This window comes from Pseudomonas sp. App30, assembly GCF_047947025.1.
Classification (GTDB): Bacteria; Pseudomonadota; Gammaproteobacteria; order Pseudomonadales; family Pseudomonadaceae; genus Aquipseudomonas.
This window is the reverse complement of sequence record NZ_CP133165.1, coordinates 454495-685180: the sequence shown is the minus strand read 5'-3', so window position 1 is coordinate 685180 and position 230686 is coordinate 454495. Positions and strand designations below refer to the sequence as shown.

General features: G+C 66.0%; 192 protein-coding genes and 2 pseudogenes (2 of these 194 running past the window's edge). 117 read left to right on the top strand and 77 right to left on the bottom strand.

Annotated elements, in window-relative coordinates:
- Together RAM80_RS02995 and RAM80_RS02990 are read right to left on the bottom strand one after the other, a co-directional pair.
- Nucleotides 1-205 carry the 5' portion of an FUSC family protein gene (locus RAM80_RS02995; protein WP_416424749.1) on the bottom strand. The gene continues 1808 nt to the left of window position 1, outside the view, so 205 of the gene's 2013 nt are visible here — the first part of the coding sequence; its start codon is at nucleotides 203-205; its stop codon lies off the left edge, out of view.
- Nucleotides 202-1683, bottom strand: coding sequence for an efflux transporter outer membrane subunit (locus RAM80_RS02990; RefSeq protein WP_416424748.1), 1482 nt, complete (start codon nucleotides 1681-1683; stop codon nucleotides 202-204). The genes RAM80_RS02995 and RAM80_RS02990 overlap by 4 nt, the downstream gene beginning before the upstream one ends.
- Before the next feature lie 178 nt (nucleotides 1684-1861).
- Between RAM80_RS02990 and RAM80_RS02985 the strand changes: the two genes are divergently transcribed.
- Entirely contained in the window at nucleotides 1862-2809 is a 948-nt protein-coding gene (locus RAM80_RS02985; protein ID WP_416424747.1) for a LysR family transcriptional regulator, read from the top strand.
- 39 nt (nucleotides 2810-2848) lie between these two features.
- On the opposite strand, the gene RAM80_RS02980 is transcribed toward RAM80_RS02985, so the two are convergent.
- The gene (locus RAM80_RS02980) at nucleotides 2849-3268 is read right to left on the bottom strand and encodes a hypothetical protein (RefSeq protein WP_416424746.1); all 420 of its coding nucleotides are present in this window, start codon (nucleotides 3266-3268) and stop codon (nucleotides 2849-2851) included.
- A 72-nt stretch (nucleotides 3269-3340) separates the two neighbouring features.
- On the opposite strand from RAM80_RS02980, the gene RAM80_RS02975 reads away from it, so the two are divergent.
- Both RAM80_RS02975 and nudK read left to right on the top strand, forming a co-directional pair.
- Complete coding sequence (locus RAM80_RS02975) at nucleotides 3341-3721, top strand: MerR family transcriptional regulator (protein WP_416424745.1); 381 nt, start codon at nucleotides 3341-3343, stop codon at nucleotides 3719-3721.
- A gap of 37 nt (nucleotides 3722-3758) precedes the next feature.
- A complete protein-coding gene (gene nudK, locus RAM80_RS02970) occupies nucleotides 3759-4340 on the top strand; it encodes a GDP-mannose pyrophosphatase NudK (RefSeq protein WP_416424744.1) in 582 nt (193 codons plus the stop codon).
- Between the two features lie 3 nt (nucleotides 4341-4343).
- Here the strand turns inward: nudK and RAM80_RS02965 are convergent, their stop codons facing one another.
- From RAM80_RS02965 to codB, 4 genes are all read right to left on the bottom strand, one after another.
- Nucleotides 4344-5738, bottom strand: a complete 1395-nt coding sequence (locus RAM80_RS02965) for an MFS transporter (protein WP_416424743.1) — start codon at nucleotides 5736-5738, stop codon at nucleotides 4344-4346.
- A 231-nt stretch (nucleotides 5739-5969) separates the two neighbouring features.
- The gene (gene codA / locus RAM80_RS02960; RefSeq protein WP_416424742.1) at nucleotides 5970-7211 is read right to left on the bottom strand and encodes a cytosine deaminase; all 1242 of its coding nucleotides are present in this window, start codon (nucleotides 7209-7211) and stop codon (nucleotides 5970-5972) included.
- Nucleotides 7208-8431: a PucR family transcriptional regulator gene (locus tag RAM80_RS02955; RefSeq protein ID WP_416424741.1), complete on the bottom strand. Its 1224-nt coding sequence runs from the start codon at nucleotides 8429-8431 to the stop codon at nucleotides 7208-7210. Before RAM80_RS02955 ends, codA begins: the two co-directional genes overlap by 4 nt.
- Nucleotides 8428-9684 (bottom strand): cytosine permease, encoded by a 1257-nt coding sequence (gene codB / locus RAM80_RS02950; protein ID WP_416424740.1) that lies wholly within the window; start codon nucleotides 9682-9684, stop codon nucleotides 8428-8430. Before codB ends, RAM80_RS02955 begins: the two co-directional genes overlap by 4 nt.
- 260 nt (nucleotides 9685-9944) lie before the next feature.
- Here codB and RAM80_RS02945 point away from each other — a divergent pair, with 260 nt between their 5' ends.
- A complete protein-coding gene (locus RAM80_RS02945; RefSeq protein ID WP_416424739.1) occupies nucleotides 9945-10157 on the top strand; it encodes a hypothetical protein in 213 nt (70 codons plus the stop codon).
- A gap of 136 nt (nucleotides 10158-10293) precedes the next feature.
- Here the strand turns inward: RAM80_RS02945 and RAM80_RS02940 are convergent, their stop codons facing one another.
- On the bottom strand, nucleotides 10294-10623 hold the full coding sequence (locus RAM80_RS02940; protein ID WP_416424738.1) for a hypothetical protein: 330 nt from the start codon (nucleotides 10621-10623) through the stop codon (nucleotides 10294-10296).
- Between the two features lie 510 nt (nucleotides 10624-11133).
- A complete protein-coding gene (locus RAM80_RS02935; protein WP_416424737.1) occupies nucleotides 11134-11577 on the bottom strand; it encodes a hypothetical protein in 444 nt (147 codons plus the stop codon).
- 259 nt (nucleotides 11578-11836) lie between these two features.
- On the opposite strand from RAM80_RS02935, the gene RAM80_RS02930 reads away from it, so the two are divergent.
- Complete coding sequence (locus RAM80_RS02930) at nucleotides 11837-14038, top strand: TonB-dependent receptor (protein WP_416424736.1); 2202 nt, start codon at nucleotides 11837-11839, stop codon at nucleotides 14036-14038.
- A 147-nt stretch (nucleotides 14039-14185) separates the two neighbouring features.
- On the opposite strand, the gene aceE is transcribed toward RAM80_RS02930, so the two are convergent.
- Nucleotides 14186-16855 (bottom strand): pyruvate dehydrogenase (acetyl-transferring), homodimeric type, encoded by a 2670-nt coding sequence (aceE, locus tag RAM80_RS02925; protein WP_416424735.1) that lies wholly within the window; start codon nucleotides 16853-16855, stop codon nucleotides 14186-14188.
- 98 nt (nucleotides 16856-16953) lie between these two features.
- On the opposite strand from aceE, the gene RAM80_RS02920 reads away from it, so the two are divergent.
- Nucleotides 16954-17394: a MarR family winged helix-turn-helix transcriptional regulator gene (locus tag RAM80_RS02920; protein ID WP_416424734.1), complete on the top strand. Its 441-nt coding sequence runs from the start codon at nucleotides 16954-16956 to the stop codon at nucleotides 17392-17394.
- A gap of 86 nt (nucleotides 17395-17480) precedes the next feature.
- Here the strand turns inward: RAM80_RS02920 and RAM80_RS02915 are convergent, their stop codons facing one another.
- Both RAM80_RS02915 and bamA read right to left on the bottom strand, forming a co-directional pair.
- A complete protein-coding gene (locus RAM80_RS02915; protein ID WP_416424733.1) occupies nucleotides 17481-19199 on the bottom strand; it encodes a tannase/feruloyl esterase family alpha/beta hydrolase in 1719 nt (572 codons plus the stop codon).
- A 76-nt stretch (nucleotides 19200-19275) separates the two neighbouring features.
- The gene (bamA, locus tag RAM80_RS02910; protein WP_416424732.1) at nucleotides 19276-21642 is read right to left on the bottom strand and encodes an outer membrane protein assembly factor BamA; all 2367 of its coding nucleotides are present in this window, start codon (nucleotides 21640-21642) and stop codon (nucleotides 19276-19278) included.
- Nucleotides 21643-21866: 224 nt separating this feature from the next.
- Here bamA and RAM80_RS02905 point away from each other — a divergent pair, with 224 nt between their 5' ends.
- The 7 genes from RAM80_RS02905 (at nucleotide 21867) to RAM80_RS02875 (ending at nucleotide 27863) form a co-directional block, all read left to right on the top strand.
- Nucleotides 21867-22550: a response regulator gene (locus RAM80_RS02905; protein WP_416424731.1), complete on the top strand. Its 684-nt coding sequence runs from the start codon at nucleotides 21867-21869 to the stop codon at nucleotides 22548-22550.
- Nucleotides 22547-23800 carry a HAMP domain-containing sensor histidine kinase gene (locus RAM80_RS02900; protein WP_416424730.1) on the top strand — a complete coding sequence of 418 codons (1254 nt, stop codon included), beginning with the start codon at nucleotides 22547-22549 and terminating at the stop codon, nucleotides 23798-23800. Before RAM80_RS02905 ends, RAM80_RS02900 begins: the two co-directional genes overlap by 4 nt.
- 129 nt (nucleotides 23801-23929) lie before the next feature.
- Nucleotides 23930-24136, top strand: a complete 207-nt coding sequence (locus RAM80_RS02895) for a hypothetical protein (RefSeq protein ID WP_416424729.1) — start codon at nucleotides 23930-23932, stop codon at nucleotides 24134-24136.
- Nucleotides 24133-24546, top strand: a complete 414-nt coding sequence (locus RAM80_RS02890; protein ID WP_416424728.1) for a hypothetical protein — start codon at nucleotides 24133-24135, stop codon at nucleotides 24544-24546. The genes RAM80_RS02895 and RAM80_RS02890 overlap by 4 nt, the downstream gene beginning before the upstream one ends.
- Nucleotides 24547-24707: 161 nt before the next feature.
- Nucleotides 24708-26054 carry an MFS transporter gene (locus RAM80_RS02885; RefSeq protein ID WP_416424727.1) on the top strand — a complete coding sequence of 449 codons (1347 nt, stop codon included), beginning with the start codon at nucleotides 24708-24710 and terminating at the stop codon, nucleotides 26052-26054.
- A gap of 94 nt (nucleotides 26055-26148) precedes the next feature.
- Nucleotides 26149-27396 carry an OprD family porin gene (locus RAM80_RS02880; protein ID WP_416424726.1) on the top strand — a complete coding sequence of 416 codons (1248 nt, stop codon included), beginning with the start codon at nucleotides 26149-26151 and terminating at the stop codon, nucleotides 27394-27396.
- A gap of 59 nt (nucleotides 27397-27455) precedes the next feature.
- Nucleotides 27456-27863 (top strand): hypothetical protein, encoded by a 408-nt coding sequence (locus RAM80_RS02875; RefSeq protein WP_416424725.1) that lies wholly within the window; start codon nucleotides 27456-27458, stop codon nucleotides 27861-27863.
- Nucleotides 27864-28325: 462 nt separating this feature from the next.
- On the opposite strand, the gene RAM80_RS02870 is transcribed toward RAM80_RS02875, so the two are convergent.
- On the bottom strand, nucleotides 28326-29576 hold the full coding sequence (locus RAM80_RS02870; protein ID WP_416423269.1) for an IS256 family transposase: 1251 nt from the start codon (nucleotides 29574-29576) through the stop codon (nucleotides 28326-28328).
- Between the two features lie 519 nt (nucleotides 29577-30095).
- On the opposite strand from RAM80_RS02870, the gene RAM80_RS02865 reads away from it, so the two are divergent.
- Nucleotides 30096-31727 (top strand): methyl-accepting chemotaxis protein, encoded by a 1632-nt coding sequence (locus RAM80_RS02865; RefSeq protein WP_416424724.1) that lies wholly within the window; start codon nucleotides 30096-30098, stop codon nucleotides 31725-31727.
- Between the two features lie 73 nt (nucleotides 31728-31800).
- Here the strand turns inward: RAM80_RS02865 and RAM80_RS02860 are convergent, their stop codons facing one another.
- Nucleotides 31801-32331 (bottom strand): RrF2 family transcriptional regulator, encoded by a 531-nt coding sequence (locus RAM80_RS02860; protein ID WP_416424723.1) that lies wholly within the window; start codon nucleotides 32329-32331, stop codon nucleotides 31801-31803.
- Nucleotides 32332-32493: 162 nt separating this feature from the next.
- On the opposite strand from RAM80_RS02860, the gene RAM80_RS02855 reads away from it, so the two are divergent.
- The 7 genes from RAM80_RS02855 to RAM80_RS02825 all read left to right on the top strand — a co-directional run bounded on the left by RAM80_RS02855 (nucleotide 32494) and on the right by RAM80_RS02825 (nucleotide 38925).
- A complete protein-coding gene (locus RAM80_RS02855; protein WP_416424722.1) occupies nucleotides 32494-33696 on the top strand; it encodes an NAD(P)/FAD-dependent oxidoreductase in 1203 nt (400 codons plus the stop codon).
- Nucleotides 33697-33851: 155 nt separating this feature from the next.
- Nucleotides 33852-34616: a hypothetical protein gene (locus RAM80_RS02850; RefSeq protein ID WP_416424721.1), complete on the top strand. Its 765-nt coding sequence runs from the start codon at nucleotides 33852-33854 to the stop codon at nucleotides 34614-34616.
- A gap of 32 nt (nucleotides 34617-34648) precedes the next feature.
- Entirely contained in the window at nucleotides 34649-35074 is a 426-nt protein-coding gene (locus tag RAM80_RS02845) for a hypothetical protein (protein WP_416424720.1), read from the top strand.
- A gap of 34 nt (nucleotides 35075-35108) precedes the next feature.
- The gene (locus tag RAM80_RS02840; protein ID WP_416424719.1) at nucleotides 35109-35774 is read left to right on the top strand and encodes a response regulator; all 666 of its coding nucleotides are present in this window, start codon (nucleotides 35109-35111) and stop codon (nucleotides 35772-35774) included.
- Nucleotides 35750-37096, top strand: a complete 1347-nt coding sequence (locus tag RAM80_RS02835) for an ATP-binding protein (protein ID WP_416424718.1) — start codon at nucleotides 35750-35752, stop codon at nucleotides 37094-37096. Before RAM80_RS02840 ends, RAM80_RS02835 begins: the two co-directional genes overlap by 25 nt.
- 148 nt (nucleotides 37097-37244) lie before the next feature.
- The gene (locus RAM80_RS02830) at nucleotides 37245-38159 is read left to right on the top strand and encodes an extracellular solute-binding protein (RefSeq protein WP_416424717.1); all 915 of its coding nucleotides are present in this window, start codon (nucleotides 37245-37247) and stop codon (nucleotides 38157-38159) included.
- A 4-nt stretch (nucleotides 38160-38163) separates the two neighbouring features.
- Complete coding sequence (locus RAM80_RS02825; RefSeq protein WP_416424716.1) at nucleotides 38164-38925, top strand: molybdate ABC transporter permease subunit; 762 nt, start codon at nucleotides 38164-38166, stop codon at nucleotides 38923-38925.
- A gap of 163 nt (nucleotides 38926-39088) precedes the next feature.
- On the opposite strand, the gene RAM80_RS02820 is transcribed toward RAM80_RS02825, so the two are convergent.
- Nucleotides 39089-40102, bottom strand: coding sequence for an alpha/beta hydrolase (locus RAM80_RS02820; RefSeq protein WP_416424715.1), 1014 nt, complete (start codon nucleotides 40100-40102; stop codon nucleotides 39089-39091).
- Nucleotides 40103-40284: 182 nt separating this feature from the next.
- On the opposite strand from RAM80_RS02820, the gene RAM80_RS02815 reads away from it, so the two are divergent.
- From RAM80_RS02815 to RAM80_RS02790, 6 genes are all read left to right on the top strand, one after another.
- Nucleotides 40285-40752 carry a hypothetical protein gene (locus RAM80_RS02815; protein WP_416424714.1) on the top strand — a complete coding sequence of 156 codons (468 nt, stop codon included), beginning with the start codon at nucleotides 40285-40287 and terminating at the stop codon, nucleotides 40750-40752.
- Between the two features lie 161 nt (nucleotides 40753-40913).
- A complete protein-coding gene (locus tag RAM80_RS02810) occupies nucleotides 40914-41885 on the top strand; it encodes a helix-turn-helix domain-containing protein (RefSeq protein ID WP_416424713.1) in 972 nt (323 codons plus the stop codon).
- 83 nt (nucleotides 41886-41968) lie between these two features.
- A complete protein-coding gene (benA, locus tag RAM80_RS02805) occupies nucleotides 41969-43324 on the top strand; it encodes a benzoate 1,2-dioxygenase large subunit (RefSeq protein ID WP_416424712.1) in 1356 nt (451 codons plus the stop codon).
- The gene (gene benB, locus RAM80_RS02800; protein ID WP_416424711.1) at nucleotides 43321-43806 is read left to right on the top strand and encodes a benzoate 1,2-dioxygenase small subunit; all 486 of its coding nucleotides are present in this window, start codon (nucleotides 43321-43323) and stop codon (nucleotides 43804-43806) included. The genes benA and benB overlap by 4 nt, the downstream gene beginning before the upstream one ends.
- 10 nt (nucleotides 43807-43816) lie before the next feature.
- The gene (gene benC, locus RAM80_RS02795; protein ID WP_416424710.1) at nucleotides 43817-44824 is read left to right on the top strand and encodes a benzoate 1,2-dioxygenase electron transfer component BenC; all 1008 of its coding nucleotides are present in this window, start codon (nucleotides 43817-43819) and stop codon (nucleotides 44822-44824) included.
- A gap of 116 nt (nucleotides 44825-44940) precedes the next feature.
- On the top strand, nucleotides 44941-45705 hold the full coding sequence (locus tag RAM80_RS02790) for a 1,6-dihydroxycyclohexa-2,4-diene-1-carboxylate dehydrogenase (RefSeq protein WP_416424709.1): 765 nt from the start codon (nucleotides 44941-44943) through the stop codon (nucleotides 45703-45705).
- 2 nt (nucleotides 45706-45707) lie between these two features.
- Here the strand turns inward: RAM80_RS02790 and RAM80_RS02785 are convergent, their stop codons facing one another.
- Entirely contained in the window at nucleotides 45708-46067 is a 360-nt protein-coding gene (locus RAM80_RS02785) for an RNA polymerase sigma factor (protein WP_416424708.1), read from the bottom strand.
- Between the two features lie 205 nt (nucleotides 46068-46272).
- Between RAM80_RS02785 and RAM80_RS02780 the strand changes: the two genes are divergently transcribed.
- Nucleotides 46273-47328, top strand: a complete 1056-nt coding sequence (locus RAM80_RS02780) for a response regulator (RefSeq protein WP_416424707.1) — start codon at nucleotides 46273-46275, stop codon at nucleotides 47326-47328.
- Nucleotides 47318-52813 (top strand): AAA family ATPase, encoded by a 5496-nt coding sequence (locus tag RAM80_RS02775; protein WP_416424706.1) that lies wholly within the window; start codon nucleotides 47318-47320, stop codon nucleotides 52811-52813. Before RAM80_RS02780 ends, RAM80_RS02775 begins: the two co-directional genes overlap by 11 nt.
- 87 nt (nucleotides 52814-52900) lie before the next feature.
- On the opposite strand, the gene RAM80_RS02770 is transcribed toward RAM80_RS02775, so the two are convergent.
- Nucleotides 52901-53722: an alpha/beta fold hydrolase gene (locus tag RAM80_RS02770; protein ID WP_416424705.1), complete on the bottom strand. Its 822-nt coding sequence runs from the start codon at nucleotides 53720-53722 to the stop codon at nucleotides 52901-52903.
- A gap of 171 nt (nucleotides 53723-53893) precedes the next feature.
- On the opposite strand from RAM80_RS02770, the gene RAM80_RS02765 reads away from it, so the two are divergent.
- Nucleotides 53894-54427 (top strand): helix-turn-helix domain-containing protein, encoded by a 534-nt coding sequence (locus RAM80_RS02765; protein ID WP_416424704.1) that lies wholly within the window; start codon nucleotides 53894-53896, stop codon nucleotides 54425-54427.
- On the opposite strand, the gene RAM80_RS02760 is transcribed toward RAM80_RS02765, so the two are convergent.
- On the bottom strand, nucleotides 54417-55784 hold the full coding sequence (locus RAM80_RS02760) for an alginate export family protein (protein ID WP_416424703.1): 1368 nt from the start codon (nucleotides 55782-55784) through the stop codon (nucleotides 54417-54419). The two genes, RAM80_RS02765 and RAM80_RS02760, sit on opposite strands and share 11 nt — an antisense overlap.
- A complete protein-coding gene (locus RAM80_RS02755) occupies nucleotides 55781-56653 on the bottom strand; it encodes a glyoxalase (RefSeq protein WP_416424702.1) in 873 nt (290 codons plus the stop codon). The genes RAM80_RS02760 and RAM80_RS02755 overlap by 4 nt, the downstream gene beginning before the upstream one ends.
- A 562-nt stretch (nucleotides 56654-57215) precedes the next feature.
- On the opposite strand from RAM80_RS02755, the gene RAM80_RS02750 reads away from it, so the two are divergent.
- On the top strand, nucleotides 57216-57500 hold the full coding sequence (locus tag RAM80_RS02750; protein ID WP_416424701.1) for a hypothetical protein: 285 nt from the start codon (nucleotides 57216-57218) through the stop codon (nucleotides 57498-57500).
- Nucleotides 57501-57576: 76 nt separating this feature from the next.
- Here RAM80_RS02750 and RAM80_RS02745 read toward each other — a convergent pair whose 3' ends face one another.
- The gene (locus RAM80_RS02745) at nucleotides 57577-57783 is read right to left on the bottom strand and encodes a DUF2945 domain-containing protein (protein ID WP_416424700.1); all 207 of its coding nucleotides are present in this window, start codon (nucleotides 57781-57783) and stop codon (nucleotides 57577-57579) included.
- Nucleotides 57784-57922: 139 nt separating this feature from the next.
- On the opposite strand from RAM80_RS02745, the gene RAM80_RS02740 reads away from it, so the two are divergent.
- The 6 genes from RAM80_RS02740 to RAM80_RS02715 all read left to right on the top strand — a co-directional run bounded on the left by RAM80_RS02740 (nucleotide 57923) and on the right by RAM80_RS02715 (nucleotide 63447).
- Entirely contained in the window at nucleotides 57923-58834 is a 912-nt protein-coding gene (locus RAM80_RS02740; RefSeq protein ID WP_416424699.1) for a LysR substrate-binding domain-containing protein, read from the top strand.
- Between the two features lie 204 nt (nucleotides 58835-59038).
- Nucleotides 59039-59449 carry a DoxX family protein gene (locus tag RAM80_RS02735; RefSeq protein WP_416424698.1) on the top strand — a complete coding sequence of 137 codons (411 nt, stop codon included), beginning with the start codon at nucleotides 59039-59041 and terminating at the stop codon, nucleotides 59447-59449.
- Between the two features lie 25 nt (nucleotides 59450-59474).
- The gene (locus RAM80_RS02730) at nucleotides 59475-61313 is read left to right on the top strand and encodes an amidohydrolase (RefSeq protein WP_416424697.1); all 1839 of its coding nucleotides are present in this window, start codon (nucleotides 59475-59477) and stop codon (nucleotides 61311-61313) included.
- A 30-nt stretch (nucleotides 61314-61343) separates the two neighbouring features.
- The gene (ycaC, locus tag RAM80_RS02725; RefSeq protein ID WP_027980710.1) at nucleotides 61344-61976 is read left to right on the top strand and encodes an isochorismate family cysteine hydrolase YcaC; all 633 of its coding nucleotides are present in this window, start codon (nucleotides 61344-61346) and stop codon (nucleotides 61974-61976) included.
- A 146-nt stretch (nucleotides 61977-62122) separates the two neighbouring features.
- Nucleotides 62123-63073, top strand: coding sequence for a GlxA family transcriptional regulator (locus RAM80_RS02720; RefSeq protein WP_416424696.1), 951 nt, complete (start codon nucleotides 62123-62125; stop codon nucleotides 63071-63073).
- A gap of 137 nt (nucleotides 63074-63210) precedes the next feature.
- Nucleotides 63211-63447, top strand: coding sequence for a hypothetical protein (locus RAM80_RS02715; protein WP_416424695.1), 237 nt, complete (start codon nucleotides 63211-63213; stop codon nucleotides 63445-63447).
- A 15-nt stretch (nucleotides 63448-63462) separates the two neighbouring features.
- Here RAM80_RS02715 and RAM80_RS02710 read toward each other — a convergent pair whose 3' ends face one another.
- Nucleotides 63463-63594 (bottom strand): hypothetical protein, encoded by a 132-nt coding sequence (locus RAM80_RS02710; RefSeq protein ID WP_416424694.1) that lies wholly within the window; start codon nucleotides 63592-63594, stop codon nucleotides 63463-63465.
- Nucleotides 63595-63762: 168 nt separating this feature from the next.
- Here RAM80_RS02710 and RAM80_RS02705 point away from each other — a divergent pair, with 168 nt between their 5' ends.
- The 3 genes from RAM80_RS02705 to RAM80_RS02695 all read left to right on the top strand — a co-directional run bounded on the left by RAM80_RS02705 (nucleotide 63763) and on the right by RAM80_RS02695 (nucleotide 66347).
- Nucleotides 63763-64941 carry a diguanylate cyclase gene (locus RAM80_RS02705; protein ID WP_416424693.1) on the top strand — a complete coding sequence of 393 codons (1179 nt, stop codon included), beginning with the start codon at nucleotides 63763-63765 and terminating at the stop codon, nucleotides 64939-64941.
- A gap of 160 nt (nucleotides 64942-65101) precedes the next feature.
- Nucleotides 65102-65602: a hypothetical protein gene (locus RAM80_RS02700; protein WP_416424692.1), complete on the top strand. Its 501-nt coding sequence runs from the start codon at nucleotides 65102-65104 to the stop codon at nucleotides 65600-65602.
- The gene (locus tag RAM80_RS02695; RefSeq protein WP_416424691.1) at nucleotides 65595-66347 is read left to right on the top strand and encodes a DUF1828 domain-containing protein; all 753 of its coding nucleotides are present in this window, start codon (nucleotides 65595-65597) and stop codon (nucleotides 66345-66347) included. Before RAM80_RS02700 ends, RAM80_RS02695 begins: the two co-directional genes overlap by 8 nt.
- A gap of 82 nt (nucleotides 66348-66429) precedes the next feature.
- Here RAM80_RS02695 and RAM80_RS02690 read toward each other — a convergent pair whose 3' ends face one another.
- The 7 genes from RAM80_RS02690 to RAM80_RS02660 form a co-directional block, all read right to left on the bottom strand.
- Nucleotides 66430-67392 (bottom strand): 2-hydroxyacid dehydrogenase, encoded by a 963-nt coding sequence (locus tag RAM80_RS02690; RefSeq protein ID WP_416424690.1) that lies wholly within the window; start codon nucleotides 67390-67392, stop codon nucleotides 66430-66432.
- Nucleotides 67393-67407: 15 nt separating this feature from the next.
- A complete protein-coding gene (locus RAM80_RS02685; RefSeq protein WP_416424689.1) occupies nucleotides 67408-68700 on the bottom strand; it encodes an MFS transporter in 1293 nt (430 codons plus the stop codon).
- 51 nt (nucleotides 68701-68751) lie between these two features.
- Nucleotides 68752-69696, bottom strand: coding sequence for a sugar kinase (locus RAM80_RS02680; protein WP_416424688.1), 945 nt, complete (start codon nucleotides 69694-69696; stop codon nucleotides 68752-68754).
- Nucleotides 69689-70474: a sugar phosphate isomerase/epimerase family protein gene (locus RAM80_RS02675; RefSeq protein WP_416424687.1), complete on the bottom strand. Its 786-nt coding sequence runs from the start codon at nucleotides 70472-70474 to the stop codon at nucleotides 69689-69691. The genes RAM80_RS02680 and RAM80_RS02675 overlap by 8 nt, the downstream gene beginning before the upstream one ends.
- Nucleotides 70475-70791: 317 nt before the next feature.
- Nucleotides 70792-71817, bottom strand: coding sequence for a LacI family DNA-binding transcriptional regulator (locus tag RAM80_RS02670; protein WP_416424686.1), 1026 nt, complete (start codon nucleotides 71815-71817; stop codon nucleotides 70792-70794).
- Nucleotides 71818-72020: 203 nt separating this feature from the next.
- Entirely contained in the window at nucleotides 72021-75014 is a 2994-nt protein-coding gene (locus RAM80_RS02665) for an autotransporter outer membrane beta-barrel domain-containing protein (protein WP_416424685.1), read from the bottom strand.
- A gap of 176 nt (nucleotides 75015-75190) precedes the next feature.
- Nucleotides 75191-77221, bottom strand: a complete 2031-nt coding sequence (locus tag RAM80_RS02660; RefSeq protein WP_416424684.1) for a hypothetical protein — start codon at nucleotides 77219-77221, stop codon at nucleotides 75191-75193.
- Between the two features lie 384 nt (nucleotides 77222-77605).
- Between RAM80_RS02660 and RAM80_RS02655 the strand changes: the two genes are divergently transcribed.
- Nucleotides 77606-79594, top strand: coding sequence for a hypothetical protein (locus tag RAM80_RS02655; protein ID WP_416424683.1), 1989 nt, complete (start codon nucleotides 77606-77608; stop codon nucleotides 79592-79594).
- A 12-nt stretch (nucleotides 79595-79606) separates the two neighbouring features.
- On the opposite strand, the gene RAM80_RS02650 is transcribed toward RAM80_RS02655, so the two are convergent.
- Nucleotides 79607-80245, bottom strand: a complete 639-nt coding sequence (locus RAM80_RS02650) for a DUF1345 domain-containing protein (RefSeq protein WP_416427405.1) — start codon at nucleotides 80243-80245, stop codon at nucleotides 79607-79609.
- A 527-nt stretch (nucleotides 80246-80772) separates the two neighbouring features.
- On the opposite strand from RAM80_RS02650, the gene RAM80_RS02645 reads away from it, so the two are divergent.
- Together RAM80_RS02645 and RAM80_RS02640 are read left to right on the top strand one after the other, a co-directional pair.
- Complete coding sequence (locus tag RAM80_RS02645) at nucleotides 80773-81912, top strand: hypothetical protein (protein ID WP_416424682.1); 1140 nt, start codon at nucleotides 80773-80775, stop codon at nucleotides 81910-81912.
- Nucleotides 81913-81979: 67 nt separating this feature from the next.
- Nucleotides 81980-83230: an MFS transporter gene (locus tag RAM80_RS02640; protein WP_416424681.1), complete on the top strand. Its 1251-nt coding sequence runs from the start codon at nucleotides 81980-81982 to the stop codon at nucleotides 83228-83230.
- A gap of 273 nt (nucleotides 83231-83503) precedes the next feature.
- Here RAM80_RS02640 and RAM80_RS02635 read toward each other — a convergent pair whose 3' ends face one another.
- A complete protein-coding gene (locus RAM80_RS02635) occupies nucleotides 83504-84298 on the bottom strand; it encodes an SDR family NAD(P)-dependent oxidoreductase (protein ID WP_416424680.1) in 795 nt (264 codons plus the stop codon).
- A 119-nt stretch (nucleotides 84299-84417) separates the two neighbouring features.
- On the opposite strand from RAM80_RS02635, the gene RAM80_RS02630 reads away from it, so the two are divergent.
- A complete protein-coding gene (locus RAM80_RS02630) occupies nucleotides 84418-84945 on the top strand; it encodes a tetratricopeptide repeat protein (RefSeq protein ID WP_416424679.1) in 528 nt (175 codons plus the stop codon).
- A 51-nt stretch (nucleotides 84946-84996) separates the two neighbouring features.
- Here RAM80_RS02630 and RAM80_RS02625 read toward each other — a convergent pair whose 3' ends face one another.
- Genes RAM80_RS02625 through RAM80_RS02615 form a run of 3 tightly spaced genes read right to left on the bottom strand, consistent with a single transcriptional unit; the run spans nucleotide 84997 to nucleotide 86405 of the window.
- Nucleotides 84997-85458 (bottom strand): RES family NAD+ phosphorylase, encoded by a 462-nt coding sequence (locus tag RAM80_RS02625; RefSeq protein ID WP_416424678.1) that lies wholly within the window; start codon nucleotides 85456-85458, stop codon nucleotides 84997-84999.
- Nucleotides 85458-85910 carry an antitoxin Xre/MbcA/ParS toxin-binding domain-containing protein gene (locus RAM80_RS02620; RefSeq protein ID WP_416424677.1) on the bottom strand — a complete coding sequence of 151 codons (453 nt, stop codon included), beginning with the start codon at nucleotides 85908-85910 and terminating at the stop codon, nucleotides 85458-85460. Before RAM80_RS02620 ends, RAM80_RS02625 begins: the two co-directional genes overlap by 1 nt.
- Before the next feature lie 42 nt (nucleotides 85911-85952).
- The gene (locus RAM80_RS02615; protein WP_416424676.1) at nucleotides 85953-86405 is read right to left on the bottom strand and encodes a GNAT family acetyltransferase; all 453 of its coding nucleotides are present in this window, start codon (nucleotides 86403-86405) and stop codon (nucleotides 85953-85955) included.
- 84 nt (nucleotides 86406-86489) lie between these two features.
- Here RAM80_RS02615 and RAM80_RS02610 point away from each other — a divergent pair, with 84 nt between their 5' ends.
- Nucleotides 86490-87008, top strand: coding sequence for a DUF3833 domain-containing protein (locus tag RAM80_RS02610; protein ID WP_416424675.1), 519 nt, complete (start codon nucleotides 86490-86492; stop codon nucleotides 87006-87008).
- On the opposite strand, the gene RAM80_RS02605 is transcribed toward RAM80_RS02610, so the two are convergent.
- On the bottom strand, nucleotides 87005-87364 hold the full coding sequence (locus tag RAM80_RS02605; protein WP_416424674.1) for an NUDIX hydrolase: 360 nt from the start codon (nucleotides 87362-87364) through the stop codon (nucleotides 87005-87007). The two genes, RAM80_RS02610 and RAM80_RS02605, sit on opposite strands and share 4 nt — an antisense overlap.
- A gap of 273 nt (nucleotides 87365-87637) precedes the next feature.
- Between RAM80_RS02605 and RAM80_RS02600 the strand changes: the two genes are divergently transcribed.
- Nucleotides 87638-87871 (top strand): hypothetical protein, encoded by a 234-nt coding sequence (locus RAM80_RS02600; protein ID WP_416424673.1) that lies wholly within the window; start codon nucleotides 87638-87640, stop codon nucleotides 87869-87871.
- 4 nt (nucleotides 87872-87875) lie between these two features.
- Here the strand turns inward: RAM80_RS02600 and RAM80_RS02595 are convergent, their stop codons facing one another.
- From RAM80_RS02595 to RAM80_RS02560, 8 genes are all read right to left on the bottom strand, one after another.
- The gene (locus RAM80_RS02595) at nucleotides 87876-89027 is read right to left on the bottom strand and encodes an epoxide hydrolase family protein (protein WP_416424672.1); all 1152 of its coding nucleotides are present in this window, start codon (nucleotides 89025-89027) and stop codon (nucleotides 87876-87878) included.
- Nucleotides 89028-89163: 136 nt separating this feature from the next.
- Complete coding sequence (locus RAM80_RS02590; RefSeq protein WP_416424671.1) at nucleotides 89164-90303, bottom strand: porin; 1140 nt, start codon at nucleotides 90301-90303, stop codon at nucleotides 89164-89166.
- A 327-nt stretch (nucleotides 90304-90630) separates the two neighbouring features.
- Complete coding sequence (locus RAM80_RS02585) at nucleotides 90631-90957, bottom strand: hypothetical protein (RefSeq protein WP_416424670.1); 327 nt, start codon at nucleotides 90955-90957, stop codon at nucleotides 90631-90633.
- 209 nt (nucleotides 90958-91166) lie between these two features.
- On the bottom strand, nucleotides 91167-92348 hold the full coding sequence (gene prpF / locus RAM80_RS02580; RefSeq protein ID WP_416424669.1) for a 2-methylaconitate cis-trans isomerase PrpF: 1182 nt from the start codon (nucleotides 92346-92348) through the stop codon (nucleotides 91167-91169).
- An 11-nt stretch (nucleotides 92349-92359) separates the two neighbouring features.
- The gene (gene acnD / locus RAM80_RS02575) at nucleotides 92360-94954 is read right to left on the bottom strand and encodes a Fe/S-dependent 2-methylisocitrate dehydratase AcnD (protein ID WP_416424668.1); all 2595 of its coding nucleotides are present in this window, start codon (nucleotides 94952-94954) and stop codon (nucleotides 92360-92362) included.
- Between the two features lie 149 nt (nucleotides 94955-95103).
- A complete protein-coding gene (gene prpC / locus RAM80_RS02570; RefSeq protein WP_416424667.1) occupies nucleotides 95104-96231 on the bottom strand; it encodes a bifunctional 2-methylcitrate synthase/citrate synthase in 1128 nt (375 codons plus the stop codon).
- 108 nt (nucleotides 96232-96339) lie between these two features.
- Nucleotides 96340-97230, bottom strand: coding sequence for a methylisocitrate lyase (prpB, locus tag RAM80_RS02565; RefSeq protein WP_416424666.1), 891 nt, complete (start codon nucleotides 97228-97230; stop codon nucleotides 96340-96342).
- Between the two features lie 3 nt (nucleotides 97231-97233).
- Nucleotides 97234-97926 carry a GntR family transcriptional regulator gene (locus RAM80_RS02560; protein WP_416424665.1) on the bottom strand — a complete coding sequence of 231 codons (693 nt, stop codon included), beginning with the start codon at nucleotides 97924-97926 and terminating at the stop codon, nucleotides 97234-97236.
- 174 nt (nucleotides 97927-98100) lie between these two features.
- Between RAM80_RS02560 and RAM80_RS02555 the strand changes: the two genes are divergently transcribed.
- Nucleotides 98101-98598: a methylated-DNA--[protein]-cysteine S-methyltransferase gene (locus tag RAM80_RS02555; RefSeq protein ID WP_416427404.1), complete on the top strand. Its 498-nt coding sequence runs from the start codon at nucleotides 98101-98103 to the stop codon at nucleotides 98596-98598.
- On the opposite strand, the gene RAM80_RS02550 is transcribed toward RAM80_RS02555, so the two are convergent.
- Nucleotides 98561-99454 carry a LysR family transcriptional regulator gene (locus RAM80_RS02550; RefSeq protein ID WP_416424664.1) on the bottom strand — a complete coding sequence of 298 codons (894 nt, stop codon included), beginning with the start codon at nucleotides 99452-99454 and terminating at the stop codon, nucleotides 98561-98563. The two genes, RAM80_RS02555 and RAM80_RS02550, sit on opposite strands and share 38 nt — an antisense overlap.
- Nucleotides 99455-99599: 145 nt before the next feature.
- Here RAM80_RS02550 and RAM80_RS02545 point away from each other — a divergent pair, with 145 nt between their 5' ends.
- A complete protein-coding gene (locus RAM80_RS02545) occupies nucleotides 99600-100598 on the top strand; it encodes an NAD(P)H-quinone oxidoreductase (protein WP_416427403.1) in 999 nt (332 codons plus the stop codon).
- A 49-nt stretch (nucleotides 100599-100647) separates the two neighbouring features.
- On the opposite strand, the gene mqo is transcribed toward RAM80_RS02545, so the two are convergent.
- Nucleotides 100648-102288 carry a malate dehydrogenase (quinone) gene (mqo, locus tag RAM80_RS02540; RefSeq protein ID WP_416424663.1) on the bottom strand — a complete coding sequence of 547 codons (1641 nt, stop codon included), beginning with the start codon at nucleotides 102286-102288 and terminating at the stop codon, nucleotides 100648-100650.
- Between the two features lie 388 nt (nucleotides 102289-102676).
- Nucleotides 102677-105007 carry a putative bifunctional diguanylate cyclase/phosphodiesterase gene (locus tag RAM80_RS02535; RefSeq protein WP_416424662.1) on the bottom strand — a complete coding sequence of 777 codons (2331 nt, stop codon included), beginning with the start codon at nucleotides 105005-105007 and terminating at the stop codon, nucleotides 102677-102679.
- Between the two features lie 275 nt (nucleotides 105008-105282).
- Between RAM80_RS02535 and RAM80_RS02530 the strand changes: the two genes are divergently transcribed.
- The 19 genes from RAM80_RS02530 (at nucleotide 105283) to tssE (ending at nucleotide 131329) form a co-directional block, all read left to right on the top strand.
- Nucleotides 105283-105417: a PSPA7_2676 family Cys-rich small protein gene (locus RAM80_RS02530; RefSeq protein ID WP_416424661.1), complete on the top strand. Its 135-nt coding sequence runs from the start codon at nucleotides 105283-105285 to the stop codon at nucleotides 105415-105417.
- 108 nt (nucleotides 105418-105525) lie between these two features.
- Entirely contained in the window at nucleotides 105526-106893 is a 1368-nt protein-coding gene (locus RAM80_RS02525; protein ID WP_416424660.1) for an MFS transporter, read from the top strand.
- Between the two features lie 478 nt (nucleotides 106894-107371).
- Complete coding sequence (gene tssB, locus RAM80_RS02520) at nucleotides 107372-107875, top strand: type VI secretion system contractile sheath small subunit (protein WP_416424659.1); 504 nt, start codon at nucleotides 107372-107374, stop codon at nucleotides 107873-107875.
- A 32-nt stretch (nucleotides 107876-107907) separates the two neighbouring features.
- On the top strand, nucleotides 107908-109446 hold the full coding sequence (tssC, locus tag RAM80_RS02515; protein ID WP_416424658.1) for a type VI secretion system contractile sheath large subunit: 1539 nt from the start codon (nucleotides 107908-107910) through the stop codon (nucleotides 109444-109446).
- 21 nt (nucleotides 109447-109467) lie between these two features.
- On the top strand, nucleotides 109468-110823 hold the full coding sequence (gene tssK / locus RAM80_RS02510) for a type VI secretion system baseplate subunit TssK (RefSeq protein WP_416424657.1): 1356 nt from the start codon (nucleotides 109468-109470) through the stop codon (nucleotides 110821-110823).
- The gene (gene tssL / locus RAM80_RS02505; protein WP_416424656.1) at nucleotides 110820-111500 is read left to right on the top strand and encodes a type VI secretion system protein TssL, short form; all 681 of its coding nucleotides are present in this window, start codon (nucleotides 110820-110822) and stop codon (nucleotides 111498-111500) included. Before tssK ends, tssL begins: the two co-directional genes overlap by 4 nt.
- A 10-nt stretch (nucleotides 111501-111510) precedes the next feature.
- Nucleotides 111511-113187, top strand: coding sequence for an OmpA family protein (locus RAM80_RS02500; RefSeq protein WP_416424655.1), 1677 nt, complete (start codon nucleotides 111511-111513; stop codon nucleotides 113185-113187).
- 13 nt (nucleotides 113188-113200) lie between these two features.
- Complete coding sequence (locus RAM80_RS02495) at nucleotides 113201-113692, top strand: Hcp family type VI secretion system effector (protein WP_416424654.1); 492 nt, start codon at nucleotides 113201-113203, stop codon at nucleotides 113690-113692.
- 97 nt (nucleotides 113693-113789) lie between these two features.
- Nucleotides 113790-116387, top strand: a complete 2598-nt coding sequence (tssH, locus tag RAM80_RS02490) for a type VI secretion system ATPase TssH (protein ID WP_416424653.1) — start codon at nucleotides 113790-113792, stop codon at nucleotides 116385-116387.
- Nucleotides 116388-116389: 2 nt separating this feature from the next.
- Nucleotides 116390-119104: a type VI secretion system Vgr family protein gene (locus RAM80_RS02485; protein WP_416424652.1), complete on the top strand. Its 2715-nt coding sequence runs from the start codon at nucleotides 116390-116392 to the stop codon at nucleotides 119102-119104.
- Complete coding sequence (locus tag RAM80_RS02480; protein ID WP_416424651.1) at nucleotides 119097-120896, top strand: phospholipase D-like domain-containing protein; 1800 nt, start codon at nucleotides 119097-119099, stop codon at nucleotides 120894-120896. Before RAM80_RS02485 ends, RAM80_RS02480 begins: the two co-directional genes overlap by 8 nt.
- A complete protein-coding gene (locus RAM80_RS02475) occupies nucleotides 120896-122167 on the top strand; it encodes a DUF6396 domain-containing protein (RefSeq protein WP_416424650.1) in 1272 nt (423 codons plus the stop codon). Before RAM80_RS02480 ends, RAM80_RS02475 begins: the two co-directional genes overlap by 1 nt.
- A gap of 67 nt (nucleotides 122168-122234) precedes the next feature.
- A complete protein-coding gene (locus tag RAM80_RS02470) occupies nucleotides 122235-122498 on the top strand; it encodes a PAAR domain-containing protein (protein WP_416424649.1) in 264 nt (87 codons plus the stop codon).
- 257 nt (nucleotides 122499-122755) lie between these two features.
- On the top strand, nucleotides 122756-125983 hold the full coding sequence (locus RAM80_RS02465; protein WP_416424648.1) for an ImcF-related family protein: 3228 nt from the start codon (nucleotides 122756-122758) through the stop codon (nucleotides 125981-125983).
- Entirely contained in the window at nucleotides 125980-127551 is a 1572-nt protein-coding gene (gene tssA / locus RAM80_RS02460; protein WP_416424647.1) for a type VI secretion system protein TssA, read from the top strand. The genes RAM80_RS02465 and tssA overlap by 4 nt, the downstream gene beginning before the upstream one ends.
- A gap of 22 nt (nucleotides 127552-127573) precedes the next feature.
- Nucleotides 127574-129343, top strand: a complete 1770-nt coding sequence (gene tssF, locus RAM80_RS02455; protein ID WP_416424646.1) for a type VI secretion system baseplate subunit TssF — start codon at nucleotides 127574-127576, stop codon at nucleotides 129341-129343.
- Entirely contained in the window at nucleotides 129307-130374 is a 1068-nt protein-coding gene (gene tssG, locus RAM80_RS02450; RefSeq protein ID WP_416424645.1) for a type VI secretion system baseplate subunit TssG, read from the top strand. The genes tssF and tssG overlap by 37 nt, the downstream gene beginning before the upstream one ends.
- Entirely contained in the window at nucleotides 130355-130891 is a 537-nt protein-coding gene (tssJ, locus tag RAM80_RS02445) for a type VI secretion system lipoprotein TssJ (RefSeq protein ID WP_416424644.1), read from the top strand. The genes tssG and tssJ overlap by 20 nt, the downstream gene beginning before the upstream one ends.
- Nucleotides 130892-130894: 3 nt before the next feature.
- Nucleotides 130895-131329 (top strand): type VI secretion system baseplate subunit TssE, encoded by a 435-nt coding sequence (gene tssE / locus RAM80_RS02440; RefSeq protein WP_416424643.1) that lies wholly within the window; start codon nucleotides 130895-130897, stop codon nucleotides 131327-131329.
- A 693-nt stretch (nucleotides 131330-132022) separates the two neighbouring features.
- Here the strand turns inward: tssE and modC are convergent.
- The 3 genes from modC to modA are packed head-to-tail and all read right to left on the bottom strand — an operon-like array spanning nucleotide 132023 to nucleotide 134550.
- Nucleotides 132023-133111, bottom strand: a complete 1089-nt coding sequence (modC, locus tag RAM80_RS02435) for a molybdenum ABC transporter ATP-binding protein (RefSeq protein WP_416424642.1) — start codon at nucleotides 133109-133111, stop codon at nucleotides 132023-132025.
- 3 nt (nucleotides 133112-133114) lie between these two features.
- Complete coding sequence (modB, locus tag RAM80_RS02430; RefSeq protein WP_416424641.1) at nucleotides 133115-133795, bottom strand: molybdate ABC transporter permease subunit; 681 nt, start codon at nucleotides 133793-133795, stop codon at nucleotides 133115-133117.
- A complete protein-coding gene (gene modA / locus RAM80_RS02425) occupies nucleotides 133795-134550 on the bottom strand; it encodes a molybdate ABC transporter substrate-binding protein (protein ID WP_416424640.1) in 756 nt (251 codons plus the stop codon). Before modA ends, modB begins: the two co-directional genes overlap by 1 nt.
- Before the next feature lie 196 nt (nucleotides 134551-134746).
- Here modA and RAM80_RS02420 point away from each other — a divergent pair, with 196 nt between their 5' ends.
- Nucleotides 134747-135394, top strand: coding sequence for a TetR/AcrR family transcriptional regulator (locus tag RAM80_RS02420; RefSeq protein ID WP_416424639.1), 648 nt, complete (start codon nucleotides 134747-134749; stop codon nucleotides 135392-135394).
- 73 nt (nucleotides 135395-135467) lie between these two features.
- Nucleotides 135468-136451, top strand: coding sequence for an MDR family oxidoreductase (locus tag RAM80_RS02415; protein WP_416424638.1), 984 nt, complete (start codon nucleotides 135468-135470; stop codon nucleotides 136449-136451).
- A gap of 3 nt (nucleotides 136452-136454) precedes the next feature.
- Here the strand turns inward: RAM80_RS02415 and RAM80_RS02410 are convergent, their stop codons facing one another.
- The 3 genes from RAM80_RS02410 to RAM80_RS02400 form a co-directional block, all read right to left on the bottom strand.
- The gene (locus RAM80_RS02410; protein ID WP_416424637.1) at nucleotides 136455-136670 is read right to left on the bottom strand and encodes a hypothetical protein; all 216 of its coding nucleotides are present in this window, start codon (nucleotides 136668-136670) and stop codon (nucleotides 136455-136457) included.
- An 84-nt stretch (nucleotides 136671-136754) separates the two neighbouring features.
- Nucleotides 136755-137195: a CBS domain-containing protein gene (locus RAM80_RS02405; RefSeq protein ID WP_416424636.1), complete on the bottom strand. Its 441-nt coding sequence runs from the start codon at nucleotides 137193-137195 to the stop codon at nucleotides 136755-136757.
- Nucleotides 137196-137345: 150 nt separating this feature from the next.
- Entirely contained in the window at nucleotides 137346-138491 is a 1146-nt protein-coding gene (locus RAM80_RS02400; RefSeq protein WP_416424635.1) for a murein transglycosylase A, read from the bottom strand.
- A gap of 123 nt (nucleotides 138492-138614) precedes the next feature.
- Here RAM80_RS02400 and RAM80_RS02395 point away from each other — a divergent pair, with 123 nt between their 5' ends.
- The 5 genes from RAM80_RS02395 (at nucleotide 138615) to RAM80_RS02375 (ending at nucleotide 144908) form a co-directional block, all read left to right on the top strand.
- Nucleotides 138615-140978, top strand: a complete 2364-nt coding sequence (locus RAM80_RS02395; RefSeq protein ID WP_416427402.1) for a DNA polymerase II — start codon at nucleotides 138615-138617, stop codon at nucleotides 140976-140978.
- An 85-nt stretch (nucleotides 140979-141063) separates the two neighbouring features.
- Complete coding sequence (locus RAM80_RS02390) at nucleotides 141064-141708, top strand: ribonuclease T2 family protein (RefSeq protein ID WP_416424634.1); 645 nt, start codon at nucleotides 141064-141066, stop codon at nucleotides 141706-141708.
- Between the two features lie 131 nt (nucleotides 141709-141839).
- Nucleotides 141840-143039 (top strand): alpha-xenorhabdolysin family binary toxin subunit A, encoded by a 1200-nt coding sequence (locus tag RAM80_RS02385; RefSeq protein ID WP_416424633.1) that lies wholly within the window; start codon nucleotides 141840-141842, stop codon nucleotides 143037-143039.
- Entirely contained in the window at nucleotides 143036-144040 is a 1005-nt protein-coding gene (locus RAM80_RS02380; RefSeq protein ID WP_416424632.1) for an alpha-xenorhabdolysin family binary toxin subunit B, read from the top strand. Before RAM80_RS02385 ends, RAM80_RS02380 begins: the two co-directional genes overlap by 4 nt.
- 70 nt (nucleotides 144041-144110) lie before the next feature.
- Nucleotides 144111-144908, top strand: a complete 798-nt coding sequence (locus RAM80_RS02375) for a hypothetical protein (protein WP_416424631.1) — start codon at nucleotides 144111-144113, stop codon at nucleotides 144906-144908.
- A 2-nt stretch (nucleotides 144909-144910) separates the two neighbouring features.
- Here RAM80_RS02375 and RAM80_RS02370 read toward each other — a convergent pair whose 3' ends face one another.
- Nucleotides 144911-145798 carry a hypothetical protein gene (locus RAM80_RS02370; RefSeq protein WP_416424630.1) on the bottom strand — a complete coding sequence of 296 codons (888 nt, stop codon included), beginning with the start codon at nucleotides 145796-145798 and terminating at the stop codon, nucleotides 144911-144913.
- Between the two features lie 102 nt (nucleotides 145799-145900).
- Here RAM80_RS02370 and RAM80_RS02365 point away from each other — a divergent pair, with 102 nt between their 5' ends.
- The gene (locus RAM80_RS02365) at nucleotides 145901-147625 is read left to right on the top strand and encodes a phospholipase D-like domain-containing protein (protein ID WP_416424629.1); all 1725 of its coding nucleotides are present in this window, start codon (nucleotides 145901-145903) and stop codon (nucleotides 147623-147625) included.
- A gap of 64 nt (nucleotides 147626-147689) precedes the next feature.
- Here the strand turns inward: RAM80_RS02365 and mapR are convergent, their stop codons facing one another.
- The 3 genes from mapR to RAM80_RS02350 all read right to left on the bottom strand — a co-directional run bounded on the left by mapR (nucleotide 147690) and on the right by RAM80_RS02350 (nucleotide 150220).
- A complete protein-coding gene (gene mapR / locus RAM80_RS02360; RefSeq protein WP_416424628.1) occupies nucleotides 147690-149099 on the bottom strand; it encodes a GntR family transcriptional regulator MpaR in 1410 nt (469 codons plus the stop codon).
- Between the two features lie 84 nt (nucleotides 149100-149183).
- A complete protein-coding gene (gene map, locus RAM80_RS02355) occupies nucleotides 149184-149975 on the bottom strand; it encodes a type I methionyl aminopeptidase (protein WP_416424627.1) in 792 nt (263 codons plus the stop codon).
- Complete coding sequence (locus tag RAM80_RS02350) at nucleotides 149972-150220, bottom strand: ParD-like family protein (protein ID WP_416424626.1); 249 nt, start codon at nucleotides 150218-150220, stop codon at nucleotides 149972-149974. The genes map and RAM80_RS02350 overlap by 4 nt, the downstream gene beginning before the upstream one ends.
- 206 nt (nucleotides 150221-150426) lie before the next feature.
- On the opposite strand from RAM80_RS02350, the gene RAM80_RS02345 reads away from it, so the two are divergent.
- Nucleotides 150427-151398 (top strand): AraC family transcriptional regulator, encoded by a 972-nt coding sequence (locus RAM80_RS02345; RefSeq protein ID WP_416424625.1) that lies wholly within the window; start codon nucleotides 150427-150429, stop codon nucleotides 151396-151398.
- 24 nt (nucleotides 151399-151422) lie between these two features.
- On the opposite strand, the gene RAM80_RS02340 is transcribed toward RAM80_RS02345, so the two are convergent.
- The 3 genes from RAM80_RS02340 to RAM80_RS02330 form a co-directional block, all read right to left on the bottom strand.
- The gene (locus RAM80_RS02340) at nucleotides 151423-153345 is read right to left on the bottom strand and encodes a tyrosine-protein phosphatase (protein ID WP_416424624.1); all 1923 of its coding nucleotides are present in this window, start codon (nucleotides 153343-153345) and stop codon (nucleotides 151423-151425) included.
- Between the two features lie 184 nt (nucleotides 153346-153529).
- Complete coding sequence (locus RAM80_RS02335; RefSeq protein WP_416424623.1) at nucleotides 153530-153862, bottom strand: hypothetical protein; 333 nt, start codon at nucleotides 153860-153862, stop codon at nucleotides 153530-153532.
- A 98-nt stretch (nucleotides 153863-153960) separates the two neighbouring features.
- Nucleotides 153961-154596, bottom strand: coding sequence for a LysE family translocator (locus RAM80_RS02330; protein WP_416424622.1), 636 nt, complete (start codon nucleotides 154594-154596; stop codon nucleotides 153961-153963).
- Nucleotides 154597-154729: 133 nt separating this feature from the next.
- Between RAM80_RS02330 and RAM80_RS02325 the strand changes: the two are divergent.
- Nucleotides 154730-155506: pseudogene (locus RAM80_RS02325) on the top strand (PAS domain-containing protein); the annotation flags it as partial.
- Complete coding sequence (locus tag RAM80_RS02320) at nucleotides 155486-156046, top strand: methyl-accepting chemotaxis protein (RefSeq protein WP_416427401.1); 561 nt, start codon at nucleotides 155486-155488, stop codon at nucleotides 156044-156046. The pseudogene RAM80_RS02325 and the gene RAM80_RS02320, both read left to right, overlap by 21 nt.
- Nucleotides 156047-156180: 134 nt before the next feature.
- Here RAM80_RS02320 and RAM80_RS02315 read toward each other — a convergent pair whose 3' ends face one another.
- The 7 genes from RAM80_RS02315 to RAM80_RS02285 form a co-directional block, all read right to left on the bottom strand.
- Complete coding sequence (locus RAM80_RS02315; protein WP_416424621.1) at nucleotides 156181-156903, bottom strand: UTRA domain-containing protein; 723 nt, start codon at nucleotides 156901-156903, stop codon at nucleotides 156181-156183.
- Nucleotides 156900-157490 carry a nicotinamide riboside transporter PnuC gene (pnuC, locus tag RAM80_RS02310; RefSeq protein WP_416424620.1) on the bottom strand — a complete coding sequence of 197 codons (591 nt, stop codon included), beginning with the start codon at nucleotides 157488-157490 and terminating at the stop codon, nucleotides 156900-156902. Before pnuC ends, RAM80_RS02315 begins: the two co-directional genes overlap by 4 nt.
- An 11-nt stretch (nucleotides 157491-157501) precedes the next feature.
- A complete protein-coding gene (locus tag RAM80_RS02305) occupies nucleotides 157502-159652 on the bottom strand; it encodes a TonB-dependent siderophore receptor (protein WP_416424619.1) in 2151 nt (716 codons plus the stop codon).
- 99 nt (nucleotides 159653-159751) lie between these two features.
- The gene (locus RAM80_RS02300; protein WP_416424618.1) at nucleotides 159752-160621 is read right to left on the bottom strand and encodes a sulfurtransferase; all 870 of its coding nucleotides are present in this window, start codon (nucleotides 160619-160621) and stop codon (nucleotides 159752-159754) included.
- Nucleotides 160618-161742 (bottom strand): phosphotransferase enzyme family protein, encoded by a 1125-nt coding sequence (locus RAM80_RS02295; RefSeq protein WP_416424617.1) that lies wholly within the window; start codon nucleotides 161740-161742, stop codon nucleotides 160618-160620. The genes RAM80_RS02300 and RAM80_RS02295 overlap by 4 nt, the downstream gene beginning before the upstream one ends.
- Complete coding sequence (locus RAM80_RS02290; RefSeq protein ID WP_416424616.1) at nucleotides 161739-162659, bottom strand: ABC transporter substrate-binding protein; 921 nt, start codon at nucleotides 162657-162659, stop codon at nucleotides 161739-161741. The genes RAM80_RS02295 and RAM80_RS02290 overlap by 4 nt, the downstream gene beginning before the upstream one ends.
- 101 nt (nucleotides 162660-162760) lie before the next feature.
- Entirely contained in the window at nucleotides 162761-163828 is a 1068-nt protein-coding gene (locus RAM80_RS02285; RefSeq protein ID WP_416424615.1) for a LacI family DNA-binding transcriptional regulator, read from the bottom strand.
- A gap of 391 nt (nucleotides 163829-164219) precedes the next feature.
- Here RAM80_RS02285 and RAM80_RS02280 point away from each other — a divergent pair, with 391 nt between their 5' ends.
- The gene (locus RAM80_RS02280) at nucleotides 164220-165584 is read left to right on the top strand and encodes an MFS transporter (RefSeq protein ID WP_416424614.1); all 1365 of its coding nucleotides are present in this window, start codon (nucleotides 164220-164222) and stop codon (nucleotides 165582-165584) included.
- 14 nt (nucleotides 165585-165598) lie between these two features.
- Nucleotides 165599-166759 (top strand): L-talarate/galactarate dehydratase, encoded by a 1161-nt coding sequence (locus RAM80_RS02275; protein ID WP_416424613.1) that lies wholly within the window; start codon nucleotides 165599-165601, stop codon nucleotides 166757-166759.
- Nucleotides 166760-167123: 364 nt separating this feature from the next.
- Here the strand turns inward: RAM80_RS02275 and RAM80_RS02270 are convergent, their stop codons facing one another.
- Nucleotides 167124-168059: a LysR family transcriptional regulator gene (locus RAM80_RS02270; RefSeq protein WP_416424612.1), complete on the bottom strand. Its 936-nt coding sequence runs from the start codon at nucleotides 168057-168059 to the stop codon at nucleotides 167124-167126.
- A 124-nt stretch (nucleotides 168060-168183) separates the two neighbouring features.
- Here RAM80_RS02270 and RAM80_RS02265 point away from each other — a divergent pair, with 124 nt between their 5' ends.
- Nucleotides 168184-169683, top strand: coding sequence for a CoA-acylating methylmalonate-semialdehyde dehydrogenase (locus RAM80_RS02265; RefSeq protein ID WP_416424611.1), 1500 nt, complete (start codon nucleotides 168184-168186; stop codon nucleotides 169681-169683).
- 207 nt (nucleotides 169684-169890) lie between these two features.
- On the opposite strand, the gene RAM80_RS02260 is transcribed toward RAM80_RS02265, so the two are convergent.
- Nucleotides 169891-170535, bottom strand: a complete 645-nt coding sequence (locus RAM80_RS02260; RefSeq protein ID WP_416424610.1) for a TetR/AcrR family transcriptional regulator — start codon at nucleotides 170533-170535, stop codon at nucleotides 169891-169893.
- Nucleotides 170536-170749: 214 nt separating this feature from the next.
- Between RAM80_RS02260 and RAM80_RS02255 the strand changes: the two genes are divergently transcribed.
- The 5 genes from RAM80_RS02255 (at nucleotide 170750) to RAM80_RS02235 (ending at nucleotide 177403) form a co-directional block, all read left to right on the top strand.
- Nucleotides 170750-171868 (top strand): FAD-dependent monooxygenase, encoded by a 1119-nt coding sequence (locus RAM80_RS02255; RefSeq protein ID WP_416424609.1) that lies wholly within the window; start codon nucleotides 170750-170752, stop codon nucleotides 171866-171868.
- 41 nt (nucleotides 171869-171909) lie between these two features.
- On the top strand, nucleotides 171910-173214 hold the full coding sequence (locus tag RAM80_RS02250) for a Rieske 2Fe-2S domain-containing protein (protein WP_416424608.1): 1305 nt from the start codon (nucleotides 171910-171912) through the stop codon (nucleotides 173212-173214).
- A gap of 75 nt (nucleotides 173215-173289) precedes the next feature.
- A complete protein-coding gene (locus RAM80_RS02245) occupies nucleotides 173290-174273 on the top strand; it encodes an ABC transporter substrate-binding protein (RefSeq protein WP_416427400.1) in 984 nt (327 codons plus the stop codon).
- An 83-nt stretch (nucleotides 174274-174356) separates the two neighbouring features.
- Nucleotides 174357-175697 (top strand): OprD family porin, encoded by a 1341-nt coding sequence (locus RAM80_RS02240; protein WP_416424607.1) that lies wholly within the window; start codon nucleotides 174357-174359, stop codon nucleotides 175695-175697.
- A 353-nt stretch (nucleotides 175698-176050) separates the two neighbouring features.
- A complete protein-coding gene (locus RAM80_RS02235) occupies nucleotides 176051-177403 on the top strand; it encodes a carbohydrate porin (RefSeq protein ID WP_416424606.1) in 1353 nt (450 codons plus the stop codon).
- Between the two features lie 10 nt (nucleotides 177404-177413).
- Here the strand turns inward: RAM80_RS02235 and RAM80_RS02230 are convergent, their stop codons facing one another.
- On the bottom strand, nucleotides 177414-178691 hold the full coding sequence (locus tag RAM80_RS02230) for an MFS transporter (RefSeq protein WP_416424605.1): 1278 nt from the start codon (nucleotides 178689-178691) through the stop codon (nucleotides 177414-177416).
- A gap of 128 nt (nucleotides 178692-178819) precedes the next feature.
- Here RAM80_RS02230 and RAM80_RS02225 point away from each other — a divergent pair, with 128 nt between their 5' ends.
- Nucleotides 178820-179206, top strand: coding sequence for a hypothetical protein (locus RAM80_RS02225; RefSeq protein ID WP_416424604.1), 387 nt, complete (start codon nucleotides 178820-178822; stop codon nucleotides 179204-179206).
- Between the two features lie 446 nt (nucleotides 179207-179652).
- Here the strand turns inward: RAM80_RS02225 and RAM80_RS02220 are convergent, their stop codons facing one another.
- The gene (locus RAM80_RS02220) at nucleotides 179653-181389 is read right to left on the bottom strand and encodes an FAD-dependent oxidoreductase (RefSeq protein ID WP_416424603.1); all 1737 of its coding nucleotides are present in this window, start codon (nucleotides 181387-181389) and stop codon (nucleotides 179653-179655) included.
- A 190-nt stretch (nucleotides 181390-181579) separates the two neighbouring features.
- On the opposite strand from RAM80_RS02220, the gene RAM80_RS02215 reads away from it, so the two are divergent.
- The 10 genes from RAM80_RS02215 (at nucleotide 181580) to bcsC (ending at nucleotide 196581) form a co-directional block, all read left to right on the top strand.
- On the top strand, nucleotides 181580-182395 hold the full coding sequence (locus RAM80_RS02215) for a sugar phosphate isomerase/epimerase family protein (RefSeq protein WP_416424602.1): 816 nt from the start codon (nucleotides 181580-181582) through the stop codon (nucleotides 182393-182395).
- A 423-nt stretch (nucleotides 182396-182818) separates the two neighbouring features.
- Nucleotides 182819-184384: a BcsE family c-di-GMP-binding protein gene (locus RAM80_RS02210; RefSeq protein ID WP_416424601.1), complete on the top strand. Its 1566-nt coding sequence runs from the start codon at nucleotides 182819-182821 to the stop codon at nucleotides 184382-184384.
- Nucleotides 184381-184572, top strand: coding sequence for a cellulose biosynthesis protein BcsF (bcsF, locus tag RAM80_RS02205; RefSeq protein WP_416424600.1), 192 nt, complete (start codon nucleotides 184381-184383; stop codon nucleotides 184570-184572). The genes RAM80_RS02210 and bcsF overlap by 4 nt, the downstream gene beginning before the upstream one ends.
- Nucleotides 184559-186184, top strand: a complete 1626-nt coding sequence (gene bcsG, locus RAM80_RS02200) for a cellulose biosynthesis protein BcsG (protein ID WP_416424599.1) — start codon at nucleotides 184559-184561, stop codon at nucleotides 186182-186184. Before bcsF ends, bcsG begins: the two co-directional genes overlap by 14 nt.
- Entirely contained in the window at nucleotides 186154-186396 is a 243-nt protein-coding gene (gene bcsR, locus RAM80_RS02195) for a cellulose biosynthesis protein BcsR (protein WP_416424598.1), read from the top strand. Before bcsG ends, bcsR begins: the two co-directional genes overlap by 31 nt.
- A complete protein-coding gene (bcsQ, locus tag RAM80_RS02190) occupies nucleotides 186393-187115 on the top strand; it encodes a cellulose biosynthesis protein BcsQ (protein ID WP_416424597.1) in 723 nt (240 codons plus the stop codon). The genes bcsR and bcsQ overlap by 4 nt, the downstream gene beginning before the upstream one ends.
- Nucleotides 187112-189706: a UDP-forming cellulose synthase catalytic subunit gene (gene bcsA / locus RAM80_RS02185; protein WP_416424596.1), complete on the top strand. Its 2595-nt coding sequence runs from the start codon at nucleotides 187112-187114 to the stop codon at nucleotides 189704-189706. Before bcsQ ends, bcsA begins: the two co-directional genes overlap by 4 nt.
- Complete coding sequence (gene bcsB / locus RAM80_RS02180) at nucleotides 189703-191997, top strand: cellulose biosynthesis cyclic di-GMP-binding regulatory protein BcsB (RefSeq protein ID WP_416424595.1); 2295 nt, start codon at nucleotides 189703-189705, stop codon at nucleotides 191995-191997. The genes bcsA and bcsB overlap by 4 nt, the downstream gene beginning before the upstream one ends.
- 4 nt (nucleotides 191998-192001) lie before the next feature.
- Nucleotides 192002-193117, top strand: a complete 1116-nt coding sequence (bcsZ, locus tag RAM80_RS02175) for a cellulose synthase complex periplasmic endoglucanase BcsZ (RefSeq protein ID WP_416424594.1) — start codon at nucleotides 192002-192004, stop codon at nucleotides 193115-193117.
- Nucleotides 193105-196581, top strand: coding sequence for a cellulose synthase complex outer membrane protein BcsC (gene bcsC, locus RAM80_RS02170; RefSeq protein WP_416424593.1), 3477 nt, complete (start codon nucleotides 193105-193107; stop codon nucleotides 196579-196581). Before bcsZ ends, bcsC begins: the two co-directional genes overlap by 13 nt.
- 13 nt (nucleotides 196582-196594) lie before the next feature.
- On the opposite strand, the gene RAM80_RS02165 is transcribed toward bcsC, so the two are convergent.
- Together RAM80_RS02165 and RAM80_RS02160 are read right to left on the bottom strand one after the other, a co-directional pair.
- Entirely contained in the window at nucleotides 196595-197008 is a 414-nt protein-coding gene (locus RAM80_RS02165; RefSeq protein ID WP_416424592.1) for a hypothetical protein, read from the bottom strand.
- A 97-nt stretch (nucleotides 197009-197105) separates the two neighbouring features.
- Nucleotides 197106-198521 carry a hypothetical protein gene (locus RAM80_RS02160; protein ID WP_416424591.1) on the bottom strand — a complete coding sequence of 472 codons (1416 nt, stop codon included), beginning with the start codon at nucleotides 198519-198521 and terminating at the stop codon, nucleotides 197106-197108.
- A 132-nt stretch (nucleotides 198522-198653) separates the two neighbouring features.
- On the opposite strand from RAM80_RS02160, the gene RAM80_RS02155 reads away from it, so the two are divergent.
- The 5 genes from RAM80_RS02155 to RAM80_RS02135 all read left to right on the top strand — a co-directional run bounded on the left by RAM80_RS02155 (nucleotide 198654) and on the right by RAM80_RS02135 (nucleotide 204348).
- Nucleotides 198654-199952: an ATP-binding protein gene (locus tag RAM80_RS02155; protein ID WP_416424590.1), complete on the top strand. Its 1299-nt coding sequence runs from the start codon at nucleotides 198654-198656 to the stop codon at nucleotides 199950-199952.
- Nucleotides 199953-200131: 179 nt separating this feature from the next.
- Entirely contained in the window at nucleotides 200132-200728 is a 597-nt protein-coding gene (locus RAM80_RS02150) for a phosphatase PAP2 family protein (protein ID WP_416424589.1), read from the top strand.
- A gap of 215 nt (nucleotides 200729-200943) precedes the next feature.
- The gene (locus tag RAM80_RS02145; protein ID WP_416424588.1) at nucleotides 200944-201465 is read left to right on the top strand and encodes a sugar dehydrogenase complex small subunit; all 522 of its coding nucleotides are present in this window, start codon (nucleotides 200944-200946) and stop codon (nucleotides 201463-201465) included.
- Nucleotides 201466-201478: 13 nt separating this feature from the next.
- Complete coding sequence (locus tag RAM80_RS02140; RefSeq protein ID WP_416424587.1) at nucleotides 201479-203083, top strand: GMC family oxidoreductase; 1605 nt, start codon at nucleotides 201479-201481, stop codon at nucleotides 203081-203083.
- Between the two features lie 11 nt (nucleotides 203084-203094).
- Nucleotides 203095-204348, top strand: coding sequence for a c-type cytochrome (locus RAM80_RS02135; protein ID WP_416424586.1), 1254 nt, complete (start codon nucleotides 203095-203097; stop codon nucleotides 204346-204348).
- A 237-nt stretch (nucleotides 204349-204585) separates the two neighbouring features.
- Here RAM80_RS02135 and RAM80_RS02130 read toward each other — a convergent pair whose 3' ends face one another.
- The 3 genes from RAM80_RS02130 to RAM80_RS02120 all read right to left on the bottom strand — a co-directional run bounded on the left by RAM80_RS02130 (nucleotide 204586) and on the right by RAM80_RS02120 (nucleotide 208555).
- Nucleotides 204586-205806 carry an epoxide hydrolase family protein gene (locus RAM80_RS02130; RefSeq protein ID WP_416427399.1) on the bottom strand — a complete coding sequence of 407 codons (1221 nt, stop codon included), beginning with the start codon at nucleotides 205804-205806 and terminating at the stop codon, nucleotides 204586-204588.
- Between the two features lie 218 nt (nucleotides 205807-206024).
- Nucleotides 206025-207419 carry an amino acid permease gene (locus RAM80_RS02125; RefSeq protein WP_416424585.1) on the bottom strand — a complete coding sequence of 465 codons (1395 nt, stop codon included), beginning with the start codon at nucleotides 207417-207419 and terminating at the stop codon, nucleotides 206025-206027.
- Between the two features lie 221 nt (nucleotides 207420-207640).
- Complete coding sequence (locus RAM80_RS02120) at nucleotides 207641-208555, bottom strand: LysR family transcriptional regulator (protein WP_416424584.1); 915 nt, start codon at nucleotides 208553-208555, stop codon at nucleotides 207641-207643.
- A gap of 107 nt (nucleotides 208556-208662) precedes the next feature.
- On the opposite strand from RAM80_RS02120, the gene RAM80_RS02115 reads away from it, so the two are divergent.
- From RAM80_RS02115 to RAM80_RS02100, 4 genes are all read left to right on the top strand, one after another.
- On the top strand, nucleotides 208663-209409 hold the full coding sequence (locus RAM80_RS02115) for an SDR family oxidoreductase (protein WP_416424583.1): 747 nt from the start codon (nucleotides 208663-208665) through the stop codon (nucleotides 209407-209409).
- 84 nt (nucleotides 209410-209493) lie between these two features.
- Nucleotides 209494-210165: a (2Fe-2S)-binding protein gene (locus RAM80_RS02110; RefSeq protein ID WP_416424582.1), complete on the top strand. Its 672-nt coding sequence runs from the start codon at nucleotides 209494-209496 to the stop codon at nucleotides 210163-210165.
- On the top strand, nucleotides 210165-211148 hold the full coding sequence (locus RAM80_RS02105; RefSeq protein WP_416424581.1) for an FAD binding domain-containing protein: 984 nt from the start codon (nucleotides 210165-210167) through the stop codon (nucleotides 211146-211148). The genes RAM80_RS02110 and RAM80_RS02105 overlap by 1 nt, the downstream gene beginning before the upstream one ends.
- A 9-nt stretch (nucleotides 211149-211157) precedes the next feature.
- The gene (locus RAM80_RS02100; protein WP_416424580.1) at nucleotides 211158-213362 is read left to right on the top strand and encodes a xanthine dehydrogenase family protein molybdopterin-binding subunit; all 2205 of its coding nucleotides are present in this window, start codon (nucleotides 211158-211160) and stop codon (nucleotides 213360-213362) included.
- Nucleotides 213363-213995: 633 nt separating this feature from the next.
- Here RAM80_RS02100 and RAM80_RS02095 read toward each other — a convergent pair.
- Nucleotides 213996-214700: a TetR/AcrR family transcriptional regulator gene (locus tag RAM80_RS02095; protein ID WP_416424579.1), complete on the bottom strand. Its 705-nt coding sequence runs from the start codon at nucleotides 214698-214700 to the stop codon at nucleotides 213996-213998.
- 381 nt (nucleotides 214701-215081) lie between these two features.
- On the opposite strand from RAM80_RS02095, the gene RAM80_RS02090 reads away from it, so the two are divergent.
- The 9 genes and pseudogenes from RAM80_RS02090 to RAM80_RS02050 all read left to right on the top strand — a co-directional run bounded on the left by RAM80_RS02090 (nucleotide 215082) and on the right by RAM80_RS02050 (nucleotide 226427).
- Nucleotides 215082-216302, top strand: a complete 1221-nt coding sequence (locus RAM80_RS02090; RefSeq protein ID WP_416424578.1) for an acyl-CoA dehydrogenase family protein — start codon at nucleotides 215082-215084, stop codon at nucleotides 216300-216302.
- 25 nt (nucleotides 216303-216327) lie between these two features.
- Nucleotides 216328-216834: a flavin reductase family protein gene (locus RAM80_RS02085; RefSeq protein ID WP_416424577.1), complete on the top strand. Its 507-nt coding sequence runs from the start codon at nucleotides 216328-216330 to the stop codon at nucleotides 216832-216834.
- Between the two features lie 108 nt (nucleotides 216835-216942).
- A pseudogene (gene mdeB / locus RAM80_RS02080) lies at nucleotides 216943-219606 on the top strand (alpha-ketoglutarate dehydrogenase).
- A 24-nt stretch (nucleotides 219607-219630) separates the two neighbouring features.
- Entirely contained in the window at nucleotides 219631-220842 is a 1212-nt protein-coding gene (locus RAM80_RS02075; RefSeq protein ID WP_416424576.1) for a 2-oxo acid dehydrogenase subunit E2, read from the top strand.
- Between the two features lie 29 nt (nucleotides 220843-220871).
- On the top strand, nucleotides 220872-221477 hold the full coding sequence (locus RAM80_RS02070; protein WP_416424575.1) for a VOC family protein: 606 nt from the start codon (nucleotides 220872-220874) through the stop codon (nucleotides 221475-221477).
- Nucleotides 221474-222334, top strand: coding sequence for a fumarylacetoacetate hydrolase family protein (locus tag RAM80_RS02065; protein WP_416424574.1), 861 nt, complete (start codon nucleotides 221474-221476; stop codon nucleotides 222332-222334). The genes RAM80_RS02070 and RAM80_RS02065 overlap by 4 nt, the downstream gene beginning before the upstream one ends.
- Nucleotides 222335-222370: 36 nt before the next feature.
- The gene (locus RAM80_RS02060) at nucleotides 222371-222748 is read left to right on the top strand and encodes a nuclear transport factor 2 family protein (protein WP_416424573.1); all 378 of its coding nucleotides are present in this window, start codon (nucleotides 222371-222373) and stop codon (nucleotides 222746-222748) included.
- A 63-nt stretch (nucleotides 222749-222811) separates the two neighbouring features.
- Complete coding sequence (locus RAM80_RS02055; protein WP_416424572.1) at nucleotides 222812-224164, top strand: outer membrane beta-barrel protein; 1353 nt, start codon at nucleotides 222812-222814, stop codon at nucleotides 224162-224164.
- 181 nt (nucleotides 224165-224345) lie between these two features.
- Nucleotides 224346-226427, top strand: coding sequence for an EAL domain-containing protein (locus RAM80_RS02050; protein WP_416424571.1), 2082 nt, complete (start codon nucleotides 224346-224348; stop codon nucleotides 226425-226427).
- A gap of 138 nt (nucleotides 226428-226565) precedes the next feature.
- Here RAM80_RS02050 and RAM80_RS02045 read toward each other — a convergent pair whose 3' ends face one another.
- Together RAM80_RS02045 and RAM80_RS02040 are read right to left on the bottom strand one after the other, a co-directional pair.
- A complete protein-coding gene (locus RAM80_RS02045) occupies nucleotides 226566-228629 on the bottom strand; it encodes a putative bifunctional diguanylate cyclase/phosphodiesterase (RefSeq protein WP_416424570.1) in 2064 nt (687 codons plus the stop codon).
- 75 nt (nucleotides 228630-228704) lie between these two features.
- Entirely contained in the window at nucleotides 228705-228875 is a 171-nt protein-coding gene (locus tag RAM80_RS02040) for a hypothetical protein (RefSeq protein WP_416424569.1), read from the bottom strand.
- 204 nt (nucleotides 228876-229079) lie between these two features.
- Here RAM80_RS02040 and RAM80_RS02035 point away from each other — a divergent pair, with 204 nt between their 5' ends.
- Both RAM80_RS02035 and RAM80_RS02030 read left to right on the top strand, forming a co-directional pair.
- Nucleotides 229080-230498, top strand: coding sequence for an NAD(P)/FAD-dependent oxidoreductase (locus RAM80_RS02035; RefSeq protein ID WP_416424568.1), 1419 nt, complete (start codon nucleotides 229080-229082; stop codon nucleotides 230496-230498).
- Nucleotides 230499-230525: 27 nt separating this feature from the next.
- A protein-coding gene (locus RAM80_RS02030) for a cupin domain-containing protein (RefSeq protein WP_416424567.1) crosses the window boundary here: on the top strand, nucleotides 230526-230686 show its 5' portion. Its footprint extends 181 nt past the window's final position; only the first 161 of its 342 coding nucleotides appear in the window; the start codon lies at nucleotides 230526-230528; its stop codon lies off the right edge, out of view.

Genomic DNA, 230686 nt, shown 5'->3' with positions numbered 1-230686 from the left:
TCTTGGCAATGACCTGGCCGCTTTGCGGCTGCATGACGATGAACACCGTGGCCAGTGCCGTGGTCGGTTGCGGCAGCTCCAGGCGCAAGGCCAGCCAATAGGTGAGGAAGGTGGCAGTGAGCAGCTTGAACAGGTAGATCCAGGTCACGCCGTCACGTTCGGCCCAGGCGCGCAGGGCGGCGCGCCAGTCGTTGCCCAGGCTCATGGTTGCTGCTCGCCGCGCAGCAGCGCCAGGCCGGGCTTGGCCGGGGTGGCGCGGGCTGGATCGGGGCTGTCATTGCCGGCGCGCACACCGCCGCCCAGGGCAATCACCAGCGAGGCCTGGGTTTGCAGGCGTGCGGCCTGCACCTGCTGCAGGGTCTGCTGTTCGCGGAACAGCTGGGTCTGGGCGTTGAGCACCTCCAGGTAGCCGGTCAGGCCGCGCTGGAAGGCGATGCGCGCAATGTCATAGCTGCGCTGGGCGTTGGCCACGCCCTGGCTGGCCAGGGTGAATTGCTGGTCCATGGAGTGGCGGCGGATCAGCTGGTCGCTGATGTCCTTCAGCGCCTGCACCAGGGTCTGGTTGTACTGGGCGACGGCCAGGTCGTAGCCGGCCGAGGCGGCGCCCAGCTGGGCGCGCAGGCGGCCGCCGTCGAAGATCGGCAGGCTCAGGGCCGGGCCCACGGTCCAGGTCTGCTTGCTGGCGTTGAGGAACTCCAGCACGCCACCGCCGGTGGCGCTGAAGCCGAGGCTGGCCGCCAGGTCCACGTCAGGATAGAACCCGGCGCGCGCCACTTCGATGCCGCGTGCCTGGGCGTTGACGCGCCAGCGGCTGGCGACCACGTCCGGGCGCTGGCCCAGCAGTTGCGCGGGCAGGCGGGCTGGCAGGGCCAGCGCGGCGCCCAGGGCCAGGGTAGGGCGTTGCAGGCTCTGCGCAGCGCCCGGGCCCTTGCCGGCCAGGGCGGCCAGCTGGTTGCCGCTCAGGGCAATGCTTTCATCCAGGCTGTCGATCTGGCGCAGGGTTTCGGGCAGCGAGGTCTGCGCCTGGCTAACCTCCAGCTGGGTGCCGATACCGTGGTCAAAACGCTTCTGGGCCAGGTCCAGCACCTGCTGCTGTTGCTTGAGCAGGGCCTGGAGAATGTCGCGTTGGGCGTACTGTTCCGACAGCTGGATATAGGCGCGGACGATGTTGCCCTGCAGCTCCAGCTGCGCGGCGCGCCCCTGGGCGGCCGCGGCGTGGGCGCTGTCCAGGGCCTGTTCAGTGGCGCTCTGCTCGCGGCCCCACAGGTCCAGGGAATAGCTCAGGCCCAGGGCGGCGCTGTTGTCGAAGTCGGTGACATCGGCCAGCTCGCCGGGGCCGTAGAAGTTGTCGGTGGGCCATTTGTGGCGGGTGATCGAGGCCTTGCCGTTGACCTGCGGCGCCTCATTGGCGGCGGTCACCCCGGCCATGGCCTTGGCCTGGCGCACCCGCGCGGCGGCTTCAGCCAGGGTTGGGCTATTGCGCTGGGCGTCGTCGATCCAGCGGTTGAGCTGGGCGTCGCCGTAGGCCATCCACCAGCGGCTGTCGGGCCAGTGGGCGTCGTTGCGGGCCTGGGCAATGGCGGCGTCGAGCTGCAACTGGTTGGCGGCCATGGGCTGGCTAGTCGGGCCGATGCCGTGGGTGCTGATGCAACCACTGATTGTTAACGTTAATGTGAGTAACATCAGGGGTAAGGCGTGTCTGGTCATGCGTGTATTCACCGCTGGTCGTTCCCCTGATGTGCCCGTTGATTATGGATGGGGAGGATTTTACCGGCTGGCGGCTGATGCAATAAACGCAACAACACATGATTGTTTGTTGTAATTAATTTTATAATCACCCGGTCACTCGGGGAAACGTCAGATGAACATCCTCCAATACATGCGCGCCTTCGTCTGCGTGGCGCAAACCGGCAGCTTCACCCTGGCCGCCGAGCAGATGAACACCACCACCGCCAACCTGTCGCGCGCGGTGTCGAACCTGGAAAGCCACCTGCGCACCCGGCTGCTGAACCGCACCACCCGGCGCATCGCCATGACCGAGGCAGGCAAGCGCTACTACCACCGCTGCGAGAGCATCCTGGCGTCGGTGGCCGAAGCCGAAGCCGAGGCCGAAGCTACCCAGGACTACGCCGCCGGCAGCCTCAAGGTGCACGCCATGGCGGGCATCGGCATGCACTACGTGATCGAGGCCATGGCCGACTACCGCGAGCGCTACCCCGAGGTAAGCTTCGACCTGCACCTGAGCAACCGCGTGCCCGACCTGATCGAGGATGGGTTCGATGTCTCCATCGTGCTGGCCGCACAGCTGCCCGACTCGGGCTACATCTCCCAGCGCCTGGGCACCATCTACAGCGTGCTGTGCGCCGCGCCACGCTACCTGGAACGCCGCGGCGGCGGGCCGCGCACCCCGGCCGAGCTGGAAGAGCACGACTGCCTGCTGATGAGCAGCGTTGCCTACCCGGACAACCGCTGGCAGTTTGAAGGCCCCGACGGCCCGGAAGTGGCCTCGCTGCGCGCCACGCCGTTCCAGGTCAACGCCATCGACGCCATGCGCGTGGCCATCCGCAGCGGCATGGGCATCGGCGTGCTGCCCAGCTACTCGGCCATCGACGGCCTGCGCAGCGGCGAGCTGGTGCGGGTGCTGCCCGGCTACCGCCTGCAGCGCCTGAACCTGTACGCCATCTACCCGTCGCGGCTGTTCCTGGACGCGAAGATTCGAACCTGGGTGGAGCATTTGCGGGCGTCGTTGCCGCAGGCGCTGGCGGATGAGGAAAGTGACTTGAATGCCACCCAGCCACTGTCTTCCTGACAAACACCGCGTCGTCTGCATCGCGACCAAGGTCGGCTCCTACATCGTCCGTGGTAGGAGCCGACCTTGGTCGCGATTAGGCGACAATTGCAAAGCCCCGAAGGTGAGCTCCATCAGCGTGAAGGCGAGGATGATCGGGCTGGCGCCGCTGAGCACCGCCACCACCTGCCACAACGCGAACAACCCCCGCGCCGCGGCGTCGTACAGCCCGTGTTCGGGCCGGGTGTGCCGCAGGCGCAGCAGCGCCCAGACAATCACCACGCTGCCCAGCAGGTTGGCCAGCAGCATGTGCGCAGGGTCGGTGAGCGGCTGCGGCGCACCCAGGCCCAAGGTTGTCGATAGACCGGCCAGCTGGCCGAACAGCCAGTGCATGCTCCAGGGCGTCATGAACGCCGCCGTGGCGAACAGGTCGTACCAGGCACTGGTGCGCACCAGGCGCAAATAGCGGGGGGTATCCATTGTGACAGGCTTCCTTAGTGATAGGATCGCCAGGCTAAACCCTGGTGCTTGGTCCAGGGTCAAGGGGGCAGGATGAAAATAGGGCAGGTGGCCGCGCTGGCCGGGGTGAGCTGTGACGCGCTGCGCTTCTACGAGGAGCGCGGGCTGATCCATTGCACCCGCAGCGCCAACGGGTACCGCCACTATCACCCGGACACGGTGCAGCTGGTGCAGTACATTCGCACCGCCCAGCAGCTGGGTTTCAGCCTGGCCGAGGTGGGTGAGAACCTGCCGGCGCTGTGGCAGGCCAGCGACGAGCCGGCCGAGCGGCTGGCGGCGGTGTTCGCGCAGAAGCTGGCGGCCATCGATGAACGCATTGCCCAGTTGCAGGGCCTGCGCCAGGCCCTGAGCGCGCGGGCCCAGGCGGTGTGCCCGCTGGCGCCGGTGCTTGACGCCGGCAAGGCCGGCGGGTAACCCTGCGCCCTTGGCGTTTTACCCTCAAGGATTTTCCATGGCCGACAGCCCCATTCGCATTACCGGCAAGGTACTGCTCTCTGACAACTGGTACCTGCTGAACAAATACACCTTCGACCTGCGCCGCCGCGACGGCAGCTGGCAGACCCAGACCCGCGAGGTGTACGACCGCGGCAACGGCGCCACCATCCTGCTGTACAACCTGGCCAAGCGCACCGTGGTGCTGATCCGCCAGTTCCGCCTGCCCACCTTCCTCAATGGCCACGACGGCTTCCTGATCGAGACTGCCGCCGGGCTGCTGGACAACGCCAGCCCCGAGGAACGCATTCGCCTGGAAGTGGAGGAGGAGACCGGCTACCGGGTCAAGGCCATCGAGAAGATCTTCGAGGCCTTCATGAGCCCCGGCGCGGTGACCGAGCGCATTCACTTCTTCATCGGCGAATACGAGGACGGCGACCGCGTGCACGCCGGCGGCGGCCTGGAAGCCGAGGGCGAGGACATCGAGGTGCTGGAGCTGGGCTTCGACGAAGCGCTGGCCATGGTCAGCAATGGCCAGATCGTCGACGGCAAGACCATCATGCTGCTGCAGTACCTCGAATTGCGCATCATGCCGCGTTAACTGTCAGCCCTGCAGCACCTGCGCGCCGGCCTGGCGCGGCAGCTTGATGGCGTCCACCAGGGCAATCAGGCCCAGCACCGCGATGCCCAGGAAGGCCACGCGGAAGTCGCTGGGCTGGGCCTGGGCGGCGTGGCCCTGGACGCTCATGGACAGGCGCAGCAACAGCGCCGCGGCAGCCACGCCGACGCCCATGCCCAGCTGGAAGAACATGCTGAACAGGGTGGAGGCCTCGCTCATGCGGTCCTTGGGCACGTCGGCAAAGCCGATGGAGTTGTAGCAGGTGAACTGCATCGAGCGCGACAGGCCACCAATGAACAGCACCAGCACCACCAATGGCCACGGCGTGCTGGCGCTGAACAGCGCGCAGGCAGCGATCGACGCCACGCCGATCAGGCCGTTGACCAGCAGCACCCGGCGGAAGCCGAAGCGGCGCATGGTGGCGGTGGTGAAGGGTTTCATCGCCAGGTTGCCGGCGAACACCGCCAGCACCAGGCTGCCGGCGTACACCGGGGAGAAGCCGAAGCCCACCTGGAACAGCAGCGGCAGCAGGAACGGCAGGGCGCTGATGGCCACGCGGAACAGCGAGCCGCCGAAGATGCTGACGCGGAAGGTGTCGATGGCCACCGGCCCCAGGGGCAGCAGCGGCGAGGGGTGACGGCGGCAATGGCGGATGGCCAGCACCGCCAGCACCGCACCGGCCACCAGCAGGCCGAGGCCGGTGCCCACGTGCTCGGCACCGCCCAGCCATTCCAGGCCCAGCATCAACGCCGCGCAGGCACCGGCCAGCAGCAGGAAGCCGACGCTGTCGAACGGCCGGGTGTTTTCAGCGTGGCCCTTGGGCACCAGCCACAGCGCGCAGCCCAGGGCGATCGCGCCCAGGGGCAGGTTGACGAAGAAAATCCATGGCCAGGAGGCGTGGGTGACGATCAGCCCGCCCAGCGGCGGGCCAAGAATCGGCGCCACCAGGCCGGGCCAGGTGATGACCGCGATCATCTTCACCAGGTCCTTCTTCTCGGTGGTGCGCAGCACCGCCAGGCGCCCCACCGGCACCATCATCGCGCCGCCGATGCCTTGCAGCACGCGGGCCGCGACGAAGCTTTCCAGGCTCTGGCTCAGGCCGCACCACAGCGAGGCCAGGGTGAACAGGCTGATGGCGCAGGAAAACACCCGGCGCGTGCCGAAACGGTCGGCCACCCAGCCTGACAGCGGAATGAAGATCGCCACTGCCAGCAGGTAGGCGCTGATGCCGATGTTGAGGTCCACGGGGGCCTTGCCGAATTGCTGGGCAATCTGCGGCAGGGCGGTGCTGATCACCGTGGCGTCGAGGTTCTCCATGAAGAAGGTGACGGCCACCAGCAGGGCGATCCAGGTGGCGGGCGTGGGGCGGTTGTCGGGCACTGTGGGGTTCCTTGTGTTGCCGAACGACGTACGAACAGGTGAGTCCGTGTTTCATTCTGCCTTCGGGGAAACCTTTTGTAACACCAATTTTCATCGCTACCAGATGAAACTGGGAATACACAACCGTCTTCGGTGGGAGCTGGCTTGCCAGCGAGCTTTTCGGGCTTCAACAGCTCGCTGGCAAGCCAGCTCCCACAACAAGCAAGGCCGCGTCAGCGGCGTCGTGGTCGGTCAGGCAACATTGAACTCGACGCGTTCGGGCACCCGTGTCATCAACACTTTGCCTGCGCGAATCGACACCCGCGCCTTGGCCTGGCGCCGCACTGCCTCGTAATCACTTTCCGCGTCCAGGATGACCAGGTTCGCCGGGCGCCCCACCTCGATGCCGTAGCGCTCGCCCAGGTGCATGGCGCGGGCGCTGTTGTCGGTCACCAGGTCCAGGCTGCGGGCCAGGTCCTCGAAGCCCATCATGTGGCAGATGTGCAGGCCGGCATCCAGCACGCGCAGGATGTTGCCGTTGCCCAGCGGGTACCAGGGGTCCTTGATCGAGTCCTGGCCGAAGCACACGTTGAGGCCGGCGCGGTCCAGTTCGGCCACGCGCGTGACGCCGCGGCGCTTGGGGAAGGTGTCGAAGCGGCCCTGCAGGTGGATGCTTTCGGTGGGGCAGGAGACGAAGTTGAGGCCCGACAGCTTGAGCAGGCGGAACAGCTTGGAGCAGTAGGCGTTGTCGTAGGAACCCATGGCTGTGGTGTGGCTGGCGGTGACACGGCTGCCCATGCCGCGCACCCGGGCTTCTTCGGCCAGCACTTCGAGGAAGCGCGAGTGCGGGTCGTCGGTCTCGTCGCAGTGCACGTCCACCAGGCAGCCGGTGCGCTCGGCCAGGTCCATGAGGAACTTGATCGAGCTGACGCCCTGGTCGCGGGTGTTCTCGAAGTGCGGGATGCCGCCGACCACGTCGGCGCCCATCTCGATGGCCTGCTCCATCAGCGCGCGGCCGTTGGCGAACGACTCGATGCCTTCCTGGGGGAAGGCGACGATCTGCAGGTCGATCAGGTGGCGGGCTTCTTCGCGCACTTCGAGCATGGCTTTGAGTGCGCCCAAGGTAGGGTCGGTGACGTCGATGTGGGTGCGCACGTGCTGGATGCCGTGCTCGGCGAGCATGCGGATGGTGGTGTGGGCGCGCTGCTTGGTGTCTTCGTGGGTGATGGTGGCCTTGCGTTGGCCCCAGCGCTCGATGCCTTCGAACAGGGTGCCGCTCATGTTCCATTCCGGCTCGCCGGCGGTGAGGGTGGCGTCGAGGTGAATGTGCGGCTCCACCAGCGGCGCGATCAGCAGCTGGCCGCGGGCGTCGATGTCGTCGCCGCTGGCGGCGCGCAGGGCGGGTTGTGCGCTGATGGCGCTGATGCGCGCGCCGTCGCAGGTCACGGTAAACAGGCCCTGGCGTTTGCGCAGGGTGGCATTGATGATGTTCATGGGCGGTCCTGTAGCTGGGCCTCGGCCATGCGCCATACCAGCAGCGCGACCGAAGCGTTCATGCGGAAAAGGGGATCGTCGAGCGACTGCTCGCTGAGCTGTTCGATGCGTTGCAGCCGTTGGTTCAGGGTGTTGCGGTGGATGCCCAGGCGTAAGGCGGCCTTGAGGGCGTTGCCGTTTTCCTGCAACAGCGCGTCCAGGGTGTGCAGCAGGGTCTGCGGTTGCTTGCGCCCGGGCTCTTGCAGCGGGCCCAGGGTCTGGCGCACGAAGGTGTCGATGATGCGCCGGTCGGGGATGGCCTGCAGCAGGCGCAGCACCCCCAGTTCGTTGAAGTCGCAGAAGCCGTGGGCGGGGCGCAGCTGCTCGGCCACTTCCAGCGCCTGGCGCGCTTCGCCCAGGGCCTGGCGGTACTGGCCGGGGTCGTGGACCACGGTGGACAGGCCCATGAACAGTGTCATGGGCGCGCTCATGCCCAGCAGGTCGCGGTACAGGGGCGCCAGCTGGCTGCGCGGGTCGAGGTCGCCGGCCAACAGCAGCACCAGCAAGTCACCCTGGCTGACCACCGGCAACGGCAGCGGGTGCGCGTTGTTCCAGGCCTCCAGCTGGTCTTCCAGCGCCTGGCGGCAGTGCTGCAACTGGCGCTCGGCCTCGGGCGGCGGGCTGTGGGCGAACACCGCGGCCTGGTTCGACAGGCGCATCACCAGCACCCGCCGTGGGCCGTCCAGGGGCACCTGCAGGTGGGCGGCGCGCTGGCGCACGATGGCAAGGCCCGGGTAGTCGCCGCTCAGCAGCTGGCCGAGGATGTCGTGGCGCGAGCGGCGCACCTGGGCCATCTGCACCAGCGAGGTGCCGATCAAGTGCGTGACGATGACCATCTTCAGCGCGTACGGCTGTTCGATCAGTGGCACCCCCAGCGCCTCGGCCAGTGCCACCACCGACGCCGGAATGCGGCGGATGAACGCCTCGCCGGTGAGAATCACCAGCCCGGCGATGGCGCAGCGCTCGCCCTCGCGCACCAGGCGCAGCAGGTTGGCCTCATCGCGGGGCAGGTTGATGCCGGTGACGAATACCAGCTCGCCGCCCATCACCCAGTCGGCGATGCCTTCGTTCTCGGCCACGTACGACCAGCGCACGCTGCGGTGGCACTGGCGGGCGCCGGCGCGCAGGGCCATGGCCTCCAGGCCCGGCAGCGCCAGAATCTGTTCAACGGTAAGGCTCACGTTTCCTCCTGCAGGTAGGGGCGGCGCTGGCCGCCCAGTTGCAACAGCAGCCAGTAGCAGCCGGCCGAAGCGGCAATGCCCACCAACGGCGCGATCCAGGGTGATGCGTATGCAGCTACCGCCCCCACGGCGTAGGCGCCCAGCCCAGCCAGGTTATAGCGCGGCAGGCGGGCGTCCGCCAGCCGCGGGTAGCGGCCACGGTGGCGGCACCAGAAGTCGGCCATGATCACCCCGCCAATGGGCGGGATAATCGAGCCCAGCAGAATCAGGAAGGGGATCAGCAGCTCATACATGCCCCCGATTGCCAGCACCACGCCGACGGCGGCGGCCACCAGGGTCATGGTGCGCCGGCGTTCGCTGCGCAGCAGGTGGCAGCTGGCGGCGGCGACGTTGTAGATGGTCGGGCCCTGGATGGTCCACAGGTTCAGGCACAGCATCACCACGGCGGCGAACGACAGGCCTTGCAGCATCATCACCTCGACGATGTCGGCCTGCTGGTAGACGATGGCGCACCAGGCTCCGGCAACGATCATCAGGCCGTTGCCCACCAGGAAGCTGAGCACGCTGGCGACCACCGCAATGCGCCCGCTGCGCGCCAGGCGCGTCCAGTTGGTGGCCTGGGTGGCGCCGCTGGCGAAGGTGCCGAAGACCATGGTGATGGCAGCCGACACGCTCATGGCTTGCTGCGGCAGCACCGCGCTCAGGCCCTGCCAGCCGCCGATGGTGCGCGTGGCAATGACCATCGACACCACCAGCAGAATGAACATCAGCGGCACCGACAGCCGCGACAGCACGTCCAGGCCCTTGTAGCCCACCAGCGCCGTGAGGCAGAAGCCGAAGCCGAACAGCACCATCAGCGGCGTGGTCAGCCCCTGGCTCAGGCCCAGCAGTTTCACCAGCACGATGGCCACCGTGGCGGTGCCCCAGGCGTACCAGCCCAGCTCGGCGAAGCCCAGCAGCACATCGGAAAGACGGCTGCCGGCCTCGCCAAAGCAGAAGCGCCCCATCAGCACGGTGTTCAGCCCGCTGCGCGCGGCGATCAACGCCAGGGCCGCGGCGTAGATCGCCAGCAGGCTGTTGCCGATGAAGGCGATCCACAGCATGTCGCTGACGCCGAAGGCCATCCCCAGCTTGCCGCCGGCGAACATGGTGCCGGTGAAGAAGGTGAAGCTGAACAGCACCATGGCGAGGGACAGCAGGCCCTTGCGCCCCTGGGGCGGGGCTTCGCTCAAGGGGAAATCGGTTGCGCTCATTGTTGTGCTCCGCAGGCAGGCAGTGAAGAGATGGGCCTGGGCGGAGCAAGTTGCGGGCCACTGCGCAAAGCAGGGCAGAGGTGCTGGTGGTAAGTGTTCACTGTGCACAGTCTTGTTGGTTTTATTGTACGGGTGGTGTGCATCGTGCCTCAAAAGGTGGCGTGGCTGCACCTGTTTCGACCTTCGGCTGCTGGACGAACGCCGGGCGCGTGGTTAACGTGTGGAAAATCCTGAACACAAGAACAAAGGGAATCACACGGATGAGAGAACAGGACAAGCCAGAATCGCCCCGGGGGGCGCGGCCCTTTCTAGGCGCGGGGATCTTCTTGCTGACGTTGCAGGTGCTGTGCAGTGTGTGCGAACGCCATCACTGGGGCCTGGCGGTGGTGGGTGCGCTGCTGGCCACCGGGGTGTGGGGGTATGGCGAGTGGCAGGCGCTGCGCCGCGAGCGGCAGCAGGGGTGGCAGGCGTAAAGCCGTGACGCCGCCTGGCGAATAATCACCGTAGCCGCTGCCGCAGGCTGCGCTGGCCTCGAACCACGCTGGAGATCTCCAGTGTACTCAAGGCCCAGCGCAGCCTGGCGGCAGCGGCTACAGGGCGGTGTCCTGCTTAACAGTAGCGGTCGATCACCTGGACCTGCGCCGCTTGCCGCGCCTCGGGCCATTGGGCCTCAAGGGTGTGCAGCACGCGCCCCAGGAACTCGCGGTCGGCCGCTGCCTTGCGGCCGGTGTAGCCCTGGCCGCGGCGGTAGGTGCGCAGGCGGGCGCGCATGCTTGGCTTGCTCTGTTCGAATTCGGCTTCACCGGCATGGCGCGCCATTGCGTCGATATGAACTTCGCCCGATGCGCAGACCCACAGGATGTGGCTGTCCAGCGTGTCTTTGCGCGATGCGAACAATTGAGCCAGTTCTTCAATGGTCGGTTGATTGTTCAAGTTCATGATGTAAGTCCCCTCGACTGTTATTTCTATTGTCTGTGTTGAGTTCAAACATGGCCCCCAATCGGCCACTCCACGGTGCTGCAAGGCAAACAAGCCGGTTGCAGATGGCGCGGGGTTGATGTGTGTAGCGTTGATGGAAAGTGGCTACAGCAGGGAGGAAGGCGCGACGAATCAGGAAGATCACGGACGACAGTACTGCAGTCAGCCACAAGCATCTTGAGATCGTCTCGCCGGCCTGGTGCCCCATACGGGCGACCTGCCGGTCAGCTTTTCATCAATCTGCCTTGTGGGCAGTACACATCACGCAACCGGACGACGGCTTGTCGCCAGGCTTTGACACCCTTTGCCTTGGCTCCCGATCGGGGAGACGGCTTCACTATGCAAGGCGCCGTGCAGGGCGTCAACACCTTTTGTAGTGATTTTTTACTGGCACTACATGGTTGTTGGCGGGGGCCTTTGTTTATAAGGGGTTGAGCCGAAAAGGCGACTTGGTGGCTTGGAAATGACTGATCAGTCAGCAGGTTGTGGGGCAGGGGCCACTGTAGCCGGGGCCGACAGAAGCGGGAGCGGAGGCATGGGGTGGACCGATTTTCCCAGTTGGAAAGCGGCCAGCATGTTGGAGGTCAGTGAGGCGTTGAACGAGGCGACCCCCAGCACGATCGCAATGGCTGCGGTGACGGCGGTCACCAGGATGGTGGTGCGCAGCGAGCTGAAGCCGGTGCGCATTTCCACGGCCATGTCGCGCACCTCGCCGGTCAGGGCTTCCAGTTGCTTGTCGCGAATTGCCTGGCCTTCGTAATAGCGCTGGTCGCGCTCGGCCTGCAGCAGCAGGAAATTGTCGAACCGGGCATGGGTGGCGTCGGCCTTGGCAATGGAGGCATTGACGCGGGCGTCCATGCGCGCCTCGATGGCCTCGATTTTCGCGTCGAATACGTCTCGTGATACCGCGCTCATCGTAAGGGTTCCCCGGAATAACTCCTTGTGAGCGGTCCATTATCCGCCGCCCGCTTCAGGAGTCCAGCGCTGCGCCGGGCTACTTTGTAACCCCCGGTGAGCCAACTGTGTAACGCATCTGTGACCAAATATCACCCGCAAACGAGATGCATATCTAATTGATAAGTAATATCATTAATGTATGAGGCACATTGCCTCTATTCAGCGCACCCGAGGCTCTGCCCCGCGCTCGTCACCATTCCCCTCCGCAGGACTGATCATGCTCCCACCTGTTTGCCAAGGCGTCCCGTTCCGGCCCACGATGCTCGCACTGCTGTGCTCGTTGGCCATGACGGCGCAGGCGGCTACCGTCACCAACTCGCAGGATGCGACCGCCAAGCAGGGTGATGGCACCCTGCAGTTGAGCGACGTCAACATCGCTGCGCAGTCGCTGACTGCCGCGCCTTCGCTGCCCCCGGTGTACGCCGGCGGCCAGGTGGCACGGGGCGCGCAGATGGGCGTGCTGGGCAACCAGGACATCATGGACACGCCGTTCACCAGCACCGCCTACACCTCGGAGCTGATCGAGAACCAGCAGGCCGAGAACATCGGCGACGTGCTGCTCAACGACTCCTCCGTGCGCCAGGCCTCGGGCTATGGCAACCAGTCCCAGGTGTTCATGATCCGCGGCCTGCCGCTGGCCACCGATGACATCTCCTTCAACGGCCTGTACGGCATGCTGCCGCGGCAGATCATTTCCACCGACGGCATCGAGCGCGTGGAAGTGTTCCGTGGCCCCAGCGCCTTCACCAACGGCATCACCCCCACCGGCACCGGCCTGGGTGGTTCGGTGAACCTGCAGCCCAAGCGTGCCGACGACACCCCGCTGCGCCGCCTGACCACCGACATCAGCGACAACGGCCGCGTGGGCGAGCACCTGGACCTGGGCCAGCGCTTTGGCGAGGACAACCAGTTCGGCGCCCGCGTGAACCTGGCCCAGCGCAGCGGCAACACCGGCGTCGATCACGAAAGCCAGAGCGAGCAGGTGTTCACCGCAGGCCTGGACTACCGCGGCGACAAACTGCGCCTGTCCGCCGACTTCGGCTACCAGAAGGAAGCCATCGACGGCGGCCGCAACTCAGTGTTCCTGGGCAGTGCCACCAAGGCCCCCAAGGCGCCATCGTCCACCAGCAACGCCAACGCCAAGTGGGCCAATACCACGCTGGAAGACACCTACGGCATGCTGCGCGGCGAGTACGACCTCAACGACAACTGGACCGCCTACGCCGCCGGTGGCTACAAACACACCCGCGAGAACGGCCGCTATTCCTCGGTGACCCTGACCGACAACGTCGGCGACGCCAACGTCACCGGTTCCACCATTCCCCACGACGAAGACAACACCAGCTTCTCGGCGGGCCTGAACGGCACGTTCCAGACCGGCGCAGTCAGCCACCGCCTGAACCTCGGCATGGCCGATATCTGGGCCCAGCAACGCAGCGCCTACGATTTCGACCTGAGCGGCGAAGCCTCGAACATCTACCACCCGGTGGCCACCGCCAAGCCTTCCTACGACTACCCCGGCGGCGACCTCAGCGACCCGGGCATCACCGGCAAGACCTTCAACCGCAGCCTGGCCGCCTCCGACACCGTCGGCTTGCTCGACGACCGCGTGCTGGTCACCGCCGGGCTGCGTCGCCAGCAGCTGGTGGTCGAGGGCTACGACTACAACAGCGGCGCGCGCGACGCCAACTACGACAAGGAAATTACCACCCCGGTGTTCGGCCTGGTGATCAAGCCGTGGGAGCACGTGTCGTTCTATGCCAACCGCATTGAGGGCCTGGCTGCGGGCGACACCGCGCCAGATACCGCCAGCAACCGTGGCCAGACCTTCGCGCCCGGCCGCACCAAGCAGGTGGAGGCGGGCGTCAAGGTGGACATGGGCACCTACGGCGCCACCCTGGGCGTGTACCGCATCGAGGAGCCTACCGCCGGCTACACCAACAGCGCCTTGCTGTACGTGCAGGACGGCACCCAGATCAACAAGGGCGTGGAGTTCAATGCCTTCGGCGAGCCGGTGCAGGGCTTGCGCATCCTGGGCGGCGTGACGGTGATGAAGACCCGTGTCGAGGACACTCAGAACGGCACCAACGACGGCAACCGCGCCATCGGCGTGCCGACCTTCCAGCTCAACGCCGGCATCGACTGGGACGTGCCGGGCCTGGAAGGCGTGTCGCTGAACGGGCGCATGCTGCGCACCGGCGGCCAGTACGCCGACGCGGCGAACACCATCAGCCTGCCGACCTGGAACCGCTTCGACGCCGGCGCGCGGTACGGCTTCAAGGTGGACGAGCGTGACGTGACCCTGCGGGCCACGATGGAAAACGTGTTCAACAAGGACTACTGGGCCTCGGCCCAGGGCGGCTACCTGACCCAGGGCGAGCCGCGGGTGGTGAAGTTGTCGGCGACCGTCGATTTCTGATCCAGCAAGCCCTTAGCGGCACAGGAATACCCGTAGCCGCTGCCGTCAGGCTGCGCTGGCCCTTGGGTACACTGAAGATCTTCAGTGTGGAGGTGGGCCAGCGCAGCCTTCGGCAGCGGCTACAGGGTGTTGTAGCAACTGCCGCATTCAAACGCTGGCCGGGTCGGTCTTCTCGGGATCGATCTGCAAGGCCGCCAGCGCCTGCGCCACCACTGCGCGCGCCACCATTCCCTCATCCGCCAACGCCTTCAACGCCGCCAGCACCACGAACTGGCGGTCCACCTCGAAGTGCCGGCGCAACGCCTCGCGAGTGTCCGACTGGCCGAAGCCATCGGTGCCGAGCGCCACGAACCGACGCCCGTCGACGAAGGGGCGGATCTGGTCGGCGAAGATCTTCATGTAGTCAGTGGCCACCACCACCGGCCCTTGCCGGCCCGCCAGGCAGGCCTGCACGTGGCAGCTGCGCGGCGCGGCTTCAGGGTGCAGCAGGTTCCAGCGTTCCACCGCCTGGCCCTCGCGGCGCAGCTCGGTGAGGCTGGTGGCGCTCCACACGTCGCTGGCCACGCCGTAGTCGCGGGCCAATATCTCGCCGGCCGCCAGCACCTCGCGCAGGATGGCGCCGCAACCCATCAGTTGCACATGGGGCGTGCCGGTGGCGGGCGGGGTGCTGGACAGGTTGTACAGGCCCTTGAGAATGCCGTCCTCCGCGCCCTCGGGCAGGTCGGGGTGGGCGTAGTTTTCGTTGAGCAGGGTGATGTAGTAGTACACGTCCTCGTGGTCGACGAACATGCGGCGCATGCCGGCGTGGATGATCACCGCCAGCTCGTAGGCATAGGTAGGGTCGTAGGCCACGCAGCAAGGAATGGTGGCGGCCAGCACGTGGCTGTGGCCGTCGTCGTGCTGCAGGCCTTCGCCCATCAGCGTGGTGCGCCCCGAGGTGGCGCCCAGCAGGAAGCCGCGGGCGCGGGCGTCACCGGCGGCCCAGGCCAGGTCGCCGATGCGCTGGAAGCCGAACATCGAGTAGTAGATGTAGAAGGGCAGGGTGGCCACGCCGTGGTTGGCGTAGGCGGTGCTGGCGGCGATCCATGACGACATGGCGCCGGACTCGTTGAGGCCCTCCTGCATGATCTGGCCGTCCTTGCTCTCCTTGTAATAACTCAGCTGCCCGGCGTCCTGGGGCGTGTACAACTGGCCCACGTGGGAGTGAATGCCGATCTGGCGGAACAGGCTCTCCATGCCGAAGGTGCGTGACTCGTCGGGCACGATGGGCACCACGCGCGGGCCCACCTGCGGGTCCTTGAGCAGGGTGCCGAGCAGGCGCACGAAGGCCATGGTGGTGGAGATTTCCCGTTCGCCGGTGCCCTTGAGCTGCGCGCCGAAACTGGCCAGCGGCGGTATCGGCAGCGGTTCGACCTGGGCGTGGCGGGCGGGCACGTGGCCGCCCAGCTCGCTGCGGCGCGCCTGCAGGTAACGGGCTTCCTGGCTGTCGGGCTCGGGCTTGAGGTAGGGCAGCGCCGCCACCTGTTCATCCGACAGGCTGAGCTGGAAGCGGTCGCGGAACGCCTTCAGCGCTTCCAGGCCCATTTTCTTCTGCTGGTGGTTGATGTTCTGCCCTTCGCCGGCCTCGCCCATGCCGAAGCCCTTGACGGTCTTGGCCAGGACCACCGTGGGCGCGCCCGTGTGGCGCATGGCCGCGGCGTAGGCGTTGTAGACCTTCTGCGGGTCGTGGCCACCGCGCGACAGCTTCCAGATCTCGTCGTCGGACATGTCCGCCACCAGCGCCAGCAGCTCGGGGTACTTGCCGAAGAAATGCTCGCGCACGTAGGCGCCGTTCTGCGATTTGTAGTTCTGGTAGTCGCCGTCCACGCACTCCATCATGCGCTGGCGCAGCAGGCCGCTGCGGTCCTTGTCCAGCAGGCGGTCCCAGCCGCTGCCCCAGATCACCTTGATCACGTTCCAGCCAGCGGCGCGGTACAGGCTTTCGAACTCCTGAATCACCTTGGCGTTGCCGCGCACCGGGCCGTCCAGGCGTTGCAGGTTGCAGTTGACGACGAAGATCAGGTTGTCGAGCTTCTCGCGGCCGGCCAGGGAAATGGCCGCCAGCGACTCGGGCTGGTCCATCTCGCCGTCGCCCAGGAAGGCCCACACCTTGCGGCCCTGGTGCTGGCTGAGCGCGCGGTTTTCCAGGTAACGCATGAAGCGCGCCTGGTAGGCGGCGGTGATCGGCCCCAGGCCCATGGACACCGTGGGGAATTGCCAGAAGTCGGGCATCAGCCGTGGGTGGGGGTAGGAGCTGATGCCATCGCGGTCGCTTTCGCGGCGGAAGTTGTCCAGCTGCGCCTCGCTGAGGCGGCCCTCCAGGAAGGCGCGGCCGTAGATACCGGGCGAGGAGTGGCCCTGGATGTACACCAGGTCGCCGGCGAACGTGGCGGTGCGGCCGCGGAAAAAATGGTCGAAGCCCACGTCGTACAGCACCGCGGCCGAGGCGTAGCTGGCAATGTGGCCGCCCACCCCCGAGTGCTTGCCGGCGCGCAGCACCATGGTCAGCGCGTTCCAGCGGATCAGCGCGTTAAGGCGCTTTTCGATGCCCAGGTCGCCGGGGTAGGGCCGCTCGCGGTCGGGGGCGATGGTGTTGACGTAGGGAGTGGCCACCCGGCCATGAAAGTCGCCGTGGCGCGCCACGTCGAAATCCAGCAGTTGGTCGATCAGGTAATGGGCACGTGGGCGGCCCTCCACGTCCAGCACCGACTCCATCGACTCCAGCCACTCACGGGTCTGCTGGGGGTCCTTGTCCAGAAACCTCGATTGCTCGCTCATCACGCCTCCTGGTATTTTGATTGCAAATGCAATTACATTCAATCTAGCGCCGGCTAGCGTACAATTGCAACTACATTTCCCCTGCTTCAGGAGTCGCCATGGCCCAGGGCCAAGCAGATCTTTGGTTCAACTTCGTGCGTGCGCACCGCTCGCTGATCCGCGAGATAGAGCGGCGCCTGGCCGCCGAGCAGCTGCCGGCCTACGCCTGGTACGACGCGCTGTGGGGGATAGAAAGCGGCCCCGAAGGGCAGCGGCGCATGCATGAGCTGGCCGATGTGATGGTGATAGAGCGCTACAACCTGACACGGCTGGTGGACCGCCTGGAGGCCGAGGGCCTGGTGCAGCGGCGCCGCGCCGAAGGCGATGGCCGTGGCGCCACGGTGGCCATCACCGACAAGGGCCGGGCGCTGCGCCAGCGCATGTGGAGGGTGTACGAGGGGGCGGTGAAGGCGCTGTTCCTGAGCCAGTTCGCCCCCGGCGAGGCCGAGCGGTTCGCCCAGGCGCTGGAGGGCGCGCGGCTGGCGGCGAACGGGCCGTGACGCGGCCTGTGGGAGCTGGCTTGCCAGCGAGCTGTTGGGGCCATAAAAGCTCGCTGGCAAGCCAGCTCCCACAAAGGCAGTTGGTGTTACATCGGTTTGTATGGGGTGAAGAAATCAGCGCCCACCCAGGCCGGCGTCGGCGTGCTGTCGATTGGGCCGCCACGGTGGTAGCTGGCCGCCAGCCGCGGGTCGCCGCTGCCGTTGTACACCGCCACGTAGGGGAAGGGGTACAGCGGCCGGGTGCGGCCGGCGTTGGCCTGGTCGGCGGCGGTTGCCGGCAGGCTCATGGGGCCCATCGGCGGCCGCTGGCCTTTCAGTGCGCCGGGCGGCGGCGCCATGGGCGCGCCGAAGCCCTGGGCCTTGGGCGTGGCCTGGGTGGTGAGGATCATCTCCGGCGCCTGCTGGTGCTCCACCCAACTCATCATCGGCGTCAGCAGGTCCAGCTGGCTGGGGCCTTCGCCGCCGCTGCAGTGGTGCACGCCGGGCAGCAGGTACAGGCGCTCGAACGCTTCGCTGCGGGCCTCGCCCATCTGTTTACGCAGGGCCTGGTGGTAGGCCAGGCTGTTGAGCGGCGAGATGTGCGGGTCGGCCCAGCCGTGCCAGATGATCAGCTTGCCGCCACGCCCGGCAAACGCCGACAGGTCGGGGTTGGTGGCGTCGTACAGCGGGTGCAGGGCGCGCAGTTGCTCGAAGGTGGCCGTGTCGAAGCGGGCATCGGCGAGCGTCAAGGCGCGCGTGGGGTTGCTGGCGAAGCTGACGTTCTGCAGCGCGTCCAGGGCAATTTTCTGGCTGAAGATCGGCTGGTCGGCCGACATCGGCACGAACACCCCGGCCCAGGCCAGTTCCGAGCCCGGCTGCGGGTCGCCAATGGTCAGGCGCTGGCCAGTGGCGGGGTCGCGGGGGCCGTCGTAGAGCTTGCGCACGGCGCCCACTTCGGCGGCGGTCAGGCAGTTGTCGGGCGCTTGCCCGGCCTTGCACTGGAGGCTGGCGGGGTCGAAGTGGCAGCTGCGCGGGTCGCTGATCAGCCGGTCCACCTGGCCGTCCTGGGCGTCGCACTGCGCCAACACCGCTTCATGCAGCAGGTTGAGGCGGCCGGCCACCAGGATCGCCTTGCCGTCCGCGCCCTCGTTGGCCCGGGCCTGCCAGGCGTGGTACAGCGCGTTCTGCACCTGGAAGTTCAACGCGGCGGCGCCGGCGATGATGCCGTCGAAGTCCTCGGGGTAGCGCTGCGCCTCCATCAGCGCCTCGCGGCCGCCGTCCGAGCAGCCGTTGAAATAGGCGTACTGCTGGGGCTGGCCGTAGAAGGCCTTGATCAGCTGTTTCGCCACCAGGGCGGTGAGGTGCTGGCTGCGGTAGGCGAAGTCGACGCGCTTCTGCGGGTCCTGGCCGAACGCGCTGCTGTTGCCCTCGTGGCCCATGTCGGTGGCGGCGGTGACGAAGCCGCCGCTGTCCAGCGGCACGCAGCCTTGGGCGGCGCCTATCTGGGTGGCGATGTTGCCGCACAGGCCGCCGCAGCCTACCTGCAGGTAGCGTTGGGTCCAGGTGCGGGTGGGCAGGCTGACACGGAAACCGATGCTGGGGGCCAGGGTGCCTTCTACCACGCAATGGCTGATGCCGTTGTCGGTGGTTTCGCGGGCGCTGGTGATGTGGCTGCCGGCGCCACCCAGGGCGGTGAGGTCCTGGGTTTGCAGGGCGGCGCAGGTCTGGGTGGGTGGCACCACGGGGAGGGTGGCGATGGCTTGGGCGGCGTGGGCGCTGCCGGTCAGTAGCAGCGCCAGCAGGGCGGCGATCGGGAACGTCTTCATGACAGGGTCCTGGAAAGTGGCGGACGCGGCCTGCGGCCGCTGCTACGGCGAATCCGCAGGCCGCGTCATGAAGGGCTTAGAACGTCTGGCCCAGGGAGAACTGGAACACCTGTGCCTCGGAGCCGCTCGGGCTGCGCACCGGCAGCGCCAGGCTGAAGGTCAGCGGGCCCAGCGGCGAGTACCAGGTAGCGCCGACGCCGAGCGAGGCGGCCATTTCGCTGAGGCTCACGTTGCCGCAGTTCTGTGTGGTGGAAAGGTAGCACTTGTCCGAGTACACGGTGCCGAAGTCCCAGAAAATAGAAGTCTGCAACGACTTCTGGTCCTTGATGAACGGCATCGGGAACAGGTACTCGGCGCCACCGGTGATGAGGATGTTGCCACCCAGGGAGTCAGTGCTGCGGTCCGAGTAGTACTCCTGGCCCATGGACGAGTAGGCGCCGGTGGCCGGGGTGCTGCGCGGGCCCAGGGTGCCGCTCTTGAAGCCGCGCACGCTGCCTTCGCCGCCCGCGGTGTAGTTCTCGTAGAACGGCAGGCCGTCGGTGGAACCGTAGCCGTTGCCGTAGCCCAGCTTGGTGTGCAGGCGGATCGAGGTGGTGTTGCTCATGGGCAGGAACGTCTGCCCGTTGTAGTCGACCTTGTAGAACGTCAGGTCACTGCCCGGCACCGTGGCCATCAGGCTCAGGCTCTGGGAGTGGCCGCGGTTGGCCAGCACGCCGCGGTTGAGGGTCGATTCCGACCAGCCCACGCTGGCCTTGAGGTTGGTGAAACTCTCGCCGTTGCGCTGGATGAAGTCGTAGATTTCGTCGGCGCTGTAGGTGCCCGGGCTGATGTCGTCGTGCTGCAGCGTCAGGCCGTAGGTCAGGCGCGTGGTTTCGCTGATCGGGTAGCCGAAGGTCATGCCGGCGCCGTAGCTGTTGATCGAGTAGTACGACACGCCATCGCTGTAGTAGTCGTTGTAGTCGGTCTTGTTGTAGAACAGGTTGTAGCCCAGGCTCACGCCGTCGGGCGTGAAGTAGGGGTTGGTGTAGGCCAGGTTGTACTTGGTCTGGTACTCGGACTTGGTCAGGCCGATGCTGGCGTAGTTGCCGGTGCCCAGGAAGTTGCTCTGGGTGATGGAGCCGCCCAGGATCAGGCCGGCGCTCTGGGCGAAGCCGACGCTGGCGGTGATCGAGCCGGAGGCCTGTTCTTCCACGCTGTAGTTGACGTCCACCTGGTCGTCCTTGCCGGGCACGGCAGGGGTTTCCACGTTCACGGTCTTGAAGTAGCCCAGGCGCTCCAGGCGCGTCTTGGACTGGTCGATCAGGTAGGTCGAGGCCCAGCCGCCTTCCATCTGGCGCATCTCGCGGCGCAGCACCTTGTCGTCGGTCTTGGTGTTGCCGACGAAGTTGATGCGGTCCACGTAGGCACGCTTGCCGGGGGCGACCATGAAGGTGATATCGACCGTGTGGTCGTCATCGTGGGTTTCCGGCACGCCGTTGACGTTGGCGAAGGTGTAGCCCTCGTTGCCCAGGCGGCGGGTGATCAGCTCACTGGTGGTGGTCATCAGCTTGCGCGAGAACACCTGGCCTTTCTGCACCAGCAGCAGCGCCTTGACCTGGTCTTCGGGGGCCTTCAGCTCGCCCGACAGCTTCACGTCGCGCACGGTGTAGCGCTGGCCTTCGTTGATGTTGACGGTGATGAACACGCTTTTCTTGTCCGGGCTGATGGACACCTGGGTGGAGGTGATGTCCATGTTGATGTAGCCGCGGTCCAGGTAGTAGGAGCGTAGCTTCTCAAGGTCGCCGGAGAGTTTTTCGCGGGCGTACTTGTCGTCGTTCTTGAAGAACGACAGCCAGTTGGTGGTCTTGAGCGTGAACTGGTCGGTCAGGTCCTGCTCGGAGAACACCGTGTTGCCCACCACGTTGATGTGCTTGATGGCGGCCACGCTGCCTTCGTCGATCTTGATCTTCAGGCTCACGCGGTTGCGCGGCTGCGGCACCACCTGGGCGTCGACCGTGGCCGTGTAGCGGCCCTGGGCCACGTACTGGCGCTGCAGCTCGTTGCGCACGCCCTCCAGGGTGGCGCGCTGGAAGATCTCGCCTTCGGCCAGGCCCGACTGCTTGAGGCCCTTCATCAGGTCCTCGGTGCTGATGGCCTTGTTGCCTTCGATCTCGATGGACGAGATGGACGGGCGCTCCACCACGTTGATGATCAGGATACTGCCATCGCGGCTCAGGTTGATGTCCTGGAAGAAACCGGTCTTGAACAGCGCGCGGGTGGACTCCACCAGGCGGCGGTCATCGGCTTCATCGCCGACGTTCAAGGGCAGGGCACCGAAAACGCTGCCGGCAGACACCCGTTGCAGGCCGTTGACACGAATATCGGAAATCTTGAACGCTTCGGCGTGCACCAGCGTGGCGTTGGCCACCAGTACAACCGAGCAGAGCAGGCGCGACAAATTCATCAGGACAGGTTCCAGGACGCTTCGACAGACAGCCCAGGCGCACCGCCGGGGCTCGCGGTGAGGCAAGGCGCCACGCGGTCGCTTGGCTTGGGGGGTGAAGCATAAAAGGCCGGGAAGTTCGGTGCGGTTAACCCAATGTCAAGTTAGGTAAAGGTTGCGCAAGTTGCGGTGACGGCAAAGGGGTCTACGGTGATAATCGACCGATACCTATTCAAGAGTGCGCCATGATTTCCGTATTGCTGGTCGACGATGACGAGGAGCTGACCGAGATGCTCGCCGAGTATCTGGAGCGTGAAGGCTTCCACGCCACCGCGGTGCACACCGGCGAGGAGGGCGAGGTGCAGGCGCTGTCGGGGCGCTACAGCATCGTCGTGCTCGACGTGATGCTGCCGCGGCTGTCGGGCATCGAGGTGCTGCGGCGCATTCGCGCCAGCAGCCAGGTGCCGGTGCTGCTGCTGACCGCCCGCGGCGACAACATCGACAAGATCACCGGCCTGGAACTGGGTGCCGACGACTACGTGCCCAAGCCCAGCTCGCCGGGCGAACTGGTGGCGCGCCTGCGCGCCATCATGCGCCGCGTGCAGCCCCAGGACGCGCCGCCCAGCGACACCCTGCGCTCCGGCCCGCTGGTGCTCTGGCCGGGCAAGCGCCAGGCCAGCTGGCAGGGCGCCGCGCTGGACCTGACCAGCACCGAGTTCAGCCTGCTGGAAGAGCTGGCGCGCCACGCCGGCCAAGTGGTGAGCAAGCAGAACCTGTCGCTCAACGCCCTGGGCCGGCCCCTGACCCGCTATGACCGGCGCATCGACGTGCACATCAGCAGCATCCGCCAGAAACTGGGCCCGCGGCCCGACGCCAAGGCCTGGATACAGAGCGTGCGCGGCCTGGGCTACCTGTTGATCGCCGAATGATCAGGCCCAGCCGGCTGTTCTGGAAGCTGTTCCTGGCGTTCTGGCTGGCCACCACCCTGACCTTCGTGGTGGGCTTGGCCATCCTGCTGCTGGGGCGCTTCTTTCCCGGTGACCCGCAGATCGGCACGGTGTTCTTCAACACCCAGCACGTCATCGAACGCTTCGGCGTCGACGCCGGCAAGCCGTTGCTGACGGTGTGGGCCGATGACCTGCACGGCAAGCGCGTCGGCCTGTACGACCCGCAGGGCCGGTTGCTGGCCGGCAGCCCGGTGCCGGCCGACGCCTACAGCCTGGCCGTCACCGCCCGCGACGGCCAGGTGGTGACCCTGCGCGCCCCGGAAAACCCCGGTTCGCCGGAAGGCAAGGGCCCCAGCCACGCCATCCCGCTGGTGGTGGGCACCATCATGAGCGCGCTGTTCAGCTGGTACCTGGCCTATTACCTGGTGTGGCCCCTGGTGCACCTGCGCCGGGCCATGCGCAGCGTCGCCCAGGGCCGCTTCGACACCCGGGTGAAACCGAAGATGGGCCGGCGCCGCGACGAGCTGGTGGACCTGGCCGAGGACTGCGACCGCATGGCCACCCAGCTCAAGCTGCTGGTGGACGCCCAGCAGCACCTGCTGCACGACATTTCCCACGAGCTGCGCTCGCCGCTGACGCGCATGCGCGCCGCCATCGGCCTGCTGCTGCAGAGCCCCGAGCGCCTGGAAATGCTCGGGCGCATCGAGCGCGAGTCGGAACGCATCGACATCCTCATCGAGGAGCTGCTGACCCTGGCCCGCGTCCAGGGCCGCCCGGAGAGCCTGGACAGCGAGCGCCTGGATGTCACCGAACTGCTGGCCGATATCGTCGAGGATGCGCAGTTCGAAGCCGGCATGAAAGATTGCCAGGTGCAGCTGGAAGCTCCCACGGCGTTTGTCAGCCGGGTCAGTGGCGAGCTGTTGTACCGCTGCTTCGAGAACGTGGTGCGCAACGCCGTGCGCTTCACTGCGCAGGGCAGCACCGTGCGGGTGGTGGCCTCGGTGGAAGCGGACTGCCTGAAGGTGCGCATCACCGACCAGGGCCCGGGCGTGGAAGCCCACCGCCTGCAGCGCATCTTCAACCCCTTCGAGCGCGGCAGCGACCAGGCGGGCTTCGGCCTGGGCCTGGCCATCGCCCAGCGCGCCGTGGAGCTGCACGGCGGGCGCATCAGCGCCAGCAACCTGGCCGAAGGCGGCCTGAGCGTGGCCATCCACCTGCCACGCCGGGCGTGAGGCGCATCTTTACCCAATATTACATCCCCTTGACCGCCTTTCACCCACGCCCCGCATAAGCTTTGCCCCGAGGCGCCAGTTGCGCATGAAGCGCCAGGCGCGACGCAGTTTTCTGCTTTCGAGGTAATGATGAAAGACTTGATACGCTCTGTCGGCTTGACCCTGCTACTGGACAAACGCGTGCGCGGCCCCTACGTGGCCGAAGTGATCTTCCCGGCGTTCACCAGCTATTGCGACTTCAACGTGGTGCAGGCCCAGGTGGCCGGCTACGCCTTCGCGTTCCAGCACCCGGTGGCCGTGCAGCTGCCGTGGCAGGCGGTGGAGGGCGCGCTGTGAAGCTCAAGCGCAAACTCAAGGCCCGGCCCAAACCCCTGGTCGAAGAAGTGCCGGTGGCCGTCCAGGACGCCCTGCAGGACCAGCTGCGCGCCTACCTGGGCCCCGGTTTCACCCCAGTGCTGCTGGGCAGCGGTGGCCGTGACGGCTCCCAGCGCTACCACCTGCAGATCCACCACGACAAGAGTGGCCAGTTCCTGGAGCTGCACGGCGACTTCGACGGCCGCTGCGCCGAAGACATTTTCAAGGTCGCCCACCAGATGAAGACCCTGGTGCAGCCCCAGCCGCACAGCCTGGGCAGCAACGTCCGGCTGATCGCGCGGATCACCGACCTGCCATGCCCCGAGCCCCTCAAGGATGCCGCCCGCCGGCTCACTTCCCAGGAACGCCGCTTCCAGTTCGCCAAGGACTGAAAGCGGCACGTCCGTGCCAGCCCGATAAACAAATCACATACCTGCTTAACCAGAACCCGCAGGCGCGCCGCCCCCCAGTCGACGTACAGTCGCAGCCACTGCAACACCCGCTGGCCCGCAGAGGCCACGGCAACCTTACAAAAACAACAAGGTGAAACAACATGCGCAACGACTCCGTCGACATCAAAGGGTGGATCGACTCACGGCCCGTGGGCCGCTACCAGTGGCTGATCATGGCGCTGTGCTTTCTGGTGGTGGTGTTCGATGGCCTCGACGTGGCGGTGATGGGCTTTATCGCCCCCTCGCTCACCCAGGAATGGGGCCTGACCAAGGCCGCCTTCGGCCCGGTGATGAGCGCTGGCATGATCGGCCTGGCCATCGGCGCGCTGACCGCCGGCCCCTACGCCGACCGCCTGGGCCGCAAGCGAATCCTGCTGATTGCCGTCACCGGCTTCGCCGTGCTCAGCCTGGCCTGCGCCTTTGCCCGCAACCCCTGGGAACTGGCCGGCCTGCGCCTGCTGTCCGGCGTGGCCCTGGGCGCCGCCATGCCCAACACCACCACGCTGCTCAGCGAGTTCCTGCCCCAGCGCAACCGCTCGCTGTTCATCACCGTGATGTTCACCGGCTTTAACCTGGGCTCGGGAGGCGGTGGCCTGGTGGCCGCCTGGCTGATCCCGCTGCACGGCTGGCAGTCGGTGCTGCTGGTGGGCGGCCTGCTGCCCCTGGCGCTGCTGCCGTTCCTGTGGCTGCTGCTGCCCGAGTCGCCGCGCTTCCTGGCCAGCCGCCAGGCGCCGGCCGGTGACATCGCGCGGGTGCTGAACAAGCTGGGCGGCACCTTCGACGGCAACACCCGCTTCACCCTCAGCGAGCCGCCGGCGCAGGACAAGGCGCCGGTCAGCAAGCTGTTCACCGACACCTACCGCGCCGGCACCCTGGCCCTGTGGACCACCTACTTCATGGGCCTGATGGTGATTTACCTGACCATGGGCTGGCTGCCGACCCTGCTGCGTGACGGTGGCCTGCCCATCGAGCGCGCCGCGACCATCACCGGCCTGTTCCAGATTGGCGGCACCGTGGGCGCGATTGTCGTCGGCTGGATCATGGACCGCCGCAACCCCAACCGCGTCATCGCCACCTCCTATGCCCTGGGCGGTGCCTGCATCCTGCTGCTGGGTGCGTTCAGCCTGGAATCCAGCCTGCTGGCCGTGGGCGTGATCGCCGCCGGCTTCTTCATGAGCGGTGCGCAGACTGGCCTCAACGCCTTCGCCCCCGGCTACTACCCCACCGACTTCCGCGCCACCGGCGTCAGCTGGATGCTGGGCATCGGCCGCTTCGGCGCCATCTTCGGCTCGTTGATCGGCGGCGCCGTGCTGAGCATGGGTCTGAGCCTGCCGGCGCTGTTCGCCATGCTCGGCGTGCCGGCGTTCTTCGCCGCCGTGGCCATCCTGCTCAACGGCGTGGCCAAGCGCCGCGCCGGCCAGGCCTTGGCCGCCAGCCAGGCCGCCTGACCTCCCGCACACACGTTCCCGCTTCACCTCCGGCGCCCTGATAGCTCAGGGCGTGCGGAGCCCCCTTGCCCGAAGAAACTGGAAAACAATAACAATGAAAATGACCTTCAACCCGCGTTTCGTCAGCACCCTGGCCCTGATGGCCGCGTTGCCCCTGGACGGCATGGCCGAGGGCTTCCTCGATGACGCCACTGCCAACCTCAACCTGCGCAACTTCTACCTCAACCGCAATTTCACCAACCCAGGCTACGGCCAGAACCAGGCGGAGGAGTGGACCCAGAGCTTCATCCTCGACGCCCGCTCCGGCTTCACCCAAGGTGTGGTTGGCTTTGGCGTCGACGTGCTGGGCCTGTACTCGGTCAAGCTCAACGGCGGTGGCGGCACCGGTGGTTCGCAGCTGCTGCCGGTCGACCATGACGGCGACCCGGCGTCCACTTTTGGCCGCCTGGGGGTGGCGGGCAAGATGAAGATCAGCCAGACCGAGCTGAAGGTCGGCGAGTGGATGCCGGTGCTGCCGATCCTGCGCTCGGACGACGGCCGCTCGCTGCCGCAGACCTTCCAGGGCGGGCAGGTCACCTCCAAGGAAATTGAGGGCCTGACCCTGTACGGCGGCCAGTTCCGCCAGAACAGCCCGCGCAACGACTCGAGCATGACCGACATGAACATGCAGGGGAACACCACCGGCACCTCCGACCGCTTCAACTTCGCCGGCGGCGAGTACACCTTCAACGACAAGCACACCCTGGTGGGCGTGTGGAATGCGCAGTTGAAAGACATCTACCAACAGCAGTACGTGCAACTGCTGCACAGCCAAAACGTCGGCGCCTGGACCCTGGGCGCCAACCTGGGCTACTTCTGGGGCAAGGAAGACGGCGCGGCGCTGGACGGCGACCTCGACAACCGCACCCTGTCCGGCATGTTCTCCGCCCGCTACGGCGGCGGCACGCTGTGGGTGGGCCTGCAGAAACTGACCGGCAAGAACGCCTGGATGCGCGTCAACGGCACCAGCGGCGGCACCCTGGCCAACGACAGCTACAACTCCAGCTTTGACAGTGCCCAGGAGCATTCCTGGCAGCTGCGTTATGACTACAACTTCGCCGCCCTGGGCATTCCCGGCCTGACCCTGATGAACCGCTACATCAGCGGCAGCAACGTGCACAGCGGCACCATCACCGACGGCAAGGAATGGGGACGCGAGAGCGAGATTGCCTACACCCTGCAAAGCGGCACCTTCAAGGACCTCAACGTGCGGTTGCGCAACTCCAGCATTCGCCGCGACTACAGCACCAACGAGTTCGACGAAAACCGCCTGATTGTCAGCTACCCATTGTCGCTGTTCTGACCGCGGGGCCCTGGTTGCGGTAACATGGGCGTTTTTCCAGCAATACGGAACTGCGCCCCATGGCCGCCACCCACAAGCAAGACAAACGCGCCGCCCGCGCCAAGACCAAGGCCAAGCAGAACCGCGTCAAGCGCGCCGCCGCCCCCGATGTGGAACTGGACCCCAACGACCAGCGCATCGACTTCGAATCGGTGGACCTCACCGAGCTGTTCAAGCTGATGCGTGATGCCGAGGCCAGCAGCCAGCTGGCGCTGTGCAAGGCGTTCCTGTCGCACCCGCTGCTGGTGCTGGTGTTCGAGCAGGAAGGCGAGGAGGGCGCCATGGACTTTATCCTCGCTGCCCTGCTGGAATACCGCCAATGGTCGGCCGGCGCCGATGAGGCGCAGGCGTTGGCGTGGATTGAATCGCCGCAGTTCCAGGCCGACTACGTTGCAGCCTCCGAACAGATCGCGGCGGAAAACGCGTGAAACGCGCTATTTCAACCAACGCAATCGCGCCCTTGATCTTGACCTTGATCCCGTGCGGCCTTTGATCTTGATTGTGTGCCCCATAAAGCGCCAGGGCCGACTGGAGGCGTTGGCCGAGCGGTCCACGGCGTAGCCGGGGAAGACGGAACCGGAGGCGCTTCTATTCCGGGCCGTCGGCCGCTTGGGCGACGCCGGAGGGAGGGGACCCGCAGCGCAGCGGAGGGACCAAGCAGGGGCAAGCCTTTTTTGCTTACTTTTTGTGGCGTTTGACAAAAAGTGAGCCGGCGTAAGGCCGGAAAGGTGATTCTGCATCACCCTCGGTAATGGATATGTTCACGGTATTTGGATCCCGCTTTTGAGGGCTTCGGACATATCCATTTTCGCGGTGCGACCACTGACCGGGGACTGTCAGATATTTTGTGTACGAGCCGGTAACGGCCTGCCGTCAGGCAGGCCGTGCTCTTACCAGGTCGGCCTGATAAACCGATCACCGTACAGAATCGCGAATTGATTCATCGCACTCTTCCAATCCTGAGCCGCATTGCCCCAGTTTGCCGTGATATTTCGCAATCCCAGCCAGATAAGCTTCGTCGCCGCCTCGTCCGTAGGGAAGTGGCTTCGTGTCTTGATAATCTTGCGCAGCTGGGAGTTTATGCTCTCGATGGCGTTGGTGGTGTAGATCACCTTCCGTATGGCTGGTGGGAACACGAAGAACGGGATGACCCGGTCCCACGCCCGCCGCCAGGCTGCAACCACGGTGGGGTGTTGCTTGCCCCAAGGGCCGGCTTCAAAGTCGTTCAGCGCCTGCTCAGCTACCTCGGCGTTCAGCGCCTGGTAGATGGGTTTGAGCGCCTTGGTCAACTCGCGTCGCTTGTCCCAGGCCACGTAATCCAGGCTGTTGCGGATCAAGTGGACGATGCAGGTCTGCAGCGTCGTCTGCGGATAAACCGCCGCCAGCGCTTCTGGCATGCCCTTGAGCCCGTCGGTGACGGCGATCAGCACATCTTCCACGCCCCGCGTCTTGAGGTCGTTGAAGACCTTCATCCAGAACTTGGCGCCCTCGGTCGTCTCGATCCAGATACCCAGGATATCGCGGGTTCCGTCAGGCAAAACACCCAGCGCAAGGTAGACCGCCTTGTTGCGAACCAGTCCTTCTTCGCGGATTTTGACCCGCAGCGCATCGAAGAAAATAACCGGGTACATAGGCTCCAGGGGCCGCTGTTGCCACGCACCGATCTCAGCCATCACCTCGTCGGTTACCGAGCTGATGAAGTCAGGCGAAACGTCCGTGCCGTATTGCTCGGAGAGAAACGCACGGATTTCCCTGACCGTCATGCCACGGGCATACATGGCGATGATCTTGTCGTCGAAACCGGTGTAACGGCGCTCGTGCTTGGGAATCAGAATGGGGGCGAAAGTGCCGTCCCGGTCGCGCGGGATTTCCAGTCGGATGGGCCCATCACCGGTCAAGACCGTCTTGCCGGTTTTGCCGTTACGGTGATTGGTTTCATCCTCTGGGCGCTGCGCGCCCGGCGGATAGCCCAAGTGATGGCCGAGTTCGGCACTCAAAGCTCGTTCAATCAGGGCCTTCTTGAACGCCGCAGAGGCATCCTCGATAGCTTCGGCCGTCATTGGCCCGTCAACGAACTGCTCCAGCAGCTCTTTCGGGATTTTTGGTAGCTCGCGGAGCGGGGTTTTCTTTTTGGTTGGCATGCATGCACCTCTTACTCATGTTATGCCCGAACACAAAATTTCTGACACTCCCACTGACCGTTTCGCCCTTACGGCGACTCACTTTTTGGCAGTCGCCCGGTGTGCCGGCCCAGCCAAAAAATAAGCAAAAAGGGCTTGCCCCTGCTTGGGCCCTCCGCTGCGCTACGGGTCCCCTCCCTCCGGCGTCGCTCAAGCGGACGACGGCCCGGAATAGAAGCGCCTCCGGTTCCGTCTTCCCCGGCTACGCCAGGGACCGCTTGATCAACGCCTCCAGTCGGCCCGGGCGCTTTACGGGGCATACAATCAAGATCAAGAGCCAGATCAACAGCAGATCAACAGCAGATCAACAGCAGATCACAAGCCAGATCACGCGCTTGATCGAGTGCACTTCATGTGCAGCTTCGCTGCACGGCATTTATGCCTAATACCGGACACCGGCACCTGGCCCCTTCATTTCCCGTCCCCCGCGCCGATGGCCTCTCAAAGGCCATAACAAAAACAATGCACGGAGTAGCGGACATGAACATGCGCAATCTTTCCATCAGCCGCCGTTTGTGGCTGATCCTGCTGGTGGCGGCGTTGATGCTGTGCGCCATGGCAGTGGCGATGGTCAGGCAGATCCACGATGACCTGTACGACGCCAAGGCGCAGAAGACCATGCACGTGGTGCAGACGGCCAGCGGCCTGCTGGATTACTACCACGGCCTGGAAACCGCCGGCACCCTGACCCGCGAGCAGGCCCAGGCCCAGGCCATGGCGGCAGTGGGCGGGCTGCGCTACAACCAGACCGATTACTTCTGGATCAACGACCTGCGCCCGGTGATGATCATGCACCCGGCCAACCCCAAGCTGAACGGCCAGGACCTGTCGGCCATCAAGGACCCGGACGGCGTCGAGGTATTCAATGCCATGGTCGCGCTGGCCAAGGCCCAGGGCGCCGGGGTGGTGAATTATCGCTGGCCCAAGCCGGGCGCCAGCGCGCCGGTGGAGAAAACCTCGTACATCAGCCTGTTCGCGCCCTGGGGCTGGATCATCGGTTCGGGCGTGTACGTGGACGACGTCGAGGCCGAGTTTCATCAGCAGGTGCTGAAGGCCGCGGCCATCAGCCTGGGCATCATCCTGATCATGGCGCTGTTGGTGATTCTGATCGCGCGCAGCATCGTCCGCCCGCTGAACACCGCGGTGCAGGCCATGGCCAGTATCGCCAGCGGCGACAGCGACCTGACCCGGCGCCTGGAGGAGCAGGGCAACGACGAGGTCACCCAACTGGCCCACCACTTCAACGCCTTCGTCGCCACCCTACGCCAGGTGGTCAGCGACCTGCAGCAATCGGCCACGCGCCTTGGCCAGGCTTCCGGTGAGCTGGAGGTGGACGCCGACCAGGCGCAGGTGCGCAGCCAGCAGCAGTCGCAGCAGATGGAACTGGTGGCCACCGCGGTGAACCAGGTGACCTATGGCGTGCAGGACGTGGCCAAGAACGCCGAGCATGCGGCCAGCGAGATGCGCGACGCCGAATCCGAGGCCCAGCGCGGCCAGGCCAATATCGACAGCAGCCTGCGGCAGATCGACCAGTTGTCCGGCACCATCGGCCAGGCGGTCGAGGTGATTCGCACCCTGGCCAGCGAAAGCACACAGATTGGCAGCGTGCTGGAGGTGATCAGCGCCATTGCCGAGCAGACCAACCTGCTGGCGCTGAACGCGGCCATTGAAGCAGCGCGGGCCGGGGAACAGGGCAGGGGCTTTGCGGTGGTGGCGGACGAGGTGCGGCTGCTGGCCCAGCGCACGCAGAAATCAACGGCGGAAATCCAGGCGATGATCGAGCGCCTGCAGCGTCATTCCGACGCTGCGGTGAAGGTGATCGGCGACAGCAGCCGTGCCTCCCAGCTCACCATCGAACAGGCCAACCTGGCCGGCCAGAGCCTGGCGTCCATCAGCCAGGCGCTGAACAAACTCAACGGCCTGAATGCCTCCATCGCCAGCGCCACGCTGCAGCAGGCCCACGTGGTGGAAGACATCAACCAGAACGTCACCCAGGCCGCCGAACTGTCCCGCCACGCGGCGCAGGCGGCGGAGCAATCCAACGGCGCCAGCGCGCAACTGAAAACCCTGAGCCAGCAGCTGGACAACGTGCTGCGCCGGTTCCGCGTGTAATACCTGTGGGAGCTGGCTTGCCAGCGAGTTTTTCGGGCCTCAAAAGCTCGCTGGCAAGCCAGCTCCCACAGGTTCAGGGCACTGATGTGACCTGAATCTTGCGGTCGCGCCGCTCATTGATCCACTCATCCACCTGCCCGCCAAATTCCGCCGGGGCCTTGCGCCCCACCTTGCGGGCCATGTCCAGGATGGTCTGCTGCGCCAGCGCCTCTTCCATGCGCTGCTGCGCCGTGAGCATCGCCCCGTGTACCGCGCAGCCACCCTCCAGCGCCCAGGCCGGCGGCTCGCCGTCGAACAGCGCGCAGCGGCCGCGGATTTCGCGGCAGTCGAAAATCAGCTTGCGCCCGTCGATGGCGTTGACCACATCCAGCAGGCTGATCTCGTCCGCCGGCCGCGCCAGGCGGAAACCGCCGCGCACGCCTTCGGTGGCGGCCACCAGTTTTGCCTTCGCCAGCTTGGTAAAGATCTTTGCCAGGTAGTCCTGGGGCACGCCCTGCAGGTCGGCCAGGTCGCGCACGCTGGCTTCGCGGCTGTCGCCACCGGGGCCCACCAGGAAAATCAGGCAATGGATGCCGTATTCAACGCCCGCGCTGTAGAGCGACATGGTGGATCTCCGACTGAATGAGTCGCCATTCTAGCAATGCTCATGCAGCCCGGCAACGCAGCCTGTCCGATGGAAGGGGGATTGCCAAATTAAACTACGACAAATATAGTCGTAGTTATCGAGGCGCACCCAGCCGCCTCCCTTGCCCCTCTGGAGCGCAGCATGCAACAGCACATCCTTATCCTTGGTGCCGGTTTCGGCGGTGTATGGACTGCCTTGGGCGCCACGCGCCTGTTCAACCAGCACGGCCACCACGACACGCGCGTCAGCCTGCTGGCGCCGCAGCCCGAGCTGCGCATCCGCCCGCGCTTCTATGAGCCCAACGCCCACCGCCTGGCGGCACCCATTGGTGAACTGCTGTACGCCGTGGGTGTGGAGTTCATCCAGGGCGCGGCGCAGTCCATCGACGTGGCGCACAAGCTGGTGCGCTACACCGACGCCCACGGTGCCATCCAGGCGGTGAGCTACGACAAACTGGTGCTGGCCACCGGCAGCGGCCTGGCGCTGCCCGACACCCCCGGCGTGGCGGCCCATGCGTTTGACGTCGACCAGATCGAGCAGGCCATGCGCCTGGAGGCGCACCTCAAGGGCCTGGCCAGCCAGCCTGCCAGCCGTGCGCGCAACACGGTGGTGGTGGCCGGCGGTGGTTTCACCGGCATCGAGACCGCTGCGGAAATGCCGGCGCGCTTGCGTGAAATCCTCGGCGCCGACGCCGCGGTGGAGGTGATCATCGTTGACCGCGGCGCGCAGGTGGGCGGCAGCATGGGCGCGCAGATCGCCGAATCCATCGCCCAGGCCAGCGACGAGCTGGGCGTGAGCTGGCGCCTGCAGGCGTCGGTGGTGGCGGTGGACGAGCAGGGCGTGACCCTCGACGACGGCCAGCGCATCGAGGCCAGCACGGTGATCTGGACCACCGGCGTGCGCGCCCACGGCCTGACCACCCAGGTCCCCGGCGAGCGTGATGCCCTGGGCCGCCTGCACGTGGACAGCAGCCTCAAGGTGATTGGCCAGGACGACATCTTCGCCACCGGCGACGTCGCCCACGCCGCCACCGACGACCTGGGCAACCACGCCCTGATGACCTGCCAGCACGCGATCATGCTGGGCCGTTTCAGCGGCTATAACGTCGCCGCCCAGGTGCTGGGCCTTGAGCCGCTGCCGTACCGCCAGCCCAAGTACGTCACCTGCCTGGACCTGGGCGCCTGGGGCGCGGTGTACACCGAGGGCTGGGACCGCCAGGTGAAACTGGTGCGCGAGGAAGCCAAGGCGCTGAAGACCCAGATCAACACCGTATGGATCTACCCGCCAGCCGCCGACCGCGACGCCGCCTGGGCCGCCGCCGACCCCCTGGTCCCGATCGCCTGACACCTCCCTCCGTAGCAGCGGCCAAAGGCCGCGTCCCCAGGCACCGCGGTGTCCAGGGACGCGGCCGTCGGCCGCTGCTACGGGGTTTGGGGGCTCAGGCTGGGCTAAGTTTCGTTGCGTAGGCTGCTGCTTATCGTGAAACGGAGCAGCCCCGCATGAAACCTCTCACCGCAGCCGACTGGCTGAACAAGGTCCCCGAAGTGACGCTGTCCTTCTGGGTGATCAAGATCATGTCCACCACCGTGGGCGAAACCTGCGCGGACTACCTGGCGGTCGACGTCGGCCTCGGCCAGGCGGTGACCAGCATCGGCATGGCCGTGCTGCTGGCCATCGCCCTGGCGACCCAGCTGCGCACCCGGGCCTACACCCCGTGGGTGTATTGGCTGTCGGTGGTGCTGGTGAGCATCGTCGGCACGCAGATCACCGACGTGCTCACTGACAAACTTGGCGTCAGCCTGTACGCCAGCACGGCGGTGTTCTCGGTGCTGCTGGCGCTGCTGTTCGCCATCTGGTTCGCGGTGGAGCGCAGCCTGTCCATCCAGGCCATCGTCACCCCGCGGCGCGAGCTGTTCTATTGGGCCACGGTGCTCTGCACCTTCGCCCTGGGCACTGCCGCCGGCGACCTGGCCACCGAGGCGCTGGGCCTGGGCTTCACCCTGGGCGCGGTGATCTTCGGTGCACTGATCGCCGCCACCCTGGTGGCCTGGCGCCTGGGCGCCAACGCCGTGCTGACCTTCTGGATCGCCTACATCCTCACCCGACCCTTCGGCGCCTCCCTGGGCGACCTGCTCACCCAGGCCAAGACCTACGGCGGCCTGGGCATGGGCGCCGCCTGGACCAGCGCGATCTTCCTCTGCGTGATCCTGATGCTGGTCAGCGTGGCGCAATGGAGCGTCAGCCGCCAGCGCCTTGCCCACTGAATACTCCTTCACCCTGACTCAAGGAACTTCCCATGCATTACGCCAAACACCTGGTACGCAAGACCGCTATCCTCGCCGCCATCGCCCTGCTGGGCGTGGCCACCGGCTGCTCGAAACCGCCGGAGGCCGCCAAGCCGGCCGCCGCCGGCAGCACCCAGGCCGCGGCCACGCGGCTGGGCGACCTGTCGGCGTTCCAGGCCATCGCCAGCGACGTGGCGGGCCTGGTGGACAAGAACCAGCTGCCTGCGGCGAAGACCCGCATCAAGGACCTGGAACTGGCCTGGGACGGTGCCGAGGCGGGCCTCAAGCCACGCGCCGCCAGCGACTGGCATAAACTCGACGATGCCATCGACAAGGCGCTGGAGGCCTTGCGCGCCGGCACCCCGGTGCAGCAGGATTGCCAGGCGGCGATGACCGCGCTGCTGGCGACCTTCACGTCGTTGCAAGGCGGCAAATAACCCCGGCGCGCGCCGATCGAGGAAAGGGCCAACGATGCGAATCCTGCTGGTGGAAGACGACCCCATGATCGGCGACGCAGTGCAGGGCGCGCTCACCGACAACGGCGACGCCGTGGACTGGGTCACCGATGGCCTCGCGGCGCTGGCCACCCTGCGCACCCAGCACTACGACCTGGTGCTGCTGGACCTGGGCCTGCCCGGCAAGGACGGCCTGGGCGTGCTCGACAGCCTGCGGGCCGCCCGGCACACCGCGCCGCTGCTGATCATCACCGCCCGTGACAGCCTCGACGACCGCCTGCGCGGCCTCGACGGCGGCGCCGATGACTACCTGCTCAAACCCTTCCACATGGCCGAACTGCTGGCGCGCATGCGCGCGGTGGTGCGCCGCCGCGGCGGCAGCGCGCAACCGCTGCTGGGCAACGGCGTGGTCAGCCTCGACCCGGTGACCAAGCTGGCCAGCAGCCCCGAGGCCAGTGACGTGCAACTGTCCAACCGCGAGTTCGCGCTGTTGCAGGCGCTGCTGCTGCGCCCCGGCGCGATCCTGTCGCGCAGCGAACTGGAGGACCGCATCTACGCCTGGGGCAACGAGGTGGAGAGCAACGCCGTGGAGTTCCTGATCCACTCGTTGCGCCGCAAGCTGGGCAGCCAGGTGATCAAGAACGTCAGGGGGATGGGATGGCTGGTTGCAAAAAACGCCTGAACGAGTCCATCCAGCTTCGCCTGTCGGTAACCCTGTCGGCGGCCATCCTGGTGGTGGCCATCGTCGCCGGGGTGTTTGCCTTTGTCTCCGCCTTCGATGAGGCACTGGAGATGCAGGACAACACCCTGCGCCAGATGGCCACGCTGTTCGACCGCCAGCACATGACCCTGGCATACCCTGCGGAAGGCCAGGCCATCAAGGGCGACGATGAAGAGTCGCGCATCATCGTCCAGTACCTGGCCGATGGCAGCCAGGCCCTGGGGCAGGATGATGCCGCGCTGCCGTTGCCGCTGCCCACTGATTTGGCCGATGGCCTCTCCACCCAACAGGTGGGCGGCGAGCCGTTTCGGGTGCTGGTGCACACCACCGCCAGCGGCCAGCGCATTGCCGTGGCCCAGGAAACCGGCACCCGCGACCGTGAGGCACGGGAAAGCGCCTGGCGCGGGCTGTTGCCTTTTTTGATTCTGTTCCCGGTGCTGCTGATGGTGGTGGCTGACCTGGTGCGCAAGGTGTTCCGCCCCATCGCCCAGCTGGCCAGCGAGGTGGAGCAACGCGACGACCAGCAACTGCACCCCATGGACGAGCAGCACCTGCCCAGCGAGATCCGCGCCTTCGTGCTGGCCATCAACGGCCTGCTGGGGCGGGTGGCCGGGGCCATGGATGAGCAGCGCCGCTTCGTCGCCGACGCCGCCCACGAGCTGCGCTCGCCGTTGGCCGCGTTGTCGCTGCAGGCCGAACGGCTGGCGGTGGCGCCCATGCCGGCGCTGGCTCAGCAGCGGCTGGCCACCCTGCAGCTGGGCATCGAACGGGGCAAGCAACTGGTGGAGCAACTGCTGGCGTTGGCCGCGGCCCAGGAGGGCGGCGCCTCGGCCGAGACGGCGGTGGTGCATGAGGTCTTTCGCCAGGTGCTGGAAGCCCTGTGGCCGCTGGCCGAAGCCAAGGGCATCGACCTGGGCGTGGAACCCGGGCCGGCGCTGACCCTGCCGCTCAGCCCGTTGGCGCTGCACACCCTGGTGCGCAACCTGCTGGACAACGCCATCCGCTACACGCCGCCCGGCGGCCGCGTCGACCTGGCCGTGGCGCTGGCCGAAGGCGAGGCGCTGATCCAGGTGCGCGACAGCGGCCCGGGCATCGCCGAGGCCGAGCGCGAGCGCGTGTTCGATCCCTTCTACCGCAGCCTGGGCACCCGCGAAAGCGGCTCGGGCCTGGGCCTGTCCATCGTCCAGGCCATCGCCGTGCGCCACGGCGCACGCGTCAGCCTCGCCACCAACCCCTCCGGCACCGGCCTGTGCGCATCAGTCCGGTTCCCCACCCCCCCGTAGCAGCTGCCGAAGGCTGCGTCCGGACGCGCCACAGCATGCCTGGCACAACGCCGCGCCCATGGACGCGGCCTGGTGGCCGCTGCGACGGGGGATCCGTTATCATCGGCGCTATATAACCAGGTAAATAGCGACCGAGGGGCGCACACGCATGTCGAAGACAACCGTTCAGGGGCTGCTGGCCGGCCTGGCCATGGCCAGCGCCGTGGCCGCTCACGCCCAGGACACGATCCAGGTCACCTACGCCGGTTCCATGGGTGTGGTGATGGACAAGGCACTGGGCCCGGCGTTTGCCCAGCGCGAGCACGTGGCGTACCAGGGCCAGGGGCAGGGCGCCTATGGCATGGCGCGGTTGCTGGCGTCGAAGAAGGTGGTGGCGGATGTGTTCGTGTCCATCACCCCCGGGCCCATCGAGGTGCTCAAGCAGGCGGGGCTGGTGGACCAGGCGGTGCCGGTGGCCAGCACGCGCATGGTCATCGCCTACAACCCCAAGAGCCGGTTCGCCAGCCAGTTGCAGGCCGCCAGCCAAGGCACCCAGCCGTGGTGGCAGGTGCTGCAGCGCCCCGGCCTGCGCTTTGGCCGCACCGATGCGGCCACCGACCCCCAGGGCCAGAACATCATCTTCACTTTCAAGCTGGCGGAGAAGTATTACCAGCAGCCGGGCCTGGCCAAGGCCGTGTTGGGTGATGACCAGAACCCCGAGCAGGTGTTCGGCGAGGGCGGCCTGCTGACGCGCCTGGAGTCGGGGCAGGTGGACGCAGCGTCCGGTTACGAAAGCGCCACCCTGTCGGCCAAGCTGCCCTACATTGCCCTGCCCGATGAGATCAACCTGAGCAACCCCACCTTCAGCCACGACTGGTACGACACCGTCAGCCTCAGCCTGCCCGGCAAGGACGGCAGCGCCCAGGTGGTCACCCCGCAGCCGCTGGTGTTCTACGCCGCCGTCCTGAAGAACGCGCCGGACCCGGCGCGCGCCAAGGCGTTTGTCAGCTACCTGCAATCGGCGGCAGGCCAGCAGCTGTTCCAGGCCAACGGCTACGGCCAGCCCAAGGGCCCGGCGCTGTGACCGCATGAGGCGCGCAGGCTCGGCGTGGCTGGGGCTGCCGGCGCTGCTGGTGCTGGTGGCGCCGTTGCTGGCCCTGGTGGCCGCTACCGGTTGGGCGCATCTGCAACTGGCGTACGGTGACTGGAACGCGGTGGCGGTGTCGCTGGGGCTGACGGCCCTGTCGATGCTGCTGATCGTGCTGCTGGGCACGCCGCTGGCGTTCTGGCTGGCGCGCACCCAGGCACGCTGGCGCGGGCTGGTGGAAGGCGCGGTGCTGCTCAACCTGCTGACCCCGCCGCTGGCCATGGGCATCGTATTGGTGACGGCCTATGGACCCTACGGCTATTTCGGCGAAGGGCTGCAGCACCTGGGCCTGAGCCTGAACAACAACCCGCCGGCCTTCGTGCTGGCGCAGGTTTATGGAGGGCTGGCGTACTACGTGCTGTGCGCGCGCAATGCCTTCGAGCAGGTGCCGCGCAGCCTGGAAGAGGCGGCGCGCAGCCTGGGCAGCACGGCGGGTGAGGTGTTCTGGCGGGTGACGGTGCCGCTGGCGAGACGCAGCCTGGCCAACGGCCTGGCCATTACCTGGGCGCGGGTGATCGGTGAGTTCGGGATAGTGATGGTCTTCGCCTACTTCCCCCAGGGCATCCCGGTGAAGTTGTTCGTCAACCTGCAGAACGAGGGGGTGGACGCGGTGTATGCGTTGCTGTGGCTGTTGCTGCTGGTGACCTTGCCGTTTCCGCTGTGGTGTTTGCGGGGGCGGCATCGTGAGCAGGCCATGAGCTGACGCGGCCTGCGGCCGCTGCTACGGGGTTCGTCGCAGCAACTGTCTTGAATTGGCGTCGTCTGCATCGCGACTAAAGTCGGCTCCTACACCGTTCGTGGTAGGAGCCGGCCTTGGCCGCGATATGGGGTATACGCATTCGCGTAGCAGCTGCCGCCAGGCTGCGTCAGTTGAGGTGTGCCTTGAGTTCCAGGCCGGCCTGGCGCATGGCTGCCTTGACCTCGGGGATGTTGCTCAGCGGGTTGAGCAGCCCGTAGTCATGGATCATGCCGTTGTAGCGCACGGCGGTCACGTCCACGCCGGCGGCGTCCAGTTTGCGGGCGTAGGCCTCGCCTTCGTCGCGCAGCACGTCCAGGCCGGCGGTCTGCACCAGGGCCGGTGGCAGGCCCTTGAGCTGCTCGGGGCTGGCTTGCAACGGTGAGGCATGGATCTCGGCGCGCTGGGCGGCGTCGGTGGTGTAGCTGTCCCAGAACCAGGTCATCATGTTCTTGGTCAGGAAGTGCCCCTCGGCGTACTGCTGGTACGAGCCATTGTCAAAGTGCGCGTCGGTCACCGGCCACAGCAGCAGCTGGAACTTCAGTTGCGGGGCGCCCTGTTCCTTGGCCATCAGCGCCACTACCGCGGCCATGTTGCCGCCCACGCTGTTGCCCGCTACCGCCAGGCGCTTGCCGTCCACGCCAATCTGCTGGCCATGCTCGGCCACCCAGCGGGTCGCGGCGTAGGCCTGGTTGATGGCGGTGGGGTAGTGCGCTTCCGGCGACGGCGTGTAGTCGACGTACACCGCCACGGCGCCGGAATTCACCACCAGGTCGTGGATCAGGCGGGCGTGGGTCGGGTAGTCGCCCAGCACCCAGCCGCCGCCGTGGAAGAACATGAACACCGGCAGCTCCCCCTTCACCTTGGCCGGCCGCACGATGGTCAGCTTGATGGCCTGGCCGTTGGCCTGGATGGTCTTGTTGCTGACCTCGGTGCCGCTGAGGTCAACCTTCACCGAGTTCTGCGCGCCGGTCAGCACTGCACGGGCGTCCTTGGGGCTCAGCTGTTCGAGTGGCTTGCCACCGCCGGCATTGAGCGCGTCGAGGAACGCCTGGGTGTGGTGCTCGGCGCCGGTGTCGGCGGCGAAGGCGTTGTTGATGGACAGGGCCAGCAGGGAAGCGGTGAGGGCTTTGCGAATGGTCATGAGGTTGTTCCTTCAAACGTTGTGTGGTTGGTATGGGGGCTACTTTACGGAGGATGACATGAAGGGACAATTAGCCTTATTTGAGAAATATTGATTCTGAATTGGGGACAATCAAGGGGTGGCCTGCCCCTTGCTACGGCTGCTAGTGCAAGACCCATCCCTAGCGTTTGGTGGAGGTAGGCATGTTGATCACGAAATCGTTGTTGGCAGTGGCCATGGGCGTGGTGTTGTCGGCGTCCGTGGTGCTGATACCCGATTCACTCGGCGGTTTTTCCAGTGTCCATGCCAAGGAGGGCGGCAGCGGTGGCCATGGTGGCGGTAGAGGAGGTGGAGGTAGCGGCGGAGGCGGAGGCAGTGGTGGTGGCAGCGGAGGCGGCGGAGGCAGTGGTGGCAGCGGAGGCGGCGGCAACAGTGGCAGTGGTGGCAGCCACGGTGGTTCCGCCAGCAGCGGCGGCACCCATGGCGACGGCCACGCAGGCGCCTCGACCTCCGGCCGCAGCGGCACCCACGCCGAAGCGGGCGACAACCACGGCGTGCACGCTGCCGGTGAAGTGGGCGACGACCATGGCGTGCACGCTGCCGGCGAAGTGGGCGATGACCACGGCGCCCACGCCGCGGGCGAGCCAGGTGACGATCGCGGCGGTAGCTGATACTGGCGCAACACTAGCCCCATGAACGGGGCAAATCCCCAGGGACGGGGCCTTTGCCCCATACCCGCTGGGTATCGCACCAGACCTTGCGCCTATTGGCGCCCGCGCCCGCAAAGGGTGAAGATGTAGCCACCAATAAAAACAATCAGAGTACCCCCGCCATGCACACGCCTTTACTGGGCCAGCGCAGCGAAGTCTTTCACCTGGCCGACCCCCACGCGGTGTCGCAGTACGTCAACCAGCACGTGGGCAACCATTGCATCCAGCTGCCGCGCGCCAGCCGTCCGCTGGCCCACCTCAGCCATCGCTCGTTCGCCGAGCTGGACCTGTGCCGCCTGGGCTACGGCGCCGCCGTGCGCGTGGTGTCGCCGGCGCTGGAGCGCTTTTTCCACCTGCAGGTGCTGCTGCACGGCCATTGCCTGTGGCGCCATGGCCGCGAAGCCCATTACCTGGCGCCGGGCGAACTGCTGCTGATCAACCCCGACGAGCCGGTGGACCTGACCTATTCGGCCGACTGCGAGAAATTCATCGTCAAGGTGCCGGTGCGCCTGCTCGATGGTCTGTGCCAGCAGCAGCGCTGGGCACTGCCGGCGGCTGGCGTGCGCTTCGGCCAGCAGCGCTACCGGCTCGACCAGCTGCCCAGCCTGGTGAGCCTGCTGGGCATGGTCTGCCAGGAGGCGGAAGAGGCCTGCACGCCGCCGCGGGTGCAGGCCCACTACACGCAGATCATCGCCAGCAAACTGCTGGAGCTGACCAACGTGGTGCCCCTGACCGGCGACGAGCCGCCCATGAACTTCGAACGGGTGGTGGAGCACATCGACCGCCACCTGGGCCAGGACCTGGCCCCGGAAGCCCTGGCCCAGGTGGCGCAGGTGAGCGTGCGCAGCCTGTACGGCCTGTTCGAGCGCAACGCCAGCGCCACGCCGGCGCAGTACATCCGCCAGCGCCGGCTGGCGCGTATCCATGCCTGCCTGGGCGACCCCACCTGCAAGGTCCGCAGCCTGTCCGAGCTGGCCATGGACCATGGCTTCATGCACCTGGGGCGCTTTGCCGAGCAGTACCGCAAGCAGTTCGGCGAGCTGCCGTCCGAGACCTTGAAGCGCCGCCGCGACGGCCTTGCACGCAACGGATAGCGGTCTGCACGGATCGGCTATCGGCCATACCCACCCATTCGTACGCTGGAGGTGCCTGAACAATAACAACGGAGGCCCCGGCCATGACCCTGGGAATCGATTACCTCAATGCCTTGCTGCAGGAAGACCGCGCGCAGGGCATCTACCGCTGCAAGCGCGAGATGTTCACCGACCCGCGGCTGTTCGACCTGGAGATGAAGCACATCTTCGAGGGCAACTGGCTGTACCTGGCCCACGAAAGCCAGGTCCCCAACGTCAACGACTACTACACCACCCAGATGGGCCGCCAGCCCATCTTCATCGCCCGCAACAAGGCCGGCGAGCTCAACGCCTTCCTCAACGCCTGCAGCCACCGCGGCGCCATGCTGTGCCGGCACAAGACCGGCAACCGCAGTTCCTACACCTGTCCCTTCCACGGCTGGACTTTCAACAACGCCGGCAAGCTACTGAAGGTGAAAGACCCGGCCGAGGCCGGCTACCCGTCAAGCTTCAACTGCGAAGGCTCCCACGACCTGACCAAGGTCGCGCGCTTCGAGTCCTACCGCGGCTTCCTGTTCGGTTCCCTGAACCCCGATGTGCCACCGCTGGTGGAGCACCTGGGCGAGTCGGCGAAGATCATCGACATGATCGTCGACCAGTCCCCCGACGGCCTGGAAGTACTGCGCGGGTCCAGCAGCTACGTTTACGAAGGCAACTGGAAACTCACGGCCGAGAACGGCGCCGACGGCTACCACGTCAGCGCCGTGCATTGGAACTACGCTGCCACCCAGCAGCAGCGCCAGCAGCGCGAGGCCGATGCAACGGCCAAGACCATGAGCGCTGGCGGCTGGGCCAAGCAGGGTGGGGGCTTCTACTCCTTCGACAAGGGCCACATGCTGCTGTGGACCCGCTGGTCTAATCCCCAGGACCGCCCGCTGTACGAGCGCCGCGACGAGCTGGCGCAACAGTTCGGCAGCGCCCGCGCCGACTGGATGATCCAGAACTCGCGCAACCTGTGCCTGTACCCCAACGTCTACCTGATGGACCAGTTCAGCTCGCAGATCCGCATCGCCCGGCCCATCGACGTCAATCGCACCGAAATTACCATCTACTGCATTGCGCCCAAGGGCGAGAGCGATGCCGCGCGCGCCCAGCGCATTCGCCAGTACGAGGACTTCTTCAACGTCAGCGGCATGGCCACCCCCGACGACCTGGAGGAGTTCCGCTCCTGCCAGCTGGGCTACCAGGGCAGCACCACCGCCTGGAACGACATGTCCCGCGGCGCCGCCCACTGGGTGGAAGGCGCCGACGCCGCCGCGGTGGAAATCGACCTGCACCCGCAGCTCAGCGGCGTGCGCACCGAGGACGAAGGCCTGTTCGTGATGCAGCACAAGTACTGGCAGCAGACCATGATCCAGGCCCTGCAGGCCGAGCGCATCGCCGTGGAGGTGGTGCAATGATCAGCCATGACGCCGTGCGCGATTTCCTCTACCGCGAAGCCCGTTACCTGGACGACAAGGCCTGGGACGACTGGCTGGAGCTCTATGCCCCGAACGCGACCTTCTGGATGCCCAGCTGGGACGACAACGACGAACTGACCCAGGACCCGCAACGGGAGATTTCGCTGATCTGGTACGGCCGCCGCGACGGCCTGGAAGACCGTGTATTCCGCATCAAGACCGAGCGCTCCAGCGCCAGCATTCCCGACACCCGCACCTCGCACAACCTCAGCAACATCGAGCTGCTGGAACAGCGCGACGGCGTGGCCCAGGTGCGCTTCAACTGGCACACCCTGAGCTTTCGCTACAAGACCGTGGACAGCTACTTCGGTACCAGCTTCTACACCCTCGACACTCGTGGCGAGCAGCCATTGATCAAGGCCAAGAAGGTGGTGCTGAAGAATGACTACGTGCGCCAGCTGATCGACATCTACCACATCTGAGGCGGCCAGCATGACCTACAAGATCGCACTGAATTTCGAAGATGGCGTCACCCGTTTCATCGACAGCAGCGCCACCGAGACCGTGGCCGACGCCGCCTACCGCCAGGGCATCAACATCCCCCTGGACTGCCGCGATGGCGCCTGCGGCACCTGCAAATGCTTCGCCGAGGCGGGCCGATACGAGCTGGGCGAGGAATACATCGAAGACGCCCTGACCGAAGAGGAAGCGGCCCAAGGCTTTGTGCTGACCTGCCAGATGCGCGCACAAAGCGACTGCGTGGTGCGCGTGCCGGCGTCCTCGGACGTGTGCAAGACCAGGCAGGCCAAGTACGAGGCCACCATCAGCGCCGTGGAGCAGTTGTCCGACAGCACCATCGCCCTGAAAATCAAGGGTGAGGCCCTTAGCCAGCTGGCGTTCCTGCCGGGGCAGTACGTGAAGCTGCAAGTGCCGGGCAGCGAGCATACCCGGGCCTATTCCTTCAGCTCGCTGCAACGCAATGGCGAGGTCAGCTTCCTGATTCGCAACGTGCCGGGCGGCTTGATGAGCAGCTTCCTCACCAGCCTGGCCAAGGCCGGTGACAGCATGACCCTGGCAGGCCCGTTGGGCAGCTTCTACCTGCGCGACATCCGTCGGCCGCTGTTGCTGCTGGCGGGCGGCACGGGTCTGGCGCCGTTCACCGCCATGCTCGAACGCATCGCCGAGCAGGGCAGCGAGTACCCGATGCACTTGATCTATGGCGTAACCCACGACATCGACCTGGTGGAAACCGCGCGGCTGGAAGCCCTGGCGGCGCGCATTCCGAACTTCACCTACAACGCCTGCGTGGCCAGCCCTGATAGCACCTACCCGCGCAAAGGCTACGTGACCCAGCATATCGAGCCTGTGCACCTCAACGACGGTGACGTGGACCTGTACCTGTGCGGTCCGCCGCCGATGGTGGAGGCGGTGAGCGCTTACCTGCGTGACCAGGCCATCGTGCCTGCCAACTTCTATTTCGAAAAATTCGCTGCGGCTTGATGCCCCCATCACCGTAGCCGCTGCCGAAGGCTGCGCTGGCCTTGAGCCCCGCTGGAAATCTTCAGGGTTCACCCCGGCCAGCGCAGCCTGGCGGCAGCGGCTACAGAGGACACCTCATGAATCGATTCGAGAACAAAATTGCGTTGGTCACCGGCGCAGCCCAGGGCATCGGCCTGGGCGTGGCCCAGCGCCTGGCCGCCGAAGGCGCGCGGCTGGTGCTGGTGGACCGCTCCGAGCTGGTCTACGAACTGGAGGCGCTGCCCAACCAGCCGCTGGTGCTGACCGCCGACCTTGAGCAATACGACGAATGCGCGCGGGTGGTGGCAGCGGCGGTCAAGCACTTCGGCCGCCTGGACATTCTGATCAACAACGTCGGCGGCACGATCTGGGCCAAGCCGTTCGAGCACTACGAAGCGCAGCAGATCGAGGCCGAAGTGCGCCGCTCGCTGTTCCCCACCCTGTGGTGCTGCCACGCGGCGCTGCCGGTGATGCTGGGGCAGGGCAGTGGCGCGATCGTCAACGTCTCGTCCATCGCCACCCGCAGCCTCAACCGCGTGCCCTACGGCGCGGCCAAGGGCGGGGTGAACGCGCTCACCGCCTGCCTTGCCTTCGAAACCGCCGGGCGTGGCGTGCGCGTCAATGCTACCGCCCCAGGCGGTACTGAAGCACCTCCACGGCGCATACCGCGCAACAGCGCCGAGCAAACTGAACAGGAAAAAGGCTGGTACCAGCAGATCGTCGACCAGACCCTGGGCAGCAGCCTGATGCATCGGTACGGCACGGTGGACGAGCAGGTGGGGGCGATTCTGTTCCTGGCCTCGGACGAGGCCTCGTACATTACCGGGGTGACCTTGCCGGTGGGCGGTGGCGACCTGGGCTGAGGTTACGCCTGTAGCCGTTGGCGCAGGCTATCCCACCCGCCAACGACCTCAAGCGTACGCGCGGGCCACCGCAGCCTGGCGGCAGCGGCTACCAGGCCGTGCAACACGCTGGCGCGCGGCGGAGCCGGTGCAGGTTCCACCACCGCCAGCACCGGCGGCCGCACCCGCGCCCGCGCCAGGTTGCGCACGATGCGGAACAGCCCGCTGGGCCGCACTTCCCCCTGCTGCACGCCAAAGCGCAGCCACGCCTCCTGCACCAGGCGTTCAGCCTGGTCGCGGCAGCCGACAATGGCGGCGGCGTAGTTGATCAGCGCCTTGCGCTGGGTCAGGTAGAGGTCGAGCTTTGCCGTGCAAGGGTTCACGATCAGTCACCGGTCGTGGGGGAAGACAGGGTGATTCTAGATGCAATGCGAATCATTATCAATGACGATTCCTGATTTATGCACACTCACCCCCCATCGCAACGTATCCAAGCGGATAATTGCCAACCCCTGCATCTGTCTCTAGTCTTGGCACCATCGCCAGACTCACGATGGACAGGCGCTTGGATGGCTGGGTGAGCCCCTCATGATTCGTATTGGAAACGTCACAGTCTCGTTGGCCCTGCGCGAAATTCGCCAGGGCGCGGTGCCGGTCAAACTGGGCAGCCGCGCGTTCGACATCCTCGAAATGCTGATCGCCGCGCAAGGCCAGCTGGTCAGCAAGGATGAGCTGCTGGCGCGGGTGTGGCCCGACGCAGTGGTGGAAGAGAACAACCTGCAGGTGCACATCTCGGCCTTGCGCAAGGCCCTGGGCGATTCGCGCGAGCGCATCCGCACGGTGGCCGGGCGCGGTTACCGGCTGGTGCTCGACCCGGAACCTGCGCCCGCGGCGCCGGCCAGCGGGGCGCGCGACGGCCTGCTGATTGCCCTGCTGGAGCGCCTGGGCCTGCACGACATGCTCGAGGCGCCCATGCCCAGCCTGCCCGAGCTGGCGCCTGCGGTGCTGCCCGGCGCGCCGATTGTCTATGTGGTGGACGACGAAGCCAGCGTGCGTGACGCCCTGGCGCGGCTGCTGCGGTCCGCGGACATTGCGGTACAAACCTTTGCCTGCGCCGAAGACTTCCTTGCCTGCGGGTTCGAGCAACGCCTGGCCTGCCTGGTGCTGGACGTGAACCTGCAGGTGGGCACCGGCTTCGACCTGCAGGCCGACCTGCAGCGGCGTGGCAGCCAACTGCCGATCATCTTCATGACCGGCTACGGCACCATTCCCATGTCGGTCAAGGCCATGAAGGCCGGGGCCCAGGAGTTCCTCACCAAGCCGTTCGACGAGGGCGAGCTGCTGGGCGCCATCGACCGCGCCCTGACCGGCGCGCGCCAGCGTTTCGCTGCCCAGGCCCAGGCCCGCGAGGTGCGCGGCCGCTACCACACCCTTACCCCACGTGAACGGCAAGTGCTGGGGCTGCTGATCGAGGGCAAGGTCAACAAGCAGATTGCCGCCGCCCTGGGCACCCGCGAGGTCACGGCCAAGGTGCACAAGAAACACGTCATGGCCAAGATGCGCGCCGCCACCCTGGTGGAACTGGTGCGCCTGTGCGAACAGATCGGTGTAGGCCCGGCCAGGGTCGACGCCCATGCCGGCTGAGCGGGTCGACTACCGCCAGCAACTGGGCGGCTTCAATGAACAATGGCTCAAGCACCTCACCTGGCGCCTGCTGCTGGTGGACGGCGAGGTGGCCCGCTACCGGGTGCGCTCGCCCATTTCCGCGCGCGACTGGCTGATAGCGCGCCCGGCGGCGTTGCCTTCAGAGGGCGGTTTCCGGCGCCTGCACCAGGAGTTCGATTTCCGCCACCACCTGCATCCCGGCTGGGCCATTGTGCCGGTCGCGCTGATCAGCGCCGTGGATGGCCCGCTGCTGGTGCTGGACGACAGCCAGGGCCGCGGCCTGCACGAGGTGATGGGCGACCACCTGTCGATCCTGCGTTTCCTGCGCCTGGCGCTGGGCGCCACCCATGCCCTGGGCCAGGCGCACCGGGCGGGCATCCTGCACCGTGACATCAAGCCCTGCAACCTGGTCGAGGGCGCCGACGGCCACGTGCGCCTGATGGCGTTTTCACTGGCCTGCCAGCGTGACGCGCCGGTGCCGGCCGCCGAGGCCATCTGCGGCAGTTTTGCCTACATGTCGCCGGAGCAGGGCGGCCGCGTGGGCCATGAAGTGGACGAGCGCAGCGACCTGTACGCGCTGGGCGTCAGCTTCTACGAAATGCTCACCGGCCAGTTGCCGTTCGAGGGCAACGACCCCGTGGAGTGGCTGCACCAGCACCTGGCGCTGCAGCCGGCGCCGCTGGAAAGCCTGCGCCCCGCGGTGCCCCCCGCCTTGACCGGGCTGGTGTTCAAGCTGCTGGCCAAGCGCGCGGACGAACGCTATGCCGACACCGACGAACTGGCCGCCGACTTGCGCCTGTGCCTGGCGCAATGGACCGAATTCCAGGGCATTCACCCTTTCGAGCCCGGCGCCCGCGGCAGCCGCGCCCACGGGGTGATCAGCGCCGCGCTGCCGGGGCGCCAGCGCGAGTGCGCGGTGCTGCATGACCGGGTGCTGCGCTGCGCGGTCACCGGCGAAGGCGAGCGGGTGCTGCTCAGCGGCCCGCTGGGCAGCGGCAAGACCGCGCTGGTGCGCCAGGTGCACCAGGACCTGGTGGCCGGCAGCATTCTGTTTGCCGTTGGCCGCTTTGACCACGCCGGCCTGACCACGCCTTACGCGGCGGTGTCCACGGCCCTGCGCAGCCTGGTGCTGCGGGTGTTGGGCGAACACCCCGAGGGCCTGGCGCAGTGGCGCAGCCGCCTGCTGCTGGCCTTGGGCGACGGCGTGGCGCCGCTGCTGGCGCTGGTACCCGAACTTGCGCTGGTGCTGGGGCAACACGCGCCAGTGCCCGAGCCCGCCCGTGCCGACGGCAGTGACCGCCTGCAGTCGCTGCTGCGCGCCTGCCTTGCCGTGTTTGGCCGGCCCGGCACGCCACTGCTGCTGTTTTTCGACAACACCCAGGGCCTGGACAGCCACAGCCTGGCGCTGCTGCACAACCTGGTCGAGGTGCCCCTGGCCCACGTGGTGCTGGTGCTGGCCAGCCGCGACAGCGCGCCAGGCAGCCTGGCCCAGGCCGTGAAGCGCGGTGGTGGCCATTGCACTGAGCTTGCGCTGTTGCCGCTGGAGCCCGATGGCGTGCTGGCCATGGTCAACGGCCTGCTGGGCAGCGAGGGGCCTGTCCTGCTGCCGCTGGCCGAGGTCATCCACGCCAAGAGCGGCGGCAACCCGCTGTTCATCCAGCAACTGGTGCGCACCCTGCTGGAAGAAAAACGCCTGGTGCCCCGGCCGGGCGCCCTGGGCTGGGCCTGGGACCAACAGGCGCTGGAGGCCTGCCCGGTGGCCGACAACGTGGTGGACCTGCTGCTCACGCGCATGGCCCGCCTGCCGCGCCGCACGCGTTGGTTGTTGGGCCTGCTGGCGCTGATCGGCACCCGCGCCGACCTTGCGCATCTCGCCCGCCTGGGCCGCCTGGCACCACCACGCGCGCGGCTGGCGCTGGGCCCGGCGGTGCAGGCCGGGCTGCTGCTGGGCGACGGCGAAGGTTGGTGCTTCAGCCACGACCGCGTGCGCGACACCGCCTACCACGCCATCGCCCCACGCCTGCGCGCCCTGCAGCACACGCGCCTGGCGCACCTGCTGATCCAGGCCATGGACGACAGCCGCGCGCCGGGCTACCTGTTCCGCATTGCCCTGCATATCCAGCAGTGCGCCCACGAGCAACTGCAGGAGGCCGACCTGAGGGTGTTCGTCGACGCCCTGCTGCGCGCCGCACAACGTGCCCGTGACAGCTCGACCTTGCCCTTCGCCCTCCAGTACCTGCGCCTGGCACGCGAGCTGGCCGGCTGCCCGCGCTGGGTGCAGGCGCCGCAGCAGCGCGACGCCATGGACATGCTGTACGCCCAGTGCCTGATGAACAGCGCCGACTACGCCGGCGCCCACGCCTGCATTGATCAGATCCTCGACCGCGCCGACTCGCTCACCCAGGTGTCGGCCCTGTATGTGCTGAAGATCGAGGCGCTGTCGCTCGCCGACAACTACGCCGCCAGCCTGCACACCGGGCGCGCCGGGCTGGCGCTGTTCGGTATCGAATTCAGCGGCAGTGACCGCGACCAGCCGCGGTTGCAGGTCAGCCAGGCGTTGGGCGACCGGCCAATCGACGCCTTGCTCGCGCACCAGGCCGTGAACAACTCCTTCATTGCTGCCGCGCTGGAACTGATGGCCGCGATGATCATTCCGGCCATCCATGTCGAGCGCGAGCTGGCGCTGCCGCTGCTGGCGCGCATGCTGCAAATGACCGTGCGCCACGGCGTCAGCCCGGCCTCGGTGCCGGGGCTGGCGTGGTTCGGGGTATTGTTGGCCGACGAGTACGGCGCCTACGAAGAAGGCCAGCACTACGTGGAATTGGCGGTGCGCCTGGAGTACGCGTTGGGCCTGGAAACTGGCAAGGTGTCCACGCAACTGGCCCTGGGCCGCACCAGCGCCTGGACGCGCTCGCTGGCGTTCTCGCTGGAATGCGGCGAGCAGGCCTTCGCCGCTGGCCGCCGCGAGGGCCGGGCGGCGCTGAGCTGCTACGCCTGCCACCACATGGTCAGCATCCTGCTGGTGATGGGCGGCCCACTTGAGCGCGTGGCGCAACGGCTGGACGCGGCCATGGCGGTGGCCGACGCCGCCGGTTTCGCCGACAGCCGCCTGCTGCTGGAGATCCAGCAGGCTTACGTGCGCGGCCTGCGCGACGCCGACGCTCCGGCGCGCGGCAACCTGTTGCAGGCCTGGCAGCCACGGGTGGAAGCCAGCCGCATGCTGCCCATCGGCTTCTTCTACTGGCTGTACCGGGGCATGCTGGCCTTCACCCAGGGCCGCCATGAAGCCGCCCGCGACGACCTGGCGCGCGCGGCCCAGCTCAAGGGCTGCATGGCCGCCCATGTCCACCTGGCGGACCTGGCGTGTTACTCGGCGCTCAACCACGCCGCCCTGGCGGCCAGTGCCCACAGCCCGCTGGCGGCCATCCAGGGCCTGCAGCCGCCGTTGCACGAGCTGCGGCGCTGGGCGCAGCTCAACCCCCAGGCGTTCCTGGGCCGCGAACTGCTGGTGGAAGCCGAGATCGCCCGCCTGCAGGGCGACCTGCTGCGCGCCCTGCAGCTGCTGGAGGCGGCCATCGAGCAGGCGGCTGCCAGTGGCTGCGTGCCGGTGCTGGCCCTGGCGCACGAGCGCGCCGCCAACTGTCACCAGGCGCTGGGCCTGGCCAGCGCTGCCCGCAGCCACCGTTTCAGCGCCCGTGACGCCTACCAGCGCTGGGGTGCGTCAGGCAAGGTCGCGGCCCTGGAGGCCGGGCACCTGTACCTCAACAACAAGCCGCTGGACGCCCGCGCGTCCATCGACATGCTCAACGGCCAGCAGTACCTGGACCTGGTCTCGGTGACCAAGGCGTCCCAGGCGTTGTCGCGGGAAATCGTCTTCGAGCGTTTGGTGGAGACCCTGCTGGCCAACACCATCGTCCACGCCGGCGCGCGCAATGGCGCTTTGATTCTGGTCGAAGGCGGCGACCTGCTCAGCGTCGCCAGCGGCGCAACCGCCGAGGCCGGCGTGCGCGTGACCCTGTGCCAGCAGCCGGTGCAGCCGCGCAGCCTGCCGCTGTCGTTGCTGTACACGGTGATGCGCACCGGCCGTACGGTGGCGCTGGAGCAGGCCGGCGGCGACGCCGAGTTCGCCGACGACCCGTACTTCGCCGTGCAGGCCGCCGGCGCCGTGCTGTGCCTGCCGCTGCTCAAGCAGGGTGAGGTGATTGGCCTGCTGTACCTGGAGAACGCCCTGGCCTGCGGCGTGTTCAGCCACCCGCGGGTGGCGATGATCGAGCTGCTGGCGGCGCAGGCGGCCATCTCGCTGGAAACCGCGCGCCTGTATGCCCAGGTGCTGGAAGAGAACGCCCGGCGCCGCGACACCGAGGCGCAGTTGCGCACCAGCCAGGCGTTGTTGGCCATCGGCCAGAAAATCATTCGTTCCGGTTCGTTCCGCTGGGACGTTACCAGCGACCAATCGCAATGGTCGGATGAACTGTTCGCCGTGTGGGGGCTGCCGGTAGCGGCCACGGCCCCGGCGCCCGAGGTGCTGGCGCGCCGGGTGCACGCGGACGACGCCGAGCGTTTCAACGCCCAGTTGCAGTGGGCGCGGCAGACGCGCCTGCCGCTGCGCATGGCCTTCCGCATTAGCCTGGACGATGGCGCCGTGCGCCACCTGGAAGCCCACGCCGAGCCTGCCGAGGACGGCGTGTACGTGGGCGTGACCACCGACGTCAGCGAGCGCCGCGCCACCGAGGCAGCGCTGCGCAGCGCCCGCGCCGAGCTGGCCCAGGTGCGCCAGAGCACGGTGATGGGCGAGCTGGCCGCCAGCATCGCCCACGAGATCAACCAGCCGCTGGCGTCTATCGTCACCAACGCCAGCGCCAGCGTGCGCTGGCTGCAGCGCGAGGTGCCACAGGTGGGCGAGGCCCTGGAAGGCCTGCGCGACATCGCCCGTGACGGCCGCCGCGCTGCCGATATCATCCGTGCCTTGCAGGCGTTGGCGCGCCAGGAACCGGCCAGCCGCAGTTGGCTGCAAATTGACGAGCTGATCACCCAGGTGTTGCGCCTGCTGGCGGTGGAAACCGACGCCCAGCAGGTCACGGTGCACACCGCCTTGCAGGCGGCCGGGGTGCAGGTGCAGGTGGACGGCGTGCAGTTGCAGCAGGTGCTTTACAACCTGGTGGCCAACGCCGTGGAGGCCATGGCCAGCGTGCCGGCTGCCGCGCGGCGCCTGCAGGTGACGTCCAACGTGCCGGTGGCCGGGCAGTTGGTGGTGATGGTGGAGGACAGCGGGCCGGGCATCGGCGTCGAAGATGAGGGCAAGGTGTTCAACGCCTTCTTCACCACCAAGGCCAACGGCATGGGCATGGGGTTGGCTATTTGCCGTTCGATCATGGACGCCCAGGGCGGTACCCTGCACCTGCACCGGGGGCGGCAGGGGCAGACGGTGTTCGTGTTTACCTTGCCGTGTGCCGGCCTGGCGTGATGGCGGCGTGGAGCCCATCGCGACCAAGGTCGGCTCCTACGCCGGACAGGGGTAGGAGCCGACCTTGGTCGCGATGCAGGCGCTGCGTTACCCGCGGGCAAACGCCAGCAGGTCCTGGTTCAGCTGGTCCTTGTGGGTGAAATACACCGCATGCGGGGCGCCGGGGTAGACCTTCAATTGCGCGCCACGCACCAGCTCGGCCGCCGCCTTGCCGGTCACCTCGAAGCTCACCACCGCGTCGCCGTCGCCATGGATGACCAGGGTGGGGATGGTGATGCTGCGCAGGTCAGCGCGGAAGTCGGTCTCGGAGAACGCTGCCACGCAGTCATAGGTGCCCTTGAAACCGGCCTGCAGGGCCAGGAACTGGGTCCAGTCGAGCATTGGCTTGCCGACCTTGTTGGCGGGCTTGTCACTGCCGGTGAACACCGGGCCGAAGGCATCGAGGAAGCCGGCGCGGTCGTTGAGCAGGCCAGCACGGATACCGTCGAAAATGGCCGGGTCCATGCCCTCGGGGTGGTCGTCGCGGCGGCTCATCAGCGGCGTCACCGCGCTCACCAGCACCGCCTTGGCGATGCGCTGGCTGCCGTGGCGGCCCAGGTAGCGCGCCACTTCGCCGCCGCCCATGGAGAAGCCCACCAGGATGGCGTTGCTGATGTCCAGCTCGTCCAGCAGCTGTTCCAGGTCATCGGCGAAGGTGTCGTAGTCGTAGCCGGTCCACGGCTGGCTGGAGCGGCCGAAACCACGACGGTCATGGGCGATGACGCGGAAGCCGTTGGCCGCCAGGAAGTTCATCTGGTAGTCCCACATGTCGGCGTTCAGCGGCCAGCCGTGGCTGAGCACGATCGGTTGCCCGGTGCCCCAATCCTTGTAGTAGAGCTGCGTGCCGTCGGTGGTGGTCAAGTAAGCCATGTGCGAACGCCTCGGTAAGGGTAGGGAAGGCCAACGCTAGCGGTTATGCAGGGGTAAATCCTTGGGCGAACCTTAATCGTTCTTAATTCAGAACATTTAAGGTCGCGGCAAGGACGTCCCGGGTGCGCGCGGGGAGACTGGCAGCCTGGACCGTAGAAGGAATTCTTGCCCATGAACGCCCGTACTCATATCCCTGGTGGCCCGCTGGACCCGGTGACCCTCGACCTGCTGTTGACCCTGGCCGCTACCCTGGCCGACGCCGATACGCCGCAGCCCGAAGCCCTGCACCAGCACTCCAGTGCCCTGTGTGCGCACCTGCTGGTGCACTACGGCGACAGCGCCCCCGAATCGCAGCGCCTGGCGCTGTCGCCCTGGCAGGCGCGGCGCGCCAAGCAGCTGATGTTGGAGCAACTGGGCGGAAGCCCGTCGATCGCCGACATTGCCAGCGCCTGCTCGCTGTCGCGCAGCCATTTTTCCCGCGCCTTCAAGAAGACCACCGGGCAGTCGCCCCGGGACTGGCTGCAACAGGCGCGGCTGGAGCGGGCCAAGGCGTTGCTGGCCGACAAGGCCCTGTCCATCGCCCAGGTGGGCCTGGACTGCGGGTTCGCCGACCAGTCGCATTTCACCCGGGTGTTCACCCGGGCGACCGGCACCACGCCGTTCGCGTGGCGCCGGGCGCTGCCGCGTCAGGCGCTTACCAACTGAACTTGAGTTCCACGCCCAGGTAGTTGCTGTTATGCCCACCGGCGTCGCGCAGGGTCTGCCCGGCGTCGTAGTGCACCGCTTCCACCGCACCGGCCAGGTTGGCGGTGAAGGCGTAGTCGGTGCGCAGCTGGGCATAGGCGCCAGTCCAGCGCTGGCCGGTGCCGGCGGTGTTGGCTACGGCAATATTGGGCTGGGTGTACACCGCATCCTCGGTGGTCTGGCGCCACAACAGGCCGATGGCGGTCTGCACGCTCAGGCCCGGTAGCGGCTTGACCGTCAACGATGGCTTGACGTGGATCAGGTTGCTGTAGCCGGTGTAGCCCGCCAGGGTGAAGTAGTAGCCATTGGGGAACAGCGGGTTGAAGGTGCCCACGCGGCCGTCGCCGGGGTGGCTGTCACCCGAGGCAACGTCCAGTTGCAGGCCCAGGCGCGGCGTCCAGGGGGTGCTGGCGAAGGTGTAGCCCACGCGGCTGCCGCCAGCCCAGGCGCGGATGTCCTTGCCGCCCACGCTGCCACCCTGGTACATGCCCTCCAGGTCCCAGTCCACCTGCGCGGCGGTGCCGGCGTAGCGGGCGTCGAAGATCGAGCGGTTTTCATGGCCCGACGCGTCCAGGTACTGGGCTTCGTCGCGCTGGTACAGCGCGTAGTAGGCGGACAGTTCCTGGCTGCCGTTGACCAGCCGCTCCACCCGCAGCATGTCGAAGCGCACGGCCTGGCTGGAGGTGTCGTCGAAGTCCTGGTCGTCGCGGTACTGCACCGGGTGGCTGGCGATGCCGATGAAGCGCCACTGCGCGGTTTCCCAGTCGGCCCACAGGGCGTCGAACGACTGGCGCACGTTGGGGCCGTCGCGCGAGGAGACGAAACGCTGCAGGTCGAAGGCGAAATCCTGGCGGCCGACGCGGGTCTTCAGGGTGCCGCTGTCGTAGGCGTTGATGTATTCCAGGAATGCCAGGCGCAGGTCCAGGCGGTTCTGGTCGGCGCCGCCCAGGGTGGTCTTGTCGTAGGCGCGCACGTCTTCGAGCTGGGTGAACAGCCGCCAGTGCTCGTTGAAGTGCAGGTCGGCGTGCACCTGGAAGCGCTGCAGCAGGTAGTTGTCGCGCTTCACGCCCTTGGTGCCGAAGCCGTTGGCATCGTTCATTTCCAGGCGTTCGCGCAGGGTGGCCCCCAGGGACAGCCAGGCACTGTCCCCCAGGGCAATGTACTTGAGGTCATCCAGCGGCTGGGTGCGCAGGGCCGGCGAGGCCAGCGCCGACCAGTCCTCCTGCCAGCGGTTGGCCTTGATGGCGGGGCGCGTGTCGTCGGCGGCAGCCAGCAGCGGCAGCAGCGCCAGCGACAGGCCGACGATTGGCCGCCTCACTGCTTGGCCAGGGCTTGGTGGATTTCAGCCACGTAGCCGCCCGGGAACTGCACCATGGCCGCCTGGCGGCCGTCGCTGCTGGCCGGTTGCACCAGCACGCTGGCGCCGCTGCCGGTGGCCTTCTGCAGGGTGGCGTTGAGGTCGGCGACCTCGTAGCCGGTGGTTTCGTGGCCGTACGGGAAGGGCAGGTGACCGTCGGTGACCAGCACGGTCATGCGGCCGAAGTCCGAGGTGATGCGCACGCGCTCGTAGGTGCCCTTGTCGCGGCCGATTTCGGCGCCCGGGGCGTGCTTGTCGTCCGCCACCACCTTGCCATGGGAGAAGGTGGTGAAGGCCTTGATGAAGGCGGGGGCGCGGTCTGCTGATACGTACACGCGGTTTTCCGGTACGTACTGGAACGCTGTGTAGTTGGGCGCCGTGTTGTGCCAGTAGAGCTGCATGTTCACGCCGCCCGGCCACTGCACCACGGCGTCGCGGCCAATGGGGTCGGGGAACGGCGCGACAATCACGTCGGCGCCGGCTTGGCGCGCCAGCTTGACGGCCTGGTCCATGTCCTTGACCAGGTAGCCGTTGCGCTCATCGCCGAACGGGTGCGGGATGGGGGTCTTGAAACCGAACAACGACACCGTGCCGGACGGCGTCTGCAGCAGCTGCGAGGTGGTGCTGCTGGGCGTGGGCGTGACGTCAGCCACTACCTGCGGGGTGCTCTTGCCGCCAAAGGTGGCGGTGAAGCTTTGCACGAAGGCATCGACGTCGGCGGGCGCCACGTACACGTGGCTGGTGTCGTACTGCGGCCCGACCGCAGGGCCGGTGGCGGCCAGCGCCGACAGCGGCGTGGCCATGGCGAGCATGAGCAGGGTATGACGCATGACAAACTCCAGAGAGGGGTAAGCGGATGGCGTCAGGGTGGCGGGTGGGATAGATGAATAATTGAATGGGTGTGCTTTTGTGGCGCTGCAACCTGTAGCCGCGGCCCCAGGCCGCGTCCGATACGTTGTTGTGGGAGCTGGCTTGCCAGCGAGCTGTTGAGGCCCTAAAAACTCGCTGGCAAGCCAGCTCCCACAAAGACAGTTTCTGCTACGGAAATCCGTGTTTGGTTACTAAAAAATTGTAGGAAATGCCCTACAACTTCAGCGATAATCGTCCTACAGCTCGAAAAATGGCGCTTGCCGTGCTGGGTTTGAGTGGCTAATCTCGCTGCGCCGTTGCTTATCAGCGGTCGGGTTTAGTCGCCCGCCTTACACCTAGGCGCTTGAGCTTCGTAGCGTTCACGGGACTGTGTTGTCCGTAGAAAAACGTTATGGCAGCTGTGCGCAGGGCACTTCGGTGCGCCGGGTTCCTAGGGTAACCGGTCGACTAACCTGTCGTCACAGCTGCCACCCCCTCGTTTAGTCGCGAGCCTGGCAGTTCCATTACCTTAGGAGCTGTACCATGACCCCAGTTACCCCCGACCCACCCGACCTCACCACCGCCTTCCACCCCTTCGCCCCCAGCGAAGGCGAAATGCCCATCCTTGCCGTGCGCGAAGGCATGCCCCTGGAAGAGGTGCTGATTCACGCCTCCGGCTACCTCCGCAGCGCCAGCGCAGGCGCCGCCGAAATGGTCGAGAACTGCCCACAGCACCTACGCCCCTTGGCACGCAACATCGAGCACCTGGCGGAAATCGCCCGGGCGCTGGTTGAGGCCTCGATAACCGGCTTGCCAAAACAACCCTGACCCGTAGCAGCTGCCGCAGGCTGCGTCCGAAGCCGACGCGTACGATGTGGGGCCGGGACGCGGCCTTCGGCCGCTGCTACAGGGGGTGTAGGGCTTGGGCGTGGTGCATGGCTAGGTGGCCGGTCTTGTCGCTTTTCACTTCGTATTGCGGTTCGTCCTTGGAGGCGGGGCGGTGTTTGCCCATGAACTCCACGTCGCGAACGTGCACCTTGACCACCTTGCCGTGAATTTCACCGGCTTCGGCGTTCCAGCGTACGGCGTCGCCTGCCTTGAATGTTTGCATCGCGTATTCTCCGGATTTTGCAGTGCATGGTCGTATGACCTGCTCTGCACGCGAATAGCACAATCATTCAAAACGCCGGCCCACCGTTATGCTTCACTATCGGGTCGCCAACCCCCAGCCCGTCAGGAGCCCGCCGCCCATGAACCGCAACGACCTGCGCCACGTCGACATGAACCTGCTGGTGCTGTTCGAAGCCTTGATGTTCGAACGCAACCTGACGCGCGTCGCTGAAAAGCACTTCATTGGCCAGCCGGCGGTGAGCGCCGCGCTGGGCCGGCTGCGGGACCTGTTCGATGACCCGCTGCTGATTCGCAACGGCCGCAGCATGGAGCCGACGCTGCGCGCGCTGGCGATTCTGGAAGAGTTGCGGCCGGCGCTGGACACCATTTCCGGCGCGGTCAGCCGCGCCAAGGATTTCGACCCCAGCACCAGCTGCGCCACCTTCCGCATCGGCCTGTCGGACGACGCCGAGTTTGGCCTGTTCCCGCCGTTGCTGGCGCAGCTGCGCGAAGAAGCGCCGGGGATCATTATTGTCGTGCGCCGGGCCAATTACCTGTTGCTGCCGGCCATGCTCGCCAGCGGCGAAATCTCGGTGGGGGTGAGCTACACCACCGACCTGCCGGCCAACGCCAAGCGCCGCAAGCTGCGCGATATCGGCTGCAAGGTGCTGCGTGGCGACAGCGCGCCGGGGCCCTTGACCCTGGATGATTACTGCCAGCGGCCCCACGCCATGGTGTCGTTCTCGGGCGACTTGAGCGGCAACATCGACATGGACCTGGCCAAAGTCGGCCGCAGCCGCCGGGTGGTGCTGGGGGTGCCGCAGTTCCATGGCCTGCGGGCGCTGCTCAAAGGCAGCGACCTGATTGCCACGGTGCCCGACTACGCCGCCTGCGCGCTGGTGGAAGACGGCGTGCTGCGCGCCGACGAACCGCCGTTCCCGATCGTGCCGGCGGAGCTGTCGATGGTGTGGAGCGGGGTGCACGACAACGACCCGGCCGAGCGCTGGTTGCGCGCCCATATCAGCCGAGTAATGGCGGCGCCGTTGCCATGAAGCACCCCGTACCGTAGCCGCTGCCGAAGGCTGCGCTGGCAGGTATGAACCCAGGAAATCTCCAGTGGGGCACGGGGCCAGCGCAGCCTGGCGGCAGCGGCTACGCGAAGGGCACACCCGTTCAAAACACAGCACGTCCGTGCAATCGGTCCGGCGGCAGGGCGCTCACTATAGGCGCTCCTGATCACCCGCCAAGGACCCTCGATGAGCCAGCGCCGCCATGACCCCGCCGACCTTGCACTGCTGTGGCTGCGCGTGTGCGCCGCGGTGTTTTTGCTCAAGGTGCATGGCCTGCCCAAGCTGCTCGACTTCCATGCGCAACTGCAGCTGATCGAAGACCCGTTCCAGCTGGGCGCCGTGCCCACCCTGTGCCTGGCCATTTTCGCCGAGGTGCTGTGCCCGCTGCTGATCATCGCCGGCGTGCTGACCCGCCTGGCGTGCCTGCCGGTGCTGGCGGTGCTGCTGGTGGCGCTGTTGTTCGTGCACCCCGAATGGACCCTTGAGCAAGGCCAGTTCGCCTGGCTGCTGCTGATTCTGTTTACCACGATTCTGATTGGCGGCCCCGGCCGGCTGGCCGTGGGCCTGCGCCTGCCCGCGCCGCTGCGCTACGCCTGATTTTTCTTCCTTTCCAGGAGCTGCAATGAACGCCGAGCTGATTCTTCTCAATGGCAAGTTCCACACCGTCGACCGCCAGAACCCCACGGCCAGCGCCGTGGCCATCAAGGACGGGCGCTTCGTGGCCGTGGGCAGCGACGCCCAGGCCATGGCCTTCCGCGGCGCGGGCACCCAGGTCATCGACCTTAAAGGCCGCACCGTCATTCCGGGCCTCAACGACTCGCACCTGCACCTGATTCGTGGCGGCCTGAACTACAACCTGGAACTGCGCTGGGAAGGCGTGCCGTCGGTGGCCGACGCCCTGCGCATGCTCAAGGAGCAGGCCGACCGCACACCCACGCCGCAATGGGTGCGCGTGGTGGGCGGCTGGAACGAATTCCAGTTCGCCGAAAAGCGCATGCCCACCCTGCAGGAGCTGAACCAGGCCGCGCCCGACACCCCGGTGTTCGTGCTGCACCTGTACGACCGCGCCTTGCTCAACCGCGCTGCCCTGCGCGTGGTGGGCTACACCCGCGACACGCCGAACCCGCCCGGTGGCGAGATCCAGCGCGACGCCAACGGCGACCCTACCGGCATGCTGATCGCCCGGCCCAACGCCATGATCCTCTACGCCACCCTGGCCAAGGGGCCGAAGCTGCCGCTGGAATACCAGGTGAACTCCACCCGTCAGTTCATGCGCGAGCTGAACCGCCTGGGCCTGACCAGCGTGATCGACGCCGGCGGCGGTTTCCAGAACTACCCCGATGACTACCAGGTGATCGAGCAACTGGCCAAGGACGACCAGCTGACCGTGCGCATTGCCTACAATCTGTTCACCCAGAAGCCCAAGGAAGAGCTCACCGACTTCAAGAACTGGACCTCCAGCGTCAAGCTGCACCAGGGCGACGATTTCCTGCGCCACAACGGCGCCGGCGAGATGCTGGTGTTCTCCGCCGCCGACTTCGAGGACTTCCTGGAGCCGCGCCCGGACCTGCCGCAAACCATGGAAGAAGAGCTGGAACCGGTGGTGCGCCACCTGGTGGAACAGCGCTGGCCGTTCCGCCTGCACGCCACCTATGACGAGTCGATCTCGCGCATGCTCGACGTGTTCGAGAAGGTCAACCGCGACATCCCGTTCAACGGCCTGCCGTGGTTCTTCGACCACGCCGAGACCATCTCGCCGAAGAACATCGAGCGGGTGCGCGCCCTCAACGGCGGCATCGCCATTCAGGACCGCATGGCGTTCCAGGGCGAGTATTTCGTCGACCGCTATGGCCAGCAGGCCGCCGAAGCCACGCCACCGATCAAGCGCATGCTGGCCGAGGGCGTACCGGTGGGCGCCGGCACCGATGCCACACGGGTGTCCAGCTACAATCCTTGGACTTCGCTGTACTGGATGGTCAGCGGCCGCACCGTCGGCGGCCTGGCCTTGCAGCCTGAGGGCCTGCCACGTGAGACCGCGCTGGAGCTGTTCACCCACGGCAGCGCCTGGTTCTCGTCCGAACAGGGCAACAAGGGCCAGATCAAGATCGGCCAGCTGGCCGACCTGGCGGCGCTGTCGGCCGACTTCTTCGCGGTAGAAGAGGAGGCGATCAAATGGCTGGAGTCGGTGCTGACCGTGGTCGGCGGCAAGGTCGTGCACGCCGACGCCGAATTCTGCGACCTGGCGCCACCGCGCCTGCCAGTGGTGCCCGAGTGGTCGCCGGTGGTCAAGGTGCCGGGCCACTGGCGCCCGCAAGCGCCCATGGCGCAACAGGTGCACCACTGCAGCGGCCCGTGCGCGGTGCACGCCCATGGCCACGACCGGGCGCGCCAGTCCAACGCGCCAATCAGCGACTTCCAGGGCTTCTGGGGTGCGCTGGGCTGTTCCTGCTTCTCGTTCTGAATCCGTCAAACCACACGTTAGGAGTTCGTCATGAGCAACGCCCCTGTTTACAACCGCCTGAACAAAGATGACGCGGTAGTACTGCTGGTCGACCACCAGACCGGCCTGATCTCGCTGGTGCAGGATTTCTCGCCCAATGAGTTCAAGAACAACGTGCTGGCCCTGGCCGACTGCGCCAAGTTCTTCAACCTGCCGACCATCCTCACCACCAGCTTCGAAAACGGCCCCAACGGCCCGCTGGTGCCCGAGCTGAAAGAGATGTTCCCGGACGCGCCCTACATCCCGCGCCCTGGCCAGATCAACGCCTGGGACAATGCCGACTTCGTCCAGGCCATCAAGGCCACCGGCCGCAAGCAGCTGATCATCGCCGGTGTGGTGACTGACGTGTGCGTGGCGTTCCCGACCCTGTCGGCGCTGGCCGAAGGCTTTGACGTGTTCGTGGTGACCGATGCCTCGGGTACCTTCAACGACACCGTGCAACAGGCCGCCTGGGCACGCATGAGCGCCGCCGGTGCGCAGCTGATGAACTGGTTCGCCGTGGCCTGCGAGCTGCACCGCGACTGGCGCAACGACATCGAAGGCCTGGGCAACCTGCTGTCCCAGCGCCTGCCCAACTACCGCAACCTGATGAACAGCTACGTGGCGCTGACCGCCAAGAAGTAACACAAAACCCGTAGCAGCGGCCCCTAGGCCGCGTCCCAGCCACCACCTGGGACGCGGCCTGCGGCCGCTGCTACAGGGTTGCGCTTGCGATTATTGCTGGACAGGGTACTGTCGCCTGCTTGAGCACAGGCAATTGGCCCCTGGACATGAAACACGTTGCAATCGCGCTGTACCCCGACTTCCTGCTGCTGGACATGGCCGGCCCGGTGGAAGTGTTCTCCATCGCCAACCGCTACCTGGCGCCTTGCCAGCACTACCGGATTTCCACCTTCGCCACGGCCCAGCGCAACGTGCGCGCCTCCAGCGGCATCACCGTGCAGGCCGATCACCTGGTCGAGCAGGCCTGCGCCGACGTCGACCTGCTGCTGGTGCCCGGCGGCCCCGGCGCCTACAACGCTCAGCACCCCGAGCTGGTGGCCTGGCTGCGCGCCGCCGCACAGACGGTGCAGGGCTACGGCTCGATCTGCACCGGCGCGTTCATTCTCGGCCACGCCGGCCTGCTCGACGACCACCGCGTCACCACCCATTGGCACTACACCGAGCGGCTGATCAAGGCCTTCCCCAAGGCGCAGGTGGGCACCGAGGACATCTACATCCACGACCGCAAGCTGATCTCCTCCGGCGGTGTGACCGCGGGCATCGACCTGGCGCTGTCGGTGGTGGCCCATGACCACGGGCGCAAGGTGGCGCTGGACGTGGCCAAGGTGCTGCTGGTGCTGATGCGCCGCCAGGGCGACCAGGCGCAGTTCAGCCCGCTGGTGGCCGAGGTGGCCGCCCAGGACTCGCCGGTGACGCGCGTGCAGCACTATATCCTCGACCACCTGGAGCAGCCGCTGACCCTCGAACGCCTGGCCGAGGCGGCCGCGCTGAGCCCGCGCCACCTGAGCCGGGTGTTCATCCGCGACGTGGGCATGACGCCCATGGCGTTTATCCAGAACGCGCGCATCGACCGTGCGCGCAACCTGCTGGAAAGCACCGAGTTGCCCCTCAAGACTGTGGCGTTCAAGAGCGGTTTTGGCAGCGTGCGGCACATGCGCCTGCTGTTCAACGAGCGGTTGGGGCGCAGCCCGGCGGAGTACCGCGCGCAGTTCAACTAACACTCGGATGGCCGGATAGGGCACCCGAATGACCGTCCTGCGCCCCTTGTCGTCGTACCACTGTCGGCAATGCCTGCCAAGATACTACCCAACCAGTACACAACGCGCGGGAGGCGGGCATGGGCGACATGGGGGTAATGGACGAGATCGCGCAGGCGCTGCGCGACAGCATGAGCCCCAGTGACCGGCTGGCCGGCTGGACCTTCCGCTGGACGGTACAGGACGGGCGCATTACCTGCAGCCAGTGCCAAGCGTCGCAGTCGGCGAACCACCCGTGCGAGGCGTTCAGCCACCGGCCCGGGTGTGGGGCGCGCCGCGAGCAGGGCCCGTGGCAGGAGTTGGCGGGGTTGTTGGGGCGGTTGGCGGGGCAATGAACCCCGCCCAATGGCTCACGCCTCGCGCTGTTCGCGGGCCTGGCGCTCGGCCTTTTCCTTGCGATGGTTCTTCAGGTCCAGGCGCGCACCCCAGGCCATCACGGCAACGCCGATAAGCAGTAGCAGGACAAGTTGGCTGGTCGGCATGTGAGTCTCCCTTGGAAAAAATCCCATTGGAACCCGTGGCCTGCGCTAAAACCAAACAGTTCACGGTTACATAATGTTTCGGCGTGCCCCGCGCCGGTGCAACTGGACGCCTGGGTACTGGCGCTCTTACACTGCGCCAGCCCCCCTTGGTAGCCACAGGCGCACGCCATGACCATGCCCGAACAGCCCGCGCGCCGGCGTTTCCGTGATTCCGTCCAGCCCATTCCGGCGCACCTGCGCCCGGCGTTCGAAGCCTACGTGCTGGAGCATTACCGCAGCTTTCTGCTAGCCATCAACCTGATCGCCGCTGGCGCCTATTATTCCTACGTGTTCGCCGACGCCATCCTGATCCCGGACATGGCCTGGGCCTCGGTGGTCACCCGCACCACGCTGGTGGCGGTGGGGCTGGTGAACATCTTTCTGGTGTTCCGTTTCAGCCGGAACCTGTTGCTGCTGGACCTGCTGATGCCGGTGCACGACCTGATCTGCGCGGTGGCCTGGTTCGAGCTGCTCAAACGCAGCCATTCCCCCGACGTGCCGACGTTCCTGTACGCCTCGGTGATCTTCGTGCTGCTGTGCAACCTGGGCGTGCGCGTGTCGTTCAAGGGCACGCTGTGGATTTCCCTGGCGATCAGCGCGGTGGTGGTGGGCAATGTGGCGTTGCTGCACCCCGGCGACCCCAAGGCGCTGCTGGTGTTCGTGGTGGTGTACCTGCCGGTGCTGCTGTTCAGCCTGTTCATTGCCTGGACCAACATCACCAGCGTGCGCCGGGCCTTCCTGGCCGACCAGGAAGAGCGCTGGCAGCAGGCGCAGCTCTACGACCTCAACCAGCGCCTGCAGGCCCTGGCCATCACCGACGCGCTGACCCGGGTGGGCAACCGCCGTGCCTTCGACCAGCACTTGAGCGAGCGCTGGGCGCTGATGGAACAGGTGGGGCAACGGTTCGGGTTGCTGCTGGTGGACATCGACTACTTCAAGCCCTTCAACGACCACTACGGCCACCAGGCCGGCGACCGCTGCCTGGCGGAAGTGGCGCGGGTGATGGCGGCGAGCGTGGGGCAGGGGCAGCTGTTCCGTTATGGCGGCGAAGAGTTCGCGATTCTGCTGCCGCTGGAAGGGCAGCCGCAGTTGCTGCTGGCCGCCGAGCGGCTGGCCAATGAGGTGCGGGGCTTGAAGATACTGCACCAGCATCGGCCTGACGGCCATGGGGTGCTGACGGTGAGCATCGGCGCGGCGTTGAGCGAGAATCCCGAGGCGGTGCAGCCCCAGGATCTGTTCGCATTGTGTGACCGGTTGCTGTATCAGGCCAAGCAAGAGGGGCGTAACCGAGTGTGTTTAGCCGCTTGATATGAGCGCTGTCTGCAACTGGCTTGGCCGGCGAGGTTATCAGGCAAGGCAATGCTTCCAGCGGTAATATTTTGCGTTCTTTGTTATCAGCGCGCTGAGGAATATCTCGTTATTCTTGGCCGGCCTGGCGTTTCAGGTCACGACAAGCAGGGAGCAATTGATGCATCAGGATACCTGGCTCGACGAATGCCGCGTGTGGTGCCGTCACATCAAATACTTATCAGATACGGTGGACTGGGCCGAAAAACCTTCCCATAGCGGATGGCTTGAGGCAACGAGCCTGTTGTTGGACGAAAATCGTGTTTCTATCCCCCATCTTTACTTCAAGGGTGAATATCAGCAAGGCCGAATGGGCGAACGGATCACATATGGCCTGATGTATCGCCAAGGGAAAGACAAGCGTAGGGTCTTCATGTTGGAAGTCTATCCACAACATGAGCGGTCCCACCGCGAAAACGGGGTTGTATGGTTCGGGCCCCACTGTCATCTCGGTGATGAGCGCTTGCAACAAGTCACGCGCAGCATCCTGTGCTCCCTTGAGGGAGCTACGCTCCACCGTTGGGTTGATCGCTTTCGGCGGCACGCTAGAATTCTGGATCATGGAAGCAGATCGTTGACTCCACCCTTTGGGCGAGATCTCTTTGGAAGCACCAATGCGTAATATTCACTGCGGCGATTTTTTCTCACGGGCCGGCTGGCATTGCCGACCCGTAGTCGTGGGAGCGGTCAGCGCGATGTACATCAGCTCGCCTATAACCATGCCGGGGGGCAAACCGCTGGACTTCTATCTGATCCCGCGTGCTAACAACTTCATCGAGTTTACCGATGATGGCATCACTTTGTTCGCGCTGAAAGCCATTGGGTACCCGCTGAATGATCGGCGCAACTGGAAATCGTTAGAAAACCTGGGGGCTAAGTTTGGGTTTTCCCTAACCGATTCCGGCGCGTTTGAGGGCCTTTTTCCTGAGCAGGACCTGCCCGAATGGGGCGAAAAAATAATTCGTTTGCTGAGTGCGATTGCCGCTTGGGAGGAGGAACGCTACTCCGAAGGCGATTTGGACCTGTCGTTAACTGACGAAGTGGCTCTGTTGCTGACGGCAAAAGCTCCAGAGTGGGAGCTCACCCGCAATGCTACATTGCGGATAGGGAAGGTCGAAACTCAATTCGACTTCCTCTGGGGCCCCATCTATGTCGATGCCGTGTCTCCGGTCCAGACGGCGGTGAATGCCCGTCTGCGTAAAGCCCTGCTGATCAATCGAAGTGATGAACCTGTCAGGGTTCTGTTCATCATTGATGACCGAAGCAGGCAGCGTAAAGCCGACGACGAGATAGGCGTGCTGGGCGAACTGGCTCCCACCATTCGCCTGACCGATTTTGAAAAGCACTACAGCGCGGCTATCCATTAAATCTGGAGAAGGGGCGGTGGCCGATGACGCGGCCTGCGGCCGCTGCTACATCCCCCGTAGCAGCGGCCGCAGGCCGCGTCCCTTACGAATTAACCCAATTCTGCGGCCGCTCCCCACGCAGTGCCGCCAGCAGATTATCCACCGCACACCGCGCCATCGCCTCCCGGGTCTCATGGGTAGCCGAACCGATATGCGGGGTAGCCACCACGTTGTCCAGTTGCAGCAGCGGCGAGTTCGGGTCCACCGGCTCGCGCTCGAACACGTCCAGGCCGGCGGCGCGGATCTGGCCGGTTTGCAGGGCCTGGATCATGGCCTGCTCATCCACCACCCTGCCGCGCGAAATGTTGACGAAGATGCTGTCGGGCCCCATCAGCTCGAACTCGCGGGCGCCGATCAGGCCGGTGGTCTCGGCGGTCAGCGGCAGGGTCAGGCAGATGAAGTCAGCCTCGCGCAGCAGTTCGTCGAGGCTGCAATGGCGGGCGCCGAAGCGCTGGTCCACGGCGGGCTTGGGCGAGTGGCTGTGGTAGATCACCGGCATGTTGAAGCCGAAATGCCCGCGCTGGGCCAACGCCTCGCCGATGCGGCCCATGCCGACGATGCCCAGGGTCTTGCCGTGCACGTCGGTGCCGAACTGCCTGGGGCCGACGCTGGCGGTCCATTGGCCGTTGCGCACCACGTTGGCCAGTTCCACCACGCGCCGGGCGGTGGCCAGTATCAGCGCAAAACCGGTGTCGGCGGTGGTCTCGGTGAGCACGTCGGGGGTGTTGGTGAGTTTCACGCCGCGGCGGCTGAGGTCGGCGATGTCGTAGTTGTCGACGCCTACCGACACGCTGGAGACCGCCTCGAGGTTGGGTGCCAGGTCGAGCAGGGCGGCGTCCAGTTTCAGGCTGGCGCCCAGCAGGCCGTGGGCCTGGGGCAGGGCTTCGCGCAGGCGCACCAGGCCGTCGCTGGCCGGGTCTTCGATGTAGGTCACGTCCACCTGGTCGCCGAGGCGGGCGAGCAGGGCGGGAGACAGTTTCTTGTACAGCACCACGTGCTTTTTCATCAGGAACTCTCGACGTCAGGAATGGTGGGCAGTAAGGGGGCGGGCGCGCGCCGCGACCTTGTCGCAGCCGCCGGGGGCCAGCAATATCGTCAGCAGCGCCGACAGCACCAGCGCGCCGCTCATCAGCAGGTACGAGGCGCCGGGGTTGCCGGTTTCGCTGTTGAGGTAGCCCACAAGGTAGGAGCCGGCGAACGAGCCCAGGGCGCCCATGCTGTTGATCAGCGCCATGGCACCGCCGGCAACGTTGGCGGGCAGCACCTCGGGGACGATGGCGAAGAACGGCCCGTAGGGGGCGTACATGCAAGCGCCGGCCAGCACCAGCAGGCCGTAGGACCACCAGAAGTGTTCGCTGCCCAGGGCGTAGGAGCCATAGAAGGCCAAGGCTGCCAGCAGCAGCGGCGGCCACACGAAGCGCTTGCGCCGCTGGATGCGGTCCGAGCCCCAGCTCACCGCCAGCATGGCAATGACCGCAGCCAGGTACGGCAGCGCCGACAGCCAGCCGGCCTCGACCATGTCCATTTCCTGACCCTGCTTGAGGATGGACGGCAGCCACAGCACGAAGCCGTAGACGCCGATGCTCCAGCAGAAGAACTGCACCGACAGGATGATGACCTTGGGCGAGCGGAACGCCTCGGCGTAGTTCTTCACCGGCTTGATGCCTTGCTGCTCGGCGGCCAGGGTCTGCTGCAGGTCCTGCTTCTGCTGGCCGCTGAGCCAGGTGGCGTCGGCCGGTTTTTCATCGGCCAGGCGCCACCAGATGAACGCCCAGGCGATGGCCGGCAGGCCTTCGACGATGAACATCCAGCGCCAACTGTAGTGCTGCACCAGGTAGCCGGACACCACCGACATCCACAGCATGGTCACCGGGTTGCCGAGGATCAGGAAGGTGTTGGCGCGCGAGCGTTCGGCGCGGGTGAACCAGTAACACAGGTACACCAGCATGGCCGGCATCACCACGGCCTCGACCACGCCGAGCATGAAGCGGATTGCAATCAGCCAATAGGCGTTTTCCACCATGCCGGTGAGGCTGGCCAGGGCGCCCCAGGCGATCAGGCTGGCGAAGATCAACTTCTTCACGCTGCGCTTTTCTGCGTAGATGGCCCCAGGCACCTGGAAGAAGAAATAGCCGAGGAAGAACAGCGCGCCCAGCAGGGACGACAGCCCCGGCGTCATGGCCAGGTCCTTGGCCATGCCGGAGGCAGCGGCAAAGCCATAGTTGGCCCGGTCCAGGTAGGCCAGGCTGTAGGTGATGAACACGATGGGCATGATCACCCACCAACGGCGCGGCGCCAGTTTCAGCGGTTGCATGGCAAGCTCCTGAGCATTTTGTTGTTGTCGCAACAGGGTTGTTCGTGTGGGTCAGGCGCGGCGCAGGGCCGCGGCTTCCAGCAATTGGTCGCGGCTGGGCAGGCCCTCCATGTCGCCCTGGCTTTGCACGGCGCGGCTGCCGATCCAGTTGCCGCGGTCGGTGGCCTGCTCGAGGGGCAGGCCTTCCAGCAGCGCGCTGATCACGCCCACCGCGAAGCCGTCGCCGGCGCCCACGGTGTCCACCACCTTGGCCACCTTGTGCGCGGCCACGAAGCCTTCGCCCAGGGCCGTGCGGTAGTAGGCGCCTTCCGCGCCCAGCTTTATGGCCACCGCTTCCGCGCCGTGGTCGAGGTAGAACGCGGCGATGTCACCCGGGGTTTCGTAGCCGGTCAGCAGGCGCCCTTCGGCCAGGCCCGGCAGCACCCAATCGGCGTGGCTGGCCAGGGCGTTGACCTCGCTGATCATGCGCGTCTGGCTGGGCCACAACGACGGCCGCAGGTTGGGGTCGAAGGACACGCTGCGGCCAGCACTGCGCATGGTCTGCATCAGGTGGCTGGACAGCTCCTGGGCGCTGGCCGACAGCGCCGGCGGAATACCGGTGGCGTGCAGGTGGCGGGCGCCGAGCAGGTCATCGTTGAGGTCGGCGACGCTGAGGTGGCTGGCGGCGGAGCCGCGGCGGAAGTATTCCACCACCGGGTCCTGGCCGTCGTCCTGGCGGGACTTGAACTGGAAACCGGTGGGGTGCGCATTGTCCACGGCCACGTGGCGGCAGTCCAGGCCTTCGCGCTGCAGGGTGTCGACCACGAAGCGGCCCAGGGAGTCATTGCCCACGCGGCTCAGCCAGCTGACCTTGAAACCCAGGCGCGACAGGCCGATGGCGACGTTGCTGTCGGCCCCGGCAATGCGCTTGTGGAAGTGCGAGACGGCGGCCAGGTCGCCGGTCTGTTCGGCCACCAGCATGGCCATGGTTTCACCAAAACACAGGATATCAGCCATGGGCGACGCTCCCTGCCTGCGGTTGGCCCAAGTGGGCGAGGGTGGCCACGTGGCCACGGGTTACCTGCAGTAGATCCTCGCCTTGCAGCGGAAATTCCGCAGCGCGCATCACTCCGGGCGTCATGCGCCGCAACAATTGTTCCCACAGCTCCAGGTCACGCGGGTGCGGCGGTATGGCCACCAGCTTGCCGGCGCTGGTGCGTTCCACGGCCTTGCAGTGCACGTACTCCACGTACTGCGCCAGTTGGACGGCGGCGCTGAACACCGATTGGTCCTGCCACTGCCAGTTGCCGATGTCGAAGGTCATGCCCACCGGCACTTTCTGCTCGCGGGCGCGGGTGAAGAAACGCGCCAGCGGGTCGATGCGCCCGCCCTGGGTGGTCTGGTCGTTCTCCACCAGCAGGCGCACCGGCTGGTCGGCCAGCAGTTGCTTGAGGGCAGTGAAGTCGTTGTGCGGGGCGAAGAAGCCCAGGGACACCTTCAGCCACTTCGAGCCGCAGGCCGCGGCGTTGGCCAGGGCGGTGACCAGCGCCGGGTCCGGCTCGGTGCGGCCTGCCTGCCACAGCTCCATGGGGCACGAATACACGCTTTCCAGGCCCTGGGCCTCGGCGGCCTGGCGCAACTGGTCGGCTTCGAGGGTGGTGAACAGTTCTTCACGCCATTCGATGACGTTGGCGCCGGCCTGCTTGAGCAGGGCGGCGAAGGGCACCTGGCCCTGTTCGCGAACCAGGGTGGCGCCGTAGCTGGACAGGCTGATGGACACGGGGTAGAGATTCATTGTTATTGGGCCTCTGAAACCGGTTACATTTCGATCAATAAAAAGGTATGCGGAAGACCCCGGCGTGGGGCCGGTGGTTCAGTTTTTGGTGGGGATTGGCGCGATATTGAAAATAAAGAGACGGCACATGGCCTGGTTTCCTTCTTCGATATTGTTGTTGTTTTAGCGTTACTGAAATCGGTTTCAGTAGTAATTAGAAAACACCTTCCACGCGCGCACGTCAAGCCCCTGCGCGCGCTCGTAGCAGCTGCCGCCAGGCTGCGTCAGGGGCGGGCGCGGTGCCCGGGACGCGGCCTGCGGCCGCTGCTACAGGGGTTTCAGGGTTGCTTTGGGGGCGTCGAACCGCGCACCACCAGCTCGGCGGCGAAATCAAAGCGCTGCGCCGGCCCCGCATCGCCGCGCAGCCGCTCCAGCAGGCACTCGAACGCACGCACGCCAATGGCATGGGTAGGCTGCGCCAGGGCCGTGATGCCGCTGCCCACCAGCGGGTACCAGTCCAGGTCGTCCAGGGCAATCAGGCCGACGTCGTCGAACAGGTCGCAGCCCAGCGTGCGCAACGCCTGGGCGGCGGCCAGTGCGGCCAGGCCGTTGGCACAGAACAGCGCCTTGGGGCCGTGGTCGTTGCTGGCAAGAAAGTCGCGCAGGCGGGCTTCAAGTGCTTCGCCGGTCTGCAGCCTGCAGCCACGCAGTTGCTTGTCCTGCGCCACCAGCGCATCGAACGCGCTGATGCGCTCGTTGCGCGAGCTGGTGCCGTCCTGGGGCTCGCTGACCAGCGCCAGGTCGCGGTACCCACGGGCCTTCAGGTGCACCAGGCCCATGCGCATGGCGCCGGCGTTGTCCAGGCCGGTCATGTCGCTGTGGAAGGCTTCCAGCTTGCGGTCCACCAGCACCATGGGCAGCTCGCTCTGCAGCTCGCGCAGCTCGTCCATGTGCTTGCCCAGGGTGTTCACGATCAGCCCCTCGATGTTGTAGCTGCGCAGCGCCTGCAGCTGCTGCAGTTCCTGTTCGCCATCGCGGTCGGTGTTGCACACCACCAGGCTGTAGCCATGGCGGCGGCAGGCGGTTTCCACGCCGTGCATCACGGCAATCGAATAGGGGTTGCGGATGTCGGCCATCAGCATGCCGATCAGCCGCGTGCGCCCGCGCTTGAGGCCGCGGGCCATCTGGTTGGGGCGGTAGCCCAGCTCACCGATGGCTTTTTCGATGCGCAGGGCGATGGCGTCCGAGAGCAGGGCTTTGTCGTCGCCGATGAAGCGCGACACGCTGGCTTTCGACACCCCGGCGCGGCGGGCGACGTCGAGCATGGTGACGCGGTGGCGGGGCGGGGTGGTGGGGCTGCTCACGGGCCTTGTTCCTTGTTGGCATGATTGCCGCCAGGGGCGAGGCAGGCTGACATGAACTCAGCACAGGCGCAGCGCACACCTTGAGGGGCGGGGCCTCAAGTGTACCGTTTATCGGCAGGCGGGGCGAAGTTCGAACTGCGCCCCGCAGGCAACTTGTAACAATCGGCCCCGCAGGGCCGATCAGGCAACCGCCATCTTGCTGATTAGAAGCTATAGCGCAACCCCAGGTTTGCGCCCCACGGCTGCTCGATGTTCTTGCCGTTGCTGTAGTCCAGGTCCACGTGCAGTTGCAGGTGCTTGTTCATGGATACCGCGACGCCGGTGCCGACTTCGCCGCGTGAGCCGGACAGGTCGTTGTTGAAGCCATTGCCGTTGACCTGCACGCGGTTGCTCTGGGCAAATTCATGGGCCAATGCCACCCGCACATAAGGCTGCACCATGCCGTTGTCCAGCGCGATGGTGCGCCCAAGGGTAGTACCGACCTTGCCCAGCAGGGAATGGGTCATGTCGCCTTCGGCACGCATGCCGTTGTCCATGGTGTAGTCGCGGCCACTGATTGCCACGCCGGCCAGTTGGGCATAAGGCTCCACGAAGTAGTCATCAGTCACGGCAATGTGCCGTCCGAACTCCAGCGACGTGCCCACGCCGCTGTTGTCGTAGTTGCCCTTGGCGCGCGTGCCATCGCTCATGCGGACCGTGGCGTCGTTCTGGAAGCGGTTGAACTTCAACACACCGTCGAAATAGTAGCCGTTGTCCGGGTTCAGCCAGGTCGCGTAGGCGCCCAGGTAGTAGCTGTCGACGCTGCCGGAGGTGCCGTGGTTGAGGTCCAGGCTGGAGTCGCTGTAACCGCCCATCAGGCCGACCAACCAATTGCCATCGCCCATCGGCAAGGGAGCATCGGCGCCAAACGACAGGCCTTGCTGGGTTTGCTTGTAGCTGACGTCGGTGCTGGTGGTGACGTTGTATTTGTTGCCGTAGGCGCGCATCCAGAAACCGGGCTGGGCACCGTTGTAGCGCAGCTCGCCCATGCGTGACCGCAAGGTCGACAACTCGCCGTACCAGACGGTGGGCGCCGTGTTGAAGAGGGCCAATACCGTCGCGGTTTCAGGGCTGATCGTCTTGGTACTGGTATCCAGGAACCAGTCAGTGCCGCGCTGCATCAGCTCATAGGAATAGGTGCCCACGTCCACGGGGCCACCCAACAGGCTGAACTGGGCCGTGGAGCCAGTGCCGGTGTGTACGACCTGCAGGCTGTTGTCGGCGGCGGGGTCTTCGCCGCGGGCACTGACCAATAGCTTGTAATCGCCTGTGGCAGTGCCGCTGACGTCGACGAAGCTGGCCAGCTCGCGGGCGAAGTCCACGCTCAGCTCGAAGGTGCCGGTGCCCGATAATGAAGCCAGGGACAGTCGATAAAATTGACCCGCGTCACCCAGGGCCACGGTGCCATCCGCCAAGGCAAGCGTGCCGACGCTGCTGTCGCCGGTGACTTGCCAGGTCGAGTCGCTGAGGTTGGCGCTGGCGATGTTGGTCAGGGTGCCCTTGAGGCTCGAACCGTCAGTCATCACCACGCTGGCCTGGCTGGAGGTGTCGGCCGTGAGATCGCCCACCACAGTGCTCCGGGCCAGGTTGACCTGGAGGTTGCCGCCGTTGCTGGCGACGCCGGTCCCGATCCAATCGCTGCCGGTGAGTTGTGCCTGCGCCGCCATGCCATTGGCGCTGATGGTGCCGTTCAGGGCGCTGGCGTCCAGTGCCAGGCTGGCAACATTAAGCAGGTTGCCGTTGACCTGCGAATCAGTCGCGTGCACGGTAGTGGTCGTGGCGCCATCGTTGCTGATGTTGCCGTTGAGCACGCTGCTGGCAAGGGTCAGGCTGTCGACGTTGAGCAGGTTGCCGTTGATCTGCGAATCAGTCGCGTGCACGGTAGTGGTCGTGGCGCCGTCGTTGCTGATGTTGCCGTTGAGCACGCTGCTGGCAAGGGTCAGGCTGTCGACGTTGAGCAGGTTACCGGTCAGTTGTGAACCGGACATTTGCACCGAGGTGCTGCCGGTGCCATCGGAGGTCACGTTCCCTTCCATCCGGCTGCTGGCCAGGTTTAGCGCTACGGTGCTTGCGCCGCTGGCGTCGACGTTGCCGAGCAGTTGGCTGCCGCCGCCTGCATTCACGACCACAGAGCTGCCTGCCGTGGCACTGATATCGCCGGTGACCAGCCCCTGGTTCAGCGTGAACACCGCTGCCGTGTTCGCATCGGAGAGGGAAATATTCCCTTTGATATGTGCGTTGTCCACCGCAACGCTGGCAGTGGAGCCCGAGTCCATCAACATGGCGATGCCAGCATCGCTGGTGAGCAGGCTGCCGTTGCGCAGCACGATGTTCGCCGAAGCCGGTCCGCCTAGAAGCCCCCCCATCGCTATTCCCGCGCCGCTCGTGGTGGTCACGGTAGAGTCATCGATGATCAGGGTGGTAGGGGCGGCGGGAATCCCCAGCATCATAATGCCATTGGTCGCCCCGGTAACCACTGTGCCGGCACTGAGGTTGATGGTGCCGCCCGAGACCAGCAACAAGCCGGCGTCGAACTCCGGGTTGATGCTGCCACCCCTGGCCGTCACCTGTGTATTGACCAGGTCCAATGTCGTGGCAGCCCCTGCGACGCGAATGCCCATCTGGCCGGTGACCTCGCTATCTATCAGCGTCAACTGTGCGCCCCGGTCAGCATTGACTGCATATTGAAGCGCACTTTGAATCGTGGAATTACGGACCGTGGCGACGCTGTCGTATTGAACATCAAGCGCTGCAAAGTAGCCGAACGAGCCATCGTTAACCATGCTCACACCATTGGCAATGACGGTGCTGCCATCCGCCGCCCTGGCGCCAGCCCGAAGCAGGAGCGTCCCGGGCGTCAGGTTAAGGGTGCTACCCTCGATGGCATACGCGCCTTCTAGCTGACGGCCGTTGGTGGTCAATGTGGAGCCTTTCTGCATCTGATAAATATCGTAATCGGCCCTGATGGTCATCTCTTTGTCGACATTGAAAAATACGATGGTGGCCTGGGCTCCCGTGGAGTAACTGGTCAGTGCCAGCAGCAGTGCGCCTGCCAAGTTTTGGGTCTTGAAACTTGAGGGTGAATGGGCGTTGCCGGGAACTTGTCCCGTACAAGATTTTTCATTCATTTGATTGGCTCCATTGATTCGTGTGGGCACGTGTTAGAAGCTCAATACGATAAGGTTTCACGTTTGGCATGGTTGTAGGCATGCTGACTTTTCCATGTAGGAAAGTTCTACATTGCCTTTAGGTAAGTCCGCACAAGTCTTGGTGTAAACTTGTGCGGAACTTTACTTCAGGCAGCGGGTGATATTTAACGACTGTAAAGCGGCAATTACGGCGTTGGCACGCAGGTATTGCCGCCGCCGTCGAGGTTTACCATCACCAGGTTGATAACGCCGCTACTGCCCGTTTGCCCTGCATTATCGATGTTGTACTTGACTTCAATACGCAGCATGGTCGAAGCACGCAGGAGGTCGGAGAACACCACTGGGTAGCTGAAGCCGTTGACGACATCACCCAGCGTTGCTTCGTATGGCGGGGTTGGGACTGTTTCGGTCGCCCCCGCAGTGCCGCCGGAGTCGAGTACGTCATAAACCTGGAAGGTTGCAGTAAACTTCGCGCCGATACCCCACTTCCCGTTTGCAGGCGGAATGCTCAGGCCAAACCCTTCCCAATACCTGTCGTTGCAGCGCACGATATAGGTAGAAAACGGCGTGGCACTCGGGAATTGTTCAATAGGGCGGCCTGTGACACTCGGCAGCGGCAAGTCGACAATGCCCCCCAGCTGCGAATCGACCAATGTGGCGCGAGACTGCTGGTAGCCGTCGGCCTGGTCGTCGGTGATGACCTTGTAATACACGGGAACCGCCGGCCCGAATGTCCCTTCTAGAATGAACTGCCATGGAATGTCAAAGGTGATGACTTGGCCAACAGCGGCATTCGTGATGGGTTGAACATCAACGGGCTCGTCAATGCCAGGCCACATCAGTGCCAGAAAGTGCGCGTTTGCTGTAAACCCATCAATCAGCGCTACGTCTGCGGTGGCGTCTTCGCCCTCATCGCCGGTCAGCAATTTGTTGTCGTCCGCAGCACTCTGCCAGCTGGCGCTCTTGACGCGTACCCGGTTCAACAAGCTGTTTTCCGGGCCGGGTTCGCCAGGCGGGAAGTCAGGGCCGGGTGCCGCCAGGTCATAGTCCACGCGAATGCTGTTGGTGTAGGTGCCGACATTGCTTTGGGCACGGACTACCTTGACCCTGACCTGGATATTGGTGCCGTCCTGGCCGGTACTCGATACCACACTGTATGGCAGGGGAATCAGCGCGCTATCCGTCACGAGGGGATAAACGAAGGCGGGGGTCGTCATGTTATCCCAGTACACTTGGGCCTGGTCGCCTGTAATGAATGGGGAATAGACCGGCAGCTTCAATCCGGCTTGCAGATACAGGTCTTCGCGAGTCAACAGGGTGCCGGTGCTCGCTTTTTCCAGGGTCAGTAGTTCGCCGTGGAAATCGGGCAGGGGGGTCAACAGCACTTGCAGTTTTGGTTGCAGCGCGGTCATCTGGGCGTTGTCATTGCCTGCCCGGTCGAAAACTTGATACCACAGCACGAACGTGCCTTCGAGTTGCGCCCTGATGGTCGTAGCGGGAACCGTGACAGTAATGGGCAGCGTGGGATCTGCGATGATCTGCGTATCGACAATGATGCCAGCGTCGTCTTCGGTGCCGAGCGCTGTCACCCGGGTCCAGTGGAATTCAATTCGATCATCCCGGGCGATGTCCAACCAGCTCTGCACATCACCCGTGATGCCATTATGTTGGGTAAGGTATTCGTCGGTAATCCCATCCAGCACCTCCGGGGGGAACGTCACCGGCTTGAGCGAGTTGCCGAAATTGGGACGGTCGTGATCGATGGTAATGGTGTATGGCGCGGTCACATCGTCGCCAGTGACGAAGTTTTCTACTTTGCCAATAAACGTATGAACGCCGCTGGTGCGCAGAGCGGTCTGGCTGAGGACCACCACCTGATCCTCCACTGGCCTGCCAGCCGGAATGGTGACGCGTGTCACCACGGTGTCGTTTCCGTCCCAGGTGCCGGAGATAGTGCTTGCCACGGTGGGATGGGAAACATAAGGAATGATGATGGGCAGGTCCTGGTGGGTTTTTTCAGCGCTCAGCAGGTTGAAATGGTCACCAGGCAGTTGCGGGTCGGGAAGGTTGGGGAGCACCCCTTCCACGATGGGCGGCAATACCTGGTTAATACCAGGCTGCCGAGCGGTCGCCAACTCGATGCGCCGCTTTTCTGCCTGAAGCTTGGCTTTCCAGCTGGCAATATTTTCTTTATGGGTGGGGGTGGATGACGACATAGGTCGAACTCCGTATCAGTCAGTGCATTAAGGCTATTGGCAAACGCTGCTTCCAAAGCCGATGGCGCGGTGTGGTGCACACCTGCTGATACCCATTCAATGCTCATTTCTGGGGGGTGCCTACTGATAGAAATGACAGGTAGGCGCCATGGCCCGACCGACGGTCAATTGGCCCGCGCCCGGCAGCAACCCCCACTCATCCGAACTGTTAGTTCTGACAGTAGCGAGCCATATGGCACGGCACGCCTAATCGGTAATACAAGCACTGGCGGCTTGCCATGGCTTACCCACCGATGAGGAATCGTGATGACAATCACCCCACCTTCTGGCCCCAGCACCCCAGTACGTCTGCCTGACGTATTTCCCCCACCCAGGGCCCAAGCGGTGCTGCCAGACCTGCCCGGGGCGTTGGAACATAACCTGCTGCCCATCAGCGCCCTGACCGCCCCTCTGGTCGTGGAGTTCGACCAATGGGCCCTTGCGCCCGTGAACCCGAGTGATCCTCCTGCGCAGGTGTTCTACTACTGGAATGACGCCGAATTGGGCAGCAAGACATTCAGCTACCCCTTCGACCCTGGCCAGCTGTTTTTCGAAGTGCCCGTGGCTGCCCTGCAGGAGGGCATTCACAGGCTCAAGTACCGGATAACCTCCTTCTTGGCCGATGACGACTCGAAGATTGCAGAGGTGACCATCGACCGTAGTGCGCCGTACGGCAATTCCACCCCGTTGGCGCCGCGGTTGCCCGTGGATGTCGGCGCCGGAGGCATTGACGACGCTTATCTGGCCAGCCACGGCGACCAGGTACTGATCACTGTCGACGCCTATCTCGATTGCAAGCCTTATGATGTGATCGAACTGTTCTGGCGCAATCTTTCCCCACTGCCAGGGGATGAGGCAGTGGCGGCCAGGCTGGTGGTACCGCAGGGGGCTGGCATCGGGCCGTTCGAGGTGGTGGTACCCGGCGATGTGGTTCGCGCGCGCCGCAACGGCGCAAAATCGCTGAAGTATTACATTCGGGATCGGGCGGGCAACGCCAGCGTTGACTCGAGGGAAACGTACGTGAGCGTCAATGTCACGGCGCCGCCCAGCCTGGCGCCGCCGCGGGTGCCCGCCCTCGATGATGGCCTGGTCACCCGTTCAGACGTCATCGTTAACCCCGGCGTGGAAGTGCTGATTGACCCATATGATCACCAGGTCGGTGATTCCATCAGCGTCGATTGGGGCGGGCAAGTCATGGTCCAGGTCCCCGTGGAGCCCAACCCTTCGTTTCCCCTGCGTCGGCAGATTCCCTGGGATGTGCTGGCGGTCGGTGATCATTTCGAACGGCCTCACGACGTCGACGTAACCTATACCGTGGTGCGTGCCGCGCAGCGCTGGACGTCCGTGGAGCTTGAGGTGGCGGTTGACTTCAGTGTTGCCGGGCCGCCCAACCCGGCCATCGACCCGATCAATTCGCGCCTGCCGCTGGTGACGGTGAAAGGCGTCACCGGCGACAATGTCATCACCCTTGCCGACGCCAACCAGCCGGTGCGTGTGGAAGTGCTGCTGTACGCAAACCCGCAGCCCGGCGAGAAGCTTGACCTGTTCTGGGACGGACTGGTGGGCGACGCACCGGTGGCGACCTACACCGTGCAAGCCGGCGACGTGGCGGGCAAGCTGATCGTCTTCGCGGTGCTTTGGGCCGACGTGCTGGCGGGTGGCGGCGGCCTGGGGGTGCCAGTGCGTTACACCACCTTCAACGGCATCAACGGCCAGCAGTGCCAGGACACCTTGTGCCGCGTGGAGGTTGCCGTGGAGGACCGTGCCTTGCCGGTGCCGTTCTACCCGGACCCTAATGCTCCCAAGTTCACTGCGGGCCCCGAGGAGACGTGGAACCCGATCATCGCCAATTACAATTGCGCGGCCCACCCATGGCGCGGCTTGGTCATCAAGATTCCGGCCAGTGACCGTTTCGTCGTTGACAGTCGGATTGTGCTGGAATGGAAGGGCTATTCCACCTCAAACCTGGTCGACAGCTCGTTCCTGCCTGGAACCCTGTATCAGGAGGAGCGCTTTATCACCGCGGCAACGGAAAAACAGGAAGTTTCCTTTACGATTCCCCCGGCAGATTTTCGTCGTTGCATCCTGCCTACCAGCTACCGGGGGCAGGGCGAGGGCCAGCGCACCCCGGGCTCCGGCTACGCTTTCTACACACTGTACTCACCGGGCCTGCCCGCCGTGCACAACGAGCATAAGCAATCCTATTGCCGCATTGACCTGATACGGCCAGGGGCCAATTGCCCTTGCAGTTGGGACGGCTACCCTACCGAAGAGGAGGATTGGTGCCTGGACTGTGACCCCATTACCGACGGGGCGTGTGCGCCGCAACCTTGAGCGGCGCGGGTTTCAGTTGAGCAGCCCTGCGGCGATATTGATCGAAAACCCCAATATCGCTGTGTTGAACAGAAACCCGATCAACGAGTGCCCCAGCACCACCCGCCGTAGCGCGCGGGTGGCCACCCCGACGTCGGAGGTCTGCACGGCCACGCTGATGGTGAAGGAGAAGTACAGAAAGTCCCAATAGTCGGGGTCGGTCTCGCCATCGGCAAAGCGCAGGGGTGCCTCCTGGGCCTTGGTGAGGTAGAACAGCCGCGCATAGTGCAGCGCGAAGATGATGCCGGTCATCAGCCACGAGCCGATCACTGTCAGCGCCGTCAGTGCGTAATGCAGCCCGCGCACGCCGGTGGTCAGTTGCTTGCCACCGGCCAGCAGAAAGCCGATGGCCGCCAGGCTGGCAATCGCGGCGATGCACACGGTCACCAGCACCAGGCCGGCGTTTTCGTCCTCCTGCTGGGCGGTTTGCTGGACTTTCTGTGCGTCGGCGTGGGTGGCCAGCCAGGTCATCAGCAGCAGGTAACACCACACGCCGCAGTTCCAGCCGATGATGACCCGCATGACCAGGTCGGCGGGGGCCAGCAGGCCGGCGGCAATGCCCAAGGCGGCGGAGGATGACAGGCGCGGGTGGGTGCGGGGCAGGCTGGGCAGGGCCATGGCAATCCTTTGAATGAATGGTACATGGACTGTAGCCGCTGCCGTCAGGCTGCGCTGGCCCCTGGGCTTGCTGAAGATTTTCAGGGTAATCAAGGGCCAGCGCAGCCTGCGGCAGCGGCTACACGGTGTGGAGGCAGTAAGGAGTTGGGCAAAACGCGGTGCGTCATACACTTTTTTTCAAGCATTGTCACCTGTCAGAACTACCAGTAGTCAAGGTTTCATTTAACCGGTTCAATGTAGGACCAGTCCTACAAGGAAAGTGCGCGATGACCATAGACGCTCCCAACGAGCCTGTGCTGCTGCAAGGCATGATGAGCCAAACGCGCCTGATGCGGCATACCCGGGTGCAACGGCGGCCCTGCAACGATGCAGTGTTTGACCGCCAACCCGGCCCACGGTGCCCGGGCGGTGAACCCAAGCCCGAGTTGCCTCGTTGAGGCATTGCGCTTTCTACCAGTAACGCGCACCGGTGTTCCGGCGTTCAATGGCGGCCAACGACCGTTACCCGGAACATCTTCAACATGGACATCATCACTTTCATTCTCGTGGGCCTGTTCACTGGCGCCATGGGCGGCTGGGCTGCCTTCACCTTCGGCACCAAGACCGGCAAGGTGATCGCCGGCTCCGCCAGCCTGGGCGCGGTGGCCCTGGAGACGGACTCGGCCTTGCAGGGTTTCATGGGCTATGGGCACGAATCGGGCGAGCTGGTGTTCACCCTTGGCGGTGCCTACGTGGTGGGTTTCTTCGCCACCATCGCGCTGTTGACCCAACTACTGCTCAAGCAGGACTCCCGGTACCGCATCACCCTGATCGACGTGGTGTTTGGCAACAACAAGGCGCTGGATGCCTACCACGACGCCAAGCGTCACGAATTGGAGACGCTGCTCGAGCGTGAACTGAATATCGAGGCGCTGGCCGCCGAGCGTGCGCTGCTCGACCAGCGCCAGGCGCAGCTGGACGTGCAACAGCGGTTGCTGGCCGTCGAGCTTGAAGAGGCGCAAGTGCTGCTGCAGGCCCGCGACGGCGTGGCCAAGGGGCGCCTGGCCATGCCGTTGCCGTTGCAGCACAAGCAGCTGATCTACCCCGATTTCTTCGAACTGTTGCCCCGGCAGGTGTTCAAGGTGTGCCGCTTCCACCATGCCTTGCTCGCGGAGACCGACCGTTTCCTGGCCGGTGGCCGGGGCGGCTTCGACACCTACCTGCTGGCGATCGCCGGGCACCTGGCCACCCACCTGTTTGGCCAGGCCGTGGAGGTGGGCATGGAAGAGGTGCGCGTGCATTTTCGTCAGCTGGACCCTGCCGACAAGGTCTACAAACCCTACGTGGTGCAGGGCGGCACCGAGCTGGAAGTGAGCGGCGTGCACATCGACGACGGGCTGATCAGGGCCTCGCGCGAATCACGGCGCAGCCTGGTGTATTCGGCCAACAAGCGACTGGCCATCAGCAGCGGCGCCAATTTCTTGTGGCAGGACTACCTGGTGCATGTGTTCGAGGCCATCAAGGTGGCGGGGTTGCCGCGCTACAGCCTGGGCATTTCCATTCGCCATCGGGCGGCGCATTCCAGCGTGTTGTACCTGTTCAGCTTCATCCAGCTGGAGCAGGTGATCCAACATGAGATGGTGCGGGCGCACAGGTATTCCTCAGTGGAATCGGCCGCATAAAAAACATGAATTTTATTTATGGGTTGGCGGGGGTTATTTTTATCTGCACCTGAAAGGAGATACCACCATGGACACCCCCACCCACGAACAGCACTGGCAACGTAACCTTGCCGTGTGCGTCTTCGGCGCCTTCACCACCATTGTTGCCATGACCCTGCTGTTGCCGTTCCTGCCCATCTACGTAGAGCGCCTGGGCGTCAGCGACCCGGCCGCCGTGGTGCAATGGTCGGGCATTGCCTTCGGCGCCACCTTCCTCTCGGCAGCGCTCACCGCGCCGTTGTGGGGCCGCCTGGGTGACCGCTACGGGCGCAAGCTGATGCTGATTCGCGCCAGCCTGGGCATGGCCATTGCCATGTCGCTGATCGGCCTGGCGGAGAATATCTGGCAGTTGGTGCTGCTGCGGTTGTTGGCGGGGTTGTTGGGCGGCTACGCCTCGGGCGCGACCATCCTGGTGGCCACGCAAACCCCCAAGGCGCGCTCGGGCTGGGCGTTGGGCATCCTGTCGTCGGGCATCATGGCTGGCAGCCTGGCGGGGCCGTTGATTGGTGGATTGTTGCCGCCGCTGGTGGGCATCCGCAACACCTTCTTCCTTGCCGGCGCGGTGATTTTCGTGACCTTCCTGGGCACCGCCTTCCTGCTCAAGGAAGCGCCACGGCCCAAGCGGGCGCCGGTGGCCAAGGGCGCGCCGAAGGCCACGGCCGGGGTGAACATGAAGCCGGTGTGGGCGATGTTCGTGGTGGCGTGCCTGGTGATGTTCTCGAACATGTCCATCGAACCGATCATCACCGTGTACCTGATGCAATTGGGCGCGGCCAACGTGACGCTGGTGGCCGGGGTGGTGATGTCGGCGGCGGCGCTGGGCAGCATTCTCTCGGCGTCGCGCCTGGGCAAGCTGGCGGACCGGGTAGGGCACTGGAAGGTAGTGATCGGCTGCCTGGTGGCGGCCGCAGTGCTGCTGGTTCCCCAGGCCCTGGTCACCGAGCCGTGGCAGTTGGTGGTGTTGCGCTTGTTGATGGGCCTGGCGTTGGGCGGCTTGTTGCCGTGCATTGCCGCCATCATCCGCCACTCGGTGCCCGAAGGCATTGCGGGGCGCATGCTCGGCTATTCCACCTCCAGCCAGTACGTGGGGCAGGTGTTGGGGCCGTTGGCCGGTGGCTACCTGGGTGGCCACGTGGGCATGCGCGTGGTGTTCGTGGTGACCTGCGTGCTGATGGCGGTGGGGGCGGTGGTGACCGCCCTGGCGCGCCCGCGGCCGCAGGCGTCAGAAGGACATGGCGACGGCGAAGAACACCCCGCAGGCCACTACCACGTAAAGTGAAAACCTGACCAGCTCCTTGACTCCGAACTCTTCCATTGTCTCGACTCCTGCATCGCTGTTCTGATGGCTGAACTATGCGCTGCAGGGGGCGAAGGACACCAGATTCAGAAACGCGAGAAAAAACCGGATCAGATGGTGCGGCCCGGACGCGGCCTTACGGCCGCTGCTACATCCTGTGGGAGCTGGCTTGCCAGCGAGCTGTTGGGGCCCTAAAAACTCGCTGGCAAGCCAGCTCCCACAAAGACAGTTGCTGCTACGGGCATTCCTGCGTCATCAAGCAATGGTATCCACCACCCCGCCATCCACGCGCAACGCAGCCCCCGTGGTGGCCGATGCCTGGGGCGAGGCGATGTACACCGCCATGTTCGCCACCTCTTCCATGCTCGCTGCGCGCTGGATGATCGAGGTGGGGCGGTTTTTCATCACGAACGCCGCTGCCGTTTCCTCCAGCGAGGCGCCGCTGGCCGCCTGGTCGTCCTTGAGCATCTCCTGCAGGCCTTCGGACAGGGTAGGGCCGGGCAGGATGGCGTTCACGGTCACCCCGGTGCCGGCCATGCGCTTGGCCAGCCCGCGGGAGATGGACAGGTTGGAGGTCTTGGTGAAGCCGTAGTGGATCATGTCCGCCGGGATATTCAGCCCCGACTCGGACGAGATGAAGATGATGCGCCCCCAGCCGCGCTCGGCCATCTTCGGCGCGTAGGCCCGCGACAGCCGCACGCCGGACATCACGTTGACCTGGAAGAAGCGTTCCCATTCCTCGTCGGGGGTGTCGAAGAAGTCCTGCAGGGCGAACACGCCCAGGTTGTTCACCAGGATGTCGACCTGAGGCACGCTGGCCAGCGCCTGCCGGCAGCCTTCGGCCGTGGCCAGGTCGCCAGCGAGGCCCTGCACCTTGGCGCCGCTGACGGCCTGCTGCAGCTTGGCCACTGCAGCGTCCACTACGTCGGCCTTGCGGCCGTTGATAATCACGTGGGCGCCGGCCTGGGCCAGGCCCTTGGCAATGGCGAAGCCGATGCCTTGGGTGGAGCCGGTGACAAGCGCGGTCTTGCCGTTCAAATCGATATGCATGGCGGGTCTCCCGTTGGATGAGTCAGACAGCATAGGTGCAAGTATCGAGACCGGCTGTGCCGGCCGGCGTTCCGCCTATACTGCAATTCCCTTCCCGTGTTCCTCTCAGGAGTCACGCCATGAACCTGCGCACCTGCCTGTTGCCCATTGCCCTGCTCAGCGCCGCCCTGGCCAGCGCCCCGCTGTGGGCCAGTGGCGGCGACGACTCGCCGCCCAAGCCCAACTGCCCCAAGGGCAAGGTCTGGGACAGCAAAAGCAAAAGCTGCGTGATGCAACAGAGTAGCGCCGCCAGCGACGCAGACCGCACCGACTACGCCTACCGCCTGGCCAAGGACGGGCGCTACGAAGAGGCCATCGCCTTGCTCGACACGCTCAAGCAACCCAACACCGCCAAGGCGCTCAACTTCCGCGGCTACGCCACGCGCAAGCTGGGGCGCACCGACGAGGGCATCGGTTACTACCTGCAGTCGGTGAAGCTCGACCCGCGTTATGCCCAGGTGCGTGAGTACCTGGGCGAGGCCTACGTGATCAAGGGGCGGCTGGACCTGGCCAAGGAGCAGTTGGCGACCATCAAGTCCATTTGCAGCACTACGTGCGAGGAGTACCAGGATTTGGCCGAGGCCATCGAGGGGGCCTCGAAGACCTGATGGCGCGTACCGCGTTGTCGGCGGACGCGGCCTGGGGCCGCTGCTACGGGGCTAGCGCTCGAACATCCGTGGGTCGTACATGAAGTCATAGACCTGGACGACCTGCACCTGGCTGATGGCGGGGTGCCTGGGGTTGAGCAGCACATTGCGTTCCAGTGCCAGCACGGCCGAGGGCACGATCAGCCCCAGGTACTTGCCCTCGCGCAGCCAGGCGCTGCCGAACGCCATGCTCGGCCGGTCGGCGGGCAGGGTATTCCAGCCAGCGGGCAGCTCATGGCCGCCAGGCTCGAGGTATAGGGCGGGGTCATCCGGCAGTTCGAAGCAGGTAATCTTCATGGCCATGCCCGGCTCGCCGTTGGCGTGCACGAAGGTTTCCAGGCAACAAATGCCAGGTGTCAGGCCCATGTACACGGCGGGCAGGTCCTGGTCGTTCCAGCGGCCGCCAGCGATGGCAGCACCCTGGCCGGACAGATCAGTTGCACGACGGGCCTTGGCGATGCGCCAACCGCGCATCAGGCCACGCCCCCCCATTCCAGTGCATGCAGCACGCGCAGCACCTGGCGGGCACCGATTTCGGTTTCGCACAGCATCACCGGGGCTTCATTGCCGAGGGCCTTGTTGGGGGTGGCCATCCATTGTGCGGCGGCTGCCCGGGCTTCAAACACTTCCTGGGCCAGCTGCGAGACTGCGGCAATGCGGTCCAGCCGTTCAGAGGCCACTGGGTCCAGGGGCTTGTGCTCGCGGCGGCGGCGCTCCAGGGTCGATATCGAGGCGTTCATCAGTATTTCCAGCTGGCGTTCCGCAAGGTCGAAGGTCACGCGGATAGCCTGGGAAAACTCGGCGGCAAAGCCCTCTTTGATCTGTACCAGGCGCTGGGCGTCCAGCAGCGAGGCGCGAGCATTGCTGAAGGCCCAGAATTGCTCGGTAACCTGCTCGCGCGGGCTACCCTTGCTACGCGACAACATGGTAGATCCTTCATTTGATGAAATTAATCAGTCAAATGAAGTCTATGCGTTTTCACCCTCAGGTGCCAGCCCCGCTTCGAGTGGCAGCACCTTGCCCATGCTGATGCGCGGCTCCACCACATAGCCCAAACGCTCGTAGAAGCCGGCCACCACGTCATTGCCGGCCGTGATTTGCAGGTTGATCTTCAAGCAGCCCAACGCGACCAGGGCGGTTTCGGCGTGGCGCACCAGGGCGGCGCCGATGCCGTGCTGCTGCCAGGCCGGGTGTACCGCCACCGAATATAGCCAGCCGCGGTGGCCGTCGTAGCCGGCCATGGTGGTGCCCATCACCCGGCCATCCTGCACCGCCACGAACAGCAGGTCATCCACCGCCAGCTTGCGTTCCAGCGCAAGCTCAGGGCGGTTGTGGGCCGTGGGGTAGGCGAACACGTCGCGCCACAGGGCTATCACGGCGTCGCGGTGCAGGTTGTCGTCGTAGGTGATGATCTGGGCCATGGCCGGTCCTTGGAGTGGGCGAAAGCATGGATTCTAATGGCCCGCCAGCTACGCTCAAGGGAAATCTTGCCGAGCGCCGCTGTCATGAAAACCCTGATGTTGCTGTGCTGCCTGGCACTGGCCAGTTGCAGCGGCGTGGACGTACACACCTACCGCGACCAGCAGCCGACGCTGGACCTTGCGACCTTTTTCGCTGGCCGCACCGAGGCCTGGGGCATTTTCCAGAAGCGCTCCGGCGAGGTGGCCAAGCGCATGCACGTGGTGGTCGACGGCCGCCTGCAGGGTGACGCGCTGATACTGCATGAGGCGTTCACCTACAGCGACGGCACCCGGCAGGTGCGTGAATGGACCCTGCGCCCCGACGGCCACGGGCGCTGGCGCGGCACCGCTGGCGATGTGATCGGCGAGGCCACGGGGGAGGTGTCGGGCAACACCCTGCACTGGCAGTACGACCTCAACCTGGTGGTGGACGGCAAGACCTGGCAGGTGCATTTCGATGACTGGATGTACCTGTTGGACGCGCACACCCTGGCCAACCGCTCCACCATGAGCAAGCTGGGCATCGAGCTGGGCCAGGTGTCGCTGTTTTTCCGCAAACCTTAGGCGGCGCGCAACGTCCTGACGATGGCCAGAGCATTGGCAGTCAGGCGCAGAGCGCCCAGCTGCTGGCGGTTTTGCCAGCGGCACTCGGCGATCTCGTTCTGCGGCGTGGCTTCGGCGCTGTCGGCGATACGTGCCTCGAACAGGTGATGCAGGGTGTCGTCGCTTTCATAAGCGCCCAGGAACACCAGGTCCACCACCTGCAAGCCGGTTTCCTCGCGCAGCTCACGCACGGCGGCCGCGGCAGGGCTCTCGTCTTTTTCAATCTTGCCGCCGGGCAGGTTCCAGCGGGATTTGGCCTTGCGCACGTAAAGAATCCGGTCTTCACGGCGGCAAATCAAGGTAGCGCGCTCTTTCATGGTGCAGGTTTCCGCGATACTGCAACGCGATGCGCTGGAACAGGCATCTACGCTGTCACAAAAATGTCATGTCCTTGACGCAAGCATTAACAATGCCAACCCAATGTGACATTGATTCGTTCGCCCGCCGCAGGTTCCGATGGCTGGACAACAAATATTCCATTGATTTACGGTGCGCCTGCCAGGGAAAGGAACTTGCCGGTGGGCGCCTGTCACATAAATTGCAGGCATTGCCCGGTAAAGTGTAGAAAAACAACAATAAGGAGGCTGCCCATGAGCTGCTTGATATGCGCGGGAAGCGCAGAAGATCTGCAGTGCGAAGGCGCGTGGGAAGAACGTCATTGCCCCGACTGCGGGCGTTATCGCATGTCACATGAGCTGGTGCTGACCCTGATGGAGCAGGGCCAGATATTCGACGTGCACAAGATGCGGGCCTGGCTGCAGGACCGCCGGCACCAGTGCGAGGTGCCTAGCGTGGAGATTCACGAGGCCCTGCTGGTGCCCTAGGGGGTCAGCGCAGCGGCCGGAAGAACGCGCGGATGTCCTCGGCCAGCGCATAAGGGCACTCCATGGCGGCGAAATGCCCGCCGCGGTGCAGGTGCGTCCAGCGTTGCACGTTGTAGCAGCGCTGCACCCAGCTGCGCGGCGGCATGGGCAGTTCCGCCGGGAACTGCGCCACGCCCAGGGGTGGCAGCACGCGCTGGCCGGGGCTGAACTGCAGCGGTTTGCGCCGGCTTTCCAGGTACAGGCGGAAGGTGGCGCCGATGCCGCCGGTAAACCAGTACAGGGCGATGTTGGTCAGCAGCGCGTCCAGGCCGAAGGCTCGTTCCACGTCGCCCTGGCAGTCGCTCCAGGCCTGGAATTTTTCCAGTATCCACGCCGCAAGGCCTGCGGGCGAGTCGTTGAGGCCCACCGCCAGGCTTTGTGGGCGGGTGCCCTGGATTTGCCCATAGGCGCCGTGCATCTGCGCCCAGGCGCTGGCCTGGTCGAGAAAGCGCCGTTCCTCGTCGCTGGCGGGTGGCTGGTCTGGGCCCAGGGACGGGCGGTAGGAGCCGGGGATGAAGTTCAGGTGCAGGCCCTTGACCCGCACCGGGTAGCGGTAGGCCAGCCAGGTGGAGACGCTGGCGCCCCAGTCGCCGCCTTGGGCGCCAAAGGTGTCGTAGCCCAGGGCGGTCATCAGTTGTGCCCACAGGCCGGCGATCTCGAACGGGCCGGTGCCCTTGGCGCTGGGCGCGGGCGAGAAGCCGTAGCCGGGCAGCGAGGGCACCACCACGTGGAAGGCGTCGGCGGCGTCGCCGCCATGGCTGGCGGGGTCGGCCAGCAGCGGCAGGATGGCTTCCATTTCCACGAACGAGCCGGGCCAGCCGTGGGTCAGCACCAGCGGCAACGGCGCCGGGCCCTGGCCGCGCTGGTGCAGGAAATGAATGCGTTGCCCAGGCATGTGCGCCATGAACTGCGGCAGGCGGTTGAGCCGCGCCTCCTGGGCGCGCCAGTCGAAACCGTCGCGCCAGTACTCTACCAGGCGGTGCAGGGTGGCGCTGTCGGTACCTTCGCTCCAGCCATTGCCTTCCACGCCGGCAGCCCAGCGGGTGGCCCCCAGGCGCTGGTGCAAATCATCAAGTGCCGTCTGCTCGATGGCAATCTTGAAGGGCTCAATCCTCATCCGTCCTACTCCCTGAACGCCGGCGGTGGCCTAGGATGATAAATGACCTGACGGTTTTGTGCAGGTTCCGTGGTTAGACGAACGTCGCACGCCCCGTAGCAGTGGCCGCCAGGCCGCGTCCCGCCACACCACCGCATCAGAAGTGGTAATACACCCCCACCGTCAGGTTCTGCGGGTCGTCCCCTGCCTGTTCCACCGGCGTCCCCTCGTAGGTCACCGAGGCGTTGCGCTGGTTGCTGATCATGCCCACGTGCACGTAGCTGGCGAAACGCGGGGTGAAGAAGTGGTCCCAGCCGATCATCGCGCCATAGGCATCCCTGGCGCCGAACTCCACCGTGCGCTTGACCAGCAGCAGGCGGCCCAGGTCGCGCTTGCCCAGGGGCTTGATGAAGCCAGCAGTGAGCACCGTGGTGCTCGGCGTGCCACTTTCATCCACGTCCTGGCGTTGCCAGGTGAGGCTGCTGGAGAAGGGCCCGAAGTCGTAGAACGCCGACAGGCTCTTGTAGTAGTTGGCGGTCTGGCGGAGGCTGCCGTTGTCTTCCCAGGGGTCGCTGAGGTAGCGGTTGAACGAGGCCAGCAGGATCAGGCGCTTGTCGGTGTACTGCAGCTTGGCGCCGCCGCCGCGCAGGGTGCGGCCCGCGCTGGCGTGGTCGTCCAGGCCCAGGCTGGCGGCGGTGCCGATGCTCCAGCCGTGGAAGGTGGGGGTGGTGTAGGCCACGGTGTGCTTGGGCCGCAGGTCCAGGTAGTAGGCGCCCTTGCCGGCGGCGGGCACCGCCAGGTAGGTGTAGGGCGAGCCGTAGCTGGCCAGGAACGGGTCGGCGTAGGTGGGCGTGCCCATGCCGTAGGTCTTGCCGATTTCCAGCTTGCCGTAGGCCTTGCTGCGCAGCGCCGCCACGGCCAGGCGCAGGGTGCCGATGCTGCTCCAGTCCTGGCCCACGGTGTTGCCGTTGACGTTGAAACCTTCCTCCACGTCCATTTCCAGCACGGTGTCGGTGGCCACCGAGGTGCGCGCGTACACCCCCAGCTTGTTGGTCCAGGCACCACCGCCGCCCAGCTGGGTGCCGGTGGAGTGGCCGGAATCGTGGTAGCTGGCGAAGGCGTCCAGGGTGCCGTAGGCCTTGAGCTTGCTGTCGAAACCGCTGTCGATGGCGTAGTAGCCAAAGCCGGGGGCGATCATGGTGATACCGGGAAAACCGTCTGCCTGGGCCTGTGGCGCCAAGGCCAGGCCTTGGGCAAAGACGGCCAGGGACGCGGCGGTAGCATAACCTTTGTTCATCGACAGCTCCTTGGGAAGACCGGGGAACTGCAGGGTCGATGAAGGCGGGCCAGGGCGGGAATGGTTTATTGGTTCAGGCCATGCGCTTTGCTCAAGGGCCACACGGCGGACACGCAAATGCGCGGGCAGGGCGCCCCGACCAGGGCAGCGCAGGCTGCAAGGGGCTGGCCGTCAAGCGGGTGGGCGCGCCATTTTGCACCATTGCGCGCAGTGCCCTGGTGCACGCTGGCAAGTGCGGGGCAGGTCAAGGCCGGGCGTGGCGGCGGCCTTGAACGCGGGTCAAGGCCTTGCCCAATATGCAGGGTGGGGGTGTGTTTGCGACGTCGCTTACAGGCAATCGCGCACGGCTTTGTTCAGCGCGCCACGGCCCAGGGTCAGGGGCTCGCGCTGGTACCAGGAGACTTCGCTGCCGTTGGAGGTCTTGTAGATCTCCAGGATCTCGTCGGCGGCCAGCTTGCTGCTCACCACCAGGCGGTAGTGGCGGCTGTTGCCCGAGGATTCGGTGTCGGGGCGCAGCGCCTGCCATTTGGGGGCGATGCATTCACCCACTTCCTGTGGCGACTTGAGGCTGGTGAAGGTCTTGTTGGGGGAGTTGGGGGTGGCGCAGCCGGCCACGCACACAACGGCGAAGAGAGACAGTAAAGGTAGGCGCATTGAACGTTATCCTGGAACACGGACGTGGCCGCGGGGTGGCGTGCTGGCAGGCACGCAACGGTCAATTATATCGAGGAAATCCGATATGGGGGGATTTTTGCGGGTTGTTCAGGGGGGCGACAGGGGGCCTCTTTGGTTGTAGGGGTGGGGGGTGGACGCAGCCTGCGGCAGCTGCTACGGGTGTGCGTAGCAACGGCCGCGTTTGGGTATCAGCGCGGCACGCGCACCCAGCCCTCCATCAGCACCCGCGCGCTGCGGCTCATCATGGCCTTGAGTACCTTCCATTCGCCATTGAGCCGCTCGGCCTGGGCGCCCACCCGCAAGGTGCCGGAGGGGTGGCCGAAGCGCACGCTCTGGCGCGCGCCACCGCCGGCGGCGAGGTTCACCAGGGTGCCGGGGATGGCCGCAGCGGTGCCGATGGCCACGGCCGCGGTGCCCATCATGGCATGGTGCAGCTTGCCCATGGACAGCGCGCGTACCAGCAGGTCGACGTCACCTGCACCTACCGCCTTGCCGCTGGAGGCGGTGTAGGCGGCGGGCCCGGCGACGAAGGCCACCTTGGGCGTGTGCTGGCGCGTGGCGGCCTCGTCCAGGTGCGAAATCAGGCCCATGCGCAGGGCGCCGTGGGCGCGGATGGTCTCGAAGCGTGCTAGCGCCTTGGGGTCGCCGTTGATGGCGTCCTGCAGCTCAGTGCCGGTGTAGCCGATGTCGGTGGCGTTGAGGAAGATGGTGGGGATGCCGGCGTTGATCAGCGTCGCCTTGAAGGTGCCGATGCCGGGCACCTCCAGGTCGTCCACCAGCTGGCCGGTGGGGAACATGGCGCCTGCGCCGCCTTCTTCCTCGGCCGCCGGGTCCATGAACTCCAGCTGCACCTCGGCGGCGGGGAAGGTCACGCCGTCCAGCTCGAAGTCGCCGGTTTCCTGCACCGCGCCGTCGGTGATTGGCACGTGGGCGATGATGGTCTTGGCGATGTTGGCCTGCCAGATGCGCACGGTGGCCACGCCGTTTCGGGGGATGCGCTCGGCCGCCACCAGGCCGTTGCTGATGGCGAACGAGCCGACGGCGGCCGAGAGGTTGCCGCAGTTGCCGGTCCAGTCAATGAACGCCGCGTCTATGGCCACCTGGCCGAACAGGTAGTCCACGTCGTGGCCAGGCCGCGTGCTCTGGCTGAGAATCACCGTCTTGCTGGTGCTGGAGGTGGCGCCGCCCATGCCGTCGATCTGCTTGCCGTAGGGGTCGGGGCTGCCGATCACGCGCAGCAGCAGCGCGTCGCGGGCCGGGCCCGGTTGGCGGGCATCTGCGGGCAGGTCATCAAGCTTGAAGAACACGCCCTTGCTGGTGCCGCCACGCATGTAGGTGGCGGGAATGCGGATTTGTGCGGGGTAGCTCATGGCATCGCTCCTCAGGCCGCAGGGGCTTGTTCGAGGAAGTCCTGGGCGAAGCGTTGCAGCACGCCCCCGGCTTCGTAGATGGACACTTCTTCGGCGGTGTCCAGGCGGCACGTTACCGGCACCTCCAGGCGTTCGCCGTTGGCGCGGTGGATCACCAGGGTCAAGGTGGCGCGTGGGGTGCGTGCGCCGACCACGTCATAGGTCTCGCTGCCGTCGATGGCCAGGGTGTGGCGGTTGGTGCCCGGCAGGAACTCCAGCGGCAGCACGCCCATGCCCACCAGGTTGGTGCGGTGGATGCGCTCGAAGCCTTCGGCGGCAATCGCTTCCACGCCCGCCAGGCGCACGCCTTTGGCGGCCCAGTCGCGTGACGAGCCCTGGCCGTAGTCGGCGCCGGCGATGATGATCAGCGGCTGCTTGCGGTTCATGTAGGTCTCGATGGCTTCCCACATGCGCATCACCTGGCCCTCGGGTTCCACGCGGGCCAGGGAGCCCTGCTTGACCTGGCCGTTTTCCTTGACCATTTCATTGAACAGCTTGGGGTTGGCGAAGGTGGCGCGCTGGGCGGTCAGGTGGTCGCCGCGGTGGGTGGCGTAGCTGTTGAAGTCTTCCTCGGGCAAGCCCATTTTCGCCAGGTACTCGCCGGCGGCGCTGTCGAGCATGATGGCGTTGGACGGCGAAAGGTGGTCGGTAGTGATGTTGTCCGGCAGCACCGCCAGCGGGCGCATGCCCTTGAGCGGCCGGGCCCCGGCCAGGGCGCCTTCCCAGTAGGGCGGGCGACGAATGTAGGTGCTCATGGGGCGCCAGTCGTACAGCGGGCTGACCTTGGGCCCGGTGTCCTCGTGGATGGCGAACATGGGGATGTACACTTGGCGGAACTGCTCGGGCTTCACCGAGGATTTGACCAGGGCGTCTATTTCCGCGTCGCTGGGCCAGATGTCCTTGAGGCGGATTTCCGCGCCGTCAGGGCCGTGGCCCAGCACGTCTTTCTCGATGTCGAAGCGGATGGTACCGGCGATGGCGTAGGCCACCACCAGCGGCGGCGAGGCCAGAAACGCCTGCTTGGCGTAGGGGTGGATGCGCCCGTCGAAATTGCGGTTGCCCGAGAGCACGGCGGTGGCGTACAGGTCGCGGTCGATGATTTCCTGCTGGATGGCCGGGTCCAGGGCGCCGGACATGCCGTTGCAGGTGGTGCAGGCGAACGCCACCACGCCGAAGCCCAGCTGTTCCAGTTCCGGCAGCAGGCCGCCTTCTTCCAGGTACAGCTTGACGGTTTTCGAGCCGGGCGCCAGCGAGGTCTTCACCCACGGCTTGCGGGTCAGGCCCAGGCGGTTGGCGTTGCGCGCCAGCAGGCCTGCGGCGATCACGTTGCGCGGGTTGCTGGTGTTGGTGCAGCTGGTGATGGCGGCGATGATCACCGCGCCGTCGGGCATCTGCCCCGGCGTCTCGGTCCAGGGGGCGGCGATGCCTTTGGCGGCCAGGTCGCTGGTGGCCAGGCGCGCGTGGGGGTTGCTGGGGCCGGCCATGTTGCGCACCACGGTGCTCAGGTCGAAGCTCAAGGTGCGCTCGTATTCGGCAGTGGCCAGGCTGTCGGCCCACAGGCCGGTGAGCTTGGCGTATTCCTCCACTAGCTGCACCTGCTGGTCTTCGCGGCCGGTGAGTTTCAGGTAGTCGATGGTCTGCTGGTCGATGTAGAACATCGCCGCGGTGGCACCGTATTCGGGGGCCATGTTGGAAATGGTGGCGCGGTCGCCCAGGGTCAGCCTGGCCGCGCCTGCGCCGTGGAACTCCAGCCAGGCGCCGACCACTTTCTGCTGGCGCAGGAACTGGGTCAGGGCCAGCACCATGTCGGTGGCGGTGATGCCCGGTTGCAGTTGGCCGGTGAGTTCGACGCCGATGATGTCCGGCAGGCGCATCCACGAGGCGCGCCCGAGCATCACGCTCTCGGCTTCCAGGCCGCCGACGCCGATGGCGATCACGCCCAGCGCGTCGACGTGGGGGGTGTGGCTGTCGGTGCCCACGCAGGTGTCGGGGAAGGCCACGCCGTCACGCACCTGGATCACCGGCGACATTTTCTCCAGGTTGATCTGGTGCATGATGCCGTTGCCGGGCGGGATCACGTCGACGTTCTTGAAGGCCTTCTTGGTCCAGTCGATGAAGTGGAAGCGGTCTTCGTTGCGGCGGTCCTCGATGGCGCGGTTCTGCTCGAACGCCTGCGGGTCGAAGCCTGCGCGCTCCACGGCCAGGGAGTGGTCGACGATCAGTTGGGTGGGCACTACCGGGTTGACCTGCGCCGGGTCGCCTCCCTGGCTGGCGATGGCGTCGCGCAGGCCGGCGAGGTCCACCAAGGCGGTCTGGCCGAGGATGTCGTGGCACACCACGCGGGCCGGGAACCAGGGGAAGTCGAGGTCGCGCGCACGGTTGATCAGTTGGCTGAGGGAGGCGCTGAGGGTGGCCGGGTCGCAGCGGCGCACCAGGTTTTCGGCCAGCACGCGGGACACGTAGGGCAGGGTGGCGTAGGCGCCGGGCTTGATCGCGTCGATGGCGGCGCGGGTGTCGAAATAGTCCAGGGCGGTGCCTGGCAGGTTCTTGCGGTATTGAGTGTTCATGGTAGTGGGCTCATTCACGGTGTCGGTCACACAATCGCGAGGGCGAGCACTCATCCGTAGGAGCCGGCCTTGGCCGCGATGGCGATATTGCGGGCCCCATCGCGGCCAAGGCCGGCTCCTACGGTCGGTGTTTGCACCCTGGTTTTGCGTTATCGGTGCTCTATTGGCACGTACTTGCGCTGTTCCACGCCCACATACTCGGCGCTGGGCCGAATGATGCGGTTATTGGCACGCTGCTCGAACACATGCGCCGCCCAGCCGGTCAGCCGCGAACAGACGAAAATCGGCGTGAACAGTTCGGTGGGAATGCCCATGAAGTGGTAGGCCGAGGCGTGGTAGAAGTCGGCGTTGGGGAACAGTTTCTTCTGCTCCCACATGGTCTTGTCGATGGCTTCGGACACCGGGTAGATCACCGTGTCGCCCACCTCGGCCGCGAGCTTTTGCGACCAGCCCTTGATCACTTCGTTGCGCGGGTCGCTGTCCTTGTAGATGGCATGGCCGAAGCCCATGATCTTGTCCTTGCGCTCCAGCATGCCCAGGGTGCCGCGCACGGCTTCCTCGGGGTTCTTGAACTTCTCGATCATGGCCATGGCCGCCTCGTTGGCGCCGCCGTGCAGCGGGCCGCGCAGGCTGCCGATGGCGGCAGTCACGCAGGAATGCAGGTCGGACAGGGTCGAGGCACACACCCGCGCGGTGAAGGTCGAGGCGTTGAATTCGTGCTCGGCGTAGAGGATCAGCGACACGTTCATGACCTTGCGGTGCAGTTCGCTGGGCGCCTTGCCGTGCAGCAGGTGCAGGAAGTGCCCGGCCACGTCCGGCTCGTCGCTGGTGCAGTTGATACGCACGCCGTGGTGGCTGAAGCGGTACCAGTAGCACATGATCGCCGGGAAGGCCGCCAGCAGGCGGTCGGTGGCATCGTGCTGCTGGGCGAAGGTCTTTTCCGGTTCCAGGTTGCCCAGGAACGAGCAGCCGGTGCGCATCACGTCCATGGGGTGGGCGTTGGCGGGGATGCGTTCCAGCACTTCCTTCAGCGCCTTGGGCAGGTCGCGCAGGGTGCTGAGCTTGTGCTGGTAGTGGTCCAGGTCCTGGTGGTTGGGCAGCTCGCCGTACAGCAGCAGGTAGGCCACTTCCTCGAAGGTGGCGTGCTCGGCCAGTTCGCGCACGTCGTAGCCACGGTAGGTCAGGCCGGCGCCGGCCTGGCCGACGGTGGACAGGGCGGTCTGCCCGGCCACCTGGCCACGCAGGCCGGCACCACTCAATACTTTTGCTTCGGCCATGGTTGTCTCCATTCTTGAATTTATTGTCTGGAATGTGGGAGCTGGCTTGCCAGCGAGTTTGTGGGGCCCCGAAAAGCTCGCTGGCAAGCCAGCTCCCACAGGTGTTTCTCAACCTTTTTTCTGGGCGAACAGGGCGTCCAGCTTCTGCTCGAACACGTGGTAGTCGATGGCGTCGTACAGCTCCATGCGAGTCTGCATGGTGTCGATGACATTTTGCTGCGTGCCGTCGCGGCGGATGGCGCCGTAGACGTTCTCGGCGGCCTTGTTCATGGCGCGGAACGCCGACAGCGGGTACAGCACCAGCGACACGTCCACCGACGCCAGCTGCTCGGTGGTGTACAGCGGCGTGGCGCCGAATTCGGTGATGTTGGCCAGGATCGGCGCGCGCACGCGGTCGGCGAATTGCTTGTACATGGCCAGTTCGGTGATGGCCTCGGGGAAGATCATGTCGGCGCCGGCCTCGATGCAGGCTTCGGCACGTTCCAGGGCCGCGTCCAGGCCTTCCACGGCCAGGGCGTCGGTGCGCGCCATGATCACGAAACTGTCGTCGGTGCGGGCGTCCACGGCCGCCTTGATGCGGTCGACCATCTCCTGCTGGCTGACGATCTCTTTATTGGGCCGGTGGCCGCAGCGCTTGGCGCCCACCTGGTCCTCGATGTGGATGGCGGCAGCGCCGAACTTGATCATCGACTTGACCGTGCGCGCCACGTTGAACGCCGAGGAGCCGAAGCCGGTGTCGACGTCCACCAGCAGCGGCAGGTCGCAGACGTCGGTGATGCGGCGCACGTCGGTGAGCACGTCGTCCAGGCCGCTGATGCCCAGGTCCGGCAGGCCCAGGGAGCCCGCTGCCACGCCGCCACCGGACAGGTAGATGGCCTTGAAGCCGGCGCGCTTGGCCAGCAGGGCGTGGTTGGCGTTGATGGCGCCTACCACTTGCAGCGGATGTTCGCTGGCCACGGCGTCGCGGAAGCGTTGGCCGGGACTGTTCTTATTGTTCATGACTCACCTCTCAGGCTGGGTGGATGCGTCCGCGTAGTGACGCTCGATATTGCGCCGCGATGCGCCGATGTGCCGGCGCATCAGCAATTCGGCCAATTCGCCATCGCGGTCGGCGATGGCATCAAGAATGCGGTGGTGCTCGGCAAACGCCTGGCGCGGGCGGTTGGGCGTGGCCGAGAACTGAATGCGGTACATGCGCACCAGCTGGTACAGCTCGCCACAGAGCATCTGCACCAGGGTGCGGTTGCCGCTGCCCTGGATGATGCGGTAGTGGAAGTCGAAGTCGCCTTCCTGCTGGTAGTAGCCCACGCCGGCCTGAAACGCGGCGTCGCGCTCGTGGGTGTGCAGCACCTGGCGCAGCTCTTCGATCTCGGCCTCGGTCATGCGCTCGGCCGCCAGGCGGCAGGCCATGCCTTCCAGCGATTCGCGAATTTCGTACAGTTCGATCAGCTCGGCGTGGCTGAGCGACACCACCCGCGCGCCCACGTGGGGAATGCGCACCAGCAGCCGCTGGCCCTCCAGACGGTGGATGGCCTCGCGCAGCGGCCCGCGGCTGATGCCGTAGGTGCGCGCCAGCTCCGGCTCGGATATCTTGCTGCCGGGGGCGATGTCGCCCTTGACGATGGCGGCCTGGATACGCCGGAAGACGTTTTCGGACAGCGTTTCGGAGTCTTCGGTGGCGAGAGTGGTAGGCATATTGTCGACACACTGTGTTTTGATAGGGTCGAAAATAGCCATATGCGCGCATCAAGTCAAAGAAAAAACAGTTATTGTCGACAATGGTCCAATAACCGTCGCTGCGCAAGAAATGGGGTTTTTTCCAGTGGCGGGACGCTTAGAATGGCCGCTCGACCGATTGGAACCGCCGCCATGCACTACGCCTGCAAATTCCTTGAATCCCCCGTGGGCCTGCTGACCCTGGTCGCCCGTGGCCCCAAGCTGGCGGCCATTCTGTGGGAGGATGACCGCCCCAACCGCGTGCGCCTGGGCGAGTTGCAGGAGCAGGGTGACCACCCGATGCTGGTGCGCACCGCCACGCAGTTGCAGGAATATTTCGCTGGCGAGCGCCAGCAGTTCGAGCTGGCGCTGGACTTTGCCGGCACCGACTTCCAGGTGCAGGTGTGGCACGCGTTGCTGGCCATTCCGTTCGGCGAAACGCGCAGCTACCTGGACATCGCCACCCAACTGGGCAACCCCAAGGCGGTGCGCGCGGTGGGTGCCGCCAATGGCCGCAACCCCATTTCCATCGTCGCGCCGTGCCACCGGGTCATCGGCAGTTCCGGCAGCCTCACTGGTTTTGCCGGCGGCTTGCCGGCCAAGCAGTTCCTGCTCAACCTGGAACGTCGGGACCTGCTGTCGGTGTGCTGAAGGCGGCCACCAGCGCCTCCACCACCACGTTGACCCGCGCCGTATGGCGCAGGTCGGCGTGGCTCACCAGCCATACTTCATAAGGCTGCGCACGCACCCGCTGCGGCCACACCCGCACCAGCCCATCGCGTTCGCCGGCCAGCACCGGCAGTTCGCTCAGGCCCAGCCCGGCTGCCACGGCCTGGCGCACCAGCAGGCTGGTGCTGGCGCTGCAACTGATCTGCGCGCCATGGGCCGGCTCGTCCAGCAGGGTGCTGGCGCGGCCGGCTTCCACATAAGGCTGCCAGGCCACTTGGGCGTGGCCGGCAAAACCGTTGCCCGGCTCCGGCACGCCGTGGCGCTGCACGTAGTCGGCCGAGGCGAACAACCCCACCGGCCAGGCCGCCAGGCGCCGCACCAGCAGGTCGGGGTTGTCCGGCTTGACCGTGCGGATGGCCAGGTCGGCCTCGCGCCGTGCCAGGTTGAGCATCTGCGTCGAGGCCTTGACGTCCACCTGCACCTGCGGGTGTTGCAGGCGCAGGCGGGCGAGGGCAGGGATGACGAAGTCCACCGCCAGCGAGTCGGTGGTGGCCAGGCGCACCTGGCCGCTGGGCAGGTCGTCCAGGCCCTGGATGCGCCGCTGCAGGTCGTGGGCGGAGTGCTCCATCTGCACGGCCGCGCTATAGGCCGCCTCGCCGGGCGAGGTCAGCCGGTAGCCGTCGGAACTGCGCAGGAACAAGGTTGCGGCCAAGGCCTCTTCCAGCGCGGCGATGCGCCGGCCCACGGTGGCCTGGTCCACGCCCAGCTGGCGCGCGGCACCGCGCAGGGTGCGCTCGCGGCACAGGGCCAGGAAGAAGCGCGTGTCGTCCCAGTTCATGCTCGCTCCGCTGATGCATTTCTGCATTTGATGGATGGGTAATCGCTGCATTATTGCATCTTCCTGTGGCGCTATGATGAACGCCTTGCCGTTGGTGGTTGTCACTGCCAATAGCCCACTTCATCGGAGCGCGACCATGCCTGCCATCCAACTGCCGTCCACCATGACCTACATCGAGATCACCCAGCCCGGTGGCCCCGAAGTGCTGCAACCGCGCCAGGGCCCACTGCCCGTGGCCAAGCCCCATGAGCTGCTGATCAAGGTGCACGCCGCCGGCGTCAACCGCCCCGACGCCCTGCAGCGCGCCGGCCAGTACCCCATGCAGCCGGGCATGAACCCGCTGCCGGGGCTGGAAGTGGCCGGCGAGGTGGTGGGCCTGGGCGCGGACGTGCAGGGCTTTGCCCTGGGTGACAAGGTCTGCGCGCTGACCAACGGCGGCGGCTACGCCGAGTACTGCACCGTGCCGGCCACCCAGGCGCTGGCGGTGCCGCCCGGCATGGATATGATCACCGCCGCGGCCATTCCGGAAACCTTCTTCACCGTGTGGGCCAACCTGTTCGACATGGCCCACCTGGACGCCACCCAGAGCGTGCTGATTCACGGCGGCACCAGCGGCATCGGGACTACCGCGCTGGCCCTGTGCAAGGCGCTGGGCATCAAGGCGTTTGCCACCGCCGGCACGGCAGAGAAATGCGCGCAGGTGCAGGCCCTGGGCGGCGAACCGATCAATTACCGCGAGCAGGATTTCGCCCAGGTGATTGCCGAGCGCACCGCAGGCAAGGGCGTGGACGTGATCCTGGACATCATGGGCGGCGCGTATTTCGAGCAGAACATCGCCGCCCTGGCCCGTCGCGGGCGCCTGGTGGTGATTGGCTTCCTGGGGGGCGCCAAGGTCAAGGAGGTGAACTTGCTGGCAATCATGGCCAAGCAGGCCGTGGTCACCGGGTCGCTGCTGCGCTCGCGCAGTACGGAAGAGAAGGCGGTGATCGCCGCCGGGTTGGAGCGTCACGTGTGGCCGTTGCTGGCCGAAGGCAAGTCGCTGCCGGTGCTGGACCAGGTGTTCGCGCTGGCCGACGCCGCGGGTGCCCACCGGCGCATGGAAGGCGGGGATCACATCGGCAAGATTGTGTTGCAGGTGGTTTGATCAGGCAAGCCAAGGCAGCCGGCCTTGCAGGGCCGGCTGCCGTCGAGCCTTACAGCGCCATGTCGGCCGCTGGGTTGCTCGCCGCTTTAGCCGGCGCGGCCTGTGGCTGCGGGGCCGCAGTCAGGTCGATGGCCGGTGGCGGGTTCAGTTGCAGCACCTGGCTGGTGTAGGTCCATTCCTGCATCACGGCTTCAGGATGGTCGTTCAGCTTGGTGCCGTAGCTGGGCACGATCTGACGCAGTTTGTCCTGCCAGGCCGGGGTGGCGACCTTGTCCTTGAACACCTTCTCCAGCACGCTGAGCATGATTGGCGCGGCGGTCGAGGCACCTGGCGAGGCGCCCAGCAGGCCGGCGATGGTGCCGTCCTGGGACGCAACGATCTCGGTGCCCAGCTTCAGCACGCCGCCCTTGTCGGCATCACGCTTGATGATCTGCACGCGCTGGCCGGCTTGCCACAGGCGCCAGTCTTCTTTCTTCGCTTTCGGGAAGTATTCCTTCAGGGCGTTGAAGCGGTCGTCATCCGACAGCATCAGTTGGCCGGCCAGGTATTCCACCAGCGGGTACTGTTCGATCCCGACCTTGGTCATCGGCCACACGTTGTGCGTGGTGGTGCTGGTCAGCAGGTCGAAGTACGAGCCGTTCTTGAGGAACTTGGTGGAGAAGGTGGCGAACGGGCCAAACAGGATCACGCGCTTGCCGTCCAGCACGCGGGTGTCCAGGTGCGGCACCGACATGGGCGGTGCGCCCACCGAAGCGATGCCGTAGGCCTTGGCCATGTGCTGCTCGGCAACGCTGGCGTTGTCGGTGACCAGGAACGAGCCGCCCACCGGGAAGCCGGCGTATTCACGCGCTTCGGGGATGCCCGACTTCTGCAGCAGGTGCAGGGCACCGCCGCCAGCGCCGATGAACAGGAACTTGGCGTCGGTGACCGATTCGGTGCCGTCTTTCAGGTTCTTGTAGGTCACGCGCCACGAACCGTCGTCGTTGCGGGAAATGTCTTCAACTTCGCTGGACAGTTTCAAGTCGAAGTTGGACTTGGTCTGCAAGTAGCCGACGAACTGGCGAGTGATTTCACCGAAGTTCACGTCAGTGCCAATCGGGGTCCAGGTAGCGGCGACTTTCTGTTTCGGGTCGCGGCCGTCCATCATCAATGGCACCCACTGCTTGATCTGCTCCGGGTCTTCCGAATACTGCATCGGGCGGAACAGCGGGCTGGCCTGCAGGGCGTCGTAACGCTTCTTCAGGTACTTGATGTTGTCGTCGCCCCACAGGAAGCTCATGTGCGGGGTGGAGTTGATGAACGAGTGCGGGTTCTTCAGCACGTCATTCTTGACCTGCCACGACCAGAACTGGCGCGATACCTGGAAGGATTCGTTGATTTCAACGGCCTTGGAGATATCGATCTTGCCGTCCTTGCCCTCCGGGGTGTAGTTCAGTTCGGCCAGGGCCGAGTGACCGGTGCCGGCGTTGTTCCAGCCGTTGGAGCTTTCCTCGGCGACGCCATCCAGGCGCTCGACCATTTCCATCGACCAGCCCGGCTCCAGTTCATTGAGCCAGATACCCAGCGTGGAACTCATGATGCCGCCGCCTACCAGCAGCACATCAACTTTCTTCGGCTCGGCGCCATGGGCCGGCAGCAGCGTCATGGACAACGCCAGACCCAGGAGGGTCCTGTTCATTTTCTTCAACATCAATAACCCCTGATTTAAAAAACTCAATCCGCGTCCCGCTCTTTTTGGCGAAATAACGGGGGCAGTGAGTACTGAAAAAGATAGGGAGCTATCTTTTCCGTAGTCATGTCCCTCCGGAGCCGATTTCTTGTTAATTATTGGCGACAGCTACTAGGGGGCATTCTTTATGGGGGTGCCTGGAGGCACCTGTATTGCTATCTAGATTGCTAGAAGTTTTTCGCGGTTGCGGCACTTCGTCGCGGGGGGATAATACCTTAGTCGTATGAAAAATGTTTCATGAAATGGCGTAAATGCCATCATTGACCGTTTTTGTGGGAGCTGGCTTGCCAGCGAGCTTTAGGGGCCCAACAGCTCGCTGGCAAGCCAGCTCCCACGGATACGTTTATCGTTACGGGTTCTGGTAAAGCCAGGCTTCGAACTCGGCGGCGGGCATGGGCCGGGCGATCAGGTAGCCCTGGCCCACGTCGCAGCCGGCCTGGCGGACGAAATCGTACTGCTCCGGAGTCTCGATGCCTTCGGCGGTCACGCTGAACTTCAGCGCGTGGCCCAGCTGGATGATCGCGCGGGTAATGGCCACGTGGGTGGCGGAGTGGGGCAGTTCCTGGATAAAGGCGCGGTCGATCTTGAGGTTGTCCACCGGTAGCAGATGCAGGTATGCCAGCGAGGAATAGCCGGTGCCGAAGTCGTCCACCGCAGTGGTCACGCCCATGCCCTGCAGGCGCCCCAGCACGCTGCGCGCCAGCTGGCGGCTTTCCAGGAACAGGCTCTCGGTGACCTCCACTTCCAGCAGCCGCGCGGGCAATTGATAACGCTGCAGGGCGCGGCTGACGGTATCGACAAAATCGCTGCGCTCGATCTGCGGCACCGCCACGTTGACGGCGACGTGGCCGTTGAAACAACCCTCGTCGCGCCACTGGCGCAGGTGCGCGCACACCTGGTCCAGCAGCCACTCGCCCATGGGCACGATCAGCCCGGTGCGCTCGGCCAGGGGGATGAAATCGGCGGGGGCGACCAGGCCGGCCACCGGGTCGCGCCAGCGCATCAGGGCCTCGGCGCCCATCACCTGGCCATCGGCCAGGCTCAGCTTGGGCTGGTACCACACCTCCAGCTCGCTGTTCTCCAGCGCCCGGCGCAAGGCATGCTCCAGGCTCACGCGCTCCTGCATGTGCTGGGTCATGTGCCGCTGGTAGAAGCGGTAGTCGTTGCGTCCGGCTTCCTTGGCCGCGTACATGGCGGTGTCGGCGTGGCGCAGCAGGGTATCGGCGCAGCTGCCGTCTGCCGGGTACAGCGCCACGCCGATGCTGGCGGTGATCAGCGCGGTGCTGCCGTCCAGGTCGAACGGTGGGCGCAGGCTGTCGAGCAGGGCCTGCAGGCGGCCGATCACTTCTTCCTCCTGGCGCTCGACCGGCAGCACAAAGGCGAACTCGTCGCCGCCCAGCCGTGCCACCAGGTCGCCGGGGCGCAGGGCGCGCTGGAAGCGCAGGGTGGCTTCGTGCAGCAGGCGGTCGCCAGTGGGGTGGCCGAGGGTGTCGTTGACGGTCTTGAAGCCGTCCAGGTCCAGCACCAGCACGGCCAGCTGGCGCCCGCGGCTGGCGGCCTGGCGAATGCCCTCGCCCAGCCGTTGATGGAACAGCACGCGGTTGGCAAGCCCCGTGGTGACGTCGAAATGCGCCAGGCGCTCCAGGGCTTCCTGGGTCTGCTTGAGGCGGGTGATGTCGTTGGAGATGCCCAGCACCCCCAGCAACTGGCCGTCGGGGGTGCGCAGCGGGCACTTGGTGGTCAGGTAGGTGCGCGGTTCGCCGCGCTTGTGGTGGATGTCCTCGAAGCGTTGCGCCTGGCCGCTGAACAGCACCGTGGCGTCGTCCAGGTTCTGCTGGCGGGCGTCGCTGGGCACCATGAAATCGTCGCGGCGGCGGCCCACCAGTTCGGCCTCCTGGTGGTCCACGGCGTCTTCGTACAGCTGGTTGCACAGCACCAGGCGGCCTTGGCTGTCGAACATGTAGATCAACGATGGCGCGTTGTCGACAATCGCCTGCAACAGGGTTTTCTGCCGCAGCAGTTCGGCTTCCGCCTGGCGCCGCTGGGAAATGTCGCGCACCACGGCGAAGGTCACCGGTTCACCGTCCAGGTCCAACACGCTCAGGGTTACCTCGGCGGGGAACAGGCTGCCGTCCAGGCGCCGATGTGTCCATTCGAAGCGTTGCACGCCCTTGGCGGTGGCGGCGGCCAGCACCGCGTCGGCGCGCTCCACCGACGGCGTGCCGTCCTCCTGCAACGGCGGTGACAGGTCCAGGGGGCTGATGTTGCGAAACGCTGCAGCGTCGCAGAAGCCGAAGGTGGCGAGCATGGCGGCGTTGGCCTGGCTGCTGAAACCGTGCTGGTCGAGGATCCACACCGCGTCCGGCGAGCACTCGAACAGGCGCCGGAAACGGTCCTCGCTCAGCGCCAGGGAAGCGCGTACCCGGGCATGGTCTTCGATCTGGCGCTTGAGCTCCAGGTTGCGCCGGCGAATCAGGCGCTGGCTGATGCCCACCTGCACGGCCAGCACGCCCAGCAGCACGATGGCCGCCAGGCACAGCCAGGTCAGCGGGGCCTGCCAGGCCTGCTGCCATTGCGCGCGGCCGGTCATGGCCAGCAGGCCGGCCAGCAGGGCTGCGGTCAGCGCCAGGTAGCGGGTGCCAGGGCAACGCAGGAAGTCATTGAGGGTTTTCTGGGTCATCGATGCCTGCCGAATCATGAGCGTCGACGTCCTGTCTTGCGCAACGCCAACATGGCGTTTGAACCGGGTATCGGATAAAACCGGGCAAAGTTGAGGGGCGGGCAGGGCCACCTGACGAACTGCAGGGCGGTCTGCACGGCCATGGGACGGGCACCGTGCAAAATGCATGAGGTTCGACCTGCAATAACGCGGTTTTTACTACCCCTGGGTAGTTGGCCCGAACCCTGCAACGGTCATGGCAAGAACAATCGGGGCGTCACCCCGAGGAGGTTGCCGTGAGTATCATCTGTTTGATCAAGGGCTGCGAATGGGCCACTTACCCCGCACAACAACTGGGTTCGGCGCTGATGACCTGCGAGCGCTGCGAACGCTGCGGCGCCTTGCGTTACCACCGTTCGCTCGTCAATTGAATGACAGCAACATGAAAGCTCTGACAGCTTGAGCGCGGTGCGGTGAATTGCGCCCCGTGCGGCGCTACTCTCCAGAACTTCATTGCCTGATTCTGGATACCTTCGCCCATGCTTGCCCCCACCGACGGCCTGCCCCGGCAGCACCGTACCCCCGCCGTCATCGCCATCTCCCTGGCCGTCGGCATGGCTACCCTCGACACGGCCATCGTCAACACCGCGCTGCCGACCCTGGCCAGCGGTATCGGCACCGATTCCGCCTCGGTCATCTGGGTGGTCAACGCCTATCAGCTGGCCATGGTTGCCACCATCCTGCCGTTCGCCTCGCTGGGCGAAGTGCTCGGCCACCGCCGCGTGTACCTGGGCGGGCTGCTGGTATTCCTGCTGTCGTCGCTGGTGTGCGGCCTGGCCTGGTCGCTGCCATCCCTGGCCATCGCCCGGGTAGTGCAGGGCCTGGGCGCGGCAGCGATCATGAGCGTCAACACCGCGTTGTTGCGCTTCATCTACCCGTCGAAAATGCTTGGCCGCGGCATGGGCTACAACTCCCTGGTGGTAGGCCTGGCGTTCACCCTCGGGCCTACCGCGGCCTCGGCGATCCTCTCGGTGGCCAGCTGGCACTGGCTGTTCCTGATCAACGTGCCCCTGGGCGTGCTGGCAGCGTTGTTAGCCCAGCGCCACCTGCCGGACATCGCACCCGCCGGCCACGACTTCGACCGCCTGGCCGCCGTGCTCTGCGCCGGTTTGTTCGGCTGCCTGGTGCTGGGCCTGGGCACCACCGTGCATGGCGCCAACGGCCTGCTCACCGGCGCCGAACTGGCCGTGGCCCTGGCCTGCGGCGCCTTGCTGCTGCGCCGCCAGGCCGGCCACCCGGCGCCCATGCTGGCCCTGGACCTGTTCAAGCGGCCGCTGTTCGCCCTGTCCTCGGCCACCGCCATCTGCGCCTTTACCAGCCAGGGCCTGGCCTTCGTCGCCTTGCCGTTCCTGCTGCAAAGCGTGCTGGGCCACAGCCAGGTGGCCACCGGTTTCCTCATGACCCCCTGGCCGGCCGTGGTAGCGCTCACCGCCCTGGTGGCCGGGCGCCTGGCCGACCGCTTCTCGCCGGGCCTGCTGGGCGGCATCGGCCTGCTGGCCCTGGGCCTGGGCATGGCCGCCCTGGCCTTGTTGGGCCCAGGTGCCAGCGCCGTCGACATCGGCTGGCGCATGGCCCTGTGCGGCGCCGGCTTCGGCTTCTTCCAGTCGCCCAACCTCAAGGCCCTGATGACCAGCGCCCCGGCCAACCGCAGCGGCGGCGCCAGTGGCATCGTCGCCACCTCGCGGCTGCTGGGGCAGACCCTGGGCGCCTCGCTGGTAGCGCTGTGCTTCCATGCATCGCTCAGCAGCGGGCCCGAGTGGGCGTTGTGGCTGGGCTGCGCCTTTGCCGTGGCGGGTAGCGTCGCCAGCGGCGCGCGGGTGTGGCAGGTGGGGGGCGGGTTTCGCTAAGGTTTCTGTAGCAGCGGCCGCAGGCCGCGTCAGGGGGAGGGCGCGCCATGTCCCACGTGGCCATCACCCCCGGCTTCAACGCTTATATACGACCTGAAACTATTTTAGCTGCCAAACCAGCAGATAAAGCGTGAGTCTCGTCACTCAGCCGTGCAATTATTCGAAGTGCACTCTTGACTATACAGGAGGTTATCTCTGATCTGTGTATTAAAAGTGCAGTGTATCTGTAGGGGTTTTTAGGTCGATTTGTAGGAAATATTACTTTGCCCTGTGGGACGCCTCTTGAATACCTTCCAGGGGTAGTATTGCTTCGAGCAATGACTTACGTTTTCGCCATCGCAACCATTACGGCATGTCAGCTTTTGACCCTGTCGTGCTGCCTTCTTGCGCAGCAATATGGCTGTGCCCGAACGATTGAAACTCTGCAACTTCGTAGCCGTCTTGCGTTAGTTGCTTTTTGTTACGAAGGGGAAAACCGATGGCATCGAACAGCTTCCAGAATGAAGTACCAAAGGCTCGCGTCAATATCAGGCTCGATTTGCATACCGGCGGCGCGCAGCGCAAGGTCGAACTGCCACTCAAACTCATGGTAATGGGCGATTACAGCAACGGCCGGGAGGCCCGTCCGCTATCGGCGCGCAGCAAGCTGGACATCAACAAGAACAATTTCGACAGCGTGCTGGCGGAGTTTGCACCTACCCTTAAGGTCAGCGTAGAGAATACCCTGCTGGATGAAGCAGGCGAGACAGTTGCCGCATTGAGTTTTCGGGCCATGAAGGATTTCGAGCCTGAACAGGTAGCCAGGCAAATTCCCCAGTTACGTTCACTCCTTGCAATGCGCAATCTGTTACGGGATCTCAAGTCCAATCTGTTGGATAATAGTACGTTTCGCCAGGAGTTCGAGCGCATTCTCAGGGATGAAACATTAAGTAATGAATTGCGTGCCGAGCTGTTGCTGTTGGGTTCGCAAACGCCTCGTTAATCTGTCGCTTCTGTTTTATAGGGAATTTCATCATGTCTGCAAGCCCCAACACGGCCTCGGGCCGTGACGCTGAAGTGTTGCCTGAAGAAAGCCAAAGTGTCTATGGCGGGTTGTTCGCGAAAATCAATCTGAGCCCGGTCGCCACCCTCGCGGACCTTGAAGTATTCCAACATGCCGAGGGCATGGCGGAAGCCTCGCCCGACGAGCGCGTGACCGCAGCCGTCAGCGTATTCCTCGAGCTGTTGAAACAGTCGTCGCGCAAGGTCGAGCGCCTGGACAAGAGCTTGCTGGATGAACATATCGCTTTGCTGGACCAGCAAATCAGCCGCCAACTCGATGCGGTGATGCACCATCCCGATTTCCAGCGCGTGGAATCCACCTGGCGCGGGGTGAAGTCACTGGTGGACCAGACCGATTTTCGCCAGAACGTGCGCATCGAGCTGCTGGATATCAGCAAGGCACACCTGGTAGAGGATTTCGACGACGCGCCCGAGATTGCCCAGAGCGGCCTGTACCAGCACACCTACATCCAGGAATACGACACCCCGGGAGGTGAGCCGATTGCCGCGGCCATCTCCAACTACGAGTTCGGTCGCGGGCCGCAGGACATTGCCTTGCTGCGCAATATCTCCAAGGTCGCCGCTGCCGCGCACATGCCGTTCATTGGTGCCGTCGGCCCGGCGTTCTTCGGCAAGCAGACCATGGAAGAGGTGGCTGCCATCAAGGACATCGGCAACTACTTCGATCGCGCCGAGTACCTGAAGTGGAAAGCCTTTCGTGACAGCGACGATGCCCGCTATGTCGGCCTGACCATGCCGCGGGTTTTGGGGCGGCTGCCCTATGGCCCCGACACCATCCCGGTGCGCAGCTTCAACTACGTGGAAAGCGTCAAGGGCCCGGACCACCACAAGTACCTGTGGACCAACGCGGCGTTTGCCTTCGCCGCCAACATGGTCAAGAGCTTTATCGCCAACGGCTGGTGCGTGCAGATACGCGGCCCGCAGTCGGGCGGGGCGGTGGCCGACCTGCCCATCCACCTGTACGACCTGGGCACCGGGAACCAGGTGAAGATTCCCTCTGAAGTGATGATCCCGGAAACCCGTGAATTCGAGTTCGCCAACCTCGGGTTCATCCCGCTTTCCTACTACAAGAATCGTGATTACGCCTGCTTTTTCTCGGCTAACTCCGCGCAGAAGCCGGCCTTGTTCGATACCCCTGATGCCACGGCCAATAGCCGCATTAACGCGCGCCTGCCCTACATCTTCCTGCTGTCGCGCATTGCTCATTACCTCAAGCTCATTCAGCGCGAGAACATCGGCACCACCAAGGACCGTCGCGTCCTGGAGCTGGAGCTGAACCGCTGGGTCAGTGGCCTGGTCACCGAAATGACCGACCCCAGCGATGACCTGCAGGCCTCCCACCCACTGCGGGAGGCGCGGGTGACGGTCGAGGACATCGACGACAACCCGGGTTTTTTCCGGGTCAAGTTGTATGCCGTGCCGCACTTCCAGGTCGAGGGCATGGACGTCAACTTGTCCCTGGTTTCGCAAATGCCGAAGGCCAAGGCCTGAACCGGCCCAGGGGATGACGCCATGAAAATCGACCGCCCGCTGTGGGCCGCCGGGGCCTTGCTATGCCCCCAGCAATTCCAGCAACAGGCCCGCTGGGAAGCCTGGACCAACGAATGCATCGCTCAACTGACCCTGGTGCACCCCTGGGGCGTCGGCTCGGTGGGCTTCGATCTGGACGCGTTGCGCCTTGGCAGGCTCAAGGCCAGCCAGCTGCGCCTGCGCCTGCCGGACGGCACGCTGATCGACTCCGATGCGGTGGACCTGTTGCCTCCCGCGCTGGAACTGGAGCGGCTGCTGCCTGCGGCCATCGACCACAGCGTCATTGTGGTTGCCTTGCCACTGGAGCAAGCCAACGGCAACAACTGCGTATTTGAAGGCACCCGGGTGGACCGCCCCATGCGCTATGTGCAGGGCTGGCGAGCGGTGCAGGATCTGTACGGCGATGATGTCCAGTCCGTGGGCCTGCTGGAGCATGCCCTGAGCCTGCGCCTGGCCACCGACGACAACGCCGACTACGTCGTCGCCCCGGTCGCCCGGCTGGTGCGCGACGGCCAGCAGGGCTGGTTGCTTGACCCCGGCTACGTACCTCCGCTATTGAGTTTCGCCGGCCACCCGGGGTTGTTGACCCAGCTGGACAACCTGCTGACCCAGTTGTCCGCCAAGCGCCTGCGCCTGATGGGCATGCGTCGCGAAAGCAACCAGCGCATGGCCGACTTCGCCGTGGCCGACGTCTCGCTGTTCTGGTTGCTCAACGCGTTGAACACCTACCAGCCGGTGCTGGCCGACCTGCGGGCACACCCGGCGCGTCATCCTGAACAGGTGTACCTGGAGCTGGTCAAGCTGGCGGGCGCGCTGCTGACGTTCTCCCTGGACCATGACGTCGATCAGCTGCCTGCTTATCGCCACGATGACCTGGGCAACGTGTTCCCGCCGCTGATGGCGATCATCTCGACGTTGCTGGAAGCCAGCCTGCCGTCGCGGGTGATCGCGCTGCAGTTGCAGCCAGCGGCGGCCAACCGCTGGCAGGTGGCGCTCAACGACCCGCGCCTGCGTGAGCCCGGTGGCGCGGACTTCTACCTGTCGGTGTGTTGTCGCCTGCCCGCAGCGCAGTTGCAGAGCCAGTTCCCACGGCTGTGCAAGGCCGGCACGCCCGACGACGTCGACCATCTGGTCAATGCCGCGCTCGACGGGGTGCCGCTGCAGCCACTGGCGCACGTACCCGCAGCCATTCCGCTGCGCCTCGAAAACCAGTACTTCGCGCTGGACTTCAGCCACATCAAGGGCCAGGCCGTGCTGGCCGCAGGTGTCTGCGCCTTCTACGTACCCAGCACCCTGGCAGACGTGAAGCTTGAACTGTTCGCGGTGCTACGCACATGAGCCTTCTACCTATGAAAAAGCATTCGGACACTGCGGTGGTTATCGATCAATTGCTGCAGGACAGCTACCTGCTGGTGGTCGAACTGCAGCAACACACGCCGTTGCAGGAAGCCGCGCCATTGCGCGACCGCTGTGTCGCACAGATCGAACGCGTGCGCCGCGAGTTGGCCAGCGCCAGCGTCAGCGACGCCAGCATCGATCATGTCTGCCTGGCCCATTGCGCCTTGCTCGATGAAACAGTCCTGAACGTTGCCAAGGGCGAGGACCATGCCACCTGGGCCAGCGAACCCTTGCAGGCGCGCTTCTTCAGCCGCCACCAGGCCGGGGACTACCTGTACGAAACGCTGCGCGAGCTGCTGCGCCAGCCCAACCCCGACCCATTGGTGCTCACGGTTTACCAGCGGGTGTTGACGCTGGGCTTCCGCGGTCGTTATCGCGATGTGGAGGCCCCCGAACGTGCGCAATTAGTGGCGGCATTGAACGCACAGGTGCCACCGCTGGACCTGCACACGGTGCTGCCCACCCAGAGCGGCGCTACTTCCAGGTCCGGCTGGCCGCTCGGCGCTTCACCGCTGGTGCATTGCCTGGCCGCGGGGCTCTTGCTGGCGGGCGCGTGGTGGGCATTGACACAGTTGCTCGGCAAACAGGTCGCCGCGCTGCTGGTCGGCGCGGCCTGAGGTGGGGGCGATGACGCAGACATTGAACCGTGCGCTGTGGCTGTGGGCGGGTGCACTCATCCTCCTGTTGTTGATGGTTTTGCCGCTGGGTACGGCCGCCGCCGCGGGGGCGGCGTTGGTCACGGTGGTGGGGGTAGGGTGGGCCTGGCGGCGAGCAGGGCAACCGATCGTGGCCAAGGGGCTGATGGTTTCCAAGTCCGCGTTGCCACCTGCGGAGTACGGCCTTCCGGTGGTGCTGGTGTGCGGCGATGGTTTGACCGAGCTGTTTGCGGGCCGGTCCCAGCACGCTAGCGAGCAGGGCACCTACGTCCAGGTCGCCGACGTTGAACAGTTGCCCAGGGTTGTGGCTGACCTGCTGGCGGTACGCCCAGAGTGGGGCGGGCAACTGAGCGTGATGTTCGTCGTCAACCCCGGCGAGCATCAGGACGACAGCGGCTTGGCCTGCCGGGTCCGGGCCTTCGGTCACCAACTGGTGCTGGCACGCAGGGCTGGCCACGGCTTGCCGCTGCTGTTGGTCAGTTACGTGCCGGCCAGCCAGGGGGCGGGTGCCTGGTTCAGCTGGGAGGCGGGCCAGGCCAGCACGCTAGTGCGCGAGAACGGCGCTTGCAGCGACCTGGGGGCCTGGCAAGGGCAGGCTGCGACTACCGCGCAACGGGCGGCGCGGCTGCATGCCAGCGTGCAGCTCAACAGCGCCGCGGTGTGGCTGCACGGCCGGGTGCTGGCGTATCTGAACGCGGGCGCAGGCGCTGCTGCCTCGGTACAACCGTTGGCCTGCGCCATCGCGCTGGCGCCCACTGCGCCACGGCTGCCCGCGAACCTCTGGCAGCAGTGGCTGCAGGCCAGGGCGGGGCTGAAGAATGGTGCGCCGCAAACCGAAGGGCTGGCCCTGCCGTTTCCCGATCCATTGTTGCACCTGCTACCTGTCACCTCGTCAACCGCTGCGCAGCATCGCGCAGCGGCCCTGGCTGTATGGATGTTCACTCTCGCCAGCGCTGTCGCGCTGGGCAGTTCGGCCTGGCAGAACAGCCTGCTGGCAAGGCAGGTCACCGACGACCTGCGGCGCTACGACGCGGCCGCGCATACCCAGCCAGGCAAACCGGCGAGTCAGGCCCAGGAACAGGCGCTGGCTGCCTTGCGCCAGGATGCTGCGCGGCTGGACCGCTATTTCCGTCACGGCGCGCCCTGGGCGCTGGGGCTGGGCCTGTATCACGGCGAACCCCTGCGCCTGCCGGTGCATGCCGTGGTCAATGGCCAGCACCCGCAGCTTGCCGTTGGCCCGGTGCGGCTGGACAGCCTGTCGTTGTTCAGCAGCGGTAGCGCCCAGCTCAAGCCCGACTCAACCCAGATGCTGGTCAATGCCCTGCTGGGCATCAAGGCCCAGCCCGGCTGGCTGATCGTCATCGCCGGGCACACCGACGCCTCGGGCAGCGCGGACACCAACCTGTCGCTGTCCCGGGCGCGAGCGGCAGCGGTGCGCGACTGGATGAAGGCCATGGGCAGCCTGCCTGACAGTTGTTTCGCCATACAGGGCTTCGGCGCCAGCCAGCCCATCGCCAGCAATGACACCGAACACGGACGCTCCGCCAACCGGCGCGTCGATATTCGCCTGGTGCCGGAAGCCGGGGCATGTGCCCGGCTGGCATCCACATCAGGCCTGCAAACCCAGTCGCATGTCGCGACATTTTGAGAAGGAGCTTCACATGGCAATTCCCGTTTACCTGTGGCTGAAAGATGACGGCGGCGCGGACCTCAAGGGTTCGGTGGATGTAAAGGATCGCGAAGGCAGCATCGAAGTGATCGCCCAGGACCACAAGGTCTACATCCCCACCGACAACAACACCGGCAAGCTGACGGGCGCGCGTATCCACACGCCCTTCCTGTTCACCAAGGAAATCGATGCCAGCAGCCCGTACCTCTACAAGGCGGTCAGCACCGGCCAGACCCTGAAAAGTGCCGAGTTCAAGTGGTACCGCATCGACGATGCCGGCCAGGAAGTGGAGTACTTCAACACCACCCTGGAGAACGTCAAGGTGGTGCAGGTGGCGCCCAAGATGCACGACGTGAAGGACCCCGCCAAGGAGAAGCACAACCACCTGGAGGAGATCGAGTTGCGGTACGAGAAGATCACCTGGACCTACGTGGACGGCAACATCATCCACGCCGATGCCTGGAGTGAGCGTCAGACCGGCTGACCTGCAGCAGCCCCTGGTGTGCAGGGTTGAGCGTCCGTTCGCGGGCGCTCAGCCAAGCACATCGTGTCTCGCCAAACTTCTCGACAAGGACGTACCCATGGTACCGACCACCAGCCGTTTGCTTCGCCGTCTAAACCCGTATTGCGCCCAGGCCCTGAGTTCGGCGGCATCGCTGTGCCAGAGCCGCGGCCATGGGCATATCAGTATCGAGCACTGGTTGCTCAAACTGCTGGAACAGGGGGAGGGCGACCTGCCCTTGATCGTCCGGCGCCATGACTGGGACATGGACGTGCTGTGGCGTGGCTTGCTCGATCATTTCGACAGCCTGCCCCGCAGTTTGCGTGGCAAGCCGCAGCTGTGTCACAGGCTCGAGCAGCTCATCGAGCAGGCCTGGCTGCGCGCGTCGCTGGAGGCAGGCAGCGAATACGTGCGGTCAGTGCACCTGCTGGGTGCGCTGTTGCAGCGCCCGGAACTGCTGGCCTGCGACGCGACCTGGCCGTTGCTAAGCCTCAGCGAAGCGCAATTGGAACGCTTGGGTTCACTGCTGGATCAGTCGGAGGAACGCCAGGCGCCGCCCGTCGAGACCATGACCTCGTTGCCCGCCGACACAACGTCGCAGGACGCCCTCGAGCGTTTCACCCACGACCTGACGGCCGACGCACGCGCAGGCAGGATCGACCCGGTGCTGGGCCGTGACAGTGAAATTCGCCAGGTCATCGACATTCTCAGCCGTCGGCGCAAGAACAACCCACTGCTGGTAGGCGAGCCCGGTGTCGGCAAGACCGCCCTGGTCGAAGGGCTGGCCTTGCGTATCGCCGAGGGCAACGTGCCCGATGCGCTGAAAGCGGTCAGCATCCGCAGCCTCGACCTTGGCCTGCTGCAGGCCGGGGCAGGGGTGAAGGGGGCGTTCGAGCAGCGCTTGAAGGACATCATCGCGGCCGTCAAACAATCAGTGCCGCCGACGCTGCTGTTCATCGATGAAGCACACACCCTGATCGGCGCCGGCAACCAGGCTGGTGGCGCCGATGCCGCCAATTTATTGAAGCCCGCCCTGGCTCGCGGCGAGCTGCGCACCATCGCTGCCACCACCTGGTCGGAGTACAAACAGTACTTGGAGCGCGATGCAGCGCTGGAACGGCGCTTCCAGCGGGTGTCCGTCGATGAGCCCGATGACGCAGGCGCAAACCTGATGCTGCGTGGCCTCAAGGCGCGCTACGCGCAGTACCACGGCGTGCATATCCTCGACGAGGCGGTGCAGGCTGCAGTCGCACTGTCACGTCGCTACCTTGCCGGGCGGCAGCTACCGGACAAGGCAGTCGACCTGCTCGACACCGCCAGTGCCCGGGTGCGTATGAGCCTGGACTGCCAGCCCCCGGCATTGCTGTGCCTCAAGGCGCAGCGCCAGGCGTTGGCGCTGGAGCGTCAGGCCCTGGAGGAGGATGCGCAACTACAGGGCCTGTGCATTGCCGCACCGCTGGCCGCCTTGGACACCCGCGATGCCGAGCTGCTGCACAGGTTGCAGGCGCTGGAAGACCAGTATCGCCAGGAGCGTGCCCTGGCCACGCAACTGCTTGCCGCCCGCCAGCACCCCGCGAGCGCCGGTGGTTGCGCCGCCTTGCTCGGGCAGTTACAGGCAGCCCAGGGGCAGCAGCCGCTGGTGTCACTGGACGTCGGCGCCCGCAACGTCGCCGAAGTCATCGCTGACTGGACCGGCATTCCCCTGGGCAGCCTGCTCAAGGACGAGCAGGCAAGCTTGCTGGCGCTGGAACAACAGTTGGCCGAACGCGTCATTGGCCAGGACCGGGCCCTGGCCGCCCTGGCGCAACGCCTGCGCGCCGCCCGGACCGGCCTTGCTTCAGAGCACGCGCCGCTGGGCGTGTTCCTGCTGGTGGGCGGCAGTGGCGTGGGCAAGACCGAGACGGCCCTGGCATTGGCGGACTGCCTGTTTGGGGGCGAAAGATCGCTGGTCACCCTCAATCTCTCCGAGTACCAGGAAGCCCACACCGTCAGTCAGCTCAAGGGCGCGCCGCCTGGCTATGTCGGCTATGGCCAGGGCGGGGTGCTGACCGAAGCCGTGCGCCAGCGTCCCTACAGCGTGGTGCTGCTCGACGAGGTGGAGAAGGCTCATCGCGACGTGATCAATCTGTTCTACCAGGTGTTCGACCGCGGCTTCATGCGCGACGGTGAAGGCCGCGAAATCGACTTTCGCAACACGGTCATCGTCATGACCTCCAACCTGGGCAGCGACCGCTTGCAAGCGCTGCTGGAGCAGCAGCCCGACGCCGACGACAGCAACCTGCAGGCCCTGCTGCGCCCCTGCCTGCGGGAGCACTTCCAGCCGGCGCTGCTGGCTCGTTTCCAGACCCTGGTGTACCGGCCGCTGGCAGCCCCGGCGCTGGCGCGCATCGTCAGCCTCAAGCTGGCCAAGGTCGCCAAGCGCCTGCATCGCCACTATGGCCTTGCCTGCCAGACCGAACCCGCCCTGGTCAACGCCCTGGTCGCCGCCTGCCTGCTGCCCGACAGCGGCGCCCGCAACATCGACAGCCTGTTGCACCAACAGATCCTGCCGGTGCTCAGCCAGCAACTGTTGCAACGCCAGGCCGTTGGTCAACTTCCCCGCGCCGTCACCCTGGGCTACTGCGACGCCGACGGCATCACCCTGCAGTTCCACGACGCTGCCCCCCAGGAGGCCTGACCATGGCTGAAGCCCCCCGCATCCTCTTCGACCACACCCGCCACCGCCTCAGCATCAGCCAACTGGAGGCGCCCCTCGACGTGCTGGCCTTCGAAGGCGAAGAGCGCCTGAGCCAGTGCTTCACCTACCGCATCGAATTCACCAGCACGGCCCAGGACATCACCGCCGAGCAAGTGCTGCGCCGCGGCGCCACCTTCCGCCTGTTCCCGCTGCCGACCAAGCCCCTGTACCGCGGCCACGTGGTGCCGCCGGCCAAGCCGCTGCGCAGCCTGCGCGGGGTAGTCACCAGCTTCCGGCGCCTGTCCGGCTCGCGCGACGAGGCGCGCTACGAAATCACCCTGCAACCCAAGCTGGCGCTGCTGGCGCGCGGCAAGCAGTACCGCATCTACCAGCAGCAGAGCGTGCCGGAGATCGTCGAGAGCGTGCTGCGTCGCCACGCGTTCGAGGGCTATGAATTCCACACCCAGATGGTGCGCGAGTTTCCCCGCCGCGAGCAGGTGATGCAGTTCGGCGAAAGCGACCTGGCGTTCATCGAGCGGCTGCTGGCCGAGGTGGGCATCTGGTACTGCTTCTTCGACGACGTGCGCGTCGACATTACCGTGCTGGAGTTCCATGATCATCGTCGCGGCTACCAGTTCGGCGTCGAACTGCCATACACCCCGCCGTCCGGCCTGGCCAACAGTGGCCAGGACAGCGTCTGGGCCCTGCAAAGCCGCCACCAGGTGGTGGAGCAGCACATCGACGTGCGCACCTACCGCCACCGCGACGTCCGCGCCTTGCTCGACGCCGAGGTCGACCAGACCCGCGCCACCACTCGCACCACCTACGGCGAGGCCTACCACTTCGGCGACCCCTACGACACCCTCGGCAACCGCCACGTCTACGACGACGACCTGCCCGCCGAAACCGGCATCTTCTACGCGCGCATGCACCACGAGCGCTACCTCACCCAGCAGGCCTGCCTGAGCGGCACCACCAGCAGCCCGACCCTGGCGCCCCGGCAGGTGCTGACCATCAACGGCGACGCGCCGCAGGCGTTCAAGCCGCGCATCGTCATCACCGAACTGCGCGCCAGCGCCGCCCGCGACAGTAGCTTCATCGCCCACTTCCAGGCCATTCCCTACATCGAGGCCGGCAGCTTCCGCCCGCCGCTTCCGCCCAAGCCCATCATGGCCGGCACCGTCGCCGCGCGCGTCACCAGCTACAAGGCCAACGACCCCTACAGCCACATCGACCTCGAGGGCCGCTACAGCGTCAACTTCCTGTTCGACCGCGACACCTGGCCCCTGGGCCGGGAAAGCCTGTGGCTGCGCCTGGCCCGGCCCTACGCCGGCGCCACCCACGGCCTGCACCTGCCGCTGATACCCGGCACCGAAGTGGCCATCGCCTTCGAACACGGCGACCCCGACCGCCCCTACATCGCCCACGCCCTGCACGACAGCGAACACCCCGACCCGGTCACCCTGCGCAACCACAAACGCAACGTACTGCGCACCCCGGCCAACAACAAACTGCGCATGGACGACACCCGCGGCCAGGAGCACGTGAAGCTGGCCAGCGAGTTTGGCGGCAAGAGCCAGCTGAACCTGGGGCATGTGGTGGACGCGCAGAACAAGGTGCGTGGCGGCGGCTTCGAACTGCGCACCGACGCGCATGGGGCGCTGCGGGCGGGGAAGGGGGTGTTAATCAGTGCGGATGAGCAGGGGAAGGCGCAGGGGGAGGTGTTGGAGATGGCGTCAGCCATCGGTCGACTGCAACAAGCCGGTGAGCAATTGCAATCGCTCTCCAGCGATGCCGAAGCTGCCAAGGCAACCCCAGCCGATCTGCAGGCGCAACTCAACTTGCTGCGCGACGAACTGGAGCAACTCAAGGCGGCCACCGTACTGGTCAGTGCGCCCAAGGGTATTGCCCTGACCAGCGGTAAACACCTGCAACTGGCCGCGCACGCCAACCTGATGGCCAACGCCGGCGCCAACGCCGATATCAGCGTGGTCAAGCGCCTGTTCATGGGGGTAGGGCAGGGCCTTAGCGTGTTCGTGCGCAAAGTCGGCGTCAAGCTGATCGCCAACCAGGGCCCGGTCAGCGTCCAGGCCCAGAACGACCGGCTGGAACTCATGGCCCGCCATGGCCTGGACATCACCAGCACTGAAGACGAAATCCATATCACCGCGAAAAAGAAAATCACCCTGAACGCCGGGGGTAGTTACATCACCTTGGACCCGTCGCGCATTGAAGCAGGCACGGAGGGTGACTGTTTCGTCAAGTCGGCGCATTTCAATTACAGCGGGGCGGCGAGCATGAAGGCGGCGCATCCGGAGTATCCGGTGGGGCTTTCCAAGGAGCGGTTGAGTTTCAACCTGTCTCAGACCCCAAACGCACCTACTGTTGGCTGGAACCGCATGCCTTACTCCCTCTTTGCCGATGGCGTGCTGCTAAAGGAGGGCGTAATCCTCAATGGCGAGAAGTTGCACATTGATCATCAAGTCGTAACGAAAAGCTATCGCCTCGTGTTGGGTAACGAGGAGGTCTACGACATTCCAATACCCACCGACTACCGCAACCCTGAGCAGGCCCACATTGCGAATCGCGGGCTGCACCACCACCACGCGGACACGGTGGACGGCGTCAATGTACCTGCGGCGCACACCAGCAACCGGCTTACCTACGCGGAAGTGATGCATGACTCTGACAACAAAAAGGAAAATGATCATGGCTAATCCCCCGATCGTCGCACCTGCGGCGCTGCAGCATACCAATGAGGTGTCATGTACTCCCCGATGGTATGTGCAAAAGAGTGAGTACCACCCAGTACCGGCAACCTACTGTCCATTAGTCAATGGCGAAGAGGCTTTCCGAGCAGTGCATGAAGCTATCGCTCAAGCGAAGAAAACAATCGACATTATATGTTGGGGATTTCAACCTTCGATGTTTCTCATTAGGGATGGAGACGCACCTTGCTTGGGTGATTTACTTAGAGTGAAAGCCAAGAAGGGTGTTCGGGTGCGAGTATTGGGCTGGGAGATGCCCGGTAATTCTGCGGGCGTCGCAGGAGAGGCGAATCTTCCCGGCAAAGGTGGCAGTTGGGACATGGCGGGACAAACTTCGACGTTCGGTCAAAGAAACTTTGACCGTAAATGGTTTGATAGCTTTGCAGTTGTGCGAAGCAAAGCGGCGCAGCGAGTTGATGAAGGCATTCCTCTGTTTGTCAGTCGCGGTTTTAGCGGGAGTGAACGGCTTCATATTGCGGATGATGTAAAAAATAATGCTCTTGATCCTGGGGTTAGCGAAAAGATGCGGCTGATATTAGCCTCAACAGTTACTCATCATCAGAAAAGTGTGCTAGTCGACTACGAACTGCCGGACTGCGCTGTCGGTTTTGTCATGGGACACAATCTGCTCGACGAGTATTGGGATACTGACGCTCATACAGCCAGGAACCGGGGGCGAGAGGAAAAACTCGCACGTAATAAGGGGCCTACGGGTGATAAGCCGCGCCAGGATATTTCCTGTCGAGTGACAGGGCCAGTGTTGGAACATTTGCATCATAACTTCGCGACTGCGTGGGAAAAAGAAACGGGTGAAGATTTGCTTCGCCTCCGAGAGGCTAAACAGGTTGGTCAGCAGCTATATCCGTTAGGCTCGCCGCAGATGGTGCAGTTGTTGCGCACGCAACCCCAGGCGGGTAGGCGGGATATTGAGACGCTTTATCTGCAGGCAATCAATAATGCGACAGATTTTATTTATATTGAAAATCAATATTTCCGTTGGCCACCGCTGGCGGAAGCAATCAAGAAAGCGGCGTCGAGGTTGGTGAAGAAAGGGAGTGATCCGGGTTTGCATGGATCGTTGCATTTGTTTGTTGTAACTAATGTGACTGATGATGGTATTGGGGCTGGGGTTGTCAATACTCAGAGAATGTTGGAGGTGCTTGGGCGTGCCGACACCATCCCCGGAGTCACTAAGCTAAGGCGGATTAAGCAGGCTACGGAAGAATCAGCAATAGCCAACAGAGGTGCAGATGAGCGGGATAGAGTGTCGGAAATTAGGCTAAAAAAGACAGTCAAGAAGATAAATGACACCCCAGATGAAGCACTGAAGATTCCTGATATCCCTGGGCTGAAGGTTCATGTTTGTTCGTTGGTTGCTCAGGATTCGCCGAGCGGTTTTAATTGGATGCCTGTCTATATTCACTCTAAACTCATGATTGTTAATGATGTATTCACTACTCATGGTTCGGCAAATGTTAATACTCGCAGTATGCAGGTCGATAGTGAGCTGAACATTGCTCACGAGTGGGCTGAGGTTACAAAGGTTTTACGGCGTAGATTGTGGGGGCTTCATACAAGCGGCAAGGGGATGCAGGATAGTCCGGACAAGGCGTTTAAAGAATGGCAAGTTATTATTGATAATAACAAGAGTCGAGCGGAGGACAAAGTAAAGAGTAGGCGGCCTGTAGCTCCTTTGGTTGGCTTTTTTTACGCTGCGAGATTGCTCAAGGACCTGGACTGATGCGGCACTTGATCTTTGTGTTGTTTGTGGTTCTGCAAGGTTGTGACTCCGAAGGTAAGGCATTTGTAAATAAGGATGTTATTTTGAGTTATGTGTCTGATGTGGAAGCTTGGGCAGCGTTTTCTTGTGTGCATGAAAGTATTCCCGAAGCGTCGGGTGATGTTGATAGTTTGTTTAGGTACGCGCGCTGGTTGCAGAATAATAATCAATTGAATCAAGATGAGGTTGTATATCGAGAAGTGGAAAGGCTGTACAGGATTGCCAGTGAGCATGATCACTTTAAAGCGAATATTAATCTGCAGAATGGCTCTATGCGCGGTCAGTTTGAATTAAGTGACGCCGATAGATTGCGGCTCAGTCAAGCGTTGATCGATGCGGATGTGGCATCTGGCTATTATTTTATCGCTGTGTATCTTGAGAGAGGAGCGGCGGGGCTACAGATGGATCATGAAATGGCGCTTCGTTACTTTCGTAAGTCTGCCGATGCAGGCAGTGGACAAGCGCAGGTGTATATAGGAGAAAAATTGGCGTCCATTGCTCCAGATGTCACGAAACAGCTTCGCCGCTGTGCCGCGGCGCAAGGGCAGGGAAGAGCTGCGGTGATGCTATCGATTTCTCTACAACATAATGACGAATTTCGCGAAGCCATTGAAGTATTGCAGATGGGAGTAGCATCAGGAGATGAGGGTGCTGCCGGGCGGTTGGAGTCAGCATTTCGCGGCCCTCACATATCAGATGAATTGCATTATTTAGGCCAAGATACAGATCTGGAGCGCGCTGAGCGTTATGAAAAAATCTGGAGGTTTTTGGCTGGGTATTCCTACGCTAATCCAACAGTTCCGGAGATAAATGAAATTGTTCCTTTACCACCTGCAGAACTACCCGAGTGGGACGGAAAGATTAAATGGCTTGAGGATCGCCTTGCCAACGTTCCGCCGGAAAAACCCAGCGAGGAACTGATCCTGCGCCTGGCCAACGCCAAAAAGCTCGATCCGGCCACCGGCAAGCCACTCCCCAGTTCACCCGACTTCACCCAGGCCAACTTCCCGCAGCAAATCTGCTACCCCGGCGAAGCCTGCCCACAGGCCGGACACTGGAAAGTCATTTGGCCGACGCTGCGCAACGTCAGGCCGAAAGAGGTGATCCGTTACTTCGATGAAGGCGATATTTTTCCGCTGCAAACGGTGGAGCGCTACCACCTGCGCCCGTGGCCGCTGCGTGACAAGACTACCTTTCGCGAAGAGGCCGTTGAGTGGGGGCTAATTGGATGAATAAACGTGACTCGATAAGCACGCCAAATCCGCGATTGAATAATTGATTTAACTATAGGACTTTTCAATGAAAAACATTATCCGTATAGGCGATAAAACCTCCGGTGGTGGCACCGTGATTACCGGCTCTTCTTCCATGATATTCGACGGTATCGGCGTCGCCCGCCAGGGCGATGCCGTGGATTGCCCCATCCCCGGCCATGGTCGCACCGTCATTGCCGAGGCCCATCCGCATTTTTGCGACCACGGGGTTCCTGTTGCTTTCCACGGGCACGCCTGTGCATGCGGCTGCACGCTGGTGTCCTCAATGCCCGCCGTGACTGCCAGCTGACCATGCCGGTGAGACTGGACCAACTTGTCCCCTTGGCTATTCGGCCAGGCGAGCCGCGCCTGGGGCAGTGGTCGAAAAGCGATGGCTTGGCGGCGGTGGACCGTCGGTTGGACGAGCGCATCTCAACCAACGGCAGCAAAAGCAATCAAGCGCGGCGCTGCCCGCAATTCATTTTCAGTGGCAACAGCTCCGTCAAGACGGGGCTTTGGTGCACGGTGTTGATGCCTGCGCCGCCGCTGTTGACGTAAGGATACAGAATGCAGATTCGACGCGTTGTACAAGCAGGAGGCCTTGCTGGCGTGCTGTTGCTGGCAGGGGCACTGCTGTCCGTGATGCTGTGGTATTACCCGCAATGGCTGGGGCTGCGTGACGATGGTGACCGGCAGGCACAGGCGCTGAAGGTGGTGCCCGTGATCACCGGGTTGATCGTGTTGGTGCTCGGCGCGTTTACCTGGCTGGGGCGGCAAATTGGCCGCGCTGCCGATACGGGGAACGATTCCGCACAGCCCCGGCCTGTAGTGTCGCCTGAGCCGGGCGCGGAGGTTGTGCAGCGCGCGGCCATCCTGCGCAACCACCTGCGTGACCACTACGGCCTGTTCTGGCGCCGTAAAGTGCGGCTGTTGTGGGTGGTGGGAGAGGCTGAGCAGGTCGACGCGATTGCACCTGGGCTCACGGAACAGCGGTGGTTGGAGGGTGACGGCACGGTCTTGCTGTGGGGCGGCAGCGGCCAGGAAGCGCTGACCAACGATAGCCTTGAAACGCTCCAGCGCCTGTGCCGCTGGCGCCCCCTCGACGCCATCCTCTGGACCCTCACCACCCCCCAAAGCCACGACCCCAAAGCCATGGCCGCCGGCAGCCGCTACCTGCGCGACCTGTCCCAGGCCCTCGGCTGGCAGCTGCCCCTGTACCTTTGGGAAGTCTGCCCCCAAGCCTGGATCAAACCTTTCGAACCCGCCCAGCCGGTAGGCTGCCTGCTCGCCCCGGACGATGACCTGGGCGCCGCCCTGCAACAGTTGATCGAACCCCTGAACCAGCGGGGCATGGCCCATATCCAGGTGCACCGCACCCACTGTTTCCTCTTCTACCTCGGCCACCACCTGCACACCCACGGTGTCGCCCACTGGCCCCAGGCGCTGGCGCCGCTGCGGCCCGAATTTGCCCGCAGCACGCCGCTGCGCGGCCTGCACTTCAGCCTGGCCCGCACCGACGGGCCGGTGCCGGGTACCGAGCACCTGCTGCAGCTCGACGGCGCCTGGGCGGCGCTGCTGGCGGACCGCAAGACCCGTCCACGGCGGCGCGGCTGGCATGTGCGGCGCGTGCTGTACGTGGCCACGTTGGCCGCCACAGGCGTGCTGACGGCTGGTGTGTTGCTGTCCTTCGTGGCCAACCGCAACCAAGCGGTCCATCTGGCGCAGGTCGCCGAACAGCCGATCACCACTCTCACCACCCTCAGCAACCTGACCCGTGAGGTAGACCGCCTGGAGTACCGCCGCGTCCACGGCGAACCCTGGTACCTGGGCTTTGGCCTGAGCCACAGCCAGGCGCTGCTCGACCTGCTCTGGCCGCGTTACGTGCAGGCCACCCATGCGCTGCTGCGCGACAAGGCCGTGGCCAGCCTGGAGCAGACGCTGTGGACTCTGGTGGCGCAGCCCGCGGGCAGCAAGGCGCGCACGGAGATGGCCGGCGGCGCCTACGAGCCGCTCAAGGCCTACCTGATGCTCGCGCACCCTGAAAAAGCCGATCCGGCGTTCCTGGAAAAACTGCTGCTGGCGCGCGTGCCTGATCTGCCCGGCCAATGGTCGTTCTACCTCCAACAACTCCCCAGCCATCCCGAGTGGCGCATCGACGCCAACCCGCGCCTGATCGCCCAGGTGCGGCAGGTCCTGCTTGGCGAGCTGGGCCAGCACAACGCCGAAGCCAGCCTGTACCAGCAGGTGCTGGACCGCGCGGGCAACCATTTTCCGTCGATGGCGCTGGCGCAGATGCTTGGCGACACCCAGGCGTCGGCGCTGTTTGGCGCGACCCGCAGCGTGCCGGGCATCTTCACTCGCCAGGCGTGGGACGGGCAGATACGGGCTGCCATCGATGACATTGCCGAGGCGCGTAGGGCGAAAATCGATTGGGTGCTCAGTGACCAGGACTCGAACGTCGATAGCGAGCTGTCCCCTGAAACCCTCAAGGCCAGGCTCACCGCCCGCTACTTCAAGGACTTCGGCAGCGCCTGGCTGGCCTTCCTCAACAGCGTGCACTGGCGCCAGGCCAAAAACCTGGGCGAGGCGGTCGACCAGCTGGCGCTGATAAGCGACCCGCAGCAATCGCCGCTGCTGGCCCTGATCACCACCGTGGCCTACCAGGCCGGAACCGGCAGCAAAGCGCTGATCAACACGGCGCAGCAAACCATCGATACGCCCATGCCGCAGGGCCCGCTGGACGCCACCTTCGCCCCGTTGCTGCAACTGCTGGCCAAGGACAACGGCCCACTGAGCCTGCACAGCTACCTGACCCGCGTCACCCGCGTGCGCCTGCAACTCCAGCAGATCGACGACGCCAGCGACCCCCAGGCGATGACCCAGGCCTTGGCCCAGTCGGTGTTCCAGGGGCGCACCCTGGACCTTGGCGACAGCCGCGAGTACGGCAGCCTGATCGCCGCCAGCCTGGGCGGGCAATGGAGCGGCTTTGGCCAGAACCTGTTCGTCAAACCCCTGGCCCAGGCCTGGCAGCAGGTGCTGCAACCCTCCGCCGCAGCGCTGAACGCGCAGTGGCAGCGGGCGATCGTCGAGCACTGGGACGGCGCGTTCAGCGGCCGCTACCCGTTCGCCGCCACCGGCAGCGATGCCTCCTTGCCGATGCTGGGGCAGATGATCCGCGCCGGCACCGGGCGCATCGACCAGTTCCTGCAGCAGGAACTGGGCGGCGTGCTGCGTAAGGAGGGCAACCGCTGGGTCGTCGACCCGCGGCACAGCCAGGGCCTGCGGGTGAATCCGGCGTTCCTGGCGGCGGTCAACCGCCTGGGCCGCCTGGCGGACGTGCTGTACACCGACGGCGGCATGGGCCTGGGCTTCGAGCTGCAGGCCAAGGCGCTGCCCGAGCTGGTGCAGACCACCTTCATCCTCAACGGCGAACGCCTGCATTACTTCAACCAGAAGCCAAGCTGGAAACGCTTTCACTGGCCCGGCGCCAGCGACTACCCCGGCGCCAGCCTGAGCTGGACCAGCGTTGCCACCGGCGAACGGCTGTTCGGTGCCTACGACGGCGCCTGGGGCCTGATCCGCCTGCTGGAGCAGGCCCAGGTGACGGCGCTGGACGACAGCGACACGCGCTTTCGCCTGGTGCTGAAGGCCCCGGACGGCATCCCGCTGACCTGGCACCTGCGCACGGAGCTGGGCGCAGGGCCGCTGGCGCTGCTCACGCTGCGCGGCTTCAGTTTGCCGCCGCGAATTTTCCTGGCGGACAACGGCCAGGCATCCACTGGAGGTGTTGAATGAGTCTGCAAGGATTGCGTACCACTTGCCTGGGGGACCGCGATGCGCTGGCCCTGGGGCGCGAACAGGCCGGCCGTTGGCACGCCTGGCTACAGCCTGTCAGCCAGCAGTTGCCGACTGGCGACGACCCCAGTTACGACGATGATTTCCAGTGCCTGCGCGAGGAGGTCAACAAACTGTCCAGCGCCGACACCGAGCAGGTGATCTGCCTGGGGGAAAAGCTCTTGACCCATAGGTGCAAGGACCTGCGGGTGGCCACCTATTACCTGTGGGCGCGCCTGCAGCGCGACGGCGAAGCGGGGCTGGCCGATGGCCTGGCCTTGCTGGCGGCCATGGTGGCGCGCTTTGGCACGGCGCTGCTGCCGGCGCGGCCCACCAGCCGCAAGCTGGCCCTGGAGTGGCTGACGGCAGACAAGCTGCTGGGCAGCTTGTCCCTGTACCCCGAGGTAGTCAGGGCCGAGGCTGAGCGCACGGTGGCCGCGTTGGTGTGGCTTGAACATGGCCTGCAGGCTTGGCCGGAAGATGAGCGCCCGCAGTTGGGCGCGCTGTACGACGCGCTGTTGGCGCGCCTGGCGCGCTCCGGGGGTGTCGATGCCGTGGTGCCGCAGCACAGCGCCGGGGCCGGTGGGGGAGGAGGGTTGGCAGCGCCCGTGGCGATAAAGTCCGGCCGCGACCTGCTGGACAGCGCCCGCGCCCTGGCCACCTACCTGCGTGATCAACCCCAAGGCTGGCTGGCGGCGCACCGACTGATGAAAAGCGTGCGCTGGGACACCGTGCACCAGACTCCCCCCGAAGACACCCATGGCAATACGCGCCTGGCCGCCCCGCGTGGCGATTATCGCGTGCAACTCAAGCGCCTGTATGTGCAGCAGCGCTGGGACGAACTGCTGGAGCTGGTGGAGCGGGTGTACGCCGAAGCCGTCAACCACTTCTGGCTGGACCTGCAATGGTACCTGTGCCAGGCGCTGGCCAGGCAGCCGGCGCCCCGGGACGCCTGGGCGCAGATCGTCCAGCGTGACCTGGGCATGCTGCTCGAGCGCCTGCCGGGCCTGGAGCAACTGCGCTGGAGCGACGGCAGCGCGTTTGCCGATGAGACCACCTGCGAGTGGATCAGCCAGCAGGTCAGCGGCAACCGTCCGGCCCAGTGGCTGGCGGCGGCGCCCGTCGCGGAACAGGACGACATCCTGGCCCTGCAGGACGAAGCCTTGGCCCAGGCCGAAAGCCAGGGGGTAGAACTGGCCCTGGCGTGGCTGGCCGCGCGGCCAGAGGCGCACGGCGGGCGCGAGCGCTGGTTGCTGCGCCTGCTGATGGCGCGGGTAGCCGAGCAGTACGGCAAGCACGAACTGGCCGTGCACCTGTTGGGCGAACTGGAACAGGTCGCGCAGCGCCAGCTCCTGGTGCAATGGGAGCCGCAGTTGGTGTTCGAGACCAAGGCGCGGTTGCTCAAGCTGCTGCGCATGAAAGCCCAGCGCAGTGACGTCGACAAGCCCGCCCTGGCGCGACGCATGGAGGCCTTGCTGGCCTCGCTGGTGGCCATCGACCCCGTCCGCGCCGCGGTGCTGTGCGGTTGACCCTTTACACACGAGACGTGCCATGAGCCTGGACAACCTGACCCTGCATTACTTTGACGCCGAGATGCGCTACCTGCGCGAGGCGGGCAAGGAGTTCGCCGACGCGTTCCCGGACCGCGCCGCCCACCTGAATCTGGACAAGCCAGGCGCGCAGGACCCGTACGTGGAGCGCTTGTTCGAAGGCTTCGCGTTCCTGATGGGGCGCCTGCGCGAGAAGCTCGACGATGACCTGCCGGAACTGACCGAGGGGCTGGTCAGCCTGCTCTGGCCCCATTACCTGCGGACCATTCCTTCGCTCTCGATCGTGGAATTGGCGCCCGACCTGGGGCAGCTGAGCCGCAGCGAGCCACTCGCCACGGGCTTCGAAGTACTGTCGCAGCCCGTGGGGCCACAGCGCACGCGTTGTCGCTACACCACCACCCAGGCGCTGACCTTGCGGCCCTTGGCGCTGGAAGCCTTGCGGGTGGCCCAGGTCGCTGATGGTCGTTCGATGGTGTGCCTGCGGTTTGCCCGCGGGGCCATGGCCGCCTGGGCAGCCATGGACCTGGCGGAGCTGCCGTTGTACCTGAACGCCGATGCCGCACTGGCCACCGCCCTGCACCACGCCCTGACCCTCAATGCCCGGGACGTCTACCTGCGCTTGCCTGGCGAGCCGACGCGGCAGGCGGTGGCGATGACGTTCGCCGCCAAGGGCTTCGCCGAGGACGATCGCCTGTGGCCCAAAGGGGACAGCGCCTTCAGTGGCTACCAACTGCTGCTGGAGTATTTCACCTTCCGCGAGAAGTTCATGTTCGTCACCCTACGCGGCTTGCAGCACGTGCGCTTGCCCCCGGAGGCGCCGTGGTTCGAGCTGGAGGTGGAGCTCAAGCAGGCCTGGCCCCCGCATCTGGCGTTGAGCCGCGAACACCTGCGCTTGCACGCGGTCCCCGTGATCAACCTGTTCGAACTGGAGTCGGACCCATTGCTGGTGGACCCCTTGCAGACCGATTACCTGCTGCGTGCCAAGCGCTTGCAGGACGGCCATACCGAGATTTATTCGGTGGACGAGGTGAGCAGTACGGTGGACGGCGAGCGCCAGGCGTTCGTGCCCTTTAGCAGCTTTCGCCACAAGGGCGGCATGCTGCGCGAGCAGGCGCCGGAACGCTACTTCCACACGCGGTTGAAACGCGGTGCCAACGGCCTCCACGACACCTGGCTGGTGCTGGGCGGCGAAGACTTCGAGCAGGCGCGGCTAAGCCACAATGAAAGCCTGTCCCTGCGCCTGACCGGCACCCACGGCCAGCTGCCGCGCAAGGCCTTGCAGAGCACCTTGCTCGATACCGCCGTGCATGCTCCCCACGCGGGGTTCAAGGTGCGCAACCTGTGCGCGCCGACCTTGCCGTGCTATCCGCCCAACCGCGACCGCTTTCATTGGCGGGTGCTCAGCCACCTGGGTTCCAACTTCCTGCCGATGCTCGATAGCGCCGAGGTGCTGCGCGGCACCCTGGCGTTGTACGAATGGACCGGCAGCGAACTGAATCGGCGGCGTCTGGAAGCCATCGTCGAGGTGCGACACCGCTTGATCCAGCGGTTTGAAAAGGGCTTCCTGCGCCGCGGCGTGGACATCGAAGTGACCCTGGACAGCAACGGTTTTTGCGGTGAAGGCGATATCAGCCTGTTCGGCGAAATGCTCAACCGTTTCTTTGCGCTGTACGCCGATATCCATCTGTTCATCCAGCTGACGCTGGTCCTGCAACCTACCGGGGAGTGCCTGCGATGGAGCGAAAACCACAGCCAGCGGATCCCCGGTTGAACGTCGAGGCGCTGCTTGACGTCCTGCGCGAGCGGGTACCGGAAGCCAGCGTATACCGGTTTTGTCAGTGGCTGGAGCGCACGGCGCCTGGGCGGCCGCCGCTGGGCAGCACGGCGCGGCCTGGCGATGACGCGGTGCGTTTTCGCCCTGACCCCGGCATGGGGTTCCCGGCCGGCGAACTCAAGGCCATCGAGGCCGGCGGCCAACACCCGGCCACGGTACGCACCCGGGTGCTGGGGCTGTATGGCGTGGACTCGCCACTGCCCACGGCCTACCTGGATGACATCGCCCAGCGGCGCGAAGGGCATGAGGCGCTGGAAGGCTTCCTGGATATCTTCAACCATCGGATCTTCACCCAGTTCTACCGCATCTGGCGCAAGTATTCGTACCCTGCCACGTTCGAGCCGGGCGGCAGCGATGCCACCTCGCAATGCCTGCTGGGCCTGGTCGGGCTGGGCATTCCGGGCACGGCCCGGCACATCGCCACGCCGGTGTCGCGCTTCCTGGCGCTGCTGGGGGTGATGCGCCTGCCCACCCGCAACGCCGAAGGCATTCGCGCACTGGTGACGCTGCTGGCGCCGCGGACGCAGGTGTCGGTCACGCCGCATTGGCCCTTGAAAGTGGCGCTGGCAAGGCCTGGGCGGCTTGCTCGCAGCCAGCCGGTGAGCCTGGCCGACGGCACGCCACTGGGTGGCACCGGCCTTGATGGCAATAGCCAGCTGTTGCTGACCCTGTGCACGCCAGACCCGGAGGAGGCGCGCGGCTGGCTGCCCGGCGCGCCGCTGCACACCGACGTGCTGGTGCTGCTGCGGGTGTACTTGGGCTGGCGCTGTACCGCCCGGTTGTGCCTGACCCTCACGCCGCCGTTGTTGCCCCCGCCCTTGTTGGGCGGTGCTGGCGTGTTGCTCGGCATGACCTGCGTGCTGGGCAGCGTCAACCCAGCCCCCGTGACCATCAACCTGGGCCGCTACCACGGCCTGCACCCTAACCCGCACCACAGGACAACCGAGCATGTCGCGTACACTTTTTAACCGTTTGTTGTTGGCCAGCTGCTTCACGCTGCTGGGTGGATGTGGCCTGACCCAGGCGGTCAGCGACGGTACGGCGTCCACCGCCCGGGCGATCTTCCACAAACAGGTGAAGACCCTGCGCCTGGACCTCGACGCCCGCACCGCAATGAACCCCGAGGGGCGCGACATGCGTGCGCTGTCGGTGCCGACCCAGGTGCGCGTGTATCAGCTGCGCGATCGCATGGTGCTGGAAAAGGCCAGCTACGACGCGATCGCGGCCGACAGTGAGGCGCTGCTGCGTGACGATCTGCTGGATGAGCACGGGCTGGTGCTCAAGCCCGGCAGCGGTGCGCAGCTGAATGTGCCCTTGGCCAAGGAGACGCAGTTTGTCGCGCTGGTGGCGCTGTTCCGTGAGCCAGACGACCGCCTTCACACCTGGCGCCTCACGCTGCGCCGTGACCAGTTGCTGCCCGACCAGGCTCGCGTGGTCGAGCTGGGGGATAACCGCTTGAGATTGCGCGCGCTGGACAAGGAGTAGCCCATGGGCGATTCGGGCGCTTCGCTTTATGAACGATTGCTGCAGAACTTCGACGGTGAATTGGACCTGCACGCTGTCGCCGAGCAAGACCAGGCGACGCTGTCAGTGCTGGACAACCTGCAGCGCATCCTCAATAGCCGGGCGGGGGCACTCAGCCACTTGCCCGATTATGGCCTGCCGGACATGGGCCTTGTTCTTCAAGGCCTGCCTGCCACCGCCCACGGGCTAATCGCCAACATGGCCGCAACCCTGCTCAAGTACGAGCCACGCCTGGCGGCCATCGATATTCAACTGCTGCCACAAACCCTGCCTGGCCATCTCGAATACGGGCTGAGCGTGCAACTCAAGGGCGGCACGCATACCCGCTTCGGCCTGCACCTGGGGCCGGAGGGCAGGGTGCTGGTTCGTCATCTGAGGGGGCTGGATGGCCTCACGTAACGAAACCGCGACGTCCGGCCACGGCGCGGTACACCTTGGGGGATACGCGGCGCCATTGGACGCGGCCTGTGGCCGCTGCTACAGAAACCGCGTTGGCTGGGCAGGGTAGGAGCCGGCCTTGGCCGCGATGCACCCCCGTAGCAGCTGCCGAAGGCTGCGTCCGGCCACGGCGGGGTACACCTTTGGAGATACGCGGCGCCATTGGACGCGGCCTGCGGCCGCTGCTACAGAAACCGCGTTGGCTGGGCGGGGTAGGAGCCGGCCTTGGCCGCGATGCACCCCCGTAGCAGCTGCCGAAGGCTGCGTCCGGCCACGGCGCGGTACACCTTGGGGGATACGCGGCGCCATTGGACGCGGCCTGCGGCCGCTGCTACAGACACCGCGTTGGCTGGGCGGGGTAGGAGCCGGCCTTGGCCGCGATGCACCCCCGTAGCAGCTGCCGAAGGCTGCGTCCGGCCACGGCGCGGTACACCTTGGGGGATTCGCGGCGCCATTGGACGCGGCCTGCGGCCGCTGCTACAGACACCGCGTTGGTTGGGCAGGGTAGGAGCCGGCCTTGGCCGCGATGCAGACGATGCGATCGCCCCTGTAGCAGCTGCCGAAGGCTGCGTCCGGCCACGGCGCGGTACACCTTTGGAGATACGCAGCGCCATTGGACGCGGCCTGCGGCCGCTGCTACGGGGATGGCGCCACTCACGCCAACACCGCCACCGCCTTGATCTGCGCCCACACCGCGCTGCCCACGCCCAGCCCCAGCTGGTCCCACGAATAGCGTGTTACCCGCGCCAGCAACGGCGTGCCCGCCGCGTCCAGGCTCACCAGCACGTGGGCGCTGTTGTCCGCCACCCGCTGGCCGGTGACGGTCACCGGCAGGCGGTTGAGGATGCTGCTCTGGCCCTGGCCGTCCAGGCTCAGGCTGACGTCGCGGGCTTGCACTTTGAACCGCAGCGGGCTGCCCAGGGGCAGCGGGCCGTGGGCCACGCGGATGTGCAGGTCGGTGTTGGGCAGGGCCAGGCTGAGCAGTTGGTAGGCGGGGTCATGGGCCTGGACCTGGCCGTGGATGATGACGCCGGCGTCGTCGCCTAGGGCCAGCGGCAAATCCAGGCGCGCCAGGGTCTGGGCGATGGGGCCGCTGGCCAGCACCTGGCCGGCGTCCAGCAGCACCAGGTGGTCGGCCAGGCGCGCCACTTCGTCCTGGGCGTGGCTGACGTACACCACCGGGATGTCCAGTTCGTCGTGCAGGCGCTCCAGGTACGGCAGGATCTCGGCCTTGCGCTGGCTGTCCAGCGCCGCCAGCGGCTCGTCCATCAGCAGCAGGCCGGGGCTGGCCAGCAGGGCGCGGGCAATGCCCACGCGCTGGCGTTCGCCGCCGGACAGGTGGGTAGGCATGCGTGTCAGCAGGTGGCCGATGCCCAGCAGCTCGCAGGCCTGCTCCAACTCGACCTTGCGCTGGCTGGCGGCGATGCGTTTCCAGCCAAACTCCAGGTTGCGCCGCACGTTGAGGTGGGCGAACAGGCTGGCTTCCTGGAACACGTAGCCCAGGGGGCGCTGGTGCGGCGGCAGGAACAGGCCGCGCTGGCTGTCCTGCCAGACCTGGCCGTTGATTTCGATGTAGGCGTCGCCGGCGCGCTCAAGGCCGGCCAGGCAGCGCAGGCAGGTGGTCTTGCCCGAGCCGGACTGACCGAACAGCGCGGTGACGCCGCGGCCCGGCAGTTGCAGGTCGACGTCCAGGGTAAAAGCGGGGAAGCGCTGGCGGATGCGCGCTGTCAGGGTGGCGGCCACGGGTCAACTCCAGCGGGCTTTGGCGTGGCCGCGGGCGTACAAGGCCAGCAGCACCAGGAACGAAAAGACCAGCATGGCACCGGCCAGCCAGTGGGCCTGGGCGTACTCCATGGCTTCCACATGGTCGTAGATCTGCACCGAGACCACGCGGGTCTTGTCGGGGATGTTGCCGCCGATCATCAGCACCACGCCGAACTCACCCACGGTATGGGCAAAGCCCAGGATGCTGGCGGTGACGAAGCCGGGGCGGGCCAGCGGCACCACCACGCTGAAGAAGCAGTCCCAGGGGCTGGCGCGCAGGGTCGCGGCCACCTCCAGGGGGCGGTCGCCGATGGCGGTGAAGGCGTTTTGCAACGGCTGCACCACGAACGGCAGGGAATAGATGGCCGAGCCGATCACCAGGCCCGCGAAGCTGAAGGTCAGGGTGCCCAGGCCCAGGGCCTGGGTGGCATGGCCGATGAAACCGTTGGGCCCCATGGCCAGTAGCAGGTAGAAACCGATGACCGTGGGTGGCAGCACCAGCGGCAGCGCCACCACGGCCCCCACCGGCCCGCGCAGGCGCGAGCGGGTGCGGGCCAGCCACCAGGCGATCGGGGTGCCGATCACCAGCAGCAACAGGGTCGTCAGCGACGCCAGCTTGACCGTCAGCCAGATGGCCGACAGGTCACTTGCATCCAGTGGCATCAGAGCTCATAGCCGTAGGACTTGATGATGGCGGCGGCTTTCGGGCCTTTCAGGTACTGCACCAGGGCCTTGGCGGCGGCGCTGTCCTTGCCCTTGTTGAGGATGACCGCGTCCTGCTTGATCGGGTCATGCAGGTTGGCCGGCACGATCCACGCCGAGCCGCTGGTGACCTTGCCGTCCTTGTAGATCTGCGACAGCGCCACGAAGCCCAGCTCGGCGTTGCCGGTGGAGACGAACTGGTAGGCCTGGGTGATGTTCTGGCCTTCGACGATCTTGGCCTTGGTGGCCTCGGTGAGTTTGAGCTTGTCCAGCACCTGGGTGGCGGCCAGGCCGTAGGGCGCGGCTTTCGGGTTGGCGATGGACAGGTGCTGGTACTGATTGGCCTTGAGTACCTCGCCCTTGCCGTCGACGTAGCCGTCCTTGGCCGACCACAGCGCCAGGGTGCCCACGGCGTAGGTGAAGCGCGAGCCCTTGACGGTGTCGCCTTCGCTTTCAAGCTTGGCGGGGGTAGTGTCGTCGGCGGCCAGGAACACCTCGAACGGCGCGCCGTTCTTGATCTGGGTGTAGAACTGGCCGGTGGCACCGTAGGCCGCGACCAGCTTGTGGCCGGTGTCGGCCTCGAAGTCCTTGGCGATGGCCTGGATGGGCGCGGTAAAGTTGGCGGCCACGGCCACCTGCACTTCATCGGCGTGGGCGTTGAAGGCCAGGGCGGCGAACAGGCCGAGGAGGGCGAGGCGAGGGGGGCTGACGGACATGCTGAAACTCCTTTTTTGAATTTTTCGTTATGTTCGCGAATATATAGCGAAGCGCCATAAGTGCCTACCCCCTTGTGGGAGCTGGCTTGCCAGCGAGCTGTTGAGGCCCCGACAGCTCGCTGGCAAGCCAGCTCCCACACGGATGTTTGGCAAGCAGCGGTTGACAATCGAGACGGCCAGTCTAATATCGGTGTTCATGACTACGCCAACCCAAGCACCCGTCCCCCGCAGACCCGGCCGCCCCCCCAAGGTGCCTCGCGAGCATTACGACACCCGCGAGCTGCTGGTCCGTTGCGGTACTGAAATCCTCACCGAGCAAGGCTTCAGCGCCACCGGCATCGACATGATCCTCAAGCGTGTCGGGGTGCCCAAGGGCTCGTTCTATCACTACTTCGCCAGCAAGGATGCCTTCGGCCGGGCCTTGCTCGACAACTACGCGCAGTACTTCGCCGCCAAGCTCGACCGCTGGCTGCTGGATGAGTCGGTAGCGCCGCTGGAGCGCGTGCTGGCGTTTGCCGAGGACGCGCAGAAGGGCATGGCCAAGCACGAATACCGCCGTGGTTGCCTGGTAGGCAACTTGGGCCAGGAAATCTCGGTGTTGCCCGAAGGCTACCGCGAGGCCATCGACGCGGTGTTCCGGGACTGGCAGCAGCGCCTGAGCACTTGCCTCAAGGCCGCCCAGGCCGCCGGCGACCTGCCCAAGGAAGCCGACTGCGACGAGCTGGCGGCGTTTTTCTGGACCGGTTGGGAAGGCGCGGTGTTGCGCGCCCGGCTGGTACGCAGCGCGCAGCCCATGCGCGTGTTCGTCAGCGGCTTCCTGCGCTCGGCGTTTTTCCAGATCTGAGGTTGATCAAGCCGGCGCTGCCGGCTTTTTCAGCGCCATTAAAAGACAATCGGTCTATATAAGGGAGAGCTCCATGTTCAACGCTATCGTGATCGAGAAGGATGAGCAGGGCCAGCGCGCCGCCGTGCAAGCGCTGGATGAGGCGCAGCTGCCTGCGGGCAACGTCACCGTCGCGGTGGCCTACAGCACCCTCAACTACAAGGACGGCCTGGCCATTACCGGCCAGGGCCCGGTGGTGCGCAGTTTTCCCATGGTGCCGGGCATCGACCTGGTGGGCACCGTGCAAAGTAGCCAGCACGCCGATTTCAAGCCGGGTGACGCGGTGCTGCTTAACGGTTGGGGCGTGGGCGAGGGGCATTGGGGCGGCCTGGCGCAGCAGGCGCGGCTGGACGGCGACTGGCTGATTCCGTTGCCCAAGGCCTTCACGCCGGCCGAAGCCATGGCCATCGGCACCGCCGGCTACACGGCGATGCTGTGCGTGATGGCCCTGGAGCGCCATGGCGTGACGCCAGACCAGGGTGAGGTGCTGGTGACCGGCGCCAACGGCGGGGTCGGCAGCTTCGCCATCGCCCTGCTGGCCAAGCTCGGCTACCGGGTGGTGGCGTCCACCGGCCGCGCCAGCGAGCACGACTACCTCAAGCGCCTGGGTGCCAGCGAGGTGATCGACCGCGCCAGCCTCTCGGCGCCGGGCAAACCGCTGGCGAAGGAACGTTGGGCGGGGGCGGTGGACTCAGTGGGCAGCCACACCCTGGCCAACGTCTGCGCCAGCACCCGCTACCACGGCGCGGTGGCGGCCTGCGGCCTGGCCCAGGGCATGGATTTCCCAGGCTCGGTGGCGCCGTTCATCCTGCGAGGGGTGGCCTTGCTGGGTATAGACAGCGTCAAGCGGCCCAAGGCCGACCGTGTCGAGGCCTGGGACCGCCTGGCCCGCGACCTGGATCGCGCGCTGTTGCCGCTGATCAGCCGTGAAATTGGCTTGGGTGAAGCGGTGGAAGTGGCCAATCAATTGATGGCCGGCACCGTGCGCGGGCGCGTGGTGGTGGACGTCAACCGCTGACGGTCAGCGCTTGCCCATCGAACGGCGAGTACCGTTGGGCGCGCGGCCGGGGGTCTTGTCGTGGTTGGACTTGCCGGCGCCGGGGTAGGTGGCGGCTTTTTTCGCCGCGGCGAAGGCGCCGGGCTTGAACGGGAAGCTGAACGCCGGCACGGCGGCCTGGCTGTCGCTGCCGGTGTCTTCGGGCAGGGCTTGGGCAGGGGCTTGTTGGTCGACAGACATGCGGGAACTCCGGGGCGTGCAGGGTAGTGTCCGGGGCCGTCCCCGGGAGCCGCGCAGTATACCTGCGCGGCTGCGCGGGCGCGCCTACTCGCCGCGAATATATTGCTCCAGCTGGCGGATCAGGTCGGCCTGCTCGGCAATGGCTTCCTTGACCAGGTCACCGATGGACAGCAGCCCCACCAACTGGCCATCCACCACCACCGGCAGGTGGCGCAGGTGGCCGTCGGTCATCATGTTCATGCAGGCGTCGATGTTCTGGTGGGTGTCCACGGTCACCACCTTGGCGCTCATGATGTCGCGCACCGGCGTGCCGACTGACGACCGCCCCGCAAGCACCACCTTGCGGGCGTAGTCGCGTTCACTGACGATGCCCACCACGGCGCCATCCTTGACCACCGGCAGGGCGCCGACGTTTTTCTCAGCCATCAGGCGCAGGGCCTCGACCACCATCTGGTCGGGGCCGATGGTGTGCACCTGCTGATTCTGCTGGGCCTTGAGCTTGAGTAATTCGGCAACGGTCTTCATCACAGCCTCTGCGGTTCTGGTTATACGCACAGCGTAGCAGCAACTGACTTTTGGGAGCTGGCTTGCCAGCGAGCTTTTATGGCCCCAACAGCTCGCTGGCAAGCCAGCTCCCACAGGATGCAGCAGCCGAAGGCTGCGTTCGGGCGCGCGTTACTGCACCTTTGGCGGCTGTGCGCCCTTGGGCCACAGCAGCCAGATCTGCCCCTGCTGCTTCATGTTGCCCGCCAGTTCGCCGGCCTTGTCGCCAGTGCCCCAGAACAGGTCCGCGCGCACTTCGCCGGCGATGGCGCCGCCGGTGTCCTGGGCGGCCACCGGGCGCACGATGGTCTTGCCGTCGGGGCTGGTGGTGTTCAGCCACAGCAGGCTGCCCAGCGGGATGACCTTGCGGTCGATGGCCACGCTGTAGCCGGCGGTCAGCGGCACGTTCAGCGAGCCGCGCGGGCCCTCGTTGCTGTCCGGGCGGGTGGAGAAGAACACGTAGCTGGGGTTGCTGGCCAGCAGCTCCGGCACCCGTGCCGGGTTGGCGGTGGCCCAGTCGCGGATCTTGCCCATGCTGACTTCCTCCTTCTTCAGCAGGCCCTGTTCCACCAGCCAACGGCCTACCGGCTTATAGGGCCAGCCGTTCTGGTCGGCATAACCGATGCGCAGCTGGCGGCCGCTGTCCAGCTGGATGCGCCCCGAGCCCTGGATCTGCAGGAATTGCAGGTCCATGGGGTTGGTCAGCCAGGCCAGGGTGGGCGCGTTGACTGGTTTCTGGTTAATGGCGGAAGCGTCGTCATAGGGGCGCAGCACATGGCCGTCCAGGCGCCCGCGCAGGCGCTTGCCCTTGAGTTCGGGGTAGACGCTGTCCAGCGCTACCACGATGAGGTCGTCGGGCACGCCCAGCACCGGCACGGTGTGCTGGTCGTCGCGGGCCAGGCTGCCAGGGTACACCGGCTCGTAGTAGCCGGTGATCAGGCCGCGGTCCTGGTCCTGGCCCGAGCGCAGGCTGTACACCTGCAATTGGTTTTGCAGGAAGGCGCGCACGGCGGCCGGTTGCGCCGGTACCTGGGCGGCCGCCGCGCAGGTGGCGCCCCAGGTGGCGTCCTTGGCCAGGCGCTGGCAGGCCGAGTTCCAGGCGGTATAGCCGGCCATCAGGTCGGCGTCGCTGACCGCCGGCAGGGCGCTCCAGTCAACACTGATGTAGGTGGTGGGTGGCGGTGGCTTGGGTTTGCCGAAGTCGCAGCCGGCCAGCAGCGCCAGCACACCGGTGGCGGCCAGCAGCAGGCGTGGCCATTTGATCGCTGAAGTCTTCACTCAGGGGGTGTCCGCAATACGAGTGGAAAGGGGCGTAGCTTGGGCAAAGGCGGGCGCGGCGTCAAATCGTCGGGCAAGCAGGTATAATGGATGTTTATCCAGCGGTTCGACGAGGTCAGTGCAGTGGATGTCCAGCAAGGTTTTATCCTGACCCGCCATTGGCGCGACACGCCGGCGGGAACGGAGGTCGAGTTCTGGCTCGCCACCGACGCTGGGCCCCGCCAGGTGCGCCTGCCCGTGCAGCCGGCGGTGGCCTTCGTGCCGGCCGAGCAGGCCGCGCAGGCCCAGGCCCTGGTGGCGCCGCAGGCGGGTGCCGAGCTTCGGCCGCTGGCGCTGCAGGACTTCCACCACCGGCCGGTGCAGGGCCTGTACTGCCAGCAGTACCGGCACCTGCTGGACCTGGAAAAGAGCCTGCGGCGCAACGGCATCGACGTCTACGAGGCCGACATTCGCCCGCCCGAGCGCTACCTGATGGAGCGCTTTATCAATGCCCCGGCCAGCATCGCCGGGCGCGACGACGGCAGCGGCCTGCTGCTGGACGCCCAGCTCAAGCCGGCGCCGGGCTACCGCCCCAACCTCAAGCTGCTGTCGCTGGACATCGAGACCACCGAGCACGGCGAGCTGTATTGCATCGGCCTGCAGGGCTGCGGCCAGCGCCAGGTGTACATGCTGGGCCCGGCCAACGGCGACGCGAGCGGGCTGGACTTCGACCTGCAGTACTGCCCGTCGCGGGTCGAGCTGCTGGAATGCCTGAACCAGTGGATGGCCGAGCATGACCCCGACGCCATCATCGGCTGGAACGTGGTGCAGTTCGACCTGCGCGTGCTGCACGAACAGGCCCGGCGCCACGGCGTGCAACTGCGCCTGGGGCGCAATGGCGGCGAGCTGCTGTGGCGCGAACACGGCAGCGGCAACGGGCACTACTTCGCCAGCGCCGCCGGGCGGCTGATCATCGACGGCATCGAGGCGCTGCGCCAGGCCACCTGGAGCTTCCCCTCGTTCAGCCTGGAAAACGTCGCCCAGACGCTGCTGGGCGAGGGCAAGGATATTTCCACGCCGTACCAGCGCATGGACGAGATCAACCGCCTGTTCGCCGAGGACAAGCCGGCCCTGGCGCGCTACAACCTCAAGGACTGCGAGCTGGTGCTGGGCATCTTCGACAAGACCCGCATCATGGACTTCCTGCTCGAGCGCGCGACCGTCACCGGCCTGCCCGCCGACCAGAGCGGCGGCTCGGTGGCGGCGTTCACCCACCTGTACCTGCCGCTGATGCACCGCCAGGGCTTCGTCGCCCCCAACCTGGGCGAACGCCCGCCCCAGGCCAGCCCCGGCGGCTTCGTCATGGACTCGCGGCCGGGCCTGTACGAATCGGTGCTGGTGCTGGACTACAAGAGCCTGTACCCGTCGATCATCCGCAGCTTCCTGATCGACCCCATCGGCCTGGTCGAAGGCCTGCGCCTGCCTGACGATGCGCACTCGGTGCCCGGCTTCCTCGGCGCGCGCTTCTCGCGCACGCGCCATTGTCTGCCGTCCATCGTGCGCACCGTGTGGCAGGGCCGTGAGGCGGCGAAAGCCCAGGGCAACCAGCCGCTGTCCCAGGCGCTGAAGATCATCATGAACGCCTTCTACGGCGTGCTCGGCTCCAGCGGCTGCCGCTTCTTCGACCCGCGCCTGGCGTCTTCAATCACGCTGCGCGGCCACCAGATCATGCAGCGCACCCGCCAGCTGGTCGAAGCCCAGGGCTATGAAGTGATCTATGGCGACACCGACTCCACCTTCGTCTGGCTCAAGCGCGCCCACGGCCAGCAAGAGGCCGCCGACATTGGCCAGGCGCTGGTGGCCCACGTCAACGCGTACTGGCGTAGCCACCTGCAGGCCGAGTACGGCCTGGAAAGCGCCCTGGAACTGCAGTTCGAAACCCATTACAGCCGCTTCCTGATGCCCACCATTCGCGGCGCCGAGGAGGGCAGCAAGAAACGCTACGCCGGCCTGGTGCGGCGTGCCGACGGCAGCGACGAGATGATCTACAAGGGCCTGGAGGCCGTGCGCACCGACTGGTCGCCGCTGGCCCGGGCGTTCCAGCAGGAACTGTACGAGCGCATCTTTCATCACCGGCCCTACCAGGCCTACCTGCGCGACCTGGTGCAGCGCACCCTGGCCGGCGAGCTGGATGCCCAACTGGTGTACCGCAAGCGCCTGCGCCGGCCGCTGGACGACTATGAACGCAACGTGCCGCCCCACGTGCGCGCCGCGCGCCTGGCCGACGAGTACAACGCCCGCCACGGCCGGCCCCTGCAATACCAGCGTGGCGGCTGGATCAGCTACGTCATCACCCTGGCGGGGCCGCAGCCGCTGGAAGCCATCGACGCGGCCATCGACTACGACCATTACATCAGCCGCCAGCTGCAGCCGGTGGCGGACGGCATCCTGCCGTTCGTGAACGACGATTTCGCCACCCTGGTTGGTGGGCAGATGGGGTTGTTCTAACGTTGCCTCGCGGTACACGTTCCTAATTATCTACCACCGCCATATACCCTAACCTTGATCGCGCACCCCGACGGAGAACCATCCCATGACCAGGATCGCCGCACTAGCCTTGATACTGCTCTGCAGCCTGGGCACCGCACAGGCCCGCCAGAACGCCCAGCCAAGGGGCGAGGCAGGCGTGTTCGATTACTACCTGCTCAGCCTGTCCTGGTCACCGACCTTCTGCCTCACCCACGGCAGCAACCCCCAGTGCAGCGGCAAGGGCTACGGCTTCGTCCTCCATGGCCTGTGGCCGCAGTACCAGGCTGGTGGCTGGCCACAGCGCTGTGCGCCAGTCACGCCCTTGACGACGGCGCAGCGCGATCAAGGCGCCACCTTGTTCCCCAGCCGCCAACTGCTGGCTCATGAATGGGAGCGCCATGGTACCTGCAGCGGGCTGGACGCCTCGGCCTACCTGGCAACGGCCGACAAGGCCCTGGGCCGGGTCAAGGTACCGGCCGCGTTGCAACCCTCCGAAAGTGCCCAGACCTTCGCGCCGCGGCAGATCGTCGAGCTGTTCCGCCAGGCCAACCCGGGCCTGCCGGCCGACGGCGTGGTGGTGCGGTGCAGCGGCGCGCAGTTGGCCGAGGTGAAAGTCTGCCTGGGCAAGGACCTTGGCTTCGTTGCCTGTGGGCGTGGCGTAAAGATGCAATGCGCGCAGGATGAGGTCACTGTGCCGGGAATTCGCTGAGCCGGTGCATCGGGCCAGCACTGGGCTGTTTCGCCGGCTGCACAGGTTCCCGGTTATCGCACTTCACCTGAACCCGTAAGGTAGGTTTGTCGCTGCAGTGACATAACCTGGATACGGAGTGAGGTGAACCTATGGAATGGGTCAAACAACAAACTGATGAGTTGGCCGGGGCCGCGCAACAGTTGCCGGCAAAGCTTCTGGGGCTTGCTGCGACGGCGCAGCCAGGCGGCCGCGATACTGGGTTGCTGGTAACCCGTGGGGACATATTCAAGATCAAGCGCTATGAGCGCCTGGGCTTGAGCCTGCCGACCACGACGGCGCAGGTCGAAGCGGCGCTGGGGTATGGGACAAGTTACGTGGGCGGCTTCGAGCCGGCCGACTTCGTGATCCTGTACAGCGTCATCCATGAGCATGCCGTCGGTTGGTCCGGTATTGAGCAACAGGTAAAGCTGGTCAACACTAAGCTGGGCAGCTTTGCATCGGACTTCCTCACCAGCGGGGAACGGTTGGTCAGATACGTGGACACCATGGATTGGCTGGACCCGTTCGAAGCAAGCATCCGCGATTTGAAACCGGAGGATATCGCGGGCTTGCTGCCCGAGTTGCTGTCCGAAGGGGATTTGAAGAAGAAGAATAACTTGCAGGTTATTTTGCAGCGGATGCGCCGCTCTATCACTGAACAGAAAAACGCGGTGGAGGACGTGCGGGCAAAAATAAGTGTTTTTGCCGATGTGTTGAGCCAGCAATTGCTACCCAGGGTCAACCGCAAGATCCACCTGGGGCGCCGGCACCGGCTGACCGACAGTATCGCCACGCTCGATGAGGAAATCGTGCGCCTGGCGGATGAAATAAAGGTGAAGCGGGAAGAATACGATCAATTGGTCAAGAGTATTTTAATCGGGCTGGTGTTCGGCCTGGTCGGCGGTTTGATCATGGTCAATATCTTCGGCGAAGACGCCGAAAGAGTTCGCCAGGAGCGCAACAGTCTGATTGAAGAGCGTGACCGGAAAATCCAGGAAAGTAAAAGCAAAGCGCCGCTCATCGAGGCTGTGAGCAGTCTGGTCGGCTACCTCGAACACATTGAAATTACCATGACCGATGCGTTGGCGGGCGCGCAGAATTTGCGCAGCGTGTGGGATGTATTGCACGCCTGGGTTGATAATTCCGAAAATAAACTGAAAGCCATCAAGGATCAGTCATCCATGGCAGAGTTTGCCCTGGAGTTTGAGTTGGTGCTGGAACCATGGAAACAGATCAAAGAACAATCCAATACGTTAGCCGCTACCTTTAACCGCGCCATCAATGACTGGAATAGTGGGGTGAAAGTATGAGTATCTCTTTAATTAGGGGCATTGAAACAGTACCTGCTATCGATGCTGCGAAAATCAAGGGGTTGTTCAAGTCTATCCGTGAAGCGTCGGGCTCGCTTGATCTGGCGTTTGACTTGAACGTGCACGAAAACGTGGAGGCATTGTTCATTACGTCGCTGTCGGCTAGCGATGAAATCCGCTCGGGGCTGGTGCGGTTGCGTGCCCTGTTGATGGCCAATAACCTTAAAGCCACGCTGCAGGCCAGGTTGGAGAAGGCCGAGGCCCGCGACACCCTGGATAAGCGCGAAAACGCGGTGACCCTCGTCTGGCAATACATTGGGCGGGAGGTCAATGAGCTGCGCGGTTCGATGGAACAAGTGGCCGACTCGCTCACCCAGGCGGCGCTGAACATGGAGCAGATAAACCTGAGCGCGCGGCCCGAAAAGTTGCTTGCCCGGCTGAAAATGGATACGCAGCAACGCAGGGTCGAATTGGTAAAGACGACTGAGCGTCATGGGCAGTTGCTTGAGGATCGGCAACTGCTGGATGACACGATCGCAGCGCTGGACAAGCTGGACTGGAAGGACCTGAGCGAGTTGCTGCCCACTGCCGAGGAAGTGGAAATGCTGAAGGCCGACCCGACCAAGACGGCGTTGATTCAAGTGGGCCTTGACCGCGTGAAAAAACTGATAGGGAACGTGGCGGGCGCCATCACCTTCCGAGACGCCATCCGCCTTCGCGATGAGCTTCGCGCAGAGCAGGAGCGCGCCCGCGAAGGCCTTCGACTGTCGAACGCGACACTGCTCGAATACACGCATCGCGAAGAGGCCCTGGGTACGGTGTTGGCGTTGCACGACCAGAAACAGTCGTTACAGCAGGAACTGCTACGTGTGGCCCCGGTACTGGGGCATTACGACCTGACCCTGATGATGAAGCATGAGGCACGTGATTTTGCCGGGCTGCTCAAGCAGGTAGACGAATGTGCGACGTTCGTTGATGGCGCCTATATGCAGGTGCGCTGACGGTACTGTGCGCGGTGGCCGAGTGCGTGTTCGAGGCCATCGCGCAATCCATGGCAAGACAGGAGTCACTATGCATACCAATCCAGTGGTCGGCTTTTTTACTCTCGAGGATGTCCGCGCCTTGTGTGCATTTGCACGCTTGGTCGAGGAGCTGCCAAGTAACAACGTTCAACTGAATGAAGTAGTCGACGGCAACGAACACTTGACCAGGTGGCTGTGGCGTACACCGCGCCTCATCAACTGCGCCGATATCACCGGCGCGGGCAAGGCCTGGCCGCCCTTGCGCGCCGAGCTGAAGTTGCTGGTCAGCAAGATCGAACTGATTGGCGACCAGTTGGAGCCGTTGGGAACGGACTTGCTGGAAACCCTGGAGCGGGCGTTGGCGCTCGAGGAAGACGACGACAGCGCGTTGACGGCTATTGAGCGGCCGGCGTGTGGGAGTGCTCTGCAGCGCCTGGCGTTGTTCACGGCCCACGCCAATCGCGGCGTCGTGTTGGCCAACGGCGTTCGCGACCAGGCCCATCGGTTCACCCACGACCTGCGCACCCAGGCGTTGCCGTCGTTGCGCAAATTGTTGGTCGCGACGAACCTTGACTGTGACGAGTCGTGGTTTCCAGGCAAGACCTTCGAAGAGTTTCGAGCGTTGTTGTGGCGGTTCCAGCAGGACGATACCGTCGACGTTGGCGCCAGCGCCTTGTTGGATGTGTGCGCACTACTGCATGACTATATCCAGGCCGCCGCCGAACGACTGGCTGCGATTCAGGATAAGGTCAAGCTACTGGAGTCGATTCTGTGTCTTGAGGAGGTGCTGAACCTGTGGCGCGAAGTGCGCCGGCAAGCCCGCCAGACGCTTGAGGTGCTAGCGTAGGGCTATGGCACCAGCACCCGTCGCGCCTGTTCCGCCCCGAATACGCAACTTACGTCATGCCCGCAGCCAGGCACTATCACCAACGGTGCCTGCTGGCTGCGGGCATAGGCCTGGGCGCGCTCCAGGCGGTACTGGCCCTGGGCCTGGGCGGCGCAGGAGCGGTCCAGCACTGAATAGGCGGTGCCTTTGCCGGTGCCGGTGTCCAGGCCGCCGGCCAGGTAATGCACCTCGGCCGCCGCGTATCGCCGTTGCGCGCTGGCAGCATCCCCGGGCAGCCAGGCGGGCAACGAGTCAGTGCCATACTTCCACTGGTTCATCGTCGGGCAGTCCTTGGTCGGGGAAGGGCGTTCGGTGCTGAAGTAAAGCCAACTGCCTGGGTCCGCCACTACGAAGCGCAGGCCCGGCTGCGGCGCGGCGAAGCCGATGTAATGCTGCACCAGCTGCGCCCCTGCGGAAAAACCTGCCACCGTAATGGACTGCACCTGCGGCCACTGCCTGCGCACCTGCGCGATCAGCGCGTCCATGGCCTTGAACGAGGTGACCTGCGGTGCGTTCAGCGCCGGCTCGCCCTGGGCCCAGCCACCGCAGCTCCACACCAGGTCGCCAGGCTGGGGCTCCGGCTCCTCGCCCCGGCATTTGCCTGAACGTGCCGCAAACAGCGGTGCAATCACCAGCCCATCCGGGCTCGCTACGGTGCCGGCGTCGAACGTAGCCTTGGCATCATGATGAAAGCCATGCACTACGATCAGCGCCGAGCGCGCCTGGCGGTTGGCCGCCTGCGAGGCGTAGTAATGCAGCTGGCCCTGGCCGGGCACGGGCGTCACCGCCAGCCACTGGCTGGCGTGGGCGAAGGCGGGCAGGGCGAACAGCAGGGCGAGCCAGTGGCGCATGGCGGTGTACTCGTCGAGGGGTAGCGGCAGATTACCACTTGGCTATGCCGCGCCAGATGAATCTGGCACTCTTCAGGCCCCGCAGCCGAAGGAACGCAGGCCATGCCCACGGATTTTCAAGTCAGCGGCGCCAATGACGCCGCCCTGTTCAGCCTCAAGCTGCACCGCAGCGAAGGCATGCTGCTGTTGGCGATGAATTGGAAAAACGGCCCGCCACCGGCGGACTTCGTCGGCTTCGGCATCGAGTACAAGGAGCCGGGCGGCGACCGCTTCTACGCCCTCAACAACCGCCTGACGTTTCCCACCGCCGACGGCAGCGTGCCCACCACGGCGCTGTCCAGCCTGCTGTCGCCGATCCAGAAGTTTCGCTGGGTACACTTCCCGCGCAATGCCGAACTGCCCGGCGCCTTCACCTACCGGGTCACCCCGGTGTTCATGAACGCCCAGGACCAGCTCAGCTACGGCGAGGCCCAGAGTGGCGACATCGAACTGCAGCGCGACACCTGGCCGGGCCAGCTCAACGTCACCTTCACCCGCGGCTACGTGTCGTCCCAGGCGTTCGTGGAGCGCTACGGCAAGGGCGACCGCAACCTGACCACGCTGCTGCCACGCAAGGCCGACGACGGCCTGGACTTCGTGCCCAGCAACCCCGACGCCAGCGCTGCGCTCGAATGGATGGGCTTCGAAGCCCGCGAGGCGATCCTGGCGGTGCTCGACCAGGCCGTGGCCGACAACGGCGCCAAGGTGCAGGTGATTGCCTATGACCTCAACGAGCCCAGCGTGGTCGGGTGCCTGGAAAAACTGGGCAGCCGCCTGCAGATCATCATCGACGACAGCAGCGACCACGGCGCCGCCGACTCCGCCGAAACCCTGGCGGCCACACGGCTGGCCCAGGGCGGCGCCACGGTAAAGCGCCAGCACATGGCCAGCCTGCAGCACAACAAGGTGATCCTGCTGGACGGTACTGCCGTGAAAACCGTGGTGTGCGGCTCCACCAACTTCAGCTGGCGCGGCTTGTACGTGCAGGCCAACAACGCCCTGGTGCTGCAGGGCCAGACCGCGCTGGGCCTGTTCCAGGCTGCGTTCGCGCAATACTGGGCCAGCAGCGCCGCCAAGGCGTTCGGCGCCCAGCCGCCGGCCCAGTGGCACAGCCTGGGCCTGGACAACATCGACGCCCAGGTGACGTTCTCGCCCCACGCCCTGGACAACGCCGCCCTGGCCGGGGTGGGCAGCGACATCGCCACCACCGCTTCCAGCCTGCTGTTCTCCCTGGCCTTCCTGTACCAGACCAATGGGCCGATCCAGGCGGCGATCAAGCAGGTGGCGGGCAACCCCCAGGTGTTCGTCTACGGTATCTCCGACCGGCAGATGCAGCAGGGGCTGGACGTGCTGCTGCCGGGCGGTGAAAGCGCGATATTGCACGCGGCTGCGCTGAACAAGAACATCCCGGCGCCGTTCCAGGCCGAGCCCACCGGCTTGATCGGTGGCGCCGGGGTGCGCCTGCACCACAAGTTCGTGGTCATCGATTTCGACAAGCCCAGCGCGCGGGTGTACATGGGCTCCTACAACTTTGCCGATGCGGCCGACCGCAGCAATGGTGAGAACCTGCTGCTGATCCGCGACCGCCGCGTGGCCGTGGCCTACATGGTGGAGGCCGTGCGGTTGCTGGACCACTACCACTTCCGCGTGGCCCAGGAAAGCGCCAACGCCGGCACGCGCAAGGCCCTGACCTTGCAGCGCCCGCCCCGGCAGGCCGGCGAAAGCGCGTGGTGGCAGGAGGATTACAGCGATGCGCGCAAGGTCCAGGACCGTGAGTTGTTTGCCTGATGCGTCGTGGGGGTCGGGACGCGGCCTTTGGCCGCTGCTACGGGGATTCGCGGCGTCCGGGGCCTCAGAAGGACGCTACGATCCGCCCCAGCATCGCCATCGCGTCCTCGTTGCGCTTGTCCCACGGGTGCCCATGGTTCAGCCGCGCGCAATGGCTGAACCCGCGTGTGGCCGAAAAGATCGGCCCCGGCGCAATGCTGATGCCCTGGGCCAGCGCCAGTTGGAACAGCTGCAGCGCGTCCACTTTCTCGGGAAACTCGAACCACAGGAAATAACCGCCGTCGGGGCGGGTCACCCGCGTGCGCTCGGGGAAATGCCGCGCCGCCGAGGCCAGCATGGCGCTCTGCTGCATTTCCAGGTTGTGCCGCAGCTTGCGCAGGTGGCGGTCGTAGCCGCCATGCTGCAGGTAATCGGCAATGGCCGCCTGGGCCGGCACCGAGGGCGAAATAGTAGTCATCAGCTTCAGCCGGCTGATCGCCTGGGCAAAGCGCCCGCCGGCCACCCAGCCCACCCGGTAGCCAGGCGCCAGGCTCTTGGAAAACGAACCGCAGTGCATCACCAGCCCGTCGCGGTCCAGGCGCTTCACCGGCTGCTGGGGTTGCGGGCCGTAATGCAGCTCGCTGTAGACGTCGTCCTCGATCAGCGGCACCTGGTGGCGCTGCAGCAGGCCGTACAGCGCTTCTTTGGCCGGCCCCGGCAGGCTGGCGCCCAGCGGGTTCTGCAGGCTGCTCATGAACCAGCAGGCCTTGATCGGCAGGCGTTGCAGGCGGTCTTCCAGCACGCTCAGGTTGACGCCTTCGCGCGGGTGCACCGGGATCTCCACCGCCTTGAGCTTCAAGCGTTCCAGCACCTGCAAGGTGGCGTAGAAGGCCGGCGACTCGATGGCCACCAGGTCGCCGGGCTGGGTCACCGATTGCAGGCACAGGTTCAGCGCTTCCATGGCGCCGTTGGTGATCACCAGCTCGTCCATGGCCAGGTGCACGCCACTGATCATGTAGCGCAGGGCGATCTGCCGGCGCAGGTCGGGGTTGCCGGCGGTCATGTCGGCGATCACCGCCTGGGGTGCCATGTCGCGCACCGTGCGGGCCATGGACCGTGCCAGGCGCTGCAAGGGGTACAGGTCGGGGCTGGGGAAGGCCGAGCCGAACGGCACGGTGCCCGGGTCCTTGAGCGAACCGAGCACGGAAAACACCAGCTCGCTGACGTCCACGTCGGTGCTCTCGGCCTGCCGGTCGGTGATGGCCGGCTCGTCCAGCGGGCGTGCCTGCTGCTCGCGCACGAAGTACCCCGAGCGCGGCCGCGCCTGGATCAGGCCGCGGTCCTCCAGCAGGTAATAGGCCTGGAACACGGTAGAAGGGCTGACCACGAAGGTACGGCTGGCGGTGCGCACCGACGGCACTTTTTCACCGGCCTTGAGCACCCCGTTGCGGATCATCAGGGCAATGTCGTCAGCAAGCTGTTCGTAGCGTTTCATGGCGGGCCGGTGCGGGGGAGGGGGCAGCAGCATGGCGCCAAATCTGCCTGCATACCAGCGGCAGATTCGGCGCAAAACAGCAGATCAGACGATGGGCTCGAGCCCGGCGAAGGGTTGCGGCCACGGCGTCAGGATCTCGAAGCCGTCATCGGTCACCGCCACCATGTGCTCCCACTGCGCCGACCACGAGCGGTCGCGGGTCAGCACCGTCCAGCCATCGGCCAGGGTCTGGGTGCCGCGCTTGCCGGCGTTGAGCATCGGCTCCACGGTGAAGATCATGCCCTTCACCAGCTTCATGCCCTGGCCCTTCATGCCGTAGTGCAGCACCTGCGGCTCGTCATGGTAGACCTTGCCGATGCCGTGCCCGCAGTACTCGCGTACCACGCTGAAGCCGGCGCCCTCGGCCACCGTCTGGATGGCATGGCCAATGTCACCCAAGTGCGCGCCCGGGCGCACCTGGCGGATGCCGGCGCACATGGCTTCGTACGTAATACGTATCAGGCGCTGGGCTTCATCGTTGACCGTGCCCACCTGGTACATGCGGCTGGTGTCGCCGAACCAGCCGTCCTTGATCACCGCCACGTCGATGTTGAGGATGTCGCCATCGGCCAGCGGCTTGCCGTTGGGGATGCCGTGGCAGATCACCTCGTTGGGCGAGGCGCAGATGGTCTTGGGGAACCCGTGGTAGCCGATGTTGGCCGGCTTGGCCTTCTGCACGTTGACGATGTAGTCGTGGCAGATGCGATCCAGCTCGTCGGTGGTCACCCCGGGCTTCACATAGGGGGCGATCATGTGCAGCACATCGGCGGCCAGCTTGCCGGCAATGCGCGACTGCTCGATATCGGCGGCGCTGTTGATCGTGACTTTCTTGCTCATTGTACGTTCCCGGCCAGTTGGCGTTGGTCCATGCAGTTGGCGACCGTCTGCAGGTCGAAGCCGCCGGCCTGTTCGGCGCGGATCAGCAATTGCGTGAGTTCATTGTGGGGCAGGTGCGGGTGCAGCTCGGCCAGCATGCCGATGCGCATCCAGTGTTCGGCCTGGGCGTTGATGGAACGGCTCAGGGCGTTGGAGGTGATGCGCAGGTTCTCGTGCATCACATCGGAGATTTTCACGATGCCCATGGGGGAGGGTCCGTATATGAAATGTATATGGAACATATGGTATCCGCCCCACCCAAGAAATGCCAGCGCCCAAACCTGTAGCAGCGGCCCCCAGGCCGCGTCCTGGCCCCGACACTATTCATGTACCTGTCATGTTTCATTGCTAGCGTTGCGCGCGGTCGTCTGTACCGCCGCCCATACAACAATGAAACATCAGGACGTTCGCCATGCTCCCTACCTCTGCGCGCAAGCCGTTCATCATCCGTTCCGACGCCATGGGCGCGGACGAATTCGGCGCGCTGTTCAGCCGGGTGTTCGGTGATCTTTACGCCGACGTGCCGCGCTTCGGCCAGCTGATGGGCGTGGCCGGGGTGTATGGCCGTTATGAGGGCGTGAGCTTCCGGCGCATGAGCTACCGCGGCAACTTCACCGTGCAGATCCCCGACTTGAACGACGAGATCACGTTCGTGATTCCCACCGCGGGGCAGATCATCTTCAACATCGGCGACGAGGCCGTGGGCCGGCCCGACGTGGGCCTGGCGGTGGAGAAAAGCGCGGTGCGCTCGGTGACCTTCGTCGACGGCCACGGCCAGCACGGCATTTCCGTGCGCCGCGGGCTGTTTACCCAGCGCCTGGCCACGCTGCTGGGGCGGCCGGTGGTGAAGAAAATCCACTTCGAACCGGTGGTGGATCTCAACCGCCCGGCCTTCAAGGCCATTCGTGCGCTGGTGGATTTCGCCACCGGCGCCGAGCTGGATGCGCTGATGAACGCCAGCGTGCTGATGCCCACGCGCTTGCAGGAGATGCTGGTGGACGCGCTGCTGGAAGGCTGGCCGCACAGCTACAGCGAAGCCTTGCAGCGCCCCGGGCCGAGCATTGCGCCGCGCCATGTGCGCCTGGCCATGGACTACATCCAAGAGCATCCTCATTGCCTGGTCAGCGGCACCGAACTGGCGCAGCTGAGCAACGTCAGCCTGCGCGCCTTGCAGGAAGGGTTTCGGCGGTTCATGGGCACCTCGATCGTCGCCTATCAGCGTCAGGTGCGGTTGGAGCGGGCCTACCAGGCGTTGCGCCAGGGGCCGGTGGTGTCGGTGACGGACGTCGCCCTGGGGCTGGGCTTCTCCAACGTCGGGCGCTTCTGCCAGTACTTCCAGAGCGCCTACGGCGTCACTCCCCAGGACGTGCGCAAGGGCCGGTAGCGCGGGCTACCGGCCCCGCCCTGATCAGAAGCGGTAGCTGGCCTTCAGGCTGCCGCTGGCACCCTGGCTGTCGCCACCGCTGACGGCGCCCACCTCGGCGCCGACGCTGACGTTGCCCAGGCTGGCGGTCAGGTTCACCGCGCCGCTGTACAGGTCGCGGGTAGCGAAGGCGGCGCGCTGGTCCACGTCGAAGCCCAGGATGCTCGCCGAGCTGTCGACATGGGCGTTGCCCAGCACGTGCTCGTAGCCTACCTGCACGCCCGGCACCAGGCTCCAGCCACCGCTGATGCCGATCGGCGCCAGCGCTGCCTTGAGGTTGGCGAAGGCGCTGCGGCGGGTCTGCTGGTTGCTGTCGACGTCCAGCGCCAGGTCGCTGCCTTTCTCGTCGAAGCCGGCCAGGTTCAGGTGGCTGATGCGCACGCCGGCGCTGGGCTCCAGGGTGACCGCGCTGATCGGCAGGCGGTAGCCCAGGGCCAGGCTGGCGGCGCTGAGGGTGCCGTGGGTGTCGCCCCTGGTCGAACCCAGGCCGCCGCCCAGTTGGCGCTTGCTGTCGTAGTCGACGTAGCCGGTGCTGGCGTCGGCGGCCACGAACAGGCCGCGGTCCAGGCTGTCGAGGGCCAGGCGCGCGCCGGCGGACAGGAAGGTGTAGTCGGTGGTTACTTCACCGCCGGCGCCGCCCACGCTGCCGTGGCTGTAGCCGAAGCTGGCGTGGCCGCTGAGCTGCTCGCTGAAGCGCTGGGTGAGGCCGACCATGGCCCCCTGGGTGTGCTCGTTGCTGCTCTCGGCGTGGGCCGAACCGTCGGTGCCCAGGTAGCCGGCAAGGCCAGCGGTCCACAGGCTGCGCTGGCCGACCTTGAGGTCGATGCCGCTGGTGTAGGGCGCCGCGGCGGCGTCGATCAGGGCGTTCTGGCGCAGCAGGAAGGCGGCGGCGTCGGCGTGCACCTGGCCGCCGATGGTGTTCTGCACGCCGCCCAGGGTGCCGGCGTCGATGGCCGATTGCAGGTAGTAGTTGTAGTCGGTGTAGGCGCCCGACAGGCTGCTGTTCTGCAGGCGTTGCAGCAGCAGCGCGCCAGCGGCGGCGTTGCCTACCATGGCGTCCTGGCCGGGCAGGCTGTTGTAGTAGACCATCTTGCCGCGCAGCACATAGATGGTGGCCTGGGACAGGCCCAGGCCTTCCTTGAGGTAGTTGTCCATGCTGCCGTACAGCGCGGTGATCTCGTCCAGGCCGGCCTGCAGGTAGCTGGCGTCCACGGTCAGCAGCGGCTCGTAGATGGCCGCCATGCTCGAGGGCAGCGCCGCCAGGGTCGCGGCCACGCGGGTGGCGGTGTAGTCGTTGGTGGCCAGGTAGTTGGCCATGATGGTGGCGCTGTCCACCCCGGCGATGCTCAGCAGCACGGCGGCGGTCCAGCCGGTGCGGTCCTTGCCGGCGGTGCAGTTGAACAGCGCGGCGCCGTCGGTGGACGCCAGGTCGTTGAACAGGGTAGCGAACTGGCTGCGCATGCCGGCGTCGCTGACGAACTCGCGGTTGGTCTCCTGCATCATGGCCACGGCGTCGGCGGCGCTGCTGACCGAAATCGAAGTGATGTTGGCGCCGGAAGAGGCGTTGCCGATGATGTCGATGTTGGTGTAGGTGGCGCCGGTCAGCGGGCTGTCCGGGGTGGCGGCGATCTCGCTGGCGGTGCGCAGGTCATACACCGCGGTGATGCCCAGGGTGTTGAGGGTGGCGATGTCGGCGGCCGAGCCCGACAGCGCGTTGGAGCGGTAGAACACCCCCGAGCGCATGGTGCCGTCGTTGGCGGTGGTGTAGGCGGTGGTGGTGCCGGCGATGTCGCGGAAGTTGTCGATGGTCGACAGGATCGGCGTATCGAGGGCGTAGGTCTCGGCGGCCTGCGCGGCGGAGATGGACAGACTCAACACAGACAGCGAAAACACAATGCGGTGCAACACGGTGTAGCTCCTTGGATACAAGTCAAGGTGGCTACTATCGGTATCGTCGGGGACGCGATTGTGACAAGTTCAGGTACGTGGCGAATGGCGGCGCGATGTGTCCGTGGCGTGCGTGATGTGTCTGTGTTGGGGCCGGACGCGGCCTGCGGCCGCTGCTACGGGGCAGCGGCGGCAGGCGCACCGCTTACCAGCGGCCGTAACCCCGGCCATGGTCATAACCGTAACCGTGGCCGTAACCGTCATGGCGGTAGTGGCCGCCATAACCATAGTAGTAAGGGCGCGGGGCTACCGGTACATAAGCCACCGGCTGGTACACCGGCTGGTAGTAACCCTGCTGGTACGCCGGGCGGTAGTAGTGTTCATGGTACGACGGGCCACTCAGCGCGCCAGCGACGACTGCGCCTACCACGGCTCCAGCGATGACAGGCACGACCACGTTGCGTTCGCCTGCGCTGGCGGTGCCGGCAGCAATCAGGCAACCGGACAGGATCAGGGCTTGGGTCATCTTCGAAATCATGGGTGTCTCCTCAGGCGGATATGGGTTCGCCATGGAGCTATGAAACAACGGATTCGTGTCAGCAGACGTCTACATTTCGTAAAGGTTACGTAAACCTCTCAACGCCGGCTTTCCAGTGCCATGCGCACCGCCAGGCCCGCCAGCACGGTGCCCATCAGCCAGCGCTGCACGGTCTGCCAAAGCGGCCGACCGCCCAGGAACACGGCGATACTGGCCGCCGTCAGGGCGATCAGGCCGTTGACGCTGACGCTGATGACGATCTGCGTTGCGCCCAGCACCAGCGACTGCCCCAGCACGCTGCCATGCCCGACAGGGCTGATGAACTGCGGCAGCAGCGACAGGTACATGACCGCGATCTTGGGGTTGAGCAGGTTGGTCACAAGGCCCATGGCGAACAGCCGGCGCGGGCTGTCGGCGGGCAGGTCGCGCACCTGGAACGGCGAGCGGCCGCCCGGCTTCACCGCCTGCCAGGCCAGGTACAGCAGGTACAGGGCGCCGCCCACGCGCAGGGTGTCGTAGGCGAACGGCACCGCCATCAGCAGGGCGGTGATGCCCAACGCCGCGCACAGCATGTACACCACGAAGCCCAGCGCCACGCCGCCCAAGGAGATCAACCCCGCCTTGCGGCCCTGGCAGATGGAGCGCGAAATCAGGTAGACCATGTTCGGGCCTGGGGTGAGCACCATGCCCAGCGAAATCAGGGCGAAGGCCAGCCAATGGGTGAGTTCGGGCATGGGGGCACTCCTGTGGGAATAGCGGCGCAAACGGCAGGAAAAATATTGTAGGACAATAACAGTTTTTGCACTCAAGCCCCTCATTTCCAAGCCGATAGTGATGCCACCAGCCTATGAGCCTTGAGATGTGGTCATGTTTAACAAGCGGTTGAAAGAAGAGTCGGCGCGCCTGCGCGAGAAGCTGTCCTCCATGGAGCAGGTGCAGCGTAGCCTGGACAGCGAGATGCTGGTGCTGACGCTCGACCCCCAGGGCCGGATCCTGTACACCAACGCCAACTTCGACAAGGAGTTGGGCCACCGCAGCGAACAACTCACCGGCCGCGCCCTGGTGGACCTGGTGCCCAGTGACGCCCGCGCCACCGACCACTTCAGCCGCATGAAGGCCGCCATCCAGGCCGGCGCCCATTGGGCCGGGGCCTTGCAGCTGATGCGTGGCGACGGCGGCGAGGCCTGGTTGCGCGCCATCGTGCAGCCGGTGCGCGACAGCGACGGCAAGGTCATTCATTGCTCGGTGTATGCCAACGACCTGACGCGCACCATCGAGACCTCCCGCGAGCACCAGAACCTGATCGACGCCCTGCAGCGCTCCACTGCCGTGATCGAGTTCGACCTGGACGGCAACGTGCAGACGGCCAACAGCCGCTTCCTCAGCGGCATGGGCTACCGCCTGGAACAGGTGCAGGGCAAGCACCACCGTATGTTCTGCTCGGCCGAGGAAGCCAATTCGGCCCAGTACCAGGCGTTCTGGGACACCCTGCGCCGGGGTGAATTCGTCGCCGACCGCTTCAAGCGCCTGGACAGCGCCGGCCGCGTGGTGTGGCTGGAAGCCTCCTACAACCCCATCGCCGACGTACAGGGCCGCCTGTACAAAGTGGTGAAGTTCGCCACGGTGATCACCGACCTGGTCAACCGCGAACAGGCCGTGGCCCAGGCGGCGGACATCGCCTACACCACCTCGGAAGACACCGACGCCGCCGCGCGCCGGGGTAGCGGCGTGGTGCAGGACACCGTCGAGGTAATGCGCCAGCTGGCGGCGCAGATGCAGGCCGCCGCCGATGGCATCGCCGCCCTGGACCAGCAGTCCCAGGTGATCGGCACCATCATCAAGAGCATCAGCAGCATTGCCGACCAGACCAACCTGCTGGCGCTGAACGCGGCCATCGAGGCGGCGCGGGCGGGCGAGCAGGGCCGTGGCTTTGCCGTGGTGGCCGACGAAGTGCGCCAGCTGGCCTCGCGCACCAGCACCGCCACCGACGAGATCGTCACGGTGGTGCTGCAGAACCAGAAGCTGGCAGCGGACGCGGTGCAGGTCATCGAGCAGGGCAAGCGCCAGGCCGAACAGGGCCTGGCGCTGGCGGCGCAGTCCGGCGAGGTGATCGCCGAAATCCAGGACGGCGCGCGCAAGGTGGTGGACGCGGTGGGGCAGTTCAGCAGTCAGTTGAGCCATTAAGCATTGCGCACCGCCCTGTAGCAGCGGCCACCAGGCCGCGTCCGGGCATTGCATCCTGTGGGAGCTGGCTTGCCAGCGAGCTGTTGGGGCCATAAAAGCTCGCTGGCAAGCCAGCTCCCACAAGACAGTTGCTGCTACGAACCCCCCACCGCCAGCGTCACTTCCACTGCATCCGGGCGCCAGAATTCCAGGTCCAGTTCCACCACGTTGCTGTCCTCGTCAAAGCACAGCCGCTCCAGGTACAACCCGCTGGAGCCGCTGGCAATCTCCAGCCGTTCGCTCTGTTCCTCGTCCAGCAGGCACGGCTTGAGGCTGATCTGGCTGCGTGCCTGCTGGCGGCCGTAATGGTCGCGCAGCAGGGCGGTCAGCGAACCGTCCAGGCGCTGGTCGAGCAGGCCAGGGCAGGCGCTGGGGTTCAGCACATTGGTCTCCAGCAGCACCGGGCGGCCGTCCACCCAGCGCCGCCGCTGCAGCTGGAACAACGGCTCACCGACGGCTACCTGCATGCGCTGGGCCAGCCAGGCATCGGCCGCACGCAGCTCGGCCAGCAGGCACTCGGTGCGCGGCTCGCGGCCCTGGGCGCTGACGTAATCCATGAAGCCGGTGATGCGCGTGGGGTCGTAGCGGATGGGCACCGGCGACACGAACCAGCCGCGCCGGTGGCCGCGGTACAACGCGCCCTGGGCCTCCAGGCGCTGCAGTGCCTGGCGCAGGGTGACGCGGGTGCAGCCGAACTGCGCGGCCATGTCGCGTTCGGTGGCCAGGCGCGCGCCCGGCGCCAGGCGGCCGTTGGCGATGTCCTCGGCCAGCTGCTCGCCAATGCGCAGGTACTGGGCCTGGGCGGGGCGGATGCTCATGCCACCGCCTGCTGCGCCGCTTCGCGCGGCTGCTGCGCCAGGTCACGCTGCCAGGCGCGCAGGCCATACACCGCCAGCACGATGAAGCCGGCGTACAGCACCGCGGTCAGCGGCAGTTCCTTGTAGTAGTACAGGCCGGTGTACACCGCATCCAGGGCGATCCACAGCCACCAATTGGCGACGAACTTGCGCGCCGCCCAATAGCTGGCCACCAGGCTGTAGCCGGTGAGGGTGGCGTCCAGCCACGGCACGGCGGCGTCGGTGAAGTGCGCCATGGCCGTGCCCAGCAGCACCGACAGCACGGCGCCGGCCACCAGGCTCAGCAGCGCCACGCGCGCCGGCAACGGCTCGATGCGCACCTTGCCCTGGGCCAGGCGCCCAGTGCGCCAGCGCCACCAGCCGTAGCCCTGCAGGCCGGCGAACAGCACCTGCAGCAGCATGTCCGAGTACAGCTTCACGTCATAGAAAATCCACACGTAAAGCAGCACCGCCACCACGCCCACGGGCCAGCACCAGGGGGTGCGGCGGGCGGTCAGCCAGACGCCGAGGACGTTGACGATGACCGCGAGTATTTCCAGGTTCGACATGGTTGCAGCCCTTAGAAGTTGACGGTGGCGGACAGCCGCGCGGTACGCGGGGCGCCCAGGAACAGGTAGTCGTCGCCGGCGTATTCGCCCACGTCGCGCCAGTAGCGCTTGTCGAACAGGTTGTCGACGCTCAGGCGAAACACCGTATCGTACCCTTCGATGCGCGTGGTGTAGCGGCTGCCGGCGTTGAACACCGCGTAATCGCCGACCTGCACCGTGCCTTCGCGGTTCGCGTATTTCTTGCCGCTGTACTGCACGCCGCCCAGCAGCGCCAGGCCGTCGATGCCTGGCACGCTGTAGTCGCCGTAGAAGCTGGCGCGCAGGGTGGGCACGTTGATGGCCTGGTGGCCTTCGTAGGCGTCCACGCCGCTGTCGGTGACCCGCGCGCGGGTGGCGGCGACGCTGGCGTTGAGCTGCAGGCGCTCGGTGGCGCGGCCGCTGGCGGTCAGCTCCAGGCCGATGTTCTTCTGCTTGCCCTGTTGCACGTAGGTGAAGGTGCCGTCGCCGTTGGGCCGCGGGAACTGGTAGGCCTGGGTGATCTGGAACAGCGCCGCGCCCAGGCTCAGGCGTTGCCAGTCCTGCTTGATGCCCACTTCCAGCTGCCGCGAGATCGTCGGCGCCAGGGTCTCGCCGGCGTTGCTGGCGAACCACGACGCCTCGCTGCCCAGGGACAGGCCCTTGCTGTAGCGGGTGTACAGCGACAGGTCGTCGGTGGGCTTGTAGACCACCGCCAGGTTGGGCAGGAACTCCCACATCTGCGTATGGCGCGTGGTGCCGCCGTCGGCGTCGAAGGCCTTTTCGTCCAGGCGCACCTCGCGGCCGCCCAGCACCAGCTGCCACTGCTCATTGAGGTGCAGGCGGTCGTTGATGAACAGGCCGTACTGGCGGCTGTCGAGGTGGCGGTAGGTGTGGTTCAGGCTGCCGTCGTAGGGGGCGTAGGTGGGCGGCGTGGCGCCGATGTTGCCGCTGCCCACGTACTCGTTGATGGCGTCGCGCTGGTCCACCGTGCGGCGGAACGCGCTGACGCCCACGTCCAGTTCGTTGCGCAGGCCGAAGGCGTTGAACGCGCCGCTCAGCGAGGCCTCGGCCTCGTCGTTGCGGCGGGTGTCGTCGGGGTTGCGGTAGTCGTAGATGTCGTAGTCGCCGCTGCTGCTGAACGAACTGGTAGTGGCCGTGCAGCCGGCGCCGTAGTAGCAGCCATAGGGGAAGGCGCTGTAGTCGTCGATGATCACCCGGCTGCGCGACAGGCTCAGTTGCGCGCTCCAGTCATCGGTCAGTTGGTAGTGGTAGCGGCCTTCCATGTTCAGCGAGGTGATGCCCACCGGGTTCGACCAGCTCTGGTAGCCCAACAGGTCGTGCGGGTCGGCGTGGTGCGGCACCTCGGTGCCGCCCAGCAGCTGGTAGCCGGGCACCGAGCGTTGTTCGCGGTGCTGGTATTCGACGTCCAGTTGCAGGCTGGAGCGTGGGTCGATGTTCCAGTCGAAGGCCACCGAGCCGAAGTCGCGGCTGCCGTCGGCGTGGTCGACGTAGGAACGAATGTCCTCGTGGGCCAGGTTGGTCCGGACGCCGAATTGCTGCTCGCTGCCGAACCAGGTGCCCAGGTCGGTGGCCAGGTAGCGGCCGCCTTGCTCGTCGGTGGAGACGGTCACCGAGCGCACGTCGGTAGGGCGCTTGGTCTGGTAATTGATGACCCCGCCCGGCTCGCTGACGCCGCTTTGCAGGCCGGCCAGGCCCTTGAGCACTTCCACCTGCTCCTTGTTCTCCAGCGCCACGTTCTGCTCGCCGGTGATGGTGCGGCCGTTGATCTTGTAGCTGCTGGCGGCGTTCAGGGAAAAGCCGCGCACCACGAAGTTCTCGTAGTAGCCGATGGGCGCGTAGCTGTCGCCCACGGCGGCGTCGTTGCGCAGCACTTCACTGAGCAGGCGCACCTGCTGGTCTTGCAGCAGTTGCGCGTTGAACACCGACACGGCGGCAGGGGTGTCCAGCAGCGGCGTATCGCTGAGGCCGGTGACCGAGGCATGATCGGCCCGGTAGCTGTCGGGCGCGTCACCGGTGACGGTGACGGCGCTCAGCGTCGTCGGTTCTTCCGCGGCCACCCACGGCGAGGCGAGGGCAATGCTCGTCGCCAGCACACGGGCCCGGAAGGGAATAGGGGGAAACATGGGGCAGCTCCTTGTCGCGCATGATTTTTTTGGGTGCAGGCTACCCTGCGCGGGGCCGTAAAGCCACGCGCATGGGTCATGACCTGACCTATTGGTTTTTCAGGCCGGAGCTGCTCCGGTGGTCATTGGCAAGGCAGGGTCGGCGCTCCATTGCTGCAGCGAGCCGTCAAACAGGGTGACATCGTGGCGCCCCAGCAGCGCCAGGGCGAAGGCCGTGGCGGCGGCGGAGATGCCGCCGCCGCAGTACAGCAGCAGCGGTTCGGGCAGGGCGTCCACCGCCAGGGCCTGGCGCAGCAGGGGGGCAGGGTGGTAGCGCCCGCTGGCGTCGAACAGCTGCCGCGCCGGGCGGTTGCGGCTGTTGGGAATGTGCCCGCGGCGGCTGTAGCGGGTGGCCGCGCTGCCATCGAACACGGCCTGGCCCAGGGCGCAGATCAGGTGGCCGGGCAGGCGCCCTTCGCTCACCGCCTGCACCTGTTCCAGGGTGGCCCAGTAGCCGGGTTGCGCGTGCAAGGTCGCAGGCGCTGCAGCCCCGGGGGTGTTGGCAGCGCCGCTGGCCAGCGGCAGGCCGGCCTGGCGCCAGGCGTTCAGGCCACCGTCCAGAATCGCGGCCGCAAGACCAACGCTGCGCAGCATCCACCACAACCGCGCCGCCCAGAAGCCGTCGCTGCGGTCGTAGATCACCACGCGGCTGTGCTGGCCGACGCCCAGGGCCTGCAACTCGGTAGCCAGTTGCGGCAGCGGCGGCATGGCAAAGCTATAGCTGGCCTGGGCGTCGTGCAGGCGTTCAAGCAGGTCGGCGTGGCGGGCGCCGGGAATGTGCGCGGCGCGCCAGCCGGGTTCGCCGCTGAAGGCCTGGTAGTCACCGTCGAAGCGCGGCGCGCGCAGGTCCACGGTGGCGTCCAGCAGCACCAGGTCGCCGGCGTTCAACTGTTCTGCCAGCCAGGTCGGGTCTACCAGCAAACGGTTCATAACCAGCCCCGCAAATGTTCGATCAGGCGCTGGCCTTCGCTGCCCTGGAACCACACCGCATGGCGCAACAGGTAGTCGTCCCAGGCGATGTCGGCGCTGGCGCGGTCGTCGAGGATGCCGGCGAAGTACTCGGTTTCGGACACGGCGAAATCGGCGTGCACCAGCGGCAGCCAGGCGGCCAACGCCTGCAGGTCGGCCGGTGACAGCGGGCGCACGCTGGCGTAGCCGCCCAGCAGGGCGTCCACCGTGGCCAGGTCGGCGCGGGCCACGCCGCCTGCGTCCAGGTCCAGCCAGGGAATGGCGTTGCGCTCCAGCGCGGTGGCCAGGTCGTACAGGGCGAAGGTGCGGTCGCACAGGCCGAAGTCGAGCACGCTGCGCACCTCGCCGTCGGCCCACAACAGGTTCGAGGCGTGCCAGTCGTTGTGGGTCCACAGGGGCGCCTGGCTGGCCAGGTGCGGCAGCAGGGCGGCATGGGCGGGCAGCAGGGCGTCGGCCAGTTCGCTGCGCCAGTCGCGGTGGGCCAGGTAGCGGCTCAGCGCCGGGCTGTTGGCTATTTGCTCGGCCAGCACGGCCAGCGGGTCGGGCTGGGTGAAGGCGTGGCAGCGGCTGGTGAGCACGCTGGCCTGGCGTGGCGCGGCGTCAAAATCTGCGGCTGCCAGGTGCAGGCGGGCCAGCGCCGTGCCGGCGGCGTGGGCATGGGCCAGGCTGTGGAATGGCGACCAGGACTGGGCGTCGCGGTACAGGTCGTCACCCGGTGAGCGCGCGTGCACCTCGTAGGTCCACTGCCCGTGGGCGACAGCCGTGGCGCCGTGGCTGTTCACCTGCACGTCCGGGGCGGGTACGCCATGGCGGCGCAGGTGCTGGATGAAACGGTGTTCCTCCGCAAGCCAAGGCTGCGAGCGCACCTGATGAAAGTGGCGTTTGACGAACCACTCGCCGTGCGCGGTGCTGATCAGCGCGGCGGCGGAGAAGGGCCGCGGGCTGTGCCAGTCGATGCGCTGCAGGGTGCCCAGTTGCGGGTAGTGGGCCAGCAGCGGTTGCAACTCGGCCTCGGTCAGCGGCGCCCACACCGGCGCGACTATTTCGCCGGCCAGGCCATGGCTGTGCAGCAGTTGGCTCATCGCGCCTCCCCGGGCAGGTAGGCGTTGGTGGTGGCGTTGGCCCAGGCATCGGGCCGTTGCAGGATGCCATGCTGGTGCAGCCAGTTGGCGTAAGGTTCCAGCAGCGCCTGGCGTTGCTGGCCAAAGCGGCCTTCATGCAGCCAGGTGGGGGCGATGTGCGCAAGTGACTGCTCGATCAGCGCGCCGGGGAAATAGGGAATCACCCGTTCGTAGGCATGGCGCGCCCGTTGCGGCTCGGCGGCCACGCTCTCGAAACCGCGCGCGGTGGCGGCGAGGAAGGCGCGCAGCACCTGTGGGTTGGCGTCGATCCAGTCCTCGCGGGCGCCCAGCAGGTAGCTGTGGTAGGCCGGCGCGCCCCAGCGGCTGACCCGGTGTACCACCCGGCGTTCGGCCGCCACCGGGCTGTCCATCAGCGCCTCCCAGGCCCAGTAGCCACCGAAGCTGGCATCGGCCACGCCGGCGGCCAGCTCCTCGGGGCGCAGCTCGCGGGCGCCGGCATCGACGATGATCACCGCGTCCGGGTCGCCACCGTCCTGGCGCACCAGGTCGCGCACCATGGCCAGCCCGCGCGGGGTGGGGTTCATGGCCAGGCGCTTGCCCATCAGGTCGCGGGGGCGCTGGATGGCGAATTCGCGCAGGGTCTGGAAAGCTTCCAAACCGTCATGGTTGATGGCCGCCACGCCCTTCAGCGGCTGGCCCTGGTCGCGGCGCACCAGCAGGCGGTTGCTGGGGAACACGCTCAACTGTACCGCGCCGTCCAGCAGGTGCTGCAGGCTGTCGCCACGCTCAGGGTCGGGCACGCACAGCTCCACGTCAAGGCCGGCGTCGGCGTACCAGCCGCGTTCACGCGCCAGGTAGAAGCCGGCCGAGTTGGGCCAGGGGTGGAAGTATTCGAGCATGATCCGCAGTGGCAGCATGGAGGGTAGGCCTTGTTCGCTATGAAGTGATGGCCCTTTATAATTGGGTGTTTGGTATATACCAAATACCCAATAGCATTATGCTTAGACGCAAATGGCGGCTAACCGATATCGCGCGTGCTCTGCCGGTCAATGATGCTGAACCCCGTATCAATGCACACCGGCGCCGCCGCCTCGGTGCCTGGCGTGGCGCGCAACCGTGCCAGCAACGCCTCGGCCACCTGTTGGCCGATCAACGCGCCGTTCACCTGTACGGTGGACAGCGGCGGGTGCACGTGGGCAGCACTGCTCAGGTCGCCGAAGCCCATCACCGCCAGGTCTTCCGGCACGCGAAGGCCGCGGCTGGCCGCCTCCGCCAGCACGCCCTGGGCAATGGTGTCCGAGCTGCACACCACCACCTGCGGGTCATGGCCCTTGTCCAGCAGGCCCTGCAGGCCCAGCCGGCCGGAGGCCAGGATGGCGGGAGCGGGGAGTATTTCGGTGGGCGTGTCGGTGATGCCGTGGGCCTGCAGCTCGGCTTTCAGGCTGGCCACGCGGCGCAGCCCACGCGGGTCGTCGAGGGTCACCACGGCGAAGCGCCGGTAGCCTTTGCCCAGCAGGTTGCGGGCGATGCCCACGCCCACCTGTTCGTGGGAAAAGCCCACCAGCATGTCGATGGGCGCCTCGCTCAAATCCCAGGCTTCCACCACCGGAATGCGCGCCGACGCCAGGCGCTGGCGGCTGGCCTCGGTGTGCAGGGTGCCGGTCAGCACGATGCCGTCGGGGCGCCGGCCCAGCACGGCTTCCAGCAGCGCTTCTTCCTGCTCGGCGCTGTAGCCGGTGAGGCCGATCAGGGTCTGATAACCGGCGGCGGTGAGGCGGTCCATCACCGCCTGCACGGTGTCGGCGAAGATCGAGTTGGCAATGGTGGGCAGGAAAATCGCCACCAGCCGGCTTTTGTTGGTGGCCAGCCCGCCGGCCAGCATGTTCGGCACGTAGCCCATGGCCCGCGCGGCCTCGCGCACCTTGTCGCGGGTGCGCTCGCTGACCAGCTCGGGGCGGTGCAGGGCGCGAGACACGGTAATGGGTGAGACCCCGGCCACGCGTGCCACGTCGATCAACGTGTAGCCGGGCACGCCGGCGGCGCCGCTGGCGGAAAGTGAAAGGTCCTTGTTCGACTTCTTGGCCATCAGGGGGGCGGGTCTACGGTGGGGAGGGGGAGATATCTTAACCCACACACCTTTGATGTCGCCTGCATAACGGCCATGGCTTGTAGGGCTGGGGCGGCCATAGGCACCGCGTAGCCGCTGCCGCAGGCTGCGCTGGCCCTATGCCGCGCTGAAGACTTGCAGGGTTCACACCGGCCAGCGCAGCCTGACGGCAGCGGCTACAGATCGGCGTTTGTTGATCGCGACCAAGGTCGGCTCCTACGTTGGTTGCAACGTACCTGTGCCTGACGGATAGCCGTTGCATGATTGCGCAATCAGTGTATTTTATAAGTGCTGATGATTGCGCAATCATTTTCGTATCAAAGGAGCTTGCACCGAGCCACCGCACCACTCACAACAAGGAAAATAACAAGTGAACCCAGCCACGCCCCCCGTCGCCAGGACCCGCGTCCGCTACCTGATCCTGACGCTGATTTTCATCGTCACGGTGTTCAACTACGTCGACCGCGCCACGCTGTCCATCGCCGCCCCGAGCATGCGCGGCGACCTGGGCTTCGACGCCATGACCATGGGCATCGCCTTCTCCGCCTTCGGGTGGGCCTACACCGCCATGCAGCTGCCGGGCGGGGTGATCCTCGACCGCTATGGTTCGCGGGTGGTGCTGGGCGCCAGCCTGATCCTGTGGTCGACGCTGACCTTCCTGCAGGGCTACGTCGACTACTTCGCCTCGGCGTTCCTGGTGCTGTTCGGCCTGCGCTTCTTGATGGGCGTGGCCGAGGCCCCGGCGTTCCCGGCCAACAACCGCCTGACGGTGATGTGGTTCCCGCGCCAGGAGCGTGGCCTGGCCACGGCGGTGTTCCAGTCGGCGCAGTATTTCGCCCTGGCGGCGTTCACGCCGCTGATGGTGTGGCTGGTCAGCACCTGGGGCTGGCAGCATGTGTTCTGGGTCACCGGCCTTGCCGGCATCGCCATTGGCCTGGCCTGGTTCCGCCTGGTGCGCGAGCCGCGCAAGGACCACCGCGTCAACCAGGCCGAGATCGACTACATCGAGGCCGGTGGCGGCCTGCCCACCATCGGCGACGTGAAGACCCCGTTCAGCTGGCAGCGCGTCAAGGCCATCGGCGCCAACCGCATGATGGTCGGCATCTACCTGGGCCAGTTCTGCCTCACCTCCATCACCTGGTTCTTCCTGACCTGGTTCCCCACCTACCTGATCGAAGCCAAGGGCATGACCCTGCTCAAGGTCGGCCTGGTAGCCGCCATCCCGCCCGTCGCCGGCTGCCTGGGTGGGGTAGTTGGCGGCGTGTGGTCGGACTGGATGCTGCGCAAGGGCTTCAGCCTCACTGCCGCGCGCAAGACCCCGATCATCTGCGGCCTGCTGCTGTCCAGCAGCATCGTCGTCGCCAACTACAGCGCCTCGCTCACCGTGGTGATCGCGGTGATGTCCCTGGCGTTCTTCGCCAAGGGCGTCGGCAACCTGGGCTGGTGCATCGTCGGCGACGTGTCACCGGCCCGGGCCATGGGCATCAGCGGCGCCATGTTCAACTTCTGCGGCAACCTGGCCAGCATCGTCACGCCCATCGCCATCGGTGTGATGATCAACCAGCTGGGCTCCTTCGATGTGGCGCTGATGTACGTGGCCGCCATGGGCCTGCTGGGCGCCTTCGCCTACCTGTTCATCGTCGGGCCGCTCAAGCGCCTGGACCTCGATGATTTTGCCGAACCGCAGCCCCAGGCCACGCCTGCGGCCACCCCCGATACTTCCCTGTCCCGTTAACAAGGAGAGCGCTCATGCTCACACAACAACAAGCTTTGCCCACCGGTGACGACGACGCCATTGCCTGGGTGCGCGTGTCCTCGGTGTTCCTGCCGCTGGCCAACCCCATCAGTGACGCCAAGGTGCTCACCGGGCGGCAGAAGCCGATGACCGAGATCGCCATGCTGTTCGCCGAGATCGAGACCAGGGATGGCCACCGTGGCCTGGGCTTCAGCTATTCGAAGCGGGCAGGGGGCCCGGGGCAGTTCGCCCACGCACAGGAGATCGCCCCGGCGCTGCTCGGCGAAAACCCCAGTGACATCGCCAAGCTATGGACCAAGCTGTGCTGGGCCGGTGCCTCGGTGGGCCGCAGCGGCTTGTCCACCCAGGCCATCGGCGCCTTTGACGTGGCCCTGTGGGACCTCAAGGCCAAGCGCGCCAACCTGTCGCTGGCGCGCTTGCTGGGTGCCCAACGCGACAGCGTGCGCTGCTACAACACCTCCGGCGGCTTCTTGCACACGCCGCTGGACCAGTTGCTGAAGAACACCGACCTGTCCCGCGAAAAGGGCATCGGCGGCATCAAGCTCAAGGTCGGCCAGCCGGACTGCGCCATCGACATCGAACGCGTCAGCACCGTGCGCCGCCACCTGGGCGACAAGTTCCCGCTGATGGTCGACGCCAACCAGCAGTGGGACCGGCCCACCGCCCAGCGCATGTGCCGGCAGTTCGAGCCCTACAACCTGATCTGGATCGAGGAGCCGCTGGACTGCTACGACGCCGAAGGCCACGCCGCCCTGGCGCAGCAGTTCGACACGCCCATCGCCACCGGCGAGATGCTCACCAGCGTTGCCGAGCACGCCGAGTTCATCAAGCTGCGCGGCGCCGACTTCCTGATGCCCGACGCGCCGCGCGTGGGCGGCATCACCCCCTACCTGAAGGTGGCGGCCATGGCCGAGCAGGCCGGGCTGATGCTGGCGCCGCATTTCGCCATGGAGCTGCACGTGCACCTGGCCGCTGCTTACCCGACCGAGCCTTGGGTGGAGCACTTTGAGTGGCTGGAGCCGCTGTTCAACGAACGCCTGGAAACCCGCGACGGCCGCATGCTGGTGCCCAAGCGCCCCGGCCTGGGGCTGAGCCTGAGCGAGCAGGTCAAAGCCTGGACCGCCCAGCAGGTGGAGGTCGGCAGGCGGCCCTGAGTGCCTGCACCGTGCCTCTCGAAGCGTGGCGTCTGTGACGCGTTCTCAGGTCTTGAAACTGCGTTGCCTGCATCGCGACTAAAGTCGGCTCCTACACCGTTCGTGGTAGGAGCCGGCCTTGGCCGCGATGCAGTCGACGCGATCTAAGGGGTATACGCATTCGCGTAGCTGCCGCCAGGCTGCGTACCGGGGGATATGCGGTGTGTTCGGACGCGGCCTGCGGCCGCTGCTACAGGCTCCGGTGTGCACTGAAGAAGGGCTACACCGAACCCGCGTAGCAGCTGCCGCAGGCTGCGTCTTGCGACCGCAGTGCATCAGGCACCCCGCATGACGCGGCCTGCGGCGGATGGCCGCCTCGCCGCTGCTACGGGCTGGCCGTGAACCCGCCCGCCAGCCGCGCCTTGAGGTACGCCACCAACGCCGTCACCGACTTCGGCACGTGGGGCGAATATGGGCGTATCAGGTAGATCTCATCGGCGAAGGCACCTTTCAGCGTCCAGTCCTTGAGCACGTGTACCAGGGTACCTGCATTCAGCGCCGCCTGGGCGCTGAAGTCGGGCAGCAGGGCGATGCCCAGGTGGTTGAGGGCGGCGTCGCGCAGGGCTTCGCTGTTGTTGGTGGCGAAGCTGCCGGCAATCGGCACGGTCACCCGCTCGCCACCCCTGGCGTGTTCGAAGGTCCAGGCCGGCTGGTCGGCCCCGCGCGGGTAGTACAGGCAGTTGTGCCCGGCCAGCGCCGCCGGGTCATGGGGCTGGCCCTCGCGTTGCAGGTAATCGCGGGTGGCCACCAGCACCGAATGGGTGTCGCACAGCTTCCACGCCACATGGGTTTCGGGCACCTGGAAGCCGTGGCGCACGGCCAGGTCGTAACCCTCGGCAGCCAGCGAGCTCAAGGCGTCGGACACGTCCAGCTGGATGCGCACCTGCGGGTACTGGCGCAGGAACCCCGACAGGTGCGGCACCAACTGCTGGCGGGCGAACGCCACCGGCGCGGTCAGGCGCACCAGGCCGCGGATCTCGCCGGCTGAGTCACGCACCGAGGAAAAACTGCGGGCAATGTGCTCGTAGGCGCTGCGTACCTCGCGGGTCAGCGACTGGCCGGCGTCGGTCAGGCGCACGCTGCGCGTGGTGCGGGTGACCAGGCGGGTGCCGGTGGCCTTTTCCAGGTCGCTGATGCGCTGGCTCACCGCCGATTTGCTCACCCCCAGGCGAGCTGCGGCGGCGGTGTAGGTGCCATGTTCCTCCAGCACCGACAGCCAGTGGATGTGCGTCCACAAACCTTCGATCTCGGACTTTTCCATGAGGGTATTGTTCGCCTATGTGGACAATCAGTTCTGGATTCTGCTCTGGTCTTGAACAAAGTGAAAGCCTAAGGTGTATTCAACGCGGGCTGCCAGCCTTGTCCCTCACCCAGGATCACCTGCCATGACCACCACCATCGAGCACTACATCAACGACCAGCGCGTGTCGCGTGATGACCGCTACCAGGACGTCTACAACCCGGCCACCGGCGCCGTCACCGGCCGCGTGGCGCTGGCCAGCCGGCAGACTGTCGACGAAGCCGTCGCCGCCGCCCAGGCCGCCTTCAGCGACTGGAGCGAAACCGCACCCATCCGCCGCGCCCGCGTGCTGTTCCAGTACCTGCACCTGCTGCGCGAGCGCAAGGACGAACTGGCGCACATCATCGTCGCCGAGCACGGCAAGGTGTTTACCGACGCCCAGGGCGAAGTGGACCGCGGCATCGACATCCTCGAATTCGCCTGCGGCATCCCACACCTGCTCAAGGGCGAGCACTCCGACCAGGTCTCGCGCGGCATGGACAACTGGACCATGCGCCAGGCCCTGGGCGTGGTGGCCGGCATCACGCCGTTCAACTTCCCGGTGATGGTGCCCATGTGGATGTACCCGATCGCCATCGCCGCCGGCAACACCTTCATCCTCAAGCCCAGCCCCACCGACCCGAGCGCCTCGCTGTTCATGGCCGAGCTGCTGCGTGAAGCCGGCCTGCCCAAGGGCGTGTTCAACGTGGTGCAGGGCGACAAGGAAGCGGTCGACGCGCTGCTGGAAAACCCCGACGTGCGCGCCATCAGCTTCGTCGGCTCGACGCCCATCGCCCAGTACATCTACGAGACCGGCGCCCGCCACGGCAAGCGCGTGCAGGGCCTGGGCGGGGCCAAGAACCACATGGTGGTGATGCCTGACGCCGATATAGACCGCACGGTCGACGCGCTGATGGGCGCCGCCTACGGCAGTGCCGGCGAGCGCTGCATGGCCATCTCAGTGGCGGTGCTGGTGGGTGACGTCGGTGACAAGGTGGTCGCCGCCCTGACCCAGCGCGCCCGTGAACTGCGCATCACCGACGGCCGCGACCTCAAGGCCGAGATGGGCCCCATCGTCTCCCGCGCCGCGCTGGAGCGCATCAAGGGCTACATCGGCCAGGGCGTGGAGGCGGGCGCACAGCTGTTGCTCGATGGCCGCGACTACAGGCCTGGCGAGTCGGGGCTGGAAAACGGCTTCTGGCTGGGCGCCACGCTGTTCGACCACGTGACCCCGGAGATGAGCATCTACCGCGAGGAAATCTTCGGCCCGGTGCTGGCCTGCGTGCGCGTGCGCGATTTTGCCGAGGCGCTGCAACTGGTCAACGCCCACGAGTTCGGCAACGGCGTCAGCTGCTTCACCCGTGACGGCAACATCGCCCGCGAGTTCGCCCGGCGCATCGAGGTGGGCATGGTCGGCATCAACGTGCCCATCCCGGTGCCCATGGCCTGGCACGGCTTCGGTGGCTGGAAGAAGAGCCTGTTCGGCGACATGCACGCCTACGGCACCGAAGGCGTGCGGTTCTACACCAAGCAGAAGTCGATCATGCAGCGCTGGTCGGAGAGCATCGAGCAGGGCGCCGAGTTCGCCATGCCCGTCTCCAAGTAACCCCCGTAGCAGCGGCCGCAGGCCGCGTCCCCCCAGGCACACCGCGCCGCAGCCGGACGCCGCCTGACGGCAGCTGCTACGCAGATCTCCCGTAGCAGCAACTGTCTTGTGGGAGCGGCGGGGCGGCCATCCGCCGCAGGCCGCGTCCGAAACCGCCGCGCTCCCCAGTGGCACCGCGCCGCAGCCGGACGCGGCCTGCGGCCGCTGCTACGGGGCTGCGCCGATACCGCGCAATAACAGACCGGTCAGAAACCGCGAATACTGCTCGGCCAACGCTTCATCGCTGCTGCCGTTGAACAACACCCCGAACAACGGCTGCGCCGTGGCGAAGAAGGTGCATGCACCCACCAGCGCCACGTGCAGCATGCGCGCATCGATGACCGGCAAGGCCGGCGCAGGCGGGCGGGCCTCAAGGATCGCCGCGCTGAGCGCCACACCGCGCTGGGCAATCAGGTCCAGCACCGCGCCGGGCTCGGGGTCGTCGCCCTGGTAGATCTCGCGCAGCACCAGCTGCACGAAATGCGGGTTCTGCCGGCCAATGTCGATGATCAGGCGAATGCGCCCATACAACATCGCCTCCACGCCCTGGCCGTCGGCCAACGCCTGGGCGCCCAGCTGGGTCACGTCCATCAGGTGCAAGGTGGCGGCGCGCAGCAGGCCGTCCTTGCCACCGAAGTAGTAGCGGATCAACGCCGGGTCGACCTTTACCTGCCGGGCGATGTCCTGCAGCGTCAGGTCGGTGGGGGCGATGCTGCGCAACAGCTCGAGGGTGGCGTCGATCAGGCCTTCGCGGCCGATGGCGGCGGTGTGGGCAGGGCGCCCGCGGCGTTTCTTTTCAGGTGAAGTGTCCATGGGCGGCAATCATACCCCGTGGGAACACCTTTTTGGGTAGCGCAGTGACAGCGCGCGGCATCGTGGTGCAAGGCCTGTTTCACTGGTGAACGTTTCGCCCATGGAACCCATTAACTAATTGAAAGATAACGATATTCAATTAATTCCTTAAAAAAGGAATTAATGGCATTCATTCTGCATTGCTGCTCCCGTCAACCAGAAAGGAGCAGTACCCATGAAAATTGCCATCATCGGTGCCGGCATCGGTGGCCTGTGCGCCGCCATCGCCTTGCGCGGCGCCGGCCACCAGGTGACCGTGTTCGAACAGGCCCAGGCCTTCCTGCGCGTGGGCGCCGACATCAACCTGACCCCCAATGCCGTGCGCGCCCTCGACGGCCTGGGTGTAGGCGCCGCCGTGCGTGAACCGGCCGCGCGCCCCAGTCACCGCATCAGCCGCCTATGGGACAGCGGCGAGGAAACCTCGCGCCTGGCCATGGGCGACAGCGCCGAACAGCAGTACGGCGCACCGCAACTGACCATCCACCGCGCCGACCTGCTGGCCGCCCTGGCAGGCGCCTTTCCCCTTGAGCAGGTGCAGTTCGCCAAGCGCTGCGAAACCATCGCCCAGGATGCAGCCGGGGTGACCCTGACCTTCGTCGACGGCGCCCAGGCCCAGGCTGACCTGGTGATTGGCGCCGACGGCATCCATTCCGCCGTGCGCACCGCGATGTTCGGCGCCGAGCAGCCGCGCTTTACCGGCGTGGTGGCCTACCGCGCCGTGGTGCCCGCGCACAAGCTGGCACATGTGCCGGACCTGCAGGCCTTCACCAAATGGTGGGGCCCCAACCCTGAAAGCCAGATCGTCACCTTCCCGCTGAACCGTGGGCGCGACATCTTCATCTTCGCCACCACCGCCCAGGCCACCTGGCACCTGGAAAGCTGGACCACCCGCGGCAGCGTCAGCGAACTGCAGCGCGCCTACGCAGGCTTCCACCCCGATGCCGTGGCCTTGCTCACCGCCTGCGACGAAGTGCTCAAGACCGCCCTGTATGAGCGCGACCCGCTACCGCACTGGACCCAGGGTCGCCTGGCGCTGCTGGGCGACGCCTGCCACCCGATGATGCCGTTCATGGCCCAGGGCGCCGGGCAGGCCATCGAGGATGCGGTAGTGCTGGCCCGCGCCTTGAGCCTGCCGGACACAGACCTTGCCAGCGCGCTGCACACCTACCAGCAGGCGCGGCTGCAACGCGCCAGCCAGATCCAGGTCGGCTCACGCGGTAACCAGTGGCTCAAGGCCGGCGGCAACGCCGACTGGGTCTACGGCTACGACGCCTGGAACGTCGCGCTGGGCTGAACCGCTGCCACCCCCCTGCACACACCTGATGAGGCATTCCCATGCTCAGTGAAGAAAAGAACAAGACCCTGACCCAGGTCGGCCCGGGCACCCCCATGGGCGACTACCTGCGCCGCTACTGGCAACCCATCGCCGGCGAAAGCGAGTTCGACGACAAGGCCATCAAGACCCTGACCCTGATGGGCGAGGACCTGGTGCTGTACAAGGACCTGAGCGGCACCTACGGCCTGATGGACCGCCGCTGCCCGCACCGCAACGCCGACATGTCCTACGGCTACGTGGAGCAGACTGGCCTGCGCTGCAGCTACCACGGCTGGCAGTTCGACCAGGGCGGCGGCTGTCTGCACCAGCCCTACGAGGACACCTGCGACCCCAGCGGGCGCATGCGCAACAAGACCAGAATCAAGGCCTACCCGGTGGTGGCCAAGGCCGGCCTGCTGTGGGCCTACCTAGGCCCGGCGCCGGCCCCGCAGCTGCCGGACTGGGAACTGTTCAACTACAAGAACGGTTTTGCCCAGGTCGTCTGCGCCGAGATCCCGTGCAACTGGTTCCAGTGCCAGGAAAACTCCATCGACCCGGTGCACTTTGAATGGACCCACAACAACTGGACCCTGCGCCAGCAGAGCGATGAAGTCGACTACGTGCCCACCCACCTGCAACTGGCCTTCGACGAATTCGAGCACGGTTTCGTCTACCGCCGCCTGCGCGAGGGCGAAGCCCAGGACGACGTGATGTGGAACGTCGGCCGCGTGACCCTGTGGCCCAACGGCTTTTACCTGGGCCACCACTTCGAATGGCGCGTGCCTATCGATGACTACCGCACCCTCAGCATCCTGTGGGTGTTCAGCCGCGTGCCCAGCGAACAGGAACCCTACGTGCAGGACAAGATCCCCACCTGGTACGGGCCCATCAAGGACCCGGTCACCGGCCGCTGGATCACCAGCCACGTGGCCAACCAGGACTTCGTGGTGTGGGTGGGGCAGGGCGAGGTCACCGACCGCACTCGCGAACACCTGGGCCAGAGCGACCGCGGCATCGTGATGATGCGCCGGCGCTTCTTCGAGGAACTGGACGCGCTGCGCGAAGACCCCACGCACGTGCCCAAGGGCTTGATCCTCGACCCCGAGCAGAACCGCGACGTGTTCCTGCCCTCGGCCTGCCGCGACGAACTGATTCAGGGCCTGCCCCGCGAGCAGCTGGCCGCGCACCCGCTGCTGGGGCCATACCTCAAGGACTTCTTTGGCCAGGCCGGCCAGCCGCCGCACGTGCGCGCCGCCTATGAAGCGGCGGTGGGGCAGGCCATGCAAGGTGCGGAATTCTTTGTCGTGCACGGCAGCCGTCGCTAGCGACCGCAGGTTCCCGGGCCGTCCCCGGGAACCCTCCAACCTCCTCAACCAAAGGTGTACTTCATGAAGCGTCTGATGCGTTGGTGGCTGTCTGCGTTATTTATATTCCCTGTGCTCTTGCCCATGGCCCAGGCCGAGGTGCAGGACGTCACCTTCCTGATGCCCGCGCCGCCGAACCTGCCCGGTTTCGCGCCATGGATCATCGCCCAACAGAAGGGCTACTACGCCCAGCTTGGCCTGCGGGTCAACTGGGTGACCGCCAAGGGCGGCGTCGACGTGGCCAAGCAGGTAGGCGCCGGCAACGCCCTGTTCGGCGCTGCCAGTGGGGACGTGCCAATCGTGGTGCGCGCCCACGGCGTGCCAGTGCGCAACGTGGCGGTGCTGGGCACCCACGGCTACACCCTGCTGGCCACCGATGCCGGGCAGCACATCGGCGCCATCGAGCAGCTGCGCGGCAAGACGGTCACAGTGATGTCCTATTCCGACTCGCTGTACTACGCCTTGCTGGCGTCGCTGCGCAAGGCCGGCATCAACAAGGACGAGGTCAATATCCAGGCCGCAGGGCCGGCGGGGGTGTGGCAGTTGCTGGCCGAAGGCAAGGCCGATGCCATGGCCGGCTCGCCCGACTGGGTGGTAAACGCCGAGGAGGCCGGGCGCACGCTGCAGCTGATACCCCAGGCGCAGATGTTCGACGGCATGGCCCAGTCGATCCTGGCCTCCGATGACGCCATCGCCCACCACCCCGAGCTGGTACAGAAGATGGTCACCGCCACCTTGATGGGCCTGCGCGACATTCTCCAGGACCCGGCCCAGGCGGCGAAAACCTTCGCCGCAGCGGTGCCGGCGTACCAGGGCAAGGAGCACAAGGTCGAGCAGATCCTGGCGCTGTACACCCAGTACGTCTACGGCCACCAGCAGCAGCTCGGCGAGATCGAGCCTGCGCGGGTCGCCCAGGCGGTGGATTTCTTCAGCAGCGAAGGCATCGTCAAGGCCACGCTGCCCACCGATGACTATTTCACCAACCGCTTCATCGGGGCGCTGCCAACGCAACAGCCCTGAGTGTCACCGCGTTCTCCATTCAAACCGGATCAAATCAATTATTGGGCCTGCGGCGCGCCGCAGGCCAGGCAGAGGTGTGGGCGATGGCTTTATTCAAGTGGACGATGGTGGCCGTGGGCATGGGCTTGGTAAACACCCCCGCGGTGATGGGTGCGGCGTTTGTCAGCGACCAGGCAGCAGCCAAGGGTTTTGTCGAGGATGGCTCGCTGAACCTGCTGTTGCGCAACTATTACTGGAACCGTGACAACCAGAATGGCGCCCCCGACGCCCGCGACTGGACCCAAGGCGTGCAGGGGGTGTTCACCTCAGGGTTCACCCAGGGCACGGTAGGGGTAGGGGTGGACGCGTTCGGCTACCTGGGCCTGAAGCTGTGGGCGCCGGACAAATACGCGGTGCCGGGGTACACCTCGGGCAACCTCACCGAGGGCGCCGACGGGCAGCCTGATGACAGCTACGGCAAGGCCGGTGCGGCGCTGAAGCTGCGGGTGTCGAAAACCCTGCTGAAAATCGGCGACATGCAGCCCGCCACCAGCCCGGTGTTCGCCGTGGGCGGCAGCCGCCTGACGCCCGTCACCGCCAGTGGCATCCAGCTGATGAGCAGCGAAATCACCAACCTGGACCTCGAGGCCGGGCATTTCTACTCGGCCACCAGCCAGGACCAGACCAACCGCAACGGCAGCCTGTGGGCCGCATACGCCAACCGGCCGTCCAACGCCATGGACTTTGCCGGCGGCCGCTATGCCCTGGCTGACACACCGTGGAGCCTGGGGCTGTACGGCGGCCGCCTGCAGGATATCTGGGACCAGTACTACGGCAACCTCAACTACACCCGGGCACTATCGGACAGCCAGGCGCTGGCGCTGGATGTCAACTACTACTCCACCCGCGACCAAGGCGCGGCCAAGGCTGGCACGATCGACAACAACACCTTCTCCATCGCCGCCGGCTACACTTTCGCCTCCGCCCACACCCTGACCTTGAGTTTCCAGAAGGTCAACGGCGATACACCATTCGACTACGTGGGCACCGGCGACGACAACAAGCCCGGCGATTCCTGTTTCATCGCCAACTCGGTGCAATATTCCGACTTCAATGGCCCGGGGGAAAAGTCCTGGAAGTTGCAATATGACCTGAACATGGCGGCCTTCGGCCTGCCGGGGCTGACCTTGATGACGCGCTATGTCTACGGCTACGACATCGACGGCACGCACCTGTCTCCGTCCAGTGCCTACTACGGCATGTATGGCGCCGACGAGCGCCACCATGAAACCAACATCGAGGCCAAGTACGTGATTCAGTCCGGGCCGGCGCGGGATTTGTCCATCCGCGTGCGCCAGGCCTGGCACAGCGCCACGGCGGGCGATCCGGACGGCGATGCCAACGAGTTCCGGCTGGTGCTGGACTACCCCATCCAGGTGTTCTGACCCCCGGCAACTGTCCTGAAACGGCGTCGTCTGCATCGCGACTAAAGTCGGCTCCTACGCCGTCCGTGGTAGGAGCCGGCCTTGGCCGCGATGCAGGCGACGCGATAGACGAGGTACACGCGTGCCCGTAGCAGCGGCCGCAGGCCGCGTCCGCGATCATCACGCATCTTTCATTTTTTTATCAGTTCATTGACGGCTCTTTTACATCTTTTTGATGTCTGTAAGTGGTTGCAATTCAATTGCTTACCACACGATGAAAGTTAGTTTAGTTTGCTTAACTAACACTACATGGGTGAGTTAGATTCGCATTCGCAACGTGCGCAACGACACGTCATCTTGAACGGATTTCCAGCATGCCTCGATTCAACAAGAACTCGCTTGCCCGCCCATCAACCCTGCTGTTCACCCTTGCCGCCACCTGCACCTGGAGCCTCGGCGCCCACGCCGACGGGGCCTTCGGCGCCGACTCGCAATGGATGACCGGCGACTGGGGCGGCACCCGCACGGCGCTGCTCAACAAGGGCATCGACATCCAGATGGCCTACCTGGGCGAGGCGGCCAGCAACGTGCACGGCGGCTATAACCACGGCCACGCCACCCGTTACGCCGACCAGTTCACCCTGGGCGCGGCCATCGACCTGCAGAAGCTGCTGGGCTGGCAGGACGCGCAGTTCATGGTGCAGCTGTCCAACACCAACGGCAGCAGCCTCAACGACGACCGCATCAGCGACCCGCGCGCCGGCAGCCTGTCGGCGGTGCAGGAAATTTCCGGCAACGGCAGCACCACGCGCCTGGCCGAACTGTGGTTCAGCAAGGGCTTCCTCGACAACGCCCTGAACATCAAGGCCGGTCGCTTCTCGTTCGGCGACGACTTCGCCGTGGAAGACTGCCTGTTCCAGAACCTGGCGTTCTGTGGTTCGCAGCCGGGCAACTACGTCGACAGCATTACCCAGGGCCCGGTCAGCACCTGGGCGGCGCGGGTCAAGTACAAGCTCAATGACCAGGTCTACGCCCAGGTGGGGGTGTTCGACGTCAACGATTCCTACGGCGACAACGGCAACGGCTTCAAGCTCAACGGCGCCGGCACCACGGGGGCGATGATCCCGGTGGAAGTGGTGTGGACGCCGACCCGGGGCCAGTTGCCCGGCGAGTACCGAGTCGGCTACTACTACAGCACCGCCAAGGCCAGCGACCTGTACAAGGACGCCAACGACCAGCCGGCCGCGCTGACCGGTGACGACTACCGCCGCGACGACAGCCAGCATGGCTGGTGGCTGACCGGCAAGCAGCAGCTGACCACGGTAAACGGCGACGCCGCCCGTGGCCTGGTGCTGTACGGCAACGTCAGCGCCTTCGACGCCGCCACCACGGCGGTGGACAGCTACCAGAAGCTGGCGCTGGTGTTCAAAGGCCCGTTCGACGCGCGGCCCAACGACACCCTGGGCCTGGGCGTGGCCCGCCTGCACGCCAGCGAGCAGTTCCTGCGCAACGCCAAGGCGGCCAACCTGGCCAGCGGCGCAAGCTATGCGGACGCCGACTTCGTGCCCCTGCAACACACCGAGTACGACGTGGAGCTGAACTACGGCGTGCAGGTGACGCCGTGGTTGAACGTGCGGCCCAACCTGCAGTACGTGGTCAACCCCGGTGGCGTGCGCCAGGTGCAGAACGCCGTAGTCGCCGGCCTGCAGGTGCAGTCCACGTTCTGACCGCGTAGCGTCAGGCCGCCCGGGCGTCTGCCTCGGCGGCCTCGGTGGCTTCGTCCATGGCCGCTTGCAGGTCTTCGGTCACCCGCAGCTCCACGCCGGTGGGCGACATCTGCGCGGCCGCGGCGAAGGGCGCGGCGCTCTCTGGCGCGGCGCGGCGGGTGCGGCGCCAGGCGAAGTACACCACCATCACCAGGTTCAGCAGGGCGAAGGCCCAGAACAGGCCGTTGTCGCCCATCTTGGCCATCAGCTGCCCGACGGTCATGGGGCTGAGCGCCGAGCCGATCGAGTTGATCAGCAGCAGGCCCTGGATCATCGGCACCACGGCGCCGGCCGGCGCGCGGTCGGCGGAATGGCTGACCGCCACTGGGTAGATGGCGAAAATCCCCCCACCCAGCAGGAACAGCGCCCCGCCCAGCAGCAGGCTGGACGCCGGCAACGCCATGATCGCCAGGGACAGCACCAGGCAGGCGGCGCACAGCACCATCAGCACCCACTGGCGGTCCTGGCGGTCGGACCAGCGGCCCACCGGGTACTGCAACAGCATGGCGCCGAGGATCACGCAGGCCATCATCTGCCCTACCTGGCTCAGGTCCATGCCGCGGTGCTGCAGGTACAGCGGCAGCAGGGTATAGACCGCGGCGATGGCAACCCCCGAGCCAAAGCAGCCCATCACCCCGGTAGGGGTCACCCGCAGCAACTGCCGCGGGCTCAGCGCTTCGACGCGCTCCACCAGCGGCGTGACGCGGGGGATCATCACCACCGGCATCACCGACAGCGACGCCAGCATGCCGGTGATCAGGAACGGCGCGCTGTCGCCCAGGCCGGACACCAGGCCGATGGCCGCCTGGCCGAACATGCCCGAGCCGTACAGGGCAATCATGTACACCGCCAGCACCCGGCCACGGGCCTTGGGGTCGGAGGCCAGCAGCAGCCAGCTCTCGATCACCAGGTACACGCCCACGCAGGCCCAGCCGTTGATCAGGCGCAGCACGAACCAGGCCGTGGTGTCGTTGCCCAGGCCTTGCAGCAGCACGGTGGCGGCGATCATCGAGGCGAAGCAGCTGTAGGCGCGGATGTGGCCGATGCGCAGGATCAGCCGGTCATTGAAGAACGAGCCCAGTGCCAGGCCGATGAAATAAGCCGACGACACCAGGCCGATCTGCAGGGCGGACGCACCGGCGGCGTCCAGGCGCAGCGTGGTGATGGACGACATCAGGCCATTGCCCATGCTGACGATGAACAGCCCGAGCAGGGGCGCCAGCGCCATGGCCAGTAATTGTGGAGACATTGAAACCTCGGAAGTGAACCTGCAAATGCGCCGCAAAGGCCTTGGAACAGGGCCGCCAGGGAATGCGGCGCGCAGATTTTATGCATTTTCCGCGGTTTGGCTAGTGCCGTCCGGCGCAGGGGTTAAAGGTGGCGATTTTGGTGGGGCAGCCAAGCTGGGGAAACACGGTTGCTGTTGCCGTTGATTTGGCTTGTTATCTTGATCTGGCTTTTGATCTGGCTTTTGATCTGGCTTTTGATCTGGCTTTTGATCTGGCTTTTGATCTGGCTTTTGATCTGGCTTTTGATCTTGATTGTGTGCCCCGTAAAGCGCCCGGGCCGACTGGAGGCGTCGATCAACGGGCTGCCCGAAGGGCCGAGGCCGCAGGCCGAAGAGACGGTAACCCGCAGGCTTCTATAGCGGGTGCCGTCTGCCCGTTGAGCGGCGCCGGAAGGAGGGGACCCGTAGCGCAGCGGAGGGCCCAAGCAGGGGCAAGCCTTTTTTGCTTACTTTTTGTGGCGTTTGACAAAAAGTGAGCCGCCGTAAGGGCGGAAAGGTGAAGTGGCATCACCCTGAATGCTGGATATTCATAGGGCTTTCGAATCCCGCTTCGGCGATTTCGAACATATCCATTTTCGTGGCGCGACCACCGACCGTTTCGCCCTTACGGCGACTCACTTTTTGGCAGTCGCCCCAAAAAGTAAGCAAAAAGGGCTCGCCCCTGCTTGGGCCCTTCGCTGCGCTACGGGTACCCTCCCTCCGGCGCCGATCAACGGGCAGACGGCACCCGCTAACAAAGCGGGCGGGATACCGTCTCTTCGGCCTGCGGCCTCGGCCCTTCGGGCAGCCCGTTGATCGACGCCTCCGGTCGGCCCTGGCGCTTAACGGGGCCTGAGATCAAGATCAAGATCAAGATCAAGAGCCAGATCAAAAGCGAGATCAAGATCAAGATCAAGATCAAGATCACAAGCTTGATCTGGCGCTACGCGTTCGCCTCATACGCCGTCACCCCCGCCGCATGCCGCCCGGCAATATACCCAAAGGTCAACGCCGGCCCCAGGTTGATGCCACCCGAAGGGTAGAAACCACCCATCACACTGGCCATGTCGGTACCCACCGCATACAACCCACTGATCGGCGCCCCTGCCTGGTCGAGCACCTGGGCGTCGCCGTTGGTCTTGAGCCCGGCAAAGGTGCCGAAGCTGCCCGGCCGCACCTTCACCGCATAGAACGGCCCGGTCTCGATGGGCGCCACGCACGGGTTGCCGTCGGTGATCAGCGGGTCGCCCATCTTGCGGTTGTAGGCGGTGGAGCCGCGGCCGAACTCCGGGTCTTCACCGCGGCGGGCGTGTTCGTTGAACTGCCTGACCGTCTGCGCCAGCGCATCGCCGTCGATGCCGCACTGGGCGGCCAGGGCGTGCAGGGTGTCGGCGCGCTGCAGGTAGCCACTGCGCACCGCCGGGCCCACCGGCAGCGGGAACGGGCGCGAGTAGCCCAGGCCGAAACGGCGCTGGAAGCGGTGGTCGCAGATCAGCCACGAGGCCACTTCCTCGCCGGCCGGGGCGCCGGCGACCATGGCGGCGGTGTAGTCATAATAGCCGTCGGCCTCGTTGCAGAAACGCTTGCCGGTGGACAGCACGCCGATGATGCCCGGCTTGCCGCGCTCGATGATGTGCGGGAAGTGCCCGACCGTGCCGTCGCGGTGCCGCACCTGGGACACCGGCGCCCAGGCGGCAGGGGAGGCGACGCTGGTGTCGAGCACGCCGCCGGCCGCTTCGCCCAGGCTGATGCCGTCCCCGGCGCAGGCCAGCGGCGGCAGCGCCAGGTGCTCGGCGCCGGTGGGGGTGCGCGGGAACAGCGCCTTGCGCCGGGCCAGGTCGTTGGGGAAGCCGCCGGCCGCCAGGACCACGCCCTTGCTGGCGCGGATGGTCATGGGGCCCTGCGGGGTGTCGACCCGCGCGCCCAGCACCTTGCCGTCCTCGCGCAGGAGTTCGCGCGCCGGGGCCGATTCGATCAGCAGCACGCCCAGGTCTTCGGCCGACTTGGCCAGGCGGCCTGCCAGGGCCACGCCGTTGACCAGGTGCATGGCCCGGCCGTGCAGCGCCAGGTCGCGCAGGTGGGCGATGAAGCGCTTGCTCACGTGCAGGAATGACTTCAGCGAACGGGTCATGGTCAGGAAGGCGCCCAGGTCGGCGCCGGCCATGATCGGCATGCCCAGGAACGAGGTCTCGCGCATGGTCTTGCGCATGCGCTTGATCAGCTTGCCCATCTGCCGGGCGTTGTACGGCGCGGCGATCACCTGGTGGCCCTGGGTGGCGGCGCCCGCCACGTGGCCGTGCACGTCGGGAATGCCGTTGCCGTCCACCCACTGCAGCGAGGTGTGCTGCTCGAAGAACGCCACCATGTGCGGGGCGTTGTCGAGGAAGGCGTCCACGCGGGCGGCGTCGTAGCGCTCGCCCAACTCGTGCTTGAGGTAGGTGCGCGGTTGCTGCGGGTCTTCGTGAATGCCGGCACGCTTGGCCAGCGGGTTGCCCGGCACCCACGCCCAGCCGCCGGACCAGGCCGTGGCGCCGCCAAAGGCCTCGTGCTTTTCCACCACCACCACGCGCAAGCCGTGCCAGGCGGCGGTTACAGCGGCGGCCAGGCCCGAGGCGCCGGAGCCGATGACCAGCAGATCGCAGTCGATGTGGCGGGAGTGAGGGGGCAGGGGTGCGGTCATGAGTGGATACCTGGAGGCCGGGACGAATTATTTTGGAACAGGGTTCCATTTATGATTGCCATTGTCAACGGTGCTCGGGCGCTGGCCAAAACGCCTCCCGCCCAGTGGCCTAAAGTCGACTTGCATAAAACTGGAACTGGGTTCTAAATATGCCAATTGGTCCGTCACCCATGCCGAACGAGTGTCTTTCATGAGCGAACAGATTTTTTCCCTGGCAGCCCTGACCGTGCTGGAGCTGTCCCCACCCGAGATGGTCGAGGTGGCCGCCCGCGCCGGCTACAGCCACGTGGGCCTGCGCCTGGAACCCGCCACCCCGCAGGAATACCACTACCCGCTGGTGGCCGACCTCGGCCTGCGCCGGCAGACGGTCAAGGCCCTGACCGACACCGGAATAAAGGTACTGGACATCGAGATCCTGCGGCTGAAACCGGCCACCCATGTGCCTGACTTCGAGATCTTCCTGGAGGTGGGCGCCGAATTCGGCGCCAGCGAACTGCTGGTGGCCGGCAATGACCCGGACGAGGCGCGCCTGACCGACAACTTCGCCCAACTGTGCGACCTGGCGCGGCCCTACGGCATCTACCCGCACCTGGAGTTCATGCCCTGGACCGACGCGCCGGACCTGGCCAAGGCGCTGCGCATCGTCGACAACGCCGGCCGCGACAACGGCTGCGTGCTGGTGGACGCCTTCCACTTCAATCGCTCGCGCTCGTCCCTGGCGCAACTGGCCGCGGCCGTGCAGGCCAGCCCGCAGCGCTTTCGCTATGCGCAGATGTGCGACGTGGCAGGCCCGGTGCCCGACAGCATGGACGAGATCCTGCGCCAGGCGCGCAACGAGCGGCGTTTCCCCGGTGACGGTGACTGCGACCTGCACGGCCTGCTCCAGGCCTTGCCGCGCCAGGTGCCCATCAGTATCGAGGCGCCGACGCAACAGGTGCCGGCGCTGAACGGTTTCGAGCGCGCCGAGGCGGGGTTGCGCAAGATGCGCCAGGTGCTCGGCGGCTGACCGCCAGCCGCTGCCGGGCGCTCGTCGCCTGGCACCGGCAGGGTGTTTCTGTAGCGCGTTGTTATCCGTGGCGATAACGTTTTTTGTCATTGTATTCAATGCGATACAATAAAACTGGCGTTGAGCCATCTATTTTTTTGCATATCGTCTCTATCTAATTGACTGCACTTTTCCGCACGCCAATAATGGCGCCCCATTGCCGAGGAACAAGAGAGTCCGGCAATGATTGAGCACGGCAAGCCACTTGTCCGCGGCTCTATCTCGCATTGATACGCCCCCCGCCCCAAGCCCTTGGGGATTCGGCCCGCAGTGCAATCACCTGTTTTCTCTGTCGCCTGACCGTCCCCGCTCCTGTGCGGGCGATTGTGCATGCCGCGGAAAATGACTCCCTCTTTAAATTGCACGCGGGGTTTGCCCGCGCGCGTGGCTGTTGAGTGCGGGGAACATTTGAGTCAAGTCAGCTTAGCTATCGGTCATCTGCGCGATGAACAAATGGTGTTGCGCCAGGGCGGCCTGTATTGGATCGCCGCCGACCAGGCCGGCGACGCTGCGGCTCTGGCCAGCCAGTGCCTGGCGGCCATGCCCCCGCAGGCACGGGGGACGCTGGCCTGCTGTGGCCACCAGAGCCAGGCGCTGGCCGCCACCCTGGCCGCCGACGCCGGGCCGGGCGAGCTGGCGCTGTTCGATATCGACGAAGGTGACATCGGCCTGGCGCTGAAGGCGCTGGTGGGTGAGCTGACCCGCACGGTCAAGGCGCCGGGCAGCGTCATTGTGCTGATGCTGCCGGCCAGCGCCTGGCTGAGCGACATCGCCCCCGGCCTGCGCCACTGGTGCGAAACCCTGGGCCAGTGGCTGGCGCGGCGCCAATCGACCCTGCTGGTGATCAGCCACGGCCAGGCGCCGCAGCTGCACGAGCGCCTGCTGCGGCTGAACGAAACCCTGTCGGGCCTGGCGCAGCTGTACCGCCGCGACGGTGGCATCCGCTACCAGTTGCACTATTGGCACAGCGCGCTGGGCGTGTGCAGCGGCCAGGAGCTGGAACTGGAGCTGGGCGAGCAGGGCTTTGCCTTGTCGGCCAGCGAGCAGGCCAGCCCGCAACTGACCCACACCGACGACCAGCGCATCTACCTGACCCAGCGCTCGGTGCTGGAAGGCTCGCCGGCGCTGTCGGACCAGTGGCGCCTGTTCGAAGACCGCGACGACCTGCTGCTGCAGGCGCGCCAGGCGCGCGCCGCCAGCGTCATCGTCGCCATCGACAGCAACCAGGAGGTCGAAGGCCTGGCCCGGCAACTGCACGCCCTGCGCGAGCGGTGCGGCAGCAGCCTGAAGATCATCGTGCGCGAGATCGAACCCTGCCTGCGCTACCGCGACGAACGCCTGCTGGTGTCCTGCGGTGCCAACATCACCGTGCCCTACGGCACCACCCTGGCGTACTTCTTCAGCATCATCGACAGCGTGCAGGGGCAGACCTGGCGGCACAGCCGCAACACCGACTTCCAGTCGCTGTTCGAGCGCCTGCGGCCGCCGGCCGAGCGCGGCCTGATGATGCCCTCGGAGTTCCTGGCCACGGTCACGCGCATCTACGGCGGCGCCGCCGGCGAGATCAGCCACCAGTTGCTCAAGCTCACCCCGCGCGGTGGCCTGGACATCGAGCAGTACCTGAACCAGATCAGCCTGCGCCGCTTCGGCGACATCGCCTGCGTGGTCGACGGTGACTTCTACCTGTTCCTGTTCGCCTGCCGCGCCGACGGCCTGGAACCGGCCCTGGGCAACATCTGCCGGCTGGCCTGGCGCGACCTGTTCAGCGCCTTCCAGATTCTGCCGGGGGTGGACGCCTTGCCCCAGGCCACCTTCCTCAGCGCCGCGGAACTGCCGGCCACCTTCCACCTGGCCGAGGAACGCACCGCCGGCAGCTCGGCGGCCGTCGCCGAGCGGGGTGCCTACGCGCCCAAACGCACCACGCTGCCCCTTACGGACGCCTGCTTATGAGTTATTTCGAGCTGATCCAGGTCATTGCCCTGAGCAGCCTGCTGACCCTGGCCCTGGTGGTCGCCCTGACGCGTTTCGGTCGCCACCTGGCCGCCATCGTCCAGGCCGTGCTGCCGGCCCGTTATTTGAAATCCCGTGGCGTGCGTCGCCGCGCCCCTGCCAAGAGCGAGCCCCATGAGCCAGTTTGAAGTCATCCCCCAACGGCGCGTGCGCAGCTGGTCGGGCCTGGGCCTGTGGAACCTGTATTTCATCATCAAGTTCGCCCTGGTGTGGACCGGCTACCTGAACTTCCAGGTGCTGCCCAACGTGGTGTTCGCCGCCGCCTTGCTGCTGCCGCTGCGCCACCGCCACCTGCGCCTGCTGCGCACCGTCATTGCCATTCCGGTGGGCGTGGCGCTGCTCTACCAGGACACCTGGCTGCCGCCGTTCAGCCGCCTGCTGGCCCAGCCCGGCGTGCTCGACTTCACCGGCGCCTACCTGCTGGACCTGGTGTCGCGCTTCATTGACCTGAACCTGTGCGCCTTGCTCTGCGTGCTGGTGGTGGTCTACGCCTTCGTGCGCCACTGGCTGCGCCTGACCACCGTCAGCGTGCTGGGCCTGGCCTGGCTGGCCAGCGCCAACGTGCTGGCCATGCACCCCAGCGCCGCCCCGGCCCAGGCCGCAGCGCCCGGCGCGCCCGCCATGGCCAGCGCCGGCGAGCCGGACAACGCCACCCTGGAAAACTACCTGCAGAAGTTCTACAGCACCGAGGCCACCCGCCAGGTCGAGTTCAAACCCTCGACCTCGCCGGCGCAGCCGTTCGACCTGCTGCTGATCAACATCTGCTCCATGGCCTGGGACGACCTGGAAACCGTGGGCCTGCGCGACAACACGCTGTTCCAGCAGATGGACGTGGTGTTCGACAACTTCAACTCGGCCACCTCCTACAGCGGCCCGGCGGCCATCCGCCTGCTGCGCGCCTCGTGCGGCCAGACCCCGCACAGCAAGCTCTACGGCACCGCGCCCGAGCAGTGCCTGCTGATGGACGACCTGAAGAAGCTGGGCTTCGCCGACGAAGTCATGCTCAACCACACCGGCCAGTTCGAAGGCTTCCTCGACGAGGTGCGCTCCCAGGGCGCGCTGCCGCCACCGGCCATCAGCACCAGCAACCTGCCACGGGCGCTGGTGGGCTTCGACGGCACGCCGATCCTGCGTGATGGGCAGGTGCTGTCCAGTTGGTGGAAACACCGCATGGACGAGAAGGGCGACCGCGTGGCGCTGTTCTACAACACCACCACCCTGCACGACGGCAACCGCGCCCTGACCGCCGACGGCGGCACCAAGAGCGCCGACTACAAGCCGCGCGCCCAGGGCCTGATCGACGACCTCAACGGCTTCATCGCCCAGCTGCAGGCCAGCGGCCGCCGCGTGGTGGTGGTGATCGTGCCCGAGCACGGCGCCGCGCTGCACGGCGACCGCATGCAGATTTCCGGCATGCGCGAGATCCCCAGCCCGTCCATCACCCACGTGCCGGTGGGCATCAAGCTGGTGAACATGGGCAGCACCTCGGCCACCGCGCCGATCCACGTCACCGCGCCCAGCAGCTTCCTGGCCCTGTCGGAAATCATCAGCCGGCTGTACACCGCCCAGCCCCAGGGCGAAGGCCTGGCGCCGAGCTGGCAGGCGCTGTTGACCGACCTGCCGCAAACCGCGGCGGTCTCCGAGAACGCTGGCACCGTGGTCGTCGACTACGCCGGCAAACCCTACGTTCGCATCAAGGAGAAAGGCCAGTGGCTGCCGTACCCTCAGCGCTTCAAGTAAAGGCCAACGTGCAGTCGCGGGCCGCCCGCGCCGACGACATCGCCCGCCTCAAGCAGGAACTTGAACTGCCGGAGCTGGACTACGTCGACATTTCTGCCCAGCTGGAGCTGCAGAAAGCCCTGCACCGCTGGCCGCTGCTGGCGGAAATGGAGCGCCTGCAACCGCGGGTGCTGCCGCCTGCGCGCAAATCCGAACTGGAGCTGCTGTCGTGACCGCCCTGAGCCTGCGTGGCCTGCGCGGTGGCGTCGGCAGCACTTCCTTGCTGGCCGCCACCGGCCAGGCCCTGCACAGCTTGGGTGAGCGCGTGCTGCTGGTGGACATGTGCCCCGAGAACCTGTTGCGCCTGCACTTCAACGTCGGCGTCAACGAGCGCGCCGGCTGGGCCCGGGCCATGGTCGACGGCCTGGACTGGAACACCCAGGCCTGGACCGTGGAGCCGGGCCTGAGCCTGCTGCCCTATGGCCGCCTGAAATGGGCCGAGCAGGACCAGGTGGAACAGCGCCTGCGCCACGAACCCGAGCTGTGGCGCCGGCGCCAGGCGGCGCTGGCCGCGCAGTTCGACTGGATTCTGTTCGACGTGCCGCTGCGCCTGCCGGGCCACGCCCGCGTCGGCCCGTGCGCCATGCGCCTGCTGGTGGTGGAAGCGGATGCCGCCTGCCAGGTGCTGCTGCAACAGCAGGAAGAAGAGGGTGAGCAGCTGCTGATCAACCGCTTCGACCCGGCCAGCCAGTTGCAACGCGACCTGCTGCTGATCTGGCGCAAGCAGTTCGGCGAGCGCCTGCTGCCGCTCAACATTCACCAGGACGAAGCCATGCGCGAAGCCCTGGCGTTCAAGAAACCGGTAGGCGCCTACGCCGAGGCCAGCCTGGCGGCCCAGGACGTGCAGAGCCTGGCCACCTGGTGCCTGACCCGTCGCCTGGAGACCCTATGATCGCCCAGGTGTTTCCCTACACCCGGCTGCGCCAGCGCCACGACTGCGCGCCGCCCATCGCCCTGTTGCTGGCCAGCCTCTGTGCCCTGGCCTGGTTGTGCCTGCGCCTGGAGTCGGCGCAGTGGCGCGCCGTGCTCGAGCACCCGCGGCGCTGGTACCCGCAGGTGGCCGGCAAGGCGCCGAGCCTGGGCGACCCGCTGCGCTACGCGGTGCAGAGCCTGTGGCTGCTGCTGGTCAAGCCGGCGCCGGCGCGCACCTGGTCGCTGCGCACCCCGCAGTGGCTCAAGGCCCTGGGCAGCCTGTACCTGCGCCTGTGGGCGAGGGTAGGGGCGGCCCTGGAAGAATTGCCCCAGCGCGCCGAAAGCAGCGTGCAGATCCGCCAGGGCAGCCATTGGTGGAAAGGCCTGGACCGCCGCCGCCAGCGCCTGTTCAACGGGGTCATCGCCAGCGTGGCGTTCCTGCTGACCCTGCTGTGCATCACCGAGCCGTTCAGCTACCTCGCCCAGCTGGTGTTCGTCCTGCTGCTGTGGGGCCTGGCCATGCTGGTGCGCAAGGTGCCGGGGCGCTTCCCGACCCTGCTGATGGTGGTGTTGTCGGTGATCGTCTCGTGCCGCTACCTGTGGTGGCGCTACACCTCGACGCTGAACTGGAACCAGCCGCTGGACCTGGTGTGCGGCTCGATCCTGCTGGTGGCCGAGACCTATTCCTGGGTGGTGCTGATCCTGGGTTACATCCAGACCTGCTGGCCGCTGGACCGCAAGCCCAAGCCGCTGCCGCGCGACCTGAGCCTGTGGCCCAGCGTCGACCTGCTGATCCCCACCTACAACGAGGACCTGTCCATCGTCCGCGGCACCGTGTACGCGGCGCTGGGCCTGGACTGGCCGGCGGAGAAGCTGAACATCTATATCCTCGACGACGGCAAGCGCGAGAGCTTCCGCCAGTTCGCCGCCGAAGTGGGCGTGGGCTACATCGCCCGCACCGACAACCGCCACGCCAAGGCCGGCAACCTCAACCATGCGCTGACCCTGATCGACAGCGAACTGGTGGCGATTTTCGACTGCGACCACGTGCCCGTGCGCTCGTTCCTGCAGCTGACCACCGGCGGCTTCCTCAGCGACCCGAAACTGGCACTGGTGCAGACCCCGCACCATTTCCTCTCGCCCGACCCGTTCGAGCGCAACCTCGACGTGTTCCGCCAGCGCCCCAACGAGGGCGAGCTGTTCTACGGCCTGGTGCAGGACGGCAACGACATGTGGAACGCGGCGTTCTTCTGCGGCTCGTGCGCCGTGCTGCGGCGCACGGCCATCGACGCCATCGGCGGCTTCGCCGTGGAAACCGTGACCGAGGACGCCCACACCGCGCTGCGCCTGCACCGCAACGGCTGGAACTCGGCCTACATCAAGATCCCCCAGGCCGCGGGCCTGGCCACCGAGAGCCTGTCGGCGCACATCGGCCAGCGCATCCGCTGGGCCCGGGGCATGGCGCAGATCTTCCGCACCGACAACCCGTTGCTGGGGCGCGGCCTGACGATCTTCCAGCGCATCTGCTACGCCAACGCCATGATCCACTTCCTGGCCGGCCTGCCGCGCCTGGTGTTCCTCACCGCGCCGCTGGCGTTCCTGTTCCTACACGCCTACATCATCTACGCCCCGGCGGTGATGATCCTGCTGTACGTGCTGCCGCACATGATCCACGCCAGCCTGACCAACTCGCGCATGCAAGGCGCCTACCGGCAGACGTTCTGGGGCGAGGTGTACGAGACGGTGCTGGCCTGGTACATCGCCCGGCCCACCACCGTGGCGCTGTTCAACCCCAAGAAGGGCAAGTTCAACGTTACCGCCAAGGGCGGCCTGATGGAGCACAACCAGTTCGACTGGAAGATCGCCCAGCCGTACCTGCTGCTGGCGCTGCTGAACATCGCCGGCCTGGGCTTCGCCGTGTGGCGCCTGCTGTGCGGGCCGGCCACCGAGATCGTCACCGTGCTGGTGAGCAGCCTGTGGGTGGTCTACAACCTGCTGATCGTCGGCGCCGCCGTGGCCGTGGCCGCGGAAGTGCGCCAGGTGCGCCAGACCCACCGCGTGCAGGTGCAACTGCCGGCCGCGCTGCGCCTGGACAGCGGCCACTGCTACCCGGGCATGCTGCAGGACTATTCCGACGGCGGCGCGGGCATCGAGCTCGACACCACCCTGGCGCTGCCGGTAGGCGGGCGCGTGTCGCTGTTGATGAAGCGCGGCAACCGCGAGTTCCTGTTCCCCGGCTTCGTCAGCCGCAGCCACAAGACCTTCGTGGGCATCAGCTTCAACAGCCTCAGCGCCCAGCAGAAGATCGACTTCGTGCAATGCACCTTCGCCCGTGCCGACGCCTGGCTGAACTGGGGCGACAACTTCGCCCCGGACCGCCCGCTGCACAGCTTCGTCGACATTCTCAAGCTGGGCGGCACCGGCTACTACCGCCTCTACGAATACCTGCCCGCCTGGGTACGCCACATCGCCGGGCCGCCGCTGCGCCTGCTGCGCTGGCTGGCCAGTTTCCTGCCGCGCATGCCCGCGGCCGCACCTCTTTCCACTTCTCGACCAGTGAGCGCAAAATGAGCCGCTTCTTCAACAAAACCATCGTTGCCAGCCTGGCGCTGCTGGCCGTCGCCTGTGCCCAGGCCGCCGCCCCCGTCACCGCCCCGGCGCCTGCCGCGGCCCCGGCGGCTGTCCCGGCCATTCCCAACTGGAGCAGCGCCCACAGCTTTGAGCAGCTGGGCCGCGCCAGCGACAGCCTGTTGCTGGGCATCCACACCAGCGACCAGGTGGAATTCAGCCTGCGCCGCGACCGCATCGCCAGCGACGCCAGGCTGCAACTGTCGTACACCCCGTCGCCGTCGCTGCTGCCCCAGGTCTCGCACCTGCGCGTGTACCTCAATGACGTGCTGATGAGCGTGGTGCCGATCGAGAAGGACCAGCTGGGCAAGAAGGTCACCCAGACCGTGGCCCTGGACCCGCACCTGATTGCCGACTACAACCGCGTGCGCCTGGAGTTCGTCGGCCACTACACCGACATCTGCGAAGACCCGGCCAACAGCACCCTGTGGCTGAACGTGGGCCGCGACAGCCAGATCCAGCTGCAGGAACAGGCCTTGAGCCTGAAGAATGACCTGGCGTACTTCCCCATGCCGTTCTTCGACCCGCGTGGCCAGGACAAACCGTCGATCAACCTGGTGTTCGCCAACGCGCCGACCCTGGGCGAGGAGCGCGCGGCCGGCATCCTGGCCTCGTACTTCGGCAGCCAGGCTGGCTGGCGCGGCACCCAGTTCCCGGTGCTGTTCGACCAACTGCCGGCGCTGGACGAGCAACACCGCGCCAAGCCGGCGATCGTCTTCGCCACCAACGACCACCGCCCGGCGTTCCTCGCCGACCTGCAGCGCTTCCCGGCCGTGGACGCGCCCGTGGTGCAGATGATCGACAACCCCCAGGACCCCTACAGCAAGGTGCTGCTGGTGCTGGGCCGCAACGACGACGACCTGGCCCACGCCGCCCGCGCCCTGGCCCTGGGCGGCGACCTGTTCCGCGGCTCGCGGGTAACCGTGGACAAGGTGCAGCAGCTCAAGCCGCGCGTGCCCTATGACGCGCCGAACTGGATGCGCACCGACCGCCCGGTGCGCTTCGCCGAGCTGATCAAGTACCCCGAGCAACTGCAGGCCAACGGCTTGCAGCCGCGCTCCATTACCGTGGACGTGAACCTGCCGCCGGACCTGTTCGTGTGGCGCAACCAGGGCATCCCCCTGCAGACCAAGTTCCGCTACACGCCGCCGGCGGTCAACGACGCCTCGCGCCTGACCATCAGCCTCAACAACCAGTTCATCACCAGCCTGGCGCTGCAGAGCAAGAGCAACAGCCAGCTGGAGCAACTGCGCCTGGCGGTGCTGTCCAACGAATCGGCCAACGTCACTGACAAGCTGCTGGTGCCGGCGCTGAAGATCGGCGACCGCAACACCCTGCGCTTCGACTTCAATTTCGCCACCACCTTCGCCAGCGCCCAGCGCGACCACTGCCAGACCTCGTTGCCGGTGAACAACCAGGCGGTGATCGACGAAGAGTCGACCATCGACCTGTCCGGCTACTACCACTACATCGCCATGCCCGACCTGCGCGCCTTCACCCGCGGCGGCTTCCCGTTCAGCCGCATGGCCGACCTGTCGCAGACCCTGGTGATGGTGCCCAGCCACGGCAGCGCCGTGCAGCTGAGCACGCTGTTCGAGGCCATCGCCGGTATTTCCGCGCGCTCGGGCCTGCCGGCCTTCGGCCTGCGCCTGTCCGATGACTGGAACGACGCCAAGGCCGACACCGATTTGCTGGTGTTCGGCGCCCTGGCCGCCAACGTCGGCAACGGCGACGACGCCAACCTGGTGCTGTCCAAGACCCGCGACTGGCTGCTGACCCCGGCCAACGAAGACAGCGGCAAGTCGGCCCGCGCCGGCCAGTTCAGCGACGCCCGCGACCTGGGCGCCAACCGTGTCGAGGTCAGCGCCCAGGCGCCGATCGCCGCCATCGTCGGCCTGCAGTCGCCGTACCACGAACAGCGCAGCATCGTTGCCCTGCTGGCCAGCGATGACGCCGACTATCAACTGCTGCGCGACACCCTCGCCGACAGCGGCAAGATGGAAGCGGTGGCCGGCTCCGTGGCGCTGATCCGCAGCAGCGGCGTGAGCAGCAGCTGGGTAGGGCAGCAGTACTTCGTCGGCCACCTGCCGTGGTGGCTGCTGCTGTGGTACCAGCTGTCCGAGCACCCGATCCTGCTGGCGGCCATGGCCACCCTCAGCGTGCTGCTGACCGCCTTCCTGCTGTGGCGTGGCCTGCGCTGGATGGCGCGTCGCCGCCTGGCTGGCCAGGAGTAAGCCGGTGAAAGCCATCGCCGCCCTGGCCCTGGCCGGATTCCTGCTGGCCCCCGGCGCTGCCAGCGCCGGGGCCTGCGCCTGGCCGGCCTGGGAGCAGTACCGGCAGGCCATGCTCAGCCCGGATGGCCGGGTGATCGACCATTCCAGCGCGCAGCTGGTCAGCACCTCGGAAGGGCAGAGCTACGGCCTGTTCTTCGCCCTGCTGGGCAACGACCCGGCCAGCTTCGCCAAGGTGCTGCGCTGGACCCAGGACAACCTCGCCGGCGGCGACCTCAACCGCCAGCTGCCGGCCTGGCAGTGGGGCCGGGACAAGGACGGCCAGTGGCGCGTGCTCGACGCCAACAACGCCTCGGACGCCGACCTGTGGATCGCCTACAGCCTGCTCGAAGCCGGGCGCCTGTGGCACCGCGACGACTACCAGGTGCTGGGCCGCAACCTGCTGTGGCGCACCGCCGCCCAGAGCCTGCGCACGCTGCCGGGCCTGGGCCTGATGCTGCTGCCCGGCACCGTGGGCTTCGACAGCGCCGACGGCTGGCGCCTGAACGCCAGCTACCTGCCGCCGCAGCTGCTGGCGCGGTTTGCCGCCGAGGCGCCGATCTGGGCCGAGCTGGCCAGTAATACCCAGCGCCTGCTGCTGGAAGGCTCGCCCAAGGGCCTGGTGCCCGACTGGCAGCTGTGGAAGGCCGGCCAGGGCTGGGGCGTCGATGGCCAGAAAGGCGCGGTGGGCAGCTACGACGCCATCCGCGTGTACCTGTGGGCCGGCATGCTGGCCAACGACGCACCGGGGCGGGCGTCGCTGCTCGAACACTTGCAGCCCATGGCCCAGCTCACCGCGGCCCAGGGCTTCGTGCCGGAACGGGTCGACAGCGCCACCGGCACCGCCAGTGGCACCGGCCCGGTGGGTTTCAGCGCCGCCTTGCTGCCGCTGCTGGCCGCCAGCCCGGCCCAGGCCGCGGTCCTGGCTACCCAGCGCCAGCGCCTGGAGCAACAGCCGCCGTTGGCGGACGCTTACTACAACCAGTCGCTGGCGCTGTTCGGCCAGGGTTGGGACCAACAACGCTATCGCTTTGACAAAGACGGACACCTCGTGCCGAACTGGACTGCCGCATGCAAAAAATGACGGGTTTGGGGCTGCTGCTCAGTAGCGTCTACGGGGTCGCCCTGGCCCAACCGCTGAGCCCGCCTGACCAGCAGCAGTGGTTGCTGGAGCAGATCCGCCTGGGCGAGGCGCTGTACCGCGAAGACCTGGTGCACGACTCCCTGGCACGCCTGGAACTGATCGCCCCGGACAACCCCCAGGTGCAGGTGGCCGAGGTGCGCCAGGCGCTGCTCAACAAGGACCAGGCCGGCGCCGAGCGCCTGGTGGCGCGGCTGCGCCAGCAGATCCCCGGCACCGCGGCGCTGCACCGTGCCGAGAACCTGCTCAAGCTGCAAAGCAGCGACGGCCAGAAAGACCTGCAGCAGGCGCGCCTGCTGGCCACCGCCGGCCGTTACGAAGACGCCGAGCAGGCCTACCTGCAGCTGTTCGGCAACGACATGCCGGACTTTGCCATCACCCTGGAATTCCTCACCGTGCGCGCGGGCATCAAGCCCCAGCGCGCCACGGTCATCGACCAGCTGCGCGAGCTGGATCGCCAGTACCCCGGCAACGCCGGCCTGCGCCAGACCCTGGTGGGCCTGCTGTTCGCCGAGAAGCGCGACGCCGAGGCGCTGGCGGTGCTGCACCAGCTGGGCGGCGACCCGAACGCTGCGGCCAATGCCGCCGAGCGCGAGTACAACTACCTGCTCAAGCAGCCGGTGGGCCACGACACCGCCCAGGCCTGGCAGACCTTCCTCGACGTCTACCCGGACACCACCTACCGCGCCGACGCCATCAAGCAATTGCACGACCAGCAGCACCTGCTGGCCGACCCGGCCTGGCAGGCCGGGGTGCGTGGCAAGGCGCTGCTCGACGCCGGCAACAACCCGGCAGCCGAGGCGCAGCTGCGCATCGCCCTCAAGCGCTACCCCCAGGACTCGAGCCTGCTGGGCTCGCTGGGCGTGGCGCTGATGCGCCAGAGCAAGCACGAAGGCGCCTACAACGCCTTCGTCAAGGCCTCGGCCATCGAGCAGGACACCTACTGGATGACCAAGTGGCAGGACCTCAAGGTGGCCAACTACCAGTGGATGCTGCTGCAAAAGGGCGACGAGGCCCTGGACCGCAAGCAGTACCCGCAGGCCAAGCGCTTCTACCAGCAGGCGCGCCAGGCCCAGCCCAAGGATGCCGCGCCCCTGATCGGCCTGTCGTACGTGGCCCGGGGCGAGGCCGACGACATCAGCGCCGAGGCGCTGCTGTTGCAGGCGCGCAAACTTGACCCCAGCAACGCCAGCGTGGTGCGCGGCCTGGTGCGCCTGTACCAGTCGCAGTCGCCGGAAAAGGCCGAGCAGTACCTGGACAGCCTGACGCCCCGCGAACAGCAGGAATTCCTCAGCGTGCGCCGTGGCCTGGCCCTGGACCGCCTCAACGCCCAGGCCGACGACGCCACCCGCCGCGGTGACTGGGCGCAAGTCGCCCGGACGCTGGCCCAGGCCCGCGACCTGGACCCCGACAACCCCTGGCTGGTGTACCGCCTGGCCAACGCCCAGCGCACCCTGGGCCAGGCGGCCCAGGCGGACAACAGCTTCAGCCTGCTGTTGCAGCGCCAGGGCCAGAACCCCGAGGCGCGCTACGCCCACGGCCTGTACCTGGCCGACGCCGACCGCGACGGCGACGCCATGGGCAGCCTGCAGCAGATTCCGCGCGCGGCCTGGAGCGACAACATGCAGCAGCTGTGGGCGCGCCTGCAACGCCGCCAGCTGCTGGCCAAGGCCGAGGCCCTGCGCACCGCCGGGCACGAAAGCCAGGCCGAGGCGCTGCTGTTGCGTGCGCCCACCACCGATGACTACCTGACCCTGGCCGACTGGGCGCAGCAGCGCAACGACCTGGGCCAGGCCGAAGGCCGTTACCGCAAGGTGTTGGCCAGCGAGCCGAAGAACCCCGACGCGCAACTGGGCCTGGCCGAGGTGCTGATCGCCCGTGGCCAGCCCCAGGCCGCCAAGGCCGAGCTAGCCGCTGTGGTGGCGCCGGTGCCGGTGACGGTCTCGTTCCAGCGCCGCCTGGCCAACGCCTGGGCGGCAGTGGGCGACAAGGCCCGCGCCAACCAGCTGTTCGCCGAGCTGCTCAAAAGCCGGCCGGCCGACCCGCTGGCCTACCGCGATGCCGCGCGCCTGCTGTCCCGCGACGAGCCGCAGCGGGCGCTGGACTACTACGCCCAGAGCATGGCCGCGGCCCAGCTGATCAGCCCGCAGCAGGCGGCGCCGCGCGACAACGTCGCCATGACCGCGGCCAGCCGCGCCAAGGACAGCGACGAGTGGCTGCCGCGCAGCATCCGCAGCGACGTCGACGCGCTGTACCAGAAGCAGAACCCCACGGTGAACCTGTACCACGACTTCGCCTGGCGCACCGACAACAGCGCCTCCGGCGTGTCCGACCTGAGCACCCAGACCACCATCCTGCGCATCGACGCGCCGGTGGCCCAGGGCCAGGGGTTCGTGCAGGCTGAACAGGTGCAGCTGGACGTCAGCAGCTTCGCCAGCAACGACCAGTTCGGCCTGTGCGCGGTGGTGCAGGGCGGCTGCGCCAAGGGCGCGCAAAGCGTTAACGGCACCATGCTGGGCGTGGGTTGGCACGACGACACCTGGGCCTTTGACCTTGGCCATACGCCGCAGGAATTCACCGTCTCCAACTGGGTGGGTGGGGTGACCTACAGCGGCGACTGGGACAGCATCGGCTACCGCCTGACCGCCTCGCGCCGGCCGTTGAGCAACTCGCTGGTGTCCTACGCGGGCGCCACCGATCCCGTCACCGGCACCAAGTTCGGCGGCGTCACCGCCAACGGTTTCACCCTGGGCCTGAGCCACGACGAAGGCGGCAAGGACGGCGTGTGGGCGAGCCTGAGCAGCCATTGGCTGGTGGGCGAGAACGTCGAGAACAACCAGCGCCGCAGCGCCATGGGCGGCTACTACTACCGCCTGGTGGAGCGCGCCGACGAGCGCGTGCGCACCGGCCTGACCCTGATGTACATGGGCTACGACAAGGACCTGAGCGAGTCGACGCTGGGGCAGGGCGGCTACTACAGCCCGCAGCAGTACTATTCGGTGAGCGTGCCGGTGAACTTCGCCTGGCGCGACGCCAACTGGTCGGCGTTCCTGGAAAGCTCGGTGGGCTGGTCGTTCGCCAAGATCGACAGCAGCGACCTGTACCCCAAGGCCAGCAGCGCCAGCGACCTGGAGAACCTGTTGGCGCAGTCGGGCCATACCTTGGTGGATGACCCGACGCTGACGAAGGCCGGCAGTAGCAGCAATGGCGTCAACTTCCGCGTGCAGGGCCTGCTGGAGCGGCGCCTGTCGGACAACCTGGTGCTGGGTGGCGGCATCACCTGGCAGCACAGCGAGGGCTATGCCCCCAGCCGTGCGTTGTTGTACCTGCGCTACAGCTTCGACCCCTGGCAGGGCAACCTGCCGCTGCCGGTGGAGCCGATCTCGCCGTACGCCGACATGCGCTGAGCCCTGCGGGGCATCAGCTACCGGGTGAGCAGTTCAACGGCCCTTCGTTCGTCGCCAGCACCTCGGTGTGGCGGCGAAGCTGGAGGAACACCTTGCGGCCCAGGCGGTCCTCGTGAATGTTGTAGACCTCGTCATCCTTGAAGTTGGCGTACTGCAAGGTCGCGAAGCAGTACTGCATCTTGCCGTTGGTGTCCTGGCGCTGCACCACCACGACCAGGTCGTGGGAGCCGGCCTTCACCTTGAACGACTTGCCGTCCTCGGTGTTCTTGCCATCGAGTTTCTGCCCGACGATTTCGTCGGGGTTGTCGTGGCTGAAGCGCACCACCGAAAAGTCCGGGCCGGGCGGTGGCGGCGGTGCGGCGCAGGCTGCCAGCAACAACGCGAGTGCGGGGAGCGCCGTTTTCAGGGCGATAGAGGTGCTTGGCATGTGGTTTTCCTTTCTGGCAGGGGCACGGGTGTAGCGTAGCCTGTGGTGGGGCGGTTTGCAGCCATCGCCACGTCGCCACGGACGGCGGCATGATTGACTACCTGGTAGGCAGGTCCGCACCACTCATGCCGTGCACGCCAGCCACATGGCCGGTGAAGCCCTGGGGGCTCAAGTAGTTCAACCCAACGACCAGGCGTCGTGACGCAGCTTGCTGGATGAGCGAATAAGGCGCGATGGTGCTTATATTGTCCTGGTCCACGTAGGCAAGGCCCTCCACACCGAAGCTCGGGTCCAGGGCTCCATCAATGGAATAGCGTCCGAGCACGAACGACTCTCCACCATGAACGTTAGGCGCCGCGCCCAACGTCACCAGCAAACTGGAGGAGTCGAGGATCGCTGCCAGCCAACCACCACCCGGTACGGTATGGCCCAGGCTGGTGAGGACTGGGTTTCCCTGGTTGAAGTCGATATCTGGCTGGCCCTCTTGGCTAAGCCGGTACACCAGGCCCAGATTATCGCTCGTCGAGTTCTCTGACCGCGTACGGCCCACGGCCAAGGGCTTGCCGTCCGGGGTAATGACCAACCCATGCAGTTCTGTGTGCAGGCCTATTGCCTGGAACGCCGCATAGCCGCCGTCACCGAAGGAGCGGTCCGGTGTACCGTCGTCGTTCAGGCTTGCAAACAGGCCGTGTTCCCCATTCGCCATGCTGGCACTTCCCGCCAGCAAGATCCGTGCGCGGGGGAGTACGGCCATGGCACTGATGCGCGTGGGGGAACCGGAGTGCTGGATGTGGGCAAAGCCGGTGCCGTTGAAAGCAGGGTCCAGGTTGCCCTCGAGGTCAAGGCGGAACACCCGGCTGACAAACGAGGCCGCCTGCGTCAACGATTGGAAAGTGGCACTGACATAAGTGTATTGGTCGTCACAGAAGAGCGCAGCGGAGCCCTGGGTATAGGCATGGCCCGCGACATCGAGGCGTCGATGCCCCTGGTCGGCGAACCCGGGGTCGAGGAGGCCATCGGCGCTGAAACGGCTGACCCAGAGTGTAACGGGCACGCCAAACTCCACTTGCGGAGGAAAGGCGCTACCCACCAACACAATTTTTTCCTGACCGCCATGGGCTTGAGTGCGTACCGCTTCGCCTTGGGCGTTTCTCTCAGAGGGATATTCCCCCAGGATAAAGCCGCTGTTTCCGCCAAAGGAAGTTTCCAATGCCCCGTCGGGCCGGAACTTGCACAGGGCGTATTTGGCGATGAGTCGTTCGCTGGCATGCGCGGCCACAAAAAAATGTTCACCGGCCGCCAAGCACAGGCCACCTGTCATCCTGTCCTGGTCAGCAAAGGCCGGCAGCACGCTTCTGCCATTGTCACCAAACTCAAGGTCCAGTTCGCCAGGGTGAGCAAGGTTGCTATGATTAATCGACATGATTGTGCACTCGTTTGGGGAAAAGCCGGACGATATGCCGGTTACCCAGGCGGCGATACTGTCAGAACTTACAGGTGCAGTGCTGTTCATCAGGCAACGTATCCACCCTGACATGCAATGGCGGTGCGCGGCACCGCCAGGGTGGCGCACACTCCACCTACCGACGTTAAACCACCCCCATCACGGTAGCCGCCCCTTGAACCAGCCTTCCATGACGGACTCATGATACTGCGCCACTTCGGCACCATTCGTGGCCAGATCCTGGCGATCGTGACCGGCTCGTCCGTGGTCACCTTCCTGGTCTTCCTGGGCCTGCTGTTCCTGCCCGGCGGGCCGCCAAGCCCGCCGTGGCCATGGCAGACCACCTACCGGGTGTCGAACCTGGTGCAGATGTTGCGCGCCACCCCGCCCGAACAGCGCCAGTACGTGCAGGCCTCGGCCCAGGCCCTGGGCCTGAAGATGACCCTGCAGCCGTCGATTACCCCGTGCCCGGACACCAACCTCAACTCCCGCGACCTGCAGAAGGCCCTGCGCGACGAACTGGGGCCTGGGCAACCGGTGAGCGCCCACGCCTGCAACCCCGACGCCGACCAGGCCAATATCCAGATCCTGGTGCCCCTGGGCGAGCAGACCCTGGAGGTGCGCACCATGCGCATCGAGCGCGAGCCACCGCGGTTTTCCTTTCCGTTCTTCGGTGCCTTGCTGTTTCTGTGCGTGGGCGTGACCGCGCTGTCGGCCTGGGCCGCCTGGCGCGTGGTGCGCCCGCTGCGGCGCTTGTCCGACCAGGCCGAGGCCTTCGGCCGCGACATCGTGGTGGCGCCCATTGTCGAGGAAGGGCCGCTGGAGATTCGCCGCGCCGCCCATGCCTTCAACCTGATGCAGCAGCGCATCACCGCCTCCATCGAGGGCCGCACGCGCATGCTCGCGGCGGTCAGCCACGACCTGCGCACGCCGCTGACGCGCATGCGCCTGCAACTGGAAACCGACCGCAAGGAGATCTCCCGGGACAAGCTGATCCGCGACATCAGCCTGCTGCAGACCATGGTTTCTTCGGCGCTGGCGTACCTGAGCAGCAGTTCGCATGCCGAGAAAAAGGAATGGCTGGACCTGGGCGCGCTGCTGTCCACCCTGTGCGACGACTACGAGGACGCCGGCGCGCACATCGCCTACGACGGCCCGCTGCAGCTGCGTTTCCAGTGCCGCCCGGACGCCATCCAGCGGGTGATGTGCAACCTCATCGACAACGCCCTGGGCTTCGCCACCCAGGTGGCCGTCAGTGCCACGGTGGTGGGCGGGGTGATCACCGTCGAGGTCGCCGACAACGGCCCGGGCATTGCCCCGGAGCGGCTCAAGGACGTCATCGAACCCTTCTTCCGCCTCGACCCTTCGCGCGGCGACCGCCCCGGCAGCGTCGGCCTGGGCCTGTCCATCGTCAACGACATCGTGCAGGCGCACAACGGCACCCTGACCCTGTTCAACCGCGTGCCCCACGGCCTGGTGGCGCGTATTGTCTTCAGTTGAGCAGGCACTGACGCGGCCTGCGGCCGCTGCTACGGAAGATCGGCGTATTCACGCGGTGAGCCAGGTTTACCGCAGCGGCCGCTGCTACGGGTTTGTGACCAGCCTTTCACCTGCTTTTGACCGCCCAGTGCGCATGCTGGCGAAGTGTTATCTCATTCGTCTTCGCTGGAGCCGTACCGATGGAAGCCTTCAACCGCACGCTGTTCATGTGGCTCAATGCCGGCGAACACCCTCCGCACATCATGCTGTTCCTGGCCACGGCCGTCGCCCAGTGGTTGATCGGTGGGGTAGCGCTGTTGCTGCTGGCGCTGTGGTTGTGGGGCTCGCGCGCCTGCCGCGCGGCGGTGCTGATGGCGGCGCAGACCGCCGGCCTGGCGCTGTGCTGCAATGTGTTGATCGGCCTGTGCTTCATGCACCCGCGGCCGTTCATGATCCCCCTGGGCCACACCTACCTGGCACACGCCGCCGAGACCTCCTTCCCCAGCGACCACGCCGTGGTGTTCTTTGCCGTGGGCCTGGGGCTCTGTACCTGGCGCAAGGCCTTGGGCGGGCTGCTACTGACGCTGGGCGCGCTGGTAGGGCTGGCGCGTATCTACCTGGGCGTGCATTTCCCCTTCGACATCGCCGGCTCGCTGGTGGTGGCGGTGGCCTGCTACTGGCTGGTGGTGGCGGTGCTGCACGCGGCCACGCTGCAACGGCGGTTGCTCGATGGCCTGGAAGCGCTGTACCGGCGCCTGTTCGCGCCGGCCATCGAGCGTGGCTGGGTGTGCCGCTAGCCGACCGTGAAATCGAATGCGCAAACCCAGCGGCATAGCATGAATCTTTAAGCAGGGATTGTTTCACGGCATAAACAAAACGCATGGCTGGATACCCGTTACGCGTTAGACGAACCAGGTAGTTACCTAAACAATGCGGGCATTTCCCGTGGGCTACCTGACCAGTCTCCCCAGAAGAACTAGATTTACCTTGCCGTGTGCCTGAGAAAAAAAACATGACCTCCTTATCAGACTCTGATGTATTCAGCCGGCGTGCCGTGCTGAGGGCGGGTGCCGTGGCCATGGCGGCCTCGGCCGCCTTCAGCCTGTCACCGCTGGGCCGCGTGCTGGCCGACACCTTGGCGCAGGATGATTTCGCCCTGTTCATGGCGATCTCCCAGCCGCTGTGTGGCCAGCAGGTGCTGGACCCGGCGCTGGGCCGGGTATTGTTCGCGGCCTTGAGCCAGGGCAACCCCGACTTCACCCGCCTGCTGGCGCCCTTCAAGCAGTGGCTGGCCCAGCGTGGCCAGGCTACCCGCAACCTCACCGCCGATATCACCGCCCAGCACAAGGAACTGGCCCTCGTGCCGGCCCTGATTACCCGTGCCTGGTACCTCGGGGTGGTTGGCAACCAGGCGTATGCCTATGAACAGGCGCTGATGTACCCGCCGATCAAAGACATGGTGGTGCTGCCCACCTATGCCCGCGGTGCGCCGGGGTATTGGGAAGCCAAGCCGTACCCGCTGCCTGCCAACTGACCCGAGAGCCATCATGACCACACCAACTTCCGCTGACGTGGTGATCGTCGGTTCGGGCATTGCCGCCTGCCAGATCGCCCGCAAACTCGCCAACGCCGGCATCGACGTGCTGATGCTCGAAGCCGGCCCGCGCATCCAGCGCTGGGAAATCGTCGAGAGCTACCGCAACTCCGCCTTCAAGGGCGACCTGCAAAGCCCGTACAAACCCACCGAGCACGCCCCGCACCCGCAGTACTCGCCCGAGGACAACGGCTACTTTATCCAGAAGGGCCCCACCCCCTACAAGGCCGGTTACCTGCGCGTTGCTGGTGGCACCACCTGGCACTGGTCGGCCCAGGCCTGGCGCCTGCTGCCCAACGACTTCCGCATGAAGACCAAGTACGGCGTGGGCCGCGACTGGGCCATCAGCTACGACCAGCTGGAGCCGTTCTACTGCCAAGCCGAGCAGGAGCTGGGCGTGTCCGGCCCGGCCGAAGACCTGGGCTCGCCGCGCAGCAAGCCGTACCCGTTGCCGCCGCTGAAAATGTCCTACCTGGACCAGCGCTTCAAGGACGTGGTGGCGCCCGCCGGCTACGAAGCCGTGCTGGAACCGGCCGGCCGCAACAGCGTGGCCTTCGAGGACCGCCCGGCGTGCTGCGGCAACAGCAACTGCATGCCGATCTGTCCGATCGAAGCCCAGTACGACGGCGGTACTGCTTTGCGCCGCGCGGAAGCGGCCGGTGCCAAGCTGATCGTCAACGCCGTGGTCTACCGCATCGAGCACGATGACGCCAACCGCATCGTCGCCGTGCATTACTACAACCCGGACAAGACCAGCGTGCGCGTCACCGGCAAGCATTTCGTGCTGGCCGCCAACGCCATTGAAACGCCCAAGCTGATGCTGATCAGCAAGAGCGAGAAAAACCCCAACGGCATCGGCAACAGCTCCGACCAGGTGGGCCGCAACCTGATGGACCACCCCGGCACCAGCGTCCGTTTCCTGGCCAACGAACCGCTGTGGCCAGGCCGCGGGCCCATGCGCCTGTCGTGCATCAACAACCTGCGCGACGGTGATTTCCGCAACGAGCGCTCGTCGATGAAGATCAACGTCGGCAACTACTCGCCGGTGCGGCCGGTGGCCGAATACCTGGTGGGCAAGGGCCTGGTGGGTGACGAGCTGAACGAGCAGATTCGCGACGTGGCCTCGCGCTGGATGATGGTCAACAGCTTCTTCGACATCCTGCCCAACCCCAACAACCGCATCCGTGCCAGCGACACCGAAACCGACGCCCTGGGTATCCCCAAGCCCGAGGTGCATTACTTCGTCGACGAGTACGTGGACAAGGCCGCCGTGGTCTGCCGCGAGCATTTCGCCAAGATTGCCGAGCTGTTCGGCGGCACCGACGTGACTTACTTCGACACCTACTTCAATAACAACCACATCATGGGCACCTTGATCATGGGCAACGACCCCAAGGACTCGGTGGTGGACGCCGACCTGCGCAGCCATGACCATCCCAACCTGTTCATCGCCTCCAGCGGCGTGATGGCCAGCGCCGGCAACGTCAACTGCACCCTGACCCTGGTGGCGCTGGCCGTGCGCCTGGGCGACAAGCTGCTTGCCGAAGTGCGCGCCTGAGGAGCCCTGTGATGAAAGCCACTAAACACTGCATCACCTTGCTGGTCGCCGCATTGTCCCTGGCAAGCCTGGGCGCCAACGCCGACGACGCGCTGATCAAGAAGGGCGAGTACCTGACCCGCGCCGCCGACTGCGAGGCTTGCCACACCACCGCGGGCGGCCAGCCGTTCGCCGGCGGCACGCCGTTCAAGACGCCCATGGGCACGTTGTTCTCGCCCAACATCACCCCGGACAAGGACACCGGCATCGGCAACTGGACCGACGCCCAGTTCCTGCGCGCCGTGCACGAAGGCAAGGGCAAGGACGGCGAGAACCTGTACCCGGCGTTCCCCTACACTGACTACACCGCGCTGACCGACGACGATGTGCTGGCCATCAAGGCTTACCTGATGAGCACGCCGCCTGTGCACAACGTGGTGCCGGCGAACCAGATGCCGTTCCCGTTCAACCAGCGCTGGTCGCTGATGTTCTGGAACCTCATCAACTTCAAGGAAGGCCGCTTCAAGCCGCAGCCCCAGCAGAGCGAGGCGTGGAACCGCGGCGCCTACCTGGTCGACGCCCTGGGCCACTGCGGCCAGTGCCACACCCCGCGCGACATCACCATGGGCCTCAAGGACTCGAAGAAATTCGCCGGCGCCGACCTTGCCGGCTGGAAGGCCTTCAACATCAGCAGCCACAAGCAGGACGGCATCGGCAGCTGGAGCGATGACGAGATCATCCGCTACCTGGGCACCGGCAACGTGCCGGGCCGCGCCCAAGCCGGTGGCCCCATGGCCGAAGTGATCGAGAAAAGCACCCGCCACCTGAGCGAGGCCGACCTCAAGGCCATGGTCACCTACCTGCGCAGCGTGCCGGCCCAAGCCAACGACATCGACAAGGCGCGCAGCGAGCAGGGCGCCCCGATTGCCTCCCTGGCGGCGGTGCGTGGTGCGCCGATCAAGGCCGAGGGCGCCAACCTGTACAGCGGCAACTGCGCCAGCTGCCACCAGTGGTCGGGTGGCGGCATCGGCAATGGCTACTACCCGTCGCTGTACAAGAACAGTGTGGTGGGCGCCGACAACGCCAACAACCTGGTGCTGGTGATGTTGCAGGGTGTGCAGCGTGACATGGGCAACGACAAGGTGGTGATGCCGGCGTTTGGTCGTTCATTGACGGACGAGCAGATCGCGAACTTGGCCAACTACGTGGGCAAGCAGTTCGGTGGTGCCGACTATGGCCTCAAGGCCGCGGACGTGGCGGAACTGCGCAAGGCTGGCCTGCACTGAAACCACGGGTAAACCGGGCCCACCGCGTGAACGCCGATCTACCGTAGCAGCGGCCCCAGGCCGCGTCACGGGCGCTGCGGTAAACCTGGCGCACCGCGCGAAGCAGACGCCGCCTGCCGGCAGCTGCTACGCCAACCTCCCGTAGCAGCGGCCCCAGGCCGCGTCACGGCCGCTGCGGTAAAGCTGATGCACCGCGTGAAGCAGACGCCGCCTGACGGCAGCTGTTACGGGCGGCCATTATTTGCGCAGCGGGCGGAACGCTTCGCGCAGTTCCTCGCTGAACAGCTGCGGCTGCTCCCAGGCGGCGAAGTGGCCGCCCTTGGCCACTTCGTGGAAGTAGCTCAGCGATGGGTAGGCGCGCTGCGCCCAGCGCTTGGGCGCGCGGTAGATTTCGTGGGGGAACACGCTGATCGCCACCGGCACCTTGATGTCGGCGGTCTTCTGCGCCGCGGCGCTGAAGTTGTTATTGTTGTTCTCCCAATAGAACCGCGAGGCCGAGGCGCCGGTGTTGGTCAGCCAGTACAGGCTGATGTCATCGAGCATCTCGTCACGGCTCAGCACGCGCTCGGGGTGGCCGTCGCTGTCGCTCCAGGCCGCGAACTTCTCGTACATCCACGCCGCAGTGCCGGCCGGCGAGTCCGACAGCAGGTAGCCGATGGTCTGCGGCCGGGTGACCATCAGGGCGCCGTAGGCGGCATTGCGGCCGAAGAAGGTGCTCAGCGCGCTGTAGGCGTCGCGCTCGGCGCCGCCCAGGCTGGCGGGCGGGGCGTCGCCGCTGTTGATTGGCTTGACCAGCTCCGGTGGCACCGTGGCCGGCATGTTCAGGTGGATGCCCAGCAGCCCGGGCGGCGCCAGGCGGCCCAGGGCGTCGGAAATCACCGAGCCGTGGTCGCCGCCCTGGGATACGTAATGGCTATAGCCCAGGCGTTTCATCAGCACGTCCCAGGCCTTGGCCACGCGCTCGGGGCCCCAGCCCAGCTCGGTGGGCTTGCCGGAAAAACCGTAGCCGGGAATGGACGGGATCACCACGTCGAACGAGTCCTCCACGCGGCCGCCGTAGGCCACCGGGTCGGTCAGCGGGCCGATGGCCTTGAGGAACTCGAACTGCGAGCCGGGCCAGCCGTGGGTCAGGATCAGCGGCATGGCATGGGGGTTGCGCGAGCGCACGTGGATGAACTGGATGTCGACGCCGTCGATGGTGGTGATGAACTCGGGCAGCGCATTGAGGCGGGCCTCGGCCTTGCGCCAGTCATAGCCGTCGCCCCAGTACTTCACCAGCGCCTGCACCTGGGCCAGTTGCACGCCCTGGGAGGTGTCGGCGACGGTTTCCTTGTCCGGCCAGCGCGTGGCGGCGAGGCGTTGGCGCAGGTCGGTGAGTTGTTGCTCGTCCACGTGCACGTGGTACGGGCGGATGGCGTCCGCGGCGGTGTCGGCGGCAGCAGGGCCGGCCAGGCCCATGAGCAGGGCGAGGGCGAGGAGGCTATGGTTGGCGGCAGTGGGCATGGCGGATGTCCTATCAAGTGGGCGTGGGGTCGAACGGTGTCGACGTGGCCATTGGGCCCGCTTGATGTGTTGCCGATGTGTCGCCAGTGGCCGCCCCGGTAGCACTGCGTATCGCTGGCGGCGCCAGATACAAACCGATACATGGCGTGCGCAGCCCCGGGGCGGCGTGGAACTCAGGCCGGCGCTTTCACCGCCGCGCCTGCCGTGGCCGTGCGCCGCCGGCAGGTGATGATGCCCACGAACGACACCGCCAGCGCCAGGATCAGCGTGCTGGTGGCCTCGGCGCGGTGGTCGGGGGTGAACAGCAGCACGGCGATCGCTGCCAGGATGAACAGGATCACCCCATAGGTCGCCCAGGGAAACAGCCACATCTTGAAGGTCAGGGCGTCGCCCTGGGTGCGGCGCATGCGCAGCTGCGACACGGCGATCGCCAGGTACACCAGCAGCGCCACGGCGCCCGAACTGGACAGCAGGAAGTCGAACAGGCTGGCGGGGGCGAAATGGTTGAGGGCGGCGATGAAGGCGCCGACGGCGGCGGTGCCCAGCACGGCGCGGCGCGGCACACCGTTGCCTGAGGTCTTGGCCGCCGCTGCGGGCGCATCGCCGCGGCGGGCCAGGGAGTAGAGCATGCGCGAGGCGATGTAGATCGAAGAGTTCATGCAACTGGTCACGGCCACCAGCACCACCAGGTCAACGATCAGCTTGGCGTGGGGTACCTGCAGCAGCTCCAGGGCGCGCTGGTAGGAGCCGACGCTGGCCAGTGCCGGGTCGCTCCAGGGCACCACGGAAATCACCACCATGATCGACAGCAGGTAGAACACGCCGATGCGCCAGATCACCGAGCGGGTGGCCTTGGCGATGTTGCGCGATGGCTCGCCCGACTCGGCGGCGGCGATGGTCACCGACTCGGTGCCGATGAAGCTGAACATGATGGTGATGAACGCACCGACCACCGCGGTCAGGCCGTGGGGGGCGAAGCCGCCGTGCTCGCGCATCAGGCTGACGATGCCGGGGCCTTCATGCAGCGGCAGCCAGCCCAGCAACGCGGCGGCGCCGAAGCCGATGAAGCCGATGATGGCGGTGACCTTGAGCAGGGCGAACCAGAATTCGAACTCGCCGTATTTGTCGACGCCGAACAGGTTGGTGATGCTCAGCAGCACCACCGACGCCAGGGCGTAGATCCAGGTGTCGCACCAGGGAAACCACTGGTTGAGGATGTGCCCGGCGGCCAGCGCCTCGATGGGCACCACCAGCACCCAGAACCACCAGTACAGCCAACCGATGGTGAAGCCGGCCCAGGGCCCGATGGCTTTTTCGGCGTAGGTGGAAAAGGAACCGGTGTCGGGGTTGGCGACGGCCATCTCGCCAAGCATGCGCATCACCAGCACCACCAGGGTGCCGGCGGCCAGGTAGGCGAGGATGACGGCGGGGCCGGCGGCGGCAATCGCATGGCCGGAGCCGACGAACAGCCCCGCGCCAATGATCCCGGCAATGGACAGCATGGTTACGTGGCGCGGTTTGAAGCCGTTGGACAGCTGGCCGCCGCTTTGATCGTTCAGGCTCGTCATACTCTGCTCTTGTTCGAGGGTTTTAGGGGGCAGAGAAGGGCAGTGACACGAAGAGGCAGGTGAAGCTCGACAGCGCCAATCCAGGGCCACGCCGCTTTGCATGTTATTGTTTTGTCAGGCGTTCCTGGGGCGCTAGCTTAAACCGGGTGCAAGCGGCGGGCTGTTTCAGTTGCGCCACGAGGCTTTCAGGGAACGACATGGGCGGCGCGCCGGGGTCGTTTTCAGCGCGGCTCGAGCCGGCGCCGATGTTCCCACTCGCGCACCGCGTCCATGAACAGCCTCAGGGCAATCGGCGGGTGGCGGTTGGCCGGGTAATAGAAGCACAGCCCCGGCAGCGTCGGGCTCCATTCGGGCAGCAGGTGCAGCAGCCGCCCGGCCTGCACGTGGGCCTCGACGTGGTAGTGGGGTATCCAGGCCACGCCGATGCCGGCCAGGGCGGCGTCCACCATCAGGTTGGTGTTGCCCAGGGTCATCGGCCCGTCCACGTCGATGACCGCCACCTCGCCGCCGCGCTCCATGCCCCAGTGGTACATCGCGCCGCTGGCGAAACGGTAGCGAATGCAGCGGTGCTGCTTGAGGTCGTGGGGCGCGCGTGGCGTGCCGTACTGCGCCACGTAGGCGGGCGAGGCCACGGCGGCGAAGCGCAGGGGCTCGCCGAAGGGCACCGCGACCATGTCCAGGGGGATGTCCTCGTGCACGCGGATGCCGGCGTCGAAGCCATCGGCGACGATGTCGACGAAGCGGGTGTCGATGACGAACTCGACGTGGATGTCCGGGTAGGTGGCCAGGAACGCGGGCAGCACCTCGCGGATGATCGGGCGCGCGCCGGCTTCGGCGGCGCTGATGCGCACCGAGCCCGAAGGGCGGTTGCTGGTCGACACCACTTCGGTCACCGCTTCATCCAGGTCGGCCAGCGCCGGCATGATCCGCCGCAGCAGGCGCTCGCCCACCTCGGTCAGGGCCACCGAGCGGGTGGTGCGGTTCAGCAGGCGCAGGCCCAGGCGTGCCTCCAGGTTGCGCATGGTGTGGCTCAGCGCCGAGGGCGACACGCCCAGCCTGGCGGCGGCGGCGCGGAAGCTCTTCAATTCGGCGATCGCCGCGAAGGCGTTGAGTTCGGACAGGCCGGCGCGTTGCATTGATGAAAAATCCTCATTACATCGTGCGCAATGGCACGGATTGTTGAGGTTTTACCATCAACCTATGCTGATGACCATCCTACCGTCACTCACGCAGAGGCAACTCCATGAGCAATAACATCTCCGCCAAGGTCGTGGTCATCACCGGCGCCAGCAGCGGCCTGGGCGAAGCCACCGCACGCCACCTGGCCGCCCAGGGCGCGCGGGTGGTGCTGGCAGCGCGCCGCCTGGAGCGTATCGAAGCCGTGGCCCAGGCGCTGCGCGCCAGCGGCGCAGAAGCCCTGGCCGTGGCCACCGACGTCACCGACGCCGTGGCCGTGAAGGCCCTGGTGGACCAGGCCGTGAGCGCCTTCGGCCGCATCGACGTGATGATCAACAACGCCGGGATCATGCCCCACTCGCCGCTCGAACGCCTGAAAATCGAGGACTGGCACCAGACCATCGACGTCAACATCAAGGGTGTGCTGCACGGCATTGCCGCCGCCTTGCCGCACATGATCCAGCAGAAAGCCGGGCAGATCATCAACGTCTCCTCGGTGGCCGGCCACAAGGTGCGCCCGGGCAGCGCCGTGTACGCGGCGACCAAGAGCGCCGTGCTGATGATCTCCGAAGGCCTGCGCCAGGAGGTCAAGCCCTACGACATCCGCACCACGGTGATCTCCCCGGGCGCGATCGACACCGACCTGCCGGCCAGCATCACCGAGGCCGATATCGCCGGGCACATCCAGAGCTTCTACAACGAGTACGCGATTCCTGCTGAGTCGTTCGCCCGCGCCGTGGCGTTCGCCATCAGCCAGCCGCCGGAGGTCGACATCAACGAAATCCTCTTCCGGCCGACCCGCCAGGAGCTCTGAAGCACCGCTGGGCCACTGGATCGAACCCGGTGGCCCTTCAGTAGTCAGCTGCAATGTGATGCAACCCACGTGAGGGTGAACCTGATGACTGACCAGAAGAACAGGCCACCGGCCGATGCCCATGATGCGGCGGCGCCCCAGGCGTCGCGGCGCAATTTCCTCAAGTTCGGTGCCTCGGGCATCGCCGCCGCCACCGTGTCCCACTGGATACCGCCAGCGCTGGCCCATGGCGTGGCGCCGGCGGCCGAGGTCAACGACCCGGACGCGCCCGCCGCTGGCGAGCAGCGCATCAAGCTGCAGGTGAACGGCCAGTGGCACAGCCTCAACGTGCCGGCCAACGCTATCCTGCTGGACGTGCTGCGCGACCGCCTGCAACTGACCGGCAGCAAGAAAGGCTGCGACCACGGCCAATGTGGCGCCTGCACCTTGCTGGTGAACGGCGTGGCGATCAATTCGTGCCTGTCCATTGCCGTGCAACATGATGGCGAGAGCATCACCACCATCGAAGGGCTGGCCAAGGACGGCGCGCTGCACCCGGTGCAGCAGGCGTTCTGGGAGCACGACGCCTACCAGTGCGGCTACTGCACCTCGGGGCAGATCATGAGCGCGGTGGCCATTCTCGACGACCCGAACATCCCCGCCGATGACGCCAGCGTGCGCGAGGCCATGAGTGGCAATATCTGCCGCTGCGGTGCCTACAAGAACATCCTGGCGGCCGTGCAGGCGGCGCGGGCGAAGATGGGGAGGGCGGTCTGATGCGTACCTTCGATTATTCGCGCGCCGACTCGGCCGCCAACGCCGTGCGCACCGCGTCCGGCACGGGCCAGCGCCTGTACCTGGCCGGCGGCACCAGCTTGCTCGACCTGGTGAAGCTGGACGTGATGCAGCCCGACCAGTTGGTCGATATCAACCGCCTGGCGCTCAAGCAGATCGAGCCTTTGCCCGACGGCCGCCTGCGGGTTGGCGCGCTGGTCAGCAACACTGACCTGGCGCGGCACCCCTGGGTGCGCCTGCACTACCCAGTGCTGTCCCAGGCGCTGCTGGCCGGTGCCTCGACGCAGTTGCGCAACAAGGCCACCACCGCCGGCAACATCATGCAGCGGGTGCGCTGCAATTACTTCCGCGACGGCGTTTCGCCCTGCAACAAGCGCCAGCCGGGCAGCGGCTGCGCGGCCATCGGCGGGCTGAACCGCAGCGTGCACGCGGTGCTGGGCACCAGCGAGCACTGCATTGCCAGCCACCCCTCGGACATGTGCGTGGCGGTGGCGGCCATCGGTGCGCGCGTCACCGTGCAGGGCGCGGCCGGCTCGCGGGAAATCGACTTTGCCGACTTCCACCTGCTGCCCGGCGACACGCCCTGGCAGGAACACGCGCTGCAGCCCCACGAGCTGATCACCCACCTGACCCTGGACGCGCCCCTGGCCAACAGCCGCTCGGGCTACCTGAAGCTGCGCGACCGTACCTCGTACCAGTTCGCCCTGGCGTCCAGCGCGGTGGTGCTGGTGCTCGATGGCCCGCGCATTACCCAGGCGCGCATCGCCCTGGGCGGGGTGGGCACCAAGCCCTGGCGCGCGCGCGAAGCCGAGCAGGCGCTGGTGGGGCAGCCGGCAACGCTGGACAGCTTCACCCGCGTGGCGCAACTCGCCATGCAGGACGCCCACGCCTACGAAAACAACGCCTTCAAGATCCCCCTGGGGCAGCAGGCCATCATCCGCAACCTGCGAGACCTGACCGCCTAGGAGCTGCCCATGAACCAGAGCATTATCGGCACCCCCACGCCCCGCGTGGACGGCCGTCAGAAAGTCACTGGCGCGGCGCGCTACGCCGCCGACCACCCCATGCCCGGCCTGCTGTTCGCCTATGGCGTGTACAGCAGCGTTGCCAGTGGCCGCGTGCGGGCCATCGACGACGCCCGGGCCAGAGCCATGCCTGGCGTGGTCAGTGTGCTGCACCACGGCAACGTCGGGCCGTTGCACCGCACGCCCAACACGCCGCTCAAGGACGTGCTGACCGCCAGCAAGGCCGATGAGCACCGGCTGCCGTTCGAGGACGATGGTGTGTACTACCCGGGCCAGTTCGTGGCGCTGGTGGTAGCCGACACTTTCGAACATGCGCGCGCCGCGGCCTACCAGGTGAAGGTCGACTATGAGGCGAGCGAGCCGACCAAGACCCTGGCCGACGCCCTGCGCCTGCATGGCGCCACGGACGGCGGCCGCGGCCACAGCCGTGGTGACCCCCAGGCTGGCTACGAGGGTGCGGCGCACCAGCTGGACCAGACCTACACGACGCCGGTGGAGGTGCACAACCCGATGGAAATGCACGCCACCACCGCCTGGTGGCAGGACGGCCGGCTGTACGTCTACGAGGCCACCCAGGGCGTGGTCAACCACCGCAACATGCTCGCCAACGTCTTCGACCTGCCGCCGGACAAGGTCGAGGTGCGCGCGCCGTTCATTGGCTCGGGGTTCGGCGGCAAGCTGTGGCCATGGCCGCATTCGGTGGCCGCCTGCATGGCCGCCAAGGCCACCCAGCGGCCGGTGCAGCTGATGCTGCCGCGGGCGCAGATGTTCACCACCGTGGGCCATCGGCCCGAGACGCAGCAGCGTATTCGCCTGGCCACCGATGCCAGCGGCAAACTGCTGTCGATCCGGCATGAGTCGGTCAACAGCACCTCCACCCTGGACGCCTACACCGAGGCCTGCGGTGGCGTCACCAGCAGCTTGTATTCTTGCCCCAACGTGCTGGTGTCGCACAAGCACAGCCCGCTCAACCGCGGCACGCCCACCTCCATGCGCGCGCCGGGCGCCGCCCCTGGGTTGTTTGCCCTGGAGTCGGCGATTGACGAGATGGCCTTGCTGCAGGGCATGGACCCGGTGGCGTTCCGCAAGCTGAACCTGGCCACCCGAGATGAGGCGCTGAACCTGCCGTTTTCCGGCAACCACCTGCCCGAAGCGCTGGCGCAGGCGGCGCAGCGCTTTGGCTGGGCGCGGCGCAATGGCGAAATTGGCTCCATGCGGGACGGCGACGAAATCATTGGCTACGGCGTGGGCGCCTGCAACTGGGAGGCGTTCCAGATGCCCACCGAGGCGCGGGTGATCCTGCGTGCCGACGGCAGCGCGCTGGTGCAGTCGGGCGTGCAGGACATTGGTACCGGTACCTACACCGTGGCTGCGCAGACCGTGGCGCAGCTGACCGGGCTGCCGGTGGAGCGCATTGAAGTGGAACTGGGCAGCTCGGCGTTGCCGCCGGGGGCCTTGTCGGGTGGCTCCTGGCTCACCGCCAGCTTGATGCCGGCACTGGCCGGTGCCACGCGCCAGGCCCTGACGCAACTGCGTGAATACGCCGTGGCGCCGGGCGGGGTGTTCGCCGGCGCCGATGCCGAGCACTTGCAGGTGGACGGCGGGCAGCTGGTCAACGGCGACCAGCGCGCCAGCTTCGCCCAGGTGCTGGACCGCCAGCGGCTGGCGCGGGCCGAGGGCTTCTTCCACAGCGGCGCCAAGTCGGGGGAGTTTTCCTTCCGCTCCTTCGGCGCGCATTTCGTCGAGGTGCGCTGGGACCCGGGCATCTCGCGCCTGCGGGTGGCGCGGGTGGTCAGCGCCATTGACGTCGGCAAGGTGGTCAACCCGCTGGCCGCGCGCAACCAGGTGGAGGGGGCGATTGTCATGGCCATCGGCATGGCCCTGTTCGAAGCGGGCGAGTTCGACCCACGCACCGGTCTGCCGGCGAACAACAACTACGCCGAGTACGTGGTGCCGGTGCACGCCGACCAGCCAGACATCGACGTGACCCTGCTGGATTTCCCCGACCTGAACCTCAGCGAGTTCGGCGCGCGCGGCATCGGCGAGATCGGCGTCACCGGCCTGGCGGCCGCCGTGGCCAATGCCGTGTACCACGCCACCGGCAAGCGCATCCGCAGCCTGCCCATCAGCAAGGAAAAGTTAATGACGGTATAACCCCATAGCAGCAACAGTCGTTGTGGGAGCTGGCTTGCCAGCGAGCTGTTGGGGCCATAAAAGCTCGCTGGCAAGCCAGCTCCCACAATCGCCGCCGGACGCCGCCTTCGGCAGCTGCTACGGGTTGCCGGCGCTTCCACACCCTGGCGGCCGTGGCAAACGCCGTGTACCACGCCACCGGCAAACGCATCCGCAGCCTGCCCATCAGCAAGGAAAAGTTAATGGCGGTATAACCCCATAGCAGCAACAGTCGTTGTGGGAGCTGGCTTGCCAGCGAGCTGTTGGGGCCATAAAAGCTCGCTGGCAAGCCAGCTCCCACAATCGCCGCCGGACGCCGCCTTCGGCAGCTGCTACGGGTTGCCGGCGCTTCCACACCCTGGCGGCCGTGGCAAACGCCGTGTACCACGCCACCGGCAAGCGCATCCGCAGCCTGCCCATCAGCAAGGAAAGTTAATGGCGGTATAACCCCGTAGCAGCAACAGTCGTTGTGGGAGCTGGCTTGCCAGCGAGCTGTTGGGGCCATAAAAGCTCGCTGGCAAGCCAGCTCCCACAGTCTGTAGCAGCGGCCAACGGCCGCGTCCGCAGGCGCCGCGGTTGGGCAGGTTCGCCGCCGGACGCCGCCTTCGGCAGCTGCTACGGGTTGCCCAGTGCCCAGGCGGGGCGGGTGGCGGTGACTTCGCCGTTGGCCCAGGCCTTGAGGTAGTCGCGTGCGAACACCATGCCGGCCTCGCATTCCTCGGCGCTGCACCCCAGGCTGCGCAAGGCCATGCGCACAGCTTCGTCCATATAGGCATCCGGCGCCTCCACACCCTGGCGCAGGGCCTGGATGGCGTGGGCCGAGGCGCCCATCAGGAAATCGGTGGCGACGTCGATGCGCGGCAGCTCAAAGGCGCCGCTGGCCCGGCCGTGCTCAAGGTCGCGGGACATGTACTCGGCCACCAGCGAGGTGTGCTGCCAGGCATCCACGCGGGTCACGAAACCTGCCCACAGCGGGTCGAGCAGGGCGCGCAGCATGAACAGCCGGAACGCCGTGGCCACCCGCTGGCGCGGCTCGGTGAGCACGTCGTACACCGGCAGGATGTCGGTGGTCATCTGGTTGTTCAGCGCCTGCCCGATGGCCACCAGCACCTCGTCCAGCGAGGTGAAGTAGTTGTAGAAAGTACCGCGTGACACCTCCGCCTCGCGAATCACATCATCGATGACCGGGGCGCTGGCGCCGCTGGCGGCAAACACGCGCATGGCCGCGTCCAGCAGCTTGGCGCGCATCAGCTGGCGTTTTTTCAGGGCAACGTGCGGGCGGTGGTCGACCACCGGGGTGGCAGGTGCGGGCTTGGACACTGCAAAACCTCGTTCAAGTGACAGATCGTCAGAGTGACAGTCTAGGCGCCGCTTATCAGAATGACAAATTTGTTCAAAATACCCCTTGCGCGGTATTCAAGGCTAGCCTACATTCAACTCAATTGTCGGAATGACAATATCGTCATAAAAATAATAGGAGACGAGCATGTTGATCCCTTCCCACCCCGCGTCACGCCCGCATCCCACTTCGCCCAGCGCCCGTTCGAACTGGCACGTCTGCGTCTTCAAACTGCACCGCCGCACCTGACCGCACCGCACCCGCACCTGGTTGAATGATTGCCTGCCCACTGCCCCGGGCGGCTTGCATGCACCTGAACGTTATAAATGACATTTTTGTTCATTATGATAGCCGAGGTTGGTATGAACGCAGACCTGAACACCGTACGCGCCTTCACTGAATTCGCCGCCCAGCCCACCCTGGCCGAGCTGGTCGAACGGGCCCGCGCCCTGCAGCCGTTGCTGCGCAAGAACACCGTCGAAAACGAAAAGAACCGCCGCACCTGCGAGGAAAACATCCAGGCCATCCAGGACGCCGGCCTGTTCCGGCTGATGGTGCCCAAGCGCTTTGGCGGCCACGAAGGCACGCTGCGGGCGCACATGGAGGTCTCCGCCGCCCTGGGCGAAGCCTGCGGCGGCACCGCCTGGGTAGTAGCGCTGACCAACGTCTGCGCCTGGTTCACCGGGCTATTCTGCGAGCAGGCGCAGAACGAAGTGTTCGGCGCCAACCCCGACGCGCGGGTGGCCGGGGTGTTCAACGCCTCGCCCAACACCCGGCGGGTGGAAGGCGGGCTGATCGTCAGCGGCAAGTGGTATTCGTCGTCGGGCAGCCTGCACGCCGACTGGGCCGTGGTCGGCGCCGAGGAGCGCGACGCCAACGGCGCGGTCATCGGCCAGTACCTGGCGCTGATGCCCAAGGCCGACTACCGCATCGAAGACACCTGGTTCACCGCCGGCATGCGCGCCTCGGGCAGCAACTGCGTGGTGGCCGAGGAGGTGTTCGTGCCCAACCATCGCCTGCTGCACATGGGCGGCGCCATCGAAGGCGAGTACGCCACCGAGTTCAAGGACGAAGCCGCCTACCGTGGCCTGTTCGTGCCGTTCGCAGCCTTGATCCTCAATGGCCCGCAACTGGGCCTGGGCCGCGCCGCGCTGCAGTACGTGATCGACAACGCACCGCGGCGGGCCATCGCCTACACCTCGTTCGAGAAACAGCCCGACTCGGTGGTGTTCCAGGTGCAGGTCGCCGAGGCCGCGCTGAAGATCGACACCGCGCACCTGCGCGCCTTCCGCGCTGCCGACGAGATGGACGCCGCGGCGCGCCAGGGCATCAAGCTGGACACCCTGACCCGCGCGCGCATCCGCGCCGATGTCGGCCTGGTCAACACGCACATCACCGAGGCCATCAACATCCTGCTCTCGGCCCACGGCGCCGGCAGCTTCTCCGAGGCCAGCCCGATGCAGCGCTGGTGGCGCGACTCCAACACCGCGGCGCGGCACGCGGTGGCGTTGCCGGCGGTGGGCTTTGAGCTGTACGGCAAGGCGCTGCTGGGTGTGGAAAACACCGTCACGCCGCTGGTTTGATCGCCCCCTGACCGAGGACTGTCCCATGGACACCAAACTCCTGCGCTCAGTGATGGGCCAGTTCGCCACGGGCGTCACCGTGGTCACCTTCAACGCCGACGGCGAGCCCGCCGGCATGACCGCCAACGCCTTCATGTCGGTGTCCCTGGAGCCACCGCTGATCCTGGTGTCGATCCGCAACGCCTCCAGTTTCAACCGTTTCGTCGACGTGGGCGTGCGCTACGGCGTCAACTTCCTCGCCGAAAGCCAGCGCTGGCTCAGCGGCCACTTCGGCGGCCGCCCGGAGCAGGGCGCCGAGCTGCCCTTCATCGACCATGAAGGCACGCCCTTGCTCGACGGCAGCCTGGTGCAGCTGGTGGCGCGCACGGTCGACGTGCACCCGGCAGGCGACCACCTGCTGTACATCGGCGAAATCGAACACCTGCGCATCGGCGCCCAGCGCAAGCCCTTGCTGTTCTTCAGTGGCCGTTACCACCAGATGCACGCCCGCTCGCCCGGCAGCGAATGGAGCGGCTGCATCGACGGCTGGTAACCCGCCGCAGCTCACCCCAACAGCCCCATGAACGCTCCCCAGGCACACCCGACGCCGGCGTGCCAGGGCCCGCTCATGCCTGATAAACCTGAATCGAGTGTGTTTGCCATGACCTCCTTTACCCGCGAAGGGTCGATAAAGACCGACAGCGACATCGATCACCAGGAAACCCGCGACTGGCTGGACGCCCTGGAAGCCGTGGTGCGCAGCGACGGCAGCCAGCGCGGCGAATACCTGCTGCGGCGCCTGGACGAGCACGCCAGCCACCTGGGCGTGCGCCGCAGCGCGCACCCTTATTCGCAGTACCAGAACAGCATTGCCCTGGAGCAACAGCCGGCGTTTCCCGGCGACCTGGCCATGGAAGAACGCCTGACCTCGATCATCCGCTGGAACGCCCTGGCCATGGTGGCCCGGGCCAACAAGGCCTACGGCGAGCTGGGCGGGCACATCTCCAGCTACGCCTCGGCGGCAGAGATTTTCGAGATCGGCTTCAACCATTTCTTCCGCGCCGACAACGCCGAAGGGAAGGGCGACCTAGTGTACTTCCAGCCGCACTCGGCGCCCGGGGTGTACGCCCGGGCCTTCCTCGAAGGCCACCTGGACGAAGCGCAACTGGCCCGTTACCGCCAGGAAGTGGACGGCGGCGGCCTGTGTTCCTACCCGCACCCCTGGCTGATGCCGGATTTCTGGCAGTTCCCCACTGGCTCCATGGGCATTGGACCGATCAGTTCAATCTACCAGGCGCGCTTCCTGCGCTACCTGGAACACCGCGGCATCGCCGACACCTCACACCGCCATGTCTGGGGCGTGTTCGGCGACGGCGAAATGGACGAACCCGAATCCATCGCCGCGCTGTCGCTGGCGGCGCGGGAAAACCTCGACAACCTGACCTTCATCGTCAACTGCAACCTGCAACGCCTGGACGGCCCGGTGCGCGGCAACGGCCAGATCATCCAGGAGCTGGAAGCGCTGTTCAGCGGCGCCGGCTGGAACGTGATCAAGGTGGTGTGGGGCTCGGACTGGGACGCGCTGTTCGCCCGCGACCACAACCACGTGCTGCTGCGCCGTTTCGCCCACACGGTCGACGGCCAGTACCAGACCCTGGGGGCCAACGATGGCGCCTACAACCTGGAGCATTTCTTCGACCAGGACCCTGAGTTGCAGGCGCTGGTGGCGCACATGACCCCGCAGGAGATCGACGGCCTGCGCCGTGGCGGCCACGATTTCCGCAAGCTGTACGCCGCGTTTGCCGCCGCCAAGGCCCACAACGGCCAGCCCACGGTGATCCTGGCCAAGACCAAGAAAGGCTACGGCATGGGCCTGGCGGGTGAGTCGCGCAACACCACGCACTTGCAGAAAAAGCTGGATGTCGACGCCCTGAAGGCCTTCCGCGACCGCTTCGCCATTCCCCTGGACGACGCCGCGCTGGAGGAAATGCGCTTCTACAAGCCCGCCGCCGACAGCGCCGAGATGCGCTACCTGCACGCCCGCCGTGCGGCGCTGGGCGGCTACCTGCCACGCCGCCAGAGCCGCGCCGAGGCGCTGCCGGTGCCGGCGCTGGCCAGCTACGCGCAGTTCGCCCTGGCCCCGGACGAGCGCGAGACCTCGACCACTACCGCCGTGGTGCGGCTGTTCACCCACCTGCTCAAAGATCAAACACTGGGACCGCGCATCGTGCCGATCGTGGCGGACGAGGCGCGCACCTTCGGCATGGCCAACCTGTTCCGGCAGATTGGCATCTACTCGCCGGTGGGCCAGCTGTACGAGCCGGAGGACGCCGGGGCGATGCTGTACTACAAGGAGTCGCGTGACGGCCAGTTGCTGGAAGAAGGCATCACCGAGGCCGGCGCCATCTCGTCCTGGGTGGCCGCTGCAACCTCCTACAGCGTCAACGGCGTGGCCATGCTGCCGTTCTACATCTACTACTCGATGTTCGGCTTCCAGCGCATAGGCGACCTGATCTGGGCGGCTGCCGACCAGCGTGCCCGCGGTTTCCTGATCGGTGCTACCGCAGGAAGAACTACCCTGGCCGGCGAAGGCCTGCAGCACCAGGACGGCAGCAGCCAGTTGGTGGCCTCGACGGTGCCCAACTGCCGCGCCTATGACCCGGCGTTCGCCAGCGAGGTGGCGGTGATCATCGACCACGGCAGCCGGCGCATGCTGGAACAGCAGCACGACGAGTTCTACTACCTCACCGTGACCAACGAGAACTACCCCCAGGCGCCGCTGGACGCTGCCGAGCACGCCGCCGTGATCAAGGGCATGCGCCGCTTCGGCCGCCGTGGCGCGGAGGGCGCCGCCAGCCAGGTGCGCCTGCTGGGTTCGGGCTCGATCCTGCGCGAGGTGATCGCCGCCGCCGACCTGCTGGCCGCGGACTGGGGCATCGCCAGCGAGATCTGGAGCGTCACCAGCTTCTCCGAGCTGGCCCGCGAGGCCCGCGAGGTGCAGCGCGCCACGCTGTTCGGCGCCGAGGCGCCTGCGCCCAGCCACGTGCAGCAGTGCCTGGCCGGCAGCTGCCCGGTGGTGGCGGCCAGCGACTAGGTGCGCAGCTATGCCGAGCTGATCGCGCCCTACGTGCAGGCGCCATACACCGCGCTGGGCACCGACGGCTTCGGCCGCAGCGACACGCGGCCGGCGCTGCGGCGCTTCTTCGAGATGGACCGCCAGCACATCGCCGTGGCCGCCCTGGCCGCCATCGACCCGCGCCTGGCCGCGCAAGCCCGTGAACGCTACGCCATCGACGTCGCCCTCGACGCGCCGTGGAACCGTTGAGCCGAGAAAAAGGAGGACTGCCCAATGCAACAACTCATGGTGCCTGACATCGGCGATTTTCACGATTTGCCGGTGATCGAAGTGTTTATCAAGGCGGGCGACAGGGTGACGGTGGAGCAATCGCTGATCACCCTGGAGTCCGACAAGGCGGTGATGGACGTGCCCAGCACCGTCGCTTGCACCATCCGCGAGGTGCTGATCAAGCCCGGCGACGTGGTCTCCAAGGGCAGCCTGATCGCCCATGTGCAGTACGCCGAAGCGGTGGCCAGCGCGCCGGCAGCCGTTCAGCCAGCCCCGGTGCCGGCGCCTGCACCGTCTTCGCCGCCTGCGCCGGTTGCACTGGCCCTGGCCGGCCCGGCGGTGCGCAAGCTGGCCCGCGAGCTGGGCGTTGACCTGGCCAAGGTCACCGCCAGCGACCCGCGCGGGCGCATCCAGCGCGAGGACGTCAAGGCGTACGTCAAGGCCCAGGCCCAGCAACCGTCGCCCGCCGGCAAAGGCGGCGGGCTGGAGGTGCTGCCCTGGCCGGAGGTCGACTTTGCCCAGTTCGGCGCCATCCAGCGCAGCGCCAGGCCGCGCATCAAGCGCCTGTCGGCGGCCAACCTGCACCGCAACTGGGTGAGCATCCCCCACGTCACCAATCACAGCCAGGCCGACATCACCGAGCTGGAAGCGCTGCGCGTGCAACTCAACCGCGAGGCCCAGGAGGGCGGAGCGAAAGTCACCCTGCTGGCGTTCCTGCTCAAGGCCTGCGCGGTGGCGCTGCAGCGCTATCCGCAGTTCAACGTCAGCCTGCAGGGCGAGGAGGTGGTGCACAAGCAGTACTGCCACCTCGGTTTCGCTGCCGACACCCCGGACGGCCTGGTGGTGCCGGTGATTCGCGACGTCGACCGCAAGGGCATCGCCGCCATCGCCGCGGAAATGGCCGAGCTGTCGCAGCTGGCGCGCAGCGGCAAGCTGGGCGCGGCGCAGATGCGCGGCGGCTGCTTCACGGTGTCGTCCCTGGGCGGCATCGGTGGCGGGCACTTCACGCCGATCATCAACGCGCCAGAGGTGGCGATCCTCGGCGTGGGCAGGGCGGCCATGGCGCCGAGCTGGGATGGCACGGCGTTCCAGCCACGCCTGCAACTGCCGCTGTCGCTGTCCTGGGACCACCGCGCGGTGGATGGCGCCGAGGCCGGGCGCTTCCTTGCCTGCCTGGTGGCATTGCTGACGGATTTTCGTCGAGTGTCGATCTGACCCGTAGAACAAGAACAAGGAGAACCGAGATGACTGCACTGCAAGCAAGCTCACCCGCGGCGGCTACCCAGCCCATCGTGCCGGTGAAGATGGCGCACCTGGTGTACCGCTGCGCCAACCGCCAGGCCATGGTCGACTGGTACCGCCAGGTGTTCCAGGCCCGGCTGGTGTTTCAGGACGAGGTGCTGGCGTTCATCAGCTTCGATGACGAACACCACCGCCTGGCCTTCTTCAACATGCCCGAACTGCCGGCGAAAACCGACCACATGGTCGGCGTGCACCACGTCGCCTACAGCTACCAGACCATCGCCCAGGTGCTGGCCACCTACGAACGCCTGAAGGGCGTGGGCATCCTGCCGTCGTGGAGCATCAACCACGGGCCCACCACCTCGCTGTACTACCGCGACCCCGAGGGCAACGACATCGAACTGCAGGTCGACAATTTCACCGACCCAGCCGACGCCGCGGCGGTGTTCCAGTCGGAGATCTTCCGCCAGAACCCCATCGGCGTGGAGTTCGACGCCGACGCGCTGGTAGCGCACTGGCGCGCCGGGGCCAGTGACGCACAGCTGTGCGCCCTCGGCACCTGCGCCACCGGCCAGAGCCTTGGCCCCCAATACAGGTCAGCACCATGAAACTCTGCACCTTTGAAACACCCAGCCGTGCGGCCCGTGTCGGGCTGGTGATGGGCGAACAGGTGGTGGCCCTGCGCGACCATTTCAACGACGCGCCGGCCAGCATGATCGAGCTGATCCGCGAGTGGGCGCTGTGGCAGCCGCAGTTGGCCGAACTGGCCGCCAGCGCGGCCACCGGCACGCCGCTGGCCCAGGTCACGTTGCTGGCACCGGTGCCGCGCCCCGGCAAGCTGCTGGGCATCGGCCTGAATTACGCCGACCACGTGGCCGAGTCGGGCATGGACATGCCCGCCGAGCAGCTGTGGTTCGCCATGATGAACACGGCCGCCAACGGCCCCTACGCGCCGGTGGACCTGCCGCGGGTGTCCGAGGCGCTGGACTACGAGGCGGAGATGGTCTTCATCGTCGGCCGGCGCGCCCGTCACCTGTCCCCCGAGCAGGCCCGGCAGGCGATTTTCGGCTACTGCGTGGGCAACGACGTCAGCGTGCGCGACTGGCAGCTGCGCACCTCGCAGTTCCTGCTGGGCAAGAGCTTTGACAGCCATGCGCCGTTCGGCCCCTGGATCGTCACCGCCGATGAGGTCGGCGACCCGCACACGCTGGGTATCCGCTGCTTCGTCAATGGCGAGCAGCGCCAGGCCTCGAACACCGACCAGCTGATCTTCGACTGCTACCAGCAGGTGGCGCACCTGTCGAAAGTCATGACCCTTGAGCCGGGCGACGTGATCTTCACCGGCACGCCGGGCGGCATCGGTGGCGGCTTCAAGCCGCCGCGCTGGCTGCGCGAGGGCGACCGGGTGCGGATCGAGATCGACGGCCTGGGCATGCTGGAGAACACCGTGCGTGCCGAAGCCTGATGGCCTGTGTCCCCCTTTCTTCAAGGAGCAAGCGTCATGAGTGAACACGCCATCATCGACACCATCAACGAACTGGAGGCGCTGCGTTGCCGGGCGCTGGTGGCCAACGACCTGGACGGCCTGGCCGAGCTGCTCGACGAGCAGCTGGTGCATGTGCACGCCACCGGCCAGGTCGACGGCAAGCAGCAGTACCTGCAACTGGTGCGCGGCGCCATCCGGTTTCTCAAGGTGGAACGCAAGGCGCTGCAGGTGCGCGTGCTGGGCGACGTGGCAGTGGCCAGCGGGCGGCTGTTGCAGCACATCGAGTTTCGTAGCAGCGGCGAGCGCCGTGCCATGGACGTGATGACCACCCAGGTGTGGGCGCGTGAGGCCGCCGGCTGGCGCCTGGTGAGTTTCCAGGCCACCAATCTCTGACAGACGTTTTTCCCGGCCCACCCGCGCGGGTGGGTCGCTGACAATAACAACAAGAGACAGACCATGATCAACGTCAAAGTGAAAGCGCTTGGCGCGGTGCTGGCCGCCCTGGCGATCGTCAACTGCCATGCCGATGAAGCCGAGGAGCCGGGGGAGGGCACGCTGTTTCGCAGCCTGTTCGGCGACACCCTCGAACGCGACCATGGCATTACCGTGTCCAACCTGCTGGACGTCGCCTACACCCGCAACAACCGCTCCACCCGGGCCGAGCGCAAGGACGGCCTGAGCAACCTGCCCATCACCGGCATGTCCGACGAAGGCCTGGAGCTGGGCAGCCTGCATCTGTTTATCGACAAGCCGCTGGCGGCCACCTTCGTGCCACGCATCACGCCGTTGCCGGGCCCGCGGCCCGACGCGGTGGCCTGGGGCTTCACCCTGGAATTCAACTACGGCCGCAACGCCCAGTTCGCCCGCACCTACGGCTGGGACCAGAGCCTGCACATGAACCAGCAGGATAACCTGCGCGCCCAGCGCGACAAGGACTATTTCCTGGCGGTGCCCAACGCCGCGCTGACCCTGTACCTGCCGTACGGGCCGGGCGTCAGCTTCATGGCCGGGGTGTTCGGCCCGGCCATGGGCTATGAAATCCCGCCCAATATTCGCCTGGCGCGCAACCCGTTCGCCAGCAAGACCTACGCCTTCGTCAGCGAGCCGGGCACCGTCGCCGGGGTGCTGGCCAGCAGCCGCGTGTACAACGGCGACGCCGGCTTGCTGGGGCTGGAGCTGGGGGTGGTGCAGGGCTGGAACAACCTGCGTGACAACAACAACGACAAGTCGCTGACCGGCGCCGTGCGCTGGCGTTCGGCGGACATGAACACCTGGGTGGACTACGAGTTCATGGTCGGCAACGAGCAGGACGACAGCCTGGGCGACGTGCAGGCGCCGCCGTCGCGGGTCATTGCCGCGTCGGGGCAGCTCAAGCAGCAGCATTCGCTCAACGGCTGGCATCAGTTCAATGCGCGCTGGTCCATGGGCGCGGAGCTGGTCTACGGCCATCAGGCGGGCGACGGCAAGGCCTCCACGGTGGACGTGCTGACCGGCCCCGGGTTCGACGGCGCGTCGTGGTGGGGCGCCAACGCGGTGGTCACCTATCAGCTGCGCAAGGACCTGGCGTGGTCGCTGCGCGGCGAGCACTTCAGCGACCCCGAGGGCTTTGCGCTGTTCCCCACCACCACCGCCCGCGGCGCCTTCAATGCGCTGACCAGCGGCGTGCGCTATGACATGAACAAGCACCTGTCGCTGCGCCCCGAGCTGCGCTACGACTGGTTCAAGGGCGGCGACGACCAGCGCCCCTTCGGCAACGGCCGCGACCGCACGCAGCTGACGGCGATGGTGGAGGCGCTGTATTACTTCTGATGGGCAGGGGGGCGCCGCCGATGTCTCGTAGCAGCGGCCAAAGGCCGCGTCCCAAGCCCCCGCGCCCTAACATACCCATTCCACAATATTCCTCCTCCTTTCGGGCAGTATCCCTCGCTATTACGAAGAAGGCATAATGCCATCCCGCTTTTCTTCGCTCCCCGCCTGAGGTTCGCAACGCATGCAGTTCAACGCCGACTCGGATGCCATGTACCGCCTGCTGGTGCAGAGCGTGGTGGACTACGCCATCTACATGCTCTCCCCCGAGGGCATCGTCACCAATTGGAACCCCGGGGCGGAACGGGCGAAAGGCTACACGGAAGCTGAAATCGTCGGCCGGCATTTCTCGGTGTTCTACACCGAGGAGGACCGCGCCGCCGGGCTGCCTGCCCACAGCCTGGAAACCGCGCGGCGGGAAGGGCGCTTCCATGCCGAAGGCGTGCGGCTGCGCAAGGACGGCTCGCCGTTCTGGACCAGCGTGGTGATCGACGCCGTGCATGATGACCAGGGGCGGATGATCGGCTTCGCCAAGGTGACGCGTGACATCAGCGAGCGGCGCCAGACCGAACTGGCACTGCTGGAGGCCAAGGTGCTGGCTGAGCAGTACAGCGCCGAGATGAGCTCGCTGTCACAGTTCCTCGACTCGGTGATCTCCAACATTCCCGCCAGTGTGATCGTCAAGGACGTGCAGACCGAGCGCATCCTGCTGGCCAACCATCAGGCCGAGGCGCTGTTCGTGCCCAACGGCGCGAGCATGGTCGGCCAGTTGATGAGCGAGGCGCTGGCGCCGGAGACCGCGGCCTACATCGAGCAGCAGATGGGCCAGGACCTCAACATCGGCGCGATCAAGACCGTGGAGACCCTGGTGGCCACCAACCGCGGGCCGCGCACGCTGCGCAGCCGCACGGTGCTCAACCAGGACCCGGGCAACGCCTCGGAATACGTGCTGTTCGTGGCCGAGGACGTCACCGTCGAGCTGGCAGCCAACGCCCGCATCCACCACATGGCCCACCATGACGCGCTGACCGGGCTGCCCAACCGCGTGCTGTTCCACGAGAAGCTCAAGGAGGCGCTGCAACTGGCCGACGGCAGCGGGAAAATTACCGGCACCCTGTGCCTGGACCTGGACGACTTCAAGAACGTCAACGATTCCCTGGGCCACGGCATCGGCGACAAGCTGCTGCGGGCGCTCAGCAGCCGCTTGAAGGTGGAACTGCGCGAGGTCGACACCCTGGCGCGGCTGGGCGGCGATGAGTACGCGGTGATCCTGCCGGAGCTGGAAACCGCCGAGGCCGCCGAGCTGTCGGCGCAGCGCCTGATCCAGGCCGTGCGGCCGCCGTTCCTGATCGAGGGGCACAGTTGTTCGGTAGGCGTGAGCATCGGCATTGCCCTGTCGCCCCATGACCACGACAGCCCCGAGCAGCTGATGGGCTACGCCGACATGGCCCTGTACGAGGCCAAGCGCAACGGCCGCAACCGCTTCGAGCGCTTCAAGTTCCAGCTCGACGAAGCGGCGCGCCACCGCCGCACCATGGAGACCGACCTGCGCACGGCGCTGCACCTGGGCCACCTGCAACTGCACTACCAGCCCATCGTTACCCACGCCGGCGACGAGATCTCCGGGTACGAGGCGCTGCTGCGCTGGCGGCACCCCACCAAGGGCACCATTATGCCCATGGATTTCATCACCATGGCCGAGGAAACCGGGTTGATCCACGAGGTGGGCAACCGCGCGCTGAACCTGGCCTGCCAGGAGGCGGCCAGCTGGGGCACCCGCCAGACCGTGGCGGTGAACCTGTCGGCGGTGCAGTTCAAGAACCCCGGGCTGGTGGATTCGGTGGCGCTGGCGCTGAGCGATTCGGGGCTGGAACCCGAGCGCCTGGAGCTGGAGATCACCGAGTCGGTGCTGCTGGAGGACAGCGAGGGCAACGTCGCCACGCTCAGGGCGCTGAAGGCGCTGGGCGTGGCGATTTCCCTGGATGACTTCGGCACCGGGTACTCGTCGCTGGGCTACCTGCGCTCATTCCCGTTCGACCGGATCAAGATCGACATGTCGTTCGTGCGCGAGATGGCGGACAGCAAGGAGGCCCTGGCGATCATCCGGGCCATTACCGGCATGAGCAACAGCCTGCTGATCAAGACCACCGCCGAAGGAGTGGAGACCGCCGAGCAGATGCAGCAGTTGATCAGCGAAGGCTGCTCGCACTTTCAGGGCTACTACTTCGGCCGCCCGGTCCCCGCCGCCGAGCGCCGCCACGCCTGATACACCGCGTGGCCTGGGACGCCGCCTGCGGCAGCTGCTACGGGAAATGCATATACTCCCTATCGCGACGCGATTGCCTTCGCGTAGCAGCGGCCGCAGGCCGCGTCCCGGCCAACGCGGTGTTCCAGGCACACCGCCTCAAGCCCGCGCTGCCTCGGCGCTGAACTGCTCCGCCAGCTTCACCGCGCTCATGGGCTTGCCCAACAGGTAGCCCTGCAGGATGTCGCAGCCCAGCTCCGTGAGCATTTCCCGCTGCTCGGCCGTCTCCACCCCTTCGGCCACCACCTTGAGGCCCAGGGTCTTGCCCAGCGCGACGATGGCCGAGACGATAGCTTCGTCTTCGTTGCCCTGGGCCAGTTCGGTGATGAAGCCGCGGTCGATCTTCAACTCGTTGGCCGGCAGGCGCTTGAGGTACAGCAGGCTGGAGTAGCCGGTGCCGAAGTCGTCGATGGAAATGCCCACGCCCAGGGCCGCCAGCTGGTCGAGCACTACCAGCGCCGCCTCGGCGTCGCGCATGGCGGTGGTCTCGGTGATCTCCAGGGTCAGGCAGCGCGGCGGCAGGCCGGTGCGCTGCAACGCCGAGCGCACCACCTCCACCAGGTGGGCGTTGGCCAGCTGCACCGTGGAAAGGTTCACCGCGATGGTCCAGTCACGCTGGCCCTGGGCGTGCCATTGGGCCATCTGCCGGCAGGCCTCGTTGATCACCCAGTTGCCGATCGGCACGATCAGCCCGCTGCGCTCGGCCAGGGGCAGGAAGCGGTCGGGCGGCACCAGGCCCATGTCCGGCTTGTTCCAGCGCAGCAGCGCCTCGACGCCGGTCATGGGGCCGGCAGGCGCGAGGATCTTGGGTTGGTAGAACAACACGAACTCATTGCCCTCCAGGGCCTGGCGCAGGTCGTGCTGCAGCTGCAGTTGCTGGTGGGCGTTGATGTTCATGGCGCGTTCGAAGAAGCAGTAGCCGTCGCGCCCCTGTTCCTTGGCGTGGTACATGGCGGCGTCGGCGTTGACCATCAGTTCATGGTCGTTGGCGCCGTCGGCCGGGTACACCGCCACGCCGATGCTGACCGACACGTGCACGGTCTGCTGGCCCAGCACGTAGGGTTGTCTGATGGTTTCCACCAGGTGCTGGGCCAGCGCAGCGGCGTCGTCGGGCTCGCAGCTGTCGGTCAGCAGCACGAACTCGTCGCCGCCCAGCCGCGCCACGGTGCCTTCGTCATGCTGGTCGAGGCTGATGCGCCGGGCCACCTCGATCAGCAACTGGTCGCCGACGTGGTGGCCGTAGGTGTCGTTGATCGCCTTGAAACCGTCCAGGTCCATGAACAGCATGGCGAAGCGGGTTTTCTGCCGGTTGGCCTTGTGGATCGCCTGTTCCAGGCGGTCGTTGAGCAGGGTGCGGTTGGGCAGGTGGGTCAGGCTGTCGTGCAGGGCCAGCTTCAGCAGCTCGCTGTTGGCGCGGTCCAGGGAGTTGGCCAGCAGGCTGGTGCGGATGTCGAGCATCGAGATCACCAGGGCGATGGCGCACACCGCCAGGGTGACGACGATGACCACCACTACCAGCCATTTGCTGTCCAGCCCGCCGTTGGCGGCGCCGCAGACGCTGCCCACGGGGAACTGCGCCGCCGCCATGCCGGTGTAGTGCATGCCGACGATGGCGCAGCCCATCACCAGCGAGGCGCCCAGGCGCGCGCGGCGGATGAACCGGCCTTCGTTGCGCAGGCGGAAGGCGATCCACAGCGCCGCCCCCGATGCCAGAATGGCGATGACCACCGACAGCGCGAACAGCCAGGGGATGTAGTGCACGTCGGGGTTCATCAGCAGCGCCGCCATGCCGGTGTAATGCATGGCGGCAATGCCGATGCCCATCAGCACCGCCCCCAGCAGCAGGCGCGGCAGCGGCATTTCCTTCTGGCACGCGAGCCACAGGGCAAAGGCCGAGGAGGCCACGGCGATCAGCAGCGACAGGCCGGTCAGGACCGGGTCGTAGCCCAGCTGGATCGGCAGCTGGAAGGCCAGCATGCCGATGAAGTGCATCGACCAGACGCCCGTGCCCATGGCGAACGAGCCGCCGGCCAGCCACAGCGCCGCGGCGCGGCCCCTGGCGCGGTTGACCCGGCCGGTCATGTTCAGCGCGGTATAGGAGGCCAGGATGGCAACGACCAGGGAAAACAGGACGTACAGGTTGTTGTAGCTGCTTGCGTACATTGGCGCTCCCTGTGCGGAACCCACTCACTGTGTTAACGGCGGCCCGGCGGTTTTCTAAAGCGGTGCGTGGTGCGTTCACTCGGCCTTGGGGCGCTTGAGCGCCTCGCGGTTTTCCTCCCTGAACTTGGCGCACAGGATGCGCATCATCAGGTTGGCGCGGTCGACGCCTTCCGGCGACTCCAGCGCGCGCCTGGCCTCGTGGGCCAGGTTGCTGAGCGAGCGGTATTCGTTGTTCGGGCGCGGCATGGGGTCACCTTGATCGGGGCTGAGTCACACTGGGCAGGGTAACGCTAGCACCTGAGGGGCCGGATTGCATCCTCCGCCTGGCCGGTGGCTGCGGCCTGCTGCGTCCGGGGGCAGCGGCGATTTTTTCCACGCGTGCACGCACGAACGACGACGGCCCCTGCACTTCATTAGCCTGCGCTCATCGTTTGATGACAGGAGGCTTCGATGAAGTCGTGGGGTGAGATCAGTCTGTGGATGGACCAGCTCGAGGAGCCGCGCACCGCGCGCCCGGCGCTGGGCGCCCAGGTGCAGGCCGACGTGGCGATTATCGGCGCAGGCTACACCGGGCTGTGGACGGCCTATTACCTCAAGCGCCAGGCGCCGCACTTGCGCGTGGTGGTGGTCGAGGCCCAGGTGGCCGGCTTTGGCGCCTCGGGGCGCAACGGCGGCTGGCTGATGGGCAACCTGCTGGGCGAGGACCGCATGCTGGCGCCGCTGCCCGCCGCGCAACGCCGCCAGGCCTTCGACCTGCTGCACGGCATCCCGGACGAAGTGGCCCAGGTGGTGGCCCGCGAAGGCATCGACTGCAACCTGCGCAAGGGCGGGGTGCTGTACTGCGCCGCCCGTTACCCCGAACAACTGGCCAGCCTGCGCAGCTACCTGCAGCATCTGCGCGAGCTGGGCCTGGGCGAGGACGACTACCGTTGGCTGGAGCCTGCCGAGCTGGCCGGCCAGGTGCGCATGACCAACGCCTATGGCGCCGTCTATAGCCCACACTGCGCGACCATTCACCCGGCCCGGCTGGCCCGTGGCCTGGCCCGCGCGGTCGAGGCCCTGGGCGTGGAGATCTATGAAGACAGCCGGGTACTGGACTGGCAGCCGGGCCGGGTCACCACCGCCCACGGCAGCGTGGACGCCGACTGGGTAGTGCCGGCCGTGGAAGGCTACGCCGCCGAACTGCCGCCCCTGGGCCGCCACCAGCTGCCGGTGCAGAGCCTGATGGTGGCCACCGAGCCGCTGCCAGCCTCGGTGTGGGAGCAGATCGGCCTGAACCGTGGCCAGGCCTTCAGCGAGTTCAGCCGCCAGGTCACCTACGGCCAGCGCACCTTTGATGACCGCCTGGTGTTCGGCGCCCGCGGTGGCTACCGCTTCGGCGGCCGTCTGCGCAGCGACTTCACCTTGAACGCCGACGAGCGCGGCCTGCGCCAGGCGCTGATGGGCGAGCTGTTCCCGGCGCTGCGCAGCGTACGCCTGACCCACGCCTGGGGCGGCAACCTGGGCATGGCCCGGCGCTTCCGCCCGCACATGCTGCGCGACACCCAGCAGCGCATTGCCCTGGCCGGCGGCTATGGCGGCGAAGGCGTAGGCGCCAGCAACCTGGCCGGGCGCACCCTGGCCGACCTGATCCTGGGCCAGGACAGCGCCTTGCTGCAGCAGCCCTGGGTGTTCACCGACAGCCCGGTGAGCAGCCTGCGCAGCTGGGAGCCCGAACCCTGCCGCTGGCTGGGCTACAACGCCATCATCCGCAGCTTCAGCAGCGAGGACGCGCTGCTGGCCAACCCCCATACCCCGGCGTGGCGGCGCCGCCTGGCGCAAGCCCTGGCCAACCGCATGGAAGGCCTGATGGCCTGGAAAGTCGGCTGAACCCTCAATAACAACACGGAGCGCAACATGAACATCACGCATTTGAAAGGCAGCCACACCATGGCCCTGGCGGAAAGCTTCCCGGTGGCCGTGCCCTTGGGCGAGCCGGTGGCCACGGTGTCGGTCACCAGCGTGGAACGCACCGACGGCGTCGAGACCGGGGTGTGGGAATGCACCCCCGGCCGCTG

Coding starts and splice junctions, on each gene's coding strand:
- RAM80_RS02990 (WP_416424748.1), bottom strand. CDS start 1,683: ATGTTACTCACATTAACGTTAACAATCAGTGGTTGCATCAGCACCCAC.
- RAM80_RS02985 (WP_416424747.1), top strand. CDS start 1,862: ATGAACATCCTCCAATACATGCGCGCCTTCGTCTGCGTGGCGCAAACC.
- RAM80_RS02980 (WP_416424746.1), bottom strand. CDS start 3,268: ATGGATACCCCCCGCTATTTGCGCCTGGTGCGCACCAGTGCCTGGTAC.
- RAM80_RS02975 (WP_416424745.1), top strand. CDS start 3,341: ATGAAAATAGGGCAGGTGGCCGCGCTGGCCGGGGTGAGCTGTGACGCG.
- nudK (WP_416424744.1), top strand. CDS start 3,759: ATGGCCGACAGCCCCATTCGCATTACCGGCAAGGTACTGCTCTCTGAC.
- codA (WP_416424742.1), bottom strand. CDS start 7,211: ATGAACATCATCAATGCCACCCTGCGCAAACGCCAGGGCCTGTTTACC.
- codB (WP_416424740.1), bottom strand. CDS start 9,684: ATGAGCGCAACCGATTTCCCCTTGAGCGAAGCCCCGCCCCAGGGGCGC.
- RAM80_RS02945 (WP_416424739.1), top strand. CDS start 9,945: ATGAGAGAACAGGACAAGCCAGAATCGCCCCGGGGGGCGCGGCCCTTT.
- RAM80_RS02940 (WP_416424738.1), bottom strand. CDS start 10,623: ATGAACTTGAACAATCAACCGACCATTGAAGAACTGGCTCAATTGTTC.
- RAM80_RS02935 (WP_416424737.1), bottom strand. CDS start 11,577: ATGAGCGCGGTATCACGAGACGTATTCGACGCGAAAATCGAGGCCATC.
- RAM80_RS02930 (WP_416424736.1), top strand. CDS start 11,837: ATGCTCCCACCTGTTTGCCAAGGCGTCCCGTTCCGGCCCACGATGCTC.
- aceE (WP_416424735.1), bottom strand. CDS start 16,855: ATGAGCGAGCAATCGAGGTTTCTGGACAAGGACCCCCAGCAGACCCGT.
- RAM80_RS02920 (WP_416424734.1), top strand. CDS start 16,954: ATGGCCCAGGGCCAAGCAGATCTTTGGTTCAACTTCGTGCGTGCGCAC.
- RAM80_RS02915 (WP_416424733.1), bottom strand. CDS start 19,199: ATGAAGACGTTCCCGATCGCCGCCCTGCTGGCGCTGCTACTGACCGGC.
- bamA (WP_416424732.1), bottom strand. CDS start 21,642: ATGAATTTGTCGCGCCTGCTCTGCTCGGTTGTACTGGTGGCCAACGCC.
- RAM80_RS02905 (WP_416424731.1), top strand. CDS start 21,867: ATGATTTCCGTATTGCTGGTCGACGATGACGAGGAGCTGACCGAGATG.
- RAM80_RS02900 (WP_416424730.1), top strand. CDS start 22,547: ATGATCAGGCCCAGCCGGCTGTTCTGGAAGCTGTTCCTGGCGTTCTGG.
- RAM80_RS02895 (WP_416424729.1), top strand. CDS start 23,930: ATGAAAGACTTGATACGCTCTGTCGGCTTGACCCTGCTACTGGACAAA.
- RAM80_RS02885 (WP_416424727.1), top strand. CDS start 24,708: ATGCGCAACGACTCCGTCGACATCAAAGGGTGGATCGACTCACGGCCC.
- RAM80_RS02880 (WP_416424726.1), top strand. CDS start 26,149: ATGAAAATGACCTTCAACCCGCGTTTCGTCAGCACCCTGGCCCTGATG.
- RAM80_RS02875 (WP_416424725.1), top strand. CDS start 27,456: ATGGCCGCCACCCACAAGCAAGACAAACGCGCCGCCCGCGCCAAGACC.
- RAM80_RS02870 (WP_416423269.1), bottom strand. CDS start 29,576: ATGCCAACCAAAAAGAAAACCCCGCTCCGCGAGCTACCAAAAATCCCG.
- RAM80_RS02865 (WP_416424724.1), top strand. CDS start 30,096: ATGAACATGCGCAATCTTTCCATCAGCCGCCGTTTGTGGCTGATCCTG.
- RAM80_RS02860 (WP_416424723.1), bottom strand. CDS start 32,331: ATGTCGCTCTACAGCGCGGGCGTTGAATACGGCATCCATTGCCTGATT.
- RAM80_RS02855 (WP_416424722.1), top strand. CDS start 32,494: ATGCAACAGCACATCCTTATCCTTGGTGCCGGTTTCGGCGGTGTATGG.
- RAM80_RS02850 (WP_416424721.1), top strand. CDS start 33,852: ATGAAACCTCTCACCGCAGCCGACTGGCTGAACAAGGTCCCCGAAGTG.
- RAM80_RS02845 (WP_416424720.1), top strand. CDS start 34,649: ATGCATTACGCCAAACACCTGGTACGCAAGACCGCTATCCTCGCCGCC.
- RAM80_RS02840 (WP_416424719.1), top strand. CDS start 35,109: ATGCGAATCCTGCTGGTGGAAGACGACCCCATGATCGGCGACGCAGTG.
- RAM80_RS02835 (WP_416424718.1), top strand. CDS start 35,750: ATGGCTGGTTGCAAAAAACGCCTGAACGAGTCCATCCAGCTTCGCCTG.
- RAM80_RS02830 (WP_416424717.1), top strand. CDS start 37,245: ATGTCGAAGACAACCGTTCAGGGGCTGCTGGCCGGCCTGGCCATGGCC.
- RAM80_RS02825 (WP_416424716.1), top strand. CDS start 38,164: ATGAGGCGCGCAGGCTCGGCGTGGCTGGGGCTGCCGGCGCTGCTGGTG.
- RAM80_RS02820 (WP_416424715.1), bottom strand. CDS start 40,102: ATGACCATTCGCAAAGCCCTCACCGCTTCCCTGCTGGCCCTGTCCATC.
- RAM80_RS02815 (WP_416424714.1), top strand. CDS start 40,285: ATGTTGATCACGAAATCGTTGTTGGCAGTGGCCATGGGCGTGGTGTTG.
- RAM80_RS02810 (WP_416424713.1), top strand. CDS start 40,914: ATGCACACGCCTTTACTGGGCCAGCGCAGCGAAGTCTTTCACCTGGCC.
- benA (WP_416424712.1), top strand. CDS start 41,969: ATGACCCTGGGAATCGATTACCTCAATGCCTTGCTGCAGGAAGACCGC.
- benB (WP_416424711.1), top strand. CDS start 43,321: ATGATCAGCCATGACGCCGTGCGCGATTTCCTCTACCGCGAAGCCCGT.
- benC (WP_416424710.1), top strand. CDS start 43,817: ATGACCTACAAGATCGCACTGAATTTCGAAGATGGCGTCACCCGTTTC.
- RAM80_RS02790 (WP_416424709.1), top strand. CDS start 44,941: ATGAATCGATTCGAGAACAAAATTGCGTTGGTCACCGGCGCAGCCCAG.
- RAM80_RS02780 (WP_416424707.1), top strand. CDS start 46,273: ATGATTCGTATTGGAAACGTCACAGTCTCGTTGGCCCTGCGCGAAATT.
- RAM80_RS02775 (WP_416424706.1), top strand. CDS start 47,318: ATGCCGGCTGAGCGGGTCGACTACCGCCAGCAACTGGGCGGCTTCAAT.
- RAM80_RS02770 (WP_416424705.1), bottom strand. CDS start 53,722: ATGGCTTACTTGACCACCACCGACGGCACGCAGCTCTACTACAAGGAT.
- RAM80_RS02765 (WP_416424704.1), top strand. CDS start 53,894: ATGAACGCCCGTACTCATATCCCTGGTGGCCCGCTGGACCCGGTGACC.
- RAM80_RS02755 (WP_416424702.1), bottom strand. CDS start 56,653: ATGCGTCATACCCTGCTCATGCTCGCCATGGCCACGCCGCTGTCGGCG.
- RAM80_RS02750 (WP_416424701.1), top strand. CDS start 57,216: ATGACCCCAGTTACCCCCGACCCACCCGACCTCACCACCGCCTTCCAC.
- RAM80_RS02745 (WP_416424700.1), bottom strand. CDS start 57,783: ATGCAAACATTCAAGGCAGGCGACGCCGTACGCTGGAACGCCGAAGCC.
- RAM80_RS02740 (WP_416424699.1), top strand. CDS start 57,923: ATGAACCGCAACGACCTGCGCCACGTCGACATGAACCTGCTGGTGCTG.
- RAM80_RS02735 (WP_416424698.1), top strand. CDS start 59,039: ATGAGCCAGCGCCGCCATGACCCCGCCGACCTTGCACTGCTGTGGCTG.
- RAM80_RS02730 (WP_416424697.1), top strand. CDS start 59,475: ATGAACGCCGAGCTGATTCTTCTCAATGGCAAGTTCCACACCGTCGAC.
- ycaC (WP_027980710.1), top strand. CDS start 61,344: ATGAGCAACGCCCCTGTTTACAACCGCCTGAACAAAGATGACGCGGTA.
- RAM80_RS02720 (WP_416424696.1), top strand. CDS start 62,123: ATGAAACACGTTGCAATCGCGCTGTACCCCGACTTCCTGCTGCTGGAC.
- RAM80_RS02715 (WP_416424695.1), top strand. CDS start 63,211: ATGGACGAGATCGCGCAGGCGCTGCGCGACAGCATGAGCCCCAGTGAC.
- RAM80_RS02710 (WP_416424694.1), bottom strand. CDS start 63,594: ATGCCGACCAGCCAACTTGTCCTGCTACTGCTTATCGGCGTTGCCGTG.
- RAM80_RS02705 (WP_416424693.1), top strand. CDS start 63,763: ATGACCATGCCCGAACAGCCCGCGCGCCGGCGTTTCCGTGATTCCGTC.
- RAM80_RS02700 (WP_416424692.1), top strand. CDS start 65,102: ATGCATCAGGATACCTGGCTCGACGAATGCCGCGTGTGGTGCCGTCAC.
- RAM80_RS02695 (WP_416424691.1), top strand. CDS start 65,595: ATGCGTAATATTCACTGCGGCGATTTTTTCTCACGGGCCGGCTGGCAT.
- RAM80_RS02690 (WP_416424690.1), bottom strand. CDS start 67,392: ATGAAAAAGCACGTGGTGCTGTACAAGAAACTGTCTCCCGCCCTGCTC.
- RAM80_RS02685 (WP_416424689.1), bottom strand. CDS start 68,700: ATGCAACCGCTGAAACTGGCGCCGCGCCGTTGGTGGGTGATCATGCCC.
- RAM80_RS02680 (WP_416424688.1), bottom strand. CDS start 69,696: ATGGCTGATATCCTGTGTTTTGGTGAAACCATGGCCATGCTGGTGGCC.
- RAM80_RS02675 (WP_416424687.1), bottom strand. CDS start 70,474: ATGAATCTCTACCCCGTGTCCATCAGCCTGTCCAGCTACGGCGCCACC.
- RAM80_RS02660 (WP_416424684.1), bottom strand. CDS start 77,221: ATGTCGTCATCCACCCCCACCCATAAAGAAAATATTGCCAGCTGGAAA.
- RAM80_RS02645 (WP_416424682.1), top strand. CDS start 80,773: ATGGACATCATCACTTTCATTCTCGTGGGCCTGTTCACTGGCGCCATG.
- RAM80_RS02640 (WP_416424681.1), top strand. CDS start 81,980: ATGGACACCCCCACCCACGAACAGCACTGGCAACGTAACCTTGCCGTG.
- RAM80_RS02635 (WP_416424680.1), bottom strand. CDS start 84,298: ATGCATATCGATTTGAACGGCAAGACCGCGCTTGTCACCGGCTCCACC.
- RAM80_RS02630 (WP_416424679.1), top strand. CDS start 84,418: ATGAACCTGCGCACCTGCCTGTTGCCCATTGCCCTGCTCAGCGCCGCC.
- RAM80_RS02625 (WP_416424678.1), bottom strand. CDS start 85,458: ATGCGCGGTTGGCGCATCGCCAAGGCCCGTCGTGCAACTGATCTGTCC.
- RAM80_RS02620 (WP_416424677.1), bottom strand. CDS start 85,910: ATGTTGTCGCGTAGCAAGGGTAGCCCGCGCGAGCAGGTTACCGAGCAA.
- RAM80_RS02615 (WP_416424676.1), bottom strand. CDS start 86,405: ATGGCCCAGATCATCACCTACGACGACAACCTGCACCGCGACGCCGTG.
- RAM80_RS02610 (WP_416424675.1), top strand. CDS start 86,490: ATGAAAACCCTGATGTTGCTGTGCTGCCTGGCACTGGCCAGTTGCAGC.
- RAM80_RS02605 (WP_416424674.1), bottom strand. CDS start 87,364: ATGAAAGAGCGCGCTACCTTGATTTGCCGCCGTGAAGACCGGATTCTT.
- RAM80_RS02600 (WP_416424673.1), top strand. CDS start 87,638: ATGAGCTGCTTGATATGCGCGGGAAGCGCAGAAGATCTGCAGTGCGAA.
- RAM80_RS02595 (WP_416424672.1), bottom strand. CDS start 89,027: ATGAGGATTGAGCCCTTCAAGATTGCCATCGAGCAGACGGCACTTGAT.
- RAM80_RS02590 (WP_416424671.1), bottom strand. CDS start 90,303: ATGAACAAAGGTTATGCTACCGCCGCGTCCCTGGCCGTCTTTGCCCAA.
- RAM80_RS02585 (WP_416424670.1), bottom strand. CDS start 90,957: ATGCGCCTACCTTTACTGTCTCTCTTCGCCGTTGTGTGCGTGGCCGGC.
- prpF (WP_416424669.1), bottom strand. CDS start 92,348: ATGAGCTACCCCGCACAAATCCGCATTCCCGCCACCTACATGCGTGGC.
- acnD (WP_416424668.1), bottom strand. CDS start 94,954: ATGAACACTCAATACCGCAAGAACCTGCCAGGCACCGCCCTGGACTAT.
- prpC (WP_416424667.1), bottom strand. CDS start 96,231: ATGGCCGAAGCAAAAGTATTGAGTGGTGCCGGCCTGCGTGGCCAGGTG.
- prpB (WP_416424666.1), bottom strand. CDS start 97,230: ATGAACAATAAGAACAGTCCCGGCCAACGCTTCCGCGACGCCGTGGCC.
- RAM80_RS02560 (WP_416424665.1), bottom strand. CDS start 97,926: ATGCCTACCACTCTCGCCACCGAAGACTCCGAAACGCTGTCCGAAAAC.
- RAM80_RS02555 (WP_416427404.1), top strand. CDS start 98,101: ATGCACTACGCCTGCAAATTCCTTGAATCCCCCGTGGGCCTGCTGACC.
- RAM80_RS02550 (WP_416424664.1), bottom strand. CDS start 99,454: ATGAACTGGGACGACACGCGCTTCTTCCTGGCCCTGTGCCGCGAGCGC.
- mqo (WP_416424663.1), bottom strand. CDS start 102,288: ATGTTGAAGAAAATGAACAGGACCCTCCTGGGTCTGGCGTTGTCCATG.
- RAM80_RS02535 (WP_416424662.1), bottom strand. CDS start 105,007: ATGACCCAGAAAACCCTCAATGACTTCCTGCGTTGCCCTGGCACCCGC.
- RAM80_RS02525 (WP_416424660.1), top strand. CDS start 105,526: ATGCTTGCCCCCACCGACGGCCTGCCCCGGCAGCACCGTACCCCCGCC.
- tssB (WP_416424659.1), top strand. CDS start 107,372: ATGGCATCGAACAGCTTCCAGAATGAAGTACCAAAGGCTCGCGTCAAT.
- tssC (WP_416424658.1), top strand. CDS start 107,908: ATGTCTGCAAGCCCCAACACGGCCTCGGGCCGTGACGCTGAAGTGTTG.
- tssK (WP_416424657.1), top strand. CDS start 109,468: ATGAAAATCGACCGCCCGCTGTGGGCCGCCGGGGCCTTGCTATGCCCC.
- tssL (WP_416424656.1), top strand. CDS start 110,820: ATGAGCCTTCTACCTATGAAAAAGCATTCGGACACTGCGGTGGTTATC.
- RAM80_RS02500 (WP_416424655.1), top strand. CDS start 111,511: ATGACGCAGACATTGAACCGTGCGCTGTGGCTGTGGGCGGGTGCACTC.
- RAM80_RS02495 (WP_416424654.1), top strand. CDS start 113,201: ATGGCAATTCCCGTTTACCTGTGGCTGAAAGATGACGGCGGCGCGGAC.
- tssH (WP_416424653.1), top strand. CDS start 113,790: ATGGTACCGACCACCAGCCGTTTGCTTCGCCGTCTAAACCCGTATTGC.
- RAM80_RS02485 (WP_416424652.1), top strand. CDS start 116,390: ATGGCTGAAGCCCCCCGCATCCTCTTCGACCACACCCGCCACCGCCTC.
- RAM80_RS02480 (WP_416424651.1), top strand. CDS start 119,097: ATGGCTAATCCCCCGATCGTCGCACCTGCGGCGCTGCAGCATACCAAT.
- RAM80_RS02475 (WP_416424650.1), top strand. CDS start 120,896: ATGCGGCACTTGATCTTTGTGTTGTTTGTGGTTCTGCAAGGTTGTGAC.
- RAM80_RS02470 (WP_416424649.1), top strand. CDS start 122,235: ATGAAAAACATTATCCGTATAGGCGATAAAACCTCCGGTGGTGGCACC.
- RAM80_RS02465 (WP_416424648.1), top strand. CDS start 122,756: ATGCAGATTCGACGCGTTGTACAAGCAGGAGGCCTTGCTGGCGTGCTG.
- tssA (WP_416424647.1), top strand. CDS start 125,980: ATGAGTCTGCAAGGATTGCGTACCACTTGCCTGGGGGACCGCGATGCG.
- tssF (WP_416424646.1), top strand. CDS start 127,574: ATGAGCCTGGACAACCTGACCCTGCATTACTTTGACGCCGAGATGCGC.
- tssG (WP_416424645.1), top strand. CDS start 129,307: ATGGAGCGAAAACCACAGCCAGCGGATCCCCGGTTGAACGTCGAGGCG.
- tssJ (WP_416424644.1), top strand. CDS start 130,355: ATGTCGCGTACACTTTTTAACCGTTTGTTGTTGGCCAGCTGCTTCACG.
- tssE (WP_416424643.1), top strand. CDS start 130,895: ATGGGCGATTCGGGCGCTTCGCTTTATGAACGATTGCTGCAGAACTTC.
- modB (WP_416424641.1), bottom strand. CDS start 133,795: ATGCCACTGGATGCAAGTGACCTGTCGGCCATCTGGCTGACGGTCAAG.
- modA (WP_416424640.1), bottom strand. CDS start 134,550: ATGTCCGTCAGCCCCCCTCGCCTCGCCCTCCTCGGCCTGTTCGCCGCC.
- RAM80_RS02420 (WP_416424639.1), top strand. CDS start 134,747: ATGACTACGCCAACCCAAGCACCCGTCCCCCGCAGACCCGGCCGCCCC.
- RAM80_RS02415 (WP_416424638.1), top strand. CDS start 135,468: ATGTTCAACGCTATCGTGATCGAGAAGGATGAGCAGGGCCAGCGCGCC.
- RAM80_RS02410 (WP_416424637.1), bottom strand. CDS start 136,670: ATGTCTGTCGACCAACAAGCCCCTGCCCAAGCCCTGCCCGAAGACACC.
- RAM80_RS02405 (WP_416424636.1), bottom strand. CDS start 137,195: ATGAAGACCGTTGCCGAATTACTCAAGCTCAAGGCCCAGCAGAATCAG.
- RAM80_RS02390 (WP_416424634.1), top strand. CDS start 141,064: ATGACCAGGATCGCCGCACTAGCCTTGATACTGCTCTGCAGCCTGGGC.
- RAM80_RS02385 (WP_416424633.1), top strand. CDS start 141,840: ATGGAATGGGTCAAACAACAAACTGATGAGTTGGCCGGGGCCGCGCAA.
- RAM80_RS02380 (WP_416424632.1), top strand. CDS start 143,036: ATGAGTATCTCTTTAATTAGGGGCATTGAAACAGTACCTGCTATCGAT.
- RAM80_RS02375 (WP_416424631.1), top strand. CDS start 144,111: ATGCATACCAATCCAGTGGTCGGCTTTTTTACTCTCGAGGATGTCCGC.
- RAM80_RS02370 (WP_416424630.1), bottom strand. CDS start 145,798: ATGCGCCACTGGCTCGCCCTGCTGTTCGCCCTGCCCGCCTTCGCCCAC.
- RAM80_RS02365 (WP_416424629.1), top strand. CDS start 145,901: ATGCCCACGGATTTTCAAGTCAGCGGCGCCAATGACGCCGCCCTGTTC.
- mapR (WP_416424628.1), bottom strand. CDS start 149,099: ATGAAACGCTACGAACAGCTTGCTGACGACATTGCCCTGATGATCCGC.
- map (WP_416424627.1), bottom strand. CDS start 149,975: ATGAGCAAGAAAGTCACGATCAACAGCGCCGCCGATATCGAGCAGTCG.
- RAM80_RS02350 (WP_416424626.1), bottom strand. CDS start 150,220: ATGGGCATCGTGAAAATCTCCGATGTGATGCACGAGAACCTGCGCATC.
- RAM80_RS02345 (WP_416424625.1), top strand. CDS start 150,427: ATGCTCCCTACCTCTGCGCGCAAGCCGTTCATCATCCGTTCCGACGCC.
- RAM80_RS02335 (WP_416424623.1), bottom strand. CDS start 153,862: ATGATTTCGAAGATGACCCAAGCCCTGATCCTGTCCGGTTGCCTGATT.
- RAM80_RS02330 (WP_416424622.1), bottom strand. CDS start 154,596: ATGCCCGAACTCACCCATTGGCTGGCCTTCGCCCTGATTTCGCTGGGC.
- RAM80_RS02315 (WP_416424621.1), bottom strand. CDS start 156,903: ATGAGCATCCGCCCCGCCCAGGCCCAGTACCTGCGCATTGGCGAGCAG.
- pnuC (WP_416424620.1), bottom strand. CDS start 157,490: ATGTCGAACCTGGAAATACTCGCGGTCATCGTCAACGTCCTCGGCGTC.
- RAM80_RS02305 (WP_416424619.1), bottom strand. CDS start 159,652: ATGTTTCCCCCTATTCCCTTCCGGGCCCGTGTGCTGGCGACGAGCATT.
- RAM80_RS02300 (WP_416424618.1), bottom strand. CDS start 160,621: ATGAACCGTTTGCTGGTAGACCCGACCTGGCTGGCAGAACAGTTGAAC.
- RAM80_RS02295 (WP_416424617.1), bottom strand. CDS start 161,742: ATGAGCCAACTGCTGCACAGCCATGGCCTGGCCGGCGAAATAGTCGCG.
- RAM80_RS02290 (WP_416424616.1), bottom strand. CDS start 162,659: ATGCTGCCACTGCGGATCATGCTCGAATACTTCCACCCCTGGCCCAAC.
- RAM80_RS02285 (WP_416424615.1), bottom strand. CDS start 163,828: ATGGCCAAGAAGTCGAACAAGGACCTTTCACTTTCCGCCAGCGGCGCC.
- RAM80_RS02275 (WP_416424613.1), top strand. CDS start 165,599: ATGCTCACACAACAACAAGCTTTGCCCACCGGTGACGACGACGCCATT.
- RAM80_RS02270 (WP_416424612.1), bottom strand. CDS start 168,059: ATGGAAAAGTCCGAGATCGAAGGTTTGTGGACGCACATCCACTGGCTG.
- RAM80_RS02265 (WP_416424611.1), top strand. CDS start 168,184: ATGACCACCACCATCGAGCACTACATCAACGACCAGCGCGTGTCGCGT.
- RAM80_RS02260 (WP_416424610.1), bottom strand. CDS start 170,535: ATGGACACTTCACCTGAAAAGAAACGCCGCGGGCGCCCTGCCCACACC.
- RAM80_RS02255 (WP_416424609.1), top strand. CDS start 170,750: ATGAAAATTGCCATCATCGGTGCCGGCATCGGTGGCCTGTGCGCCGCC.
- RAM80_RS02250 (WP_416424608.1), top strand. CDS start 171,910: ATGCTCAGTGAAGAAAAGAACAAGACCCTGACCCAGGTCGGCCCGGGC.
- RAM80_RS02245 (WP_416427400.1), top strand. CDS start 173,290: ATGCGTTGGTGGCTGTCTGCGTTATTTATATTCCCTGTGCTCTTGCCC.
- RAM80_RS02240 (WP_416424607.1), top strand. CDS start 174,357: ATGGCTTTATTCAAGTGGACGATGGTGGCCGTGGGCATGGGCTTGGTA.
- RAM80_RS02235 (WP_416424606.1), top strand. CDS start 176,051: ATGCCTCGATTCAACAAGAACTCGCTTGCCCGCCCATCAACCCTGCTG.
- RAM80_RS02230 (WP_416424605.1), bottom strand. CDS start 178,691: ATGTCTCCACAATTACTGGCCATGGCGCTGGCGCCCCTGCTCGGGCTG.
- RAM80_RS02220 (WP_416424603.1), bottom strand. CDS start 181,389: ATGACCGCACCCCTGCCCCCTCACTCCCGCCACATCGACTGCGATCTG.
- RAM80_RS02215 (WP_416424602.1), top strand. CDS start 181,580: ATGAGCGAACAGATTTTTTCCCTGGCAGCCCTGACCGTGCTGGAGCTG.
- bcsF (WP_416424600.1), top strand. CDS start 184,381: ATGAGTTATTTCGAGCTGATCCAGGTCATTGCCCTGAGCAGCCTGCTG.
- bcsG (WP_416424599.1), top strand. CDS start 184,559: ATGAGCCAGTTTGAAGTCATCCCCCAACGGCGCGTGCGCAGCTGGTCG.
- bcsA (WP_416424596.1), top strand. CDS start 187,112: ATGATCGCCCAGGTGTTTCCCTACACCCGGCTGCGCCAGCGCCACGAC.
- bcsB (WP_416424595.1), top strand. CDS start 189,703: ATGAGCCGCTTCTTCAACAAAACCATCGTTGCCAGCCTGGCGCTGCTG.
- bcsC (WP_416424593.1), top strand. CDS start 193,105: ATGCAAAAAATGACGGGTTTGGGGCTGCTGCTCAGTAGCGTCTACGGG.
- RAM80_RS02165 (WP_416424592.1), bottom strand. CDS start 197,008: ATGCCAAGCACCTCTATCGCCCTGAAAACGGCGCTCCCCGCACTCGCG.
- RAM80_RS02160 (WP_416424591.1), bottom strand. CDS start 198,521: ATGAACAGCACTGCACCTGTAAGTTCTGACAGTATCGCCGCCTGGGTA.
- RAM80_RS02155 (WP_416424590.1), top strand. CDS start 198,654: ATGATACTGCGCCACTTCGGCACCATTCGTGGCCAGATCCTGGCGATC.
- RAM80_RS02150 (WP_416424589.1), top strand. CDS start 200,132: ATGGAAGCCTTCAACCGCACGCTGTTCATGTGGCTCAATGCCGGCGAA.
- RAM80_RS02145 (WP_416424588.1), top strand. CDS start 200,944: ATGACCTCCTTATCAGACTCTGATGTATTCAGCCGGCGTGCCGTGCTG.
- RAM80_RS02140 (WP_416424587.1), top strand. CDS start 201,479: ATGACCACACCAACTTCCGCTGACGTGGTGATCGTCGGTTCGGGCATT.
- RAM80_RS02135 (WP_416424586.1), top strand. CDS start 203,095: ATGAAAGCCACTAAACACTGCATCACCTTGCTGGTCGCCGCATTGTCC.
- RAM80_RS02130 (WP_416427399.1), bottom strand. CDS start 205,806: ATGGGCCTGGCCGGCCCTGCTGCCGCCGACACCGCCGCGGACGCCATC.
- RAM80_RS02125 (WP_416424585.1), bottom strand. CDS start 207,419: ATGACGAGCCTGAACGATCAAAGCGGCGGCCAGCTGTCCAACGGCTTC.
- RAM80_RS02120 (WP_416424584.1), bottom strand. CDS start 208,555: ATGCAACGCGCCGGCCTGTCCGAACTCAACGCCTTCGCGGCGATCGCC.
- RAM80_RS02115 (WP_416424583.1), top strand. CDS start 208,663: ATGAGCAATAACATCTCCGCCAAGGTCGTGGTCATCACCGGCGCCAGC.
- RAM80_RS02110 (WP_416424582.1), top strand. CDS start 209,494: ATGACTGACCAGAAGAACAGGCCACCGGCCGATGCCCATGATGCGGCG.
- RAM80_RS02105 (WP_416424581.1), top strand. CDS start 210,165: ATGCGTACCTTCGATTATTCGCGCGCCGACTCGGCCGCCAACGCCGTG.
- RAM80_RS02100 (WP_416424580.1), top strand. CDS start 211,158: ATGAACCAGAGCATTATCGGCACCCCCACGCCCCGCGTGGACGGCCGT.
- RAM80_RS02090 (WP_416424578.1), top strand. CDS start 215,082: ATGAACGCAGACCTGAACACCGTACGCGCCTTCACTGAATTCGCCGCC.
- RAM80_RS02085 (WP_416424577.1), top strand. CDS start 216,328: ATGGACACCAAACTCCTGCGCTCAGTGATGGGCCAGTTCGCCACGGGC.
- RAM80_RS02075 (WP_416424576.1), top strand. CDS start 219,631: ATGCAACAACTCATGGTGCCTGACATCGGCGATTTTCACGATTTGCCG.
- RAM80_RS02070 (WP_416424575.1), top strand. CDS start 220,872: ATGACTGCACTGCAAGCAAGCTCACCCGCGGCGGCTACCCAGCCCATC.
- RAM80_RS02065 (WP_416424574.1), top strand. CDS start 221,474: ATGAAACTCTGCACCTTTGAAACACCCAGCCGTGCGGCCCGTGTCGGG.
- RAM80_RS02060 (WP_416424573.1), top strand. CDS start 222,371: ATGAGTGAACACGCCATCATCGACACCATCAACGAACTGGAGGCGCTG.
- RAM80_RS02055 (WP_416424572.1), top strand. CDS start 222,812: ATGATCAACGTCAAAGTGAAAGCGCTTGGCGCGGTGCTGGCCGCCCTG.
- RAM80_RS02050 (WP_416424571.1), top strand. CDS start 224,346: ATGCAGTTCAACGCCGACTCGGATGCCATGTACCGCCTGCTGGTGCAG.
- RAM80_RS02045 (WP_416424570.1), bottom strand. CDS start 228,629: ATGTACGCAAGCAGCTACAACAACCTGTACGTCCTGTTTTCCCTGGTC.
- RAM80_RS02040 (WP_416424569.1), bottom strand. CDS start 228,875: ATGCCGCGCCCGAACAACGAATACCGCTCGCTCAGCAACCTGGCCCAC.
- RAM80_RS02035 (WP_416424568.1), top strand. CDS start 229,080: ATGAAGTCGTGGGGTGAGATCAGTCTGTGGATGGACCAGCTCGAGGAG.